Here is a 230,686-nt window from a genome sequence, read left to right as displayed (position 1 = left end):
GCGCTGCCATCGACCGGACGGCTTTGCACGCGTTCTTTCGCATACGCGACCGCCTGCTGATACGCGCGCTCGGCGATCGCGACGCCCTGCATGCCCACGGCAAAGCGCGCCGCGTTCATCATGATGAACATGTATTCGAGGCCGCGATTCTCCTCGCCGATCAGATAGCCAATCGCGCCGCCGTGATCGCCGTATTGCAGCACGGCCGTCGGGCTCGCCTTGATGCCGAGCTTGTGCTCGATCGAGACGCAATGCACGTCGTTGCGCGCGCCGAGCGAGCCGTCGTCGCCGACGAGGAATTTCGGCACGAGAAAGAGCGAAATGCCTTTCACGCCTTCGGGCGCGTCGGGCGTACGCGCGAGCACCAGATGCACGATGTTCTTCGCCATGTCGTGCTCGCCGTACGTGATGAAAATCTTCGTGCCGAAGATCTTGTAGCTGCCATCGCCCTGCGGCTCGGCGCGCGTGCGCACGAGCGCCAGATCGGAGCCTGCCTGCGGCTCGGTCAGGTTCATCGTGCCGGTCCATTCACCGCCGATGAACTTCGGCAGATAAAGCGCCTTCTGCTCGTCGCTGCCCGCGGTGAGCAGCGCTTCGATCGCGCCGTCGGTCAAGAGCGGACACAGCGCGAACGCGAGATTCGCCGAATTGAGCGCTTCGATGCACGGCGTCGCGACGAGCTTCGGCAAGCCCTGGCCGCCGAAATCCGCCGGATGCACGACGCCTTGCCAGCCGCCTTCCGAGAACTGGCGGAACGCGTCCTTGAAGCCGGGCGTCGTCGTCACTTCGCCGTTCGCCCAGGCGCTCGGATTGCGGTCGCCCGCCACGTTCAGCGGCCCGATGACTTCGCCGCAGAAACGCGCGGCTTCTTCGACGACGGCCTGCGCCGTATCGAAGCCCGCGTCCTCGTGACCGGGCAGCGCGGCGATGCGGTCGATGTCCGCGAGTTCCTTCATCACGAACAGCATGTCCTTGACTGGGGCTTGATAAGTCATTTGTCTGTCTCCTCCATCAAAATATTGGCGCAAAAAAAGGGCGCAACGTGCGTCGCGCCCTTTTTTTATTTATTGGCGAATGTCCGAACTACACGGCGCGGTCTAGCCGAGTTCTTTCACCAGGTCGGGCACGAGCGCGAACAGATCGCCGACGAGGCCGTAATCGGCCACGCTGAAAATCGGTGCTTCCGGGTCTTTGTTGATCGCGACGATGACCTTGCTGTCTTTCATGCCGGCCAAGTGTTGAATCGCGCCCGAGATGCCGACTGCCACGTACAGTTGCGGCGCGACGATCTTGCCCGTTTGACCGACCTGGAAGTCGTTCGGCACATAGCCCGCATCGACCGCCGCGCGCGATGCGCCCAGCGCCGCGCCGAGTTTGTCGGCGAGCGGCTCAAGCGTCTTCGTGTAGTTCTCGCCGCTGCCCAGACCGCGACCGCCCGACACGATGATGTGCGCGCTCGTCAGTTCCGGACGATCGAGCTTCGTCACTTCGCGGCTCACGAACTGCGAGATGCCGGCATCCGCGGCGGCTTCGATCTTTTCGACCGTTGCGCTGCCGCCTTCCGCCGCGACCGGATCGAAGCCCGTCGCACGCACAGTGATGACCTTAATCGGATCGATCGATTGCACGATTGCGATCGCGTTGCCCGCGTAGATCGGGCGCTCGAAGGTATCGGGGCTATCGACGGCGGTGATGTCGCTGATTTGCGCGACATCCAGATGCGCGGCGATGCGCGGCGCAATGTTCTTACCGTACGCCGTCGCCGGAGCCAGAATGTGCGAATAATTCTTCGCGATGTTCAGCACCGTGCCTTCGACGTTTTCGGCGAGGCCATCGGCGAGTTGGGGCGCATCGGCGAGCAGCACTTTTGCCACGCCCGCGATTTTCGCCGCTGCGTCCGCCGCGCCTTGCGCGTTCGAGCCCGCAACCAGCACATGAATATCGCCACCGATCTTCGCGGCAGCCGCAACCGTGTTCAGCGTCGCTGCCTTGATCGACGCGCTATCGTGTTCCGCAATTACCAGAATCGTCATTTTTCGCGTCTCCTTTACAGCACCTTGGCTTCGGTCTTGAGCTTCTCGACCAGCGTCTTCACGTCCGGCACCATGATGCCGGCGCTGCGCTTGGGCGGCTCCGTGACTTTCAGCGTCTTCAGGCGCGGCGCGACATCGACGCCCAGATCAGCAGGCTTCACCGTCGTCAACGGCTTCTTCTTGGCCTTCATGATGTTCGGCAGCGTCACATAACGCGGCTCGTTCAGGCGCAGGTCCGTCGTCACGACTGCGGGAAGCTTCAGCGACAGCGTTTCCGCGCCACCATCGACTTCACGCGACACCGTGGCTTTGCCATCGGCGATTACGACTTTCGATGCGAACGTCGCCTGCGGCAGACCCGCCAGCGCGGCCAGCATCTGACCGGTCTGATTCGAATCGTCATCGATCGCCTGCTTGCCGAGAATCACGAGTTCGGGCTTTTCCTGATCGACCAGCGCCTTCAGGATTTTCGCGACCGCCAGCGGCTGCAATTCATCCGCGGATTCGACGAGAATCGCGCGGTCCGCGCCGATGGCCAGCGCCGTGCGCAAGGTCTCCTGACACTGCGTCACGCCGCACGACACGGCGATCACTTCCGTAGCAACACCCGCCTCCCTCAGACGCACCGCCTCTTCCACGGCGATCTCGTCGAACGGGTTCATCGACATCTTCACGTTGGCGATATCGACGCCCGTGTTATCCGACTTCACCCGGACCTTCACGTTGTAGTCGACCACGCGCTTGACTGGCACCAGAATTTTCATGCACACGCTCCAAAGTTACGATTACGTCAACCCAGCGTCATTATACGAGTGACGCGTCGGCTCGCCCCTCCACAAGCGGGTGGGTCGGGTCGTCGTGCAATAGGAATGCGGTTATTTTATCGAACGATCGTTCTATTTATATCCACGAAAACCCGAATCCGCCGCCAGAAAACGTTTACCAGGCTGTGATCACCGCCCCCGCGTACTTGCCTTCGACGAACTGCTTCACTTCCGGCGAGTGATACGCCGCGATCAGCTTGCCGACCCACGGCTTGTCCTTGTCGGCCGCGCGAATCGCGATGATGTTCACGTACGGGCCGCGCGGATCTTCGATGGCGATGGCATCGGACTTCGGCTTCAGGCCCGCTTCCATCGCGAAGTTGGTGTTGATGGCGGCGGCATCGACGTCGTCGAGCGAGCGCGGAATCTGCGCCGCGTCGAGTTCGACGATCTTCAGCTTCTTCGGGTTCTCGACGATGTCGATCGGCGTCGCTTTCAGGCCCGCGTCCGCGCGCAGCTTGATGAGACCTTGCTTTTGCAGCAGCAGCAGCGCGCGCCCGCCGTTGGTCGGATCGTTCGGCACCGCGATGCGCGCGCCGTTGGGCAGCGCCGAAAGCGACTTCAGCTTCTTCGAATAGATGCCCATCGGGAACGTCACAGTATCGGCAACGCGAATCAGCTTGTAGCCGCGATCCTTCACCTGCGCGTCGAGATACGGCAAATGCTGATAGCTGTTCGCATCGAGATCGCCGGCGGCGAGCGCGGCATTCGGCTGCACGTAATCCGAAAACTCGACGACCGTGATCTTCAGGCCGTTCTTCGCAGCGACCTGCTTCACCACGTCCATGATCTGCGCGTGCGGTCCGCCCGTCACGCCCAACTTGATGGCGTCCTCGGCGTGAGCGACGTTGAACAGCGAAGCGCTCAGCAGCGCGGCGGCGAACTTCAGAATGAATCGACGTTGCATGGTGTGGTCTCTTATGGATGACTTATTTATGGCTAAGGCGGCGCACGAGCCAGTCGCCGAACGACTGCACGAGTTGCACGAAAACGATGAGGATCACGACGACCGTGATCATCACTTCAGGCAGAAAGCGCTGATACCCGTAACGGATGCCGAGATCGCCGAGCCCGCCGCCACCGATCGCGCCCGCCATCGCCGAGTAGCCGACGAGCGACACGAAGGTGATCGTCAATCCCGCAACGACGCCCGGCAGCGATTCCGGCAACAGCACTTTGAACACGATTTGCGATGTCGTCGCGCCCATCGCCTGCGCGGCTTCGATGAGTCCGCGATCGACTTCGCGCAACGCCGTCTCGACGAGACGCGCGATGAACGGCGCGGCGGCGATCGTCAGCGGCACCACGGCCGCCGCCGTCCCGATCGACGAGCCGACGACGAGCCGCGTGAACGGAATCACCGCGACGAGCAGGATGATGAACGGCGTCGAGCGCACCGCATTCACGACGCCGCCGAGCGTGCGATTCACCGGAAGGTTGTGCAGCACGCCGTCGCGATCGGTGAGATACAGCAAGACGCCCAGCGGCAAACCGATCGCCGCGCCGACGAGTCCCGAGATGCCGACCATGATCAGCGTTTCCCAGAACGACTGGACGAACATGTCGAACATTTCACTCAACATGGGACAACTCCTCCACCACCACGCCTTGCGTGCGCAAATATTCGATCGCCTCGGCGATCTTCACCGGTTGCCCGCCCGCGAGCACCGCGAGCGAGCCGAACGCCTGCCCCTGAATCTCGTCGATCTGGCCGTGCAGGATGTTGAAATCGAGCTCGTAGCGGCGGATCGTCTCGGAGAGAATCGGCTGATCGACGCCCGAGCCCGTGAACGCGAGCCGCAGCAGATGGCCGCTGCCGGTCTTCAGCCGCTCGATCACGCGCGCCTTCAGTGCGGGCGGCAACTCGTGCGCGATGACATCGCCGATCAGCGCGCGCGTGACTTCGTGATGCGGCTGCATGAAGACATCGACGACCTTGCCTTCCTCGACCACGCGCCCCGCATCGAGCACCGCCACGCGGTCGCACACCTGCTTGATGACTTCCATCTGGTGCGTGATGAGCACGATCGTCAAGCCCAGCTCGCGATTGATCTTGCGCAGCAGGTCGAGAATCGCGCGCGTGGTTTCGGGGTCGAGCGCGGACGTGGCTTCGTCGGAGAGCAGCACCTTCGGATTGCTCGCGAGCGCCCGCGCAATGCCCACGCGCTGCTTCTGCCCGCCGCTGATCTGCGCGGGATACTTGTCCTTGTGCGTCGTGAGGCCGACGAGTTCGAGCAGCGGCAGCACCGCGGCTTCGATCTCCGCGCGCTTCTTGCCCACGAGTTCGAGCGGCAGCGCGACGTTGTCGAACACCGTGCGCGAGCTCAGCAGATTGAAGTGCTGAAAGATCATGCCGATGTCGCGGCGTGCGGCGCGCAGATCGTCGCTGGAAAGCGTCATGAGATCGCGCCCGTCGACGATCACGTTGCCTTCGCTCGGCCGCGTCAACAGATTGATGGTGCGCACCAGCGTGCTCTTGCCCGCGCCGCTGCGTCCGATGATGCCGAACACTTCGCCGGCGGGGATCGTCAGGCTGACGTTGTGCAGCGCTTCGACCCAGCCCCGGGGGCCGGCGAAGCGCTGCGAGAGATTGCGTATTTCGATCATGAAAATGCAAACGGCGGAAGGCTCGCCGGGTCGAAGCACCCGCGCAGCCGGCCGCCGCTCATCGTAGTTGGTTGTAGCTGTTGTACCGTCGCCCGCGATTTTACAGGACGCGTTACATTCTGTTTAATAATGAATTCGGATCGGCTAATAACGTGGAGATATTTACCGGCTCATGTCACATACTACTTATTCGACAAGCGCCGTCACGACGCGGCAGGGTGTCGAGCTGTTCCTGCATCGCTGGCAGAGCGCGCCGGACGTCGAAACGAAGGCGCGGATTGCGCTCGTTCACGGTCTCGGCGAGCACGCGGGCCGCTACGATGCGCTCGCCACTGCGCTGAACGCGGCGGGCATCGAACTGATCGCGATCGACCTGCGCGGGCACGGGAAGTCGTCGGGCGATCGCGCGTGGGTGCGCGTCTTCACCGACTATTTGCGCGATGCCGACGTGCTGCTGGAAGCCTGCGCCGCGACATCGCCCGCCGGCACGCCGCTCTTTCTGATGGGCCACAGCATGGGCGGCACGATCGCGGCGCTTTACGTTGCCGAACGCGCGCCCGACACCAAGCTGACCGGACTGATTCTTTCGAGCCCCGCGCTGAAGATCGGCGCGGACACGCCGCGCTGGAAGGCGAAGCTGAGCCGCATCGTGGGCACGGTCGCACCGCGCGTGGCCGCATTCCGCGTCGATCCGTCGCTGCTCTCGCGCGCGCCGGGCGTCGTTGTTGCGTACCAGCGCGATCCGCTCGTGCATCACGGCGCCGTTCCCGCGCGCACGGCCGCGCAGATTCTCGCCGGCATGGAGCGCGTGGCGGCCAGACGCGGCGCGATCGCGTTGCCGCTCTACGTCTTTCATGGCTCGAACGATGCGATCTGCGATCCCGCCGGCAGCCGCGAATTCGAAGCGCACACGGGCTCGACCGACAGCACGCTCGCCATCTACGAAGGCAGCGCCCACGAAACGCTCAACGATCTCGACCGCGACCGCGTGATTCGCGAGCTGATCGACTGGACGCTCGTGCGCGCCGATCACGCGCGCACGCATGCGCGCGGCTAGCGCGTCTGAATAGCGCGTTGGGCTAGATTTCCGCGAGCACCCGCAGATGCGCAACCACGCTGCGCCCGAGCGCCGACAAGTTGTAGCCGCCCTCCAGACAACTCACGATGCGCCCCTGCGCGTGACGTTTCGCGACCGCGCGAATCTGCTCGGTGATCCACGCGTAATCGTCCTCGACGAGACCCATGTTGGCCATGTCGTCTTCGCGATGCGCATCGAAGCCGGCTGACACGAAGATCATCTGCGGCTTGAATTCGTCGAGCCGCGGCAGCCACATCATGTCGACCACCTCGCGTACCTGCATGCCCTTCGTGCGCGCGGGCAGCGGCACGTTGACCATGTTCGGAGCGTGATTCTCGGCGCCGGAAAATGGATAGAACGGATGCTGGAAGAAGCTGCACATCAGCACGCGCGAGTCGCCGCTGAAGGCCGCTTCGGTACCGTTGCCGTGATGCACGTCGAAATCGACGATCGCGACGCGCTCCAGGCCGTGCACTTCGAGCGCATGGCGCGCCGCGATCGCGACGTTGTTGAAGAGGCAAAAGCCCATCGCGCGCGCGGGTTCCGCGTGATGGCCGGGCGGGCGCACGCTGCAAAACGCGTTGTCGTAACGCCCTTCCATGACCGCGTCGGTGGCCGCGATCGCCGCGCCCGCCGCGCGCAATGCGGCTCGGTAGGACTCGGGACACATCGACGTGTCCGGATCGAGCTCGCTGCGGCCCTGCTCGGGCGAGCGGCTCTTGATGTAATCGATGTGCGCCTGCGTGTGCACGCGCGCGAGTTCGGTTTCCTCGGCGAGCGGCGCTTCCTCGCGCTCGATGAGCGAATCGATGCGGCTCGCGATGAGCTGATCTTCGATCGCCTGCAAACGCGCCGGGCATTCGGGATGCCACTGGCCGTTGTCGTGCTGCAGGCAGTCGGGGTGGGAGTAAAAGCCGGTGGCCATGATGTCTCGCAATGCCGCTTTCGTCGGCTCTCGTCTTGTGTTTTTTCGTCAGACGCGACCGCGTGTCGCGCATTTGACGTTAAGTTACCACACCGTTCGATACGGCCGCGCCCGCCCGGCCGCACGGGCGGTACGGGCGCGAAGCGTCGGTTATACTGCCCCGACGCCTTGCCGGCCGAGCGTTTGCGCGCGGCATGTTGCAGGCTGTTGCGTTCCGTTGAGAATCGTTGCAGATCGATTCGATTTCACAGGCGTTTCGGCCGCTCGCGAATCCGGCATCGCCCCAACCGTCCCCAACCACGCACACTATGACTTTCCAGTTTGCTCCGTTCGACTTCACGGCCTCCTTCAAGCCGGTAAAGCGCGCGCTCTTCGTTTCCCTCCTCTGCGCGCTCGGCGTTCTCTCCAGCAACAGTGCCTTTGCGCAGTCGCAGCAGCCGCAGACCGCGACGCCGCAAGGGCAGATGTTCGAAGAAGAAATTGTGCCGCAGCGCTACGCGAACAATCCGAATGTCGAGGCGTTCATCAACGACATGGTCGCGCGCTATGACTTCGACTCGGCCGCGCTCCATAACCTGTTCGCGCACGTGAGCTATTCGGCGACGGCGGCGAAGCTGGTTCTACCCTCGCCGACGCCGCAGACGAAGAACTGGCGCGCGTATCAGTCGCGCTTCATCGAGCCGGTGCGCATCAACGCGGGCGTGAAGTTCTGGCGCGCGAATCAGGCCACGTTGCAGCGCGCGGCCGAGCAATTCGGGGTGCCGCCGGAAATCATCGTCGGCATCATCGGCGTGGAGACGATCTACGGGAAGTACATGGGCAACTTCCGTGCGCTCGATGCGCTCACCACGCTCACCTTCGATTATCCGAATACGCCGAACCGCGCCGAGCGCATGGCGACATTCCGCAAGAATCTCGAAGATCTGCTCGTGTGGACGCGCGATTCGCAGATCGATCCCTCCACCGTGCTCGGTTCGTACACCGGCGCGATCGGCATTCCGCAGTTTCTGCCGAGCAGCATCGTGCAATATGCGGTCGATTTTGACGGCAACAGCCGCATCGATCTGCGCACGAGTCAGGCGGATGCCATCGGCAGCGTCGCGAATTATCTGAAGCAGAACGGCTGGGCGCCGGGCCGTCCGGTCGTGTGGCGTATCGCGGGCGACGAAGGCAGTCAGGGCATCGCGCAGGCCGCCGCGGATGGATCGCCGGAGCCGAAATGGTCGCTCGCGCAACTGACCAAGGCGGGCATGCTGCTCAACGAGCCGGGCCTGAATATCGCAGCCGAAGCGCCGACGCCGCTCACCGTCGTCGATTTGCCGACGCCCGGCCGCGCGACCGAATATACGCTCGGGCTCAAGAACTTCTACGTGCTCACGCGCTATAACCGCAGCTTCTTCTATGCGCTCGCGGTGTATCAGCTTGGCGAGGCGGTCAAGGCGCGCATGATGGCGGGCGACGGCTCGCAGTGATATCGCCCCCGCGCTCCATGTGAAAAAACCCCGGCACGCCGGGGTTTTTTTGTCGCTCCGACGCCGCCTTACGCGGGAAACACGCCCGTCGACAGATACCGGTCGCCCCGGTCGCAGACCACGAACACGATCGTCGCGTTCTCGACCTGACGCGCGATACGCAGCGCGACTTCGCATGCGCCGCCCGACGAAATGCCGGCGAAAATGCCTTCGACCGATGCGAGCCGCCGGGCCATCGCTTCCGATGCGGCCTGACTCACGTTCTCGACGCGATCCACGCGGCTGCGGTCGAAAATCTTCGGCAGATACGCCTCCGGCCACTTGCGGATGCCCGGAATGCGCGAACCTTCTTCGGGCTGCGCACCGATGATCTCGATCTTCTGGTTCACCTCTTTCAGATATTTCGACACACCCATGATCGTGCCGGTCGTGCCCATCGACGAGACGAAGTGCGTGATGCGGCCCTCGGTCTGCTTCCACAATTCCGGGCCGGTGCTTTCGTAATGCGCGAGCGGATTGTCGGGATTCGCGAACTGGTCGAGGATGATGCCGCGGCCATCGCGCTGCATCTGATCGGCGAGATCGCGCGCGTATTCCATGCCGCCCGTCACCGGCGTGAGCACGATTTCCGCGCCGTACGCGGCCATGCTCTGACGGCGCTCGATCGAAAGATCCTCAGGCATCAGCAGCACCATCTTGTAGCCGCGCATCGCGGCGGCCATGGCGAGCGCAATGCCCGTGTTGCCGCTCGTCGCTTCGATCAGCGTATCGCCCGGCTTGATGCGTCCGCGCTCTTCAGCTTTCCTGATCATCGACAAAGCCGGGCGGTCCTTCACCGAGCCCGCCGGGTTGTTGCCCTCGAGCTTGCCCAGCACGACGTTGTTGCGGCTGCGGATTTCATCGTCCACGACGCGGACGAGTTGCACGAGCGGCGTGTTGCCGATCGTGTCTTCGATAGTCATGTAAGCCATATGCGGAGCGGATTCGTGTCCCACGGAAAAACCGGCTGCGGTGGGATTTTGATATAGGGGATACGTCGATTGTAGCCCAGCGGTTCTCCCGATGCCGGCGCACCCCTGTTGCGCGGATGGATTGCCGAATCGAACTGTAAGCAAGCTCGTGGCGCACAAGCGCAAAAAGCCCCGCGACGAGGCGGATCGCGGGGGCAGCCCAAACCATCCGAAGGCTGAAGGAGATCGATGACGCGCCGCATTCGGGCGCGCCGTCATGCTGTCCTTATTTTTTCACGACGACCGGTTTGGCCGATGCCGACGCCGAAACCGGCGTTGCGACAGCGGAGTTCGCCGTACCAGGCGGTGCCGCATTGCCCGGCGCGATCGCCGCGGTCTTCGACGCCGAGCCGATGGTCAGCCCTTCCGCTTCGAGACGCTGGACGGTTTTGCCGCCCATGCCCTTCACGCGCGTGCCGAGATCGCTGGCGTCCTTGAACGGGCCATGCGCCTGACGCTCGTCGAGAATGGCTTTCGCCTTCGCCGGGCCGATGCCCTTGATGCCGCGCAGTGCGTCGGAATTGGCGGTATTGACATCGACGGCCGCGAACGCGCTACCGATGGAAAAGAGGAGCGCGAATGCGGCGATCGACGAAAGAACTTGCTTGAACATGACTGAGTCTCCGTAAGGAACCGGCCGGCGGGAGTGCCGACCGCAAGACCCAGTGTAGAGAGGCTCGAAGCGCGTTTATAGCTGGCCGAATAGCCAACGCACGTAGCGATCGACGCCTTCCTGAACCGTCAGGAACGGAGCGTCATAGCCCGCCGCACGCAGGCGCGACGGGTCTGCCTGCGTGAAGCATTGATACTTGCCGCGCAGTGCGTCGGGGAACGGAATGTACTCGATGAGCCCGCGCTGCACCAGCTCCGCGAGCGATAGCGATGCTTCGCCATCAAGTGCCCGCAGCGAGTTCACGACCGTCGATGCGATATCGTTGAACGGCTGCGCGCGTCCCGTGCCGAGATTGAAAATGCCCGACTTCTCCGGATGATCGAAGAAGAACAGGTTCACCTTCACGACGTCTTCCACGGAAATGAAGTCGCGCGTCTGCTCGCCCGCCGCATAGCCGTTGTATTCGCCGAAGAGCTTGACCTTGCCTTCCGAGCGAAACTGATTGAAGTTGTGGAACGCGACCGACGCCATACGCCCCTTGTGCGTCTCGCGCGGGCCGTACACGTTGAAATAGCGAAAGCCAACGATCTGGCTCTGCGCCTTCGGCAGCGTTTGCCGCACGATCTGATCGAAGAGAAACTTCGAATAGCCGTAGACGTTGAGCGGCTTTTCGACTTCGCGCTCCTCGACGAAACGGCTCGATCCGCCGTAAGTCGCCGCCGATGACGCATACAGGAACTGCGCGCCCTGCGCGAGGCACGCGTCCATCACGTCGCGGCTGTAGCGGAAGTTGTTGTCCATCATGTAGCGGCCGTCGGTTTCCATCGTGTCCGAACAGGCGCCTTCATGAAACACCGCGCGCACGCGGCCGAAATCGCCACGCTGGAAACGCGCGACGAACTCGGTCTTGTCGAGATAGTCGTCGATCTCGCAATCCACGAGATTCTTGAACTTGTCGGCTTTGGTCAGGTTGTCCACCGCGATCACGCGATGTTCACCGCGCTCGTTGAGCGCCTTGACGATATTGCTGCCGATGAACCCGGCCGCACCGGTAACGATGATGGTCATGGTGAATTCAGGCGAAGAGTTCGTTGTAGTCGACGGTGGCCGTGCCGAGCTTGCCGACCACGATGCCCGCGGCGCGGTTGGCATAGACGATCGAGTCGACGAGCGGCACGCCCGCGCCCAGCATGGTCGCGACCGTCGCGATGACGGTGTCGCCGGCGCCCGACACATCATACACTTCGCGTGCTTCGGCCGACGTGTGCAGCACCTGGTTCTCGGTGAAGAGCGTCATGCCCTCTTCCGAGCGCGTCAGCAGGAGCGCGGAGAGATCGAGTTCGGTGCGCAGCCTGCTCACGCGCTCGTGCAGGTCTTCCTCCGACTTCCATTGTCCGATCACTTCGCGCAGTTCGGCGCGATTCGGCGTGATGAGCGTCGCCCCGCGATAACGGTCCCAGTCGTCGCCCTTCGGATCGACGAGCACCGGCTTTCCGGCGCGCTTCGCATCGGCGATCATCTGCGTGACGTGCGTCAGGCCGCCCTTCGCGTAGTCGGACATGAGGATCACGTCGTGCTGCGGCAGGATTTCCGCGAAACGCGCGAGGCACGCGCGCAGCACTTCGTGATTCGGCGTGTTCTCGAAATCGACACGCAGCAATTGCTGCTGCCGCGACAGCACGCGCAGCTTGATAGTCGTGAGCAGTTCGGGATCGCGTTCGAGATGCGCCGCGACTTTGCTCTCGCCGAGCAGCTCGACCACGCGCTCGCCCGGCTCGTCGTGACCGACCACGCATAGAAGTCCCGCCTGCGCGCCGAGCGCCGCCGCGTTGCGCGCAACGTTCGCGGCCCCGCCCAGCCGATCTTCCTTCTTCTGCACGTGCACCACCGGCACGGGCGCTTCCGGCGAGATACGGTTCACGTCGCCGAACCAGTAGCGGTCGAGCATCACGTCGCCGACCACGAGCACGCGCGCCGCCGCAATGCGCGCGCGCGGCACGACCGGCATATCGGTCTTAGTTGTTACTTCCGTTGCGGTCGAGTTCGACATGGGGACGTCCTATTGCGTAATAGTCGATGCCCATTTCGGCCATCGATTCCGGTTCGTACAGATTGCGGCCATCGAAGACCACCGGCGTCTTCAGCGCGCTCTTCAAGTACCCGAAATCCGGGCTCTTGAACTCCTTCCATTCGGTCACGATGATGAGCGCATCCGCGCCCCGCAGCGCTTCGTGCTGCGTGCCGACCAGATGCAGGCGCTTCATGTCCTCGGGCCGCTCCGCCAGATCGAGCGCCAGCACGCGTTCGGCTTCCTGCATCGCGACCGGATCGTACCCGCGCACGGTGGCGCCGCGCGCAAGCAGCGCCTCGATGATGCGCCGGCTCGATGCCTCGCGCATGTCGTCGGTGTTGGGCTTGAACGCGAGCCCCCACACGGCGAAGGTGCGCCCGCGCAGGTCTTCGCCCATGCGCTTCACGATCTTGTTGACGAGCACGTCCTTCTGATCGCGATTCACCGCTTCGACCGCTTCGAGCACGCGCAGCGTGTGACCGTTTTCGCGGGCAGTCTGCGCGAGCGCCTGCACGTCCTTCGGGAAGCACGAACCGCCGTAGCCGCAGCCCGCATAGAGGAAGTGATAGCCGATGCGCGGGTCCGAGCCGATCCCGCGACGCACCGATTCGATATCCGCGCCGACCGTATCGGCCAGATTCGACAGATCGTTCATGAACGAGATGCGGGTGGCGAGCATCGCGTTGGCCGCGTATTTCGTGAACTCGGCGGACCGCACGTCCATGTACAGCGTGCGCTCGTGATTGCGGTTGAACGGCACGTAGAGGCGCTTCATCTTCTCGCGCGCGCGGTTGCCCGCGTGGTCGTCGTCGATGCCGATGACAATGCGGTCCGGGCGCATGAAGTCGTCCACCGCCGCGCCTTCCTTCAGGAACTCCGGGTTCGACACGACCGAGAAACCGTGCGACTCCGATCCGAGCCCGCGCGCCTTCAGTTCTTCCTCGACGACGTTTTTCACCTGCTGCGCCGTGCCGACCGGCACCGTCGACTTATCGACGATCACCTTGAAGCCGTTCGAATACTTGCCGATGTTGCGCGCCGCCGCGAGCACGTATTGCAGGTCGGCGGACCCGTCTTCGTCGGGCGGCGTGCCCACCGCAATGAATTGAATGTCGCCGTGCTCGACGCTCGCCTTGACGTCGGTCGAGAACTGGATGCGGCCCGCCGCGCGCGTGCGCCTCAGCATTTCCTGAAGGCCCGGCTCGTGGATCGGCACGCCGCCATTGTTGAGAATTTCGATCTTGCGCGGATCGACGTCCACGCAAAACACGTCATTGCCGATTTCGGCAAGGCACGCGCCGGTCACAAGACCGACGTAACCCGTGCCGACGATGGTTACTTTCATACGCTTTCCGGAGGTATTTGAAATGCCGGTGGCGGACGCGGCGCGCGCGCGCCGCCTGAACTCATGCTCGCCGCGTGCCGTTCAGGCCGAACTCGTGATCGGCTCGACGCGGCGCGGCGCGTACGTCTCCCAGCCGCTGCAGCCGGGACATTGCCAATAGAATAGTCGTGCACGGAATCCGCAGGTTTGACAGGTATAGCGCGGCAGATTCTTGGTGCGCTGTTTCACCAGATTGCGCATCAGTTCCAGCTCGCCCCGGCGCGGCTCCTCGGCCGTCGCTTCCTGGGCTTCGAGCAGGCGCGTCATGCCCGCGAGATTCGGCGCGCTCTGCATCTGCTGACGCGCGAGCGCGTGCGCCGCCTCCAGCCCGCGCAATTCCTGCACGTGCTTGTAGGCGACATCCAGCAGATCGTTGGACGGATAGCGGCTCGTGTAATCGGTCAGCAGCGCGACGCCCTCTTCCTTGCGTCCGAGCGCGGCGTACGCCTTCATCAGCTTTTCGGCCACGAGCGGCAAGTACGCTTCGTTCTGCTCCTCGACGCGCTTCCAGTTCGCAATCGCGGCTTCGACATTGCCCGCGGCCGCTTCGACGTCGCCCGCGAGAATCGTCGCGCGCACATTGTCCGGGTTCGACGCCAGCGCGAGCTTCAGTTCGGCGCGCGCGCCATCGGGATTCTTGCGCTGCAACGCTTCCTGCGCGAGTTCGCAGTGGAAATGCGCAATTTCCATGTGCAGCGACGGCGCACCCATCTTTTCGATCTGCTCGGCCGTCGTGATCGACTTGGGCCAATCCTTCTCGATTTCATAGATGGTCAAAAGCGCACGCTGCGCGCCGAGCGAATATTCGCCCGCGTCCAGCGACTTGAACGTTTCCTCCGCGCGATCGAGCAAGCCCGCCTTGAGGAAGTCTTGTCCGAGTTCATACAGCGCGTGGTCGCGCTCGGCGACCGGCAAATCGGCGCGGCTCAGCAAATTTTGATGCACGCGGATGGCGCGATCGGTCTCGCCGCGACGGCGGAACAGGTTGCCGAGCGCGAAGTGCAGTTCGATGGTCTCGGGATCGAGCTTGGCGACCTCGATGAACGCATCGATCGCCTTGTCGTGTTGCTCGTTGAGCAGAAAATTGAGGCCGCGAAAGTACGAGCGCGGCAGGTTCGCATTCTCGGACAGCAGCGTTTTCAGGTCATAGCGGGACGTCATCCACCCCAGCGCGAACGCGACGGGAATGACGAGCAGCCACCAGAAGTCTAGATCCATGCGATTAGTCGTTGATTGTTGGGTGTCCGCTCTGACGCCGCGTCAGATGAGCGGCGGCATCGGCGGCTCTTCTTTCACGACCGGCGTTTCGCGCGCAACGCGCAGCTCGCGCTTCAGACGGCCGTTTTCCATGCGCAGGCGCAGCTTCGCGGGCAGGCCGGACACGAGACCCGCCAGCAATCCCACGACGAAAAACGCAAGACCGATCAGGATCAGCGGCGCGGTCCAGGCATAGCCTGCGAGGAAGTTCAGTGTCGCGGTCTGGGTGTTGGCGAGCGCCAGCACCAGGAGCAGCACGAAAACCAGAACGCGGATCAGCCAGACGAGAAATTTCATGTACGGTCTCGCAAGAGCGGTTGCACCAGAGGCAAAGCCATTCCAGCCGGCCTGCGCGGTCGAACACCCAGGTCAAAGTGACCGGTATTGTAATTGATGCTCATGGGCGCAGACACCCGCCTGCTCCCCGCAGCGTTTTTTAGCAAGTCGCGCACCCGTGCCCGCCCGCGCGATGCGCATAAAAAAAGCACCCCGAGGGGTGCTTTCCTGGTCGATTGCCTCGTGGCCGGACGCCGCGAACCGAAACATCTTTTCGGTAGCGATGCGCCGATCAGAGATCGTCCGCATCGTCGTCATTCGAAGCTTTGAGCGGCTCGCCCGCGCGGCCGTCGACGCGTTCGCGCAATTCCTTGCCCGGCTTGAAGTGCGGCACGAATTTCTCCGGCACCAGCACTTTCTCGCCCGACTTGGGATTACGTCCGACGCGCGACGGACGACGGTTGAGCCCAAAGCTGCCGAAGCCGCGAATCTCGATACGATGACCGTTGGCCAGGGCCTCCGACATCGCATCGAGCATCGTCTTCACCGCGAAATCCGCATCCTTGAGGACAAGTTGCGGAAATCGCGACGCCAACTGGGCGACCAATTCACTTTTGGTCATTCTGCAGCAGTGCCGTTAAAGGCTTAGCTGTTCTGGCCGTCGAGCTTGGCCTTGAGCAGCGCGCCGAGGTTGGTCGTGCCCGTCGCGGCGGCGTTCGAGTCGCCCTGCAGGCTGCGCATGGCTTCCTGCTGTTCGGCCGAATCCTTCGCCTTGATCGACAGGTTGATGCCACGCGACTTGCGATCGATGTTGATGATCATCGCGTTGACCTTGTCGCCTTCCTTCAGCACATTGCGCGCATCTTCCACGCGGTCTTGCGCGATTTCCGAAGCACGCAGGTAACCTTCGACGTCCGCGTTCAGCGCGACGACGGCACCCTTCGGGTCCACCGACTTCACGACGCCGTCGACGATAGCGCCCTTGTCGTTGATCGCGACGAAGTTGTTGAACGGATCGCCTTCGAGCTGCTTGATGCCGAGCGAAATGCGTTCCTTCTCGACGTCGATACCCAGAACCACGGCTTCGACTTCGTCGCCCTTCTTGTACTTGCGGACGGCTTCTTCGCCGGTTTCCGACCACGACAGGTCCGACAGGTGAACCAGACCGTCGATGCCGCCAGGCAGACCGATGAACACGCCGAAGTCGGTGATCGACTTGATGCCGCCGCTGATCTTGTCGCCCTTCTTGAAGTTGCGGCTGAAGTCATCCCACGGATTCGGCTTGCACTGCTTCATGCCGAGGGAGATACGGCGGCGGTCTTCGTCGATTTCGAGAACCATGACTTCGACTTCGTCACCGAGCTGAACAACCTTCGACGGCGCAACGTTCTTGTTGGTCCAGTCCATTTCCGACACGTGGACGAGGCCTTCGATGCCCGATTCCACTTCGACGAATGCGCCGTAGTCGGTGATGTTCGTGACCTTGCCGAACAGGCGCGTGCCCGACGGGTAACGGCGCGAGATGCCTTCCCACGGATCGTCGCCCAGTTGCTTGATGCCGAGCGAAACGCGGTTCTTCTCTTGGTCGAACTTGAGGATCTTGGCGGTGACTTCCTGGCCGACCGACAGCACTTCCGACGGGTGACGCACGCGACGCCATGCGATATCGGTGATGTGCAGCAGGCCGTCGATACCGCCGAGGTCCACGAACGCGCCGTAGTCGGTGATGTTCTTGACCACGCCTTCGACGATCGCGCCTTCCTTCAGCGTCTCGAGCAGCTTCGCGCGCTCTTCGCCCTGCGTCGCTTCGATCACGGCGCGGCGCGACAGCACCACGTTGTTACGCTTGCGGTCGAGCTTGATTACGCGGAATTCGAGCGTCTTGCCTTCGTACGGCGTCGTGTCCTTGACCGGACGCGTGTCGACGAGCGAACCCGGCAGGAACGCGCGGATGCCGTTGACCATCACGGTCATGCCGCCCTTGACCTTGCCGGTGATCGTGCCGGTCACGAGTTCGTTGTTGTCCAGCGCCTTTTCCAGCGACAGCCACGAAGCGAGGCGCTTCGCCTTGTCGCGCGACAGGATGGTGTCGCCATAGCCGTTTTCCAGCGCGTCGATCGCGACGGAAACGAAGTCGCCCGCCTGCACTTCCACTTCACCCGCGTCGTTCAGGAATTCTTCGAGCGGAATATAGGCTTCGGACTTGAGACCAGCGTTGACGACCACGAAGTTGTGGTCGACACGCACGACTTCGGCGGAGATCACTTCGCCGGCGCGCATGTCCTGCTTGGTCAGCGACTCTTCGAACAGAGCCGCAAAGGATTCGGTATTCGGGGTGGAGGTTTGCAGGTCGGACATAAAAATCGATATTTGCACGGCCTTTGCGCGGTGGTCTCGGTATTGAGGCCGGTGAGGCGCAACGCCATACGGGGTTAAGAGGTTTAACACACGCCCTGCCTCCCGGCAGAGCACCTTACTTCACTACGCACACTCGCTACACGCGAACTTCGCTGTACCAGCCGATGATCTGTTCGACCGCTTGATCGATCGACAAACCGGAGGTGTCCAGCGTCTTCGCGTCTGCCGCGGGCTTGAGGGGCGCGGCGCTCCGGTTCATGTCCCGGTCGTCGCGCGCACGCAAATCTCGCAGCAAGTCATCTATATTAGCAGAAAAACCTTTTTGCATCAATTGCTTATACCGTCTGGCGGCGCGCGCCTCGACGCTCGCGGTCAGAAAGACCTTCAGCGTGGCGTCGGGGAAGATGACAGTGCCCATGTCGCGGCCGTCGGCGACGAGGCCGGGGCGCTTGCGAAAGGCCCGCTGGCGCGCGACGAGCGCCTGACGCACTGCCGGATGCACGGCGATCGCGGAGGCGCGGTTGCCCACCTGTTCCTGGCGGATTTCACCGGAAACATCGACGCCGTCGAGCTGCGCGCATCCTTCGCGGAAGGTGATATGGAGCGCCTCGATGAGTTTTGCAAGGCCGGCCGCGTCGTCGTTCGCCACGTCGTAGCGGATGCTGGCCAGCGCCGCGAGCCGGTAGAGCGCGCCGCTGTCGAGCAGATGGAAGCCGAGCGACGCCGCGACGATCGCGGCGACAGTGCCCTTGCCCGACGCCGTCGGCCCGTCGATGGTGATCACTGAAGTGGGGTCGAATGGACGGGTCGGTTTCATTGAGTCCGGGCGTTCTGGCCCGTTATTACGGTTGTTGAAGTCGATGGCATCGCGTTTCACGTCAGGCCTTAACGAGCGTGGCAAAGCGCTCGAAGTAGTCCGGAAACGTCTTGTTCACGCACTTCGGATCGTTGATGCGCACCGGCACTTGCCCGAGGCTCACGAGCGAAAAGCACATCGCCATGCGGTGATCGTCGTAGGTGTCGATGGCGGCGTTCGGCGTGAGCTGCGCCGGCGGCGTGACGACGAGATAGTCGGCGCCCTCTTCGACCGTCGCGCCGACCTTGCGCAGTTCGGTCGCCATCGCGGCGATGCGGTCTGTTTCCTTCACGCGCCAGCTCGCGATGTTACGGAGCGTGGTCGTGCCGCTGGCAAAGAGCGCGGCGACGGCGATTGTCATCGCGGCATCGGGAATCAGGTTGAAATCCATGTCGATGGGCGCGAGCTTGCCGTCGTCGGACTCCACGCCGCGCACTTCGATCCAGTCCTCGCCCATCATCACGTTCGCGCCCATGCGATTGAGCGCGTCGGCGAAACCAACGTCGCCCTGGATGCTCGCGCGCCCGACGCCCTCCACGCGCACCGGCCCGTGGCCGATCGCGCCCGCCGCGAGAAAGTACGACGCCGACGAGGCATCGCCTTCCACCATGATCGCGCCCGGCGACGTGTAGCTCGCGCCCGCCGCGACCGTGAAGCGCGCCCAGCCGTCGCGCTCGACCTTCACGCCGAAGCGCTCCATCAAACGGATCGTAATGTCGATGTACGGCTTCGAGATCAGCTCGCCCTCGACCTCGACCGTGACCGGAGCGGTGCGGCCTTCGATCACCGGCAGGCTCATCAGAAGCGCGGTGAGAAACTGGCTCGACACGTCGCCGCGCACGCGAATGGGCTTGTCGATGGCGATCTTCGCCGGATGAATCCTGAGCGGCGGATAGCCGTCGTTCAGTTCGTAATCGATGCTCGCGCCGATCTGCCGCAATCCGTCGACGAGATCGCCGATCGGCCGCTCGTGCATGCGCGGCACGCCGTGCACGCGATATTCGCCGCCGTTCACCGCGAGCGCCGCCGTCAGCGGACGTACAGCCGTGCCTGCGTTGCCGAGAAACAGCTCCGCCGATTTCGACGGAAACGCGCCGCCCGTGCCGCCAACGATCACGCGTTCGCCGTCTTCACGCACCTCGACGCCGAGATTCCCGAGCGCCGCGAGCATCACGCGGGTGTCGTCGGAATCGAGCAGATTGGTGATTGACGTTTCGCCCTTAGATAAAGCCGCGAGCAGCAGCACGCGGTTCGAGATGCTCTTCGAGCCGGGCAAGCGCACCGTACCGGACGCGCGGGAAAAAGCTCCGAGGTCGAGATGTTCCATAGTGTTCTTTCCTTATTTCGCGGCGACGTCGCCGGAGGGCTTGATGCCCCCGCGTTCCTGCCATTCCTTGCGCGCGACGCGCGAGCGCGCGAACGCGGCTTCGAGCGCTGCGCCATCCGATGCTTCGATCGCCGCGCGAAAGCGCGCGAGCACAGCGGTGTAATCGTCGAGTTCGGCGAGCAGCGCGGCGCGGTTCGCGAGACAGATATCGCGCCACATTTCCGGGCTCGACGCCGCGATGCGCGTGAAATCGCGAAACCCGCCCGCGGCGAATGAAAACTTCAACTCGGCATCGGGCGTGTCGAGAATCTGGTCGACGAGCGCGAACGACAGCACATGCGGCAAATGACTGACCGACGCGAACACGCGATCGTGCTGCGCCTCGCTCATCTGACGCACGCAGGCGCCCGTTGCACGCCACATCGAGGCGATACGCTCCACGTCGTCTGCCGGGTTTTCGGGCAGCGGACACAGCACCACATTGCGATCGACGTAAAGCTCCGGCAGCGCCGCATCGACGCCGCTCGACTCGCGCCCGGCGATCGGATGGCCCGGCACGAACTGCGCGACGCGCGCACCGAGCGCGCGCCGCGCCGCCGCGACGACGTCGCTCTTCGTGCTGCCGGCGTCGGTGACGATCGTGCGCGCATCGAGAAAAGGCGCGATGCGCGCGAGCAGCGGCTCGGTCTGCGCGACCGGCGCGGCAAGCAGCACCACGTCCGCGCCCGCGAGCGCGCCGGCGAGCGCGGTGTCGTCGCCGAGCGCGGCGGCTTCGTCGATCACGCCGAGTTCGATGGCGCGCGCAACCGACGCCGCCGAGCGTCCGACGCCGACGACGCGGCCGCCAAGCCCCGCGCGCTCACGCAGCGCCCGCGCGAGCGACCCGCCGATCAGGCCGACGCCGAAGATAACCAGTTTGTTGAAAGAGAACATCGATGCGGCCTGAAGCTGAAAACGAAACGGCCGCTCAACGCGCCCGCGGATACGAACCGAGAATCTTCAGGAACGCGGCCTTGCGCCCGAGTTCTTCGAGAGCGGCGGCAACCGAGGAATCGTCGCGATGCCCTTCGATGTCGATATAAAAGTAGTACTCCCACGCGCCCGAGCGCGCCGGGCGCGATTCGAAGCGCGTCATCGAGACGCCGTGCTTCGCGAGCGGCTCCAGCAGCTTGAACACCGCGCCTGCTTCGTTCGTCACCGACACGATGAGCGAAGTCTGGTCGTGGCCGCTCGAATCGGTCGGCTGCTTGCCGACGATCACGAAGCGCGTGCGATTGTGCGGATCGTCCTGAATCTGCGAAAACACGATGCCGAGGCCGTAGTGCGTCGCGGCGCGATCGCCCGCGATGGCCGCGACGGTCGGATCGTTCACCGCCATGCGCGCCGCTTCGGCATTGCTCGACACGGCCTGGCGCTCCAGATGCGGCGCGTTCGCCGTCAGCCAGCGCTGACACTGCGCAAGCGCCTGCGGATGCGCGCACACGCGCTTGACGCCATCGAGCGCGCCGGACGCGGTCAGCAGATTGTGATGGATGGGCAATGCGAGCTCGCCGCCGATCAGAAGCGACGTCTGCAGCAGCAGATCGAGCGTGCGCGACACCGCCCCTTCCGCCGAATTCTCGACCGGCACGACACCGTACTGCGCCGCGCCCGCTTCGACCGAACGGAACACTTCGTCGATGGACGGACACGGCAGCCCTTCGATCGAATGTCCGAAGTATTCGAACATCGCCTGCTCGCTGTACGTGCCGACCGGCCCGAGGAAGGCCGCCCGAATGGTCTGTTCGAGCGCGCGGCTCGCGGCCATGATCTCTCGCCAGATCGACGCGATGTGTTCGTCGGCGAGCGGTCCTTCGCTCATCTCCTGCAGTCGCGCGATGACCTGCATCTCGCGCTCGGGACGAAACACCGGCGCGTTGAAATGCTTCTTCACCTCGCCGACTTCGAGCGCGACGGAAGCACGCTGATTCAGCAGCGCGATGAGTTGCGCGTCGAGCACATCGATGCGCTCGCGCAGCGGTTTGAGTCTTGAATTGAGATCGTCGTCCATGCGGTTGAGCTTATGCGGTTGAGAGAGCAACGGCGCTTAGGCAGCCGAACGCTCGAATTCCTTCATGTATTCGACGAGAGCTTTGACCCCCTCGACCGGCACCGCGTTGTAGATCGATGCCCGCATGCCGCCGACGGACTTGTGGCCCTTCAGTTGCAACAGCCCGCGCGCCTTCGCGCCGGCCAGGAAATCCAGATTGCGCGATTCGTCGGCCAGGAAGAACGGCACGTTCATGCGCGAACGGTTTGCGCGCTCGACCTTGTTGACGTAGAAATCGCTGGAATCGATGGTGTCGTACAACAGCTTCGCCTTCTCGACGTTGCGCGCCTCGATCGCTTCCAGGCCGCCCTGCTGCTTCAGCCACTTGAAGACGAGCCCGGCGATGTAGATCGCGTAGGTGGGCGGCGTGTTGTACATCGAGTTGTTCTCGGCGACGATCTTCCATTCGAACGCCGACGGACAAATGGGCAGCGCGCGGTCGAGCAGATCTTCGCGTACGATCACCACGGTCACGCCCGCCATGCCGATGTTCTTCTGCGCGCCGCCGAAGAGTACGCCGTATTTGGCGATGTCCATGGGGCGCGAAAGGATGTGCGACGAGGCGTCCGCGACGAGCGGGATGTCGCCGAGATCGGGAATCTCGAAGGCTTCGACGCCATCGATGGTTTCGTTCGAGCACAGATGCACATACGCCGGATCGTCCGACAGTTGCCATTCGTCGAAGCCCGGCACGCGCGTGAAACCTGCTTCGGTCTTGCCGTTCGCCGCAAGATGCGGCGTGCCGTATTTCTGCGCTTCCTTGAACGATTTCGTCGACCACGAACCGGTCACGACGAAATCGGCGGTTTGCTTCCTGCCGAGCAGGTTCATCGGCACGATTGCGTTTTCGCCGATGCCGCCGCCCTGCAAAAACAGAATGCGATGCGACGCGGGCACGTTCAGCAGCTCGCGCAGATCGGTCAGCGCCGCCTCGTGAATCGACATGAATTCCGCGCCGCGGTGGCTCATTTCCATCACGCTCATGCCGCTGCCTTGCCAGTCGAGCATTTCCTCGGCAGCCTGCTTGAGGACTGCTTCTGGCATGGCGGCGGGGCCGGCGGAGAAATTGAACACGCGCATCTGGAGATCCCGGAATTCCGATTTGGCAGGCGCGCAACGAACGGCGAATGGAAAATCACCGCGTTTTCACGCCCGAAAAAGAAATGGCTGCTTGCGCTCGCGCGCAAACAGCCATTATCGCACTGTCCTGAAAACCCGCCAATGCACGGGGCGGCGAGCCCCGTCAGCGCATGTCCGTCAGGACGGTCAGGACGATAGCGCCGTGCTTACTTGCCCGGCTTGACGCTCGCCACTTCCTGATCGGCTTGCGTGCGCGTCGCCTTGATGGCTTGCGGCATGTACTTCTGCATCAGACCGTTCACGACGTCGCGGCCTACCTGGTCCTGAACCTGGATGAACTTGCGGCCGGTCGGGCTCTTGTAGAAGTTGGTCAGATCCTTGATCTCGTCGGTCGAGTAGTACTTCGCGTATGCGTCGTACTGAGCCTGCATCGCGTCCTTGCGGAATGCGTCGGTCGCGAAAACCTGGCCAGCGGAATCGACCAGCTTCGGCACTGCGTTCTTCTGCAGCGCCGGAACAGCGGCCTGCTTCTGCTTGTCGTTCAGCGTCTTGTTCTCGGACAGCGCGTCCGAAAGGATCGCCGGCACGAGTTGCTTCGACTGCATCTGCGCGCTGTTACCGATCGCACCGACCAGCTTCTGCGCGTCGATTGCGTCGAGCAGATCCTTGATCGCGGCTTGCTTGGCCGGATCAACCGGTGCTGCTGCGGCCGCCGGCGCGGCCGACTGTGCAGGCGCCTGGTTCTGAAGCGACTGAGCCATCGCGAAAGTCGGCACGAAAGCGGCCAGCAACATCCACTGCTTGAAACGTCCTTGCATTATTACTCCCTGTAAAAAATATCCAGTTCGGCACTGGCGACGAGCTTTGCGTGTCCGTCCGGTGCAGACCTCGTCTGCTGCGAAGTGCGAACGTCAACTACGGGCTCAGGTCGCGCAGCTTAACCAATTCAGGTTTTCAAAAGCGATAACGAGCGTCCCGTGTCACAAAAAATATCAGGCGCTTTCTCCGCCTTCACCATTCTCCGTGCCACCGTTCTTGCCCGCAGTATCGTCCGGACCGGCGTCGCCTTCGAGCTCGGCCTCGGCTTCCGCCTCGGCGATATGCTGCAGTCCCGACAACTTCGTTCCCTCGTCAAGGCTGATGAGTGTAACACCTTGAGTTGCACGGCCCATCTCACGGATTTCCGAAACCCGCGTGCGAATGAGCACGCCCGAGGTCGTGATCAGCATGATTTCGCTTTCCGGCTCGACGAGCGTCGCCGCGACCACGCGGCCGTTGCGCTCTGAAGTCTGGATCGCGATCATGCCCTTCGTGCCGCGGCCGTGACGCGTGTACTCGTTGATCGGCGTGCGCTTGCCATAGCCGTTCTCGGTGGCCGTGAGCACCGACTGGTTCTCGCCGCCCGCGACCAGCATCGCGATGACCTGCTGTCCGTCTTCGAGCTGCATGCCGCGCACGCCGCGCGCCTCGCGGCCCATCGCGCGCACGTCGTTCTCGTCGAAGCGCACGGCCTTGCCCGCGTCGGAGAACAGCATGACGTCGTGCTCGCCGTCCGTGATGGCTGCGCCGATCAGGTAATCGCCCTCGTCCAGACCGACCGCGATGATGCCCTTCTTCATCGGACGGCTGAAGGCTTCGAGCGGCGTCTTCTTGACCGTGCCGAGCGCGGTCGTCATGAACACGTACTTGTCCGCCGAGAATTCCTTGATCGGCAGCACGACGTTGATCTTCTCGCCATCCTGCAGCGGGAACATGTTGACGATGGGGCGGCCGCGCGAATTGCGCGAGCCCTGCGGCACTTCGTAGACCTTGATCCAGTACACGCGGCCACGGTTCGAGAAGCACAGCATGTGATCGTGCGTGTTCGCGATGAAGAGCGTGTCGATCCAGTCATCTTCCTTCATCTGCGTCGCCTGCTTGCCGCGACCGCCGCGTTTTTGCGCGCGGTATTCGGAGAGCGGTTGCGACTTCACGTAGCCGGAGTGCGACATGGTCACGACCATATCCGTCGGCGTGATCAGGTCTTCGGTGTTGAGCTCCGTCGCGTTCATCTCGATGCGCGAGCGGCGGTCGTCGCCGAACTCGGCGCGAATCTGGCCGAGTTCCTCGACGATCATCTGGCGGATACGCTCCGGCCGAGCGAGGATGTCGAGCAGGTCGGCGATCTGCGCCATCACGTCGCGATACTCGCTGACGATCTTGTCCTGTTCGAGCCCAGTCAGGCGTTGCAGGCGCATCTGCAGGATTTCCTGCGCCTGGACGTCCGACAATTTATACAGGCCGTCCGCCTGGAGACCGTACGCCGGATTCAACCCTTCCGGACGATACGCCAGGCGCCCGCCCGAAGCCTCGGTCTCGGCGCGCGTCAGCATTTCGCGCACGAGCGACGAATCCCACGGCTTCGCCATCAACTCCTGCTTGGCGATGGGCGGCGTCGGCGCGGCCTTGATGATCGCGATGAAATCGTCGATGTTCGCGAGCGCGACGGCGAGACCTTCGAGCACGTGCCCGCGATCGCGCGCCTTGCGCAGTTCGTACACCGTGCGCCGCGTCAGCACTTCCCGTCGATGCGACAGGAAGCACTCGATCATTTCCTTCAGGTTCAGCAGCTTGGGCTGGCCGTCGACGAGCGCGACCATGTTCATGCCGAACGTGTCCTGAAGCTGCGTCTGCTTGTACAGGTTGTTCAGAATGACTTCCGGCACTTCGCCGCGCTTCAGCTCGATCACGACGCGCATGCCCGACTTGTCGGATTCGTCGCGGATATCGGAAATGCCTTCCAGCTTCTTCTCGTTGACGAGTTCGGCGATGCGCTCGAGCAGCGTGCGCTTGTTCACCTGATAAGGAATCTCGTCGACGATGATCGCCATGCGCTGGCCGCGGTCGATCTCCTCGAAGTGCGTGGCCGCGCGCATCACGACGCGCCCGCGCCCCGTGCGATAGCCGTCGCGCACGCCCGCGACGCCGTAGATGATGCCCGCCGTCGGGAAATCCGGCGCCGGCACGATCTCGATCAGTTCGTCGACGGTCGCTTCGGGCGTGTTCAGCAGATGCAGACAGGCGTCGACGATCTCGCGCAGGTTGTGCGGCGGAATGTTGGTCGCCATGCCGACCGCGATGCCGGCCGAGCCATTGATCAGCAGATTCGGAATGCGCGCCGGGAGAACGAGCGGCTCGCTTTCGCTGCCGTCGTAGTTCGGACCGAAGTCGACGGTTTCCTTGTCGATGTCGGCCAGCAGTTCGTGACCAATCTTCGCCATGCGAATTTCGGTGTAGCGCATGGCCGCGGCGTTGTCGCCGTCGACCGAACCGAAGTTGCCCTGGCCGTCCACGAGCATGTAGCGCAGCGAGAACGGCTGCGCCATGCGAACGATCGTCTCGTAGACGGACGCGTCGCCGTGAGGATGGTACTTACCGATGACGTCGCCGACGATACGCGCCGATTTCTTGTACGGGCGGTTCCAGTCGTTGTTCAGCTCGTGCATCGAGTAGAGCGCCCGGCGATGCACCGGCTTCAGGCCATCGCGGACATCGGGAAGCGCGCGCCCGACGATCACGCTCATCGCGTAATCGAGATACGAGCGGCGCATTTCCTCCTCGAGGGAGATAGGCAGAGTCTCTTTGGCGAATTGATCCATTATCCGTGTCTTGAACTTGCAGCGGCGACACGGCAACACGCGCAGCGATTCGGCGGGATTCGCCCGCCAGCCGCGCGACATGCGCCGGCCTGGCGCGTAGCCGCCGTACGCTGCGCGCTGCATGTGCAGCGCATGCCTTTTTCATGTGCTGCGAACGCAACACATCAAGAGATTCTACCATGTGCGACATTCCCGCCCGGCACACACTGTATACATACAGTGCATGACGACGAAGCCGCCGATAAAGCTTCGCCGACCCGGAATGCGCATGCGAACTTCGCAATGCGCAACGCTGTACCAATTATTTACAAAAACCGGGGAACGCATTCCGTCAATTCGTCATCTCGCCGGGCTATCATGCCGCCTCGCCGTTTTGCCAGACGCGAAGAGTACCCGCGATAAAAACACGCAGGAAATCGCTCTCGGGCACGCAATGTGCGCACGTTTCGCGCCTTCTTTGCGCCCGGACTTTCTCCTGTCCCCTTCTTGTTGCGCATGCACCACATAAGGTTGCGGGCGTACAGCGTGCGGGGATATTTTTATCGTTGCAAGGGAACGATATGGCAAAATGCCAACGCACAAAGTTAGACACTGCTCGAAGTCTATACAGCGCGTTTTGTTCCGCGGGAATGTTATACTCCGAGCAATGTATGACTTGTCTTCGTCTACAGGCTCGCAGTAAACCTGCGGTAATCTCAATTTCGAGAGGAGAAATATGAATAAACTTTCAAAGCTCGCGTTCATTGCAGCTACCGCAGTTATGGCTGCATCGGCCTCGGCACAGTCGGTGCCGGCCTCGCGACAAGCCGTGAATGACAACTGGGTGAACGGTACGGGCGAGTACGTGTGGATGAACGGCACGAACGAACTGTGCTGGCGCGACGCGTTCTGGACGCCGGCTACGGCAAACGCAAAGTGCGATGGCGCGCTGGTCGCGCAAGCACCGACGCCGCCGGCACCGGTCGCTCCGCCGCCGCCGGTCATCTCGAGCCAGAAGGTCACGTATCAAGCTGACGCTCTGTTCGACTTCGACAAGGCAGTCCTGAAGCCGGCTGGTAAGGAAAAGCTTGACGATCTCGCATCGAAGATCGGCGCGCTGAACCTCGAAGTCGTGGTTGCAACGGGTTACACGGACCGCATCGGTTCGGACGCGTACAACAACCGTCTGTCGCTGCGCCGTGCGCAAGCTGTGAAGGCTTACCTGGTCAGCAAGGGCATCGAAGCCAACCGTATCTACACGGAAGGCAAGGGCAAGCGCGACCCGGTCACGGGCGGCAAGTGCACGCAGAAGAACCGCAAGCAACTCATCGCCTGCCTCGCGCCGGATCGTCGCGTGGAAGTCGAAGTTGTCGGCACGACGCGTCAGCCGCAGCAGTAATCGCGAGTTGGATTGCCGCAGATCAAACCCCCGCCTCGGCGGGGGTTTTTTTATGCCCGAAGCGCTTCCGATATCCGATTGACGGACCACGCTTCAGGCGGCCTCGACCCATTCCAGTTTTTGCCCGCCCTTGGCGGCGCCTATATACTCGGTCCTAATCGATTCACGACTCAAACAAGGCACACTTCCGAACATGACCAATGTCGATCCCCACGAACTGCAGAAATTCAGCGAGCTCGCGCATCGCTGGTGGGACCCGAACGCCGAGTTCAAGCCGCTGCACGAGCTGAACCCCGTGCGGCTCGACTGGATCGATGCCCATGCGCATTTGAGTGCCAAACGCGTGCTCGACATCGGCTGCGGCGGCGGCATTCTTTCCGAGTCGATGGCGACGCGCGGCGCGGACGTGAAAGGCATCGACCTGTCGTCGAGTGCCCTCGGCGTCGCGGATCTGCATAGCCTCGAGAGCGGCGTCGACGTCGCCTACGAGGAAATTTCCGCCGAAGCGCTCGCCGCGCGCGAGCCCGGCTCGTACGACGTCGTGACGTGCATGGAAATGCTCGAGCACGTGCCGAACCCGGCGGGAACGGTCGCCGCCTGCGCCGCGCTCGTGAAACCGGGCGGCTGGGTGTTTTTCTCCACGCTGAACCGCAACGCCAAGGCCTACCTGTTCGCGGTCATCGGCGCGGAATACATCGCGCGCATGCTGCCGCGCGGCACGCACGATTACGCGCGCTTCATCAAGCCGTCGGAACTGGCGACGTTCGCGCGCATGGCGTCGCTCTCGCCCGTCGATATCAAGGGCATCACTTATCGGCCGATTTCCAAGCACTTCGGCCTGTCGAACGACACGAGCATCAATTACATGATGGCTTGCCGCCGCGAAGCCTGACGCCATGATCAACGAAGACCCCTTGTCCACGGGCACCCTCGACACCAAGCCCCTTCCCGAAGAAACGACGCCTCTGCCGCAGCGCGTGGCCGAGCGCGACGGCATCGGGCTGTGTCAGGCGGTGCTGTTCGATCTGGACGGCACGATCGCCGATACCGCGCCCGACCTCGTCGCCGCGGTGAACAAGATGCGGCATGATCGCGGCCTGGAAATGCGTCCGCTCGAGATGCTGCGGCCGCATGCGTCGGCAGGCGCGCGCGGACTGCTGGGCGGCGCTTTCGAGATCGGTCCGGAGCATCACGACTTCGCGTCGATGCGCGACGAATTCCTCGCCAATTACGAAGCCGATCTGTGCATCGAGACGACGCTCTTTCCGGGCATCGCCGAGATACTCGATCAGCTCGATGCACGGGGCGTGCGCTGGGGCATTGTGACGAACAAGGTCACGCGTCTCGCCGCCCCGCTCGTCGGCCTGCTCGGTCTCGATACACGCGCGGGCTGTCTCGTCTGCGGCGACACCACGCCGCATTCGAAGCCGCATCCGGCGCCGCTCCTGCATGCGGCGGAATTGCTGGATGTCGCACCGGAGCGCATCGTCTATGTCGGCGACGATCTGCGCGACGTGCAGGCCGGCTTTGCGGCGGGCATGATCACCGTGGCCGCCGCCTACGGCTATTGCGGCGACGACATTCCGCCGCGCCGCTGGCACGCCAATCACGTGGTCGATTCGACCGAAGAGCTGCAGCATCTGCTGCGCGACATCGCCTGAACCGGGAGGCGCAAGCGGCGCCTTGAAAAGCGCGCCATTCGCCTCATCTGGATTTTCGTGGGATAATTTCAGTTCCGTTTCGGGGGCGACCTGGTTTCGACAGGGGTTGTGAAGCGGTCAGGGCATACCGAGGACCCGTCACCTCGTTAATCAATGGGAAAAACGTAACTGCAAACGACGATACGTTCGCACTGGCAGCCTAAGGGCTAGCCGTCCTCTCACTAATTCGCTGACGGGTTAGGGTAGCAATACCACGAGAGGTCATATACGTCAGATAAGCCTTTGCGGTGTCACGACGCCGAGGTCGAAAATTTAGTGAATCGCCGTAACGCAGCGTGTTCGTCCGCGTCGTTGCGGTTAAATCAAAAGACAGAACTAAGTATGTAGAACTGGTCGTAGAGCGCTTCTGGACGCGGGTTCGATTCCCGCCGCCTCCACCAAAACACCCCCAAGGAACCCGCGATTGCGCAAGCATCGCGGGTTTTTTCTTGGCGAACGCGCCAGGCAAAAAAAAGCTCCGCACGAGGCGGGGCAAACATCCTAGAGAGACGTAGCGAGGACAGAGACAACCTCCACTACACGTCTGAGAATAGGTGGAGCAAGTCATCGTTCCTATCAGACCGGTCCCAATACCACTGCCTTATGTCAATAATCAACCGCCATTCATATTGTGGCGGCAACGATCCGTTTGGAACGCCCGACTAAGAAAGCTCCGATTTTTTCGAGCAACCCGAGGGTCTAATCTGACATCGCGCTTTGAATCGATGCCAACTGGCCGCGAATTGAGGCGCCATTCCAAGTACTTTGACCTCGCTTCACGCGAGGTCTTTTTTTGCCGCTTCGAACGTATCAGTTCGAGCCGTCTTTCGGACACTTCAGATTGCAGCCGTCCGGATCGCCGGCGTCGCCTCGGCGACGCATCGCCGACTTGCCGTTCTGAAATTTTTCCGACGGCGCGGACGCGGCGAACTGCATCTGCGGATGTTCGTTGAGTCGAAACTGATCCTGCAGAATCCCGCCCGGCATGCCCGGAGAATTCTGGGCAAAAGCGACAGGAACCAGATACATCGCACCGGCGATGAGCGCGGCGGAAGAACAAGCGAGCAACGGAAGTTTCATGACGGTATATCGCGCGTAGAGCGGAGAAAGTCGACAGCAAACCGTTAGGTTATCCCAAAATGCCGCCGACGGCAGTCTTATGCCCTCCCCGCCGTCTTACCGCGCGTTTCACCCCCGCAATCCTTCGTCGATATCGACCAGCGAGCCGCAACTCGCCGGATCGTAGCCCTCCAGATGGGCGACGCTGTCGGTAAATCCCGCGCTGCGAAGAATACGCAGCACCGACGCAAGCCGTGCCTCGTCGAGCCGCGCGCGCTCGCAGGCGAAAAAATAGTCCTCGTCGATGATCGGAATGAAGTCGAGCGCGAAATGCTGCGCGGCCGGCTGCACGCCGAAACCGAGATCCGCCATGCCGCTCGCGACGAACGCGGCGATCGCCGAATGCGTGAGTTCGGTGGTCGCATAGCCGTTGATCTGGTCCGGGTCCACGCCCACGCGCCGCAGAGACAGATCGAGCAGCATGCGCGTACCCGAGCCCGGCTGCCGGTTGACGAAGCGCACGTCGCTGCGCGCGAGATCGCGCAAACCGGAGATGTGCTTCGGATTGCCCTTCGGCAAAAAGAGGCCCTGGGTGCGGCGCGTGAGGCGGATCAGCTGATGCTTGTTGCGGTCCAGAAACGGCCGGTAGATATCCGCGCAGGTCGAGCGAAATTCACCGATCGGCAGATGAAAACCCGCCAGTTCGCACTCGCCGCGCGCGAGTGCGCTGACCGCTTCGGCACTCTCGCGGTACTTGATGTCGACGGGCACGCGCTGATCGCCGAGCGCGCGCACGAGCGTCGCGACCGCATAACCGTGCGACGCGTGAATCCGCACCTGCGAAATCCCGCCCGAAAGACGACGGTTCAACTCGATGGCGACGTCGTTCGCGACCGCCTGCAGCGGTGCTTCGAGCCGGTCGCCGCAGACGCGTTGCGCGCGCAGCACCGACTCACCCAGCTCGGACAACACCGAGCCGCGCCCGCGCGATTTGGTGATGAGCGCACCGCCCAGACGCACTTCGATTTCGCGCAACAAACCCCACGCGTGCCGATAGGACAAACCCTTAGCGCTCGCGGCATTCGCGATGCTGCCCGTCTGCGCGACGAGCTGCAAAAGCGGCACAACCGCGCTGAGACTGGTTTCCCGGCCATCGGCGTCGCGCAGAACCAGCTCGGCCCGGCATTCGACGTCTACCATATGAACTCCCCCTTCCTATTGCCAAGATATATCACGACGCCTATTGTTCTTTTACAGGCTCGGCACCCGTAATTATATCGACTCAAATATGTACCGCCAAAACATATGCCGAGTGTTGGAGGAGCCCCATGACACATTCGCAGCTTTCCGCCGCTGCATCCGTTGAACTCGTGCGTCGCCACGCAGTACAGGGCGCGACGTTGATGTCCATTCTTCACGCCATCCAGGACGAAACCGGCTATGTGCCGGCCGAAGTCGTCGCGCCGCTCGCGCAGACGCTTTCGCTGTCGCGCGCCGAGGTGCATGGCGTGATCACGTACTACCATCACTTTCGCAGCGCGCCACCCGCGCGCGTGACCGTGCAGCTTTGCCGCGCGGAAGCGTGCCGCAGCATGGGCACGGAAGCGCTGAAGGATCATATCGAAGGGCACACGGGCTGCCGCTTCGACAATGGCCATGCGGAAGACACGGAGCTCGAATCGGTGTATTGCCTCGGCCAGTGCGCCCTATCGCCGTCGATGATGATCAACGGTGAACTTCACGCGCGTGTGACGCCGGCGAAGTTCGATCGGCTCTTTGCCGCCGCGCAAACGAAAGTCGCGGAGGTGACGGCATGACGCGCATTTACGTTCCCATCGATTCCGCGGCGCTCGCGCTCGGCGCCAACGCCGTGGCCGAAGCCGTCGCGAGCGAGGCGCAAAAGCGCGGCCTCGACGTGCAGATCGTGCGCAACGGCTCGCGCGGTCTCTTCTATCTCGAACCGCTCGTCGAAGTCGAGACGCCCGGCGGACGCGTCGGCTATTCGAACGTCGAAGCGGAAGACGTCGCCGCATTGTTCGACGCCGGTTTCCACGAAGGCAAGCCGCACGACAAGAACGTCGGCGTGGTCGACGAGATTCCGTATCTCAAGAATCAGCAGCGCCTGACGTTCTCGCGCATCGGTATCACGGACCCGCTTTCCATCGACGATTACACCGCGCTCGGTGGCCTGCAAGGCCTGCGCAACGTGCTGGAGATGAACGGCGACGCGGTCTGCGAAGCGCTGCTCGATTCCGGCCTGCGCGGCCGCGGCGGCGCGGCGTTCCCCGCGGGCATCAAGTGGAAGACGGTGCGCGCGGCGCTCGCGGACCAGAAGTACATCGTCTGCAACGCCGACGAAGGCGACTCCGGCACGTTCTCCGACCGCCTCGTGATGGAAAGCGATCCGTACATGCTGATCGAAGGCATGATCATCGCCGGCGTGGCGACGGGCGCGACCAAAGGCTACATCTACGTGCGCAGCGAGTATCCGCATTCGATCGACACGTTGAATCGCGCGATCGACAAGGCGCGCGACGCGGGCTGGCTGGGCGCGAGCGTGCTCGGCACTTCGCATGCGTTCGATCTCTATGTCGCCAAGGGCGCGGGCTCATATGTGTGCGGCGAGGAAACGGCGCTGCTCGAATCGCTCGAAGGCAAGCGCGGCATCGTGCGCGCAAAGCCGCCGGTGCCGGCGCTCGTCGGTCTGTATGGCAAACCCACGGTCATCAATAACGTCATCACACTCGCGACGGTGCCGGTGATCTTCGCGAAGGGCGCCGCGTTCTATCGCGACTACGGCATGGGCCGTTCGCGAGGCACGCTGCCCTTCCAGATCGCGGGGAACGTGAAGCAAGGCGGGCTCGTCGAGCTGGCGTTCGGCGTGACGCTGCGCGAACTGATCTACACCTATGGCGACGGCACCGCGAGCGGACGTCCGGCGCGCGCGGTGCAGGTGGGCGGCCCGCTCGGGACGTATCTGCCGGAAAGCCAGTGGGACATTCCGCTCGACTACGAGGAATACGCGAAGGTCGGCGCGGTGGTCGGCCACGGCGGTCTCGTGATTCACGACGACACCTCGAATCTCGCCGAACTCGCGCAGTACGCAATGCACTTCTGCGCGATCGAATCGTGCGGCAAGTGCACGCCGTGCCGTATCGGCTCGACGCGCGGCGAGGAAGTCATCGCGAAGATTCGCGAGGGCGATACCTCGGTGAAGCAGATCACGCTGCTGCGCGAGCTGTGCGACACGATGATCGCGGGCTCGCTGTGCGCGATGGGCGGCATGACGCCGTTCCCGGTCGTCTCAGCGCTCGATCACTTCCCGGAAGACTTCGGTTTGCCCCGCACGCCGGCGCAAAAAGCCGCCTAAGAGAATAGAAGGAGACGAAAAATGTCCAACACCATCAACGGCTGCGGCTCCGGCAACTGCGCGTGCAAGAGCGCGGCATCCGTGCAGCGCCGCGATCCGTTCGACGACACCGACTACGGCACGCCGCTGCGCCACGCCGATATCGACGTGACGCTCGAGATCGACGGCGAAAGCGTGACCGTGCCCGCGGGCACGTCGGTGATGCGCGCCGCGATCGAAGCCGGCGTCAACGTGCCGAAGCTCTGCGCCACCGATTCGCTGGAACCGTGGGGCTCGTGCCGCCTGTGCCTCGTCGAGATCGAAGGCAAGCGCGGCTATCCGGCTTCGTGCACGACGCCCGTCGAAGCGGGCATGAAAGTGCGCACGCAAAGCGACAAGCTGCAGTCATTGCGCAAGAACGTGATGGAGCTCTACATCTCCGATCACCCGCTCGACTGCCTCACCTGCCCCGCCAACGGCGACTGCGAACTGCAGGATATGGCGGGCGTCGTCGGCTTGCGCGAGGTGCGTTACGGCTATGAAGGCGAGAACCATCTGAAGGACAAGAAGGACGAATCGAATCCGTACTTCACGTACGATCCGTCCAAGTGCATCGTCTGCAACCGCTGCGTGCGCGCGTGCGAAGAGACGCAAGGCACGTTCGCGCTGACCATCGCCGGACGCGGTTTCGAATCGCGCGTGGCGGCGAGCGAGAACGTGCCGTTCATGGAGTCGGAATGCGTGTCGTGCGGCGCGTGCGTCGCCGCGTGCCCGACCGCGACGCTGCAGGAAAAGACCGTCATCATGCTCGGCCAGGCGGAACATTCGGCCGTGACGACCTGCGCCTATTGCGGCGTCGGCTGCTCGCTCAAGGCCGAGATGAAGGGCAACACCGTCGTGCGCATGACGCCGAACAAGAACGGCCAGGCGAACGAAGGCCACGCGTGCGTGAAGGGCCGCTTCGCATGGGGTTACGCGACGCACAAGGACCGCATCAAGAAGCCGATGATCCGCGCGAAGATCACCGACCCGTGGCGCGAAGTGTCGTGGGACGAAGCGATCAATTACGCGGCAAGCGAATTCCGCCGCATTCAGGATAAATACGGCCGCGATTCGATCGGCGGCATCACGTCGTCGCGCTGCACGAACGAAGAAACGTATCTCGTGCAGAAGCTCGTGCGCGCCGCGTTCGGCAACAACAACGTCGATACCTGCGCGCGCGTGTGCCACTCGCCGACGGGTTACGGCCTCAAGACGACGCTCGGCGAATCCGCCGGCACGCAGACCTTCGCATCGGTCGAGCAGTCGGATGTCATCATCGTGATCGGCGCGAATCCGACCGACGGCCATCCGGTCTTCGGCTCGCGTCTGAAGCGCCGCGTGCGTGAAGGCGCGAAGCTCATCGTGATCGATCCGCGCCGCATCGATATCGTCGATACGCCGCACGTGAAGGCGCAATATCACCTGCCGTTGCGCCCCGGCACGAACGTCGCGATGCTCAATTCGCTCGCGCACGTGATCGTCACGGAAGGCTTGCTGAAGGAAGACTTCATCGCGGAACGCTGCGAGACGCGCGCCTTCGGTCAATGGCGCGAGTTCGTCGCACGCGAAGAGAATTCGCCCGAAGCGATGGAAGCGACCACCGGCGTGCCCGCGCAGGCGGTCCGCGAGGCCGCGCGCGTCTACGCGACGGGCGGCAACGGCGCGATCTACTACGGCCTCGGCGTCACGGAACACGCGCAAGGCTCGACGGCCGTCATCGGCATTGCGAACCTGGCGATGGCCACCGGCAACGTCGGCCGCGAAGGCGTCGGCGTGAATCCGCTGCGCGGCCAGAACAACGTGCAGGGCTCGTGCGACATGGGCTCGTTCCCGCACGAACTGCCGGGCTATCGCCATATCAGCGATGCCGCCACGCGCTCGCTCTTCGAAGAAGCGTGGGACGTGAAGCTCCAGCCGGAACCAGGCCTGCGCATTCCGAACATGTTCGACGCCGCGCTGCACGGCAGCTTCATGGGCCTCTACTGCCAGGGCGAGGACATCGTTCAGTCGGACCCGAACACGCAGCATGTCGGCGCGGCGCTCGCGGCGATGGAGTGCATCGTCGTGCAGGACATTTTCCTCAATGAAACGGCGAAGTACGCGCACGTGCTGCTGCCGGGCTCGACCTTCCTCGAGAAGGATGGCACCTTCACCAACGCCGAGCGCCGTATTTCGCGCGTGCGCAAGGTGATGCCGCCGCTCGCGGGCTTTTCCGACTGGGAAGTGACGATTAAGCTCGCGCGTGCGCTCGGCTACGAGATGAATTACGCGAATCCGTCGGAAATCATGGACGAAATTGCGCGTCTCACGCCGACGTTCCACGGCGTCTCCTACGATCGCATCGACGAACTCGGCAGCATTCAGTGGCCGTGCAACGAGAAAGCGCCGGACGGCACGCCGACGATGCACATCGACGAATTCGTGCGCGGCAAGGGACGCTTCGTCATCACGAAGTTCGTCGCGACGCCGGAGAAGGTCACGCGCAAGTACCCGCTCCTGCTCACGACCGGTCGCATCCTGTCGCAGTACAACGTGGGCGCGCAGACGCGCCGCACCGAGAACTCGCAGTGGCACGACGAAGACCGGCTGGAGATTCATCCGGTGGACGCGGAAGATCGCGGCATCAAGATGAACGACTGGGTCGGCATCGAATCGCGCGCGGGACAAACCGTGTTGCGGGCGAAGATTTCGGAGCGCATGCAGCCGGGCGTCGTCTACACGACCTTCCACTTCCCGGAATCGGGCGCGAACGTCATCACGACGGATTCGTCGGACTGGGCGACCAACTGTCCGGAGTACAAGGTGACGGCGGTTCAGGTGATGCCGGTCGAACAGCCGTCGCAATGGCAGCAGGACTACTCGCGCTTCAATTCGCAGCAGCTCGAACTGCTCAATCTCGCCACGACTTCTTCGGGAAAATAACTCATGGATGTCGATAACCTGATCGAGATGGCGAACCGGATCGGCGAATTCTTCGATTCGATGCCGGACCGCGCCGAAGCCGTCGATAGCGTCGCGGATCATATCCGCCGCTTCTGGGAGCCGCGCATGCGGCTCGCGATTCTCGCCGCGCTCGACAATCCGGAAGCCAGCGCGTCGATGGAGCCGATCGTGCGCGAGGCGCTGAACCTGCACAAGGCGGATCTTCAGCCGAAGACGGCGCACGCCTGAAGTCGTTCATCGCATCGCCTTGAACCGAAGCCCCGCACCGCGGGGCTTTTTTCAATCTTCACGATATTCGCGTTCGACGTGCCGCTCCGTGCTCGTTTCCTGCGCGCCGAACCACGTTTCGCAGTGACGCAGGAGCGCATGCACGTCCGACGGCGCACGCCCGCGCGCCGCGATATAGCCATCGGGACGCACGAGATAGAACGCGGGGCGCGTGCGGCCGTAGTTGTCGGTGAGCGAATTCGCGCCCTCGCCGCGCGTATCGGTGATGCGCCACACGCGCACGGCGTTCGGCATGATCGCATCGAGGGAAGCCGCGAGCCCGTCGAGATTCGGCTCGCGGATCGCGTGCGCGACGGTGATGGTCGCGGGCGCGAGCGCGATATCGTCTTCGCCCGACGGGTTCTCGAGCAGAAAGAGCGAGAAGCAGCCGGGATCGTGCAGATCGAAGAGACAGCCGACGCCGGGCAGACGGCCGAGCGGCCCGTCGATGACATGCACGCGCGCATCGGGCGCGCGCTCGCCGGCGCGCGGGCCGCCGTCGAGTAGGCGCTCCAGCGTAAGCGGGCTCTTGCGATAGTTGATCGACAGTTCGCTCACCGTGCGCCGCATCGCGTCGCGCAGCGGGCCGATCGCCGCCAGCGCGGGCATCACGTGCTCGCGCATCAGCTTCATCGGGCCGTGCTCGGCGGCGGCCATCTGCGTGAGCATGCTGGATTGCCTGAGCACGTCGCGCTCGATCGGATGCCGCTCCGCATGGTACGTATCGAGCAGCCGCTCGGGCGCGCTGCCCGCGAGCATGCGCGCAATCTTCCAGCCTAGATTGAACGCTTCCTGAATGCCGGTGTTCATGCCCTGCGCGCCGGCGGGACTGTGCACATGCGCCGCATCGCCGGCGAGAAACACGCGCTCGATGCGCAACCTGTCGACCATGCGGCTGTTGAGATGAAAGTACGACGACCACGTCATGTTCGACAACGCCATCTTGTGATGCACGCGCCGCGAAACGAGCTCGCGGCATTCGTCGAGCGTCGGGCAACTCTTGGCATCGCTCGCATTGACTGCGCTCGCGACCGGCGCGGGGAGATCCGCGATCAGGCGCGCGCGGTCGCCGCCCATCGGAAACAGCGCGGTCAGGCCTTCGCCCGAGGCGAAGATGTGGAATTCGTCGTCGGGCCAGTCGGTGTCGACGTCGAGATCGGCGAGCAGAAAGGTCTGCTCGAAGGTCTTGCCGTCGAAGCCGATGCCGAGCCGATGCCGCACGAAGCTATGCGCGCCGTCCGCCGCGATCAGATACGACGGCCGCAATAGTTCGTCGCGTCCGCTCGGATGGCGCAGCGTCGCCTGCAAACCCGCCGAGCCTTGCGAGAGATCGACCAGCTCGACACCGCGCTCCACGTCCACGCGATAGCCCGCGAGATGCGCCGTGAGCAGGCGTTCGGTCTGCGATTGTTCGAGAAAGAGCAAATACGGATAGCGTGTTTGCAGCGGATCGAAGTCGAGGCGCGCGAGACGCTGCCCGTTCGAATAGAGATTCGCGACGCGCGCGCGATGTCCGAGTTCGAGAAACGGCTTGACCACGCGATGCTGCTCGAAGAGTTCGAGCGTGCGCGCCTGAATGCCGATTGCGCGCGAATGCGGCGACGGCTCGCGCGCACGGTCAATGAGCCTGACCGGAATGTGCGCGCGCGCCAGGCTCATCGCGGCGGCGAGGCCCGTCGGACCGGCGCCTGCGATCAGAACGGGCGCGACGTCCAGCTTGTCGTTCGGATTCAGCTTTGGCGCGAACATGCGGTCGTTCCTCCCTGAAGCGTCACGCCGCTAGTGTACGCCCGCGAATCGTCCCCTCAGTGATGTGTTCATCGTCGCGATGCGTGCCTTCGCCGCAACGGGTCGAACGCGCTTTTCGGAGGACCGGCCGCGCCGGTATGGGAAAATGCGGGGTTTGCTTTTCCGGGCCAGAAGTTTTTCCGTCATGGACACCGTATTCGCCCGCGGTTTCGCGGCCCATCGCGACGGCCGCCTGACCGACGCGGAGCGCGACTATCAGGCCGCGCTCGCCGCCGAACCTCTTCACGTCGATGCACTGCACTACCTCGGCGTGCTGCGCCACCAACAGGGCCAGCACGCCGAGGCGGCTGAGCTCGTGCGCCGCGCCGTCGATCTGCGTCCGACCGATGCCGGCCTGCAACTGAACCTCGGCAACGCGCTGAAGGCGCTCGGCCGCCTCGACGACGCAATCGAGCGCTTTCGCAACGCGCTGACGCTCGCGCCGGGCTTTCCGCTCGCGCAGTACAACCTGGGCAACGCATACACGGCGGCGGGCCGTCACGAAGACGCCGCCGACGCGTTCGAGAAGGCGCTGCGCCTGCAGCCCAACGATCCGGCCGCGTGGAACAATTTCGGCAATGCGCTCTCCGCGCTGCGCCGTTTCAAGGATGCCGCGGGCGCTTTCAGGCGCACGCTCGCGCTGCGCCCGGGCCATGCCGGCGCGCACAACAACCTCGGCATGGCGCTCAATGCGCTCGGCGACACCCTCGGCGCGATCGCACATTTTCGCGCGGCGCTCGACGTCGAACCGAACTACGCCGCCGCGCATTTCAATCTCGGCAATCTCCTCGACGCAAACGGCCACCCCGACAACGCGCTGCCCGTATTGCGTCAGGCCGTGGGGCTGCAGCCGCATTTCGCGCCGGGGCATTTCGGGCTCGGGCACGCGCTCGCCAAGCTCGGCCGTCATGACGAAGCCGTGCCGCACTTCGAGCGCGCGGTGGGGCTCGATCCGAAATACGGCGTCGCGTGGCTCTGTCTGGGCAATACGCATCTCGCGCTCGGCGGACATCGCGCGGCGCTGCGCGCGTTCGATCAGGCCTTGCGCATCGATCCCGAGATGCCTGCCGCGCACCTGAACCGCGCCCTCGCCTTGCTGACCGTCGGCGACTATGCGCGCGGGCTTCCCGCCTACGAATGGCGTCTGCAAACGCCGGGCAGCGAACCCGCGCCGCGCCTGCCGCGCTGGAACGGCGAACCGATGCCGGGCCGCACCCTGCTCGTGCGCGCGGAACAGGGTTTCGGCGATACGCTGCAATTCGCGCGCTTCGTGCCCTTCGCGGCGAAGCGAGTGGGCAAGCTGATTCTGGAAGTGCAGCCCGCGCTGGTGCCGCTGCTCGCGCCCGCCGCGCACGCCGCGCGGGTCGAACTGAAGAGCAAGTCGGAAGGCGTCCCGACGCCCGCGGACGCCTTTTGCCCGCTGCTCAGCCTGCCGCTCGCGCTCGGCATGACGTCGCCCGAGGCGATTCCGGCGCGCACGCCCTATCTCGTCGTGCCCGCCGAGCATCGGCGCAAATGGCGCGGCTCGATCGGCGGCCAGGCGCGGCGCAAGATCGGCATCACGTGGTCGGGGCGCATGCAGCCGGGTGAGACGCGCTCGGTGCCGATCACCGAACTGGGGCCGCTCTTCGCGCTCGAAGGCATCGACTGGGTGGCGCTTCAGCCGTTCGTCACCGACCGCGAGCGCGACGTGCTGCGCGCGTATCCGAACGCGAAGTCAATTCATCTGATCGACGGACGCCTGCAGAATTTCGCGGACACGGGCGCGATCGTCGACCGTCTCGACGCGGTGGTGTCCGTCGATACGTCCGTCGCGCATCTCGCGGGCGCGCTCGGCAAACCGGTCTGGGTCATGCTGCCCTTCGCCGCCGACTGGCGCTGGGGCGCCGATTCGAGCGAAACCGTCTGGTATCCCGGCGCGCGGCTCGTGCGTCAGCGCGCGCCGGGCCAGTGGCGCGAAGTCATCGAAGAAACGGCGGCGATGCTGGTTTCGCTTCCAGCGTAGACACGCGAGGCGCGTCAGGCCGCCTTGTACTGATTGCGCGCCTCGGGCGAGCGATACAGGACGAGCGTCGCGATCAGGCCGCAGATCGCCGCCAGCCCCATCCACAGGCCGGGTGCCGCCTTGTTTCCAGTCGAGTGGATCAGATACGTCGAGATCGCGGGCGTGAAGCCGCCGATCGTCGTCGCCAGACTGTAGGCCATCGAGAAACCGGTGGTGCGCACGTCGGCCGGCATGACTTCGGTGAGCGCAACCACCATCGCGCCGTTATAGCTGCCGTACAGGAACGAGAGCCACAGCTCGCACATCAGCAGGCGCACGAACGACGGGTCCGCGACGAGCCACTGCACCGCCGGATACGACGTCAGAATGGTGAGGATCGTGAACACGAGCAGCACCGGGCGACGCCCGACGCGATCGGACACCGCGCCCATCAGCGGCAGCCAGACCAGATTCGAGAGGCCGACGCAGACCGTGACCACCAGCGCGTCGATGGACGAGAGCTTCAGCACTTCCTTGCCGAACGTCGGCGTGTACGCGGTGATCATGTAGAACGACACGGTCGTCATGATGACCATGCCCATGCCCGCGATCACGATGCCCCAGTTCTGCGCAATCGAGCGCGCGATTTCGCCCATGCCCGGCCGATGCTTCTTCGCGAGGAACTCGTCCGTCTCACGCAGCGACCGGCGGATGATGAAGAGGAACGGCACGATCAGACAGCCGATGAGAAACGGCACGCGCCAGCCCCAGGCGGTCATCTGCTCCGGCGGCAGCAGACGGTTCATGACGACGCCGATGAGCGCCGCGAACACCACCGCGACTTGCTGGCTGCCGGACTGCCAGGAACAATAAAAGCCCTTGTTGCCCTTGGTCGCGATCTCGGACAGATACACCGAGACGCCGCCCAGTTCGACGCCCGCCGAAAAGCCTTGCAAAAGACGCCCGCCCAGCACGATGACCGGGGCGAGTGCGCCGATCGTCGCGTAACCCGGCACGAGGGCGACGCACGCGGTGCCGACCGCCATCAGCGCGAGCGTGAGGATGAGGCCCTTGCGCCGCCCGTGATGGTCGATATACGCGCCGAGGACGATCGCGCCGACCGGCCGCATCAGGAAGCCCGCGCCGAACACGGACAGCGCGAGCATCAGCGAGGCGAACTCGTTGCCGCTCGGGAAATAGGTCTTGGCGATCGCCGAAGCGTAGTAGCCGTAGACCATGAAGTCGTACATTTCAAGAAAGTTTCCGCTGACGACGCGAAAGACGGTCTTGAATTTGGATTCGTTGGCGGGTGCCGCGTGGGTCGTGGACATGACTTTCCCGATATCGGAGCGCTCATTGCAATGCCTTTGATTTTAGCGCTTCCCGACTGACGGCTGCACCGAACTTCGCCTAATTTCGCTCAATTCAGATTAAAATGCACTTACATATGTCTAACTCCAAGCTAACGGACGCCTCTGCGGTGAAAGGAAAAGTATCGCTACGCGTGGCGGGCCTTGATGACACGGCGCTCGTCGCGTCGATGCACGCGCGAAGCTGGGCGTCCGCCTATCGCGGCATCCTGCCGGACACCTATCTCGACGCATTGCCGACCGAGCGCGCCGCCTATTGGGACGCGCGCATGAAGGACATCGTCGACGGCGCGGCAAGCGTGCTGATCGCCGAGCATGGGGGCGAGCCGGTCGGGTTCGTATGTCTGGTCGAGCCGGACGAGACGGGGAGCGTGCTCGTCGACAATCTGCATGCGCTGCCGGGACATCGCGGTCTCGGCACCGGCACCGCGATGCTCGACGAAGCCGCGCGCTGGGCCCGCTCGCGCGGCGCGCGGCGACTGCATCTTTCCGTGCTGGAGCAGAACGCGGCGGCCATCGGGTTCTACGAATCGCGCGGCTGGACATTCGCTGCCCGCGAAACGGACCATATGGCGGGTATCGATCTGTTTTCGTTGCTCTACGTTTTCCCACTTGAGTAATCGAAAGAAAGCAGAGTTTGTCAATACTCGTTCCTGTTAAAAATCAATAATAAGAATTGTCTTGTCGCCGGACTCGTTAGCGTTTCGTATGATCGCAGGTCGCAATTTCGGCGATCTCGCGCCGACCCGGTGCCGTCTGCTGCTCCACGGAGGTCCGGGCGCGCTGTCTCATTGTCCGGGCCCGGACGCATGCATGTGGAACCCTCATGACCGAAGACTTGATCGTAGTGGAAGGCTATTTGCGTCTGCCGACGCAACGCGCGCTGACAGACCCGTGCTTGAACTACGGTAGCGAGTGGTCGTCCGCAGCCACACGCCCTGTTCAGTCCCGGTCCGAAGTTCCGCTCTTCGCCGCACGCTTCGAGACTGCCTACGTCGCCGCCCTGAGCCTGTCCGACACGACCTCGCCCTACCGCGCGACGAGCCTCTGGGGTGTCTACGCGAAGGAGTACGTTCCCCGCGCGATGCTGCATTTGATGCAAGGCGAGCAAACTCCGAACGCCGCCGCCATCGATCACGTCGAACCCGTTGGACCTGTTGAGCCTGTTGAACCCGTCCATCTGAATGTCGTCGCGCCGGCGGCGCAAGTCGCGGCCAAGCGCTACTTCAGCAAGCCCGTCATGGCGCTCACCGCCGTGGCGTGCGCGGCGCTCATCACGTGGCTGCTCTTCGAATACAAGCCCGGCGCATCGGACAATTCATCGGCTGCCACGACGGCGGAAGTCGGCACGCAAAGCCTTCAGGCCGATGCAAACGCGCAACCGGATCTCCCCGCTTCGGAGCCTGCGGTGATCGCGGCTGTCGAGCCGGCTCCTGTGAAGACGACTCAAACGGCGACGACGCCCTCGGTTGCGATTGCTATCGCGAGTGCGCCTGCTGTTGTGAAGGCCGGCGTCGTCGCGAGCGCGCCCGCCGTTGCGAAGGCCAATGCCATCCCGAGCACGAACGCCGTTGCAAAGGCCGATGCCATCCCGAGCACGAACGCCGTTGCAAAGGCCGATGCCATCCCGAGCGCACCCGTTGTTGCAAAGACCGGCACCATCGCCAGCACGCGCGCCGCTGCAAAACCCCGCACCATCGCAAGCACGACCACCAGCGCGACAACGAAGCACAAGACATCCGCCGCGCATCTCGTCGCCGAAACGACCGCCCGCAAGCACACCCGCCACGTCAGAACCGTGTCGGCGCCGCACTCGCAGCGGGCCATCGCCCTCCGTGCGCCCGCAGCCGAGAAGCGCATCGCGAGCCATGCACCCGCGGCACCTATGCGCACGCTATCGGCCAATCACGGCCCCCACGCATCACAGGCTTCCGATCCGATGAGCCCCGAAGCGCTCTACGCAATGCTCCAGCATTCGCCGACACTCGATAGCAATTCAGGCAGCCCATCCAGCCACGGCGGCGCGCAAGGTCAGAACGCACGCTGAACGACGAACCGCCCGATCAACCCATTCCGGCCAAGATGCCAACATGACGCCCCTCCGCTCCATCCGTTACGCGACGCTCACGCTCGCCTTGTCCCTCTTCGGCATCCTCGCGCCGTTCTCGAGCGCGTTCGCCGCTCCCGCGAAGGCGCAAGCCGATGCGCAGACGCAGGCGGCCGCCGAAGACCTGTCCGATCTGAACGCCGATTCGAACGCGCCGCGCGTCGAAGGCAACATCGCCGAATTGCAGAATCTCGTGCAGGCCGGCAGCCTCACGGAATTGCGCGCGACGCGCAACGGCAGCTACGGCGCGAAGCTCTTCTTCCTCGCGCAGGACATGCTTTACTACGTCGCGCTTTCGCAGGATGCGCGCTGGTGGCGCGTCGTGAAGACACAGGACGCGGCGCGCGCCGAATCGATCTACGCGCAGTTCTCGCGCAAGAGCTACGAACTGGCCTATGGCGAAATCCGCCGCATGCAGTTGCAGGCGCAAAAGGAACTGCTCGATCGCGTGATCGCGAAATCGGCGGATCGCGCAAACCGTCTTTCCACCGATCTCGCGCTTGCACAGCAGCAGGATTCGCAGGTCACGCAGCGTCAGCAGCAACTGCAAGCCGAGTCGCAAGCCCTGCAGACGGACAAGCTCGAAGCGGAACGCAAGCTGCGCGCGCTGCAATTGCAGGTCGAACAGCTTCAGCGGCAGTCGGAAGCCGGACTCGCGCCCGTCAGCATCGCGCCATTGCGTTGATACAGGCCGCACGCGCCTGAAGCATCCCGAAGCAAGAAGGCCCGCTCGAATCGAGCGGGCCTTCTCGTTTTTGCGACCTGCCGCAGCGCGCTTTCGATCAGAAGCGCGTCTCGCGCGCGACGCGCAGGAACGTATCGAGCAGCGGCGTGCAGTCGAGCAACTCGGCCCCGCCCGCGCGATGAAACTCCGGGTGCCACTGCACGCCGACGACGAACGGCGACTTGCGATACCGCACCGCCTCGATGATCCCGTCCGACGCCGACACGGCCTCGATGTTCAGATCGCGGCCGAGCGTCTTCACCGCCTGATGGTGAATCGAATTGACGATCGCCTCGCGCTGGTGCGGGAACATGTTGACGAGCGTGGAACCCTCGGGGAACCGGATCGAATGCCGATGCTGGTCGTAATGCTCGTTGACGTGAATGCCGGCCGTGGGCACATCGGTGGCGATGTCGCCGTAGAGCGTGCCGCCAAACGCGACGTTGATCAGCTGACAACCCCGGCACACGCCGAGCACCGGCTTGCCCGATTCGACGAACTCGTGCAGCAGTTCGAGCTCGTACATATCGCGCACGCGGTCGCCCGGCCATTCCGGCCGCGTCGTGCGCTCCTCGTAAGACTGCGGAGAAACGTCCGCGCCGCCTTGCAGCAGGAGGCCGTCGAGATGCTTCGCGTAGTCGCGCAGGCGAATATTGCTCGGATGCAGCATCCCCTGCTGGCCGACGGTCGGAATCATGAAGACGAGCACGTCGCGCGACATGACCCAGTGCGCGATCGATTCCTCCAGATATTGCAGCGTCTTGCCGCGCAGACCCTTCGCGCCCGGCTCCGGGTGAAAGATGCGCGCCGACACGCCGATGCGCAGCGTGCGCTGCGTAATGCGCTGCCCCGCGCGGTCGAAGATCTGACGCGCACGCGCCGCGACGATGCGGCCGAACACCGACCACGCCGAATCCGACTGCTTGAGATAGGCGGGCGGCGCGGGCGCGGCGGCCTGTTCGGGCGACGGCAAGGGTGGCGGATTGAGCGTGCCGAAGTCCGGCGCCTCGCTGATGCTGGGCGGCATGCCGACAGCGGGCGACGGCGCGGCGCGGCCTGTCGGCGAATCGGACGAGGCGGATTGCGCGTTGGCTGTGCTTGCGGCCTCCGCTTCGGTCGCAGCTTCCAGATTCTCCGCGAGGCTCGCCCTGGGACTCGATGCCCGCTGCCTCTCGCGCACCGAGGCTTCCTGCGCGGCAGTCGCGCTCGCCGCCGATGCCCGCGCTTCACGGGCCGCCTGCTGTGCCGCGTCGCGCCGGACCTGCGATTCGTCGACCGCCTCGACATTCGACGCGCTCGAAGGCGCGTCAGTCGATGCCCGTTCGGTCGCGCTGGCCTGCGGCCCTGGCGCCGAAGCCGCCGCGGCCGCTTCGGGCGGCGCCGTCGGATTCGCGCCGCGCGCTGCGTGCTGGGCGTTTTGTGCGGATGTCGCGTCTTGCGAATGACCCGCGGCTGAGGAATCGGCGCCGCTTCGGCGCGCGTCGGTGCTGCTTGCGTCGTTGGACGTTTTGTTATCGCTCATTCCGGATTCAGGCGCTCGCGCGCCGTAAGGAGAATGCACACGCCCCAATTATCCGCCTCTCGTCAGGACGGGGCAAACCAGCACACATTTGCTCACATTATCGCGAGATCGGGCGCCGCGCCGCTGTCAGGGCTATCCCGCGATGCGGGATCAATGGTCGCGCGGCTCCTCGAACGTCTCTCGCAGCGCGATCTGCATCGTCGCGTGGATTTTCACGCACCAGCGCCACAGCACCGTCAGCAAGAGCGCCACGCACACCAGCACGCCGACCATCAGGCCGAACGGCGGCAGGATGCCGCCCGACAAGGCGGCCACGAGCAGAAAGACGCCGAACATCGCGACGATCGGAATCAGTCCGGAAATCGCCGAACGGATCGCGCGCGTGAAGCGCCCCGCCTTCGCGGGCTGCACGCTCACTTCGGCGAGCAGCAGCGCGAGCGATTCGAGCTTGCGATACACCGCGACCAGAAACGGCAACGCGACGAGGAGCGCCGCGCTCCACAGCACGACGCGCTGCGCGTTGTCGGTGTCGAGCCAGCGCGCGAGATAGCCCGACGCGAACGGCGCCGCGTAAGACGCGCCTAGGAAAATCGCCGCGACGAGCGCGAGATTCACCGCGATCTGGAGCACGATGCGCCGGGTCATCGAAAAGAGCGTCGGTCCGCCGGACGCGGGCGTGAGGCTCGCGAGCCACTGCGAATAAAGACCGAAGGTGTGCGCGAGCGGCGCAGGCATCGCGCGCGCGAGGCGCACCGTGGCGGGGTCGGCGGCGCGGATCAGATACGGCGTGAGCAGCGTCGTCAGCGCGGATACGGCGACCGCGATCGGGTAGAGAAAGGGGCTCGTCACTTTCAGCGACAACCCGAGCGAGGCGATGATGAACGAGAACTCACCGATCTGCGAGACGCTCATGCCGACGCGCATCGCGGTGCGCCCGTCCTTGCCCGCGAGGAAGGTGCCGAGCCCGCACGACACGATCTTGCCCGCCACGACCGCGATGGTGATGACGGCGATCGGCCACGCGTAATCGACAAGCACCGTGGGATTGAGCAGCAGGCCGATGGTGACGAAGAAGATCGCCGAAAACATGTCGCGCACCGGCGCGATCAGATGCTCGATGCGCGCGAGATGCTTCGACTCCGCCATGATCGCGCCGATCAGGAACGCGCCGAGCGCGATCGAGTAATCGAGCTTCACGACTAGCAGGCAGAAGCCGAAGCAGAAGCCGAGCACGGTCACGAGCAGCATCTCGTCGCTTTTCGCCTTCGCCACGTAATTGAGCGCGCGCGGCACCGTGAGAATGCCGACGACCAGCGACACCGTCATGAAGAGCAGCAGCTTGCCGAGCGTGACCACCGCGACGCCCGCGCTCACCGACCCTGTCTGCGCGATGCCGGACAGCAGCACGAGCATGGCGATGGCGAGAATGTCCTCCACGATCAGAATCCCGAACACGATCTGCGCGAAGTGCTCGCCTTTCATGCCGAGCTCGGAGAGTGCCTTCACGATGATCGTCGTCGACGAGATCGCGAGCATCGCGCCGAGAAAAAGCGAGTCCATCACGGTCCAGTCGAACCAGCGGCCGATCTCGTAGCCGATCCAGATCATCAGCACGATTTCCGACAGCGCCGCGACGAACGCCGTCGCGCCGACCCGGAACAGCTTGCGCAGGCTGAATTCGAGCCCGAGCGAAAACATCAGGAACACGACGCCGAGCTCACCGAGCGTCTGAATGGTCACTTCGTCGTGGATGAGATTGAACGGCGGCGTGTACGGCCCGATGATCACGCCCGCGGCGATATAGCCGAGAACGACCGGCTGCCGCAGACGGTGAAACAGCACCGTCACAACGCCCGCGATGGCCATGATCACCGCAAGATCCTGAATGAAGCCGATCGCGTGATGCATCAAACGATTCCTTACAATGATCTAACTGGAATTCGATGTTACCGCACGACGGTGAAATGCTGCGCTCAGGCCGGCGTCACGTCGAAAAAAAAAGGCGCGCATCGCGCCGGTGCACGCGGATGCGAGAGAAAGAAAGGCCCGCGCGAACGGCGGGCCCGAAAGCAAAAACGCGAAGAACGCGGGCGCTCAGACCGCCGCTTCGTTTTCCTCGCCGGTGCGGATGCGGATCACGCGTTCGACGTCGGCCACGAAAATCTTGCCGTCGCCGATCTTGCCGGTGCGCGCCGCGCCGATGATCGCGTCGATGACCTGATCGGTTTGATCGTTCGCGACAACAACCTCGATCTTCACCTTCGGCAGAAAGTCGACCACGTACTCTGCACCACGATAGAGCTCGGTATGCCCTTTCTGGCGTCCGAAGCCCTTCACTTCCGTGACCGTCAGCCCGGTCAGACCGACTTCGGCCAGCGCTTCGCGGACTTCGTCGAGCTTGAACGGTTTGATGATGGCGGTGATGCGTTTCATGGCGTGCCTCGCTTCGAGTTGAATGGATGTCCCGGATGGACGGATTCGGAGAGATGCTTTCGATTCTAGTCGCGTTTCATCGCGCCAGTGGTTCGGCGAGCGGTTCATCGAAGCGCGAAGTGATCGGATAACGCCAGTCGCGGCCGAACGCGCGATGCGTGACGCGAATGCCGATCGGCGCCTGCCGCCGCTTGTATTCGTTGATCTTGATGAGGCGCGTGACGCGCTTCACATCGTCGGCGCTGTAACCCGCCGCGACGATTTCATCGAGCGGACGGTCTTCCTCCATGTACATGCGCATGATCGCGTCGAGGACTTCGTAGGGCGGCAGGCTGTCCTGATCGGTCTGGTTCTCGCGCAGCTCGGCGGAAGGCGCGCGCGTGAGGATGCGCTCGGGAATCACATCGCGCTGTCCGTACGCATCGGTCGCGTTGCGATAGTGGCAGACCTTGTAGACGAGCGTCTTCGCAATGTCCTTGATGACCGCGAAACCGCCCGCCATGTCGCCGTACAGCGTGCAATAGCCGACGGCCATCTCGCTCTTGTTGCCCGTCGTGAGCACGATCGAGCCGAACTTGTTCGACAGCGCCATGAGCAGCGTGCCCCGAATGCGTGCCTGAATGTTCTCTTCGGTCGCATCTTCCGCGCGGCCCGCGAACTCTTCGGCGAGCGCGCCGCGGAACGCCTCGAACATCGGCGCGATCGCGATCTCGTCGTACTTCACGCCGACGCGTTGCGCCATGTCGCGCGCGTCGGTGGTGGAGATGTCGGCGGTGTAGCGCGAGGGCATCATCACCGCGCGCACGCGATCCGGGCCGAGCGCATCGCACGCGACCGCGAGCACGAGCGCCGAATCCACGCCGCCCGACAAGCCGATGATCGCGCCCGGAAAGCCGTTCTTGCCGATGTAATCGCGCACGCCGACGACGAGCGCCTTGTACACCTGCGCTTCGAGCGGCAAGTCCGGCGCGCGCTCGCCGCGCACCGGCACGGCGCCGTCGAAATCGACGAAGCCGACCGTTTCATCGAACTGGGCCAGCTTCGTGACGAGCGCGCCGTGCGCATCGAGCACGAAGGAGCCGCCGTCGAAGATCAGTTCGTCCTGCGCGCCCGCGAGATTCACGTAGACCATGGGTATGCCGGTCTCGCGGATACGCGCGCGCAGAATGTCGAAGCGCACCGACTCCTTGTTGACGTGGAACGGCGAGCCGTTCGGAATCAGCAGCACTTGCGCCCCCGCCGCCTTCGCGAGTTGCGCCGCCGAGGCGTGCCACGCATCCTCGCAGATCACGACGCCATAGCGCACGCCGTCGAGCTCGAACACGAACGGACGCGGATCGGTGGCGAAGTAGCGCTTCTCGTCGAAGACTTCGGTGTTGGGCAGATCCTGCTTCAGATAGGTGCCGACGATCGCACCGTCAGCGATCAGCGAAGCCGCGTTGTACGTATCGCGCGGCGGCACGCCACGCGCGATCGGCGTATCCGGATCGACGCCTTCTTCGTGCACGCGATGCGGATGACCGACGAGCACGTGCAGGCCATCGAACGCCTTCAACTGCGCCGCGAGATCGTCGAGCGCGGCCGCGCTCGCACGATAAAACGCCGGACGCAGCAGCAGATCTTCCGGCGGATAACCCGACAGCGCCAGTTCCGGCGCGATCATGAGCCGTGCGCCGTTTTCGTGCGCGACGCGCGCGGCATCGACGAGCCGCGCGACGTTGCCGGCGAAATCGCCGACGGTGACATTGATCTGGGCGAGTGCGATGCGGGTTTTCATGTCGATGCAATATTGAGGGTGCGATGACGGCGGGATTATCGCATCACGCCTTCTTCCTGAACGGCGTATGCGCTTCCAGTTCGCCGATGTGCTGATCCATCGCTTCGGTTTCGGCATCGAGAAACTCGCCGATCGCGTGCGCGAAACGCTGGTCCGCGATCCAGTGCGCGGACCATGTCGGCGTCGGCAGAAGACCGCGCGACATCTTGTGCACGCCCTGTGCGCCGCCTTCGAAACGCGCAAGCCCGTGCTCGATGCAATACGCGATGCCCTGCATGTAGCACGTCTCGAAGTGCAGCCCCGAGACGAACTCGCGCGTGCCCCAGTAGCGGCCGTACATGGTGTCGCCGCCGATCATGTTGAGCGCGCACGCGAGGCGCTCGCCGTCCGCTTCGGCGATCACGAGCAGGATGCTGTCGGGCGCATCGGCGTGAATCCGCCCGAAGAACTCGCGCGTGAGATACGGCGCGTTCCAGTGTTCGCGATACGTGTTCTCGTAGCAGTCGTAGAAGAAGTCGAGCGCGCGACCGTCGATCTGCGCGCCGCGCAGCCAGGTGTACGTGACGCCCGCGTCCGCCACGCGCCGCCGGTCCTGCTTCACCTTCTTGCGCTTGTCGTGGCTCATCGTCGCGAGGAAGGCGTCGAAGCTCGCGAAGCCGTCGCCGGGCAAATTCTCCCAGTGGAACTGCACGCCTTCGCGCAACATGTAGCCCGCGTCCGTCAGCGCCTCGATGTCCTGCGCATGCGCAAACAGCACGTGCAGCGACGACAGTTCGAGCCTGCGCGTCAGCTCGATTGCACCACGCGCGAGCAGTACGCGATCCTCGTGGTGCGCGGCGATGAGGCGCGGCCCCGTCACGGGCGAGAACGGCACCGCCGAAAGCGCCTTCGGGTAATAGCGCAGGCCGTGGCGCTCGAAGGCATCGGCCCATGCGTGATCGAACACGTACTCGCCGCGCGAATGCGATTTCAGATAGAGCGGCATCGCCCCGGCGAATTCGCCGCCGCGTCTGAGCATCAGATGATGCGCGCGCCAGCCGGTGCGCTTCACCGCGCAGCCCGACTCCTGCAACGCCGAGAGGAACGCGTGACGCACGAACGGGTTGTCGCCCGCGAGCCGGTTCCAGTCGGCGGCGGGGATGTCGGTGAGCGCATCGACCACATGAATTTCGATCTCGCGATTCAACAGGCTACCTCGCTAAATATCGATGGACGCATTCAAGAAGCGCGCCCGAAAGCGGCTATTTTCGCGCAACTCGCCCGCGCACGCCGATGCCCCGCCGCGGTGCTTTCAGCGATAATGCGCGGCACATCATCGACACACGCTCATGGCCTGGTTCCTCTATCTGATCGAATGCGCCGACGGCAGCCTCTACACGGGCATCGCGACCGACGTCGAAGCGCGCTTCAGCGCGCATGCGAGCGGCAAGGGCGCGCGCTATACGCGTGCGAGGAAGCCGTTGCGCGTGCTGGCGTCGTTCGAACTGGCGGGGAAATCGGAGGCGTTGCGGGCGGAATATCGCGTCAAGCGCTTGTCGCCGATGCAAAAGCGCGCGTTGATCGCGGGGGAAAGAACGCTGGAATCGGTGTTGCCCAGGAGCGAGGCAAGCGAGGAAGAATAAAAAACGCCGCCGCGTTTCAGTCAACGCGGCGGCGTTCCATCGAAAACTCAATCGAAAAACGCGCTTACTTCTTGTAGTTCGCAACGCCTTCCGAAATTTCCTTGTGCGCGGCATCGATGCCCGCCCAGCCTTCCACCTTCACCCACTTGCCCTTTTCGAGCGCCTTGTAGTTCTCGAAGAAATGCTTGATCTGGTCCTTCAGGAACTCCGGCACGTCGTCGATCGACTTGAGGTTCGCCGTCATCGGGCAGACCTTGTCGTGCGCCACGGCGACGAGCTTCGCGTCCACGCCCGATTCGTCCGTCATTTGCAGCATGCCGAGCGCACGCGCGCGCACGACCGAGCCCGCCAGCAGCGGATACGGCGTGATGACAAGCACATCGACCGGGTCGCCGTCGCCCGAGAGCGTCTGCGGAATGAAGCCGTAGTTGGCCGGATAGCGCATGCCGGTGCCGATGAAGCGGTCGACGATGAGCAGGCCCATGTCCTTGTCGGCTTCGTATTTGACCGGATCGCTCTGCGCGGGAATTTCGATGATGACGTTGAAATCCTGCGGGAGATCCTTGCCGGGAGGTACGTTATTGAAGCTCATGAGCACTCTCTGGAGAAGTTGAGAAGGAAGAGGGAATCGCACGGACGGACGGTCTGCGAGACGCCGCCGCTTTTGCGTGATCACGTCATTATAGCCAATCGGGCCTCGCGCCTTTGCGCGCAAGGCGCACGCCCGATTATGGCGCGATAATCGGAAGACCAGACCGAATTCCGGGAGACATGCATGGAAGACGCAAAGCATTTCATCGGCAACCGCTGGGTCGCGGCGTCGGGCGGCGAGACGATTCCAGTGGTCGACCCGTCGGACGGGCAGATTTTCGCGCAGATCGCGCGCGGCACGACGGGCGACATCGACCGCGCGGTGGCCGCCGCGCGCGCCGCCTTCGACGGCCCGTGGGGCGCGACGAGCGCAGCCGAGCGCGGACGCATCCTCGCGCGCCTGTCGATGCTGATCGCCGCGTGTCACGAGGAGATCGCGCAGGTCGAGGCGCGCGACACCGGCAAGCCGCTCAAGCAGGCGCGCGCCGACGCGACCGGCATCGCGCGCTATTTCGAGTTCTACGCGGGCGCCGCCGACAAGCTGCACGGCGAAACCCTGCCCTACCAGTCCGGCTACACCGTGCTGACGATCCGCGAGGCGCATGGCGTGACCGGCCACATCGTGCCGTGGAACGATCCGCTGCAGATTTTCGGGCGCAGCGTCGGCGCGGCGCTCGCGACCGGCAACGCGTGCGTGGTCAAGCCGGCCGAGGACGCGTGCCTCTCGCTGTTGCGTATCGCGGAGCTGGCGGCGGAGGCCGGCTTGCCCGACGGCGCGCTCAATGTCGTCACCGGCTACGGGCACGAAGCGGGCGCGGCGCTCGCGCGGCATCCGGGCATCGATCACATCTCGTTTACGGGTTCGCCCGCGACGGGCGCGGCCGTCACCAAAATGGCCGCCGACAACCACGTGCCCGTCACGCTGGAACTGGGCGGCAAGTCGCCGCAAATCGTATTCGCCGATGCCGATTTCGACGCCGCGTTGCCCGTGCTCGTCGCCGCGATCGTGCAGAACGCGGGTCAGACGTGCTCGGCGGGCAGCCGCGTGCTGATCGAGCGCGCCGCGTACGAGCCCTTGTTGGAACGTCTCTCGCACGCTTTCGCCGCGTTGAAGGTCGGCCCGAGCAAGCTCGATCTCGATTGCGGCCCGCTCATCAGCGCGAAGCAGCAGCAGCGCGTGTGGGACTTCCTCTCCGATGCGCAGCACGACGGCATTCCGATGGCGGCGCACGGCGAAGTCGTCGGCGATGCGCCGGAAGCCGGTTTCTATCAGGCGCCGACGCTCCTGCGCGATGTCCCGCCGGCGCACCGGCTCGCGCGCGAGGAAGTCTTCGGCCCGGTGCTCGCCGCGATGCCGTTCGACGACGAAGCCGAGGCGCTGAAGCTCGCCAACGGCACCGACTACGGGCTGGTCGCGGGCATCTGGACGCGCGACGGCGCGCGCCAGATGCGCCTTGCGCGCCGCGTGCGCTCGGGTCAGGTGTTCATCAACAACTATGGCGCGGGCGGCGGCATCGAATTGCCGTTCGGCGGCGTGAAGCATTCGGGACACGGGCGCGAGAAAGGCTTCGAGGCGCTGTACGGCTTCACGACGCTCAAGACCATCGCGATCAAGCACGGATAAAGGAGACGTCATGCGACTGCAAGGGAAGACCGTAATCGTCACGGGCGGCGGCTCGGGTTTCGGCGAAGGCATCGCGAAGACGTTCGCGCGCGAGGGCGCGAATGTCGTCGTCAACGATCTGAACGGGCCGGCCGCCGAGCGCGTGGCGAGCGAGATCGCGCTGGCGTCGTCGCCGGAAGTGAAGCATGGACGCGCGATCGCCGTGGCGGGCGACGTGACGAAGCGCGAGGACTGGCAAACGCTCTTCGATGCGGCCATTCAGGACTTCGGCAGCGTGCAGGCCGTGGTCAACAACGCGGGCACCACGCATCGCAACAAGCCCGTGCTCGATGTGACCGAGGCCGAATTCGACCGCGTCTATGCGGTGAACGTGAAGAGCATCTACTGGAGCGTCGAGCAGTTCGTGCCGTATTTTCGGGAGCGCGGCGGCGGCGCGTTCATCAACATCGCATCGACGGCGGGCGTGCGGCCGCGCCCGGGCCTCGTCTGGTACAACGGCAGCAAGGCGGCGGTGATCGTCGCGAGCAAGGCGCTTGCGGTCGAACTGGGCCCGGACCGCATCCGCGTGAACTGCATCAATCCGGTGATGGGCGAAACCGCCCTGCTCTCCGAATTCATGGGCATGGACGACACGCCGGAAAACCGCCGCAAGTTTCTCGCGACGATCCCGCTCGGCCGCTTCTCGACGCCGCAGGATGTCGCAAACGCCGCGCTCTATCTCGCCTCCGACGATGCCGAATTCATCACCGGCGTCGCGCTCGAAGTGGATGGCGGACGCTGCGTCTGAGCCTCGGGCGCACGCCGCGCGACGAGTGCGGCGTGCGCTTAAACATCGGTGCTTTCCCTAGCGAAAACAAGCGTTTGGCGCTGTGGCCAAAGGGCTAGAATCCTTACGCGTCCGTAATCGTGAGCGGGCCCATCCGCTCGGCTTCGTGCGTTAAAACTAGAGGAGACAAGCAACATGGCCAGCACCGCCAACCCGGCGCCACGCCCCGCCGCAGGCGCCAATCCCGCTTTCGAAGAAGCCACTTACCGCAAGGTCGTCTGGCGGCTCGCGCCGCTTCTGCTCATCTGCTACATCGTCGCGTATCTGGATCGCGTGAACGTCGGCTTCGCCAAGTTGCAGATGGCCGCCGACCTTCAACTGTCCGACGCCGTGTACGGCTTCGGCGCGGGCATCTTCTTCTTCGGCTATTTCATCTTCGAGATTCCGAGCAACATCATCCTGCATCGCGTCGGCGCGCGGGTGTGGATCGCGCGGATCATGATCACGTGGGGCATCATTTCCGCGCTGACCATGTTCATCACGACGCCGACCATGTTCTACGTGATGCGCTTTCTGCTCGGCGCGGCGGAAGCGGGTTTCTTCCCCGGCATCATTCTTTATCTGACGTACTGGTTTCCGGCGCGCCGGCGCGCGCGCATCACGACGCTCTTCATGACCGCGATTGCGCTCTCGGGTTTGATCGGCGGGCCGATCAGCGGCTGGATCATGGATGCGTTCCACATGAAGAACGGCTGGCACGGCTGGCAATGGCTGCTGCTGCTCGAAGGCATTCCGTCGGTGATCGTGGGTCTCGTCGTGCTGATCAAGCTCGATGACCGCATCGCGAAGGCGAAGTGGCTGACCGCGGAAGAGCGCGATCTGCTGGAGCGCAATATCGCGGCGGATAACGTCGAGAAGGAAGATCATTCGATCGGACAGATCCTGTCGAGCCCGAAGGTCTGGCTGATGAGCCTGATCTACTTCTCGTTCGTGATGGGTCTGTACGGCGTGAGCTTCTGGCTGCCGACCATCATCAAGTCGATGGGCGTATCCAATGCGCTGCACGTCGGGCTGCTGTCCGCGATTCCTTATGGCGCGGCGGTGATCGGCATGCTGTACGCGGCGCGCAGTGCGGATCGCAGCGGCGAGCGGCGCTGGCATATTGCGATTCCTGCCTTGCTCGGCGCGGTGGGTCTGGTGTTGTCGGTGATCTGGTCGTCGAACACGACGCTTGCGATGGTCGGGCTCACGCTTGCCACGATGGGTATTCTCACGACGCTGCCCTTGTTCTGGAGCTTGCCGACGGCGTTTCTGGCGGGCACGGGCGCGGCTGCCGGGATTGCGATGATCAACTCGCTGGGGAATCTGGCGGGGTTTCTTAGCCCTTATCTCGTGGGGTGGTTGAGGCAGGCGACTGCTTCCACCTCTAGTGGGATGTATATGCTTGCCGGTTTTCTTGTGCTTGGGGCGGTGTTGGTGTTGAGCGTGCCGGCGCGGATGGTTAATCGTTGAGGGGTTTTTTTGTTGTTGGGGTGGTGCGCTTGGGCTTGGCGTGGATTGCCTGAATTCATGTCGGTCTATTAGCACTGCCCCTCCCCGGGGCGGGGGTAACTTTCTTTGCTGCTGCAAAGAAAGTCACCAAAGAAAGCAGCTTTGTCACCGCCCGCGGTCACACGCAGTTTGGCCACTCTTCTCCCCCAAGGCGGCACTCGCCTAAGTGTCGCCCTCATAAGCCCAATCGGGCTTGGATCGCACACGATCCGTCACATCGCACCACACAACAAACCGGTACAGCCATTTCAAGCTCCGGCCCGCTTCGCGGCCGATGGGTTAATCGGCTTTGCGTGCGCGCTCGTCTTCCGTTGGTTTCCCTCGCATACCCAGCGGCAGCGCGCAGCGCTGTGCCGAAGCTATCTCGTGCTGAACCAGCGCGCTCAAAGTTATGGTTTGTCGGACCGTGCGCGATCCAAGCCCGATTGGGTTTATGAGGGCACTCTTTAGGCGAGGGCCATTCCCCGAGGAGAAAAATGGCCAAACTGCGTGTGACCGCGGGCCTGAAAAGCTGCTTTCTTTGGTGACTTTCTTTGCAGCAGCAAAGAAAGTTACCCCCGCCCCGGGGAGGGGCAGCGCCAATAGACCGACACGAAATCAGGCAATCCACGAAAAAAACCCCGCGCGAGCAAAAAGCAAACCCGCACCGCAACGATGCACACCACCTCCGCCATGCACCAAAACCCCACCACAATCCAAAGCCACCAAACCATCAAAACCGCCCCAAACCCGCACAACTAGTGCATTCCACAACAATTGGCATACCCCTTGCAGAACGAACCGAGCAATCGTAAGGCTCAAACAAACCACACCGGCAAGGGGAACACAGAAATGAAACGACGCAGTCTGCTGAAGTTCGGCTCCATGTCGGGCGCGCTCGCCCTCGCGGGTCAGCTTCCGATCTCCAAAGCCCACGCCGCCGACAGCGGCCCTATCAAGGTCGGCATCCTGCATTCGCTCTCGGGCACGATGGCAATCTCCGAGACGTCGCTGAAAGACACGGCGCTCATGACCATCGCCGATATCAACAAGAACGGCGGCGTGATGGGCCGCAAGATCGAACCCGTGGTCGTCGATCCGGCTTCCAACTGGCCGCTCTTCGCCGAGAAAGCGCGCCAGCTTCTCACGCAGGACAAGTGCGCGGTGGTCTTCGGCTGCTGGACGTCGGTGTCGCGCAAGTCGGTGCTGCCGGTGTTCGAAGAACTCAACGGCCTGCTCTTCTATCCCGTGCAATACGAAGGGGAAGAGATGTCGCGCAACGTGTTCTATACGGGCGCGGCGCCGAATCAGCAGGCTATCCCCGCGGTCGAATATCTGATGGGCGCCGAAGGCGGCAGCGCCAAGCGCTTCTTCCTGCTCGGCACCGACTACGTGTACCCGCGCACGACCAACAAGATCCTGCGCGCCTTCCTCCACTCCAAAGGCGTCAAGGATGCGGACATTCAAGAGGTCTACACACCGTTCGGACACAGCGACTATCAGACCATCGTCGCGAACATCAAGACCTTTGCCCAGGGGGGAAAGACGACCGTCATCTCTACGATCAACGGCGATTCGAACGTACCGTTCTACAAGGAACTCGGCAACCAGGGTCTGAAAGCGACCGACGTGCCCGTCGTCGCGTTCTCGGTCGGCGAGGAAGAACTGCGCGGCATCGATACGAAACCGCTCGTCGGGCATCTCGCCGCATGGAACTACTTCATGTCGGTGAAGAACGCGAACAACACGAAGTTCGAGAAGGAATTCTTCGCGTACGCCAAGGCGCAGAACCTCCCCGGCGGCGACAAGCGCGTCACCAACGATCCGATGGAAGCGACCTTCGTCGGCATCCACATGTGGAAGCAGGCCGTCGAAAAGGCAAAGAGCGCCGATGTCGACAAGGTGCGCGCCGCGATGATCGGCCAGACCTTCGCCGCGCCCTCGGGCTTCACACTGACGATGGACGGAAACCATCATCTGCACAAGCCGGTGATGATCGGCGAAATTCGCGGCGACGGCCAGTTCAATGTCGTGTGGAAGACCAAGACCGCAGTCCGCGCACAGCCGTGGAGTCCGTATATCGCGGGCAATCAGGGCAAGCCGGATATCGTCAGCTCGATTCCCGCGTTCCTGCGCCGTCAACGCGTGCGCGTGGCGTGATGCATTGATGCCATGAAGTCATGGCCGCGCGCCGATCGATGACGCGCGGCCCTTCGAGTCATACAACAAAAGCCATCATGACCGGTTCCTTCGTGCGCGTTCTGCTCGCGCTATGCATCGCGTTGACGTCGCTTGCGGCGCATGCGCTCACCGCCGACGATCTCGCCCCGCTCGCCGGCGACGATTTCGAAGCGAAGTCCGCCGCCATCGACAAGCTCATCGCCAACGCCGATGCGCCTTCGCTCGCCGTGCTGAACGCCTTGTCCGACGGCTCGCTCGTCGCGACCGACGCGGGCCGCGTCGCGATTCAAACCGATGACGGCAACAAGGACCCCGTGACGGGCCAAGCCGTCGACGCGCCGGATGCGCAGCAGATCACGCTCTCGAATACCCTGCGCGCGAAAGTGGCGGGCGCGCTGTCGGGGCTGCAGCTCGCATCGACCGATATCGCCAGGCGCCGCGAAGCAATCGCGGCGTTATTGAAGAGCCCGGACCCGTCGATGAAGCCGATGATCGATCGCGCCCGCGCCATCGAACGCGATCCCGATCTGAAGAAGCGCCTCGACACGCTCTGGGCGATGACCGCGCTGCACGATCCCGACGTGAACAAGCGCCTCGAAGCCGCGCAACTCGTCGCCGCGCGGCACGATCTCGACATGTACGAACTGCTGCGCCCGATCGTCGCGAAGAACACCGACGGCGCGTTCAACGAGCCGGATGCGCGCGTGCGCGGCGCGGCGCAGGACGGCCTGTACGCGCTCGATTCGATTCAGCGCCGCAGCGAGATCTTCGGCACGATCTTCGCGGGCTTGTCGCTCGGCAGCGTGCTGCTGCTCGCCGCGCTCGGGCTTGCGATCACGTATGGGCTGATCGGCGTCATCAACATGGCGCACGGCGAGTTTCTGATGATCGGCGCCTATGCGACGTATGTCGTGCAAAACCTCGTGCAGCATTACGCGCCCGCCGCGTTCGACTGGTATCCGCTGTTCGCGGTGCCCGCGTCGTTCATCGCGGCGGCGCTCGTCGGCATCGTACTGGAGCGGCTCGTGCTGAAGCATCTCTATGGACGTCCGCTCGAAACGCTGCTCACGACCTTCGGCATCAGCCTGATCCTCATTCAGGCGACGCGCACGCTCTTCGGCGCGCAGAACGTGCAGGTGACGAATCCATCATGGATGAGCGGCGGCGTCGCGGTGATGCAGAACCTCATCCTGCCGTACAACCGGCTGACGATCCTCGCGTTCTCGCTCGTCGTCGTGCTGATCGCGTGGGCCGTGCTCACGAAAACGCGCCTCGGTCTCTTCGTGCGCGCGGTGACGCAAAACCGCAGGATGGCCGCGTGCGTCGGCGTGAAGACGGCGCGCGTCGATTCGTATGCGTTCGCGTTCGGCGCGGGCATCGCGGGGCTCGGCGGTTGCGCGCTTTCGCAGATCGGCAATGTCGGTCCGGATCTCGGGCAGAGCTACATCATCGATTCGTTCATGGCGGTCGTGCTGGGCGGCGTCGGCCAGCTCGCGGGCACGGTGATCGGCGGCTTCGGGCTCGGGCTCGTCAGCAAGACGGTCGAGCCGTTCTGGGGCGCGGTGCTCGCGAAGATCGCGGTGCTCGTGCTGATCGTGCTGTTCATCCAGAAGCGTCCGCAGGGCATGTTCGCCCTGAAGGGCCGAAGCGCCGAGGCCTGAGTCATGACCGCATCGACCAATCTTTCCGCGAACCTCGACGTCACGCCGCAAGCCGATGCCAGCGCCGCGCGCGCCGGCTTTGCGCTCGGGCTTGCGCCGCGCGCCGCGTTGCTGCCGCGTAACGGCTGGATCGCGTTGCTCGCGCTCGTCATCGCGATGGGCATTTGCGTGCCGGTCTCCGCGCTCGCGTTGCCGGAGACGAGCACGTTCCATCTGTCCGCGTACGCGATGACGCTCACCGCCAAGCTCATGTGCTACGCGATCGGCGCCCTCGCGCTCGATCTCGTGTGGGGCTACTGCGGCATTCTGAGCCTTGGCCATGCGCTCTTCTTCGCGCTCGGCGGCTATGCGATGGGCATGTACCTGATGCGCTCGATCGGCCGGGAAGGCGTGTACAAGAGCGATCTGCCCGACTTCATGGTGTTTCTCGACTGGCATGCGCTGCCGTGGTACTGGGAAGGCACGGAACATCTCTGGTATGCGTTGCTGCTCGTCGTGCTCGTGCCCGGCGTGCTCGCGTGGGTCTTCGGCTTCTTCACGTTCCGCTCGCGCGTGAAGGGCGTGTATCTGTCGATCATCACGCAGGCGATGACCTTCGCCGCGATGCTCCTGTTCTATCGCAACGAAACGGGTTTCGGCGGCAACAACGGCTTCACGGACTTCAAGCGCATCGCCGGGTTTCCGATCACGCATGCGGGCACGCGCACCGCCCTCTTCCTCATTACGTTCGCGGTGCTGGTGCTCGCGTTTCTCGCGGCGCGCTGGATCGTCACGTCGAAGCTCGGGCGCGTCGTCACCGGCGTGCGCGACGGCGAAGCGCGTCTCATGTTTCTCGGCTACAGCCCGCTTGCGTACAAGCTCTTTATCTGGACGGTGTCGGCGGTGTTGTGCGGCATTGCCGGTGCGTTGTACGTGCCGCAGGTCGGCATCATCAATCCGAGCGAGATGTCGCCTGCTAACTCGATCGAAATGGCGATATGGGTCGCTGTCGGCGGACGCGGCACGTTGATCGGGCCGATCGTGGGCGCGTTCGCGGTGAACGGCGCGAAGAGCTTTTTCACGGCATATTTCGCTGAATACTGGCTGTTCTTCCTCGGCCTCATCTTCACGCTCGTGCCTTTGCTTTTACCGAACGGCATCATGGGACTGATCGATCTCGCGCGCCGCAGGAAGACTCACGGAGACGCAGCGCAATGACTGCACACAACGCATTGATCGTGGACTTGCCGCCGCTTCCGGCCTTCGACGAGCGTGTCAATGTGAGCGGCGTCGCGGGCATGGGCCATGTGCTCGCGCCCGGCGAGATCGATGTATCGCACGGCGCGATTCTCTATCTCGAGGATGTCACCGTGAGCTTCGATGGCTTTCGCGCGTTGAACAAGCTCACGCTGTCCATCGACGTGGGCGAACTGCGCTGCGTGATCGGCCCGAACGGCGCGGGCAAGACCACGATGATGGACGTCATCACGGGCAAGACGCGGCCTGATGCGGGCCGTGTGTTTCTCGGGCAGACGTTGGATCTCACGCGCATGTCGGAGCCGGTGATTGCGCGCACGGGCATCGGCCGCAAGTTTCAGAAGCCTACCGTGTTCGAGAATCATCCCGTGTGGGAGAACCTCGAACTGGCGATGAAGACCGACAAGCGCTGGTTCGCTTCGCTGCGTGCGAGGCTGGATGCGCAGGCGCAGGCGCGCATCGAAGAAACGCTGGAGTTGATTCGCCTGCAGCATCAGGCGACGCGGCTTGCTGGCGAGTTGTCGCATGGACAGAAGCAGCGGCTTGAAATCGGCATGTTGCTGATGCAGCAGCCTGCGTTGCTTTTGCTCGATGAGCCGGCCGCCGGGATGACGGATCATGAAACGATGGAGCTTGCGGAGTTGCTGAACAAGCTGCGCGGGTCGTGTTCGATGATGGTTGTCGAGCATGATATGGAGTTTGTTGCTGCGCTTGCTGGTGTTTCCGGGAAGGTTACTGTTATGGCGGAGGGGCGGGTGCTTGCTGAAGGCTCGTTGGATGAGGTCAAGCGGGATGATGCGGTCATCGAGTCTTATTTGGGGCGGTGAGGGTTTTTCGTGGATTGCCTGATTTCTTGTCGGTTTATTAGCACTGCCCCTCCCCGGGGCGGGGGTAACTTTCTTTGCTGCTGCAAAGAAAGTCACCAAAGAAAGCAGCTTCTCACCGCCCGCGGTCACACGCAGTTTGGCCACTCTTCTCCTCGGGGAACGGCCCTCGCCTAAAAAGTGCCCCCAAAGAAACAACCGGGCTTGGATCGCGCACGGTCTGACAAGCTAGTACGTAAAAGGCACTGGTTCAGCACGAAATAGCTTCGGCACAGCGCTGCGCGCTGCCGTTGGGTATGCCGGGGAAACCCACGCAGACCCGATTAACCCGTCGGCCGCGGAGCGGGCCGGAACTTGAAATGGCTGTACCTGTTTGTTGTGTGGTGCGACGTGGCGGACCGTGCGCGATCCAAGCCCGATTGGGCCTGTGAGGGCACTCTTTAGGCGAGGGCCGTTCCCGGAGGAGAAAAATGGCCAACGTGCGTGTGACCGCGGGCGGTGACAAAGCTGCTTTCTTTGGTGACTTTCTTTGCAGCAGCAAAGAAAGTTACCCCCGCCCCGGGGAGGGGCAGTGCCAATAGACCGACACGAATTCAGGCAATCCACAAAAGCCCAAAGCAAGCACGAGCAAAAACCCAAATGCTAGAGATACAAAACCTGAACCAATACTACGGCGGCAGCCACATCCTCCGCGATGTCCAACTGACCATCCCCGAGGGAAAGCTAACCGTCCTCCTGGGCCGCAACGGCGTAGGCAAAACCACGCTCCTGCGCTGCCTGATGGGCGTAGTGCCGACCAAAACCGGCACCATCACCTGGCGAGAAAAAACGATCTCGACACTGCCCACGCATGCGCGCGTCGCAAGCGGCCTCGCCTACGTCCCACAAGGCCGCGACATCTTTCCCCGCCTCACGGTCGAAGAGAACCTGCTAGTCGGCGCAGCCAGCCGAACCGCACCGAAAAAAATCCCCGACCACATCTACGCGCTCTTCCCCGTACTGAAAGACATGAAGCACCGCCGCGGCGGCGACCTCTCCGGCGGTCAGCAGCAACAACTGGCCATCGGCCGCGCGCTGATGAGCCAGCCCCGCTTGCTGATCCTCGACGAACCCACCGAAGGCATCCAGCCGTCCATCATCCGCGATATCGGCCGCACATTGAGGCAACTCGTCGACGACATGGGCATGACCGTGCTGCTCGTCGAGCAGTATTACGACTTCGCACGCGAACTCGCCGACCGCTATTGGGTCATGAGCCGCGGGGAGATCGTCGCGGGCGGCGCGGGTTCGGAGATGGACGCGCACGGCGTGCGGGAGCTGATCGCCGTATGATGACGGCTTGTCATAGATCGCGGCCCATTCATGCATCGTGAATCGCACACGGCGCTCGCCGATACCAACATCTGGCGCGGCTCGCTCGAACTCGGCTACGCGCGCCAGCATGGCCGCACGGTTTGCGTGCATCGCAAACACGAAGGGCCGCTGCGGCTGCAACGGCCGCTCTATCCGGAAGGCGATATCTGTCACTCGGTGATCGTGCATCCGCCAGGCGGCGTCGCGGGCGGAGACCGGCTAGCCATCGACGTTCGCCTGCAGGAACACACGCACGCCGTCATTACCACGCCGGGCGCGACCAAGTGGTACAAGGCCAACGGCCGGCTCGCGACGCAACGTATCGATATCGCGCTCGCGGCGCATGCGAAGCTCGACTGGCTTCCGCAGAACAACATCGTGTTCGAAGGATCGAACATCGAGCTGGATCTCGATCTCACGCTCGATGAAAACGCGAGCGCCATCGGCTGGGATGCGATGCTGCTCGGCCGCGCCGCCGCCGGTGAACAGTGGACGCAAGGACAGATCAGGGCGCGCTCGCGTATCGCGCATCGCGATGGCCGCACGCTCTGGTTCGAACGCACGCTGCTCGATGCGAACGATCCGCTGCGCGATGGCGCGCAAGGACTAGCTGGCTTTCCCGCTTACGGCACGCTCTGGGCAATCGCCCCCGCTTGCGACGACGCCCTCGCCGAAACCCTCACGGCCCGGCTGCCGTTCGACGACACCCTGCGCGCGGCGGCATCGTGCATTGCGCCGGGCGTGCTCATCGTGCGTGCGATCAGCCGTTCGATGGAACCGCTGCAACGCGCGCTCACCGAGTGCTGGACGCATCTGAGGCCCATCGCGCATCAAGTCGATGCGAAGCCGCTGCGCCTCTGGACCACCTGAAAACGCACCGTTCTGGCGCACGATTGCGCGCCATCGCGGTGCATCCATGCGCGAAACGACTGTGAATACAGCGATGGCACGACTCTCGCTAAGAAGCAGCGGACGATCAAAACAACGAACTCATGAAACTCACGCCTCGCGAAAAGGACAAGCTGCTGATCTTCACCGCAGCCTTGCTCGCCGAACGCCGCCGTGCGCGCGGCCTCAAGCTCAATCATCCGGAAGCGGTCGCGTTCATCTCCGCGGCATTGATGGAAGCCGCGCGCGACGGCAGGACCGTCGCCGAAGTCATGCACTACGGCACGACGCTCCTGACCCGCGACGACGTCATGGAAGGCGTGCCGGAAATGATCCCCGACATCCAGATCGAAGCGACCTTCCCCGATGGCACGAAGCTCGTCACGGTTCATCATCCGATCCCCTGAAAACATGATTCCCGGCGAATATTTCATCGATGACGGCGAGCACGAGCTCAACGCGGGTCGCGAAACCGTGACGGTCGTCGTCGCGAATCATGGCGACCGGCCCGTGCAGGTCGGCTCCCATTACCACTTCTACGAAGTCAACGCGGCGCTGAAGTTCGAGCGCGAGAAGGCGCGCGGTTTCCGGCTGAACATCGCGGCGGGCACCGCCGTGCGCTTCGAGCCGGGACAGGAACGCACGGTCGAGCTCGTCGCGCTCGCGGGCGATCGTCATGTGTACGGCTTCAACGCGCTCGTCATGGGCCCGCTTTAATTCGGAATCCAAAGGACTACTATGACGCTACGCATCGGCCGCCGCGCTTATGCGGAAATGTTCGGCCCGACCACCGGCGACCGCGTGCGCCTCGCCGACACCGATCTCATCGTCGAAGTCGAGCGCGACTTCACGACCTACGGCGAAGAAGTGAAGTTCGGCGGTGGCAAAGTGATCCGCGACGGCATGGGCCAGTCGCAACGCGCCGCCGCCGATGTCGTGGATACCGTCGTCACGAATGCGTTGATCCTCGACCACTGGGGCATCGTGAAGGCCGATATCGGCATCAAGGGCGGACGCATCTTCGCGATCGGCAAGGCCGGCAATCCGGACATTCAGCCGAACGTGAACATCGCCATTGGCGCGGCGACGGAAGTGATCGCGGGCGAAGGCATGATCGTCACGGCGGGCGGCGTCGATACGCATATCCACTTCATCAGCCCGCAGCAGATCGATGAAGCGCTCGCGAGCGGCATCACGACGATGCTCGGCGGCGGCACCGGGCCTGCCACCGGCACCAACGCGACGACCTGCACGCCGGGTCCGTGGCACATGGAGCGCATGCTGCAAGCCGCCGACGGCTGGCCGATGAATCTCGGCTTTCTCGGCAAGGGCAACGCGAGCTTGCCCGCGCCTTTGATCGAACAGGTGAAAGCCGGCGCGATCGGTCTGAAGCTGCACGAAGACTGGGGCACGACGCCCGCGGCCATCGACAATTGCCTCTCTGTCGCCGACGACACCGACACGCAGGTCGCCATCCACACCGACACGCTCAACGAAGCGGGCTTCGTGGAAACGACCATCGCCGCGTTCAAGGGCCGCACGATCCACACGTATCACACGGAAGGCGCGGGCGGCGGGCACGCGCCGGACATCATCAAGGTCGCGGGCGAATCGAACGTGCTGCCCTCGTCCACCAATCCGACGCGTCCGTACACCGTCAACACGCTCGACGAGCATCTCGACATGCTGATGGTGTGTCATCACCTCGATCCGTCGATTGCGGAAGACATCGCGTTCGCGGAATCGCGCATTCGTCGCGAGACGATCGCCGCCGAAGACATCCTTCACGATCTCGGCGCGTTGTCGATGCTGTCGTCCGATTCGCAGGCCATGGGCCGCGTCGGCGAAGTCATCATTCGCACCTGGCAGACGGCGCACAAGATGAAGGCGCAGCGCGGCGCATTGCCCGAAGACAGCGCGCGCAACGATAACTTTCGCGCGAAGCGTTATGTCGCGAAGTACACGATCAATCCGGCGATCACGCATGGCATCGCGCATGAAGTCGGGTCCATCGAAGCGGGCAAATGGGCCGATCTCGTGTTCTGGGAACCGGCGTTCTTCGGCGTGAAGCCGTCGCTCATTCTGAAAGGCGGCATGATCGCGCTCGCGCAGATGGGCGACCCGAACGCTTCGATTCCGACGCCGCAGCCCGTTCATTACCGCGAGATGTTCGCCACGCGCGGCGGCGCGCTCGGCAAGACCTCGCTCACGTTCGTCTCGCAACTGTCGATGGAAGCGCGCATCGCGGATTGCTATGGGTTACAGAAGCAGATCGTCGCGGTGAAGAACTGCCGAAATGTGACGAAAGCCGACATGATTCACAATGCATGGCAGCCGTCCATCAGCGTCGATCCGCAGACCTATCAGGTGATCGCCGATGGGCAATTGCTCACCTGCGAACCCGCCACCGTTCTGCCGATGGCGCAGCGCTATTTTCTGTTCTGACCATTCATGCGTACCATCGACAAACGTCTGACCGCGAAGCTCGCGCCCGTGCTCGTCAAGCGCGCGCCCACGCTGACTCTTCCCTTCGATGCGCGCTGCAAGAGCCGCCTCGCCGCCACGCTCGACAGCGGCGAGGACGTCGCGCTCGTGATGCCGCGCGGCACCGTGCTCGCCGACGGCGACATGCTCGTCGCGGATGACGGCGGCTTCGTGCGCGTGGTCGCGGCGGCGCAAGACGTGCTCGTCGTGCGCGCGCCGAGCGTTCGCCTGCTCACGCGCGCTGCGTATCATCTCGGCAACCGGCATACGCCTGTCGAAGTCGGCGCGGACTATCTGAAGCTCGAAGCCGATGCCGTGCTCGAAGACATGCTCAAGCGTCTGGGCGTGCTGGTCGCGCATGAATCGCAGCCGTTCCAGCCGGAAACCGGCGCGTATGGCGGCGGCCACAAGCACGGCCACGACGAAACCTTCAGCGAAGACTATGCGCTCGCGCAGAAGGTCTTCGACGAGCATCACGGGCACGATCATTCGCACGATCACGACCACGATCACGATCACTCGTCGTGCGGCCACGATCATCATCACCACGGCCATGCGCATCGCTGAGCTTACGGCGCTACTGCATCTCGCGTCGCCGGCGCTGCCGATCGGCGCGTTCAGCTATTCGCAGGGACTCGAAGCGGCGATCGAGCACGGCCTGATTCACGACGGCGACAGCGCGCGCGACTGGATTGAAAGCGGTTTGACGAATGTATTGGCGCGCGGCGAGTTGCCTTTTCTCGCGCATCAGATCGAGCGCTGGCGTCTGCACGACGACGACGCGCTGCTTCAGGCCAACGACGAATACATCGCGAGCCGCGAATCGGCGGAACTCAGACGCGAAACCGAGCAGATGGGCTGGTCGCTCGCGCAGCTTTGCGCATCGCTCGAATGGGGCGATACGGCCCGCCGCGCGACGCTCGCCGCGCTCAGGCCGATCGCGCAGCCGACCGCCTTCGCGTTCGCCGCGTATGCGCACGATGCGGCGCCCGACGCGGCGCTCGCCGCCTACGCGTTCAGCTGGGTCGAGAATCAGGCCGCCGCCGCGCTCAAGGCCGTGCCGCTCGGGCAACTCGCGGCGCAGCGCATCATCGTCGCGTTGCGCGGACCGATCGATGCCGCCGTGCGCCGCGCGCTCGATACCTCGCCCGATGCAATCAACACCTTCGCGCCGCAGCTCGGCATTTTGTCGGCGCGGCATGAATCGCAATATTCACGACTCTTTCGCTCCTGACCCGCACGATGAATGCTCCCGCCTATTCCGCCGCCGCCCGCCGAACCAAGAAGCTGCCGCCCTTGCGTGTCGGCGTCGGCGGGCCGGTCGGTTCCGGCAAGACCACGCTGCTCGAAATGCTCTGCAAGGCGATGCGCGAGCGCTACGATCTCGTCGCCATCACCAACGATATCTACACCAAGGAAGATCAGCGTCTTCTCACCATCGCGGGCGCGTTGCCTGCCGAGCGCATCATGGGCGTCGAGACGGGCGGCTGTCCGCATACGGCCATTCGCGAGGATGCATCGATCAATCTCGAGGCCGTCGATCGCATGGTGTCGAAGTTTCCTGACGCGGATATCGTGTTCATCGAATCCGGCGGCGATAACCTCGCGGCCACGTTCAGTCCCGAACTGTCGGATCTGACGATCTACGTGATCGATGTCGCGGGCGGCGAGAAGATTCCGCGCAAGGGCGGACCGGGCATCACGAAGTCGGACCTGCTCGTCATCAACAAGACGGATCTCGCGCCGCACGTGGGCGCGAATCTCGACATCATGGCGAGCGATGCGAAGAAGATGCGCGGCGAGCGGCCGTTCGTGATGTGCAATCTGAAAGCGCTCGACGGCCTCGACGAAGTCATCGGCTTCATCGAGAAGAAAGGGCTGCTGCTCGCCTGAGCCGCAAAAGCCGCTACGCGAGCGCGATCGAGTTCGATATCGAGACCGCGTTCTCGCCCATCTGCACGAAGTCGCGCTTCATCTCGACGTGCCATTGCAGGAAGTTGCGGCTGTTCGACATGCCGGGCAGCATCCAGTCGTGCAGTTCGATCACGACGACGGGAAACTTGTTCAGCACGTCGCAATGGCGCGAGAACAGGTCCGACTCCGCGCCTTCGATATCGATCTTCAGGATGAACGGCGTCACGCCGGACGGAATCACGTCTTCGAGCGTGAGCGCGTCGACCGCATAGCCTTTGTCGACCGGCTGCTCAGCGGTCCGGAAGGCCCACTCGCCCCCGCCCGGATCGTTGAGATACAGCGTGCCGCGCTTCGCCGCGATCGCCGCATTCAGCGGCTCGATCAACGGGAACGGCGCTGCGTTGCGCTTGAGCAGCGCGAAATTCGATAAATCCGGCTCGATCGCGACGATCTTCGCCTTCGGATACGTCAGCGCATGCCACACGGCGGCCGCGCCGATATTCGCGCCGGCATCGACGATCAGCGGCGTTTCGCACGCCTCGTAGAACGCCATGATCTCCTTCGCGCGAACCAGCCGGTCCGTCGCGTATTCACGCATGAAGAAGATTTGCCGGCAGACTTCGCGATCCGCCTGACACGGCCGGTACTCGAAGCGCCGGTTGCCGGGGAGGACCAGCCCGTGCGCGCCGTAGCGGACGGTGCCCCAGGCATCGGTGGGTCCGCTGGATGGCCGCAGCAGGCGCAAGAGGCCGGGCGGCATGACGTCTTTGACGAGGGACTTGATCAGATCTTGCATGCGAGTCCTCAATGTGAATTGGAAGCACGTTCGCAGGCATCCGGCCACTTGCTGCCTCGCATGGTGCCCGCTAGGGGCGGCCGGGTCGGGGAATCAGTATCCCTCTTACATGAGAAGCGTTCAACCCTCGTTACGGTTCGTCATATGGGGTGGCATCGCCAGTTTTTGTCAGATGATAGGCGGGAAGTTTTGACCGACGCGCGTTGGCAAGACGCCTACTTCCCGACGTCGCTTTCCTTTTCGAGCAGCGCGCCGAGCACGCTCACCGTCCGTTCCGTCGCGCCGCGATGACGCGCCGCGAACGCCGAGGCCGCCGCGCTCATCGCGAGGCGTCTGGCTTTGTCGTTGAAGATTTCACGCAGCCCGCGCGCGAGATCCTGCGGGTCCTGCACGCGCAGCGCCGCGCCAGCCGCGATGGCGTCGTTGGTCGCCTGCGTGAAGTTGAAGGTGTGCGGCCCGATCAGCACCGGCACGCCCGCCGCGCACGCCTCGATCAGATTCTGGCCGCCGAGCGGCAACAGACTTCCGCCAATGAACGCCAGATCCGCCGCCGCGTAGTACGCGCCGAGTTCGCCCATGGAATCGCCGAGCAGCACCTGCACGCTCGCCGGCAACGGCTCGGGCATGTCCGCGCCCGAACCGGCCGCGACGGGCTTCGGCGCCCACACCGAGCGGCGCGCGCTCGTGAGCCCGAGGCTCGAGATCAGCGCGGAGACTTCGTCGAAACGCTGCGGATGGCGCGGCACCAGGATCAGCAGCGCGTCGGGCACGTTGAGCGCCGCGAACGCGCGCAGCACCAGCGTCTCCTCGCCTTCGCGCGTGCTGGCCGCCACCCACACGGGCCGCTCGCCGATGGCCGCGCGCCACGCCTGACCGCGCGCGACGAGTTCGGGCGGCGCGGTCATGTCGAACTTCAGATTGCCGAGCACCGCGACATTGCGCGCACCGAGCGCGGTCAGCCGCTCGGCGTCGGACGGCGTCTGCGCAAGCACGCGCGAAAAACCGCCGAACACTTCGCGCACCGCGCGCCCGAACTTCGCCGCGCGCCGGTACGAGCGTTCCGACATGCGCGCGTTCGTCAGCACGAGCGGCACGTCGGCGCGCTTGCATTCGTCGATGAGCGTCGGCCAGACCTCGGTTTCCATCACGATGCCGAGCGACGGACGCCACGCGCGCAGAAAACGCCGCACGAGCACGGGCAGATCGTACGGAAGATAGCTGCGCAGCACGCGATCGCCGAATAGCTCGATGCCGGTCGCGCGGCCGCTCGGTGTCATGTGCGTGAGCAGGATGCGCGCTTCGGGATGCGCTTTCGACAGCGCTTCGATCAGCGGCTGCGCGGCGCGCGTCTCGCCGACCGACACCGCATGCACCCAGATGAGCGGCGCGAGATCGTCGGCACGGCGCTTTGCAACGTGTCCGAAGCGCTCGCCGATATGCTCGCGGTAGCCGCGCTCCTTGCGCGAACGGATCAGCAGCCGCAGCACCGCGAGCGGCGCGACGATCCACCAGAGCGCCCGGTAGACGAGCCTCAGCACCGCGGCCGAAGCGCTCGGGGAAGCCGCGCCGCTCAAACGAGCGCCCTGCCCTTCAGGCGCTCGAGAATGCCGAGCGGCGCGCACTCGGGACGCGCCATCGCCTTGACGGGCAGGAAGAACGTCTGCTCCATCATGAACTGGCCGGACATCACCGCGTGCGATGCGTGATCGGAGAAGCAGACCCACACCGAGCCGGGCGGGAACGGCATGGTTTCCTGCGGCGAGGTCTTCTGATAGTCGAGATCGGCCTTCATCGCGTCATGCAGATGCAGCATCAGATGGTCGTACTCCGAGCGCTTCGACTTCGTGATGTGCAGCAGATTCATGAGCCACGCCGAACCGGGCGCCTGCGCCTTGATGGCGGGCAGAAAGCGCCTGGCCATGTCTTCGAACGGTTCGCCCACGCGCCACACGCGCGGCGCGCCCTTTGGATTGATGTTCGTGAACACGCGCAGGATGCGCTCGCCGTAGTTCGGGCGCGACGGGAAGGCATCGACGTGCAGGCGGCTGTCGTCCTTGCGCCAGGACGTCTCGCGCGTTTCGACCCGATGCAGCCGCAAGCTCGTGGGCGCGACGCGCAGCTTGCCGTCGTATTCGGGAAAGAGGCCGTCGACGAGCCAGCGCGCATGATCCTGATAGCGCTTGATGAGCGAGCGCACCGCCGACTGCATCACGCTGTCGCCGAGCACGCCGGCGAGCGCGCCGCCGTTGGGCGCGAGGCTGATGTTCTTGCGCTTCGGGTCCGCGATCGCCGGATCGAGCAGCGCGAGTTCGCCGCCATCGATCGGAAAACGCAGATTGGGAAAATACAGCACCTTGCCGTTTTCGACGCCGGCCAGCAACGCCTCGCGCGGCACGGACAGGTTTTTGCCTTGCCAGTCGCCCGATGCGACTTCGATGATTTGAGATTCCGTCATATGTCTACGACCTTGAGTTACCGCGCACGGCGCGCGCCGGGCACGCTATCACGCACGCGCTACAGCAGGCCGAAGCCAGCGAGCGTGCTCTTGACTTCAGACAACGTCGGATGGCGGCTGGCGTCGCCCAGATTGACGACTTGCGGCGACCAGTACCCGCCGGTGCGCCATGCGGTCGAGAAATTGTACAACTCGACGGTCGGGCGCTTCAGCGCCGCGGCGATGTGCACGAGGCCCGTATCGACGCCGACGGTCGCCGCCGCACCGTCGATCAGACCGACGACCGCGGGCAGCGAGAGCTTCGGCGGCACGATCGCGGCCGCGCCGAATTCCTTCGCGAGTTTCTCGCTCGTCGCGCGTTCGGCTTCGCTGCCCCACGGCAGCACGATCGACGCGCCGCGCGTGACGAGCGCCTGCCCGAGCTCGATCCACGCGGCTTCGGGCCATTGCTTGTCCGCGCGCGAAGTGGCGTGCACGAAAACGACGTACGGCACCGGCAGATTCAGCCCGAGCGCGGAGACGGCGAGCGTCGCGCGGCGCGTGTCGAGACCGAAGTCGATGTCGTCGGTCATCTGCGGCGCGGGCAGCCCGAGCGCGGCGGCGACGAGCTGCCGCGTGCGCTCGACGACGTGCGTGCGCGGCGCGATCGGCACACGCCGGTCGTAAAAGAAACGCACCGGCCATTCGTAGCCCGCGCCGTCCGTGCGGTTGCCGAGGCCGACGAGCGGCCCGCGCGCCCAGCTTGCGACCCACGCGGTCTTGATGAGCCCCTGGCAGTCGATCACGAGATCGTATTTCTCGGCGGCCAGCTCGCGCTTGAACTTGCCGATCTCGCGCCAGTTCGCGGGCGATGCGAACCCCTTGCGCCAGCGCCTCAGCGAAAACGGGATCGCGCGACGCACGCCGTGAACCAGCTCGACGAGGCTTGCGAAACCTTCTTCGACGAGCCAGTCGATTTGCACATCCGGATAGCGGCGGCGGATATCGGCGATGGCGGGCATGTTATGGACGACGTCGCCAAGCGACGACACGCGGACGATCAGGATCTTTTGCACGCTGGAATGGAAAGGCGCGGGAGGCACGCGGCGGTGTGAGCGGGAAAACGGGGATTTTAGCGCGGCGCGTGCAACAAAAAAGCAAAAAGCGGCACGGTCATCGACCGCGCCGCTTTCACATCTTCAACCGAAAGCGCTCAGAACGGCAGTTTCGCGTCCGGCTTCTCCGCCAGAATCACCCGGCGGAAATCCTCCTGAATGCGCTTCAGCGCCGCGTCGCTGTCCGCTTCGAAGCGCATCACGACGACCGGCGTCGTGTTCGACGAACGCGCGAGCCCGAAGCCATCCGGATACTCCACGCGCAAACCGTCGATGGTCAGCACGTCGTCCGCGCCGGTGAACTTCGCGTTCTGTTGCAGCTTCGAGATCAGCGCGAAGTTCTCGCCTTCTTCGAGCTTCAACTGCAATTCAGGCGTGGACAGCGAATTCGGCAGATCGTTGAGCAGCTTGCTCGGGTCCGCCACGCGCGAGAGGATTTCGAGCATGCGCGCGCCGGTGTAGAGACCGTCGTCGAAACCGTACCAGCGGTCCTTGAAGAACACGTGGCCGCTCATTTCGCCCGCGAGCGGCGCGCCGGTTTCGCGCAGCTTCGCCTTCACGAGCGAGTGGCCCGTCTTCCACATCAGCGGCTCGCCGCCCTGCTCGCGCACCCACTTCGCCAGATTGCGCGTGCACTTCACGTCATAAATGATCTGGCCGCCCTTGTTGCGCGACAGCACTTCCTGCGCGAACAGCATCAACTGACGATCCGGATAGATGACCTCGCCGTCCTTCGTGACCACGCCCAGACGATCGCCGTCGCCATCGAACGCGAAGCCGATTTCGGCGTCGGTTTCCTTCAGCGCGCGGATCACGTCCTGCAGGTTTTCGGGATGCGCCGGGTCCGGGTGATGATTCGGGAAATTGCCGTCGATCTCCGTGAACAGTTCGACGATCTCACAGCCGAGCGCCTTGAACAGCTTCGGCGCGAGTCCGCCCGCGACGCCGTTGCCCGTATCGACGACGATCTTCATCGCGCGCACTGGCTTCACGTCCGACACGATGCGGTCGAGATACATCTGCGACACGTCGAACTCGGTATAGCTGCCCTCGCCCTGCGTGAGATCGTTATCGACGATGCGCTTGTACAAGCCCTGAATCTGCTCGCCGTAGATCGCGGCGCCGCGCAGCACCATCTTGAAACCGTTGTAGTCGGGCGGATTGTGGCTGCCCGTCACGACGATGCACGAATCCACGCGCCGCTCGCCCGACGGCAAGGGCAGCGGCACGCTCGCCGCGAAGTAGCCGACGGGCGTCGGCACCATGCCGACATCGACGACATCGACGCCCGCCGAGCGCAAGCCGTCCGCGAGCGCGCCGACGAGTTCGGGGCCGGACAGACGGCCGTCGCGCGCGACCACGACCGAATCGCCGCCTTGGCTTCTGATTTCGCTGCCGAACGCCTGGCCGATGCTTTTCGCGACGTCGCGATCGACCGTCTTGCCGACGATGCCGCGAATGTCGTAGGCCTTGAAGATGGATTGGCTGATTTGGCTCATGAGATGGCTACCTCTTCTGTATTAATTTGATGTTTTCCGGCGATGCAGCCATGAGGGCATGCAGGTCGTGACTGTTGGCGCGCCGATGCGGCTACGGGCAAAGCGCGCGAACGGCTGCCAGATGACATGTCGGACGTATCGAATTTTGCCTATGCGTGTGTCAAAGCAATACGAAAGAAACAATTCGAAGCAAATGGAGGCGCGGCCGCAGCGGCGGGCGGGCATCGGTTCGCACTTATAATCGCTGTCTTTCGGCGCTTTCGCGGTCGCGCGCGCCGGGCTCGAAACCCGGTTCAAGCCTGCGCGTTCATTCTAATCCAATGCTCAAACGCTCTTTCGCCTCGATGCCTTCGAATGAGGCGCGTCCGCGCGCAAACACACAAAACTTCACCGATGATCAGGCTCGGCTAGCACGCGCCGTGCCCGGCCGCACACAGGCATGCGCCGCATGAAGGTGCTGACGCGCTCCGGCAATCCGGACGTCGCCCGCGCGCTCGCCAATATCGTGTGGCTCGGGCTGGAGCGGCTCACGCAGATCGCGGTTGCGATCGCCATTTCCGGGTTGCTCGCGCGTTATCTCGGCCCCGATACCTTCGGCAAGTGGCAATACGCGAACACACTGCTGCTCGTGATCGCGCCGATCACCTGGGTGTGCGGCGCGGAGATTCTCGTGCCGACGATCGTCAACCGCGCGGGCGCCGAAACCGGCGCGGTGCTCGGCAGCGCGTTCGTATTGCGCATGGGCGTCTCCGTCGTTGCGCTCGCGCTGACGTGGCTCTGGATCGCGGCCGGCGGCACCGATCCGATGGTCGGCCTGATGCTCGCGGGCCTCGCCGTCACGATGCTCTTTCGCGAGCCGTTCATCGGCGTGGTCAATTCGTGGCTGCAAAGTCTCACGTACAGCAAGCCGCAGCTCATCGCGAGCATGGCGGCCGCCATCGTCAAGGCGGCGCTCGTGTTCGCGCTCGTGCGTCTCGCGGCCGCGCCGCAACGCTTCGGCTGGCTCTGGGCGCTCGAAGCGGCGGCGATCGGCGGCGCGCTCGTCGTCTATTACATGCGGCGGCATGGCGGCAAGCTCGGCTGGCGTTTCGATCGCGCGCTTTTCAGGCATTTCGCGAGCGCGGGCACCGTGTTCTGGCTCGGACTCATCTGCATGTATCTGTTCCTGAAGCTCGACCGGCTGATGCTCGCGCATCGCGTGTCGTTCGCGGAGCTCGGGCTGTATTCCGCCGCGCAGCAGTTGAATGAAAACTGGATCGCGCTCGCGCTGATGCTCTCGCAGACCATCGCGCCCGCGTTCGTCTATCGCGTGGAGGACACCGCGCGGCTCAGGCGCAATCTCGTGCGCCTTTTCGCGATGACCGCCGCGCTGATGATCGCGGGCGCGGCCGTTCTCGATGCGCTCGCGGGCTTCATCATCGCGCGCGTGTTCGGCCCGAACTACGCGGGCGCGGCGGATATCTTCCGCTGGGCCGTCTGGCTTTCCGTGCCGGCGGGCATCGAGGCGATCGGCAATCTCGTCGTGCTGAAATATCAGGCGAAATACGTGCTGCTCGCGAAATGGCTGTTCGCGCTCGCGGTGGCCTTCGTCGTGAACTGGTTCGCGATTGCGCGCATCGAAGGCTACGGCGCGCTGATCGGGCTCGCGGCAGGTTATGTCGCGGCGGCGTCGGTGAACTTTTACTACATTCGTTTCCGGCTGCGCGCATGAACGCTCTCTCCGACGTCGCCGTTCTGATTCCCGCCTTCAACGGCCAGGCCGATGTCGAGCGCACGCTCGCGTCGTTCAGCGAGGCATCGACAATCCGCGTGCTGATCGTCGATGACGGCAGCACGCCGCCGATCGCCGCGCCCGCTATCGACGGCATGGACATCGAGATTCTGCGGATGCCTGCGAACGGCGGCATCGAGCGCGCGCTCGAAGCGGGCATGAGCGCGCTGGCCGCGCGCGGCCTGCGCTACGCGGCGCGCATCGACGCGGGCGACCTCGCGACGCCCGGCCGGCTCGACAAGCAGCGCACCTATCTGGAAGCGCATCCGCGCGTGGCGGTGCTGGGCATGTGGACGCACGTCGTATCGACCGAAGGCGCGCCGCTTTTCGACCTCACGCCGCCCACCAAACCCGCCGCGATCCGCCGCGCGATGCTCGCGCGCTCGTGCTTCGCGCATCCGTCGCTCATGCTGCGTGTCGATGCCGTGATCGAAGCGGGCAACTATCGCGCGCATTATCGCGCCGCCGAGGATCTCGATCTCGTGTTGCGCCTGATGCAGCGTCACGACGGCGCGAATCTGCCCGAGTTCGGCCTTTTCTACGAGCTGAACGAAAGCGGCATCAGCGCGACGAAGCGGCGCGCGCAGGTGATGTCGACGCTGCGCCTGCAATTGCGTTACCTGCGCGTGACGAATCCGCTCGACTGGGCGGGCGTCGCGAAAAGCGTCGCGCACCTGCTGCTGCCGTATCGCGCGTTGCGTGGCCTGAAGGCGCGGCTGCTCAAGCCCGCATCGCCGGCATGACGATACTTTTCCGTTTAGCCTCTCGCGAGATCGCGCGCGGGCGAACCCTGATTTCCGGATGACGAAAGAACAATCGAGTCTTCGCATCGCCCTCGTCTGCAACACGGCGTGGGCGATCTACACTTACCGGCGCGGCGTGCTGCGCATGCTGACCGCGCGCGGCGCGCAGGTGACCATCATCGCGCCGCGCGACCGCACGTTCGAGCCGCTTACCGAAATGGGCTGCCGCTGCGTCGAGTTGCCGGTGGCCTCGAAGGGCACGGACCCGCGCCAGGATCTGAAAACGCTCGTCGCGCTCTATCGCGAATACCGCGCGACGCGCCCGCATATCGTGTTTCACTACACGATCAAGCCGAACATCTACGGCTCGCTTGCCGCGATGCTCGCGCGCGTGCCGTCGATCGCGGTGACGACCGGCCTCGGCTATGTCTTCATCCAGAAGAGCCGCACGGCGCAGGTCGCGAAACTGCTGTACCGTTTTGCGTTCCGCTTTCCGCGCGAAGTGTGGTTTCTCAACAAGGACGATCATCACGCGTTCAAGCATGAGAACCTGCTCGCGCATCCGGATCGCGCGCGGCGTCTGCATGGCGAAGGCGTCGATCTCGACGAGTTCGCGCGCGTGGCGCTGCCCGCGCGCGAGGATTTCGTGTTCATCCTGATCGGGCGTCTTCTGTGGGACAAGGGCGTGGCGGAATATGTCGAAGCCGCGCGCCGTATCCGCGCGAAATTTCCGCACGCGCGTTTTCAGTTGCTCGGGCCGGTCGGCGTCGATAATCCAAGCGCGATCAGCCGCACGGACGTGCAGAAGTGGGAAGCCGAGAATATCGTCGAATATCTTGGCGAAGCAAACGACGTGCGTCCGCTCGTCGCCGCGGCGGATTGCGTCGTGCTGCCTTCGTATCGCGAAGGCGTGCCGCGCACGCTGATGGAAGCCTCGGCGATGGGCCGCCCGATCGTCGCCACCGACGTGCCCGGCTGCCGCGAAGTCGTCGAGCATGGCGTGAATGGCCTGCTATGCGAGGTGAAAAGCGCCGACAGCCTGGCGGAGGCTCTCGAACGCATGCTGACGCTGCCCGCCGCCGAACGCGAAGCAATGGCCGAGCGCGGCCGCGAAAAGGTCGCGCGCGAATTCGACGAAAAAAATGTCGTCGAACGCTACAAGGGCACAATACATGCCATCACCGGCATATCACTCTGATCTCAGCAATCTGGAGAACACATGATGAATGGCAACCAGTCGATGAAAGGCACGATTCTCGTCACGGGCGGGGCGGGCTTCATCGGATCGCATACATGCGTCGAACTGCTCGATGCGGGCTACGAGGTCGTCGTCGTCGACAATCTCGTCAACAGCCGCGCGGAATCGGTCAGGCGCGTCGAGCGCATCACGGGCAAGCGCGTCGCGATGTACGAGGCCGACGCCCGCGACGAAGCCGCGCTCAACCGCATCTTCGACGCGCACGCGATCACCGGCGCGATTCACTTCGCCGCGCTCAAAGCCGTGGGCGAATCGGTCGCGAAGCCGATCGACTACTACAGCAACAACATCGGCAGCCTGCTCGCCGTGCTCAAGGTCATGAAAGAGCGCAATGTGCGTAACTTCGTGTTCAGTTCGTCCGCGACCGTGTACGGCGTGCCGCAGAGCGTGCCGATCGACGAATCGTTCCCGCTCTCCGCGACCAACCCGTACGGACAGAGCAAGCTGATCGCCGAGCAGATCCTGCGCGATCTCGAAGTCTCCGATCCGTCATGGCGCATCGCGACGCTGCGTTATTTCAATCCCGTCGGCGCGCATGAAAGCGGCCTGATCGGCGAAGATCCTGCGGGCATTCCGAACAACCTGATGCCGTATGTCGCGCAGGTGGCCGTCGGCAAGCTGGAACGCCTGCGCGTGTTCGGCAGCGATTACGAAACGCACGACGGCACCGGCGTGCGGGATTACATTCACGTCGTGGATCTGGCGCGCGGGCATATCGCCGCCATCGATGCGCTGAAGTCGCTCGATCGCAGTTTCGTCGTGAATCTGGGCACGGGGCAAGGCTATAGCGTGCTGGATGTCGTGAAGGCGTTCGAGGGCGCATCGGGCAAGCGCGTGCCGTACGAGCTCGTGCCGCGCCGCCCGGGCGATGTGGCCGCCTGCTACGCCGACCCGGCCGCCGCCGCAGAACTCATCGGCTGGCGCGCGGAGCACGGCATCGAACGCATGTGCGCGGATCACTGGCGCTGGCAGTCGCAGAATCCGCAAGGCTTCGCGTAAAGGCATCACGGCGCCGCGGTTCGATGCGGCGCCGCTTTCTTCCATCGGTTCAATTTCATGCTTAGTTTCGCGCTTGCTTTTCTGGTCTCGCTCTTCGTGACCTTGTTGATCGTGCGCTTCGCACACCTGCAGGAAGGCGTGCTCGGCGACACCGATCTCGCCGGCGTGCAGAAGTTTCACGCGCGCCCGGTGCCGCGCATCGGCGGCGTGGGCATCATTTGCGGACTGACCGCATCGGCCGTGCAGTTGCGATGGGGCTATCCGTCCGTGTCGGGTGGCATTCTCGGCATCGTGGCGTGCGGCTTGCCGGCGTTTCTCTCAGGGCTCGTCGAAGATCTGACCAAGCGCGTCTCGCCGCTCGCGCGCCTCGTTTGCACGATGGCGGCCGCGGGCCTCGCCTATGCATTCCTGAACATCGCGGTCACGCGCATCAGCGTGCCGCCGCTCGATTTCCTGCTGTCCTACGCGGTCGTTTCGTGCGCGGTGACGGTGCTTGCCGTCGCGGCGCTCGCGAACGCGGTCAATATCATCGACGGCTTCAACGGCCTCGCGTCGATGGTCACGTTCATGATGTTCGCCTCGCTCGCCTACGTGGCGTTCCAGGTTCACGATCCGGTCGTGCTGTCCGGCTCGCTCATCATGATGGGCGCGGTCATGGGCTTCTTCATCTGGAACTTCCCCGCCGGGCTGATCTTTCTCGGCGATGGCGGCGCGTACTTCGCCGGCTTCATGCTGGCCGAACTCGCGATCATGCTCGTGATGCGCAACCGCGACGTGTCCGCGTGGTATCCGGTGCTGCTCTTCATGTATCCGATCTTCGAGACGTGCTTTTCGATCTATCGGAAGAAGTTTATTCGCGGCATCTCGCCGGGCATTCCGGACGGCGTGCATCTGCATATGCTCGTCTACAAGCGGCTGATGCGCTGGGCCGTGGGCGCGAAGAACGCGCACGAACTCACGCGGCGAAATTCGCTCACGTCGCCGTATCTCTGGCTGCTGTGTCTCATCGCGGTGATTCCCGCGACGTTGTTCTGGCGGCACACGCTGCATCTGTTCTGCTTCGTCGTGGTGTTCGCGGCGACGTATGTTTGGCTCTACATGAGCATCGTGCGCTTCAAGTCGCCGCGCTGGCTGGTGTTTCGCCGGCCGCATACGGTGAAGAAGTGATGGAGGCGCCGCCTTTTTCGGGCGGCGTTTTTTCTTGTGCGCTGCTTACTTCAAATGCTTCCTGAAAAACTCCGCAGTGCGCCCGTTAGCAAGCTGCGCGGCCGCCGCATCGTAATGCACACCCTGATTGCGCGCGAACGCGTGATGGCAACCGGGATACGTGAACGCCTCGACATTCGCGTGTCCCTGCACCGCGGCGAGCACGCGGTTGCGCGCCTCCTCGTTGATGAACTCGTCCGCTTCCGCGAGATGCAGCATGAGCGGCACACGGATCTTCGGCAACTCGCCCAGGTATTGGTCGGTGCCGCCGCCGTAGTAGGAAACCGATGCATCGACATCGGTGCGCGCGGCGGTCAGAAACGACAGCAAGCCGCCAAGGCAAAAGCCGACGGACCCGATCTTTCCCTGCACCTGCGATAGCCCGCGCGCAAAGCCGATCGTCGCCGCGATGTCCTCGACGCCCGTGTTCATGTCGAACCCGTTGTAGTACTTCATCGCCTGCTGCCACTCGGCTTCGGTCTTGTCGGTCAGGACGACGTTCGGCTCCTGACGCCAGAAGAGATCGGGGCACAGCGCGACATAGCCCTGGCGCGCATACTCCTCGCAGGTTTCGCGCATGTCGGCATTGATGCCGAAGATTTCCTGAAGCACGACCACGGCGGGCGCGGGCGTTTGCGCGGGATAGGCGACGTACGCATCGAAATTGCCGTCGGGCGTGGAGATGCTGAGCATGTCGGACATGAAAGTCTCCTTGTGGCGGGGGCCGGCGCATCGTGCGCCGGCGCTTTTTCATGCACCCTGCTTCACGACTCGATGAACGCCAGCAAATCCGCATTCACCTTGTCCGCCTCCACGGTGCACATCCCGTGCGCGCCGCCCGGATACACCTTCAACGTCGCATTCTTCACGATCTTCACCGCCTTCTGCGCCGCCGCGCCGATCGGCACGATCTGGTCGTCGTCGCCATGCAGGAAGAGCGTCGGCACATCGAATTTCTCAAGATCGGCCGTGTAGTCCACTTCCGAAAACTGCTTGATGCACTCGTATTGTCCCTTCATGCCGCCGCGCATGCCCTGCAGCCAGAACAGGTCGATCACGCCTTGCGAAATCTTCGCGCCGTCGCGGTTGTAGCCGTAGAACGGCATCGTCAGATCCTTGTAGAACTGCGAGCGGTCGGCGGCGACGCCCTTCCTGATGCCGTCGAACACGTCGATTTGCAGGCCTTCCGGATTCGCCTCGGTCTTCAGCATGAGCGGCGGCACCGCGCCGATCAGCACCGCCTTCGCGACGCGCTTCGTCCCATGCCGCCCGATGTAATGCGCCACTTCGCCGCCGCCCGTCGAATGGCCGACGAGCGTCGCGCCCGTCACGTCGAGCGTGTCGAGCAGCGCGGCGAGATCGTCGGCGTAGGTGTCCATCTCGTTGCCTTCCGACGGCTGATCCGAGCGGCCATGCCCGCGCCGGTCGTGCGCGATCACGCGATAGCCCTTGCCCAAAAGAAACAGCATTTGCGCGTCCCACGCATCGGCGTCGAGCGGCCAGCCGTGCGAGAACACCACCGGCTTGCCGCTGCCCCAGTCCTTGTAATAGATCGAGGTGCCGTCCTTCGTCTTGATCGTGCTCATCGTGAGAATTCCTGGCTATTTCAACAGTTGGGAGATGCGCCCTGTCCGGCGATCGCGCTCGAACGAGCGTGCGCCGGATGGGCAGCCGAAGTGTGAAACGCTTGTGTGAAACGTTCGTGTGACAGCGCGACGCGCACGCGTGGTCCGCGCATCGCGCAGCGGGAACCTATTGGTAAATACGCGAAAAATGGAACGCGCGCCAGCATTGATTCGCCGGACGGCAGGCAAAGCAGGTGTCGGCACGCCGTGCGGCATGCCCGTTTATTCGTCCTGGCGATGATCGCGAGTCCCCGGATGAATCGATTCGAATCGATCGATCGGGTCCCGGCATGCGTGACGCGCCGAACGAGCCCATGCCGTTCCCTTCTGCGAGGGACGCTCGTTGACGTGTGGCGCGCGCGGCTGCCGCCGCGCATCCTCGTGGGCTCGCCGTCCCGCCATCGCGGGGCGCCTCGTATCGGCGCGCGCACGCACATCGCACCTATCGGTTGGTCTGTCGCCGGACGATGCCACATCCGGCCATTCATCTTCTGTCGGCCCATGCGAGGCGATCCGCCAGAATCACGCCCTTTACGGACAGCGCGGCACGCGCGCGTCGCCCGCCGCACACGGAAATCGCCGCGCCTTCGCGCAGCGTTATTTGGCGCACACGTGCGCGACGAAACCCGCTGATATATTCGACCCACAAATAAAAGGGGTGCCCGAGGACGTCATGCGCAACAAGTTCGCCGTCGTCTGGATCTGGCTTTTTCTGCTTCCGCTCGCCTTCGACATCAAAGGCGTGGCAAGCGTCGACAGGGCCATTCCGATTCTGCTCACCGTGACGTCGATGGGCGCGGCCTGCGCCGTCCTGCTGATTGCGCCACGCTTCGCGCGCCGCTCGCGCCTGCGCACGGTCGTCACGTCGCTGCTGCTGATCACGCTCGCCGGCAGCGCCGCCACGCACGCGCTGCAAGGCAACGACGCGGGCAACTACGCGCGCGTCATCCTGCCATTCCTCCTGATGCTGCTCGGCTACTTCGTCGGCTGCCGTCCGTGGGATCTGCAACGTCTCGGGCAGATCGAGCGGGCGATGGCCGGCGCGATGGTCGCATCGCTCGTCGTGAGCGTCGGCTTTGGGGTTAGCGTGGGCGCGGGCGACGGCCTCGTCCCCATCACGTTCCTCTGCCTCCAGGCGCTACTGCTGCACGAGCTCGTGTTTGCGAAGCGCATGGCCAAGTTCAACGTGGCGCTGTTTCTCGCGACCATCGTGATCGAGTTGCTGTTCGTCACGCGCAGTCTGCTCGTCGGCACCTTGCTGCTCTTCGTCTATGCGACGTGGCTCGCCGCGCCGTCGCTCCGGCATTTCTTCGGCGCGACCCTGCGCGCGATCGCGATCGTGACGCTGCTCGGCGCGATGGCGGCCGCGTCGGCGTCGTTTTTCCCGACGGTTGCCGGGCATTGGTTGCCGGACGTCTCGCTGGTCCGTGACGACGCCGCGCTCGCGCGTCTCGCCGAAATGAGGGAACAGGTCGAACAGACGACATCGTCGGCGCTATCGACGATGGTCGGCATGGGCTACGGCCACGATTACGGCTCTCTCGGCGGAGCGATCAGAAACTGGACCGCCGGCCACGACTTCTGGGTTTATCAGTTCTTCGCGGGCGGGCTGCTGTTCGGGCTCGCGTTGCCGGTCGCCGTGCTGTGGGCGCTGTGGCGCGGCTCGATGGCGTATCGCGCGTGGCGGCTTCGCGCGCCCGATGCGCGCCATCTGCCCGAACTGGGGCGTGCGCTGCTGATGCTCGCGGCGCTGCCCGCGACGTCGCTCGGCGGCAATCCACTCGGCAACGGTTTTGCGGCGGCCGTGTTCGGTGTCGCGCTGGGCGTGAGTGTGGCGTCGTACGGGCGCATCGCGTACGCAATGCAGACGCGCGCAGCGGTCGAATCGGGCAAAGAGCCGCCGCGCGGCTATCCGTACTATGGCGTGCCGCCCGAGGAAACGCTGCCGGAGTTACTGCCCGCAGCCAGCGCGCTAGGGCAAGGCGGTCAGGAGCCGCCGGAATCCAGCTCGCTCACGCCTTACGCCTGATTCACTGCGCGGGCAAATGCGTCCGCAGATATTGCGCGAACCCGTTCTGCACGGAGATGATTTTGGTGGCGCAGTCGTCGAAGTCGGACCCGCGCGCGCGTTCGTCTTCGAACATGCCCTTGCATTGTGCGAAGAGCGAGATCGTCGCGCCGTTGCCGTTAGGGATGCGCGTCGCGGAAAACACCGGCTTGCCGGTGCCCGAAGGCACGTCGGTTTCGATCGCGGCGTCGTCGGCACGGGTCAGGCGTTCTTTCGAATTCTGCTCGACGTACGTCTTCGTGAGCTTCCACGCCGCATCGCACTGCGCGGCGTCGCGGCACGCGACGGTCGCATTGCGCTGTGCCGTGTCGAGCGACTGCTGCGAAAGCAGGAACGTGCGTTCCTTCTGCTGCTCCTTCTCGACGGACGAGCAGGCCGTAAGGACGATCGAAGCGACTGCGAGAGCGATGAGCTTTTTCACGGGCGTAAAGCGAAAGATCAGGTCGGACGGCGATTATAACGACGCCCGCCCGCACCGCGCGGGAAGCGTCCGCGCCAACGTGCCGTCGTCCGCGGCTTTCCACTATCGGAGGTGTCCATGAAACATGCGCTATGCAAGGCGCTTTTGCCGCTCGCGCTGGTCGCATCGGCGGCTGCGCACGCGAGCGATCTGGCCGACGCGGCGTCCGCCGAACTGGCTTTGTCCGGCAGCGGATCGAGCGGGCGGCTGCTCGCCCAGGAAAACGGTTACGCGGGAAATCCCGCAGGCAGCGCGCGGCTTCGTCCAAGCGCACGCACGGCCGACAGCCGTTCGATGACGACGCCCAAGAGCGCCGCCGCGATCCTCTATCCGCCGCCGCCGGGCTTCAAGACACCCAAGACGAACCCGGCCCGCGCGCGCGACATCTACAAGTCGCCGTATTGAACCCTTCGAATGCTTTTAACGCTTTAAAAGAAAACGCCGGCATCGCAATGCCGGCGCGCGGGGGGAAGTGCGGCGACTACTCCGCGATGCTTTCGTAGCTGTAGTAGCCCGCGTACGTGCTGCCGTTCAATACCTTCGATTGCGGCACATCGGTGAGCAGCACGCCCTTCATGTGCACGCCGCCGTTGTGCAGGCGCTTCATCGTCTCGCCGATCTCCTGCACCTGATTCTTGCCGTGCCGCACGACGAGCAGGCTCGTTCCCGCGTGCTTGCCGATCACGGTCGCGTCGGTGACGGCGAGAACCGGCGGCGTATCGATGACCACGAGATCGTAATGCCGCTTGAGCTCGGCGAGCACTTCGCCGAATCGATCGCTCGCGAGCAGCTCCGAAGGATGCGACGGCAGCGAGCCCTTGGTGATGAGATCGACGCCCGGCAGCACGTCGTGAAGAATCGTGCTCATCACGTCGGCGCCCATCAGCACGTCGGAAAGACCGGGCGAATGGCGCACACCGAAATGCGAGTGAATGTCGCCGCGGCGCATGTCGCCGTCGATCAGCAACACGCGCTTTCTCGTCGAGGCGACGAGCGTCGCGAGATTCGCCGACAGAAACGACTTGCCCGCTTCCGGGCGAGATCCCGTCAGCATCACGACGTTGTTGCGCGCGTCCGTGAGCTGCAGTTGCAGCGACGTGCGCAGGCTGCGAATGCCTTCGACCGCCGCATCCTCCGGCGCCTGCGCGGCGAGCACGTGCAGGCCTTCGCGGCGCATGCCCACCTGTCGTTGCAGGCGAAGCTGCTGGGTGCTGCGCGGCACGATCGCGAAGACGCGCGTGCCCAGTTGCCGCTCGATATCTTCCGGACGCTCGACGCCGCCATACAGCGCCTTGCGGATAAACGCGACGATGATGCCGATCACGAGCCCGATGCCCGCCGCAATCAGGATCACGAGCATGCGCTTCGGGCGCACGGGATCGTCGGGCACTTGCGCGAAATCGACGACGCGCACGTTGCTGCCCTGCCCGGCCTTCGCGATGCGCAACTGCTGCACGCTGGCGAGCAGGTTCGTGTACAGCTCCGTGTTGACGCGCACGTCGCGCATGTAGCGCAGCGCGGTCTGCTCGGTATCGGGCAGCGTCGAGACGTTCTTGCCGAGGCGCGTTTGCGCGTTGGTGAGCGCGGCGATCTGCGCATCGAGCGCCTGCACCGACGGATGATTCGCCGTGAAGCGCAGCGAGAGTTCGGCGCGCTGCTGTTGCAGGTCCGCGAGCTTCGTCTTGTTATCGACGATCTGCTGCAGCAACAGACGGCTTTCCTCGTTGAGATCGACGCTGCCCTGCTTGTTGCGGAATGTGTTGTAGCGCTGCTCGGCTTCGTCGAGCTGCTTCTTGGCGAGCGGCAATTGCTGGTCCAGGAACGACAGCGTGTGCTCCGCATCCGACGAGCGTTTCTCCGCGTCCTGCTGCACATAGCGGTGCGCAATGTTATTGACAATTTCCGTGATTTGTTTCGGATTGCTACCTTCCAGCGATACGCCGATGATCCCGGACTGCAATGCGGCCTCCGCAACGGTCAGGCGCTTCTGCAGACGATCGGTCGTCGTGACCGTCGAGAAACGTTGCAGTTCGAACTGCACGCCGGACTTGCCGTCGAGCTTGTCGACCCTGAGCGTGACCGGGCCTTGCGGCGTCATGCCGGAGGCTTCCTTGCCGACGTGTCCCGTGAGCACCGCGAGACCGTCCGGATCGTTGAGCGCGTAGGTGCCGTTCTGGCCCGCGACGAGCGTGAATTTTTTGTCGTAGAGCGCTTTCGGCGTGTCGAAGAGCGGCACGTCGATCTCCTCGCCACCCCACGCGAAACGCGACAGATAGCCCTGCGGCACCGGCTTGCCGAGCATCGAGAACGCTGTGCCGATCGCGCCGCCCAGAACGGGCATCGAACGCGGCGCGGCGCTCACGTCGAGATGAAACCGTCGCACGGCGTCCTCGATCACGAGACGCGAGCGCAACAGCTCGATCTGCGCGGCGGTGACGGACTTGGCTTCCGAAGTCTGCGGGATGGCCTGCTGCCCCGCGCTGGCAGGGACGTTCGCGGTGTTCTTGTCGCTCTCGTCCACCTGGATCACCGCGTCCGCCTTGTAGGTCGGCGTCGCGAGGAAGGCGTACGCGGTCCCGATCGCGGTCACGGCGAGCATGACGACGGTCACGAGCTTCCAGTTGCGCATGACCGCCGCCAGATAGTCGGACAGCCGCAACTCGTCGCCCGTCGATACGTCCACGTACCGTGAATCGAAGTTTGTCGCCATGATCTCGCTCGCTTGCTGTTTTCTTGTAAGTCGAACAATGATTCCCGGCGCGCCCCCGTGCGCGCCGGTCAGACGCTTGCTATTACTTCGTCAGCACGGCGGCCGTCAGACCCGCGTTGATCGCCGGCAGCAACAGGTTCAGGACGCGCGAGAAGCGCACCAGCCCGTTGTTGTCCACGTAGACGACGTCCTTCGGCTGCAGCTCGAAACCGTTCGCGAGCAGCATCGACACCGGCGAACGCGCGTCGAGGTGATACACCTCCGGCTGGTCCGTCTGGCCGTTGCGGATCACGTACACCTGCTTCGGATCGGACGTCTCGGCGTTGAAGCTGCCGCCTTGCGAGATCGCATCCGAGAGCGTCATCTTGCCGTTGCGCATCGGGATCACGGTGGCGGGACGCGTCACTTCGCCCATCACGTAGACGCCGTTTTCGTCGCGCGAATCGACCCGCAGCGCATCGCCCGGCTTGAGCATGATGTCCGACGGACTCTTGCCCTTCGAGGTCATGCCGGCCATGTTGATGTGATACGTGACGCCGTCGCGGATGAGCGTGACGCGGCTCTGGTCCGCCGTCGGCGCGAAGCCGCCCGCGCGGCCCACGGCTTCGGTCAGCGTCATCGGAATGTCGTTGATCTGCTGCGCGCCCGGCGTGCGCACGTCGCCGTCGATATACACCTGCGACGCACGGAACGATGCGACGCGCACCGTCACCTGCGGCTTCACGAACACTTTCGACAGCTCCGAATAGAGCTCGCGCTGCACCTGCGTCTCGGTCTTGCCGACGACATGCAGCGGCTTGTTCACGTACGGGAACTGGATGTTGCCGTCCGCATCGACGACGAAGCCGGGCGCGGCGTCCGACGTGCGCGCCTGAGCCAGCGGCTGGCCGAGCGCCGCGACGAGTTCGGGGTGATCCCACACCGTGATCTGCAGCACGTCGCCGATGCCGAGCTTGTACGGCGCCGGCTTGCCGTAGAGCGACGCGTTCGGATCGTTGGTGGCCGTGGCCTGCGTGGTGCGCATCTTCTTGATGAGCGTGAGATCGATCGGCGTGATCGGAATGTTCACGGTCGATGCCGGGTCGCCCTGGTCGTTCGACGTCTCGACGAGTTGCGGCGGCTGTTCGAAATGCATGCCCGGCGCGAGCCCGCAGCCCGTCATGACGACACAGATGGAAGCTGCCGCGGCCAGGCTCGTGAGGCGGAAGATACGCGACACGTTGGTGTTGGCGGCCAGTGAGGTGGTGCCCGGTTGTTGTTGGTTGTGCATGATGGTCGTCCCCTGCATCAGTAAGCGTTGGTGTGGCGTAGTCCCTTGAAGATCGTTGCGGCGATGATTCTCATATCGAGTCCGAACGACCAGTTACCCAAATAGTACAAATCGTGAGCGACGCGTCCTTCCATCTTTTCGATCCGATCCGTTTCCCCACGAAAACCGTTGACCTGGGCCCAGCCGGTGATGCCTGGCTTGATCCGGTAACGGTGGATGTACCCCGATACGACCTTCTGATACAGGTCGTCATGTTCGAGCGCGTGTGGACGCGGGCCCACGACCGACATGTCGCCTAGCAGAACGTTGAAGAACTGCGGCAGCTCATCGAGGCTGGTGCGGCGCAGGAACGCTCCGACACGGGTCACGCGCGGATCGTTGCGCGTGGCCTGCTGGAGCACTCCGGCCCGTTCCGTGTGCATGCGCATCGAACGGAACTTGTAGATGGTGAAGACGCGGCCGTCCGCGCCCTTGCGGCGTTGCTTGAAGAACACCGGCCCGCGCGAGGTCAGCTTGATGGCGAGCGCGATGCAGATCAGCAATGGCGAAACGGCGATGATCGCGCCGAGCGCGAAGGCCCGGTCGAAGAGTTCCTTCTGCAACTGCGCGGACGCCGACAGCGGCGACGCGACGAGATCGATCGCGGGCTGGCCGAGCAGATCCGTCACGCCGCTTTCGAACAGCGCGAGGCTGCGCACGTCGGGAATGAAGCGCACGTTGACGAGATCGTCGCGGAATTCGTTCACGAAGCGCAGGATCGTGCGCTCCTCGGAAAGCGGCAGCGCGAGCCACACTTCGTTCACGTTCTGCGAGCGCACGAAGCTGATGAACGCGTCGTAGTTGTCGTAGACCGGCACGCGCGCGGTGAGACGCCCCTTGCCGGGCACCGCGTTGAACGCCGCGCTCATGCGAAAGCCCGTGTCCTGCGAGCGTTCGATCTTGCGCACGATCGAATCGCAATGCCTGCCGCCGCCGACGATCGCGACCTGCTGCAGGTTCATGCCGGCGTTGCGCATATGCGCGAGGATCGCGTGCGTGATGAGGCGGCCGGCGATCATGAGGCCGCCCGACATCGCGGTCCAGTACGCGAACCAGAGGCGCGACACGTAGTCGAGCCGGTGCAGCGAGAACATCAGCGCAAGCGCGCAACCCTGCACGACGAGCCAGCCGAGCGAGACCTGGCAGGCAAGCTGGAGCTTGCTGCGGCCGCGCCACGACTGATAGACGCCGAAGCCAGGAAAGAGCGCGAGCGAGAACGCCGCCGCGAACGCGACGAACGCCACCGAATAGGTGTGAGCCTCGATGTACTCGAACCTGATTTGCGACGCTACCGCCGCGCCGCCGACGATCATCAAGACGTCGAACAGGCGCGCGAGCAACCCTTGTAAATCGCGCATGTCATCTCCCCGAAACGCAATCAGCCCCTTACTGCTCCGCTTTGTCTCCTCCGTCGCCCGTGCCCGTCTTTTTCGAATGAAAGCCGTTGCAACGCCCGCTGCTACACGCTGGATCAACTCCGGCCGTAGGTATCGTCGAAGCGCACGATGTCGTCTTCGCCGAGATAACTGCCGGATTGCACTTCGATGATCTCGAGCGGCACCTTGCCCGGGTTCTCCAGGCGATGCCGCACGCCGAGCGGAATGAACGTCGATTCGTTCTCGCTCAGAAGAAACTGCTCTTCGCCGCGCGTGACGAGCGCCGTGCCGCACACGACGACCCAGTGCTCCGCGCGATGGTGATGCATCTGCAGCGACAGCTTCGAGCCCGGCGACACCACGATGCGCTTCACCTGAAAGCGCTCGCCGTGCTCGATCGAATCGTAGAAACCCCACGGACGGCGCACCTTGCGATGCGTGTCCGCTTCCGGCGCATGCTGCTCGCGGATGCGCGCAACCAGGCCCTTGATGTCCTGCACGCGCGAGCGGTCCGCGACCAGCACGGCGTCGTCCGTCTCGACGACGATCACGTTGGTCGTGCCCACGCACGCGACGAGCCGCCCGCCTTCCGAACGCGCATAGCTCGACGTCGCGCCTTCGAACACCACGCGCCCGCTCGCGACGTTGCCTGATTCGTCCTTGTCCATCGCGTCCCACACGGCGTCCCACGAGCCGAGATCCGACCAGCCCGCGACGAGCGGCACGACCACGCCGTCGCACGGCTTGCTCGGCGTGCCGATGTGTTCCATCACCGCGTAGTCGATCGAATCGGACGGCGCGCGGCCGAATTGCGCGGCCTGCGGACGGAAGAACTTGCCGTCGTGCTCGCCGTCTTTCGCGGCGGCCGAACATGCGGCATGCATGTCGGCGTTGAGCTTTTCGAGCGCCGCGAGCCACACGCTCGCGCGCACGATGAAAATGCCGCTGTTCCACCAGTACGTGCCCGCCGCGACGTATTGCGCCGCAAGTTCGGCCGCCGGTTTTTCCACAAAACGATCGATGCGATGCGCGCCGTCTTCCAGCGCATCGCCCAGGCGGATGTAGCCGAAGCCCGTATCGGGGCGCGTCGGCGGAATGCCGAGCGTCGCGATCATGCCGCGCTCCGCATGCACCGCCGCGATCGCGATCGCGCGATGCAGCGCCGGAATATCGGCGATGGAATGATCGGCGGGCATCGCCACCATGATCGCGTCTTCGCCGCCCTTGATCGCTTCGAGCGCCGCAAGCGTGAGCGCGGGCGCGGTGTCGCGGCGCGCGGGCTCCACGATGATGCGCGCATCCACGCCGCTTTCACGCGTCTGCTCTTCGGTGGTGAAGCGATGCTCCTCGCCGCACACGATGATCGGCTCGCCGTCCACCGCGAAATCGCCCGAAAAGCCCTTCAGGCGCGAAACCGTGGCCTGAAGCAACGAGTCACGCCCGACGACGCCGATCAATTGCTTCGGGAACTGTTCACGCGACATCGGCCACAGGCGCGTGCCCGAGCCGCCGGCGAGGATGACGGGAACGAGGCGTCGGCAAGGTCCGGCCGCCCTGGCCGGACCCGCCTCCACACCTGCTGCTCCTTGCGCCACCCCACCTTCCGTGCGTGCTTCATTCGTCATAGAGGACTCCTGCCTGCGTATTCAGCGAACGGCAATGCCGCCCGAGAATGATTCAGTGCCGGACCGATCGGGTCCGGCCAAATGTCCGACGCTTTACGCCATAGTTGGCGCTTGCGCGGCCCGCATCACACTTTGCGCGGGCTCAGCCATTCGCCTCGCGCCTGCTCTGCGTCCGGTATTCCGTCGGCGAGATCAGAAGGCGCTTGCGAAAAATCTTGGCGAGCCTGTCGCCGTTGCCCATGCCGCTTCTGCGCGCGATCTTGTCGACCGGCAGTTCCGAATCCGTCAGAAGCGCACAGGTCACGGCAAGCCGCGCCTGCAACAAATAATCGGATGGCGTGATTCCCATCTCGATCTTGAAGCGGCGCAAAAAGTTGCGCTCGCTCATTGCGGCCACCTGCGCCGCATCGACGACCGAAATCGGCCGTTCGCAGTTGTCCTGCAGCCAGCGCGCCGCCGCGCGGATCTTGTCGCCCGCGGACGCCGCGCCGCTGTCGCCGAGAATCGACACGAGCTTCGCGGCGGAACCTGGCATCAGGCGCTCGGCGACGCTGCGCGACACGTCGATGCCCAGATCGCGCTTCACGATGAGCAGCGCGCCCTTCATCGATTCATAGCGGTCGCCCGCATCGCCCTGCTGCTCCTCGCGCACGAGGTGAATCATTGCGTTGCCGTAGCGCTGCGCGTCCTGCGCGTGGCCGATGCCCGCGGCATCGAGCACCTTGCGCCCTTCGGAGATCGCACGCACGACCGTGGTCTTCGACTGCACGCGGCGCAGCCATTCGACGATGCGATCGTCCTTGGCTGCGTCGTCCGCGCCGCGGCCGCCCGCGACGAAGAGCGCGTCGAAGCCGCCGTAGTGACGCGCATCGAGGCCGTCCGTCCACACACGCACCGACGAGGAGCACGCAACATTGCCGCCCTCGACGGACAGAAACCGCACGTCGTACATACACTCCGCCCGAGCCTTCGCCGACGACAACTCGTTCGCCATATGGAAGACCTCCGCGACGATTCCCGCGCCGAGCAGGGAAAAGCCGTCGAAGAGCAAGATCGCGATGTTGCGCACCTCGGTCTGCGAGGCTCGCGTCGCGGCGGGCGTCCAGCCCACAGCGGCGGGTTCTACATTGGCGTAGGGCATGGTCATCCTCTGCTGCTTGTTTCCTGGAAGGCGCGGAAAGCGTTGCTCGGCCATTGCGGCGCATCAATGGACTATCCCGAACTTCGCCGGGTTGCCGTGACCGATTGGAACGAAGTGTTGGCGGAATCGATCCGCTGGCTTGAATAATAAGCAGACAATCTTTTTTGCGCTCTATGTTTTCGCTCTTAAACCACAATTTCTGTTCCGCTGTGAGGGTGAGCGCACATTTGGATAAGCATCGCGCAATTCGGTTCACTCCATTTTTCAGTGGATGAAAAACAAATGCGGTTTTGTCATACAAACTTCCGCGCCCCGTGCTAGCGGATTTTGCTTCGAAAGCCGCCGAATCGGCCAAACACACCGCCGCAGAGCCCCGATCCACGGCCCTCGGCGGTTTCCGGCGCTTAATCCTCGTTTGTCTGACAAAGCGAATTGATACATTTATGAAACATGCGCCGCGCCTGAATCGATCGTTCGGACCGGATGAATCGGCAAATTTTGGCGGCGTCGTTACATTTTAAAACCTTATGTAATCATCCCCGCAGACGCCGATGTAAAACCGGAATTAGATTGCCCGTTAATTAATCCGGATTTTCCGATTAATCCGCGCAGCCCGAGAAGATTAACTCGGATTATCTCGCGCGGGTTTTATTCAACGGCATAATGCGGTCGTTTCATATGATGTTCCATGCTGCGCTGCGGCATCGGTGCGTCGGCGCGGAAGCCGCATGTACGCGGGACTCGGGCGACCTTCACCGCGAAGTTCGTTCGGGCGTTTTGCGGCGGCGCACGCGTTGCCAATTCCGGCACGAACGAATGCGCATTTCGCATTCTTCGGTGGAATATGGTTTTTAGCGGCGACGAGAAATTGCTTCCATTGCCTGGGGGTTGTGCGCAATGTCGGCCGTTCACAAATCGGTCAGCTTTACCGCCTTTGCAACACGGTGAGCGGTACAACGGGACGCAGCGCGCGATGTTTCAATCGTGAGAAGCATGCCGGGGCGTGCGGGTGCGCACGGTCGGTCGGGCGGCGGCGCAGGCATCATCGTGTGCGCTTGGCGCGCAGGCGGACCGATGAGGCGGGCCGAAACCAGACACGGAGAGACGATGCTCAGCCAGGCCGATTTTCTGACAGTGGTGCGGCTCACGCCGCTCGTGGCGATCGACCTGATCGTCACCGACGGCAACCGGCGCATTCTGCTGGGCCATCGGCGCAACCGGCCGGCGCAGGGCACGTGGTTCGTGCCGGGCGGGCGCATCAAGAAGAACGAGACGCTCGATGTCGCGTTCAAGCGCATCGTCAGCGACGAGCTCGGCGTGGCGAGCGCGGCGCGTTCGGCATCGCGCTTTTTCGGCGTCTACGAACATCACTACGACGACAACTTCGCGGGCGCGGACGGCATCGGCACGCATTACATCGTGCTCGCCTACGCGATGACGCTCTCCGGCACCGTGCCGATCGGCCGCTTCGATCAGCACAGCGGCTATCTCTGGCTGCCGCCCGACGAACTGCTCGCGCGCGGCGACGTCCACGAGAACACCAAGGCCTACTTCCGCTGACCGGACCAAAGACAAACGGCGCGCATCGCTGCGCGCCGCCCGCCCTTCCGCCAAGAAACCCGCTCACCCGATCCCGGAAGAATCCCCCGTTTTCATCGGATGACATCAATGATGTGAGCGTATCCCGCGAGTATCGAGATCATCTGCCAACAGTTCGTCAATTTCGGACTCGGCGCTCGGCGACTGTTGGCCGCCGCGTATAGTGCGCCCATGTAACTCACTTTCCCGCTACTTGCGTTCCTTCATGGATGGGACCGGAACGAGCGCCGCACGCGGGCTCCCGGTCCGCACAGGGGAGAAGTCGATGGTGTACGCCAATGGTACGGGCAGGCTCCAGGTCGTGCGGGCAGCCGCCGACCCGCCGCCCGCCGAGATGGCCAGCGCGGCGAAGCGGATCGGCATTCTGATCTTCGAGGACTTTTCGCTCGTCGAGGTCAGTTCCATCTCCGAGGTCTTCTCGCTCGCGAATCAGGTTCGCCTGCCCGCGGAGGCCGGGCAGCCCGCTCATGCGCCCAACTATTCGCTGATGTTTCTGTCGAGCGAGGGCGGCAGCGTCGCGAGCAGTTGCTCGATGCGCATCTGGACCGAAAGCCTCGAAACGCGCTGGATGAACGAGTGCGACGCGCTCTTCATCGCGGGCGGCGCGGGCGCGCGGCAGGCACGGCACGACGCGGCGTTGAAGAAGCGCCTCGGCCGCGTCGCGCCGAAAATTCCGTTCATCAAGGCAATCGGCGAAGGCGCGCTGATGCTCGCCGCGGCGAATCTGAGCGTGCAGAACCGCTCGCTCGATTTCATCGGCGACGCCGACGATCGCGCGCCCTCGCCTGCGCTGATGTCCACGTTGTCGAACCCGCTTTTCATCGCCGAGCAGACGCTCACGCTCGACGACCCGAAAGGGCCGATCGCGGCGGCGCTGTCGATCGTCAAGCGCGATCATGGCGCGGCGGTCGCGCGCGAAGTGTCGGAGCGCTCGATTCCCGGCGCGTGGCAAAAGCTCGCCACCGTGCTCGACGATACCGAAGGCGGCGGCGTGCGCCAGAAGATCGAAGCCGCCGCGCGCTGGATTCGCGAGAACTACGTGCGGCCGATCTCGATCACCGATGCCGCACGCGTCGCCGCGATGAGCGAGCGCAATTTCCTGCGCCGCTTCAAGGCGCAGATCGGGCTCACGCCATCGGAATATTTACTTCGCGCGCGGCTCGATGCGAGCTGCATGCTGCTCGCCGCGACCGACTTGCCCGTCGACAAGATCGCGCGGCGCTGCGGCGCCGGCAGCGGCGACGGCCTCGCGAAAATCTTCCGCAAGCGGCTTTCCATTTCTCCGACCGAATACCGGATGGCAGGCCGCCGGAAACAGGGCGACACTTCTTAAGCGGGTTCGCGGCCGATGACGCTCGCGCCCGCGAGACCTTCAAAAATTCGCATGGAATCAAAGGTACTCTGGACGCTTTCGAATCTCGGCGACGCGGCGCTTTTGCTGCCGCTCGCGCTCGTCTGCGCGCTCTGGCTGCGCTCGGTCGATACGCGCCTCGCGCTGCGCTGGGCGCTCCTGCTCGCGGCCGGCATGGGGCTCGTGGGTCTCTCGAAGATTCTCTACGCCGGCTGCGGGCTCGAATTCTCCGCCATCGACATGCGCATGATCAGCGGGCATACGATGCTCGCCGCGTCCATCTACACGGTCGCGGGCGGCCTGCTCTTCGGCGCGCTGGGCGGCGGCTGGTATCGCCTCGGCGCGGCGGGCGGACTCGCGCTCGCGGCGGCCATCGGGGCGAGCCGCATCATGCAGGACGCGCACACGCCCGCCGAAGTCGTCGCGGGATGGATGCTCGGCGCGGCCATCGCGGCGATGTTCCTCGCGCGCGTCTTCGACCGTCCGCGCAAGATGCCGAGCGCGCTCGTCGCGGGTCTCGGGTTTCTCGCCGTCTCATCGATCGCCTACGGCCATCACGCGCCGTTTCAGCGGATGATCGAACACTACTCGTGGTGGTTCTGCCAGGGCATCGGGCTCTGAAACGGCCGTTGTGCGGGGATTGGGCGCGAGCCGGCTGATCGCTTGTATCATCGTCGGCTAAAAACAATCTTTGTTTCCGGACCCCGAGCATGGATCGCTTCCTTGCAATGAAAGTGTTTGCGCGCGTCGTCGAGGCGGGCAGTTTTTCCAAAGCCGCCGACGCCCTGCGCCTGCCGCCCGCGAGCGTCTCGCGCACGCTCCAGGCGCTGGAGGCGCATCTCGGCGCGCGCCTCATCAACCGCACGACGCGCAGCATCAGCATTACCGAAGACGGCGAAGCGTATTACGACCGCTGCGTGCGCGTGCTCGGCGAAGTGGACGACATGGAGGCGTCGCTGTCGCACTCGAAGCTGAGTCCGAAGGGCAACGTGAAAGTCAGCCTGCCGCAGGTGATGGCGAAAAACACCATCATTCCCGCGCTGCCGGAGTTCTTCGCGGCGTATCCGGATATCGGCGTCGAGTTGCTGCTGACCGACCGGCAAGTGGATCTCGTCGAGGAAGCCGTCGATTGCGTCGTGCGCGTGGGCGCGGTCGGCGACGTCGGGCTGGTCGCGAAACGCATCGGCGCGTACACGCAGATCACCTGCGCGGCGCCGAAGTACATCGAGACGCATGGCGAGCCGGTATCGCTCGACGATCTCGATCATCATCTCGCCGTCGGCTACGTGCTGAACAACTCGGGGCGCGTGCGCAACTGGGAATTCGTCGCCGATGGCGAAACGCGCACCATCGCGATGAAGCACAAGATCGCCGTGAACGACGGCGATTCGTATATCGCGGCGGGCGTGTCGGGGCTGGGGCTGATCCAGAGTTCGAGCTATACGCTCGATCCGCTCATCAAGAGCGGCGCGCTCACGGAAGTGCTCAGGGAATATCCGTCGCATCCGCGCGTGGTGTCGGTGCTGTATGCGGCCAACCGGCATCAGCCGCGCCGCGTGCGCGTGTTCATCGACTGGGTCGCGGAGCTGTACAGCCGGTTGCCTGTGTTTCAGGTCAGGCCGAACTGAACATCGCGCGCAAAAGGCATCGCGCGCCAGTCGTAATCGCGATAGGCGCGTTCCAGCGCGTCGAGATCCGCCGGCCGCGCGCTGGCGTGCATGCCTTGCAGATGCGGCACATCCATTTCCACCGCGACGCAGTTCGCGTAGTCGCGGGCGCGCATCGATGCGGCAATCGTCGAGAAAAAGGCGGTTGTCGGCACGTCGAAGCCCGCCGCGACGTGCAGCGCCGCCGTGTCCGCCGTCACGACATAGCGCGCGTGCCTGATCCACGCGAGGAAGTCGTCGGTATTGGCGCAAAGCGGGGCGATGTCGCGATAACGCGGATGATCGACCGCGCCGAAACCCGCCACCGGCAGACCGGTTTCATCCGCGAGCCGCGCGACGATGCGCGCACGCGCCGACGCGGGAATGCTGCGCACCGGCGTGCTCGCGTCGGGACAGAAAAGCGCGCAGGGTTCGCTGGAAATCGATGGCAGCGGCACATCGGCGAGCCAGCGGTTGCGCTTGTCTTCGGCGGCGATGCTGCCGGGCGCGACGCCCATCGCCCAAAGGAAGAAATCGATCATCGGCATGGAGGCGAAGCGCGGCCAGAACAGTTGATTGCCGATATCGATGCGCAGTTCATCGGCCGGAAGACTGGCTAGCGGCACGGGCAGATCGACGAGATCGCACAGACCGCGCGCGAGCTCGTAGAGCCGCTGCACGTAACGCGGCGCGCGCGCCGGACGATACACCGTGAAGGCGAGATGCGGATGCCGCCGCCGGATCGCCGCGAGCGCCGACAGCCCGATGATCGAATCGCCAAGCGTGACGCCGAACGCATTGACGAGATGAACGCGGCTCGCGTGCGCGTAGTCCGCTTCGAACGGTTCGATGCCCATGTTGCGGATACCTTCGGGCAACGCCGAGAAGCCCGATGCATCGGCATGCGAAACTTCGAGATCGTACGGCGCCACGATTTCCCCGCTCGACGACAGCAGCGAACCCGCGTGGGTCAGCGCATGAACTTCGTCGAGCGTCGCCATGCGTGACCCCTTTCGCGTCAGCCCGCCGCGCCGTGCTGGCGCGCCGTCTGCGCGGCTTGCGCGCTCGCCACGCTCTGCAGCACGGGCAATGCCGCCGTCTGATACTCCGGCACCCAGCGGCGCAGGTCGCGGCGCACTTCGTCGTCCGACAACACGCGATGCTGCATGAGCCACGGCAGCAGTTCGTCGATGAAATGATCCGGCACGCCGCGCGCCTGCGCGATGCGCAGCTTCGGATGCGGCGTGCGCGTGGTGGTTTCGTCGTCCGCCAGCAGTTCTTCGTACAGCTTTTCGCCCGGCCGCAAACCGGTGAATACGATGCGAATCTGCTCTTCCGAGAAGCCGTAGAGACGGATCAGGTCGCGCGCGAGATCGACGATCTTCACGGGCTGACCCATGTCGAGAATGAAGATTTCGCCGCCGCGCCCCATGCTCGACGCCTGCAGCACCAGTTGCGCGGCCTCGGGAATCGTCATGAAAAAGCGTGTGATTTCCGGATGCGTGACCGTCACCGGCCCGCCCTTCGCGATCTGCTGCTGGAACTTCGGAATCACGCTGCCCGCGCTGCCGAGCACGTTGCCAAAGCGCACGGTTTCGAACTGCGTGCGCGGCGCGGACTGTTGCAGCGCCTGACAAGCCATCTCGGCGAGACGCTTGGAGGCGCCCATCACGTTGGTCGGGTTGACGGCCTTGTCGGTGGAGATCAGCACGAAATGGCGCACGTCGTGGCGGATCGCCGCGCGCGCGACGCGCAGCGTGCCGAGCACGTTGTTGCGCACCGCCTGCCACGCGTTCTGCTCTTCCATCAGCGGCACGTGCTTGTAGGCCGCCGCATGGAAAACGATGTGCGGCGTGAAGCGCGCCATGGTCTGATCGAGCAGCAGCGAATCCTTGGCATCGCCGACGACCGGGATCACCGAGCACTCCGGAAACTTCTCGTGCAGCTCTTCGATGAGCCGGTACATCGCGTATTCGGAGAGATCGTAGGCGATTAGTTGCGCCGGCGAGAAGCGCAGAATCTGGCGGCAGAGTTCCGAGCCGATCGAGCCGCCGCCGCCCGTCACCATCACCACGCGCCCGTGCAGCAGTTGCTCGACGTGCGGCATGTCGATCTTCACCGGCTCGCGGCCGAGCAAATCTTCGAGATCGATCTGGCGCACGCGCGACAGAAAGTTCGTGCCTTCGGTGAGCGGCGAGAGCGCGGGCAGCACCATCACCTTGACGCCGGCGCGCACGCACAGCGTGGCCACGCGCCGCTGCTCGGCCACCGAGGCCGACGGAATCGCGATGATCACGTAATCCGTCTTCAGTTGCTCGGCAAAGCGCGGCAAATCGCCGAACGAGCCGAGTACCTTGTGCCCGAGCACTTCGCGGCCCTGCTTCGCGGGATCGTCGTCGAGCAGGCCGACGAGACGCCATTCGCTCGAACGCGCCAGCTCGCGCGCGAGCATCGCGCCCGCCGTGCCCGCGCCGAGCACGATCACGGGCTTGCCCTGGCCGACGAGCCCGCCGTACAGATAGAACTCCTTGCCCGCCCGATAAAGCGCGCGCGCGCCGCCCATCGCGAGGAACAGCAAAAGCGGCGAGACGATCAGCACCGAGCGCGGGATGATCGGCATGGGCTGCGACATCACCGCGCCCACCATGACCACGAGCGCGCCCACCACGATGGACTTGGAGATGCGCATCAGGTCCGGCAGGCTCGCGAACACCCACATGCCGCGATAAAGGCCGAAGACGCGGAACACGATGCCGTAGACCGGCAGCACCCAGAAGAGCGCCATGAGCGCGCCGTGGCGGAAATCCTGCGGCACGGCCCCGTTGAAGCGGATCACATAGGCGGCGAGCCATGACCCGGCGACCGCCACCAGATCGAAGAAGAATGCCCCCGCCGACAGCCACGATGCTTTTATTCGATTCATCAGCTTGGACCCTCAAGATTGTCCGGAATGGCGCGTCTCATGACGCCGCCAACGCGAGTCGACCCACGCGCCCGCTGCCACAACCACGACTGCCCAGCTCGCCACTGCCGCCCACTGCCCCGCGAAGGGAAACCACAGTGCCCAGTTTGCCAGCACGATGCCTGCCAGCATGAGCAGATACCACGTGAGCGCGGTGCGCGCATGCCCCATTCCGAGGCGCACCATGCGCTGATAGTAATGCTCCCGGTGCGCTTGCCAAAATTTTTCGCCGCGCGCGAGACGCCGCAGCAACGTCACCGACGCATCCGCGATGAACGGCGAGAACACCAGCGCCGGGAACCAGACCGGCCACGCGCCCCGCTGCCAGCCCCAATAGCCGAACGCGCCGGCGAGAAAGCCGAGCGGGATCGAACCGGCGTCGCCGAGGAAAATGCGCGCCGGATGGAAGTTGAGCGTCAGAAACCCGAGCGCCGCGCCCGCGACGGCCGTGCTCGCAAGACCGAGACCGGCATCCGGCGCGGGTCCGGCCAGCGCCGCGAGCGCGTAGCCGCCGAAGCCGAAGAGCGCCATGCCGCCGGCGAGCCCGTCCGAGCCGTCCATGAAGTTGTAGAGATTGACGAGCCACAGCATCAGGAAGCCGACGAGCGCGAGCGCCCACCACGGCACGTTTGCCGGATGCGCAGCGATCACGAGCACGACCGCGACGATATGCGCCGCGAAGCGCACGCGCGCGGGCAAGCCGCGCCGGTCGTCGATCTGCGAGACCGCGGCGAGGAAGACGGCGCATGCGGCGACGAGCCACATCGACGGCGCGGCGACGATGAGCGCGATGACCGCGACCGGCACCACGCCCCAGCCGCCGACGCGCGGCGTCGGACGTTCGTGCAGCGAGCGCTCGTTGGGGATGTCCGTGGCGAGGCGCCACGCGAGGCCGGTGCGGATGAGCGTCTGAAGAATCAGCGCGCACGCGGCGAACGCCAATACCGCAACCGCCGACGCGGCCAGCAGCGGCGAAGCTTCAAAATACGAAAGCAGCATGCAGTGTTATCGAGTTGTCGAAACGAGGCCCTGTTCGTTCTGGCTACTCGTTTTCCGAAGAGAGCCAAAGGATACGCGAACGTTTGTCGAGTTTTGCTTTAACTGTCTGACGAACAAAGAAATTCACGTTGACGCGTATTTTAGCTTTCATGGCTTACGGTTACGAAACCACGCGGCCGTCGCGGCGAGTCCTTCGTCGAGCGATTGCGGCGCCTGCCAGCCGAGCGTCTCGCGGATGCGGTGCGAATCGACGCGCAAACTACCCGTCAGACGATCGATCTGCGCCGTTTTGCCCGCGACGCGCGCGAGGCCGCGCAATACGCTCGCCGGCACCGGCACGAGGCGCGCCGGCTTGCCGAGATGCTCGCCGAGCTTGCGCGCAAGCTCCGCCACGCTCGGATCGTAGCCGTCGGTCACATGGAACACGCGGCCCGCGGCGGCTGGATTGAGCGCGCATTCGATGGTCGCGCTCGCGAGATTGTCGACGGACACGAGACTGCGCCGCGCGTCGATCGCGCCGAGCGGCAGCGGCATGCCGCGCGCGATCGCGTTCATCATCGCGAGGAAATTGGCGCGCACGCCCGGGCCGTACACGAGCGGCGGCCTCACGATGGCGATTTCCAGCCCCGTACGGCTGCCGAATTCGAGCAGTTTCACCTCGGCTTCGGCCTTCGAGACGCCGTAGGCATCCGGCGGATCGCGCGCGTCGTCTTCGGTGAAGGGACGGCCCGGATCGCGCTCGCCGAGCACCTTGATGCTGCTCATCAGAACGAAGCGCGTGACGCCGGCGCGGCGGGCGGCGTCGGCGGCGGCGAGCGTGCCATCGACGTTGATCGTCCGATACGCTTGCAGTAGCGCCTGCGATGCCGAGGTCTTCTGCGCGGCGGCGTCGCCCATCATGTGGACACGCGCGGCCAGGTGGATGACCGCGCCGCAGCCTTCGAACGCGTCCGGCGTGAGCGCGCCGAGATCGCCGATGCGGCGTGCGTCGACGCCGGACTCGCACTGCGCGCCGCCCCGCACGAGGCCCGTCGCCGCGATGCCGCGCCCGAGCAACGCACGGCTCACCGCCCGGCCAACGAAACCGTTCGCGCCGGTGATGGCGATGCGCCCGCTGGCTTCGCTCATAGCCACTTCCAGCCGAAGCGGTTGAAAAAGCGGCACGCCGAGGTCACGAAGAGCTTGATGTGCGTCGAGCCTTTTTTCGACGCGCCGCCGCCGTGATGCAGGATGCGCACCGACGGCACATACGCGATGCGCGCCACGCGGCGTGTGCGCAGGCTCAGGTCGTAGTCCTCGAAATAGAGGAAATAGCGCGGATCGAAGCCGCCGAGCGACTTCAGCACGTCGGTGCGAAAGAGCATGAAGCAGCCGCTCACGATCGGCGGATCCCACACGACATTCGTCTCGCCGATCACATCGCGCATCTCGTAGCGCGCGAGCCGGCGCGCGAACGGCCTGCGAAGCGCAGACGGCAGAAAACCGCGCACGAAGAGATCGAGGACGGCGGGATAACGGCGGCAGAGGAACTGCTGACGGCCGTCGTCGCCGCCGATCCACGGCGCGAGCAGGCCCGTTTCCGGCGAATCGCGCAGAAAGGCGAGCGCGCGGCGCAGGCCGTCGGCATTGAGTTCGACGTCCGGATTCAGGATCAGATGAAAGCGGCTTTGCGCGCGCTCGATCGCGAGATTGTGGCCGCGCCCGTAGCCCACATTGCCGTGCCCTTTGAGCACGACGGTGTCGAATTCGGCGTCGGACGGGGTCGGCAGGTCGGCCAGTTCGCCCGCATTGCCGTTGTCGATCAGATACAGGCACGGGCGCCCCGCGACGTCGTGCAACTGCGCGAGCGCGGCTTCGAGCGTCTCGACGGTACGCGCGAGCAGCGCGGCGTCGGGCCGGTAGACCACGATCGATATGCTAAGAGCGATGATGGAATCGTTGGAATCGGACGGATTTTCCGATTGGCTTTGCGGATCAGTCGCGTTCATCGGACAGAAAGGGCGTCCGCGCCACGAAAGGAAAACGGACCGCATCGACGAGTGAGAAACGTCGAGATTGTCCCCAATGTCGCAGTTTTCGGCAACCGCAGGGCGCGCGTCATGTTTCCGTCAACCGATGCGCAATATTACCGTGCGAAATTCTGCCGGAATGTGGATTTTTCTGCCGCGTTCGAATCGACCGTATCTTCGATCGCGTGTTCGCCATCGACGAGCATGTCAATTTCTCGGCGCGTCGCAAGCTCGACCGGCTCGTGGCCGCGTACGGCGAAAAAGGCTTCGACTACGTCGGCAACTCGCACGACGACATCGCCGTCTGGACCGCCGCCGATCGCGCCTACGTGGTCAACCCCCATGCGGGCGTCATGCGCGCGGCGAAAAAGCACGACAACATCGAACTGGTCTTCAAGAATCGCCAGCCGACTTACCGCGTTTGGGCGAAGTCGCTGCGCCTGCATCAGTGGCTGAAGAGTGCCAATTATCGCGTTCAAAAACGTTATGTGCTCCACACATTACCTAAAGCGACAAGACACGAGCGCCGAAATATTGTGACTCAGTCGTGCCGAAGATGCGTTTGGAGCCTCCCCCGCGGATTGTCGCGGTGCTGCCGACCCCATCATCATATACACCGTGGCCCAGATGGCACAATGATGCGTCCTTTCGGACTTGCAGCGAATAAATCTATTTTTCTTTTCGCTTATGAAGTTCGCGCCGCCGGCGCCAGTGCCGAACAGCACTGATCGGAAGAAGCGCTCGGGACTGTAGGCGCGTGTTGTGACGTCGCGTGCTCGTGCCTTAGTGACGGTGGCAATTCCGGCAATAAGTGCGAAGACGGAAACTCGTATGTATCCGAACTGCGAAGTTGACCCATTGTCTAGACTTCCCGGCATCGTTGCATCCGAACGCTTTAGCCTGAAATTCTCGAAACACGAATGATTCACGCGACTAAGATTGCGCGCTCATATTAGAATGCTTGAAACATCGCAAACCAATTTTCTTCTCCTACAACGACACTTGATTCCGATGTGAGAAGCCATGGCAGCGCACTATCCACACACGTGCACTTCTGGCTCATCTTAAGTCGAGACATCTGGCTTATCCCAAGCTCTACAGCCACGCACTGCATTGTTTGACACACCTTCTGTTTAGCGTCGCTCCCTCTAATATCGCTCCAGGCTTACCGCATGTCGACTTTACAACTTAATAAATATCCGAATTCGAGGTGAGCTCGCGGCACCGCGATCGAATACGTCTGGTACATCGGTGCAGGCCGATACGGGAAAATCGTCGTTGAGTGGATATGCAACTATTCACGTCTAACGCCAGAGCATAACTTGGAGCCACATCGAAACAGCACCTAACGATTGAGCCGTCGGAAGATGCGATTCATTTTATCGAAGACCAGGGAAAATTGAGTGTTGCCAGACAGCCGGCTCACTTGCGTTGCAAACACTCTTCGATACAACGAAGGATTGAGAACGTCTCCGAGCGGTCACACTACCCGATCTTCATGCCAAATTTTCTATCTCCGGCGACCGCTCATCGAATCAATGCACTCGACGGCGCCCGTGCAGTCCCATGCGGACTGCCCGTTCAATTCTGCGTATCCTTTCAGCGTAGAATTAACTTTGGTGCAATGAAATAACGCTCTGGCACGTTCATCCCCTATTGGTTCCGCGGCGCCGAAATGATGCAGCGTCGGAAGGCAGACGCCAGCGGCGACTCCAGTCACTAGTGCAGTCTTGATAGTATGGCAATTCGCACGCTGTTTCTTCCGTCCCAACGCAAGGCGCTGTCTGATTGGTCCCATATGTGGCAGAACGTATTAGACGCGCGCGATTCAATATCTATATCGCAACGGCGCATCGTCCGCACACCGAAATGGCCAATTCGTCCGCCAAGACGCATCCCGGCCGGCTCTCCCAATCGGCATGTTGGCTAGATCTTGGATTAGGCCACGCGCTTGCTCGGACAGCGCTGGTCGTCGCTCGCGAGGCCGACCAAATGATGGGCATAAACTGAAGCTGCTCTCCTTCGCGCCTTCGAACAAATCAGCATCTCATTGGCACTTTAAATCGGCAAGCGCCCAGCGTTGGCCATTCACGAATCAATTTCGCTTTGTGCCGGTTCTCCGCTTCTCCGCCCCTTCTGACAACCGTGACCAACGACTTACCCGCTCTGGAAACTGCAAAAGCCTGTCCGACGCTCACAGTCTTATCAATAAAATTTTGAAAGGTGGCTTTAGCTCCGTGGATGTTGAATGTGCGCATTCAATTCTGACCGACCTCAGTCCAGTTGATTTAGAATAACCGCAACACTGCATAATTAAAGATCAAACTCGAAACGAGTGACGTTCTTCTCGATCGCAATGCTAGCGTACGCGCGACAATCAATTCGGGAGCTAGCCGCATTCAATTTTGCGCCGCGGTTATTATCGCCGTTGCCGTTCTGAAAATATGCTGCGAAGCCTAGACAAGCACTCGCGCATCTGTACCGGCAATGTGGTCCGCGCCGAGAAAACTAGCGTGGTTCCGAGCAAGAGCCGTCCTGCCAGGTATGGCCTAGGGCCGACCGTCGCCCCGACGTCGTTGGATTCCCTTCGGGAACAACCTAGCGACACCGGCTTAGACCAAAAAAAGGCGAGCGATCGCATACGGGCTGTTTGATTCTCGCTGTGGGCGCAATCACCTCATCGGACTCCCGAGGCGATTCCAATAGCGCAACCGGACCGTGCCTCATGTCGCGGTTTGCGATCTCAAACCGCTTTGAGGATTGTGCGTTGCTTTGGACAAACCAGGCCAGGCTCTTGAACGCTTGACAACGGACCAACGACGGGTGCGAGTAGAACCGGCGAGGTCACCGGAGTTAATGACTCGACACGATTGACTTTCGACGACCACCTTTCGCTTTTAACGTCCTACTCCGGGCGCAAGCGAACATTGGACAATCTCGTTGAGTCAGCAACGAGAGACGAAACTCAAAAGCTACCCCTTTTTCGAAAGCTTTCGCTCGCTCGCATGCATATATACCCCGTTATAGTGCACCTGACCGTCGGCTCTGGACTGCCTATGAAGAGTCGGCTCGACGGCATGAAACCAAATTGCACAGAAGCCCCTGCATCGCAAATGATCACCGATGAACTGTCAAAGACTCGAAATCACAAGAGTAGTAACTGCTCCTGCCTCGTGACCACAGGCGCTATCCCCTTTCTTGGAGTGCGACTTCAGCCTTCAGCGTCATGAACCGCAGATCAATCCCACGGCAATTCCCTGCTTCTCAACTCGAGCGTTTTCTTCGCTGCGGCGGGCAAGGCAACTTTGATGCAAAAGAAGAAACTCAACGATGAAATGACCACATGACGACTTCATTGCAAATAAAGATAACCATCAACGAGTTTGTCACGCCAGACTTGTTCCGCGCCGTGTCTGCCGTTCCGAATCCAAGGCAACGAGCGTCATTACTTAAGCGCCTCGCCCAGGACGCGCTGCGCAATAGCGTTCCAACCAGCCATCCAGCGCCCGCTGCGACGTCCGTTACGGCAGGCACCAGTGTAATGCCGCAGGCCATTCGATCAGGAACTGAGCCAAGTTCTTCTTCCATTAAGCCCGGGTGCCTCTTCTCCGAGACAGGCGTTTTGGACGAAGACCGGAGGCAGTTCGGATGCACATCCGACGTTTCGTCGGCTGCGGGCGCCCCACAAACGCTGCAGCCCATCGAAGGAACCCGACACAATCTCGTGACGGCCCCCCCTCACAGCGTGAAACCGACGCGTCTTTCGCATCAATCGCCCCTGAGTGCGAGGCGAGCGCGACGAATTCGACAAAAGGACCAACGATGCCTGCGCAACCTGTCGAATTCGATGAGACGCCCTATGCGGACACTATTACCCGATCGAGCCGCGGGCGTGGGCTTTTAACGCGCGCGTTGGTAACGGCGGCGCTTGCTATGGAGAGAAGCGGATACCGGCTCCGTCGCACCATCATCGGCCGGGAAAGAGCAGCGAAGAAGATAATCGGTAAGTGATGGAGCAGCCTTGCACCCCCGCTGCTCTCTGCGTGGGACCGATCCCGCTCCTGCTTGATTCCGTTCTTCTGCTTAAGGACGAGTTGGGGTAGAGACCATGCTTCCCGTCACTCACAGATCGGATACGAGCGCTTGATACCCTTGTCCCCTTTTATCGAGTCTTCAAAACGCCTGCCACACGTGCCAATGCGTTGGCTCTGACACTCACGACGGTCACTTCTCTTTAGCGCGCGGTGTAGGCGCAAGGCTGCAGTCCGCGTCATCTGTCGCCGCGCTTGGAAGCGAGCCGCGCCACGTGTCATATGGGTCCAGGTAAGCGGGATTTCTGGCGACTTGCAGGCGCCTTCAGGCTCCTCGGCGTCTCCGCTTCGCAGGAAGCAAAATCACGGGAGGCTGCCCCTTGACTCGGTTCGCAGGCACGTATGAAGCGTCGCTACAGCAAGCGATTGCATAGACAGCTTTGGCCCTTTGCCCTTACCGACCGAGATTCGCCATCGCTGATGACACCGATCAGGTCGACAAGGCGCTTACACTTTGGCGACGCAGCGCGCTGTTACGCCTTTGCTGTTCGTCCACATATCTTCGCAATCTGGGAGTTTGCATACAACCAGATTGACATGCGACGCTCAAAGATCTTCCGAAACGCCGTGTCGCCGCTCCGATGCAGACGAGTATGAGTAGGCCCTGTGGCGTGTCGCCAATGTCCGAACACCAACACCTTGTCGCCTTCGTCAAGCGTTCGTAGCCATTCGGGTCGGCTCGTCCACACCTCAACTTGGGTTAGTTCCCCCACGTTCGTACCACGGACGCAAGGCGTGGCTGCGGGACGCTTGAGCTTTAGAACATACAACGACCGGTCCTTGCGTGAGATGGTCTGGATCGCCAACACATGGCCCACGAGAGCAACAGGAAAGGAGACCGATGTTTGACCCGTCCAGCGATAGGCTGCAAGGAAACGCTCCTCCTCATAGTAGAAGTCGTTCCAACACACGGACGCCCCATTGAAAACCAACTTAAGGCGATCCCTCAATTCGTTGTCATCTCCACATAGCGCGCGAAGTGAAATAACTCTCTTCGCAGTGTTAAGGTATGCAGATAGAAAACTTCGTGGATCATGTGAGAAAAGCGGGCCGGTTTGATGCGTTGCACCGATTGCTTGCCGGAGTGACGCGTGCGCCCGGGGAGCGGTCAAATCGCGCACATCATTGAACGCGAGGAGACGGAAGCAATAGCGTTCTTGTTCTAGCGCGTGCAAGAGACCGAGCGACCGACGTGCAATCACTTCAACCTTATCGCAGACGTCGAAGACGCACGTTTTCTCGTGTGTGCATTTCGGAAGCAGACGGAAGTATCCTTTCACCCAGTGAACCTTACCTCTGTTTTCGCGCGCATGTGGCGGCACGTAGGAAACGGGAGCGCCGCAACGCTTACATTTCAACGCCTTCGTTTCAGCGAGAGAGGCGATTTCGTCCGCGACGATTTCTCGCCCCTCCATCGTTACTGCGGATCCCTTCTTTACGACCATAATTTTTCTCCTACGCGCTGCGGCGGCGGCGCCGTTTTCGATGAGTGGTTATTTGATGTTTTTTTCCGACCGTTCATTGGCAATGCAAATTAAATAACCGTCTATTCGACTACGAGACGCGGGCTAGACACTGGTGTTTGCAGTGACAGCGCGAACGGTTACAGTCGTGTAGGCTGCGACTTGCGCTGAAATGTGCAAGATGAGATCCGCTCTTTTGTTCCCTAGCGAATGTGATTGGCAGGGCGATTGGGGCTAGCCGCGCCGTACGGCGCGGCTAGCCTTCAACGAAAAATTGCAGGCGCGCTGACAGCACGCCTGGTGATCAATGGGCCTAGCGCGATGCTCCGCGAACCCAACGAGCGCAATGACGAACTACAAGGCTAGCGACCCGGCGTATGAACGTCCGAAAAGCAAATGTGCCCGACCACAAATAGCGTCAGCGATGTGAAGCAAAGCAAAGCCGTTTCAATGATTACTCGCAAGTCCCAGGTCTTCGTCGCGTAGACCAAATAGCCTGCACCGATCAGCGCCCAGGCGCTCAGCAAATGGGCGAACCGTCCATTAAGCCGGCGCTGAGACTCAGTCGGCGCTTCAAAGAGTCGCAGTCTGGACAACCACCGCTCGCCAAGGCTAAATTTCGCGCCTAAAACATATTCACCGTCCTGTTTGCGTTCAACTCGATAGGTGACTCCGTCTACCTTGACCCTCATACTGTTCTGTCGCTCCGACTTCTCTAGGATGCCGAGCAACGCACTCAGACGCGGCGAGAGCGTGAGACGGGATGACGTCTGCACCACGACATGATCGGTCAGATCCAAACCGCCTGCATAACGGACTTCCAGTACAGCGACTTTCATAAAACCTCCTTAGGTGGAAAGGTGCATGCCTTCGGCGGTATGCCAAAAGCGGACTACAACGGTTAAAAAAACGAAGGCGCCGGTATGCGCGCCGCTATCAGCTAATCCCATCGCCCCTTAAGCTCAGACACGACGGAAATAAAGTAGAGGTGCAGCGGCGTGCGAGTCGTCGCTGTAGATAAATGTCCGGTCTGACTGATCGGCATCAGGAAAGCGACCGACAATGGTGGCAACACGTCGGACGCGCTCGCGAGGGCAAGCGTGTCTTTAGTTCCGCCGGGATCGAGAGATGAAGATCTGGTGACGGACGAGCAGAAGCCGCTCGCCTGATATGTCGATGCGTTAAAACGCGGTGGGTGAATTCAATATAGACCGACAGCCATTCTCAGTGAGGCTAAAAGCTTCGCAAAAAACGGCGTCTTTCCGGTTTTGCTCGCACCCGCGCCGGCCTCTATCCGGAACGGGGATATGACCCGCCCTTGTGGCGGCGGGTTGCCCGAGCTGGAACGACGCTGCGCTCCCCTACCATTAGCCTCGTTTCGCTATATCGCTTTCGCTGTATTTCGTTCCGATTCTTCGTCGCGTCACCGTCTTTTTCTCAAACGATGGGTCAGCACCGCCCGAGGATCGATAGCGCGGCTGACCTCGCCGGAATGACCGCATGTCCGATCTATATGGGTGTCAAGTCGCGCTGCGTCCAGATAACGCGCATGTGTTGCGCGGAAATTGATCAATCTTGTGCGCAAAAAGTAATGTAGATCGGACAACGCTAGAACGCCGTCGGGTGCCGTGGGATGAAGGCGACAGTCCGCCTCCGCGAATATGGCGATGCTCTCGACCGGACAATCGTGCTGAGAGAGCACTGACCGTAGATGGCGCACCGCCGGCTTTGCGCGCCGTAGAGGCGACGTGTTCACCGTGACGCCGCCCAAATCATCAATCACGAGCAGTTCATCTTCGTTGGTCCCGGGCCTGACCTCGCCCCTCCAATCGTAGTAGTTGACGACAAAAACGCCGAAAGACGTAACAGCAAGACATTGGACCAATGTGGTCGCGTTTGCGGTACCCGGCGCATGTTCGAGGGTTAGCTCTTCGCGAAAGCGCACTTGGCTCTCACATACGCGGTCGAATATGGGCGCGATTCGGCGGCGCAACCGGCGACAGACGCGCCGACGGCGTATGCGAAAGAACGAATCGGGCTCTTGCCGATGAGTGAGGTCATCGGCGCCGCTTCGCATTCGATCGTTCAACGAATGGGATGCGGATTCTCGATTCTGAACTGGATCTCTCATTTCGTTTCTCGCTGTTGGTTTATTGCGGTCATCAATCAGTCTTGGCAGAGCGCTGCAGGTTGATGGACGACGCTTTGCTAACAGATCCTCGTTCGGTGTCGCCCCCACCGAGCAAAGAACATTGAGCGATAGGCATCGTGACGTCGAAGATTGCTTGCGATCCTGGTTATCGAGCCAGAGGTCGCGCGCAACCGATAGTGGCGCGTGAGTCCCATTGCTTCGTGATAATTTCGGTTTTGCGCGTTTCAATCAGTGAACGTTCACGCACATTCCCGGCGACATGATGCTTCCGCATTCAGAAGGTTTCGAAGGGCGCATAGACGCCTCATCTGTGCGGGGACAAGGCAGATTTCTTTCTCTAAACGCTCGAGCCGCCTAAGCCAGTAGGACCGATCAAGGTAAAGCGGCAGAGGCTGTGCATTCGCGCTTAGGATGTGGCGTATGACGCTTTCGAGATGCGTCAATTCGGCGTCCGCGCACCGTGAGGGCCGCTTCAGGTCGGACGCTCCGGACCCTGCGATGGGTTGCCGCCTTATCGCACGCATGATTTGGCTCCGCGAGCGCGAGTGCGTTGCGCGCGCATCGGGTCACGCGTGCGTGCTCGGGACCACATAAGGCGCGAGATACGCTGCTTAGGAACGACGCTTTGCGCTCGTTGTGCGGGTAACGCATGACATAGACGCTTCTTTGTTGGCATAGCGGTGGAGAACTGGTTTGACAAAACCAGCATGCCTGCGACGAATAGAAGTCAAGGCGCGGCCTCCATAACGTTCCGCATGCGCTTCGCATAACTAATTGTTTTGACCGAAACGAGCGGATGAATGCAATGCTCGCATGCTATTGGGGTCTTGTTTTCCGGTTCAGAGTACCCGTGGCTCGACGGTAGGCTTGTAGTCTCCAGCCGATGTCGAACAGCGCGTCTCAGGCGCATGGTACCGGAATGGCGCAATCAGCCACTCCCCTATCACCAATTCCGCTGCGTGGGCCCACGCAGCGGAAGAGAATAAGCCCTCATTTCCGTGTCCGCGCGACGTCCTCGCTGACGGCACATCGGTAAAGTGACATTCCGCCTTTCAGGCGTCCTCGCACGTCAAGATTTTTGTGAGTAAACGCGCGACCATAGAGAGGACGAAACTGCGCCGATGCGCCTGCACCAATGCGTTAATGCTGGCGGCGAACAGCGAGTCATGAGCGATGGGTTGCCGATCGCTGAGCAATGATTGGCGCGACGCTGGGGGCCATCGGCGTTGCGACGCTCGGCTGACATCCAAGATTGACGGTTGTCGATCGAACCATTTCCCGCGAGACGACTTGCGGCGACATCATCTGCGGCAACGCTATCCGGATAGCGGCACTTTCGAGAAATGACGCACAGAAGCTTGGCGCTGATTGGCCCAACGCTAAGGCACATTGTCGCTGCGGCGCTCGGCACATCCAAGATTGACGGTTGTTGATCCAAGCATGCGAGACCCGTCGTCCAGCCCATCGTTAAATGTGATCTTCAGGAGGGACGGGGCGCAAATGTGCTGGGCACGCGGGCGAGCAGGGCTTTATTGAAGATGCCACCGAATTCGCGCATAAACTCAACAAGTTCGGCATTAGTAATCCGCTTTTTCAGAACTTTGCTGATCGACTTCTCGATCTCAGCACGGTACTTCCAGAGAAGCTCCGAATCTTTACATTCGATCACCAGCCGATTTCGGCCTCTTCCTTTCCTAATGCGTACACGAGTGAAAGCCGACGGCCGGATATTTTCCGCGTTGAGCTCAGAGAGAATGTTCGCTGCCGTCCGGCCGCTCGCGTCGAACATTGACTCCACGCGACGTGCCCGTACAAGCATCTCATCGAGCCCCAGTTCGTCCTTGAGCGTGAGAAGTCGTTTCCCAACCGCGAACGTTAGGTCCTTCTCATAGAACAGATGACGAACTGCGTCGGGAAGCTCCCGAATCGAAACGGCAACGCTAACGTTCCGTCGTGATACGCCGAGCGCCTTCGCACAGGCACTGAAACTTGCCCACTCTCCATTCGTCACCCCGAGGTGATAGCGGTCGGAGATGTTTTTAGGCAGATCGAGCACGCGGGCCACGATCTTTACGGGGTCTTGCCCCGACCAGCGCAGCATTTTCTTGGAATTCAGTGCTTGGCCTTTAACAATCTTCAATACTGTTTTATTCGAATGCTTTGCATTGGTCGCCCCGCTCTGCCGGATACGGGCGAGCACCGTTTTGATCCCATCATGAATGATTGTATGGCGAATGACTCGAACGGTGTGACTGCTGATTCCAATGCGGTCATCAAATAGGTCGAGCACCTCATTGGGCAACTCTTGAAGCTGCAATGCCAACGACAAATCTCCCTGGCTCACGCGCAACGTGCTCAACGCGCCGAGTTGCGTATTCCACTTCCCTTCGTTGAGTCCTTCTTGAAAATTCTGCGCAAGCCGTAAGCAACTGCGACGGCTTATCAAGCGATAAGGTCTTTTTGATGTTTTCATCTGGTCTCCTTTGTTCAGCGTCTGGATGATCGCATACTTGCTGCTAAACTGAGAGAGTTGTGAAGATGACGCCACAAACTTTTTTTAATCTGAGCGAAAGCCGTATAAAAAACACCCTCTTTTAACTTTTTTCTTTTCAAAATATTTACTAAGATCATCGAACAAGTGAGTCGAGTGCATCGCAGTAAGATGATGGAAGCGGCGACGGATACCGCGTCCGCTACCAGACGCTGCGAAATTCGAGAGCAGCTTGTGCGTCAATGAAAGTTGCCGTAGAATCCGACATTGATCCAGGCACTGCGACTTCGACGACTGGACTTTCAAACGCAGGTCAGCAATTCGCTGCTTTCGCTGACAAAACCCCTCCGCTGTTTTCGCTGTAACCCCCTTCTCGATTTCACCGTTAGTCAGCCCGGCAGAAGTTCGTCCGGATAGCATTGCTTTTTTCAGTGATGACGCGCAGCTAACCCGTTGATTTTCATGTGAAATCTGCGAAATATTGCGAAATCGTCTGCGTGTAGCCAATGGCTCATTTTTCGCTTACGCCAAGTCTTTCAAACGCAAGTCAGCAGTTTGCTGCTTTCGCTGCCAAAACCCCGCCGCTGTCTTCGCTGTAACCCCCTTCTCGATTTCACCGTTAGTCAGCCCGGCAGAAGTTCGTCCGGAGAGCATTGCTTTCTTCAGTGATGACACGCGGCTAACGCGTTGATTTTCATGTGAAAAAATAGAAATATTGCGAAATCGACTGCGTGTAGCCAACGGCTCGTTTTCCGCTTACGCCAAGTCTTTCAAACGCAAGTCAGCAGTTTGCTGCTTTCGCTGCCAAAACCCCTCCGCTGTTTTCGCTGTAACCCCCTTCTCGATTTCACCGTTAGTCAGTCCGGCAGAAGTTCGTCCGGAGAGCATTGCTTTTTTCTCTGGCGACACGGATCTAACCCACTGATTCTCATGTGAAAACTGCGAAATATTGCGAAATCGACTTCGTGCAGCCAACGGCTCGTTTTTCGCTTACGCCGAGTAGTCGGCGCAAGCGTCGGAACGAAGGCGATGAAAAAATGCGCGTCTGTGCCAACGTGCCAGAGCGACGCTCGCCCTATTTATCAGGACCGGTGCGCGTCACGCTCGGCTTGTTCGACGGCGTGATCCCAACTCTGGCATCCTTTCCGTAGACGTGCATTGATCTCGTTGACGTCAAAGAAGGACCAGTTGACGGCACTGTAGCGATCGTAACTTTGCCGCAAGAACTGACTCAGTTCGTGCAGTTTGAAGATCGCGGTGGGAACCCCAAGTTCGATTGCGCAAGCCTCATGCGTGGCGATGGCGATCGCCTGCACTGGGCATTGCAAATCCGACAGAAGGGCGGAAAGAAAGTGAACGGCGGGTGCCGTACGCCAAAGAGGACATGGAAAGGTATGTGCTGCGCCCGACTCGCTCAGGACGATCATTTCGTTGGCCTTCTGCGAAGAGGAAATGATGCCAACGACAGGGACGTGCGTGATTACAAAGACGCCGAAGCGAGTGACGGCTACACAGTCCACGTCGACGCCCTGCCCCGAAAATCCTTTGCTCGTGAGCACGAGCATGTCTTCATGGAGAGCGTAACGGTTGACCAGCAACGGGGCCAGAATGGCTCGCAACTTCCGCGAAAACTCGGCGTAATCACGCCGGCGCTTCTTGAGCGCCGGCTCCTTCTCATAATCTTTGGGATAACCGAGGTAAGCTTGGGTCGGAAAGAACGGGGTGGTCTGCTCTTTAGCGCGTGCGGGAGTTTGTTTTGCCATCGATTGAAGCTCCGTTGTATCTGGCGAATCGTTCAGCCAGCTCTTGTCGTTGGGGTGCAACAAGAACAATCGTAGAGTCGATTGCGAGCATCGAGAGCATGGAATGACGCCGAATTCGATAGCTCTTTCGCCGCAGCCAGCGAATGCTGCCGCGCGCGGCGCTCGATGAGCGCAAGCCGCTGCCCCAAAATTCTTAATGTGCTAATGCGGCCGGCGTCGTTTGGCGCGACCGCTTCGATATTGCTAGCGAATCCGACTAGCCATGCGCCAACGGCGTCAATGTGCAGCACGCGCGTGTCGAAAGCAGATTCGATCGAACTTGCGCATGGCATTGTGATGCTGACTCTGGTTCCCTCGAGCGGCTGCTTATAACTGCGGTGCCGCGCGAGGAGAACGCATCCTGTACCGGCGGGCAGATCGGCACGGACAACCATGTCGGCAGATCGCCCATTTGAAGCGCTGCCGTCGGATGGCTTTAACCGCTCGAGGAGAAGCTACAGGTTGGAAAGCGATGCGTTTTCGTATCTCTTTTCGCCGATCCACAAATATCATGATAATTCCTAGCGAGCGGCGGTGAACCGACGCACTCAATCATGTCTCTGAAAAGTGCACACGCTGTCTTAACGGCAAACGGCGTACAACGCACTTTCAAGAGCGAAGCTCGAGCCGCGGTCCGCCGCCTCGGCTCAGGAACCGAGGGACTAGAAAGATGATTCAAGTTAGACGCGAGGGCCATGTGTTTGACGCTCAGTACGAGGTACCAGCTCAGCGAGGAAGCAAGTTGCAGCACATGGGGTGGAGGTTGTCCCGATAGCAACCAGGCCGTGCAGCGTCCCTTAGCGAAAGGGTTATGAAAGACGCATGAGGAAAAGCTAGCAGAAAAACGCCGTCATTCTGCGATATGAGCGCTATCCGGATAGCGTTGGTCGCCGAGATGAGCAGGCCGAGGGTGTCCACGATTAGCAAGCTCAACATCGAAAACCGTTGTGTCCATCCGGTAGATAGACGTCAAGGCGACGCGCGAGGCGCAGCATGGAGTCGCTGCTGTTCAGCCACATGCAATATTCGTTGTTCGGTGTAGCCGATCGCGACAAGCGATCTCCGCGCGACGGGTCTCCCATGTGAGAGCGAGCGCGACAATACTGCAGACAGGCTGGAACGAAACCAACAAGGAAACGGCACCGTCATTCGGTTACGGGATCGTTCTGCGCGCTGTGCTGACTCACGCAGCGCACAGCAGATCCAGAGAAAGAAGTGTGCCTTGGCGGGCTTTGGGAGAGCGGTGCAGTCCATCGTGACCGCTTGGACTTCTGCGGACCGAATGAGCGTCTCGCCCGCGTGAGCGCTCGCATGAGGAAGGGATCGCCTACCGACGATGACCGTGCATACGGCCGGGCGCCGACCAATCTCGGTCGACGCCCTTCCCCGTAATCATGCGGCCGAGATCATTGTCGCTAGATTCATGTTAGCTCGACCGATCGTCAAGCAGCGACAACTGCCCAGGCACCGGATTATCACAGGACCCGTTAGCAGGCTCCGTAGACGGGTCGTCATGAAACGCTCGGATTGGTCGCGGATTCACGGCCGCGGGATCCCCCGGTGAAGCGACTCGCAAAGGTCCGCACTTGGCAAGGATGCGGTAAAGGGCTTGCCTCGATATCTTTAGGTTCTTCGCCGCTTCTGATTTGACGCCGTTTGCGGCAGCGAGGGCGGCGATCACCTGTTCGGGCGTGATCACGGGTCGCGATAGGCGCTCGGCCGTGGCGAACGTCGAGATATACGCCGTCGCCTTCCCTGCAAGACTATGCCCTGCGGCTTCGACTAGCTGTTGCATGGCCTTTTGATGAAGTTCCGGGTCGGGCCGGTAGTCAGCCTTCTTGATGGGCGCCGGTACGCCGGTGATTTGCTCGTACATCCTTTGAAGGTACGCGTGGCGCAGGCCATGCACCGTTACGCCCAATCCGGCGCGGCTGACCCCCTCCTTTTGCAGAACATGGTAGAAATGGCGATACCATTTCTTAAGCGACCAAGGCTCGGGAATCATCGACCCGGTGCGTGGGTTGGCGAGCCTCGCTGCACGGATAAGCACCTCGTACTGCCATTCGGCATCGATGGGCACAAGTCGGGGCCTGCCGCCCTTGGTGCCGTCAATTACATGGAGGTGGCCTGAAACGCGCAGACACTGCAGAGGACGCAGGAGCATGCTTTCCTGCGCGCGCAGCCCAAAGGTCGCCTGCAATTCGACCTGGATTGCAACCCAGCGGTCGCGTTCGCAAAGCCGCGAGATCACGTCGTTGACGTCGACGTTGGCCGCTTCCCACGATTTATCTTCCTGAGCCACATAGTAGCGACGATATCCGTCGGGCCGCTTGATGTAGTCATCGACGGTTCCCACGAGTTGATGCTTTTTCATCCACGCTGCAAGCGTGCGCCAGTAGGTGAGCTTGTTCTCGACCGTCCCCGGCGCTTGTTCCTTGTCGGTGACCCAGAGTTTAACCAGATAGGCGATGTGTTTTTCCGAGAGGTTCCACGGCGATTGGAGCGCGAAGCCGCCCTTTCTGAGTTCGCGAAAGCCGGCAATGAGATGGCGCACGCGGTAAGTCTGTGTCTTGATTGAGATCGCGTTGGAGGTCACGCGGGTCTTGCTATGGGCTTTCGATAGGTGGTGTTGAAATAGTTCGGTGAGTTCTTTCGTGAGCCGCTGTGGCAGCCCGGCGTTGTCCAACAGCGTCGAGAAGTTGAGTTGGATTTTCACGGCTGTGATCTGAAAGGCGACGTTCTCACCTATCAAAAGAACGTCCCGGGGTGGTTGGAATACTGCACGCTTTGCTTTCCGGGATCTTAGAGATCAGATTTTCGATTCACCCGGCGCAGGGAAGCACTGCGGCCCGATGATCCCGCTACGGACGAATCCGCAGCACGGCTACTTGACCGCAGGCACAAGCCCGTCGAGCCAAGCAATTCTTGTTGCGCATTTTGTTTTCGGCTGCGCGGGCCGACAGAAAGAGATGAAGAAATCCGCACCGAGGGTGCAAGTGATTTCCCGTCTCAAGAGCTTGTTCATCACGGTCGCCTCGAATTGGGACCGCGTGAATCAGGCTTGGCTAATTGCCGGAGACGAAAGGAAAGTTGACGTTCGCACTGTCCGTGCGAGGTTGTTCTCAGTCGATGAGGTTCTGCGTTTTGCTGGAAAGGCTAGCGTTCATGCGGTTCTGGTTGAACTCAGTTTCCGACATGACACGGCCAGCTCAATGGGCAGCGTCGCTGCCTTTCAGTGAGATTGCGCTCATCGAGCGCGAGGCTTGATGCAAATGGAGTGCGCTGCACTCGGGTCGATGCGTCGTTGACGCGATAGGTGATTAGGATATTAGGCCCTTCGGAGCGCGAGGTTTGACGGAAAGCTCGCGATTTCAATGCGCCTTTCGCCATTCTGCCTTTCAATGCCCATACACCGCGGCTCAGTGGCGCAATACGAGTCGAAATGTTGGGCTCTTCATCTTAACGATCGGCGCTCTCATGCTCACCGTGCTCAACGAGTGGGTCGAATTGCGCCGATGCCGATTTGTGCGTTTCTAGCGGTGCTCAAGGCTTGCGGGGAAATTCCTGTCAACGCCGGCTAACACCTAACCGGGCAGATGGCCTTGACGATCCTGCTTGCGTTAGTCGAAGCGACTAGACGTACTGCACCGGGGCAGACTCGTACTGCCGCACGATGTCATCGTGCGTAAGCAGCACGATTCCTTCCGAAATCGCCTGAGCGATCAGCATCCGATCAAACGGATCTCTGTGAATCGGCGGAAGCTGCAGTATCTCGAGGGCGTGATGAGCCTCGATCGAGAGCTCGTTATATCCGGCGTCAAGAAGATTCGTTCGAAAAACGCGGGCGTCAAGTTGGAAATCGGGACGTCGGAGCGAGCTCTTGATGACGATCTCCCAGAGACTCTGAACACTGAAATAAAGCGTGTTGTTCGGATCTTCGATCAAACTGCGCGCTTGCTCACACAGCGCCGGATCATCGCTCGCCGCCCAGATGAGCAGCCGCGTATCGAGAAGAAGCTTCACTTCGACTTGCCCTCGAACATATCAGCAATCGCGTCCGCACCCATCGTATCGAAGTCAGCAGGCACCTTCAGCTGTCCCTTCATGAATCCAATACGTCTGCGCGGCTTCTCCGCTTCTGTGTCTATCCTAACAACCTTGACCAACGGCTTGCCCGCTTTCGCGATAACGAACGGCTGTCCGCCATTCACCGTCTCATCGATGAGCTTTGAGAGGTTAGTTTTCGCTTCGTGCATGTTGAACGTGCGCATTCTCATCTCCATGAACTTAGTTTTATGGACTTAGTTTATAACGTAATTCAAGAAATTGCATATTTCGAGTCAACCGTGCCCAAGTAGAATTTTGCAAAAAATTAGGGCACGGTTTGTGCTCCAGCCTCACCGATAGTAAAGTAGCGCCCGCATAACGCGTAAATGCATGCCGTTTGCACATTTTTCGAGGTGAATGACGCCTCACTCATAAAGTTGATTCTTTGGCCGATTGAATGCGCAGCAGACCCATCGTCGTCGACCTCGACGGCACCCTCATCCGTTCAGACGTACTGGTTGAAAGCGGGTTTGCGTTCCTGAGAGCATTCCCGCTTCGATTCTACTCACCGCTCCTGTGGCTCGCGCGCGGGGGCAAGGCTACGCTGAAGACGCGCCTTGCGGAGCACGCGAATATCGATGTCAGCGTTCTTCCTTACGACACCGAACTCATCGCATGGCTGAGCGAGGCGCGCGAATCGGGACGCTCACTCGTGCTTGCCACTGCGAGTCACGAACGCTTCGCCAAGGGCATCGCCGATCACCTAGGGATCTTCGACAACGTTTTCGCGACCAACGAGACGATCAATCTTTCGGCCGAAAAGAAACGCGACGCCCTGGTCGCCGAATACGGCGAAAAGGGCTTCGACTATGTCGGCAACTCCCATGACGACGTTCCAGTCTGGCAGGCCGCAGATCGCGCGTACGTGGTCAATCCGCTCCCCGGCGTGGCGCGCGCGGCGCACGGCAACGGGAATGTGGAGCGCGTGTTCGAGAGCCGCCCGTCGACGTTCAGAGTGTGGGCGAAGTCGCTGCGGCTGCACCAGTGGCTCAAGAATTTGCTGATCTTCCTGCCGCTGCTCGCCGGACATTTCGCGGACGACTCGCATCGCGTGCTCGCCGCGATCATCGCTTTTATTACTTTCGGTATGTGTGCGTCGAGCGTCTATCTGCTCAACGACCTGCTCGATCTCGAGGACGATCGCCATCATCCGGTGAAGCGCAAGCGTCCGCTCGCCGCGGGCGCGATGCCGTTGCTCGTCGGCCTCACCTTATTTCCCGTGCTGCTTGTCGCGGCGTTCGGGATCGCATTCGCGTTCCTGCCCTGGCGCTTCGGCGCCGTGCTCGGGGGTTACTATGTGCTCACGCTTGCCTATTCCACGGTGCTCAAGCGCCGCGTGATGGTCGACGTGGTCGTGCTCGCTGGGCTGTACACCGTGCGCATCGTCGCGGGCACCGCGGCGATTGGCGCGCACCTGACGTTCTGGCTGCTCGCGTTCTCGATGTTCATCTTTCTCAGCCTGGCCCTCGTCAAGCGCTACGCCGAGCTTCATTCGATGAAAGAGCGCGGGCTCGTGAAGACGCGCGGGCGAGGCTACGTCGCGAGCGATCTGTCGCTGATCTCGTCGCTCGGCACATCGTCTGGCTATCTCGCCGTGCTGGTGCTGGCGCTGTACATCCAGGACCGCGGCACGACGGCGCTCTATCGCCATCCGCAGATCATCTGGCTCGCATGCCCGCTGCTGCTTTACTGGATCAGCCGCACCTGGATCATCGCGCATCGTGGCGGCATGGACGACGATCCCATCGTTTTCGCCGCGCGCGACCGGACGAGCTTGTGCGTCGTCGCGTTGTGCGCGCTCGTTTTCTGGCTGGCGATCTGAACGATGACGGAGCTTCTGTCCTGGGGACGCTATCCCAAAGCGCCGCAGCAGCCGCATGCAGTCGCTTGGCGCGACATGACCGCACGCGTTTGGCGCGAGGCGGCGGCGCACGGCAGCACGCTTGCATTCGGCAACGGCCGCAGCTACGGCGATAGTTGCCTGGCGGCATCGGGACATGTAGTTCACATGCTCGCGCTCGACCGAATCATGAGCGCGGACTGGAAGACAGGCGTGTTTCGCGCGGAACCCGGCATCACCCTGGAGCAAATTCTCACCGCGGCGGTCCCGCGCGGCTGGATGCTGCCCGTCACGCCGGGCACCAAATACGCGACGCTCGCCGGAGCAGTCGCCAACGACGTTCATGGCAAGAATCATCACGTCCGTGGAACGTTCGGCCGGCATGTTCGCGCCTTCGGCCTTCTGCGCAGTGACGGCACTGAAATGCAGTGCTCGCCTTCGTTCAACGAGAGTCTTTTTTCCGCTACGATCGGCGGTCTGGGCCTGACGGGGCTCATTACCTGGGTCGAGATCCAGCTGATGCCGGTTTTCACCAGCCAGATCGACGTGACGAGCATCCGGTTCGCCAATCTCGACGAGTTCTTCGTCCTATCGGAGGACCTCGATGCCCGGCACGAATATAGCGTCGCCTGGGTGGACTGCCTGAGCCGGGGCGCGGCGCTCGGCCGCGGCATCTTCATGGTGGGCGACCACGCAACGCATGGGCCGCTCGCCATCGACGACCGCAAGAAGCGCACGATGCCTGTCACGCCACCCGTCTCGCCGATAAACGGCTTGACACTGCGTGCCTTCAACGAACTGTATTACCGCCGCCAGCGCGGCGCGCGCGTGGAGTCGCGCGTTGGCTACGATGCTTATTTTTATCCGCTCGACAGCCTGCTCCACTGGAACCGGATGTACGGACGCGCGGGGTTCCAGCAGTATCAGTGCGTGGTCCCGACTGCGAACGCGCGTGAAGCCACGCGTGAGATTCTCGAGACCATCTCGGCGAGCGGCACGGGCTCGTTCCTGGCCGTGCTGAAACGCTGCGGCGATGTCGCATCGCCCGGCCTGTTGTCGTTCCCCTTGCCCGGCGCGTCGCTCGCGCTCGACTTTCCGCAAAGGGATGCGCGTAACGACAGGCTCTTTGCAACGCTCGACGCGATCGTGCGCGAAGCCGGCGGACGCCTCTATCCGGCCAAGGACGCGCATATGTCGGGCGCCGATTTTCGAACGGCCTATCCGCAATGGGAATTGCTGGAGGCCCAGCGCGACCCGGCCATGCTGTCGCGCTTCTGGGAAAGAGTAGTCAAGACATGAAAAACATCGTTATCGTTGGCGCGACTTCCGCGATCGCCATTGCCTGTGCGCGCGTCTGGGCTGCGAAGGGCGCGCGTTTCGTTCTCGTCGCGCGCAATGGCGAGCGGCTCGCGCAGGTATCCGCCGATCTCACCGCGCGCGGCGCGCAGTTGGCGGCCTGCCATCAGTTGGATATCGACGACCTGGACGCGCACGCGGCCATGCTGGAACGCGCCGTTGCGGAACTCCGCTCGATCGATGTCGTGCTGGTCGCGCCCGGCACGCTGCCGGACCAGTCGGCGTGCGAAGCGGATCCGTCCGTCGCGGTCCGGGAATTCAACACGAACGCCACGTCGCTGATCGCGCTTCTGACGCCGCTCGCCAATGTACTGGAGGGCCAGCGGCATGGCGCGCTCGCCGTGATCTCGTCGGTGGCGGGCGATCGCGGACGGCCATCGAACTATCTCTACGGCAGCGCGAAGGCGGCGCTCTCGGCATTTCTCGAGGGCCTGAGGGCGCGCCTGTTTAAGAAAGGCGTGCACGTGCTGACGATCAAGCCGGGTTTCGTCGCCACGCCGATGACGGCGGGCCTGCCGCTGCCCGGCCCGCTCGTGGCCACGCCCGACAAGGTCGCGGGCGATATCGTGCGCGGCATCGAAAGGAAGAAGAACGTGCTTTATACGCCGTGGTTCTGGTGGGGCATCATGGCGATCATCCGCAACGTGCCGCAGTTTCTGTTCAAGCGGGCGTCTTTGTGAGCGGTGCAGCACGAGCGCAAACGCTGCGGCACGTCGGGAACTGGACCCTCTTTGCGCTTGGCGCGGCCACGTTTCTCATGACCGTGTACGGCGTCGTGCGGCATTTCTCGCCGGTGCCGCTCGCCGATCAGTGGGACGGCAACGTCGCATTCTTCATGCGGGCGGCGCAGAACCCGCTCGCTGCATTTTTCGAGCAGCACAACGAGCACCGGCTCGTTTTTCCGCGCATCTTCTTTTATCTGGACTTGCGCTATCTCGGCGGCCGCAACTTCCTGCTCATCGCCGCCAATCTCGCATTGGGCGGATGCATCGGTCTGCTCCTGTTCCGCATCGCGCGCCATCACGCGCGCTTTCCCGGCGTCCGGTCGCTCGGATTGGCGGGCGTGTGCCTGATCGTCGCGTTCTCGTGGATGCAGGGCGGCAACTTCTTCTGGGGTTTTCAGCTTCAGTGGTTCGCGGTGTATCTATTCGCGCTCTGCGCGTTCCATTGCATGGACCGCTGCGCGGAATTCGTGGCGACGCGCGAAGCGGGCCGCGCCAACGCATGGCTGGCGCTTGCGCTCGGTTCAGCGGTGCTGTCGGCGTGCTCGATGTCGAGCGGCGTGCTCGTGTTCCCCGTGCTGTTCGCCCTCGCGCTTTACCGGCGCATCGGGACGGGGCGCGTCGTCGTGACGGCGGCGGTATCCGCGGCGACGCTGTTTGCCTACTTTGCTAACTGGCACGCGCCCGCCAGCAGCGGCGGTTCGCCGCTCGCCGCGCTGCGCGAGCATCCGGTGCAGGTTCTGCGCTATTTCATTCTTTATTTGGGATCGCCTGCCGGGCAGACCGCGCTCGGCTCCAAAGGCGCTGACGTCGCGGGTCTCATCGTCCTCGTGACGCTTCTAGCTCACTGCGCTCGTCTTCTCTTCGCGCGTGGTGCGAACGTTCCGAAGGCGACGTCGCTTCTCGCGATGTCGCTGTTCGTCGCCAGCAATGGCTTCGCGACCGCCTGCGGCCGGCTTAGCTTCGGGCTCGAATCGGCGCTCGCAGGCCGCTACACCACGGCCTCTCTCACGTGCTGGCTCGCGCTCGGCTTATTCACGTTCCTCAACGCTTCGAATCGCTCGGGCAAACGGCTCACGCTCGTCGTTGCGATGGCCGGCGTCGTGCTCGTCGCGTCGTTCGAGCGGCTCGCGCTGCGCTACGACGCGAAATCGATCTACGCGCTCGACGTCGCCGGTCTGGCGCTCAGGGCGCACGTGTACGATCCGGACTTTCTGCTCGGCGCCTATCCCGTGCCGTCCGCACTGGAGGCCATCGCGAAGCAAGCCGAGCCTCGCGGTCTCGCGATCTTCGCAAAGGATCAGACGGACTACTATGTTGCGCCCGCGCGTATCGCGGCGGGCACGGCCTGCGAAGGCAAGATCGAATCGATTCACGCCACGGGCACGCCCGGCATGCTCGTCGCGAAAGGATGGATCTTCGACCCGCATGCCGGTGCGGTGCCGCGCACCATCGTCGCGACGGACGCGGACGGCAACGTGCTCGGCACGGGCATCGCGGGCGGGAAGCGCCACGACATCGAGCGCGTCGCCGGCCGGGACGCGCTCTATTCGCAGTGGACGGCATTCCTGGAAGCAGGCGACGCGCAACGCGTGCGCATCAGCGGGCGCTTGCGGGACGGCACGTTCTGCTCGCTGCCCGAAGCAGCCACGACGAGGCTCGCGCCCTGACAAGCGCGGCGCAGATCGCCTACCGAGCGGCCGCCCGTTCGGGCCGCCTGCCGCCACGCGGTAAAATGCCGCGTGTTTTACCGAGTTTTACCTTTCGAGCTAACGCATGAAGCAAATCCGAATCCTTCTTCCCGGCGGCGCAGGCCTGGTCGGCCAGAACCTCGTCGCACGCCTCAAGGCTCAGGGGTACGACAATCTCGTCGTGCTCGACAAGTTTCGCGAGAACCTCGATATTCTCCGTCAGACCCACCCGGACGTGACGGCCGTCTATGCGGACCTCGCGGAACCGGGCGGCTGGGAGCACTACTTCGAAGGTGCGGACGTCGTCGTCATGTTGCAGGCGCAGATCGGCGCGCCGACCATCGAACCGTTCATTCGTAACAACATCGTGTCGACACGGAACGTGCTCGCCGCGATCGAGCAATACAACGTGCCCTATACGGTGCACATCAGCTCGTCGGTGGTGAATTCGGTGGCGAAGGATTTTTATACCGACACCAAGCGGGAGCAGGAAGAAATCGTGCTGGCTTCGGGCATCGAGTGCGTGGTGCTGCGCCCGACGCTCATGTTCGGCTGGTTCGACCGCAAGCATCTCGGCTGGCTCTCGCGCTTCATGCAGAAGGTGCCGGTGTTTCCCATTCCCGGAAGCGGCAAGTACATGCGCCAGCCGCTGTACGTCGGCGACTTCTGCAACGTGATCATCAGTTGCATCAACTCGCGCATCAAGGGTTCGGCCTACAACATCTCGGGGCTTGAACGTGTCGATTACATCGACATCATTCGCCAGATCAAGCGGGCCACGCGCGCGAAATGCGCGATCGTGAACATTCCTTATGGGTTGTTCGCCGTCCTGCTGAAGATCTACGCCGTCTTCGATAAAAATCCGCCTTTCACGGCCGATCAGCTGAAAGCGCTCACCGCGGGCGATGAATTCGAAATCATCGACTGGCCGGGCATTTTCCAGATTCGACAGACATCTTTCGCCAACGCGATGGACGAGACGTTCAACGATCCCGTCTACAGCCACATCGCACTCAAATTCTAGTTTCGCGACACATGAACGACGAGCGAATTGCAGTCCTGGGCGCGGGGCCGATGGGCCTCGCCGCCGCGTACCAACTCGTGAAAGACGGGCGCAAGCCGATCGTCTTCGAAGCGGACGACCGCGTCGGCGGCATGGCCGCGTGCTTCGACTTCGGCGGTTTGTCCATCGAGCGCTACTACCACTTCCACGCCATCTCGGATCACGCCTTTCTGAAGGTGCTCGACGAGCTCGGGCTGGCGGACAAGATGCAGTGGCGCGAAACCAAAATGGGCTACTTCTATCAGAATCGCGTGCAGCCCTGGGGCAATCCCATGGCCCTTCTGAAGTTCAAGGGGCTGAGCTTCGCCGCGAAATTCCGCTACGGCCTGCATGCGTTTCTTTCGACCAAGCGCAACGACTGGAAGCCGCTGGACCATGTAGAAGCAACCGGCTGGATTCGCCGCTGGATCGGCGAGGAAGCATGGGAAGTGCTCTGGCGGCGCCTGTTCGACTACAAGTTTTACGACCACGCGTACAACCTGTCGGCCGCGTGGATCTGGAGCCGCATTCGCCGGATCGGGCGCTCGCGCTACAACCTCTTTCACGAGAAGCTCGGATATCTCGACGGCGGTTCCGAAACCTTGCTTAACGGCATGCGGCGTTATATCGAGGAAAACGGCGGGGAGTTCCGGCTGGGCACGCGCGTGCAGAAGGTCGTCATGGAGAACGGCGCGGTCAAGGGCATTCAGGCCAATGACACGTTGCATCCGTTCGACAAGGTGATCAGCACCATTCCTCTGCCCTACGTGCCATCGGTCATGCCCGACCTGCCGCCGAAGATTCTCGACGCCTTCAAGAGCGTCAAGAACATCGCGGTGGTCTGCATCATCGCCAAGCTGAAGAAGCCCGTCACGGAGAATTTCTGGCTCAACACCAACGATCCGGAGATGGACATTCCGGGAATCGTCGAGTACACGAATCTGCGCCCGCTGGATCAGCACATCGTCTATGTGCCGTACTATCTTCCGGGCGAGCACCCGAAGTATCAGCAGCCCGATGCGGTGTTCATCGACACCGTGAAGCGCTATCTCATGAAAATCAATCCGGCACTCACGCAAGCTGATTTCATCGACGTTCGGGCGAGCCGCTACCGCTATGCGCAGCCCATTTGCGAACCGGGTTATCTCGATCGCCTGCCGCCGATTCAACTCCCGGTGAAAGGCTTGCTGGTCGCGGATACGTCGTATTACTACCCGGAGGATCGCGGTATCTCCGAAAGTATCGATCTCGCGCGCAAGATGGCGAAGATGATATGACGCGCATTCATTCGATCACCAAGAACACCTTCGTCTCGCGCGAATTTCTCGTCTTCCTGCTGACGGGCGGCTTTGCCGCGGCGGTCAACTGGGGAAGCCGGATCGTCTATAACCTGTGGATGCCCTATTCGCCCGCGATCGTCGTCGCGTATATCACGGGCATGATCACGGCATTCGTGCTTGCCAAGCTCTTCGTGTTCAAGAGCAGCAAGCAGTCGACAGGACGCTCCGTGTTTTTCTTCACCCTCGTGAATCTCGTCGCGGTGCTGCAGACATGGGCGGTCAGCGTGGGCCTCGCGTACTATCTGTTCCCGCGCATCGGCATGAACTGGCACGATCGGGATATCGCGCATCTGGTCGGTGTGGCGGTGCCCGTGTTCACCAGCTACCTCGGGCATAAGCGCTGGAGCTTCAAGGGCTGAGCGTAGCGGGCGCGGCGTGTCCGCCTGAACATCGCGTCGCGCGGGTTGGCGCGGCATGCGTTCTCAGGCGGCGCCGCGCTTCTTCATTTCAAACGGCAGTACCCGCCCTCGCGCGTCTTCGCGAACACCGAAATGTTCGGCGTCGTTCGATAGAACGCCACCCAGCCCACGCGCGTCTCTCGCTTGCCGAGCGCCGCCGCCGCGTCGGCGCGCGCTTTGCCGACGACGCCGTTGCCGATCGTATTCCCATCCCCATCCGTCACGACGACGGTCTTCGGCGCCGAATCGTGCGACCGGTCGAAGACCCAGCCTTCCGCGCGGGACATGCCTTGCGTCTCGGTGGGCGCGGTGCCGTCGATATAGCCTTCGCAACGTTCGTCGGTGAGAATCCGCGCGGGAGGATGGTCGTAGCCCGGCGCCTCCGGCGCGAGAATGCTGAGCTTTTGCGCCCTGGCGGCTTCGATGATCGTCTTCAGATAGTCGTCGTGATCCCACAGAACGCCCAGATACGCGTGATCGTAGACGCCCTCGCGGATCGCCTGCCCGGCGACGAGACGCTCGAACATCACGTCGCGATCCGGCGAAAGCGCCTTGCGCTGCGACACGCCCACCGCGACGAGCGCGACGAGCGCGCACACGCCGACGACGCGCCGCCACGGCCGCTGTTGAACGTTCAAGAAGCCGAAGAGAAGCAGTGCCATCCACGCGAGCAGAGCGTTGGTCGCGTAGCGCGGTTGATAGACGTTGCCCAGACCGAGCACCAGCCGCCCGACGCCGGTCGCGAATGCTGTCAGACACAAGAAGATCGCGAAAGCGAGCAATGCAGGCGCTTTCGTTTGCCGGGACCGGAGCGCCGTCCATGTGCCCCAAGCGGCTCCGACCAGGACCACGGCGCCGGCAAAGGTTGCGAGCGGCGAGCTTCGAAACGCGAAGAACATGGGCGAGCCGAGATATCGCACGCCATAGCGAATCAGGTCGCCGATCTGATGCTGGATGACGTAGGCAAGCGTGCCGTGCGGGATCGATCCCGTTGCACCCTGTGAGCGCCAGAAATTGGCAGCCGCCACGATCAGGAACGTGACCACCAGCGTGACCAGCATGCGAAGCGGAAAGCGCCAGTACAGCACGAGAAGGATCGAGAGAGGCCACGCGAGCGTGCCGTTGGCCATCGAAAACGATGCTGCGATGTTGCACAACAGCGCAACGACGAACAGGCGGACGCCATGCCCTCGCGCCGCGCTCACGGAGATCGAATGGAACGCGAGCAGCGCAAACAGGTTCACCGCGAACCATTGATTCTGGAAGCCCCACGTGAAGTTGTCGCTCTGCATCCACGAAAAGCAGAATGCCATCACGAAGCCGGCAACAGCCAGTCTGCACGTGCGCGAGAACGACGATCCGAGTTGCACGCTTCGATACGATGCAAAGGCGAGCGCCGCGCACACCGCGACGTTTCCAGCCAGCGAAAGCACGTTGACGCCGCCGAACCAGCGCATGTCGGGCCAGAAGATGAGTCGCGAGAACAACAGGCGATGCTCGTTATGCAGACTCCAGAACGAAGGCCACCAGTGCTGCTCCGCCTGCATGTACCAGTTCACCGTTCCGAACCATTGGTCCCACCACGGGACGGGCGAATAGTTCAGGACGACGCCCGTGACCGAGGTTGCCGCAACAGCCAGCCCAAAGAGAAACAGAAGGCAGGCTCCGGTCCGAAATCTGGGTAAGCGAGCCTTCTTCGAAGGCGTTTGGATGAGAGTATCTGCGCCCAACTACGTGTTCCCGTTGGCAAGTGAAAAGAAAGAGTGAGATCGTGCGCGGCTGAAAACGCGGTGCGGCGCGCCGCCGTTTCGAGCACGGAGTCTATCATTTGTGACGCAATGTCTTGCCGGCCTGTCCAATGGCCGAAAACCATGCCGTGTCAGGCTGGATTTTTCCTGTACCATCTTCAGCGAACTGTAAGTTTCGGAGCAGTCGTGCTGACGCTCGATGCCCTCCGCGAAACAACCTGGTAGTTGGTTGCACTCTGACGTCTCAATGCTTATCGACAGGAGAAGCGCATGGACCGTCCGGCAATCTTCGAGAAGTTGAATGCAATCGCGGAGCGAAAGGGAGACATATTCGCGGCACTGCGCGAGTTGCCGCTGGACGTGGTGGCCGACGCGCTGCTCGAGATCCCGAGCCAGTATGCCGCGGCCCGCGCAGCGCTTCCGACGATGGCCGCGGACAGTGTTCAGGACGCCTGGACGGGCAATCACGGACACACGCTGCTGTTTCAGAGCGCGGCGTTCGCGCGCGCCGTGGAGTCGGGATTTTTCAGACACACGGGCCGGCTGCTCGACGGCGCGACGGTGCTGGATTACGGATGCGGCTGGGGCCGCCTGCTTCGTCTCATGTACAAGTTCACCGAGCCGGCCCGCTTGTACGGCTGCGATCCGTGGAGTGCGTCGATCGATCTTTGCAAGGAGTACAAGGTCGCCGCCAATCTGGCCGTTTGCGACTACGTTCCCGATGAAGTGCCCTTTCCGGATGTCCGGTTCGACCTCATCTATGCGTTCAGCGTGTTCACGCATCTGTCCGAGAAAACCGCGATCTCGGTGCTGCGCGCGCTTCGCAAGAGCCTCGCGCCTGACGGACTGCTCGCCGTGACGATCCGCCCCGACAGCTACTGGTACGTTCACAACACGGGAAGCGCGAAAGCCGACACGGACCTGATGCGCCGGCTGCATCGCGAGAACAAGTACGCGTTCACGCCTCACCATGTCCAGCAGGGCGTCGGCGCAGTCGATGCCGACGGACTCAATACTTATGGCGATGCCTCATTCTCGTTCGACTATCTGCGCACCCACTGGCCGGACTGGGAATTCGTCGGCTACGACGTGTGTTTGCTCGACCCCTATCAGACCATCATATTTCTGAAGCCGCGCGAGCCGCGTGCCGCTTTGCAGCGAAGCGAATGAAACCGCGCGCTGTCCGGCGGTGCCCGGCCAGCGCGCGGCGGCGAACTCAACCGCGCCGCGCCCAGGCGTATTCCGCGTAGTCGCCGACATCCTGCATCGTGGACCCCTGCTCCATCACGAGATTGGTGTCGACGACGCACATTCCCGCGTTCGCGACGGAGAGCGGCAATGCGCGCTCGACCGCATGGGCGAGCGTGCCATCGAGTTGCCCCGCTTCGGCTTCGAAGTCATCGCGGGAAAGCGGCAGATCCAGCAATGGCTTCAGCGCGGCGACCTTGGCCCAGAACATCGTGCCGGCGGCGAACTCGTACTGCATCGACTCGGCGTCGAAGCCGAGCTGGCGGCCCAGGCGGCCTACGTTCGCCGCGTTGGAGCCCCAGTAGTATCCCGACGACACCATGTGTCCCGTAGGCCCGATCAATCCGAGGGTCTGGCGGTCTTCGAACGCGTACAGGATGCTGTCGATCACCTCGGGCGAGCCGAGCAATTTGTCGTAGAGATCGCGGCGCCAGACGTCGCCATCGACGCGATGCTTCGACTTCTTCGAATGAATCTTGCAAAGATAGCGCCGGCCATCCGACACGACTTCCCGGAACAAGGTCATGAAGGGCAGGATGTCGCGTCCGCGATTCTCGAGCCGACGCACGACGGCGTGGCCGAAATCCCGTTTGATCTGGGCTTCCAGGTCCGCTGGCGCGCTTTGCGCTATCGACACGTACACGCCCGATTCGGGCGGCAGGTTGCGCAGATAGCCCGCAATCTCAGGCCAGAGATCCGGATAGTGCAAATGCACGATCGCGGCCACGTCCTTGCCGTCGGCCTTCCATGTCTTGGGCTTCGGCGGCCCGAACGCTTCCAGCGTGCGGCGCATCGCCTCGAGATGTGCGTAGCCCAGATAGAGGTCCGGCAACAGATGCGAGCCCGACTCCCAGCCGTTCCACGAATTGAGGAACACGAACCGATTATCGAGCGGCAAGCGCGCTGACGCATCGACGCAAAGATTCCAGAGCCAGCCGGCGAAAAGGCGTGGACTGAAATTCGCGAACACCTCCGCCTCGCGACCGCCGTATCCGGTGGTATCCCAGTTCGGGAACGCGCTTCGATAAACCGTCCGCGCGGCCTTGGGCGATTCGACGCTCGCGGCTGCCGCGGCGGCATAGTCGAACACCGCGCCAGTGAAGTCCGGCGCGAGCACGACGCTCGCCTGTGCCGGCGTCTGCGCCGCGCTGTCGGCGGGCGCATATTCAAGCACTGCGTCGAAATAGTCGGCGTCGCGAGCGCAGATGAGCGGCGCGCCGACGAGATGCACATTCGCGACGCCCGCATCGACGAGCGCCGACCGCAGCGCCGCCACCGATTCACGCGATGCCGCCGCGTTGTGTTCGGCGAGGATCACGAGCATCGGCTTGCCATTCACGCGCAGCCAGCGAGGATCGCGCATGGCCTGCGCCAGGCCCGGCGCGAGGCTCGCCGCGCGCGCAGCGGACAGTCTGCCCTGCAGCGCAGTTCCTTCCTCCGCCGGAGCCGAGGCCGACGCGTTTCGCAAGGCGGTGCGCGTCGTCAGACACGCCGCGAAATGCATGTCGATATCGGGCGCGCCCAGGATCGTGCGCAATCCCGCCGGCAGTTCGCTGCCGACGTCCATCAACTGATGAAAACAGAAAGCATGAATGCCGTACTGACGCGCGAGCGCGGCCTCTCGCGCCATCGATTCCGCCGTGGGCGCATCGACGTCGAAAGGCTTCTCCGGAAGATGCGGCTGATAGTGGCCGACGAATCGCGGCGCCTGATGCACGACGCGACTCCAGCCGTCCACCGCAACGAAACCCGGGCCCGTGCCCGGCTCCGGCGCTGGCATATAAAACGCGATGGCCTTGACGAGCGTCTTCGCGGGACGTGACACGGCAATCGCCGATGCGTACTCGGGATGCAGCTTCACCAGCGGCGCGCGATAGCTGGTGTGCAAAAGCCGGCGCAGGTCGCCCGGCATCCGGTTCAGGATCTCGAGCCGCTCATCCGCCCCGGAGACCAGCGCCGAGAAGCTTGCAGCAACTTGCGCGTCCACGGTCGAACGAAGATAGCCCGAGAACATCGAGCGAACGAGCATGCCGCCCGCGTGACGGATGGTCGTTTTCCAGCCGTTGGCGCGCGCATAGGAAACAACGATGCGCATCACACCGCGCACGCCGCCGCGCGGCCCGAGAAAACGCATCGACTTGGTATAGAGAGACTTCATATGCTGACTCAGAACCCGGCCTGTCCCGTAATGCGATTGAGCGCCCGGCGTGTGGCGTCCAGGTAGGCGTGTCCGTATTTCATGTCCGGTTCGAGGTGATTGCCCTCACCCCATTCGTTCCATGCGTTGATGAATACGATCCGTTCGTCGCCGTGGGCGAACGTATCGGTGAATTGCAGCGCCTGGCTCAGCCACGCTTCGTACTCGTCCGGCGAGGCATTCACGAAAATGTGCGAGTTATGCTGCTTGCGCGCCGTGTTGTCCCACGACGGCATCACGCCACGGAACATCGGATACGGCGGCAGGGCTTTCATCAGCGTCTGCTGCGCCGTCAGCGGGTAATCGTAGACCACGCCCTTGAACGCCGGATCGAGGCCCTGCACCGGCTGCGGCGACGGGACACCGCAGCCATGCGGCGGGAACTCGACGGCGGCGTCGAAATCGAAGTCCGACGGCTTCTCGTTGCGCGCCCAACTGTCGAAGGACTGCACATACGCCAGATACAGTTCGCCGAGTCCCGCCTCGCGGGCGATGTCGCGCCAGATCTGCGCCGTGCGTTTCGGATTCGGCAGCAGCGACATGCGATAAACCATGATCAGCGGACGCCCGTTGATGCGGATATAGCGTCGATCCTTGAGCGTCGGCAGCAACGAACGAATGAAGGCAGCGTCGTCTTCGTCCGAGTGTTTCTGCGCCATCAGCACGGCGGACTCGAGACCATCCCAGCGACGCGTCCAGTTCTCGTTGGCCCAGCAGATACAGAACGGGAAGTCCGGCTCGCCCAGCGCGAGAACGTCGTTGAGCGGACGTTCGAGCAGACGGTGGCCGCCGAACCAGTAGTGGTAGTAGCAGAACCCGTGGATGCCGGCCGCGCGCGCGAGGTCGGCCTGCTGCTGACGCACTTCGGGCAGGCGCAGATCGTAATAGCCGAGATCGGCCGGACGATGCGGCTGATAATGACCGGCGAAGTTCGGATGCGCCTTCGCCACGTTGGTCCATTCCGTGAAGCCTTTGCCCCACCATTCGTCGTTTTCCGGAATGGGATGGTATTGCGGCAACAGGAAAGCGATGAGGCGAATATCCGTGAGATCCGCGAGACGGTCGCCCCAACGCGAGACGAACGTACTGCGCGAGCTCTCTGCAATCTCGCTGTCGCGAACCTGGCCCGTGCCGGCTTCCGAGGCGTCCGGCGCGTAGGCGACGAGAGAGCCGGGTTCATACACGACGCGCTTGTTCTGCGCGCCCGCGCGCATGAAGTAGTCGTACAGATCGAGCCCGTCGAGTTCCGCCTTGGTGTCGATGCCCGCGGCGTCGATGAATGCGGCGCGCCGCAGCAGCACAATGGTGCCGGACACGGCCACCACGTCGCGCGCAACGTCGTAAGACGGATTGTTCGATTCCTGCATGAAACCGACGTGGCGCACTTCCCCGTTCGTGCCGATCAGAACGCCGGCTTCGCTGAGACGTCCGTCCGGCAGCGCGACCTTGCCGCCGACCGCGACGATGGATGCGTCCGACTCGATTCGCGTGACGAGAGCGTCGAGCCACTGCCCGAACACCTGCACGTCGCTGCGCAGCACCAGCACGAGCGCGCCGCGCGCGGACGCGACCGCTTCGTTCAGTTGAACCGAGGTGTCGTCACGCGAAGCCATATGCAGGCGCATGCCCGACGACTCCGGCAGCAACGCGGCAAGCTCCGCCTGGGCAGGACCGGCCAGCACTTCCACGTTGAAACGCGTCAACTGCTGCCGCTTTCTGATCGAGGTCAGGCACGCGACCACCTGAGGGCAGTTCCCGACCGCCTTGACGAGCACCGTCACCTGCGGATCGGCATGCACGTCGAAGCGCAAGGTTTCGCATGCGTGCGCGAGCCCCTCCGGATCAATCCTGACGAACGGATAGTCGACCGGCTCCGGCGCCTGCTGCGGCACGACCGGCGCCCCGGCGCTCGCGGCATCGGCAAGCAGCGGCTGCCCCTGCACGTGACGCCGCACGCGCGACTTGACGCCGTCGAGACCTTCCGTCTTCAGAATACGCAGGCCATAGCGCACAAGCGCGGGATAACCGCCGCTCGACGCCGCCAGATTGTCCACACGCCGGAATGCCGCCGGGGTCGCCACGGCCTTACCGCGCGAGAGCGCGGCGCGCGGATCGCGCACGGCCAGAAGCAGCCCGCGCAAGGGCCGCGTCATTTTCCAGGAACGCGAGCCCGTCACCAGACGGTAGCGCGCGCTCAACTCTTCGAATCCCTGCGTGGTGGCGGCGAGCGTATTTTTGAGCGTGCTCACTTCGCGTTCGAGCGCGACCGCATTGTTTTCCGCCGCGGCCAGTTCCGCCTGTGTCTCCCTCAGCACGCGTTCCCGATGCTCCTGCGAAGTCCGCCCGGCTTCCCACGTGCCGCGATTCTCGTCGAGTGCGCGCGTTGCGCTGGCGAGCTGCTGCTCCGTTTCCTGACGCTGCTCGTGCGCTTCCCGCAGGTCAACCTCGCGTTGCTGCAGCAGCACGCGTACCGTGTTGAGTTCGTCGTTCACGCTCAGGAGCCGGCCTCCGGCGTCGACCACCTGCGCCCGGGCCTGAGTTTGCTCCAGCTCGCCGCTGAAAATCGCATGTTGCCACTGTTCGATCGTCACGCGAGCGCCGACGCCCGTCGCGAACGACTGGAACATCGATTCGAATTCGAGGTAGCGGTCGAAGTCGTGCACCGATGCGAGCAGCCCCGCATGCGCGAACACCTGCTCGAAAAACACTTTCTGGTTCAGCCAGCGCGGGTCCGCGGGCGTCGCCCAGCGCGTCACCATGTGGCCCATGCCGGCCAGCGCGCGGAATGCCAGGAAACCGAGTTCGATATCGCCCTCGAACGACCATTCCTGATCGATGATGCTGAAACCGCCGCCCGTTTTCCTGATGATGTTGTAGGGCACGATATCGAGCATCGACCCTGGCAGGGACGTTGACAAGGCACGGTTCTGCACGCCGAAACCGCGCTTGGCCGCCGCTTCGATAACCACGTCGACGAACTCGCGCAGACACGCGCCGACCTGTTCCACGTTCCAGCCCGGCGTCGCGACGATGCGCAGGAACTGCGCCTCGAAACTCTCGCCCTCTTCGAGCCATTCATCGGCGAACGAGAATTTGAACATCGAGCCGCGTTCTGGCGCGAGCGACGGCTCCAGCAGCCGGCGCTTCACCGCTACCCGGCCGTCCGCGCTACGCTCGAAAACAGTCGACTTGCGAAACGGACGGCGGCGCCCCGTGCTGAAGTGAAAGGCAAGCGTGGCCTGATCGAGCAGCGGCGTCGGGCCGTCGACCGTGGCGAGAAACAGAAAAGAGTTGCTGAGATCGTCCAGAAGATCGTTCTTGCCGATGACGCCCCAGGCCCGCTCGATCGAGAAATTCGGAATAACGTGGAGCTGATGATCTCGCTTGACGGACTGCACGGCCAGAATCCACGGCCGAAAGGCGTTTGTCTCATCGAGCCCGCCCGGCAGGACGACCGAAGAAGGCAGCTTGTAATCCGGAAACGGCAGCGCAAGATCGACCGTATTGAAACCCGCAGCGCGGATACGCTTCGACAGTTCATGGCGGCCGAACGTGACAACGCTGTCGTCCGTGTAGAGATCCTGAATGCCGAACATCGGCTTGCCGAGATGGTCTTCGGGCATCCCGGCCAGATACTTGAGCCCCAGTTGATTCTCGATGGCGATTACCAGCGTGCCACCGGGCTTGAGGAAGGAGCGGGCGCGCTCGAGCATGGCCTGAACGGGGTCCGCGCCCTGCCCGTATTTGCGCGCGTATTCGAGCACGCCGATCAGCGTGACGACATCGAATTTTCCGTCGATCTGCAGATCGTCGAAGGTGTCGCAGACGACCGTGGCGTTATCGAGATCGCGCACGCGCGATGCGGCAATGCGCGCGCGCCGTGCGCTGCCTTCGAGCGCCACCACTTCTGCGCCTTCTTCGGCCAGAAAGCGCGTGATCGCGCCGCAACCCGCGCCGATTTCGAGAACGCGCCCGCGCAGCTTGCCGCTGAACGGCCTGAGAAGGTTGGCGCGCTCGTGCGACAGGTGATAACGCGATGGCCAGTCCGTGCAATGCCGGAGCAGTTCCTCGGACATCACTGACAAGTCGCTCGCGCCAGCTATCAAGCCGGCCACACGCTCTTCGGCTTCATCTCCGTCGCTATAGGCGAATGTCTCGTCGGTCGCGCGCGACCAGACGCGCGTATCCGGGTTGAAGCGATAACCAAAAGTGTTGAGATCGTAGTTTGTCATTGAATTTTGTCCAGCCGCATTTCCAGATTCATGTTCGCCAGACCGAAGTACGTCGGGTCCGGACTGACAACGAGATGAATCGCATCGTAGCGGCGATCATGCGGAACGATCTCGCCGGCTTCGCGCGTCGCGATGCCGAGCGACACGAAGAAATCACCCGCGCCGAGATTGCAACGGAAACGCATGGTGGCGAGCGCCTGGTCCCCCGGTTCGCCGACGCTGCGGGCGTCGTCGAGATTCAACAATTCGGAATTGCTTCCGAACAGGGTCACGCCTTCCTTGGTCTTGATCGTGACGCCGAGTATCGGGCGGATCAGACGCTTCTTGAACGTAACCGCGACGGTCAGCGTGACGAGCGCGCCCGGTTCGATCGAGTTCGGATACTCGACGTCATCGCTGACGATCCGGAAGTCGCTGATGCTCGCGGAGCCGTCGCCCCAGCGATATTCGTACTGGTTGTAACCGGGCCGGGTGACGAAGCGGTCGTTGACGAAATCGAGTTCGTGCGCCACGTGCGCCACGCTTTCGTCGGACATCTCGTCTGGCGCAACGTCGGCTTCCGGCGCTTTACCGGCCGCTTCGACCTGCTGCGGCGCGCTTGCTTCCACCGGCTTGCGGCCGAAGAGAAGATCGAGATACCGGTTGACGACATCGCGGGGATTGCCGGCCATCAGCATCTGGCCGCCATCCAGCAAGAGCGCGTGCGAGCAATGCGTGACGATCTGCTCGCTGCTGTGCGACACGAGCAGGATGCTGGTGCCGTTGTTCTTCAACTGCTTGAGGCGGTCGAAGCATTTCGCCTGAAAGCGCGCATCGCCCACGGCGAGCGCCTCGTCAACGATGAGAATTTCCGGGTCGGTCTGCGCCTGCACCGCGAACGCGAGCCGCACCATCATGCCGCTGGAGTACGTCTTGACCGGCTGATCGACGAACTGACCGATGTCGGCGAATTCGACGATGCTGTCGAAACGTTCCTCGATCTCCGCCTGCGACAGCCCGAGCAACGCGCCATTGAGGAACACGTTTTCACGCCCCGTGAATTCGGGGTTGAAGCCGGAGCCCAGTTCGAGCAACGCCGCGATGCGGCCGTTCGCCTGCACGGAACCCGTGCTCGGCGTCAGCGTTCCCGCGATCATCTGCAGCAGCGTCGATTTTCCCGATCCGTTGCGACCGACGATGCCGATCGTCTCTCCGCGCGGCACGTCGAAGCTGACATCGCGCAACGCCCAGAATTGACGATACAACTGGCGGCGGCGGCGATACAACATCTGCAGCAACCGGTCACGCGGTCGTTCATAGATGTTGTAGCACTTGCCGAGATCTCGGATTTCAATAGCGGAATCGTTCATGCGGTTTGTATGAAAGCCGTTACAAGACGTCGGCAAAGCCGGGACGCGTCCGCTCGAACCACCAGAGTCCTGCCCATGCAAAAAAGTATCCGCACAATAGATAGATGGCGAGGCCCGCCCAGTCCGGGGCATTTCCCCAGATCAGCACATTGCGCATCTGCTCGATGATGAACGTCAACGGATTGAGATAAATGATCGGCCGGAACGCTTCAGGCACCGAGGCAATCGGATAGAAAACGGGCGACAGGAACATCAGGAGCGACGTGAAAATGCCGACGACCTGCCCAATGTCGCGCAGGAAAACGCCGAGCGACATCATGAACCACGTGACGCCAGCAATCGCGAAGATGTACGGAATCAAAATGAGCGGAGCGAGCAGCGCGGTCGCCGGAATATGCTGCTGCCACGCGAGGATCGCACCGACGAGAATGATCGATGCGATGAACAGATGAAAGAGCGCGGTTCCGATGGTGATCCACGTCAACGCTTCCAGCGGAAATACCACGCGCTTGACGAAGTTCGAGTTCGAAACGACCAGTCCGGGCGAGCGCGTCAGGCACTCCGCCAGCAGTCCGTGCGTCAGCATGCCGACGAACATGACCACGGCAAACTCGAAATGATCGGTCGAGGTCGGACGCCAGCGCGACTTGAACACGACACCGAAGACGAACGTATATACGCTCAGAAGGAGCAGCGGATTGACGAACGACCAGAAAACGCCGAGAAACGAACCTTTGTAGCGGCCGGCAACTTCGCGTTTCACAAACTGCAGAATCAGGCCGCGTTCCGTCACCAGTGAATGAATCACGGACAAGGGACTGGCGGGATTGATGCGACGCATACGTCCTCTAAGTTGAAAGACTGACGGTTCGGGAGATGCCTGCGAATCACACGGACAGTGCGTCGCGTATCGCCTGAACCATCGAGACTCGCCAATCGGGACGGTGCAACCTGAATCGTGCATCGAACGCCGCGCCGTCAAGACTCGAATTGGCCGGCCGCTTCGCCGGCACCGGATAGGCGTCGGCCGGAATCGCCTCGATACTCGTCGTCTTGATCGTGCCTTCGCTGGTGAGATTGCGCGCCGTCTCGATGATCGACGATGCGAACTCGTGCCAACTGGTTCTGCCGGATGCCGTCAAATTGTAGAGACCGCTCGCGAACGCGCCTTGCGCCCGTTCGCGCATCGCCCCGGCGACGACATGCGCCGTGAGGTCGGCGATCAGGCGTGCCGATGTCGGCGCACCGAACTGATCGGCGACCACTCGCAGCGCTTCGCGCTCCTGGGCAAGCCGCAGCATCGTCAACATGAAGTTCTTGCCGCGCGCGCCGTACACCCAGGTCGTGCGGAAGCACAGATAGTCGCCGCCTTCCGCTGCCAGGGCCTCTTCACCCAGCAGCTTGCTGCGGCCATAGGCATTCAGCGGGCAAGTGGGCGCCGACTCGACATACGGAAGCTCGCTCGTGCCGTCGAACACGTAGTCGGTGGAGTAATGGATCAGCAGGGCATTCGCATTGCGCGCCCAGCGGGCCAGCGCCGAGACCGCTTCGCCATTGATCACATTGGCGAGCGCCTCTTCCTGCTCCGCGCGATCGACTGCGGTGTAAGCCGCGGCATTGACGATGACATCGGGCCGGATTTCATCGAGCGCGGCCTGCAGCGTGTGCGGCTGCGAGAGATCGAGCCGGGCGCGATCGCACGCGATGACCTCGCCGAGCACCGACGCGCTGCGCGCAACTTCCCAGCCGACCTGCCCGTTTGCGCCCGTGACCAGAATCCTCATGCAAACACCTCGGCTTCAACCAACCGCTTGCCCGCCGCATCCTTCGCCGCGAGCAGCGGCTCGAAGTCGATCGGCCATTCGATGCCGATCTCCGGGTCGTTCCACACGATGCTGCGCTCATGCGCCTGGAACCAGTAATCCGTCGTCTTGTAGAGAAACTGCGCCGACTCCGACAGCACGACGAAGCCGTGCGCGAAACCCGGCGGCACCCACAACTGCCGGTGATTCTCCTCCGACAGGTTCACGCCGACCCACTTGCCGAAGTTCGGCGAACTCTTGCGGACATCGACCGCGACATCGAACACTTCGCCTTCCACGACGCGCACGAGCTTGCCCTGCGCATGCTGAATCTGATAATGCAGTCCGCGCAGCACGCCCTTTGCCGAGCGCGAATGATTGTCCTGCACAAACTCGACACCGCTCTCGACGTGCTCTGCGAATTCACGCGCGTTGAAGCTCTCGTAAAAGAAGCCACGCGCATCGCCGAACACTTTCGGCTCGATGATCTTGACTTCGGGCAGCGCCGTTGCCGTTACCTGGATGGCCATGCGACTTGATCCTTGGGAAGATTGAGCAAATATTGACCGTAGGCGTTCTTCGAAAGCGGCTTCGCGAGCGCGAGCAGTTGCTCCTCGCCGATCCAGCGCTTCCGGTACGCGATTTCCTCGGGACACGCCACCACGAGACCCTGGCGCTTCTGCAACGTCGCGATGAAGGTGGCCGCTTCGATCAGCGACTCGTGCGTGCCCGTGTCGAGCCACGCGTAACCACGCCCCATGATCTCGACGTCGAGCTTCTTCTGTTCGAGATAGCGCGAATTGACGTCCGTGATCTCAAGCTCGCCGCGCGGGGAAGGCTTGATGTCCGCGGCGATGTCGCACACCTGGTTGTCGTAGAAATAAAGACCCGTGACCGCATAGTTCGAACGCGGCTTCGCGGGCTTTTCCTCGATCGACAGCGCGCGGAACTGCTGGTCGAATTCGACCACGCCGTAGCGCTCGGGATCGTGCACGTGATAGGCGAAAACCGTCGCGCCGTCGGTGCGCGTGTCCGCGCTCTCGAGTTGCTTGGCAAGGTCGTGCCCGTAGAAAATGTTGTCGCCGAGAATCAGTGCCGACGGTTCATTGCCGACGAACTCGCGCCCGATGATGAACGCCTGCGCGAGCCCGTCCGGCGACGGCTGCACCGCGTACTGAATATTCATGCCCCACTGGCTGCCGTCGCCGAGCATCGACTCGAAACGCGGTGTGTCCTGCGGCGTCGAGATGACGAGCACGTCGCGAATGCCCGCGATCATCAGCGTGGACAGCGGGTAGTAGATCATCGGCTTGTCATAGACAGGCAGCAACTGTTTCGACACCGCATGGGTGATCGGATAAAGCCGCGTGCCGGACCCGCCGGCGAGGATGATGCCTTTGCGCGCCATGTTCAACTCCTCACGCACGCTGCGCGTAGTTCGTCTCGACCCACTTCCGGTATTCGCCGGAAGCCACCTCGTCAGCCCACGCCTGATTGTCCAGATACCACTGAACCGTCTTCGCGAGACCGGTTTCGAAGGTTTCCGCCGGCTTCCAGCCGAGCTCGCGCTCCAGCTTGCCCGCGTCGATCGCATAGCGGCGGTCGTGGCCGGGGCGATCCTTCACGTAGGTGATCTGATCGCGATAGGAACCGCTCGACTTCGGCTTAGCCTTATCGAGCAGGTCGCACAGCGTATGCACGACTTCGAGGTTCTTCTTCTCGTTCCAGCCGCCGACGTTATACGTCTCGCCCAGCGCGCCGCGCGCGAGCACTTCGCGGATCGCGGAGCAGTGGTCGCCCACGTACAGCCAGTCGCGCACGTTCTGGCCATCGCCGTAAACCGGCAAGGGCTTGCCCGCGAGCGCGTTCGCGATCATCAGCGGAATCAGCTTCTCGGGGAACTGGTACGGACCGTAATTGTTCGAACAATTGGTCGTGAGGACCGGCAGGCCGTACGTATGGTGATACGCGCGCACCAGATGATCCGAGCCCGCCTTCGTGGCCGAATACGGGCTGTTGGGCGCATAGGGCGTGGTTTCCGAGAACTGCGGATCGGTGGCGGACAGCGAGCCGAACACTTCGTCCGTCGAGACGTGCAGGAAGCGGAACGCCTGCTTCTCGTCTTCGGGCAGCTTGCACCAGTACATGCGCGTAGCTTCGAGTAGCGTGAACGTGCCGACGACGTTGGTCTGCACGAAATCTGCCGGGCCGTGGATCGAACGATCGACATGGCTCTCGGCTGCGAAATGCAGGATCGCACGCGGCTTGTGCTTGGCCAGCAGCGCATCGATCGCAGCGCGGTCGCAGATGTCCGCGCGCGCGAACACGTGACGGTCGTCGTCCTTGAGCGACTTGAGCGTTCCCAAATTGCCCGCGTACGTCAGCTTGTCGACGTTGAGAACGGGTTCATCCGAAGCGTTGAGCCAATCCAGAACAAAATTGGCGCCGATAAAACCGGCGCCGCCCGTCACGAGAATCATAAAAGCCCTCTTTGCTGACTTCAGCCAGCTTGTAAGCCCGAACGCACGTTCGAGTATAGAAAAACTTGCCTGCCTGGCGCTGTTTTGTGAAAGGTCGGAATGTATGACCGATCCGAACCTGTTTCTCGTCGCCTTTTGGTCAACCGCTAATTATAAGGCCATGCCATGCAAAAACTACACGACTAACAACTTGATACAGCTAGCTATTTATGGTTGCACGAGGCTGCAAAAAGTGTCATCGCACGCCGCCTTCCCATTATTTTGTCTGACCGCAGATATTCATCGCGTGTTTCATAATGCGCGGATATCGCGCACTTGAGCCGGTTCGCGCTCCTTGAAAACCCGTAATCCCTGATGACCGACGCCCTCACCTCCAGTCTCGACCTCTCCACCGCCCCGCTCGTCTTCGGCGATCTTCAGGGCTGCTGCGACCCTTTCGAGCGTCTCCTGAAAAAAGCCGCGCCGGATCCGACAACGCCGCTCTGGTTCGCAGGCGATCTGATCAATCGCGGGCCGAAGTCGCTGCAAACCCTGCGCGAAGTGATCGCGCTCGGCTCGCGCGCCACCGTCGTGCTCGGCAATCACGATCTGAATCTGCTTTCAGTCGCGGCGGGTCTGCGCAAGCCGAAAAAAGGCGACACGCTCGATGACATTCTCGACGCGCCCGACGCCGCCGATCTCATCGAATGGGTTCGGCACAAGCCGGTCGCGCATTTCGAGAACGGCATTCTGATGGTTCACGCGGGCGTGGTGCCGCAATGGGACGCGACGATGACGATGGAACTCGCGAACGAGCTGGAGAAGGCGTTGCGCGCGCCGAACTGGAAAGAGACGCTCGCGTCGCTGTACGGCAACGAGCCGCATCGATGGGAGAATACACTGACCGGCATCGATCGCCTGCGCGTGATCTACAACGCGCTCACGCGCATTCGCTTCTGCACGCGTGAAGGTGCGATGGAATTCGCCAACAACGGCGGCCCCGACGCCGCGCCGCCCGGCTATATGCCGTGGTTCGACGTGCCGGAGCGCCGCACGCGCGATGTGACGATCGTGTTCGGCCATTGGGCCGCGCTCGGCCTGATGATTCGCGACAACGTGCTGTGTCTCGACTCGGGCTGCGTGTGGGGGAACAAGCTATCGGCGGTGCGCATGACCGCCGATCCCGCGCAACGCGTGCTCACGCAGGTGAGCTGCTCGATGAAGAAGTGAGCGGCGCCTCGGCCGTGGTTTCGACGACAGCGGGCGCGCCGCGCATGCGCTGCAACGCCCCGTCCACCGCCGCCTGCGCCTCGCTCGCGAGCAGCCGACGGTCCGCGCCCGGCGCGAGCGGATCGCATACGTACAGATGCGCGGTGAGCGGCGTGGCGCGCAGGAGCGCGCTGAGCGAATCGTTGAGCGTCATGTCGCCGATATACGCGGGCGCGGTCGACTGCCTGCCCTGCGCATCCTCGTACATCAGGCAAATGGGCTGCACCGGGCACGAAGCGGACACCGCCGCCTGAAACATGTTCGCGTGAAACGGCAGCAGCGACCGGCCATCGGTGGTCGTGCCTTCGGGGAACACGCACATCAGTTCACCGGCGTCGAGGCGCGCCGCGAGTTCGTGCATGATGCGCTTCGCATCGCTGCGCTTTTCGCGCTGCACGAACACCGTATCCAGTTGATGCGCGAGCCAGCCGACGACCGGCCACTTGCGAATCTCCGCCTTCGACACGAACGGCGTCGGACGCCATGCGTTGATGACGTAAATATCGATCCACGAAATGTGATTGCCGACGACGAGCGCGCCCGCATCGAGCCGCGCTTCGTCGTTATGGACGACGAGCTTCATACCCGCAAGGCGCAGCATCTCGATCGACCACGCGCGGTTCAGCCGCATGCGCTCCGCCGCCGACGCGCGCGGAAACCGCGTCGCGACGAGCCACATGCCGCGCAGCAAATGGACGAGCAGCCGCAGCTTGCGCCAGGCGAGCCACATGATCAGCGGCTCTCGTAAGCGACGTGTCCGCCGACGATCGTCGCCCGCACGCGCGCCGGCAACTCGTAGCCGAGGAACGGCGTATTGCGGCTCTGGCTCTTGAGCTTCTGCGGATCGACGCGCCAGTCGCTCGCGGCATCGAACACGCAGAGATCGGCGAGCGCGCCCGTCGCGATGCGGCCCGCGGGCAGCTTGAGCACGTCGGCGGGCGCGGACGTGATGCGCGCCAGCGCGTTCACGAGCGGCACGTTCGCTTCACGCGCCCACTTCACCGTCAGCGAAAGCAGCAGTTCGAGGCCGGTTGCGCCCGGCGTCGCTTCGGCGAAGGGCAGGAGCTTTTCGTCGTCGTCGAGCGGCGTGTGATCGGAGCAGATCGCGTCGATGGTGCCATCGGCGAGACCGGCGCGGATCGCGTCGCGGTCGCGTTGCTGACGCAGCGGCGGATCGAGACGGAATTGCGCATCGAAGTATCCGATGTCGATGTCCGTCAGATGCACATGGTTGACGGTCACGTCGCAGGTCACGGCAAGCCCTTCGGCCTTCGCCGTGCGCACGAGCTCGACGCCCGCCGCCGACGACAGATGCGACAGATGCACGCGCGCGCCCGTCACGCGCATCAGTTCGAAGATGGTATGCAGCGCGATGGTTTCCGCCGCGACCGGCACGCCCGACAGTCCGAGCCGCGACGCCACCGCGCCGCTCGCCGCCACGCCGCCCTTCGACATGTACGCGTCCTGCGGGCGCAGCCACACGGCGTAACCGTAGGTCGTCGCGTATTGCAGCGCGCGCTGCAACGTGCGCGTATCGACGATCGGGTTATCGGCCTGCGAGAAGCCCACGCAGCCCGCTTCGGTCAGCTCGACCATCTCGGTGATGGCCTCGCCTTTGAGGCCCATCGTGAGCGCGCCCAGCGGATACACATGCGCCAGATGCAGCTTCTGCGCGCGGAACTTGAGCATTTCGACGAGACCGGGCTCGTCGAGCGTCGGATCGGTGTCGGGCGGGCACACGAGACTCGTCACGCCGCCGGCCATCGCCGCAGCCATTTCGGATTCGAGCGTCGCCTTGTGCTCGAAACCCGGCTCGCGCAGCCGCGCCGACAGATCGACGAAACCCGGCGCGATATGCAGCCCGCTCGCGTCGATCACCTTGGCCGCGTGGAAATCCGCCGGCGCCTCGCCGATCCCGACGATACGTCCCGCTGCGATGAACACGTCCTTGCGTGCTTCGGTGCCCGCGGCCGGATCGATGAGCGTGCCGTTTTGAATTTGAATCTTCATGTTTAGTCGCTATTCCCAGCCACGATGCCCATCACCGCCATGCGCACGGCGATGCCGAAAGTCACCTGATTCAAAATGACCGACTGCGGGCCGTCGGCCACTTGCGAGTCGATTTCGACGCCGCGGTTCATCGGTCCGGGGTGCATCACGATGGCGTCGGGCGCGGCGAGCGCGAGGCGCTCGGGCGTGAGTCCCCAGCTCTTGAAATACTCCTGCGCGGACGGCAGCAGCGCGCCGCTCATGCGCTCGTTCTGCAGGCGCAGCATGATGATCACGTCGACGCCCTTCAGGCCCTCATCGAGGTTGTGATAGACGTGCACGCCCATCTGATCGAGATTGCCCGGCAAGAGCGTGCGCGGACCGATCGCGCGCACTTCGGGCACGCCGAGCGTGGTGAGCGCGTGAATGTCCGAGCGCGCCACCCGCGAATGCAGAATGTCGCCGACGATCGCCACGCGCAACTTCGTGAAGTCGCGCTTGTAATGGCGGATCGTGTACATGTCGAGGAGGCCCTGCGTCGGATGCGCATGACGGCCATCGCCCGCGTTGATCACGTGCACGTGCGGCGCGCAGTGCTCGGCGATCAGATACGGCGCGCCGCTCGACGCGTGACGCACGACGAACATGTCGGCGTGCATCGCGGAGAGATTGTTGATCGTGTCGAGCAGCGATTCGCCCTTGCTCGTCGAGGACGCGTTGATGTTCAGGTTCAGCACGTCCGCCGAGAGGCGCTTCGCCGCGATCTCGAACGTGGTGCGCGTGCGCGTCGAGTTCTCGAAGAAAAGGTTGAACACCGACTTGCCGCGCAAAAGCGGCACCTTTTTCACTTCTCGGTCGGTGACGCTCACGAACTGCTCGGCGGTGTCGAGAATGTGCGTGACGATCGAGCGCGGCAATCCTTCGATGGTGAGCAGATGCTTCAGCTCGCCGTTCTTCGTGAGCTGCGGATTGCCTTTGAGAAAGCCGTACCGGAACTTGTCAGAGGCAGGCGCGCCCGATTCGGCTGCGCCCTGAATAGCAGTGTTCATGATGATCCCGGTGTTTCTGGAAACGCGAAGCGCGCGTCAGTTTGCGCGCGGCTCGGTCGTGAAAGTGAACGTGTTGTCGTCGCGGCGCGCGAGCACGAGATTCGCGCTCGCCGGCACATCGACCGTGCCGCCGGTGAAGCACGCGCAGATCGGCATTTCGCGCCCGCCGCGATCGGCGAGCACCGCGAGATCGATCGACGCCGGACGGCCATAGTCGTACAGCTCGTTGATCGCCGCGCGCACGGTGCGGCCCGTGGACAGCACGTCGTCGATCAGGACGATGCGCCGGCCGTTCACATCGAAAGGCAGGTCGGTCGGGCGCGCCTGGCTGTGCAAGCCTTTTTTCGCGTAGTCGTCGCGATGCAGCGCGACGTTCACCACGCCGAAGCTCGGCGCGTTCAGGTCTTTCGCGAGCCGCTCGGCAAGCCACACGCCGCCGCTATAGATGCCCGCGAGCACGGGGCCATCCGGCGCGGCAAGCGATTGACCGAACGCGGCGCGAATCTGGTCGACGAGCGCGCGGTAGAGCGCCTCGGCGTCAATGGAACTCATGATCGTCGGCAAGTCCGTCGAGATATTGTTGAAGGATGACGCGGGCGGCCTCGGCATCGATCTCGTCGAAGCGGCCGCGCGCGTTGGCGCGCACGCCGCGCTCGCGCAGATCGGCCTTGGCATCGACGGACGAATAGCGCTCGTCCACCCATTGCACCGGCACGTTGAAACGGCCGTTCACCTGATTGCCGAAGCGCTTGGCGAGCGCGCTCATTTCGTGCGGCGTGCCATCGGGATGCATGGGCATGCCAACCACCACAGCGTCGGGCTTCCATTCGTCGAGCAGCTTGCCCACTTCGACGAAGCGATGTTCGCGGTTGAGATTGTGCAACGTGACGAGCGCACGTGCGTTTTTCGTGAGCGTGTTGCCGACGGCGACACCGATGCGTTTCTCGCCGTAATCGAATGCCAGCAGCGTGGCTTCCCGGCTCATGCGTGCCCTGCTTCGCCGGACAACATCGAGCGCGACACGCCGAGCAGCGAGAGCGCGGCTTCGAGACGGTCTTCGGCGGGCACATCGAAAATGATGCGCGGATCGGCTTCCACGGTGAGCCAGCCGTTCTTCGAGATTTCCTCTTCGAGCTGGCCCGCGCCCCAGCCGGCGTGGCCGAGCGTGAGCAGGAAGCGCTCGGGGCCCTTGCCGCTCGCGACCGCTTCGAGCACGTCCTTCGACGTGGTCATGGCGAGGCCGCCGGGCACGCTCATCGACGAGCTATACGGTTCGCCCTCGCCCGCTTCGTGCAGCACGAAGCCGCGCTCGGTCTGCACGGGGCCGCCGAAATACACGGGCAAATGAACGAGCGGCTCGATCTCGAGCTTCAGATCGATGCGGTTGAAAAGCGACTGGAGATCGATGTCGGTCGGCCTGTTGATGACGAGGCCGAGCGCGCCTTTCTCGGTGTGATCGCAAAGATAGACCACCGTTCCCGAAAACGTCGGATCGACCATGGAAGGCATGGCGATCAGGAACTGATTCGTCAAATTGATGCGATCGGAAGTCTTGGACATAATTCAGAATTTTAACAAAGGCGCTACGAGATGGCGGACTTCGATGTGGGTCTGGTCTGGTTTCGGCGGGATCTGCGCGCAGCAGACAATGCTGCACTCTATCATGCGCTTACACGGTGCCGCCGCGTGCTGTGCGCCTTCGTTTTCGATCGCGAGATTCTCGCGCCGCTCGACAAAAACGATCGCCGCGTGCCGTTCATTCATGCGAGCGCCGTCGAGCTGGACCGCACGCTGCGCGAGGCGGGCGGCGGGCTGATCGCACTGCATGGGCATCCGCTTCACGACATTCCTGCGCTTGCGCGCGACTGCGGCGTGAACGCCGTTTTCGCCAACCGCGATTACGAGCCGGCCGCCAAGGCACGCGACGAAGCGGTCGGGCAAAAGCTCGCGAGCCAAGACATCGCGTTCTTCACCTTCAAGGATCAGGCCGTCTTCGATCACGACGATGTGATGACACGCGCCGGCAAGCCGTACACCGTCTTCACGCCGTACAAGCGCAAATGGCTCCAGACGCTCACGCCGGACGCGCTCACGCCGTATGCGTCGGAAGATCGTCTGAACGCGCTGGCGAGGCCGCCCGCGACCGCAAGGCATGCGATTCCGTCGCTGGCCGCGCTTGGCTTTTCGGACGCCCACGCGCCCGCCTTCCCCGCCGGCACGAGCGGCGCATTCGAACTCTTCGACGACTTCCGCGAACGCATGTCCGACTACGGCCGCACGCGCGACTTTCCCGCGCAGAAAGGCCCGAGCTATCTGGGCGTGCACCTGCGGCATGGCACGGTGTCGATCCGCGCGCTCGCCCGCAGCGCGCACGATGCGCAACGCCACGGCGACAAGGGCGCCGAAACGTGGCTGGGCGAGCTGATCTGGCGGGAGTTCTATTTCTCCGTGCTGCATCATTTTACGCACGTCGGCCTGCCCGGCGATCATCGCGCGTTCCGGCCGGAATACGATCGCATCGGCTGGGAGACCGGCGACGCCGCCGATGCGAACTTCGCGGCGTGGTGCGCCGGACAGACCGGTTATCCGATCGTCGATGCGGCGATGCGGCAAATCAATGCGTCAGGCTATATGCACAATCGCCTGCGCATGGTCGTCGCGAGTTTTCTGACGAAGGATCTCGGCATCGACTGGCGGCGCGGCGAAGCGTATTTCGAAGCGCTGCTGAACGACTTCGAGCTTTCGAACAACAACGGCGGCTGGCAATGGGCCGCATCGAGCGGTTGCGACGCGCAACCGTACTTCCGCATTTTCAATCCGGTCACGCAGTCGAAGAAGTTCGACGCCGCGGGCAAGTTCATCCGCCATTACGTGCCGGAGATCGCCGGTTTGTCGGATCGCGACATCCACGCGCCGTGGCTCGCAAAACCCGACGCGCTCAAAGCCGCGAAGATCGCGCTCGGCGCGGATTATCCGCAGCCGCTCGTCGATCACGGCGCAGCAAGAAACCGCACGCTCGCACGCTACGACGTCGTGCGCGGGCCGGGCGCGAGACAAACCGCACCCGACGAACGGGATGATGATTAACGCGTGATGGGCGCAGGCCGCTCGATCATCGACGTCAGCGCGACGATCGATCCGCGGCCTTCGGACGGCGCGATGCCCGCGGCGGCCTGATGCAGCATCGAGCGCAACATTTGCGCGGCGCGTTCGGGCACGGTGGCGTCGAGGCCGCGCGTTGCGCCTTCGGCGCCATCGGCGTGCGTTTCGCCATGATGCGCGACGCGCCGCCACGCGAGGCCGAGCGTGTCCGCGAGGAGCGCAACGTGCCCAAGCCCGAGCGCGCAGGCCGCCGCGCCCAGCCGGTGCGAAGCGTCCGCCGCGGAAAGCGCCGCCGCTTCGTCCACCGTGCCGGTTTCGCTCGCCTGCGTGCCGCGCTCGACAAGCGCGTCGATCGAGGTTTCCGCGCTCTGCAGGAAGTCCTCGTAGGCGGCGGCGTTGACGCGCAGCACGCCGAGATCGCGCGTCGGGGCGTCGCGCGAGGCTTCCTCGCTCGCCCGCGCCGCGCCCTCTTCCCAGGCCGCTTCCGATGCCTGCGTCGCCGCCACGTGCCACGCCACCGTCAGACCGTAGTCGCGCAGCACGTCGACGTGTTCGGCGTCTTCGGGCGCCGCGCCGTACAGCGCGAAATCGCGCCACAGGAGCGCGAGCGTCGCGCGCACGAGCGAGCGCGGCGCGTACGAGAGCGCGTGCGCCTGATCGGCCAGCACGAGGTTGAAGCGCGCGTACAGGCGCTTTGCATCGGCAATATGGTCGAGTTCCGCTCCGTTGCGCTCGGCGCGCTCGCGCAGCGCCCGCACCGTGGAAGACGCGAGCCGCCAGAAATCGTAGGGGTCGGAGCCTCGCAGTTCGTCGAGACAGGCGTCGAGGCGCGCAAAAGAGTCCGCGGAGGCTTCGGCCGGTCCGCGCAGCAGCTTGAGCAGCGTCTCCTCGTAATGCGCCCGCACGTGCGCGAGCCGCGCCGGCGCGAAGCCGCGCAACGTCGCCGGGGCAATCGCACGGCCGGCGAGCGCGAGATCGTCGTACGAAACCGGGGCGACGCGCGTGTGCGCCGCGAGCAGCGCATGCAGCCCGCGATAGTGTTCGAAAAGCGCCGTCGAACAGGCCAACTCGCGCAGATTGTGGCGCTCGACCGCCGCGCGGAACACCGCGAGCGCCTCGGCAATGCGCGCGCGGCTTCCCTCCGATTCCTCGCCGAGCGGCGCGACGAGCGCGAGCGCCTCGGCGAAACGCTGCGCGGGCAGCCAGCCCGCCGAATGCAACGCGGCGATGGCGCGTTTCAGCGCGGCGCCGGTTTCGCCCTGACGCTGGAACGCATGCAGCGCGTCGGTGAGCGCCATTTCGGCAAGTCGCACCGATCCGCCGCGCGGATTGGGCAGGGCTTCGAATGCAACGGGCAGATCGGGACGAGAAGTCATAACAAGCGCTCACAAGCCGGTTCACCGGCGCGGCGGTGGATCGCCGTCGCGCGCGGTTTGGATTGCACGATCGATAAACGGCGACGTGCGGCGAGCGATCCGCGCGCCGCTCACCGCGCCTGCTTCAAGCGTATGCGCTAACGAACCGGTGCGGGAATCGAATGCGCTCCGCCGACGCTTTCGCGCCCTCTTTCGCCGCAACGAACTCGCGTTACGCTGCAAAACCAGAAAACCGCGCGAGCCGCACGCGCCTCGCGCCGCCGCAGCGGAACGCGGCCCGCAAAAAACGCGCGCCGCATGACGCGAGTCATGCGGCGCGGCAGAACGACAAGATCAGATCTGAACCATCTCGAAATCTTCCTTGCGGGCTCCGCATTCGGGACAGGTCCAGTTGATCGGAACGTCCTCCCAGCGCGTGCCCGGCGCGATGCCCTCTTCGGGCAATCCCGCCTCCTCGTCGTAGATCCAGCCGCAGATCAGGCACATCCAGCTTCTGTATTCCATACTTATGCCGCGTCGATTGGTCGGTTGAAATTAGGACATGATGGTACCGTGTTGCCGTGTCGATGCCTAGCAAGCTGCCCGCCCGCAATCGCGCGCGGCGTGACATCGGTCGAAACGGCCGTCATGCGGGTTGCCGTGCCAAGGCTAGCGCGCCGGAAAAAAGTGCGCAAAGAAAACAGCCGGGCGGCATTAGGACGCATAATCAGACATGACCGGGCGGGCATCCGCTCACGCGCTTAGGGCGCGGACGGGTCCGCTTTACGCCGATCGTCCAATCAAGCATCCAATACCATAATGTCCGCTTTTGCCATGACCGGCGATTCCCCACCGATCGTACTCACCTTCGGCCTCTCGGACCCCACGGGCGGCTCGGGCCTGCAAGCCGACCTGCTGACGCTCGCCAGCATGGGCTGCCACGGCGCGACCGTGCTCACCGGCTACGCGGTGCGCGACTCCGCGACCTGCGACGAAGTGACGGGCCTCGACCCGGATGCCGTCGCGACCCAGGCGCGCATGTTGCTAGAGGACATGCCGATCGCCGCCTTCAAGATCGGCGCGGCGACGCGCGCGGAACTCGTGTCCGCCATCGCCGAAGTCGTTTCCGACTACGACGACGTGCCGCTGATCCTCGCGCCGGATTTCACGCTCGACGACGAACACGTTCTGTCCGCCGACGAGCTGCGCGAATCGCTCGCCGATCTGCTCGTGCCGCAAACCACCATGCTGATTGCCGATCACGCCACGCTACTGCAACTCGCGCAGCCGGACAGCGACGCCGAATCGCCCACGCTGGATTCCGCGATTTCGCACATCCTCGCGCAGGGCTGCGAGTACGTGCTCGCGATGGAAACCGGCACGCACCGGCACGTCAACACGCTCTACAGCGAGGAGGGCCAGGTGCGGCAGGACACGTGGGAGCGCAGCGTGCAACGCATCATGGGCCTGACCGATACGCTCGGCTCGGCGGTCGCCGCGCTGCTCGCCAACGGCCAGGAGCCGGCCGAGGCCGCGCGCGAGGCGCAGGAATACGTCTTCCAGGCCGCACGCGCCGCGTTCCGCCCCGGCATGGGCGCGTATCTGCCGGACCGCTTCTTCTGGGCGCGTTCGAACGACGCGGATGAAGACAGCGACGCGTCCTCGCTGCCCGACGATCCGCCCGGACTGCCCGGAGAAGCGCGCCACTGATTTCGCGTCAAAGATTTCCGCGTCGACGAATTCAATAAGGGAGGCCACGCGAGCGCATGCCATATCGACTGCCCCATCTGCACAAGCCCGGCCCGCAAGGCGCGATCCGCATTGGCTGCGCGGGCTGGGGCCTGTCGAGCGCCGTCTCGGCCAGTTTTCCGCACGAAGGCACGCATCTCGAACGCTACTCGCACGTGCTCACGTGCGTCGAGATCAACACCAGCTTCTACAAGCCGCATCGCGAACAGACCTACGCGCACTGGGCGGAGAGCGTGCCCGATTCGTTCCGCTTTTCCGTCAAGCTGCCGAAGGCGATCACGCACGATGCGCGGCTCGCGAACTCCGAAGCCTTGCTCGACGAATTTCTTCACGCGGCCGGGCAACTCGGCGACAAGCTCGGCTGCTGGCTCGTGCAACTGCCGCCGAGCCTGCCCTTCGATCATGAAATCGCCGAGACATTTTTCAAGGCGCTGCGCGAGCGCACGAAGCTGCCGGTGGCGTGCGAGGCGCGCGAACAAAGCTGGTTCACCACGCATGCGGCGGCGCTGCTGAAGGCGCATCACATCGCCTACGTGGACGCCGACCCGATTCCCGACGATTGCGAGATCAAGCATCGCGCGGACACCTCGCTCGTGTACGTTCGGCTGCACGGCTCGCCCGAGCTCTACAAGTCTTCCTACAACTACACCTACCTCGACGATCTCGCCCACACGCTGCACGCGCGCGCGAAGAAGACGGCCGAGGTCTGGTGCGTCTTCGACAACACGGCGGAAGGCAACGCGCAGCCCAATGCGCTGCATCTGATGGAGCGCTTGCGGATTCACCACAAGGTCTGACTCTCTGGAGGATTGCCCGATGCGAAAACCGGCAGAACGTCTTGCACGCCTGATCGGAGCCACGCTGCTCGCCTCACTGCTTGGTTTCAGCGCGCCGGGTCAGGCGCAGAACGCCACACCCGCGGGCGACGGCACCTTCCTGCTGACGATCTTCCTCAAGCACGACGAATCGAAGACGCTGCCGCAGATCAATCAGCAATTGAAGGAACAGGGCTACTTCAAGACGTTCCCGCCGCCGGGCATCGAAGTGGTGTCGTGGTACGTGATGATGGGCATCGGCCAAGTCGTGACGCTGCGCGTGCCCGCAGACCGCCTGCGCGAAGTGAACCGGGCGATCGAAACGACCGCCTGGGGTGGCTATCGCACGGAGTTTTATCCGACGTACGACTACAAGGCCGCGGCGCAGAAGTTGCGCGATGAGATGAACAAATGAACTAGGCGAAAAGAACTAGGCGAAAAAAAACCCGCATCGCTGCGGGTTTTCTTTTGGCATGACGCGAGCCTCTTTCGAGACCCGCGCCGATGTAATCGGCTTTCGCCTGCTTACATGTCCATGCCCATGCCGCCCATGCCGCCGGGCATGCCGCCAGGCATCGGAGCATCTTCCTTCGGCAGTTCGGCAACGGCTGCGTCGGTCGTCAGCAGCAGGCCTGCCACCGATGCCGCGTTTTGCAGCGCGGTGCGCGTGACCTTCGTCGGGTCGACGACGCCGGCTTCAACCAGGTCGCCGTACTCGCCGGTCGCCGCGTTGTAGCCGTAGTTGCCCGAACCCTGAGCAACCGCCGCCACGACCACCGATGCTTCTTCGCCGCCGTTTGTGACGATCTGACGCAGCGGCTCTTCCATTGCGCGCAGCACGATCTTGATGCCAGCGTCCTGGTCCGCATTCGCGCCCTTCACGCCTTCGATCGCCTTGCGAGCGCGGATCAGCGCAACGCCGCCGCCAGCCACGATGCCTTCTTCCACCGCTGCGCGCGTTGCGTGCAGTGCGTCTTCGACACGTGCCTTCTTTTCCTTCATTTCGACTTCGGTCGCAGCGCCGACCTTGATCACCGCAACGCCGCCGGCCAGCTTGGCCACGCGTTCTTGCAGCTTTTCACGGTCGTAATCCGACGTTGCTTCTTCGATCTGCGTGCGCACTTGCTTCACGCGCGCTTCGATGTTCACGGCTTCGCCAGCGCCGTCGATGATCGTCGTGTTTTCCTTGCCCACTTCGATGCGCTTCGCCTGGCCCAGTTCAGCCAGCGTTGCCTTCTCGAGCGTGAGGCCGGTTTCTTCCGCAACCACTTGACCGCCGGTCAGGATCGCGATGTCTTCCAGCATGGCCTTGCGACGGTCGCCGAAGCCCGGAGCCTTAACAGCAACGGTCTTCAGGATGCCGCGGATGTTGTTGACGACCAGCGTCGCCAGCGCTTCGCCTTCGACGTCTTCAGCGATGATCAGCAGCGGACGGCCAGCCTTTGCAACTTGTTCCAGCACCGGCAGCAGATCGCGGATGTTCGAAACCTTCTTGTCGTGCAGCAGCACGAACGGGTTTTCGAGGACGGCGACTTGCTTGTCCGGGTTGTTGATGAAGTACGGCGACAGGTAGCCGCGGTCGAACTGCATGCCTTCCACAACGTCGAGTTCGTCTTGCAGCGACTTGCCGTCTTCGACGGTGATGACGCCTTCCTTGCCGACCTTGTCCATCGCTTCAGCGATGCGATCGCCGATCGACGTGTCGCTGTTCGCCGAGATCGCGCCGACTTGTGCGATTTCCTTGTTGGTCGTGCAGGGCTTGCTGATCTTGCGCAGTTCTTCGATTGCGGCTGCAACAGCCTTGTCGATGCCGCGCTTCAGGTCCATCGGGTTCATGCCCGATGCGACGTACTTCATGCCTTCGCGGACGATCGATTGCGCGAGCACGGTAGCGGTCGTGGTGCCGTCACCTGCGTTGTCGCTGGTCTTGGAAGCGACTTCCTTGACCATCTGCGCGCCCATGTTCTGGAGCTTGTCCTTCAGTTCGATTTCCTTCGCGACCGAAACACCGTCCTTCGTGACCGTCGGGCCGCCGAAAGAGCGCTCGAGCACGACGTTGCGGCCCTTCGGACCCAGCGTGACCTTGACCGCGTTGGCCAGGATGTTCACGCCTTCGACCATCTTGGCGCGTGCGGAATCGCCAAAAGTGACTTCTTTAGCTGCCATATCCAAACTCCTTGAGTCTATTCAGTGTGCAGGCTTCGCTGCGGCGCTTGAGAAAGCGAGATCGCGCGAAGCCGAACGTGCAGGAAGGATGCTTACTTGACCAGAACGGCCATGATGTCTTCTTCGCGCATGACGAGCAGTTCCTGCCCGTCGACCTTGACGGTCTGGCCGGCGTACTTGCCGAACAGCACGCGGTCGCCGACCTTCACGTCGAGCGCGATTTGCGCGCCCTTGTCATCGCGCTTGCCCGGGCCGATGGCCAGGACTTCGCCTTGATCCGGCTTCTCAGCCGCAGCTTCCGGAATCACGATGCCCGATGCGGTCTTGGTTTCCTGGTCCAGACGCTTGACGATAACGCGATCGTGCAAAGGACGAAGGTTCATACACACTCCTCTCTTGATTGAGACTGAAAACGCGGGAAAACCCGTCCTAGGAGAACATTCTCTTCGGACGGCAATCTTGTTAGCACTCTCGTGCAGTGAGTGCCAATTATATGGACCGAGTTTGACAATTTCAAGGAGGGGAGCGAGCGGGGAATCCCGTAGGACAAGGCATCGCGCGCATCGACTTCAATATAAACAATGAAGACCGAGCACCCGATAGACGCGATTAATGCTGATTCGCGAAGGCTGATTTGTTCAGATCAGGGTTTTTACCTAGGACGCTGCGGCTTAGACTGCTTCTCAACGACGAAGCAGTGGAGAGACACCTCACCACCCGCAACGTTCCCTAAATCAGCATTCGGAGGTCATCATGTTCAAGTCACTCGTTCCCGCCCTCGCCATCGCTGCCGTGCTCGCCGTGCCCAGTTTCGCCCAGGCGCGCGAAGACGGTCCCGTCACCCGCGCGCAAGTGCGCGCCGAGCTGGTCCAGCTCGAACGCGCCGGCTATAACCCGACCGGCGACCAGACCAATTACCCCGCCGACATCCAGGCCGCCGAGGCGCGCGTCAATGCGCAGCAAGGCGTCGCTGCATCGTCGTTTGGCGGTGCGGAAGAAGACGCGTCGGCGTCGGGGCATGCGAGCCGTCTGAGCTTTATCGATCGCATCGTGCGTCCGTCGGCGGCGAACCCGGTCGACTTCAGCCGTCCGTAATCCATACGATCGCACTCGAAGCGATGAATCGACGAAGTTAGCGCCTTCCATCACGCTGTAAGCGATAGATTCGACGATGTTTTTAGACTGTGCTTTTTCATCGGCCAGTCCGGCGGGTCTACAATTTGTGTCCGTCGTTGACACAAATTCTGGACCCGCCGCCTCTCATGCCCATGCCGTCCCCGCGTCTCGCCCTCGCCTCTCTCGGACTCGTCGCTCTCGCCGCGTGCGGAGGCCGCGGCGCGGTCACGCCGAGCTATCAGCAGGAACTGTTCACCACGGGCGCGAGCCCGTTCGCGCACAACTTCGACGCCACCGTCAACGAAACCTGCGAGGCCGCGCGCCGCGCACTGCTCTCGCAAGGCTTTCTCACGACGATGGGCCAGCCCGACAGCGTCGACGCCACCAAGAATTTCCAGCCGAACGCCGATACGCACGTCGCCGTCTCGTTCCACGTCGTGTGCACGCCGGGCGAGAACGCGACGAACCAGAGCATCGCCTACGTGAACGCCGTGCAGGACGGCTACGCGCTCAAGAAGAGCGATACCTCGGCGAGCGTCGGCCTCTCGGTGCTCGGTTCGCTTTCGCTGCCGATCCGTTCGAACAGCGATGCGATGGTCAAGATTTCGAGCGAGACCGTGCCCGCGGGCAAGTTCTACGACCGCTTCTTCAACCTGATGAGCCATTACCTCAATACGGTGCCGCGCAGCTCGCCCATCGCGTCCGATGAGGTGAAGAGCAAGCCGCTCGCGCCCTCGCTCATCGTCAGTTCGCCCGAACTCACGCCGACGCCGATCGTCGTGCAGACGCCCGAAGCCGCGACGGCCATCCAGGCATCGGATGCCGCGGCCGAAACGAAGCGCCAGGCGCAAGCGGCCGCATCGGAGGCAGTGGCCGCATCGGCGCCGAACGCGGCGTCCGCACCGGCGCATTGAGCGCCGGTCCGGGACGCCGCGTTCAATTCGGCACGTTCACCGTTCCGCCGCCCACCGTGATCGCGTTCGCGCCCGGATCGCTCGCGATCGGCGGCAGGTTCGACGCCGTGAGCGCGGGCGCCGAGCCGGGCGTGCCGCCACGCGCCACTGCGCGCACTACTTGCGAGGGCGGCAACGCGGCATTGTTCTTCAGGTGATTCCACATCAGGTTGAGCGCCTGAATATCGTAGTAATGCACCGGAATGAAGCGCGTGTCGAAGCCCGCCACGGACAGGAAGGCGTCGAAATGCTGGCCGTTCGCGATCTCGTAGAGCGAAAGCTGGCTCTTGTTGCCCTCCGCCACGCGATTCGCGCCGAGGTACGGGCGCGACGCATGATTGATCGGCACGAGCGCGTCCGCGCGGCCCTGCACGATGATCGCGGGCTTGCCGCGCAGGTTCGCATTCACGCGGATGGCGTTCACGCTGTCGACCATCGTCGCATTGCCGTTCGCCCATAGGCCGCGCAGACACGCCGCGCCGAGATAGCTGGCATCGGGCGTGGCAAAGCGATGATCCGCCGCGCCCGCCGTGCCGGCGTTGTAGACGAGGTTGATGCCGTTCGTCGGCGGAATGCCGTTACCGTTGCCGAAGATCGTCGGCATCGGCGAGACGACTGGCGCCACGCCCGCCGCACCCGTGACCGCGTTGGTCGTGCCGAAGCTGAAGTTGCACAGGTTGTCGAGCACGCTCGCCTTCATGTACGCATCGACGTAAGTGACGGCCACGGCCGGCACCGCCTGCGAGTCCCACATCGGCGCCTGGAGCGCATCCGAATCGGTCTGATAACCCGCCTGATGAAGCTGGTTCAGCGCGTCGGTGGCCTGCGCGACCGTGTTGCCGCCCGAGACGAGCCCGTTCGCGGCGAGCGTCGCGCAGCGCGCCGTGCGGATCGCGTTGGTCGTCGCGACCGGAAGCGTCGTCAGATACGGCGCGCCGGCCGCGGCGGGCGCGAGCGCCGCGCATGGTTGCAGCAGATTGGCGAGCGTCGTGTAGTCCGCGAGCGGCCTCCCGAACGAGCCGACCGGCACGCCGCCCTGCCGCACCGAAACCTGCGGCGGCAGATTCAGATTGATCTGCGGCTCGCCGACGACGACCGCCGTGATCCAGCCGTCGGTGTCCTGCTCCGCGGCCGCCAGCGCCGCGCCGCCGCCGTTGCTCACCGACGACGCGATCGTCGTGATGTCGCCCTTGTTGTAGCGCACCTGATGCGTCGAGCCGCTCACCGGCCCGAACATGTCGTTGAGCGCCCAGTACGCGAACTGAATCGCCTGCAAGGTGTTCTTGCCCCAGCTCGCTTCGGGATTCTGTTGCGAATGCGCGTGCTTGTACGCGTAGCGGTTCGGGAAAGCCGAATTGAACGACGAAAGCGACGACGCGCTCACGTTCGCCTTGAAGATGGCCTTGGTCCCGGCGAGCGTGGTGCTGGCGAGCGTGCCGTCGATCATCGTGACGAGGCTGGTCGCGAGCTCGTGCGCGCCATTGCCGCCGCCCTTGTCGTTGTAGGCGACCGCGCAGCCGCGCTTGAGCCCCCACTCGCCCGCCGCGGAGATCGCGCCGTAGACGCCGCGCGATCCCGACGACGTCGCCGTGACGATGCAAGGCTGATCCGGATTGAAGCTCGCCGGAATCTGCACGAGCAGGCTGACGTTCTGCGTGCCGCTGCCGTCGTCCGCGTAGGCGATGTATTCCTTGCCCGCGATCTTGCCCTCGCCGAGCGTGTCGTTGCCGTTCAGATCGACGTTCGGCCCCCAGAAGCGGCCATAGCCGCCATTCGCCGACATGTCGACGAGCGCGCGATAGTTCGAGTAGATGGCGAGCCGCCGCAGTTCGGCCGCCGTGGGCGCCGCGTTGTTCGCTATCCCCGGCGCGGTCGTCGAAGCCAGGCCCGTCTTGCCGAGACCGGCCGTCAGCAGATCGTCGGAGACGCCGTCGTAAGTCTGTGTGTTCACCGAGCCCGCGACGAAATTCGGCAACGTGTTGGTCGGCGTGCCGCCGCCGTTGTTGTCATCGCTGCCGCCGTGGCAGGCGGCGAGCGCTAACGCGGCGAGCATCGCGAACGCGCTGATCGACGCCGGGCGCGGCACAGTCTGCAACCTCTGGAAACGCGCGCATCTTTTCATTGTCTGCCTCCGCCTTTCGTTCCGTTCGAGTGGTGCAACCTCATGGGTGCAACGAGCCTGCGAGCATGCGGCCGTCGTTAAAAGTATCGCGTCTAATGAATGACGAGTCGCTGCTGAGTTTCCCTGTCCGTCGCGCGCCGCCTTGAGCGCGCGCCACGCTGCAAACGACAACGGGCTCCGGCGGGAATGCCGGAGCCCGTTCCTGGACCCGCGAGAGAAGCGGAGAAAGCGGCATCACGCGATGCCACCCGCCGCCTGCGACCCGGTTATTGCCCGCCGCCTTGCACGCCGAGCGTGATCTTGTTGGACACGGACTTCACGCCCGCCACGCCCTTCGCGATTTCTTCCGCCTGGGCGATCTGGCCGCCTTCCGGCACCGTGCCGGTCAGCGTGATCGCGCCGCTGCGCGCACGCACGTACACCTTCGACACGTCGAAGCCCTGCGCCTTCGACAGCGCGCGGCGCACCGCGTAGCCGAGCTTGCGGTCTTCCTTCTTGACCGTCGATTTCTGGGCCTTGGTCGCCGCCGCCGACTCGGTGCTCGTGGCCGCCGCGTCGCTCGACTGGGCATAGGCGCTCGAAGCCACCGCCACGCACACCACCACGCCCAGCGCCTTCAACAGATCGACTGCTTTCATGATTTCTCCTTTTGTTTCGCTTGTTGACTTCGCACAGATGCAACTCCGCTCGTTTTGCACTTCCAATCCGGGCCGCATTCCCAGCGGCAGGGCTTACGACTGGGTGACTCACCGGGGCCGCGCGCGCCCGTTGCCCGAAGGCGCACGGGCATAGCGGCGGCAAGCCGGCGAATGCGGCTCACGGTGCTGCGAGAGAATGGCGAAACGAAACAAACTGCGGCCGTTTGGTCGGGCGGCAAAACCCGTCGGCTCGAATATGTCCTGCCGCATGGCGCATGCTTGGCGCGCCCTTCGCCGGTTCGCGGCGGGAAGCTCGCATGCCCACATAGCGGGCTGCGGCGCGAGAAAGGCCATGTCGTGCGGCGGCGAACGTCAATTTAGCCCAGCGCGGCCATTAGCGCAAAGCATTTAGCGACGCGGCCCTCCGCGCAGCCGCGCCCGCGCAACAGCGCCCGCCGGCCCGGCGCGGGGCTACACACGTCTGTCACACTCGGCGGCGCGCGCGGCGGCATCGCCGGGCCGGTTTCCGCGGACGGGGACGCATCGCGATCAGGTAAGCTCGTGGGCACAAAGTTTCGCGATCACCGAGAAGATGACCCACCCTTCAGCACACGATCCGGACGACGATCCGGACGTCCAATCGAGACGCAGGCCGCAACCGAAGATCGTCGCGCGCTTCGTCGCGATCTCCTGGCGCGATCTGGCGCTCACCTTCGGCCCGATCCTGCTCGTCTGCGCCGCCGCGCTCTGGCTCGCCGTGCGGCTGATCCAGCCCGCGCCGCCGAGCACGCTGACCATCGCGGCCGGGCCGAAAGGCAGCTCGTTCTGGAACAGCGCGCAGAAATACAAGGCGATCCTCGCGCGCAACCGCGTCACGCTCGACGTGCTGGAAACGCAAGGCTCGCTCGACAACCTGACGCGCCTCGACGACCCGAAATCGAACGTCGATGTCGGATTCGTGCAGGGCGGCCTTACCAAGCCCGGCACGACCAACGATCAGCACGGCAATCTGGAATCGCTCGGCAGCGTGTCCTACGTGCCGCTCGCGGTGTTCTACCGAGGCTCGGCGGTCGTCAGCCGCCTGTCGGAACTGAAGGGCAAGCGGCTTGCGATCGGCGCGGAAGGCAGCGGGACGCGCGTTCTGGCGCTCACGCTTCTGAAGGCGAACGGCATCGAGCCGGGCGGCGATACCGAGCTGCTGCCGCTCGCGGGTGACGAAGCCGCGAAAGCGCTGGAAGCCGGCCAGGTCGACGCCGTCTTCCTGACAGGCGACTCCGCCCAGCCGCCGACGATGGCCAAACTTCTGCGCACGACGGGCATCCGCTTCATGGATTTCTCTCAGGCCGATGCCTACGCGCGCCGCTTTCCGTATCTCACCGAAATCGAGCTGCCGATGGGCGCGTTCGATTTCGCCCGCAATCTGCCGCCGCGCCCGGTCCACATGATCGCGCCGACCGCCGAGCTGGTCGCGCGCGACAGCCTGCATCCGGCGCTCTCCGACCTGCTGATTGAAGCCGCGCGCGAAGTGCACGGCCGCGCCAATCTGTTGCAGCGCGCGAACGAGTTTCCCGCGCCGCTCGTGCACGAATTCCGCATCAGCGACGACGCCGAGCGCTATTACAAATCGGGCAAGAGTTTCATCTACCGCACGCTGCCGTTCTGGGTGGCGAGTCTCGCGGATCGCGTGCTCGTCGTGCTGGTGCCGCTGATCGTGGTGCTGATTCCGGGCTTGCGGCTCGTGCCGGGGCTGTACCGGTGGCGCGTGAAATCGCGCATTTACCGGTGGTATGGCGCGCTCATTGCGATCGAGCGGGAAGCGATCAGCGGCCCGGACACCGCGCAGCGCGACGCCCTGCTCGACCGTATCGACGCGATCGAAACGGCCGTGAATCGCATGAAGATGCCGCTCGCGTTCGCGGATCAGTTTTATGTGTTGCGCGAGCACATCGGCTTCGTGCGCACGCGTCTTGCACACGCACCGGCGTCACAAGGCGCAGAAGACGCCGGGACGCGCGCGCGCAACGTGGCGCAAACGGACGCACCCGCTGTCGTTTCGCGGGCAGACACGGAACAAGGCAGCACGTAATATCTAAAGGAGCACACGGAAGAAGAGATGCGATGCCCGCGCGCGCCGCATCCGGCATGCAGGACACGACCGGAAAACGAACAATAGTTGAGGCTTCAGCCGCCGCCCGCGCCTGAAAGCCACGGAAACTCAGGGAGAAGTGACATGAGTGCCCCGCATTCGATCAGTGGTGGTCAGCCGTACTTTTTCTTCGACTTCATTTCGCCGTTTTCGTACTTGCTGCTGGAGCAGCACGAGAAATGGCCGGACATGCCATTTGAACTCGTGCCCGTCCAGTTGATGAAGCTGCTCGACCGATGGGGCCAGCCGCACGCCGCGACCATTCCGTCCAAGCGCGTCTTCACCTACCGGCACGCGCTCTTTCGCGCGGAGCAACTGGGCATTCCCTTCAGGATGCCGCCGGCGCATCCGTTCGATCCGAGCAAGGCGCTGCGGCTCGCCGTGCTGGCGGACGGCGAAATCGCCCGCGTGCGCGAGATCTTCCGCTACATCTGGCGCGAAGGGCGCGACCCGGCGACGCCCGAAGGTTTTCGCACACTATGCCAGCACGTCGGCATGCCGGAAGCGGAAACGCGCATCGAGGACGAGGACGTCAAGGCGAAGCTGCGCGCCAATAACGACCGCGCCGTGGCGATGGGCGTGTTCGGCGTGCCGACTTTCCTCGTCAACGATCAGATTTTCTGGGGCGAGGACACGCTGCCGATGGTGCTCTACGTCGCGCGCTCGCCGAACTGGCTGGAGGGCGCGGAAGTGAAGCGCATCAGCGCGCTGCCGACCGCGCCGCGCGACGCCGATTTCGCCTGACTGCCGCGGTCGAGGGCGGCGCGCCTATGCCGTGCATAGCGCGCTCGCTATGGCGTCAAAAAAAGATAAGCGTTTAACTTCGGGTGAGGGGTCGCGAGTTCGCGCCCGCGCATCCTGATCAACCGCTTCGCAGGCCATGAACGACCCCGCCGACTCACTCGACATCTGGCTGATCCGCGTCTTGCGCACGCTTTTGCTGGAGCGCAGCGTGACGCAGACCGCGCAGCGTCTGAACCAGACACAGCCGGCGATCAGCACGGCGTTGCGCCGCTTGCGCGAGATCCTGAACGATCCGATTCTCGTGCGCGGCAAGCAGGGCATGGTGCCGACCGAGTACGGCGAATCGCTGCTCGCGCCCGCGCAGCGCGCCTTGCGAGAGGTCGAATTCGTCGCGACGCCGCATGGCGATTTCGATCCGGCCAGCTCGCGCCGCACGTTCCGCGTCGCCGCGCCCGATTACCTCAACGATTTCTTCATGCCGACGCTCGTCGCCGCCTTTCGCGACGCCGCGCCGCACGCGCGTCTCGAGATCGAGTCGCTCAATCCGATGCGCGATCACGAGCGCATGCTCGACGAAGGTGAAATCGACCTGATGGTCGCCAACTGGACGAAGCCCGAGCCGCGTTTTGCGCGCGAAGATTTGTTCACCGATGTTTTCGTCTGCCTGATGCGCGCGAATCATCCGCTCGCACGCGAGCCGCTGACGGCCGAACGCTACGCGCTCGCCGCGCATCTCGCGCCGACGCCGTACAGCGGCGGCAGGCGTCATCCGATCGATATCGGGCTTGCGCGCGCGGGCATCGAGCGGCGCATCGTGACGACGATTCCGTACTTCGGCCTCGTGCCGCAAGTGCTGCTGCAGTCCGATCTCATCTTCACCGCGCCGCGCCGCTTCGCCCAGCACTACGCGGCGCTGCTGCCGCTCGCGGTGCTCGACTCGCCGGTGCCATTTCCGCGCATCAAGTGCTATCAATTGACGTTGCCGCAGCCGGATCAGCCGACCGACGTGGCCTGGCTGCGCACGCTGATGTCGAGCGTGTCGGATACGCTCACGCGCAAGAAGACCGTGGCCGCCCCTTCCGGCGATATCGCGACGGAACTGGGCGAAGTCGCCAAGTAGCGCGTGCACGCGGCGCAGGGGCGGGACTTTCGGTACTATCCGGAACGACCTCCTCGGCTGCCCGCTCCCATGGACGCTCTCGACAAACTGATCCAGCTTGCGAACCTTTCCGGTGCGCTCGATTTGCGCTGCCTGCTGAGCGGCCCGCTCGAACTGGATCACGCGCCCGCGCCTGCCGGCGAAGCGGTGTACCACGTCGTGCTGGATGGCGAATGCACGGTGTTGCGCCGTGGGCAGACGCCGCTCGAACTGAAGGCCGGCGATATCTTCTTCCTGCCGCGCGGCGATGCGCACGTGCTGAGCATCCGGGCGTGCGCATCCGGCCCGGCCGCAGGCGCGATGCAGGCGCGCGATAACGGCGCGGTCACGGTGCGAAGCAATTGCGGCGAAGTCGCGCCGGGCGTCGATCTGTTGTGCGGGCGCTTTCTCTACGCGCCGCGCGCGCTCTTGATCGACGTGTTGCCGGACGTCGTGTACGTGTCGTTCTCGAATGCCTCCGCGCCGTATCTCGCGCCGCTCGTGCAGACAATGCGCCGCGAGGCGGAGGATTCGCAGTTGGGCGCGCCGTCGATCGTGACGGCCTTGTCCACCGCGCTCTTCACGATGGTGCTACGCGCGTGGCTCGCCGGCCAGCCGTCGCTTGCGGGCGTGCTCGGTTTGCTGGCGAACCGGCGGCTCGGCGCATCGATCATCGCGATGCTGGAGCGGCCCGCCGAGCCGTGGACCCTCGAAATGCTGGCGAAAGAAGCGGCGATGTCGCGCGCCACGTTCATGCGCGCGTTCTCCGCGCATTCGGACAGCTCGCCGCTCGCGTTGCTGAGCCACGTGCGCATGCAGCTCGCGAGCACGATGCTCACGCACACGAAGAAAAGCATCGCCGATGTCGCGGCGGAAGTCGGGTATCAGTCCGAGGCGGCGTTCAGCAAGCGGTTCAAGGAACTGTATGGCATCGCGCCGGGGAAGTTCCGGACGGAGAACGGCTTGATGTGAAGCTCGACGTGTCGCGCGCTTACAGGGCGTTCTCCTTCGCCCACGCAGCGAGCGGCGTGCGCTCGATCGGCGTGTCGGGCGGCGAGAAGCTGCGCGTGACGGTCTTGCCCGTCGCTTCATTGACGGTTGCGCGGTACATCACGCTGCCCTCTCCCGTCGATGCGCTGATCGCAAAGGCGGCGAGATCGCTGCTGCACGCGTGCTGCTTGCAGCCCGACGCGAAGTAAAAGCCGTCCTTCAGCTGAACGCCCGCGATATCCGACGCCCCGAACCGCTCGACGATCCGCTTCCACTCATTGGGACGAAGCTCGTTGAACGCCTTGCGGAACCGCTGGTCGCCGACGACTTCCGAGGGCAGCTTGCCGACCATCCACTTGACGTCCTGCACGGTCGTCGGCGCGGCCCTGCCAGCCGGCGCATAAAGAACCGATGCCGCCGCGCTCAGCAGGATCGCGGTCGAAACGATTGCGCTGACGCGCTTGCCAAATCCAGTACTCACTGCTCACCCCATCGTGTTCTCGATTGCGCCGGACGCATCCACGGGAGATCGCCCGGCCCAACGATGATAGGGTTCGCATCCACGGCCCGCGGCCGCTGTGACCAAATTTGGCGAAGCGGAGCGTGCGACCGTGCGAGCGTGCTCAACGCACGGCGGAAAGCGCGCGCAAACGCTGCCCCGACGGCACGCCCAGCCGGGCCGCCATCTCTCTCACGCGCAGCAACTGCGCCGCGACCGCCAGTGCGATCGATCCCGGCGCTTTATCGACGATGCCTTCGACGCCGATCGGACACGTGATCTCCGGCAAACGGTCGGCGGCCACGCCCCGCTCCATCAGCCGCCGCTCGAACTTCACGCGCTTGGTCGCGGAGCCGATCAGCCCGAAGTACGCGAAATCGTCACGCCGCATGATGCGTTGCGTCAGCGAGAAATCGAGCGAATGATCGTGCGTCATCACGATGAAATACGCGCCGGCGGGCGCTTCGTCGACGATCGCATCGGGCAGATCGGTGGCTTCGATCTGCACGTTCGCCGGGACTTCATCGGGGAAGAGTTCGTCACGCGCATCGACCCACTGCACGACGCACGGCAGCGTGCCCAGCACCTTGACGAGCGCATGGCCGACATGGCCCGCGCCGAACAGGACGACGTGCATCATGACCGTGCGCTCCGCACCGCGTTCACGGCCCTCAGGATTTCCTCCGCGGTGGCGGGCGCGTTCAGCGGCGGGTTGATCTTGTGATCGCCGACCGCGGAAACCGCGTCGCGGATCGCGAAGAACACCGAGAACGGCAACAGGAGCGGCGGCTCGCCGACCGCCTTCGAGCGATGGATGCTGTCCTCCACGTTGCGATTCTTGAAGAGATTTACGCGGAAATCGGCGGGCATGTCGTTGGTCGTCGGAATCTTGTAGGTGGACGGCGCATGCGTCATCAGCTTGCCCTTCTCGTTCCACCACAGTTCTTCGGTCGTGAGCCAGCCCATGCCCTGCACGAACGCGCCTTCGACCTGGCCTTTGTCGAGCGCCGGGTTCAGCGATGCGCCCACGTCGTGCAGTGCGTCCGCGCGCAGCACGCGCATTTCGCCGGTGAGCGTGTCGATGACGACTTCGGACACCGCCGCGCCGTACGAGTAGTAGTAGAACGGGCGGCCCTGCATCGTCGCCTGGTCCCAGTAGAGCTTGGGCGTCGCGTAGAAACCGTCGGACCACAACTGCACGCGCGCGAGATACGCCTTCTGCACCACTTCGCCGAACGGAATCGCATCGCCACCCACGATCACGTGATCGTTCGCGAAACGCACCTCGGACGCCGCGACCGTGCCGCCGCCGAACTTCTCCGCCGCGAACTTCGCGAGGCGTTCGCGCAACTGGCGCGCGGCGTCCTGCGCGGCCTTGCCGTTCAGATCCGTGCCGGTCGAGGCCGCCGTCGCGGATGTGTTCGCGACCTTGCTGGTATCGGTCGCCGTGACGCGCACGCGTTCGAACTTCACGCCGAGCTCGTGCGCGACGACCTGCGCGACCTTCGTGTTCAGGCCCTGGCCCATTTCGGTGCCGCCGTGGTTCACGAGCATCGACCCGTCGGTATAGATGTGAACCAGCGCGCCCGCCTGATTGAAGTGCGTGACGTTGAACGCGATGCCGAACTTCACCGGCGTCAGCGCGAGCCCTTTCTTCAGGATCTCGTTGTTCGCGTTGAATTCGTCGATGGCGGCGCGGCGGCGGCGATAGTCGCTCGTCGTTTCGAGCTCGCCGAGCAACGCGTGCAGCACGTTGTCTTCGACCGTCTGACCATACGGCGTCTGGTTGTTCTCGCCCTTGCCGTAGAGATTCGCGAAGCGCACGTCGAGGGAGTCGCGGCCGACCGAACGCGCGACGTTATCCATGATGTATTCGATCGCGAACGCGCCCTGCGGCCCGCCGAAGCCGCGAAACGCGGTGTTCGACTGCGTGTTGGTCTTGCCGCAATAGCCTTCGATCTTCACGTCCGAAAGCCAGTACGCGTTGTCGAAGTGGCAGACGGCGCGCGTCATCACCGGGCCCGACAAATCGGCAGAAAAGCCGCAGCGCGATGTCATGTCCACCGCCACGCCATCGATCCTGCCGTCGTCGTCGTAGCCGACTTCGAAGTCGTACACGAAGTCGTGGCGCTTGCCGGTGATCATCATGTCGTCGTCGCGGTCCGGACGCAGCTTCACGGGGCACAAGAGCTTCCACGCGGCGAGCGATGCGCAACACGCGAAAATGCCCGATTGCGATTCCTTGCCGCCGAAGCCGCCGCCCATGCGCCGGCATTCGACGAGCACGTTATGCGAATGCACGTTGAGCACGTGCGCGACGAGATGCTGCATCTCAGTCGGGTGCTGCGTCGAGCAGTAGACGTGCATGCCGTCGTCGTCCTTCGGCACGGCGTAGGCGATCTGGCCTTCGAGATAGAACTGCTCCTGACCGCCGAGCTTCATCGCGCCGCGTTCGTGATGCGCGGCCTTCGCCATGCGGCCTTGTGCATCGCCGCGCGAGAGCTTCAGCGGATTGAGCACATACGATTCGGCTTTGCGCGCGTCTTCCGGTGTGAGGATCGGCACGAGGTCTTCGAATTCGATGGTCGCGCGGCGTGCGGCGAGCCGCGCCGTATCGTGCGAGGTCGCGACGACGATGAACATCGGCTGGCCGATGTACTGCACGATGCCCTGAGCCAGCACCGGATCGTCGTGGATGATCGGGCCGCAATCGTTCACGCCGGGAATGTCGTCGGCGGTGAAGACGGCGACCACGCCCGGCGTCGCGCGCACGGCGTCGAAGTTCATCGACAGAATCTTCGCGTGCGCTTTCGGGCTCGTGCCGAGCGCGGCGTGCAGCGTGCCCGCGACGAGCGGAATGTCATCGGTATAGCTGGCGCGTCCGCTCACGTGCAGATGCGCCGATTCGTGCGGACGCGAGACATGCACCTGCTTGAAATCGTCGATGTCGTTCGCGAGCGTCTGGGCTTCGGCGAGAAAGGCTTCTGCTTGCTGATTCATGTTCGTATCCTCTTCTTACTTCGCTTCGACCAGTTCGATTGCACGCACATCGAGTTGCGACTTCGAAAGCGGATTCTGCGAACGCGTTTCCAGCCAGAAGCGATACAGCAGGCTTTTCGCGGTGTCGAGCCGGTAGTCGCTGCTCGCGCGCATGTCGGTGAGCGGCTGATAGTCCTGGCTCAACGCGAGCATCGCGGCTTGCGCGGTGGCTTCGTGCCAGTGCGCGTCGGTCAATACGGCTTCCGCATGCGCCGCGCGCTTCGGCGTCGCGGCCATGCCGCCGTAGCAAAGACGCGGCTCGCGGATCGTGTCGCCCTCCGCGATGTACGCGAACGCGGCGTACACGGCGGAAATGTCGGAGTCGAAGCGCTTGCTCAGCTTGTACGCGCGGAACTGGAGCTTCGCGCGTTTGCCGGTGCGTGTCGGCACTTTCAGCATCGCGACGAACTCGTTCTCCGTCATGTCCTTCTTCTGGTACGCGATGTACAAGTCTTCGAGCGGCATCTCGCGCGTGCCGTTCACGCTTTGCAACACCACACGCGCATTCAGCGCGATGAGACCAGGCATCGAATCGCCGATCGGCGAGCCGTTCGCGACGTTGCCGCCGAGCGTGCCCGCATTGCGAATCGGCAGCGACGCGAAGCGCAGACGCGTTTCTTCGAGCTCCGGATACGTCTTCACGAGCTCGGCATACGCGCGCTCGAGCGTCACGCCCGCGCCGATCTCGATCCAGTCGTCCGTCGTCGCGACATGCCTAAGCGCCTCGATTTGCCCGACATAGGCGATGTCGCCGAGATCGCGCAACTGCTTCGTCACCCATAAGCCGATGTCCGTGCTGCCCGCGAGAATGCGCACGTTCGGATTCTTGTCTTTCAGCGCGGCGAGCGCTTCGACCGTGCGCGGCGCGTCGAACTGCCGGCCGGCGTGCTCGTAGTGGAACGTATCGTCGCGCTGCAGGTTGTCGAGCGTGCGGGCGAGCGCCGGCACGTTGACGGGCGCGAGCGGCGCGTGATCGAACATCTGCTCGGCGGCGTCGATGATCGGCCGATAACCCGTGCAGCGGCACAGATTGCCCGTCAGCGCGTCGCTGATTTCCTGGCGCGAGGGCTTGGTCTTTGCGCAGGCGTGTTCGCAGCCGGTCGTCGCATGGCCGTGCTTTTCGTAGAGCGCGAACATCGACATGGCGAAACCGGGCGTGCAGAACCCGCACTGCGAACCGTGGCAATCGACGAGCGCCTGCTGCACCGGATGCAGCGTCCCGTCCGGCTGGCGCAGGTCTTCGACCGTGAAGAGCGCGCGGCCGTCGAGCGTCGGCAGGAATTGCACGCACGCGTTGACGGCCTTGAACGCGACGCCGCCCTGCCCGTCCGGCTCGCCGACGACGACCGTGCACGCGCCGCAGTCGCCTTCGGCGCAGCCTTCCTTGGTGCCGGTGCAGCGCGCGTCCTCGCGCAGATATTGCAGCACGGTGCGTGTCGTCGATGCGCCGCTCACTTCCTGGATCGCGTTGCGGTGATAGAAGCGGATCGGCTGATTGGTCGACTCGATGATCGGCTCGCTCATGGGATGTCTCGGGGCTGTTCGATGCTTTTTTGCTGGTTGCGCGGGATACGCAGCCGGTGGCATTCGCGACTATTCGGAAATGTTCCTGTCGCTTCGATGGTTCGAAAGCTATCACCACCAAAATCCACATCCCATAGGCGGCATTGCATGAACGACATATTCTTCGTCCGATATGTGCGCCGGGCCTTACTGGGCAAGGCTTCCCGCGATGTACTCCGGCCGTCCGGACCGGCAATTTGTCCCACCTGGTTACAAAACGGGCGCGGCGTTGCGTCGCAACATATGTGACAATCATGCCTTCGCGCCGAATTCAACCCCGCAATTTCCCTATGTCCACCGAGTCTCGCACCCAGACGCAGAGCGACTTCGCCGTCACGCTGCGCATTCTGCCCGTCGTCCTGTACACATTCCTCTGTTACCTGACGATCGGCATTCCGCTGGCGGTGCTGCCGGGTTTCGTGCACACGGACCTGGGCTACGGCTCGGTGATGGCGGGCGCGGCGATCAGCGTCCAGTACTTCGCGACCCTCATGTCGCGGCCGCTCGCCGGCCGCACCGCCGACACGCTCGGCCCCAAGAAGACCGTGCTGTACGGTCTCGCGGCGTGCGCGGCGAGCGGCGTGCTCTTGCTCGCTTCGGCGCTCGCCGCGCAATGGCATGCGGTGAGTCTCGCGCTGCTGGTGATCGCGCGGCTCGTGCTCGGTTTCGGCGAGAGCTGGGTCGGCACGGGATCGATTACGTGGGGCATCGGGCGCGTCGGCGTCACGAACAATGCGAAGGTGATTTCGTGGAACGGCATCGCAACCTACGGCGCGCTTGCCATCGGCGCGCCGCTCGGTGTCGCGATCGATCATGCGCTCGGTTTCGCATCGCTCGGGCTGATCGTAATTGCGCTCGGCGGTTTCGGTTACTGGCTTGCGACGCGCATGGCGAGCGTGCCTGTCGTTCATGGCGAGCGGATGTCGTATCGCAGCGTGTTCTTCCGCGTGCTGCCGCATGGTTTGGGGCTCGCGCTCGGGTCGGCGGGTTTCGGCTCGATCGCGACGTTCATCACGCTGTACTACGCGGCGCATAACTGGCCGAATGCGGCTTTGTCGCTGACGGTGTTCGGCACGATGTTCATCGGCGCGCGGTTGTTGTTCGCGAACACGATCAAGGCGTATGGCGGTTTTCGCGTGGCGATCGTGTCGTTTGCGTTCGAATGCGCGGGTTTGTTGATGCTGTGGCTTGCCGCGGAGCCGACTTTTGCGCTCGCGGGCGCGGCGTTGACCGGGTTTGGGTTTGCGCTCGTGTTTCCGGCGCTTGGCGTGGAAGCGGTCGGGCTCGTGCCGCCCGCCAGCCGTGGGGCGGCTTTGTCGGCTTATTCGGTGTTTCTGGATCTGTCGCTCGGGCTGACCGGGCCGCTCGCCGGGTATGTTGCCGGTGAGTTGGGGTATGGGTCGGTGTTTTTGTTCGCCGCGCTGGCGGCGGCTGCGGCGGTGGGGTTGTCGGTTGCGCTTTATATGCGCGCGGGGCGTGGGGTGGGTGGGGCTGCTACGGCTTGATTTTTTGTCTGTTGCCGGATCCCGGTTTCGTGTTGGTTTATTAGCACTGCCCCTCCCCGGGGCGGGGGTAACTTTCTTTGCTGCTGCAAAGAAAGTCACCAAAGAAAGCAGCTTTGTCACCGCCCGCGGTCACACGCAGTTTGACCATGCTTGCCAGCCCACGGCGGCACTCGCCTATAGAGTGCCCTCGCAGGACCAATCGGGCTTGGATCGCGCACGGTCCGTCACATCGCAGCACTTAACGAACCGGTACAGCCACATCAAGCTCCAGCCCGCTTCGCGGCCGACGGGAAGAGCGGGTTCGCGTGCGCCTTCGTGTTCCCTTGGCTTCCCTCGCATACCCCACGGCAGCGCGTAGCGCTGTGCCGAAGCTATTATGTGCTGAACCAGTGTCCTCTGCGTACTAGCTCGTCAGACCGTGCGCGATCCAAGCCCGATTGGGCCTACGAGGGCACTCTATAGGCGAGTGCCGCCGTGGGCTGGCAAGCATGGCCAAACTGCGTGTGACCGCGGGCTTGAACGAGCTGCTTTCTTTGCCTACTTTCTTTGCAGCAGCAAAGAAAGTAGGTGCCGCCCCGCACAGGGGCAGCGCTGATAGACCGACGCGAAACCGGGATCCAACGCAAGCGCCAATCCAGGCAGCGCGAAAAAACAAAACGCCACCCGCCAAAACGAACCTCCCCGCATGTCTTAAAATCCCCGCTTGGCCCACCAGCGTCCGCTTTATGAACCCGACCTCGGAAGACCGCTGGCGCGACTTGCGCCCGGACCCGGACAGCGACACACCGCTCTATCTTCAACTCGCCCGCAAGCTCGCCACCGCGATCCACGACAATCGCTGGAACGCCGGGGAAGCGCTGCCGTCGGAGCGCGTGCTGTCGGAAGCGCTCGGCGTGTCGCGGATCACGTCGAGAAAGGCCATCGCGCTGCTCGTCGAGCAAGGGCTGATTCGCCGCGAGCAAGGCGCGGGCAGCTTCATCACGCCGCGCTACGAAGATCCGCTGTCGCGCCTGTCGAGCTTCTCCGAAATGCTCAGGCGACGCGGCTTCAAGCCCAGTTCGAAGTGGCTCTCGCGCACCATCGAGCCCGCCAATCGCGATGAAGTCATCCAGCTCGGCCTCTCGCCCGCCGCCACCGTCACGCGACTCAAACGCCTGCGCCTCGCCGACGACATCGTCATGGCCGTCGAAAACTCGACCTTTCCGGCCTCGTGCATCCCCGATCCGCAAGCCATCGGCGATTCGCTGTACAGCTATCTCGAGGGGCGCGGGCTTTCCATCGTGCGCGCGCTCCAGCATTTCCGCGCGGTGAACGCCAGTCCGGAGATCGCCGGGCAAATGGGCATCGCGCCGCACGACGCGCTCTTGCTTATCACGCGCGTGGGCTACACGGCGGATCAGCGCGCGATCGAACTCACCGACACCTACTGCCGCAACGACTACTACGACTTCGTCGCCGAACTACGCAAATAAGCGCCCACATGACCGAAACGACCGCCGCCGCACCGTCCGATCGCGCATTGAGCATCATGCTGTGGCTCGTCGCCACGGGCTTCTTCATGCAGACGCTCGACTCGACGATCGTCAACACCGCGCTCCCCGCCATGGCCCGCAGCCTGGGCGTCGCGCCGCTGCGCATGCAGGGCGTCGTGATCGCCTACTCGCTCACGATGGCCATGATGATTCCCGTCTCCGGCTGGCTCGCCGACAAGCTCGGCACGCGGCGCGTGTTCTTCAGCGCGATTCTGGTGTTCACGATCGGCTCGCTGTTGTGCGCGAACGCGCAGTCGCTGACGGCGCTTGTCGCGTATCGCGTCGTGCAGGGCGTAGGCGGCGCGATGCTGCTGCCGGTCGGACGCCTCGCCGTGCTGCGCGTGTTTCCGGCGGAGCGCTATCTTTCGGCGTTGGCGTTCGTCGCGATTCCGGGGCTGATCGGTCCGCTCATCGGTCCGACGCTGGGCGGCTGGCTCGTGCAGATCGCATCGTGGCATTGGATCTTTCTCATCAACGTGCCGGTGGGCGTAATCGGCTGCATCGCGACGAATCTGTACATGCCCGACAGCCGCAACCCGGCGACCGCGCGCTTCGATCTCGCGGGCTATCTGCTGCTCGCCGTCGGCATGGTCGCGTTGACGATTTCGCTCGACGGCCTCGCCGATCTCGGCCTCGCGCACGCGATCGTCATCGTGTTGCTCGTGCTGTCGTTCGGCTGCTTCGTCGCGTACGGCCTGCACGCGACGCGCGCCGCCCAGCCGATCTTCTCGCTCGATCTCTTCAAGATCCACACGTTCAGTGTCGGACTGCTCGGCAATCTGTTCGCGCGCATCGGCAGCGGCGCGATGCCCTATCTCATTCCGCTGCTGCTGCAAGTGAGCCTCGGCTACACGGCGTTTCAGGCCGGCATGATGATGCTGCCCGTCGCGGCCGCGGGCATGGCGTCCAAGCGGCTCGTCACGCGGCTGATCGAAAAGCATGGTTATCGGCGCGTGCTGGTGGTGAACACCGTGCTCGTCGGACTGATGATGGCGAGTTTCTCGCTCGCGAGCGCGCATCAACCGTTGTGGCTGAGGCTCGTGCAACTGGCGATCTTCGGCGCCGTCAATTCGATGCAGTTCACCGCGATGAACACGCTCACGCTGAAGGATCTCGGCACCGGCGGCGCGAGCAGCGGCAACAGCCTGTTCTCGCTCGTGCAGATGCTGTCGATGAGTCTCGGCGTGACCGTCGCCGGCGCGATTCTCTCGACCTTCACCGGGCTCCTGCCGCACGTGACGCCGCAGAACTCGCTGCCCGCGTTTCACGCGACGTTCCTGTGCGTCGGCGTCATCACGGCGGCGACGGCGTGGATCTTCGGCCAGCTCGCCCCGGAAGTGCGTGCGGCGCACCGAAAGCCCGATCCGTCGGAAGCGAACTGAAGCTCGCGCGAGTGACGGCGCACCGCGCCGGTGCCTGCCCGCACGCTTGCGCGGCGTGCGTTCCCAAGCCTGCGGCACGACGCGTTCAATCCGCACACGAATAGGCGCGCCGGATGCGCGGAAACCCCGCGCGCGCCGCTTGAATATTGAATTTGCACGCTTTTTGCTCTGACGCTCGGGTGCCGATCCGGTAAACTATCTCGATAAAGTCACTCGCTCCAAGCATCGACACCATGAGCATGGTTGATCTCGACCCGCCCCGCTTTCAGCCGCCCCGCCCCATCGCCGGCGACGATGGCTCGCGTCGCACCGTGCTGTACGGCGAGTACACGGTTTTCAGCGTGTTCCAGCCGGTTTTCTCGGTGTCGCATCGCCGCGCGATCGGCTATCACGCGTCGTTGCGCGCCCGCGACGACACGCATCGCCACGTTCCGTCGCACGAAGTGTTCACGCAGGCCGCGCGGCGCGGCGATCTGCTCGAACTCGGTCGGCTCGCTGAATCGCTGCATCTTGGCAACTTCAATGCGTTCGACAGTCACGACGAATGGCTCTTCCTGAGCCTGCACCCCGCCGCGCTGATGGACACGAGCTACGGCGATGCGCTGCTCGCGTCGCTGAAGGATATCGGTCTTCCGCCGCAGCGCGTCGTGCTCGAAGTGCCCGAGCAGGCCGGCGGCGAGACGACGCGCTTTGCCGCGATCGTCGATTCGCTGCGCAAGTCGGGCTTTCTGATCGCGCTGGACGGCTTCGGCGTGAAGCATTCGAATATCGATCGCGTGTGGCATCTGCGGCCCGATATCGTGACGCTCGACCGTTGCATCCTGCAGCAGGCGACGGAGCATTCGCATATTGAACGCGTGCTGCCGCGTCTCGTGTCGCTGCTGCATGAATCGGGGCAACTCGTTCTGATGGGGGGCCTCGCGACCGAGCGCGACGCGCTGATCGCGCTCGAATGCAACGTCGATTTCGTGCAGGGCGCGTATTTCGCGCAGCCGAGCGTGGAGGCGGTGCACAGCGAAGTCGCGACCGGCGTGATGGACGCGCTGTCGGCGGCGTCGCGCGAACGCGTCGCGGCGCGCGAGCGGGCGCAAGGCGCGCGGCTGGAGCCGTACGTGAGCGGTCTCGAGCGCGCGGCGGTCAAGCTGATGGAAGGCGAAACGCTCGTCGCCGCGACGAGCGAACTGCTGCAACTCGCCGAAACCGCGCGCTGCTTTCTGCTCGATCAGTCCGGGCGGCAGATCGGCGACAATGTCGTGCCGGTGGTGCGCACCTCGCAACGGGCCAAGCGCTTCAGTCCGCTATTGCATTCGGAAGGCGCAAGCTGGGAACGCCGACCGTATTTCATCGAGGCGTTGCGCGCGCCGGGCCGCGTGCATCTGACGGCGCCGTATCTCTCGATCAACGAGGCACACCTATGCGTGACGGCGTCGATCGCCGCGCAAACGCCGTATGGCCTGCAAGTGCTGTGCGTCGACATCAACTGGGAAGCGGCGAAGCGCCGATAAGTCTTACGAACCCTGGTTGGAATCCGGCCGCAACAGATCGAACCCCGCGAGCGCGATAACGCCGGACAGCGCGATGAGCGCGGCGGAATGGCGGCCGAAAAAGAGCAATGCCGCGGCTGACCAGGCCGTGAGGCAGAGAAAGGCGAAGCGCTTCATGATGGACCTTCCGATGCTGAGCCTTGCGGCAAGGGGGTATTTTAGGCTCGTGGCTTGAATGGCGCAGCGGCGGGCGTGCTGTTGGAATGTCTGAATCTTCTGCGGAAACGCTGGCTTGCGTTGACCGTCGATATCAGCTTTCCTATAATTTCGACGTCGACGCGCCGGTTTCGCGTCGATAAAAACCTACGTACAAGCGGGTGAGGAAAACGTAGCGCCGCCCGGTCAACGGGTCCCACCTGGAGTGGGAGTTTCACCGAAAGGTGGATAGAGAATCCCGCCTACAACGGCTGCCCTTCGGCAGCCGTTGGTCTTTCTAAGTTACGGACGAATCTTCCGCCCCTCCATCGCCGCGCGCAGATTGGTTTTTAGCTTCACTTTCTTCGCGGTCAGTTGGCGCTTCGATAACCCTCGGTCGAGCATGTAAGCAGACTGCACGCGAAGCGTGAGTCGATCCCGTCGTAGCCTGTCTTTCAATACCTCGAAAAAGACGGCGTAGTCTGGTAGAGCTCATGGCACAAGACACGCTGCTCTCGCCCGTCATCATATATTTCATTTACCGGAATCTGAATACGAGCCCGAGCGTCCCTTGTAAAGCTATGCGTGAAGCAGTGACAAGAGAACAAGACGACGACGGTAATCAGCAAGTCCGGATCGAGTTCGCATTGGAACGCGAAAGAATCGAGATGGCTCAGATCCCATACTTCATTCCTAAACAATAGTTGTCCGAACGATTCGATCGGTTCGACAACAATCTCGGCAAAAGCGATTTCCTGGGTCGACATCGAGCATTGGATTCGTGAAACCGCTCACATTCTATCGACGCAACCCCGCTTCACACACGCGACTTTCTCCAAGCCTCTCCAAGAAAAAAGCCGCATCGGCCAAGGCCGATGCGGCTTTCGCTACTTCACACGAAGGTCGTCAAAACCCTCGCATCGAGCGCTATTACGCGCCGAAATTCTTCGCGGCGAAGTCCCAGTTGGCGATGTTCCAGTAAGCCTCGATGAACTTCGGACGCGCATTGCGATAGTCGATGTAATACGCATGCTCCCACACGTCGATGGTCAACAGGGCCTTCGCGTCGGTGGTGAGCGGCGTTGCGGCATTGCTCGTCGACACGATATCCACCGTGCCGTCGGTCTTCTTCACGAGCCACGTCCAGCCCGAACCGAACGTGCCGGTCGCGACCTTCGCGAACTCTTCCTTGAACTTGTCGAAGGAGCCGTACTTGGCGTTGATGGCGTCAGCCAGCGCGCCGGTCGGTGCACCGCCGCCCTTCGGCGACAGGCTGTTCCAGAAGAACGTGTGGTTCCAGACCTGCGCGGAGTTGTTGAACACGCCGCCCGAGGACTTCTTCACGATCTCTTCGAGAGACAGGTTCTCGAATTCGGTGCCCGGGATCAGCTTGTTGAGGTTGGTCACATAGGTCTGGTGATGCTTGCCATAGTGATACTCGAGCGTTTCTTCCGACATGTGCGGAGCGAGCGCGTTCTTGTCGAACGGCAGCGGCGGGAGCGTATGTTCCATGATGCGAGCTTCCTTTCTATGTGGTTTGTGGGGGACGGTGAGGAATGATGCAGTGGAGCATGGATTGTAGGCGAGTTGGGATAACCCGGCAAACCGTGTGCCCTTTATGAGGAAGAACGCTTTCTATTCGCTTTGGGCGGCGTAAAAAGTGCTCCCGCGCGCAACTTCGCACGCGTCAAATGTACGCTGCATCGAACGCTCAGAATTCGTCTGACAGGCGCGGCTGCACGTCGGCGAGCAGCACGTCGGCCGATCCTTCCGCAAGGTGGACGGTCAGCGGCCGCTTCGGCTTGAGCGCCGCCGGCGCACGCAATGCGCGGCCCGTCTGCGCGTCGATCAGGGCCGCATAACCGCGTTCGAGCGTGCGCTGCGGGCTCAGCACCTGCAAGCGCGCCGCCAGTTCCGAAACGCACGCCTTCTCGCGTTCCGCACGACGCTCGTGCGCGCTTCCGATGCGCTGGGCAAGCCGCAACAGGTGCTCGCGCTCCGCCGCGACGTCCGGGCGCCTGCGCTGCCAGCGGAACTGCACCAGCGCGAAGCGCGCGCGCGCATCGCGCACTGGCCGCGCACCCGCCGCGACCAGACGGCCCGCCAGTTGACGCAGATGCGTCCGCTGCCGCGCAAGCCGCTCGGCGGGGCTTACAAGCCTGCGCGCGAGCCAGTCGAGCTGCTGGGCGCGACGCTCCATCATCCGGCCGAAACCGCGCGCGAGCGTCGCATGACGATGATCCAGCTCGCGCAGCAGCAGCACGCGCTGCGGGCTCACGAGTTCGGCGGCGGCGGTCGGCGTCGGCGCGCGCACGTCGGCGGCGAAATCGGCAATCGTGAAATCCGTCTCGTGTCCGACGCCGCTCACGACCGGCAGTCCGCTCGCCGCGATGGCCCGCGCGAGCACTTCCTCGTTGAACGCCCACAAGTCTTCGATGGAGCCGCCGCCCCGGCACACGATGAGCACGTCGAGCGCATCGACCTCGCGGCGCGCGTTCGCCGCTTCGACCATCGCCGCGAGCTTCTCGCCGACGCCCGCGCCCTGCACCGGCGCCGGATACACGACGACGGGCACGTGCGGCGCGCGGCGCGCGAGCGTCGTGAGCACATCGCGCAGCGCCGCCGCCTGCAACGACGTCACGATGCCGATGCCGCGCGGATGCGCCGGCAACGCGCGCTTGCGCTCGGGCGCGAACAGCCCTTCGCTCTCGAGTTGCGCCTTCAGGCGCAGGAACGCTTCAAAGAGCCTGCCCTGCCCCGTGCGGCGCACCGCTTCCACGTTCAGCTGCAACTCGCCGCGCGGCTCGTACATCGTGACGAGCGCGCGCACCTCGATCTTGTCGCCTTCGCGCGGCATGAATTCCGCATACTGTGCGCGGCCGCGGAACATCACGCAGCGCATCTGCGCGCCCGCATCCTTGATCGAAAAGTACCAGTGGCCGCTCGCCGCCCGCGTGAAATTCGACACCTCGCCCGACACCCAGACGAGCGGAAACGAGCGTTCGAGCATCGAGCTGATCGCCCGATTGAGCGCGGAAACGGGGATCACGGCATCGCCGTTTTGGGATGGCAGAGAGTCGGGAGTCATGGCGGGAACGGAAAAAACCTGGCGCTGCGGCCGCCTGTCCGATGGACAAACGCCGCTCGACGCGGTACGCAAGTGTAGCAAGTGTCCACACAGAAAGACTTACCGCCGCATGCGCAGTAGCGTCGCGGGAGGCCCGAGACTCCGTTCCAACTCATTGATTTTTAATAACGAAATATCCTTTAACAGTGTAAGCCCCGGAGCAACTCTTTCCTGACGGGACTACGCCGCCCCGCGACCGCGAGTTCTTCACAGAGTTATCCACAGGCGTTCACAGGCGTTCGAATCGCGCCGTCCGCGTTCGCCGCACGCGCCGCCGACTGGCGCACACGGCGCTCGCGCGCTAGAGTGCCGGGTTCGAGCAGCGGCCCGCGCATTCCGTCAGCCGCGTATCGCCGCGAATCCGTTCAACGCCAACCGACATCACGAGGAGCTGCCGTTGCACGTCACGCCACGTCCGACTTCCTTCCCGACAGCGTCCCGCGCAAGGGCGATCCATGTCTGATCTCAAGTCGCCGATCGAGAATTTCCTCGCCCGCGAATGGCGCAAGCGCGGCCCGGTCGCGTGGGCGCTGACGCCGTTCGCCTGCATTTTCGGCGCCGTCGCCGCGACGCGCCGCGCCTTCTTCGACCTCGGCTGGATCAAGCGCGTCGATGTCGGCGTGCCGGTGGTCGTCGTGGGCAACGTGACCGTCGGCGGGACCGGCAAGACGCCGACTGTCATCGCGCTCGTCGAAGCGCTGCGCGCCGCCGGGTTCCAGCCGGGCGTCGTCTCGCGCGGCTACGGCGCGAAGGTCGCGAAGCCGACGAGCGTCACGCCGACGAGCAGCGCCGCGCAGGTCGGCGACGAGCCCCTTTTGATCGCGCGCCGCACGCACGCGCCGGTGTTCGTCTGCCCGGATCGCGTCGCCGCGGCAAAGGCGTTGCGCGAGGCGCATCCAAATGTCGATGTCCTCGTCTCCGACGACGGCCTGCAGCACTATCGCCTCGCGCGCGCGTTCGAGCTCGTCGTGTTCGACGATCGCCTCGGCGGCAACGGCTTTCTGCTGCCCGCGGGTCCGCTGCGCGAGCCGATGTCGCGCCGCCGCGACGCCACGCTCGTCAACAGTCCGTACGAGCGCACGCTGCCGCCGTGGCCAAACACCTTCGCGCTCGAACTCGAAACCGGCGACGCGTGGCTGCTCGACGACCCTTCGGCGCGCCGCCCGCTTGGCGAATTTGCGGGCGAGAAAGTGGTCGCCGCGGCGGGCATCGGCTCGCCGGAGCGTTTCTTCGCGACGCTGCGCGCGGCGGGCATCGCGCCCGCGACCCGCGCGTTCCCCGATCACTATGCGTATCGCGAGAATCCGTTCGCCGGCGTCGAAGCCGATGCGATCCTGATCACCGAAAAGGATGCAGTAAAATTGGGTGCCTGGCGCGACGCACGCATCTGGGTCGTTCCGGTGCAAGCCGTGCTGCGGCCGCGCCTCATCGCTCTTGTTGTGGAGAAACTCCGTGGACGCACGTCTGCTTGAAATCCTCGTTTGCCCGATCTGCAAAGGCCCGCTTACTTACGATCGCGCGGCGCAGGAACTCGTCTGCAGCGCCGACAAACTGGCTTATCCGATTCGCGACGGCATCCCCGTGATGCTCGTCGACGAAGCGCGCCAGACCGTCGAAGGCACGCCCGTCGAGCCGCTCAAACCAGCCGGCGACGCCTGAGCCGTAGACACGCCATGTCCGTTCCGTTCATCGCGGTCATTCCCGCGCGCCTCGCTTCCACGCGCTTGCCGAACAAGCCGCTCGCCGATATCGGCGGCAAGCCGATGGTCGTGCGCGTCGCCGAGCGCGCGCGTGAATCCGGCGCATCGCACGTGCTGGTTGCGACCGACTCCGACCGCGTGGTCGAGGCCGCACGCGATCACGGCATCGAAGTGATGCTGACGCGCTCCGATCATCCCACCGGCACGGACCGCCTCGCCGAAGTCGCAACGCGCCTCAACTGGGACGACGACGCCATCGTCGTCAACGTGCAGGGCGACGAGCCGCTCATCGATCCGCAACTGGTGCGCGACGTCGCGTCGCACCTCGCGGCGCATCGCGAATGCGCGATCGCCACGGCCGCGCATCCGATCCACGATCCGGCGGACGTGTTCAACCCGAACGTCGTGAAGGTCGTGCTCGATGCAAAGAGCGTCGCGCTCTACTTTTCGCGCGCGCCGATTCCCTGGACGCGCGATCTCTGGCAGCCGCACTGGCCGGACGTCGCGGCACTCGGGCAACTGCCCGTGGTGCCGGAAAACGTCTTGCGGCATATCGGCCTCTACGCGTATCGCGCGAAGTTCCTGCGCGGCTTCCCGAATCTCGCGCAAGCGCCTATCGAGGCCGCCGAAGCGCTGGAGCAACTGCGCGCGCTGTGGCACGGCGAGCGCATCGCGGTGCGCGTGACGCAGGATGCGCCGCCACCGGGCGTCGATACGCCCGCCGATCTCGCGCGCGTCCAGGCGCTCTTCCCTCAAGCCGACTGAAAGCCGCGGCACAACCCGTGTAAACCCCGCCAGACGCCCCATTCGACGGGGATTCCGGCGGTTTCTATGCGCGTTATTACGGTCGCGATCGTAAAGAGCCGTGGCATAATCAAGCGATTGCGCGAGCCTTCCGGTCAGCGCCACGCTCAACGTTGCGCCGCTGTCCGCAGGTGCCCGCCGTCTCCTTTCGGCTGCGCGCCCAGTCGTCGACGCCGCACGAGCCTGGCTTACCGGATGTCAAATCAGCCTCGCGGCTTGAAGCGGTTTATAGACGATTCGGAGAGATCACCATGCGTTTGATCCTGTTGGGCGCACCCGGTGCGGGCAAGGGCACCCAGGCAAACTTCATCAAGGAGAAATTCGGCATTCCGCAGATTTCGACCGGCGACATGCTGCGCGCGGCCGTCAAGGCAGGCTCGCCGCTCGGCGTCGAGGCGAAGCGCTACATGGACGCGGGCGAGCTCGTGCCGGATTCGCTCATCATCAATCTCGTGAAGGAACGCCTGCTTCTCGACGATTGCAAGAACGGCTATCTCTTCGACGGCTTTCCGCGCACGCTGCCGCAAGCCGAGGCGATGAAAGACGCGGGCGTCGCGATCGACTACGTGCTCGAAATCGACGTGCCTTTCGACGAAATCATCACGCGCATGAGCGGGCGTCGCGTGCATGCGGCTTCGGGCCGCACGTACCACGTCAAGTTCAATCCGCCGAAAGTCGAGATGACCGACGACGCCACCGGCGAGCCGCTGATCCAGCGCGACGACGACAAGGAAGAGACGGTGAAGAAGCGTCTCGACGTGTATGTCGCGCAGACCAAGCCGCTGATTGCCTACTACAACGACTGGGCGCAGAACGGCGCATCGAACGGTCTCAAGGCGCCGGAGTATCGCAAGATCTCGGGTCTCGGCACCGTCGATGAAATCCGCGCGCGCGTGTTCGACGCGCTGAAGTAAAGCTGCTCGCGTTCGTTCGCGTTCGATGAAAACCCGCTCTTCGTGAGCGGGTTTTTTTGTGCCCATGCATCCGTGTAAGCGCGCATGATCGTCGTGCGATTTTGCAGCAGGCGGCTTCGCTACAATCGACGCGTTTCCCACAAGGACGACTATCGGCGCGAGCGGCGCTCATCCCTGCCCTCGCGCGCGAATCACATCAAGGAGAAGAAACATGGAGATGCAGGACAACGTCTTTCTGATCACCGGCGGCGCATCCGGTCTGGGCGCGGCGACGGCGCGGCTCGTCGCGGCGAACGGCGGCAAGGTCGTGCTCGCCGACATGAACGACGCAGCGGGCGAAGCGCTCGCACAGGAACTGTCGGGCGCGTTCGTCAAATGCGACGTCAGCCAGGAAAGCGACGGCCAGCGCGCCATCGACGCCGCGCTGAAGCTCGGCACGCTGCGCGGCCTCGTGAACTGCGCAGGCATCGCGCCGGCGGCGAAGACGGTCGGGCGCGACGGTCCGCACGCGCTCGATCTCTTCTCGAAAGTGATCGCCGTGAATCTCATCGGCACGTTCAACATGATCCGGCTCGCGGCGAACGCGATGTCGAAGAACGAGGCGAACGATGCGGGCGAGCGCGGCGTGATCGTGAACACGGCGTCGGTCGCCGCCTACGACGGCCAGATGGGACAGGCAGCTTATGCGGCGTCGAAGAGCGGCGTCGCGGGCATGACGCTGCCGATTGCGCGCGATCTGAGCAAGAGCGGCATCCGCGTGATGACCATCGCTCCGGGCCTCTTCGAAACGCCGATGCTGCTCGGCATGCCCAAAGAGGTACAGGACGCGCTCGGCGCGATGGTGCCGTTCCCGCCGCGTCTGGGCAAGCCCGACGAATATGCGATGCTCGTGAAGCAGATCTTCGACAACCCGATGCTCAACGGCGAAGTGATCCGCCTCGACGGCGCGATCCGCATGCAGCCGAAGTGAGTGCGCGCGGCGGCGTTCAGTCGCCGTGCTGCGTACGCTGCCGCAACTCGTGCAGTTCGGTTTCGACGACCGTCGCGTCTTCGGCGTCGGGCCGAATCTCGATGTAGCGCTGCAAATCCTCCAGCGCCGGGCGCAAGTAATCGAGCCGCGCATACGCGAAGCCGCGATCGCGCACTTCCTCGATGCTGTGCGGCAACGCGATCACGAGCCGCTGCTGAACCGCGAGCAGGCGCTGCCAGCGTTCCGTCTGCAAGTAGATGCCCTTCAGGTTGCGCAGCATGCGCGCGATGATTTCGCGGCGCGTCGCGGGCTGCAGCAACACGCGCAGCGCACTGCCGATCGATTCGCCCGCGCGCTGCACATACGGCTCCAGCATTTCGACCATCTGCGCTTCGGAAAGCGTCTGACCGGTCGTGGGATCGAGCATCAGATCCTGCCCGGGCGTCGCGACGCGCAGCAGGAAATGCCCCGGAAACGACACGCCGCGCGCCGGCACGCCGAGCTGCTCGGCCATTTCCAGATAGACCACGGCAAGCGATATCGGAATGCCGCGACGGCGCCGCAGCACCACATTCAGATGGCTGTTGTCGGGATCGTAGTAATCGTTGAGATTGCTGGAGAAACCCAGTTCGCGGAAGAAGTAACGATTGAGCGCATCGACTTTCTGCTTCACGTCCGCGTCGTCGGGCATGCGGCGGCGCGCACGCACCACGAGCTCGTCGATCTCGGCGAGCACCGTCTGCATGTCGAGGTCGGGATACGCGTCCTGTGCGAGCGACAAGGCCGCTTCCGTGAGCGGAAGCGTGTCGTCGTCCGCCATCAGCGAAGAGAAGTAGTCGAGGATACGCGTCGTCGTCATCAAAGCGTGCGTCTCTTGAAATAGGCGTACTTGAAGCCCATTGCGGACAGAATACCGAAATATAGCGCGGCAAACACGACAAGACTCGCCCCGAGCAGCGCGATGCGCATGAACGGCGTCGCGCGCATGCCGATCCAGTCGAAGTTGATCGCCACCCAATGCATCGTGCCCGCAAGAATCAGGCACGCGCCGACGAGTTGCGCGAAAAAGCGCAGCCAGCCCGGCGACGGGCGATAGATTTTGCGACGGCGCAGGCCCAGGAACAACAGACCGGCATTGGCGAGCGCGCCGAGGCCGATGGAAAGCGTCAGGCCCGCGTGAGAAAAGATCGGCACGAAGACGTAGTTGCTCACCTGCGTCATCACGAGGACGAAGACGGCGATCTTCACCGGCGTCTTGATGTCCTGCTTCGCATAGAACCCGGGCGCGAGAATCTTGATGAGGATGAGGCCGATCAGCCCGATGCCATAGGCGGACAGCGCGCGGCCGACCATCACGACGGAATGGTTGTCGAACTTGCCGTAGTGAAAAAGCGTGGCGGTGAGCGGCTCGGCGAAGAAGAACAGCGCGATCGCGCTCGGCGCGGCCAGCAGGAAGGTGATGCGCAGGCCCCAGTCCAGCAGCGCGGAATATTCGACGTTGTCGGCATCGACGTGCGCCTTCGAGAGGCTCGGCAGGAGAATCGTGCCGAGCGCGGCGCCTAAGAGCGCGGTGGGGAACTCCATCAGCCGGTCGGCATAGTTGATCCACGACACCGCGCCCGCCCCGATATTCGACGCGATATTCGTGTTGATGATGAGGCTCAGTTGCCCGACCGACACCGCGAAAGTCGCGGGCACCATTTTCAGCAGCACGCGCTTCACGCCCGGATGCGCGAGCGCGCGCGGAAAGCTCAGGCCGATGCGCGGCACCATGTCGATCTTCTTCAGCCCCGGAATCTGCACGAGCAACTGCAGGATGCCGCCCACGATCACCGCGTAGGCGAGCGCGTACACCGGCATCTTCAGATGAGGCGCCACGAACACCGCCGCGAAGATGAACGACACGTTGAGCAGCACCGGCGCGAACGCGGGCAGCGAGAACTGCTTGTAGGTGTTGAGCACGCCGGACGCGAGCGTCGTCATCGAGATGAAGATGATGTACGGGAACATGATGCGCGTCATGTCGACCGCGAGCGCGTAAGCGGTGCCTTCGTGTTCGAGGCCCGACGCGACCGCGAACACGACCCAGGCCGCGCCCGCCATGCCGACGATCGACAGCGCAATGAGGGCCCACGTCAGCACGGTCGACATGGCGTCGACGAGCGCCTTGGTCGGATCGTGGCCCTTGCTATTCTTGAACTCGGCGAGGATCGGCACGAACGCCTGCGCGAACGCGCCTTCCGCGGACAGCCGCCGCAGCAGGTTCGGAATGCGGAACGCGACATAAAACGCGTCGGTATAGAGACTGGCGCCGAAAGCTCGGGCGATCAGCGTTTCGCGGATCAGGCCGGTCACGCGCGACAGCAGCGTGAAGCCGCTGACCGTCAGGAGGGCTCGGAATAGATTCATGGGGCGCTTATTATACGGAACGCCCGCGACGCGCCCACCAGACTAGACTTATTGCTGGCGGCCAACAGCGCACGATTGACCGATCGCAACAATGCGGCGCCGCCCGGGACGCTCCCACGCCGCGCTTGTCACGTCTCATATTCCCTTGCTATAATCGCGGGTTTCGAAGCTCCGCTTTGCGTGGCCTCTCGTCTTTTCCGGCCCTGGCCGGCGGTGTTTTAAGGTTCTCGGGCAATCGTTCCCGGGATTTCAGATCGAAGGCAGCACGCTCGAACAGCCCGTCTCTCAGGCTCTTCAAGGCCCTCGCCGGCCGCGCGCTCCGCCAAGGTAACAGCAGAAACAGCTGAAACAGGAAAAAGGAAACCGTCATGGCAAATTCCGCACAAGCTCGCAAGCGCGCCCGTCAGGCCGCCAAAGCCAACTCGCACAACTCGGCGCTGCGCTCGAAGTTCCGCACGGCCATCAAGGCAGTTCGCAAGGCTATCGAAGCCGGCGATCAGGCCAAGGCCGCCGAAGTGTTCCAGTCGTCGGTCAAGACGATGGACATCATCGCGGACAAGAAGATCGTCCACAAGAACAAGGCCGCTCGTCACAAGAGCCGCCTGGCTGCAGCCATCAAGGGCCTGCAAGCCCCCGCTGCCCAGTAATTCCGGCTCGCTTCCGGCGCGCGCCTCGGTCTTCGGGCCGGCGTTCGCCGAAGCAGCTTCCTGTTTCCGCTGCGCAGTAACGAAAAAGCCCGCTTCGGCGGGCTTTTTTGCGTCTGCGCTTGTCTGCGCTTCAGGTGTTCTGCTGCGTCTGCGTGCCGTGGTGCGGGGGCAGCTCGCACGCCTCGGTCACGACGAGATCGTTGTCCTTCGCGAAGTTGAGCACGAAGTCGAAGGCCATCGGCTCGATGTCGCGCAGGCGTGAATCGACGATCACGACCTTGATGTCGCCGATCATCGTCGGGCGAACGTAGATGGAATATTGCAGGCGCGCGTTCGGACCTTTAGCTTTGGGCCCGAAGCCGGACATCACGCCCGCGAGACGCTCGGACCAGTCGCTCGGCCGAAACTTCCTCCCGCTCTTGGTGATGCCTTGTATGAAGTATTCGGTAGGGGATGATTCAGCCATGTAGCAATACCTTTTGACGGCCGGTGGCGCGCACCGGAACGCACATGCCTGACGCGGGAAACCAAAAGAGCCGGCGCGGCGATGGCGCCCGGCGGTCCGCGCGAGCCGGTTCTGTGAGAACCGTACGCGCCCGCGACAGGAATGGCGGACTCGACAGCACTGGGCAAACCACCGCGGAATCGGAAACGCACACCGTCACGCCGACCGGATTCTTGCGAATCCTTCGCCGCTGATGCGCGTGAAACGGTGCTGAGTGTTGCAGAACTGTTGAAACGAGCGAGCGTAATTATACAGCAGCGGCCTCTATTCCGCAGCGCACACAGACATCGCCCTGACGCGAGACACGCCGCGAAGGCGGCGGCGGCCCGCTCCATCAGCCTCGTCAAACATCACAAAATCCTTTATGCTCAAAAGTGATACCCACTCCCGACGGCGGCGCCGTCCGGCCCGCGCAGATGAGCGAAGCGGCCGGTTCGAAGCCGCCGCTTGCGTTTCATGACCGCCAAGAAAATTCGCCACTATCTTCAGTTCAAGGATTTTTCGCTCGACGACTACGAGTATGTGCTCGAACGCGCGCGCATCCTGAAGCGCAAGTTCAAGAACTACGAAACGTATCATCCGCTGCACGACCGCACGCTCGCGATGATCTTCGAGAAGAGCTCGACGCGCACGCGTCTCTCGTTCGAGGCGGGCATCTTCCAGCTCGGCGGCCACGCGGTGTTCATGAACACGCGCGACACGCAGCTCGGCCGCGGCGAGCCGATCGAGGATTCGGCGCAGGTCATTTCGCGCATGGTCGACATCATCATGATCCGCACGTTCGGTCAGGACATCATCCGGCGCTTTGCGGAAAGCTCGCGCGTGCCGGTCATCAACGGGCTGACCAACGAGTATCACCCGTGTCAGGTGCTGGCCGATATCTTCACGTTCTACGAGCATCGCGGGCCGATTCACGGCAAGACGGTCGCATGGGTCGGCGACGCGAACAACATGCTTTATACGTGGATCGAGGCCGCGCAGATTCTCGGGTTCAAGCTGCGCCTCTCCACGCCGCTGGGATACAAACTCGATCCCGCGCTGGTCTCCGAGGACAGCAAGCCGTTCTTCGAGGAATTCGACGATCCGAACGACGCCTGCGCCGGCGCGGATCTCGTCACCACGGACGTCTGGACCAGCATGGGCTATGAGGCCGAGAACGAAGCGCGCATGAAGGCGTTCGCCGATTATTGCGTCGACGCCGAGATGATGGCGCGCGCCAACGCGGACGCACTCTTCATGCACTGCCTGCCCGCGCACCGCGGCGAGGAAGTGAGCGCGGATGTCATCGACGGTCCGCAGAGCGTCGTCTGGGACGAGGCGGAGAACCGCCTGCACGTGCAGAAGGCGCTGATGGAATATCTCCTGCTCGGCAAGCTGAATCACTAAGCCGGCGCACCGGATATGGCCGCGCATCCCAAATTTACGGAAGCGCGGCTTTTTAATGTCAAAATAGTGTTTTTTCCGCGCACTTCATGCCCGTCGCGCGCGGCGGACGCGAAGCGGCGCACAACCGCCGCACCGGCTTTTCCGCACACGAGTTCACCATGAGCGATATCAAGAAAGTCGTGCTCGCCTATTCGGGCGGTCTCGACACCTCCGTCATCCTGAAATGGTTGCAGGACAACTACGACGCCGAAGTCGTCACCTTCACGGCCGATATCGGCCAGGGCGAGGAACTGGAGCCTGCACGCAAGAAGGCGATCCAGCTCGGCATCAAGCCTGAAAACATCTTCATCGACGATCTGCGCGAAGAATTCGTCCGCGATTTCGTGTTCCCGATGTTCCGCGCGAACACCATCTACGAAGGCGAGTATCTGCTCGGCACTTCGATCGCGCGTCCGCTGATCGCCAAGCGCCAGATCGAGATCGCGCGCGCGACCGGCGCGCAGGCCGTGTCGCACGGCGCGACCGGCAAGGGCAACGATCAGGTGCGCTTCGAGCTCGGCTACTACGCGCTGGAGCCGGGCATCAAGGTGATCGCGCCGTGGCGTGAATGGGACCTGCTCTCGCGCGAAAAGCTGCTCGCGTATGCGGAGAAGGCCGGCATTCCGATCGAAATGAAGCACAAGCAAGGCGGCGCGCCCTATTCCATGGACGCGAACCTGCTGCATATCTCGTTCGAAGGCCGCCATCTGGAAGACCCGAAGGCCGAGGCCGAAGCCGACATGTGGCGCTGGACGGTGTCGCCGGAAGAGGCGCCGGATCAGCCGGAATATCTGGACATCGAATACGAGCACGGCGACCCGGTCGCGCTGAACGGCAAGCGCCTGTCGCCGGCCGACATGCTCACCGAGTTGAACCGCCTCGGCGGCAAGCACGGCATCGGCCGTCTGGATCTGGTCGAAAACCGTTACGTCGGCATGAAGTCGCGCGGCTGCTATGAAACGCCGGGCGGCACGATCATGCTGAAGGCGCACCGCGGCATCGAGTCGATCACGCTCGACCGCGAAGTGGCACACCTGAAGGACGATCTGATGGCGCGCTACGCATCGCTGATCTACAACGGCTACTGGTGGAGCCCGGAGCGCCGCGCGATTCAGGTGCTGATCGATCACACGCAGGAAAAGGTCAACGGCTGGGTGCGCGTAAAGCTCTACAAGGGCAGCGTGTCGGTCGTCGCGCGCGATTCGAAGGAAACGCTCTTCGACAAGACCATCGCAACCTTCGACGATGACGGCGGCGCCTACAACCAGGCCGACGCCGGCGGCTTCATCAAGTTGAACGCGCTGCGCATGCGGATTGCCGAGAATGCGCGCCGTCAGCGCGGGGACTGATTCCTTCCCGCATGACGCTTGACGAAAAAACCCGCCGCGGCGGGTTTTTTCTTTAGACGCGAACCGGCTCCATCTCCAGTTCCACATCGAAACGCGCGAGCACGTCGCGCTGGATGGCTTCGGCCAGTTCGAGGACTTGCGCGCCCGTCGCGCCGCCGCGATTCACGAGCACGAGCGCCTGCCGGTCGTGCACCGCCGCGCCGCCGATGCCGCGCCCTTTCCAGCCGCATTGATCGATCAGCCAGCCCGCCGCGAGCTTCGTCTGCCCGTCCGCCTGCGCGTACGAGACGACGCCCGGCTCGCGCGCCTTGAGCGCTGCGAAGGCCTGCGCGCTCACGACCGGATTCTTGAAGAAACTGCCCGCGTTGCCGAGCACGGTCCAGTCGGGCAGCTTGGCGCGCCGCACCGCGACGACCGCGTCGAAAATGGCTTGCGCGTCGCGTGTCGAAGCGCCTTCGAGCGCGCGCGCGACATCGGCGTAATCGGCGCGCGGCGTCCACGCTTTCGGCAAGCGGAACACCACCGAAGTGATCATGAAGCGCCCGCGCCCTGCCCGCTTGAAGAAGCTGTCGCGATAACCGAACGCGCATGCGGCGCGATCGAAGTCCACGCGTTCGCCCGTCGCAAGCTCGACGGCGCTCAGGCGCTCGAAGCACTCGCCCATTTCGAGCCCGTAAGCGCCGATGTTCTGAATGGGCGCCGCGCCGACCGTGCCGGGAATCAGCGCCAGGTTTTCGAGGCCCGGCATGCCCTGTGCGAGCGTCCAGGCGACGAAGGCGTGCCAGTTTTCGCCCGCGCCGGCTTCGATGAGCCACGCGTCGGCGTCTTCGGCGATCACGCGCTTGCCCGCGATGCCGACGATCAGTGCGACGCCGTCGAAATCGCGCGTCAGCACGACATTGCTGCCGCCGCCCAGCACGAGTTGCGGCATGCCGGCGATACGTTCATCGCGTGCGAGCGCGACGGCCGCATCGACGGAATCGATACGCATGGCGTGACGCGCGCGCACGTCGAAGCCGAACGTGTTGTGCGGGAGAAGCGGGAAATCGGTGAGAAGCTGAAGCGACATGAAGGAAGCGCGTCGGTAGAATGACGTCAGGTTCGTGATTATAGCGATTGCGCGAGACGCGCCCTTTCAGCGCGCTCGCCTCAATGAAGGAGAAACGGCAATGCCATCGTTTGACGTCGTCAGCGAAGCAAACATGATCGAAGTGAAGAACGCCATCGAGCAATCGAACAAGGAAATCTCGACGCGCTTCGACTTCAAGGGTTCGGACTCACGCGTCGAGCAGAAGGAGCGCGAACTCACGCTCTACGCCGACGACGATTTCAAGCTCGGTCAGGTGAAAGACGTCCTGCTGAACAAACTCGCCAAGCGCAGCGTCGACGTGCGTTTTCTCGACTACGGCAAGCAGGAGAAGATCGGCGGCGACAAGCTCAAGCAGGTTGTCACGGTCAAGAAAGGCGTGTCGGGCGATCTGGCGAAGAAGATCGTCAAGATCGTGAAGGACAGCAAGATCAAGGTGCAGGCGAGCATTCAGGGCGACGCGGTGCGCGTGCAAGGCACGAAGCGCGACGATCTGCAAAGCGCCATCGCGCTCCTGAAGAAGGAAGTCACGGATACGCCGCTCGACTTCAACAACTTCCGCGACTGAGCCTTTCCGCTTCGAAAGAGCCGTTCCGACCCGCGTCGGAACGGCTCTTTTTTATTCGACCGCCTTTTTCTTCTCGCCGATGCGGCTTTCCTTGCCCGCGAGCAGCTTCGAGATGTTCGCCCGATGCCGCCAGATGAGCAGCGCGCTCATGGCCAGCACGGCGAGCGAGACGCGGCTCGGCCCGAAGAGGAAGACCTGAAAGAACGGTGCGAACACGGCCGCGACGAGCGCCGCCAGCGACGAATAGCGGAAAAAGAACGCGATGATGAGCCAGGTGAGCAGCGTCGCGACCCCGAGCACCGGATGAATCGCGAGCAGCACGCCCGCCGCCGTCGCGACGCCCTTGCCGCCCTGGAACTTGAAAAACACGGGGTACAGATGCCCGAGGAACACGGCAATGGCCGCGAGCGCCGTCGCCGTATTGATGCCCGCGGCGTCCAGCCCGAAGTTCGCGCCGAAATGCGCGACGATCCACACGGGCAACCAGCCTTTGAATGCATCGCCGATGAGCGTGAGAATCGCGGCCTTCTTGTTGCCGGTGCGCAGCACGTTGGTCGCGCCGGGGTTGCCCGAGCCGTACGAGCGGGGATCGGCGAGGCCCATCGCATGACTCACGACGACGGCGAATGAAATCGAGCCGATCAGATAGGACGCGACGGCGACGATCAGAAAAATCATGGTGTCTGTAGGTTGTGGCGAGAGCGGAAGGCATTCTAATCGACGCTCGCGCACTGCACGGGCGTAGCACCGAGCAGTTCGGTGAGCACGGATGGCTTCAGGCTGACGAGATACCCGCGCCGCCCGCCGTTCAGATAGATCACATCGAGATCGAGAATGCTCGATTCGACGTACACGGGCATGGCCTTCTTCGTGCCGAACGGCGACGTTCCGCCGACAAGAAAGCCCGAGTGCCGGTTCGCGACTTCCGGCTTGCAGGGCTCGATGCGCTTTGCGCCCGTCTGCCGCGCGAGATTCTTGGTGGACACGGTGCGATCGCCATGCATCAGCACGATGAGCGGCTTCGCGTGCTCGTCTTCCATCACCAGCGTCTTGACAACACGATGCTCTTCCACGCCGAGTTGCCGCGCGGATTCCTCCGTGCCGCCATGCTCGACATATTCGTAAGGATGTTCGCCGAATGCGACCTTGTGACGGCGCAGGAACTGCGTCGCGGGCGTTTCGGACACGTGTTTGCTTTTCGACATGGACGCATTGTAGCGGCGCGTTCCCCGGCTCACCATCGGCCATTCGGCCGAGTGGGCGAACGCGCGCCGATGTGGCACGATCGTTCGCGTAAGAAAGCTATCCGCGCGGATGATGCTCGCGATGCAGCTTGTGCAGGCGCTCGCGCGCCACGTGGGTATAGATCTGCGTCGTCGAGATGTCGGAGTGGCCGAGCAGCAATTGCACGACGCGCAGGTCCGCGCCGTGATTGAGCAGATGCGTGGCGAACGCGTGACGCAGCGTGTGCGGCGACAGCGGCGCATGCACGCCGCCGTTAAACGCGTGGCGCTTGATGATGTTCCAGAACTGCTGGCGCGTCATGCCTTCGCCGCGCGAAGTGACGAAGAGCGCATCGGCGGCGCGCGCGCCGAGCAGCGCCGGACGCGATTCGCGCAAATAGCGGTCGAGCCAGTCGTGCGCCGTCTCGCCGAACGGAATCAGGCGCTCTTTCGAGCCCTTGCCCATCACACGGACGACGCCTTCGTTGAGGCCGAGCTCGACTGTCTTCAGCGTGACGAGCTCGGTCACGCGCAGGCCGCTCGCGTACATCAGTTCGAGCATCGTGCGGTCGCGCAGTCCGAGCGGCGTGTCGATGTCCGGCGCGCCGAGCAGCGCTTCCACTTGCGCTTCGTTGAGCGTCGAGGGAAAGCGCGGCGCCTGCTTGGCGGAACGCAGCTTGAGCGTCGGGTCGGTGGCGACGCGATGCTCGCGTAACCCCCACGCGTAATAGCGGCGAAAAACGGACAGCCGCCGGTTCGCGGAGGTCGCCTTGTCGCCGCTTCGCAACGCCGCGTACGCCGTCAGATCGACTTCCGTCGCTGTGTCGAGCGATGCGCCGCGCGTCTTGCCGAGCCATTCCGCGAAGAGCTTCAGGTCGCGCCGGTACGCTTCGAGCGAGTTCTTGGCGAGCCCGTGTTCGAGCCAGAGCGCGTCGCAAAACTGATCGATCGCGTCATGGCTCGCGGCGAATGCCGGCGTTTGGTTGTCTTCGGTCGTTGCGCTCGTCATGCGATCGATACACCTTCATGCGCCAGCAGCCAGCGCTTCACGTTGCGATAAAACCCTTCGCCGGGATGATGCGCGAAACCGCCGATGCCGCCCGACGCGACTACCCGGTGGCACGGTATCACGATCGGCAGCGGATTGGACCCGCATGCCTGCCCGACCGCGCGCGGCACGCTGCCGATTTCGCGCGCGAGCTGGCCGTAGGTCCACACCTGCCCCGCCTCGATGCCGGCGATACCGCGCCATACGCGCTGCTGAAACGCGGTGCCGCGGATCGCGATCGGCAGGTCGAAACGCATCGACGGCGCAGCGAAATAGGCGCGGATCTGCGCGACGGCTTCGAACGCGAGCGGCTTGCGCGGCGCAATGCTCTCGATATCGCCCGGAAGATAGACGATCTCGCGCACCGAAACGTCGTCGGCGCGAATGCCGACTTTGCCGAAGGGCGCATCGATGACGGCATCGAACGGATTCATCACTGGCTCCCTTGCGCAAGCGCCCAATGCACATGCTCGCGCACCAGCGCGGACGGATCGTCCGCGCGGGCTTCCAATGCGTCGGTGATCGCCCTGCGTTCGTCCGCATCGAGCGATGTGGCGCGCAACGCATTGCCCATCGCCACCGCAATATTGCGCAGCCAGCGCTCGTGCCCGATGCGCCGGATCGCGCTGCCCTGCATGCGCGTGTCGAAGTCGGCGGCGCTCCATGCGGAGAGCTCGACGAGCGTCGCGCGATCGAGCCCGTGCCGCACGTCGAAATCCGCGACGGGCGCGGCCTGCGCGAATTTGTTCCACGGACAGATGAGCTGGCAGTCGTCGCAGCCGTACACACGATTGCCGATCAGCGGCCGCATCGCTTCGGGGATGCTGCCGTGCAGTTCGATCGTCAGATACGAGATGCAGCGCCGCGCATCGACACGATACGGCCCGACGATCGCGCCCGTCGGGCACGCGCCGATGCAGCGCGCGCACTGACCGCAATGCGCGCCGTCTTGCTCGGGATGCGGATCGGCGGGCAGCGGCACATCGACGTAAATCTCGCCCAGGAAGAAGAGCGAACCGGCGTCGCGATCGAGCAGCAGCGTGTGCTTGCCGCGCCAGCCGTTGCCCGCCTTCTGTGCGAGCGCGACTTCCAGCACCGGCGCGGAATCGGTGAATGCACGATGCCCGAACGGTCCGATCTCGCGCTCGATGCGCTCGGCCAGTTGCTGCAGACGATTGCGCATGACCTTGTGATAATCGCGGCCGCGCGCGTAGATCGAGACCACCGCATTTGATGGCTTCGACAAGCGCGTCCATTCGATCGCGCGCCAGTCGTTCTTCTGACCATCGGCTGTCGCGACACTTTCATCGCCTGTTTTCGCGAGCGTTTCGGCAGGCAGATAGGCCATGCGCGCGGTGATGACGCGTCGCGTTCCGGCCACAAGCTCGGCCGGTCTTGCGCGTTTCATCCCATGTTTGGCCATATAATCCATTTCGCCGTGATAGCCTGCTTCGAGCCAGCTAGCGAGGCCCTCCTCGGCATCCGACAGGTCGATATCGCTGATGCCGACCGCACCGAATCCCAACTCGCGCCCCCACTCCTTGATGCGTTGCGCGAGCGCCGCCAGCGCGTGTTCATCGAGATCGAATACGCGAGGCTCTGAGGCGGACTCAGCGGCGGCGTCGCTGGACGCGGTCGTGACTTCAACGGAATGTTCCGGCAATCGGTTCATCACGACATTTTACGAGCAATGCCCGAAAGCCCTTCACGAACGACGCAAGACTTATCCGCCGCGCTGCTCGAACGACGCTTCGAACTGCGCGACGAAGCCGCGACGCTCGCTTTCGGCGAACGCTTTGCGCGCGCCATCGACGCCACGCGCAAGCACAGTTCGACTGCTTCATCTGAACGTTTTCATGGCTTGCAAGTCCAGTTGATCGGGGACCTGGGCGCGGGCAAGACCACGCTCGTGCGCGCCACGCTGCGCGCGCTCGGTCATGCCGGCCGCGTGAAAAGCCCCACTTACACGCTCGTCGAGCCGTATTCGCTCGTCATCGAAAGCGGTCCGCTCGACGTTTATCACTTCGATCTCTATCGCTTCGCCGATCCGGCCGAATGGGCCGATGCCGGCTTCCGCGAATATTTCGATGCGGGCGCGCTGTGCCTCGTCGAGTGGCCGCAGCAGGCGGGCGGGCTGCTCGGCGTGCCGGACCTCGTATTTGCGCTGTCTCTACCAGACGAAGGAATGTCGAACGAAGAAGGCCGCGTGCTGATTGCGCGGGCGTTTAGCGAAACAGGAAAGTCATGTCTCGAAAGATGTTGATCAAGCCGTTTGCGTCGATCGAAGCCGCTGCCCTTGCGCCGCATAGCTGGCGCCGCCGCCAGGTGTTGCGCGCGGGCGCTTCGACGCTCGTGCTTGCGCTCGCCGGACCGAAGCTCGCGCATGCGAGCAGCGTGCTCGGCGTGCGCGTGTGGCCCGCGCGCGATTACACGCGCGTGACGATCGAATCGGATCAGCCGCTGCAGAACGCCAACCAGTTGTTGCAGGGACCGGACCGGCTCGTCGTCGATCTTTCCGGCATCGATCTCGATCAGGCGCTGCGCGACCTCGTCTCGAAGATCGCGCCGAACGATCCGCAAATTCAATCGGTGCGCATCGGGCAGTATCAGCCGCATGTCGTGCGCATGGTGTTCGACCTGAAAGGCTCGGTGAAGCCGCAGGTGTTCACCCTGGGGCCGATCGGCAGCTACAAGTACCGGCTCGTGTTCGACCTGTATCCGGCCGTCGCGCCCGATCCGCTCATGGACCTGCTCGCGCAGACCGAGCGCAAGCAGGAAGCGCTCGACCGCGCGAACCCCAATCCGGCGGTGCCGCCGCCCGCCACGCTCTCCGGGCCGGCGACGGCGCAAAAGCCCGGCACGCCCGATTCCACCGACGAGTTTTTCCAGAAGTACGCGCAAGGCGATGCGCCTGCCGAGACCGCGCCGAAGCCCGCGTTGAAACCGCAGCGCGCGCCGACGCCGCCGCCCGTCATCGCCAGGAAGGACGACGACGACCAGTACACCTTCTCCGCGCCGAAGCAGGCCGGCACGACGCGCCTCCTGACGGTCGCGATCGATCCGGGACACGGCGGCGAAGATCCCGGCGCGATCGGCGGCCAGGGCACCTACGAGAAGCACATCGCGCTCGACATCGCGAAGAAACTGCGCGCGAAGATCGACGCCCAGCCGAACATGCGCGCGATGATGACCCGCGACGCCGACTTCTTCGTGCCGCTCAACGTGCGCGTGCAGAAGGCGCAGCGCGTGTCGGCGGACCTGTTCGTGTCGATTCACGCGGATGCCTTCACGTCGCCCGATGCGCGCGGCTCGTCCGTGTTCGCGCTGTCGGAACATGGCGCGTCGAGCGCGGCGGCACGCTGGATGGCGGCCAAGGAGAATGCGTCGGATCAGGTCGGCGGCATCAACGTGAAGTCGCAGGATGCGAGCGTGAACCGCGCGCTCTTCGATATGTCCACGACCGCGCAGATCCGCGATTCGATGCGCTACGGCAGCTTCGTGCTGAACGAGATCGGCGGCATCAACAAGCTGCACAAGGGCTCGGTCGAACAGGCGGGCTTTGCCGTGCTGAAGGCGCCGGACATTCCCTCGATCCTCGTGGAAACCGCGTTCATCAGCAACCCGGACGAGGAAGCCCGCCTGAACGACGACGCCTATCGCGACAAGATGGCCAACGCGATCATGAAGGGCATCAAGCGCTACTTCGCGGCGAACCCGCCGCTCGCGAAGAGCCGCATGACGTAAGACTCGGGAACGGCGCGCTCAGCGCGTCGCCGGCAGGATGCGCTGCACGAGGCGCGCGCCGAAGACGTTCACCACGAGTCCCGCCATCACGAGCGCCGCGCCCGCCACCTGCGCGGCGCTCAAGGCCTCGCCGAGAAACACCGCCGCCGAGGCGAGCCCGATCACCGGGACGAGCAGCGAAAACGGCGCGACGCTGCCCGCCGGATAGCGCGCGAGCAGCTTTCCCCACAAGCTATAGCCGACGATCGTCGCGACGAACGCGAGATAGAGAATCGCCAGCACCGACACGAGCGGAATGTGCGCGAGACTCGCTTCGATGCGCGCCGGACCTTCGAAAATGAGCGAGAGCGCGAGAAACGGCAGCGGCGGAATGAGGCTGCCCCACACGACGAGCGAAAGCAGATCGACCTTGCCCATGCGCTTGGTCACGACATTGCCGAGCGCCCACATCGACGCCGCCGCGAGCGTGAAGAGAAAGCCGGTGACGGTCATCGCCTGCCCGCCGCGCATGCCGATGAGCGCGAGCCCCGCCGCCGCGATCAAAAGCCCGGCCACGTTCACCGCGCGGATGCGCTCGCCGAGGAACATTGCCGCGAACACGAGCGTGAAGAACGCCTGCGCTTGCAGCACGAGCGATGCGAGCCCCGCCGGCATGCCCACGTACATGCCGTAAAACAGCAGCGCGAACTGGCCGAGGGAAATGGTGAGGCTGTAGGCGAACAGCCAGCGTAGCGGAATCTGCGGGCGCTTGACGAAGAACACCGGCACGGCGGCGAGCGCGAAGCGCAATGCGCCGAGCAGCATCGGCGGCACGCCGTGCAGGCCCAGCTTGATGACGACGAAATTCACGCCCCACGCCAGAATGACCACGCTTGCGATCAGCAAATCCTTTGGCGACATCGCCCTTCCCCTCGTTTCATGCACGTCGTTGACGAGTCGGAAAGTGTAACGGAGGGCGGCGCGGCAGGCTTGTCGAATGCTGAACTTCCGCGCGCGAACGCAAAAAGGCGCTCACGCCGCTCGAACGGCGTGAGCGCCTCCCCATGCGAAAGCCGTGCTTACTTGCTCTGCCCGCCTTCCCCCGCCGCGTTGTTGCCCGTGCTCGCATCGGGCGTCTTCTTGCCCGCGGACGGATGCGCGCTGTGCTTGCGCGGCTTCTTGTGCTTGGTCGTGGCCGAGCCGGACATGTCGCCCTGCGTCGTGGCGGAGGTGTCGCCGCCCGCCGACGAATTGCCCGACGAGGTCTGCGCGAACGCGCCCGTCGCTGCGGTGGCGGTGAAAAGGCCCGCGGTAATGGCGATCAACAGCTTGTTCTTGCTCATGTCTTCAATCTCCCATCAGGGTTGCAAAGGTTGCGCGGCGCTGCACGCATGCCGAAAAGCGCGGCGACGTAAAAAACGAAGGCCTCGGTGACGGGTCTGCGCCGCGCGGCATCGGCCGGTAGAATCGACGGAATCCCGCGCGCCATTCCGGCGCCCGATCTTTCCTTCGGAACCCGCCATGCCCTCGACGATCCGCGCACTGCTCAAGCCTCACCAACACGACGTCGGCGGCCTCATGGTGCGGCGGGTGTTGCCCGCACTCGCGGCGCGCACCGTCGGACCCTTCATCTTTTTCGACCACATCGGTCCCGCAACGCTCGTGCCCGGCAAAGGACTCGACGTGCGTCCGCATCCGCATATCGGGCTCGCGACCGTCACCTATCTGTTCGACGGCGCGATCATGCATCGCGACAGCGTCGGCTCGGTGCAGAAGATCGTGCCCGGCGACGTCAACTGGATGACTGCGGGCCGCGGCATCGTCCATTCGGAACGCACGCCCGACGAGGAGCGCGCATCCGGCCAGAGCATGCACGGCATTCAGACGTGGGTCGCCATGCCGGCCGCAAGCGAGGATATCGAGCCGGCGTTCGAGCATCACGCCGCGGCCGCCTTGCCGCAGATCGAGCGCGACGGCGTGACGCTGCGCGTGATCGCGGGCACGGCGTTCGGCGCGAAAGCCCCCACGCGCACCTTCTCGCCGACGCTCTACGTCGCCGCGCAGTTCACGGCCGGCAGCGCGATCTCGCTCGATAGCGAGCACGAGGAACGCGGCGTCTATCTCGTGAGCGGCGATCTCTCCATCGACGGCGAGCCGCTGCCCGAACAGCAGATGGCGGTACTCGCGCCGGGCGGGCACGCGAAGCTGCACAGCGCGGGCGGCGCGGTCGCGATGCTGCTCGGCGGCGCGCCGCTCGACGGGCCGCGCTTCATCGAATGGAATTTCGTGTCGAGTTCGCGCGAGAAGATCGACGCCGCGAAGCTCGCCTGGAGCGAACAGCGCATGGGCCACGTGCCCGGCGAAACCGAGTTCATCCCGCTGCCGCCGCAGCGCCGAGAGAATCGCGCGCCCGACGCGTAAGATGCGCGCCCGCGCTTGAGACTTACACGGATCGTCCCTATGTCAATGGGATAGACCGCAAGGATTAGGAGAAAACGCATGGATACGACCCTCGCCACCTTCGAGAACGACGTCATCAACGCGTCGATGCTCGCGCCCGTTCTGGTCGATTTCTGGGCGCCCTGGTGCGGCCCCTGCAAGACGCTCGGTCCGATGCTGGAACGGCTCGAAGCCGAAGCCGCGGGCGCATGGAAGCTCGTGAAGGTGAACGTCGATGAAAACCAGGAGCTCGCCGCGCATTTCCAGGTGCGCAGCATTCCGCATGTGGTCGCGTTCGCGGATGGCAGGCCGGTCGATCAGTTCATCGGCGTGCTGCCCGAAGGCCAGTTGCGCGAGTTTCTCGACCGGCTCGTGCCCGCTGGCGCCGACGTCGAGCGCCGCACCGCGCAGACCGCGTGGGCGGCGGGCGACCGCAAGAAGGCCATCGACACGATCAAGGCCGCGCTCGCGCTCGATCCCGGCTGGGACGATGCGCGTCTGGACCTGATCGAATGGCTGATCGCGGAGCGGCGCATCGACGAAGCGAAGGAAGAGGACAAGCTGCTCTCGCCGAAGACGACGCAGGGCATCGACGCGCGCTACAACGCGCTGAAAACCGAGCTCGACGCCGCCGATGCCGCAGCCGACCTGCCGCCCGCCGACGCGCTGATCGACGCCGTCAATGCGAATCCGGACGATCTGGATGCGCGCTTCGCGCTCGCCAACCGCCTGATCGCGGGACGCGATTACGACGGCGCGCTGGAGCATCTGCTTGCCATCGTCGTGCGCGACCGCGCCTTCATGGACGACGTGGGCCGCAAGACGATGCTTTCCGTGTTCGACCTTGCCGCGAATCAGCCGGATCTCGTTTCGAAGTGGCGGCGCAGGCTGAGCGCGGCGATGAACTAATTCCGCTTTGCCTTTCAAATCAAAACGGCCAGCTTTCGAAAGCTGGCCGTTTTGCTTTCAGGCGGCGCGTTTCGCCAGTTCGCGCAGCACATGCGCGGCGGCCGCGAAACCGAAGCTCGCCGTCACGCACACGCTCGACCCGAACCCCGCGCAATTGAGCCCGACCGGCCCGGTATGGCCCGCGCCCGTTTCGAGATGTTCCGCGCCCTCGCTGATATCGCACGCGGCCGCTTCGGGATAGATCAGCGGTTCGTCCGAATACACGGCGCTCACCTTGAAGCGCGCCTTCGGTCCGCGCGGAAAGCCGTGCAGCTTGCGCAACTGGCCGCGCACTTTCGACAACAGCGGGTCCTGGATCGTAAACGCCAGATCGTCGATGCGAATGCGCGTCGGGTCCAGTTGACCGCCCGCGCCGCCCACCGTGATGAGCGCCTGCTTGCGCGCCACGCACCACGCGATCAGCGCGGTCTTGGTGCGCACGCTGTCGATCGCATCGATCACGTAATCGAAGCCGCCGCCGAGCGTCGCGTCGAAGTTGCCGGGCTCGACGAAGTCTTCGATCTGCCGCACTTCGCAGGCCGGATCGATCAGCCGGATGCGCTCGGCCATCGCGGTGACTTTCGCTTTGCCGTAGTTGCCGTCGAGCGCGTGAATCTGCCGGTTGGTGTTGCTCTCCGCGACATTGTCGAGGTCGATCAGCGTCAGCTTGCCGATGGCGCTGCGCGCGAGCGCTTCGGCGACCCACGAGCCCACGCCGCCAATACCGATCACCGCGACATGCGCCCTCTCGAACGCGGCGAGCGCGGGCGCGCCATACAGACGCGCAATGCCGCCGAAGCGGCGCTCCCGATCGGCGGCGTCTTCGGCGGAAAGCGGTAGAGCGGTTTCGGATGAGGCGTTCATGTCGGGCGAGCGAAAAAACCGGTGCGTTGAAAGCAAACTAAAAGCCAGAAAAAGGCGACGTCCGTTGTGCGGCGTCAATCAAGGCTTACAGGCGGCTGTCGGGCGTGGAAACTTACGTGCCCGATCATGCAAAATTCGAACGAATTGCGTATTCTGCCTTATCGAAACCATGAACGTGATAGCCGCGAACGTCGCGCTCGCCGGCGCTTCGCGTTCAGGGTAATCAGGGCAAGATCGTTTCTCCTTGGCTATACTGACGCGACTGTAGCGCTTGCATAAAAATGACGACTCTCGCAGATCTTCGTAAGAACTATTCGCGCGGCGCGCTCGATGCCGCCGATGTCAATCCGGACCCGGTGCAGCAGTTTCATACCTGGTTCGCGCAGGCGCTCGATGCGAAGCTGCCCGAACCGAATGCCATGACGCTCGCGACCGTCGACGCGCAAGGGCGTCCGTCCGCGCGCATCGTGCTTATCAAGGGCGTCGACGAGCGCGGATTCGTTTTCTTCACCAATTACGAAAGCCGCAAGGGCCGCGAACTGGCCGCCAATTCCGCCGCGAGCCTGCTGTTTCACTGGATCGAACTCGAACGCCAGGTGCGTATCGAGGGCCGCGTCGAAAAGACCAGCGACGAGGAAAGCGACGCGTATTACGCCTCGCGCCCGCTCGGTTCGCGTATCGGCGCTTGGGCGTCGGATCAGAGCCAGCCGCTCGACAGCCGCGAGACCCTGGAGGCGCGCGAGCGCGAGATGATCGCCAAGTATGGCGACGCGCCGCCGCGCCCGCCGCACTGGGGCGGTTATCGCGTCGTACCGGAGACCATCGAGTTCTGGCAGGGCCGCCCGTCGCGACTGCACGACCGGATCGTCTATACGCGTGACGGCGCGGGCGCTCCGTGGCAAATCATAAGACTTGCGCCGTAACCTGAAGCGAGCGCGAGCACTGCAGTAACCGAGATCGCAACGGCAACGAACATGAAGGCGCGAGTCTTCCCTTGATTTTCTTTAGCGCGGAGAAACAAGCATGTTCTGGGAGAAGAAGCTGACGCAGTGGGTGCAGGAAGTGCGAGACCGGGCCGACCTGCCCGCGCGGCTCGTGCTGTGGGATGGCCAGCAGCACGATTTCGGCCAGTTCGCCGCGCCTCAGGTGACGCTGCACGTGAAGAGCGCGACCGCGCTGCCCTATCTGCTCGAACCGAGCCTCGACAATCTCGGCGAAGCGTACGTGAAGGGCAAGATCGATATCGAGGGCAAGCTCTCCGACATCATCAACATCAGCTATGGGCTCGCGAAAAGTACGGTGACGAGCGCAAGCAAGCTCGCCCGCGTGCGGCGTTACTTCAATCACTCGAAGTCGTCGGACAAGAAAGCCATTCAGTACCACTACGATGTGTCGAACGAGTTCTACAAGCTCTGGCTCGACAAGAACATGGTGTACTCCTGCGCGTATTTCGAGAACGGCGACGAAGACATCGACACCGCGCAGCTCAAGAAGATCGACCACATCCTCACGAAGATCCAGGTGCAGCCGGGGCAGCGTCTCCTCGATATCGGCTGCGGCTGGGGCGCGCTCGTCATCCGCGCGGCGCAGAAGTTCGGCGCGCATTGCGTGGGCGTCACGCTCTCCGAAAACCAGTTCAAGCTCGCGACCGAGCGCGTGAAAGCGGCCGGCCTCGAAGACAGGATCGAGATCCGGCTGCAGGACTATCGCGACATTCCGGGGCAGTTCGACCGCATCACGAGCGTCGGCATGTTCGAGCATGTCGGGCGCAAGAATCTGCCGGATTACTTCGCGAAGATCCGCGATCTGCTCGTCGATGACGGCATCGCGATGAATCACGGCATCACGTCTTCCGATGCCGACAGCGGCGAAACCTCGCTCGGCGGCGGCGAGTTCATCGACAAATACGTGTTCCCCGATGGCGAGCTGCCGCACATCGGCCTCGCGCTCGAAAGCATGCAGCGCGGCGGGCTGGAGGCGGTCGACGTCGAAAGCCTGCGGCGGCACTACGCGCATACACTCAATGTCTGGGCCGAGCGGTTCGAAGCGCACGCGGACGAAGCGAGGAAGCTCGTCGACGATGAGCATTTCCGCATCTGGCGCGTGTATCTGGCGGGCTGCGCGTACGCGTTCGAAAACGACGACGTGTCGATCTATCAGGTGGTCTGCCGCAAGGCGGGACGGAGCGCCACGACGCTGCCGTGGTCGCGGCGGTATATCTACGAGAAGGCGCTCTGATTCTTCCGTCCATGCAGCCCGAGCCGGCCGAACAGAGCGATCTGTTCGGCGCGCCGGCGCCGTCCGAGGCTGCGAAGCCGATCCCGTCCGCCAAGCCGCCCAAGCCGCGCGGCGTCCTTCCCGCGTCTTTGCAGCCCGAACTCGAAACGCTCGCGAAACGCCTGCCCGCCACGATCCATCTCGGCACATCGACATGGTCGTTTCCCGGCTGGCGCGGCATCGTCTACGGCGACGAGTATTCGAACGCGAAGCTCTCGCGCGATGGTCTCACCGCGTACGGCGCGCATCCGCTGCTCAAGGGCGTGTCGATCGACCGCTCGTTCTACGCGCCGCTCTCGCTCGCGCAATACGCGCGTTATGCGTCTCAGGTGCCCGAGCATTTCCGCTTCATCGTGAAAGCGCCGGCTTCCGTCACCGATGCCTTCGTGCGCGGCGAGCGCGGCACGCCGGACGCGGAAAACCCCGCGTTTCTGAACGCGCAGATCGCCATCGACGAGTTCGTGACGCCGTGTGTCGCCGGCCTCGGCGCGAAAGCGGGCGCGCTCGTGTTCCAGTTCTCGCCGCTGCCCGACGCGATGATCGTCGATCCGGCGCGCTTCATCGACCGGCTGTCGGCGTTCCTCAACGCGCTGCCGCCGCTCGAAGGCGAGACCTGCTACGCCGTCGAGATTCGCGACGCGGTGATGCTCACGCCGCGCTTTATCCGCGCATTGCGCGAGGCGAACGTGCGTTACTGCATCGGCGTTCACGCGCGCATGCCGGACGTGCGCCGTCAGGCGAAGGCGCTGGCGCTGCTCGATGAAGAAAAGTTGGGCCCGCTCATCGTGCGCTGGAGTCTGCACGGCGGCTTTCGCTATGAACAGGCGAAGGCGAAGTACGAGCCGTTCGACAAGCTCGTCGATGAAGACATCGACACCCGCGAGGCGCTCGCCGAACTGGCCGCGCGCTACGCGATCGCGGGCCAGCCGGTCGTGATCGCGGCGAACAACAAGGCGGAAGGCTCCGCGCCGCTCACATGCTTCGAACTCGCGCGCGGCATCGCGGAACATTGCGAGCGCGCGCGAGCGGTTTAGACACGTATCACGCCTTCAGCCGATGCGCGAACTTCTTGCGGAACTTCGCGACCTTCGGCCCGACGACCGCCGCGCAATAACCCTGATTCGGATGCTGCGCGAAGTAGTTCTGGTGATACGCCTCGGCGGGATAATAGTCGTCGTCGAGCGGCACGACTTGCGTCACGATCTTGCCGCCGTAGATGTCCTCGCGCTGCAATTCGTCGATCACTTCGAGCGCCGTCTGGCGCTGCTCGTCCGAATGCGTGAACACGGCCGAGCGATACTGCGTGCCGACATCGTTGCCTTGCCGGTTGAGTTGCGTCGGATCGTGCGTCGCGAAGAAGATTTCGAGCACTTCGCGATAGCTGATGACGGACGGATCGAACACCACTTTCACCACTTCGGCGTGACCGGTGTCGCCGTTGCACACCTGCTCGTAGGACGGATTCACCACCTTGCCGCCCGCATAGCCCGATTCGACCGACTCCACGCCCTGCACCGCCAGAAACACGGCTTCGGTGCACCAGAAACATCCGCCGCCGAGCGTTGCGGTTTCACTCTTCCCTTGGGTCATGCGCCAACTCCTCATCAAGTGCTTGCGGACACGCCGCGGATCATGCATATGGATGCGCGCATCGATTTCTTCAACTTCCGCGGCGCGAACGCGATGAATCCGAGCTTACTGGGTTTGGCCCACTCGCGCCGAAGCCCTCTCGATTGCTGGCAAATGGCGGCTACCGGCAGCCGATTCCGATAGAATCGAAACAAATCTCCCGCTTTTACATGACTTCTGAAAAGGTCCTTCCGACTGTAGCGCGACGCGCGGCCGGCTCGGTAGCACACTCTGCCCAATGACACGCGCCAAAACCCCGAACTTCGATCCCACCGCGTTTCGCGCCGCGCTCGGCCAGTTTGCGACCGGCGTCACGGTGATCACGACGCGCACCGATTCCGGGCAGCTCATCGGCATCACCGCGAGTTCGTTTAACTCCGTGTCGCTGAATCCGCCGCTCGTGCTGTGGAGTCTCGCGACGAAATCGGCGTCGATGCCGGTTTTTCGCGCGAACAGTCATTACGTGGTGAACGTGCTGGCGTCGTCGCAACTGGATTTGTGCAAGCGTTTCGCGACCGTCAAGGGCGACCGCTTCGCGGGCGTCTCGCACGCGGCGGGCGACACCGGCATGCCCGTGCTGGACGGCGCGCTCGCGTGGTTCGAATGCCACAACCGCAGCCGCTACGACGAAGGCGACCACGTGATCTTCGTCGGCGAAGTGGAACGCTGCGGCGTGCGCGAAGACGCGAGCGACGTCGCGCCGCTCGTCTTCCAGGCGGGCGCGTTTCACACGCTCGGACCGCTCGACTAATTCACACCGAGTGACCGCGTCCCGGCTGCTCGATCAGCGCGACGGGCACGCCGGCATCGTCTTTCATCGTCTGGAGCACGATGTTCGAGCGGATGTCGATCACGCCAGGCGCCTTGTACAGCTTCGAGAGAATGAAATCCGAATAGTGCTTGAGGTTGTGCGCGAGCACTCGCAGCACGTAATGCGTGTCGCCCGTGACGACGAACGCGCCGACGACTTCCGGCCATTCGCGCACGGCGGCGGCGAACTTCTCGTGCCAGTTTTCCTGGTCATTGCGCATCGAAACGTGGACGAACGCCTCCAGTTCGATGCCGAGCCGCTCGCGGTCGAGGCACGCGCGATAGCTCGCGATCACCCCTTCCTCTTCGAGCAACCTCATCCGGCGCAAGCACGCCGAGGGCGAAAGCGAGATGCGCTCCGCCAGGTCCAGGTTACTGATCCGTCCATCTTCCTGCAGTACCGCCAGAATTCGGCAATCTGTTGCATCGAGCGTGAAGCCGGTCATTTTTGAGTCCCCTAGCCCGTTTCATCGAATTATGTTCTAAGCGCGACAGTTTTGGGTGGTTATTTCGCAAGCACTTTTCGAGATGACACGACTATGATTTGACGCATCTCCACGCTTTCTGCTAGGGCGCGTCATGACGCTTCTGGACATTTCCCCATCGATCGATACCGCGACACCCGTCTGGCCTGGCGACACGACGGTCGGCATCGAGCGCGTGTGGCGCATGGAGGCGGGTTCGCCCGTCAACGTCGCGCGGCTCACGCTCTCGCCGCATACCGGCGCCCACGCCGACGCGCCGCTGCACTACGACGAGCACGGCGCGCCGATCGGCGAAGTCGCGCTCGAAACGTACATCGGCGCGTGCCGGGTCGTGCATTGCATCGGGGCGTCGCCGCTCGTGACGCCTGCGCACATCGCCGCGCAACTGGCCGGCATTCCGGCGCGCATCCTGCTGCGCACTTACACGAACGCACCGCTCGACGCTTGGGACAGCGCTTTCACCGCGGTCGCGCCCGAAACCATCGACTTGCTGGCGGAAAAAGGCGTGAAGCTCATCGGCATCGATACGCCGTCGCTCGATCCGCAAGACTCGAAGACGATGGATGCGCACAAGCGCATCCGCGCGCACGGCATGGCGATTCTCGAAGGCCTCGTGCTCGATGCCGTCGCGCCCGGCGATTACGAACTGATCGCGCTGCCGCTCAAATTCTCGACGCTCGATGCAAGCCCGGTTCGCGCCGTCCTGCGTCCGCTTTCCTGATGATCTCCAACTATATGGACTTTTCGATGAAACATCGTGACGAAGCCGCGGCACTCGACCGCGACGATGCGCTTTTCGCGCTGCGCGACCAGTTCGCGCTCGCCGATGGCGTGATTTATCTCGACGGCAATTCGCTCGGCGTGCCGCCCAAGGCCGCCGCCGCACGCGCCGCCGACGTCATCCGCTCCGAATGGGGCGAAGGCCTGATCCGCAGCTGGAACACGGCCGGCTGGTTTGCGCTGCCGAAACGCCTCGGCAACAAGCTTGGCTCGCTGATCGGCGCGGGTGAGGACGAAGTCGTCGTCACCGACACGATTTCCGCGAATCTCTTCAAGATTCTGTCGGCGGCGCTGAAGCTCGCTAACGAGCGCGATCCGAAGCGGCGCGTGATCGTTTCCGAACGTTCGAACTTTCCGACCGATCTGTACATCGCGCAGGGTTTGATCGAGCAACTGGATCGCGGCTATGAGCTGCGTCTGGTCGACGATCCGTCCGAATTGCAGACCGCCATCGACGAAAACACCGCGATCGCGATGATCACGCACGTCAACTATCGCACCGGCTATATGCACGACATGGCCGCGCTCACGCAGACGATTCATCGCGCGGGCGCGCTCGCCGTCTGGGATCTCGCGCATTCGGCGGGCGCGGTGCCGGTCGATCTGAACGGCGTCGGCGCGGATTACGCGGTCGGCTGCACGTACAAGTATCTGAACGGCGGTCCGGGCTCGCCCGCGTTCGTCTGGGTGCCGAAACGTCATCAGAACGTGTTCTCGCAGCCGCTTTCCGGCTGGTGGGGGCACAAGAAACCGTTCGAGATGAATCCGGTGTATCGGCCGGACGACGGCATCGGACGCTTTCTCTGCGGCACGCAGCCGATCGTGTCGATGTCGCTCGTCGAATGCGGTCTCGATGTGTTCCTGCAAACCGACATGCAGGCGCTCAGAAAGAAGTCGCTCGCGCTGGGCGATCTGTTCATCAGGCTGGTCGAGGAACGCTGCGGCGAATTTCCGCTGTCGCTCGCGACGCCGCGCGAGCACGGGCAACGCGGCTCGCAGGTCAGCTTCGAGCATCCGCACGGTTATGAAGTGATGCAGGCGCTGATCGCCCGCGGCGTGATCGGCGATTATCGCGAACCGCGCATCCTGCGCTTCGGCTTCACGCCGCTCTATACGCGTTTCGTCGATGTGTGGGACGCCGTCGAAACCCTGCGCGACGTGCTCGCGACCGAAAGCTGGCGCGCGCCCGAATTCGCCGAGCGCGCCTCGGTGACCTGAAAGGAATGTCGACCATGAGCAATACGCAAGGCTGCCCTTTCGGCCACGGCACGCAAAACGCGACGCAAGAAAAGGACTGGCACGGCGCCAAGCTCGATTTCTCCGATTCGATGAGCTATGGCGATTATCTCGGTCTCGATGCGATTCTGAACGCGCAGCATCCGCTTTCGCCGGATCACAACGAGATGCTCTTCATCGTGCAGCATCAGACGAGCGAACTGTGGATGAAGCTCGCGCTCTACGAACTGCGCGCGGCACTCGCGGCGGTGCATCGCGATGAATTACCGCCCGCGTTCAAGATGCTCGCGCGCGTGTCGCGCATCTTCGAACAACTCGTGCAGGCGTGGAACGTCCTCGCGACGATGACACCCTCCGAATACACCGCGATGCGGCCGTATCTCGGGCAATCGTCGGGGTTTCAGTCGCATCAGTACCGGCAGATCGAATTCATGCTCGGCAACAAGAACGAGCAGATGCTCAAGCCGCATGCGCATCGGCCGGAGGTTCTCGCGCAAGTGACCGAGACACTCGCCGCGCCCTCTTTCTACGATGAAGTGATTCGCCTGCTCGCGCGGCGTGGTTTCGACATCGATCCGGCGCGCCTGAACCGCGACTGGACGCAGCCGACGACGCACGATCCTTCCGTCGAAGCGGCGTGGCTCGCGGTGTATCGCAATCCGTCGCAACACTGGGATCTGTACGAGATGGCCGAAGAGCTCGTCGATCTGGAAGACGCGTTTCGTCAATGGCGCTTCCGGCATGTGACGACGGTGGAGCGCATCATCGGCTTCAAGGGCGGCACGGGTGGCACGGCGGGCGCGTCGTATCTGCGCAAGATGCTCGATGTCGTGCTGTTTCCGGAGCTCTGGCACGTCCGGACCGTGCTCTGACGGTTCAGGCGAGACGCGCGGCCAGCGCCTTCAGCTTCGGTCCGATGGTTTCGCGGAAAAACGCCTCGCCCATCGACGACGCCGGCCCGCTGCTCGACAGCACGAGCCAGCGTCCGTTGCGCAGGTCGCGAAACGGCGCGGCGATCGCGTTCACGTCGTCGTGCCAGTCGCGAAACGAGTAGCAGCAACCGTCTCTTTCGAAGTCTTCGATCGCGCGGCGGGCGGCTTCCACCTGCGCCGCGCCTTCGGTTTTGCCGAGTTCGTCGAAGAGCGCCTCGCGCGCCGCCGGGTCCTGCACGGCGAGATAGGCGCGGCCCATCGAGCTCGTGAGCATCGACAGGCGCGAGCCGGGCGCAAGGCCAAGCGTCAGCGCCGTCTCGCTGCGGATGGTTTCGAGATAGATCATGTCGAGTCCGTCGCGGCAGCCGAGCGACACGGCCGCGCCGATCTCGCGCGCAAGCGAGCGCATGTGCGGACGCGCGAGCTCCAGCGTGTCCGCGCCCGCCAGCAGCGTGAAGCCGAGCGACAGCACGCCGGTGTCGAGCGCGTACTTGCCCGCCGGCTCGTCGAAGCGCAGATAGCCGAGCGTGGTCAGCGTGTAGGCGAGACGATTGACGGTTGCCTTGGCGAGGCCCGTGCGCTCGACGAAATCGCGATTGCCGAGCAGCGTCTCGCCCGGACGGAACGCGCGCAGCAAATCGAGCCCGCGCGCGAGCGCGACGACGAACTTGCGCTCGTCGATATCCTCCGACATCACATGGCGCGCGGAATTTCGATTGGAATCTGTCGACATCGAATGATAAACTCGGATTTGATTTGCAAAACATTGTTTCGCTTAGCGGAACTCATGTCAAGCGCCCACGGCACGCGGCGCTTCACGGAAATCAGGAGATAGCACATGGCCGACGCCGCCCGATTCAACTGGGAAGATCCTCTTTTGCTGGATCAGCAACTCACGGAAGACGAACGCATGGTGCGCGACGCCGCGCATGCTTACGCGCAGGACAAGCTGCAGCCGCGCGTGATGCAGGCGTTTCGCGAGGAAAAGACCGATCCGGCGATCTTCCGCGAGATGGGCGAACTAGGCCTGCTCGGTCCCACGATTCCCGAGCAATACGGCGGTCCGGGCCTGAACTACGTGTGCTATGGGCTGATCGCGCGCGAGGTCGAGCGCGTGGACTCTGGCTATCGATCGATGATGTCGGTGCAGTCGTCGCTGGTAATGGTGCCGATCAACACGTTCGGCAGCGCCGCGCAAAAGGAGAAGTACCTGCCGAAGCTTGCGCGCGGCGAGTGGATCGGCTGCTTCGGCCTGACCGAGCCGAACGCCGGCTCCGATCCGGCCGGCATGACGACCCGCGCGAAGAAAGTGCAGAACGGCTTTTCGCTGTCCGGCACGAAGATGTGGATTTCGAACTCGCCGATCGCGGACGTGTTCGTCGTCTGGGCGAAGCTGGAAGAAGACGGTAAGGACGAGATTCGCGGCTTCATCCTCGAAAAAGGCTGGAAGGGACTTTCCGCGCCCGCGATTCACGGCAAGGTCGGCTTGCGCGCGTCGATCACCGGCGAAATCGTCATGGACGAGGTGTTCGTGCCCGAAGAGAACATCCTTCCCGACGTGCGCGGCCTCAAAGGTCCGTTCACCTGCCTCAACTCGGCGCGCTACGGCATTTCGTGGGGCGCGCTCGGCGCCGCCGAAGCGTGCTGGCATACGGCGCGGCAATACACGCTGGATCGCAAGCAATTCGGCCGGCCGCTCGCCGCCAATCAGTTGATCCAGAAAAAGCTCGCCGACATGCAAACGGAAATCACGCTCGGTCTGCAAGGCGTGCTGCGGCTCGGCCGCATGAAGGACGAAGGCACCGCGGCCGTCGAGATCACGTCGATCATGAAGCGCAATTCGTGCGGCAAGGCGCTCGATATCGCCCGGCTCGCGCGCGACATGCTCGGCGGCAACGGCATCTCCGACGAATTCGGCGTCGCGCGCCATCTGGTGAATCTCGAAGTCGTGAATACGTACGAAGGCACGCACGATATTCACGCGCTGATTCTCGGCCGCGCGCAAACGGGCATTCAGGCGTTTTTCTAAACAGGCTCCATTCAAACGAAAGGGCCGGCACGGTGTGCCGGCCCTTTGTCTTTGTAACTTTCGATACGGGTCTGAAACTTTTACGGGTCAGATCGCATCAATCCGATACGATGTCGACGTATTGACGAGGCATCGCGCACTCGCGTGAGACGTACGAGACTGGAACGGAATCTGCGTCACATCGCGCTGCATGACCTAAGCTTCCTCGTCAGCGATCCCATCTTTGGTTACGATTCACGTAGCCTTACCGATTGGAGCCTTTAATGTCAGAAATCAATAAGGAGCGATTCATGTCGGATATCAAAACCGTTCTCGCTGACGCCGAAGACCTTCTGAAGCAAGCGGCCACCGCCACGGGCGAACGCGCTTCCGAATTGCGCGAATCGGCGCTCACGCGTCTGAAGCAGGCGAAGGAAAAGGCAGCGGACGCGCAGGTCGTCGTGATCGAGCGCGGCAAGAAAGCGGCTCGCGCCACCGACGACTATGTGCACGAGCATCCGTGGGCGTCCATCGGCATCGCGGCGGGGATCGGCATGGTCATCGGCCTGTTGATCAACCGCAAGTAATCGTCCGCCTCTCAATCGATGGCCCGCAGATTGCTAAGCTGAATGCTGTCGCGGTCCCCGTTGGACTGAACCGCGAGCGCCTGGCCCGGGCGCGCGGCTCGACACTCGCACCGGCCGGCTGCCTCGCGCGCCGACCGGAATCATAAAAAGCGTCACCAACGCGCCCTCGCATTCAAGCCATGACGACAGAACGGCCATTGCAGCAATCGTCTCCCGGACCGTTGCGACGAATTCTGAGCTCCGCCTTCGCCATCTTCGAGACGCGCCTTGAACTCATCGGCATCGAGCTTCAGGAGGAGAAAGAGCGGCTCATCGGCGTGCTCTTCCTCGGGCTCGCCGCCATGATGCTCGCGATGATGGCGCTCATCTCGCTCACCGTACTCATCGCGATTTTCTTCTGGGACACGTATCGCTGGCAGGCGCTCGGCGGCATCACGCTGCTCTATGCGCTGATCGCCATCGGCTGCGGACTGCGCGCGCGCAGCAACCTGCGCGACGCGCCGAACATGTTCGACGAGACGCTCGAAGAATTCCGCAAAGACCGCGATACCTTCCGTTAATCTCCGCGCGCACCCAGCCATGAGCCAACACGACGATACTTTCAGAACGCCCAGGCGCGACAAGACGCAGAGGCTTCGCACGCCGCACATGCGCGCGCTGCGCAAGGAACTGCTGATCGCGCGTGCGGATGTCGAGCGCATGGAACTGCGCCAGGCGACTTACGATCTGCGCGCGTCCGTCACGCATTTCAGTTTTCTGCGCTTTCTCATGCCGGGCGGCGGATCGCGCCGCTGGGGCAAGCGCCGCGCTTCGCCGGGCGGCATCGGCGGCATATTCGGCTCGCTGCTCGGTTCCGGAAACATCGGCCTGCTGCTCAAGCAATATCCGATCATCGGCTCGGTCGCCTCGCTCGTGCTCACCAAGCCGGTGCGAACGAAGCTGCTGCGCAGCGCGAAGCCGGTGCTCAAGTGGGGCGGTCTCGCGCTCGCCGGATGGGAAGGCTGGCGCATCTATCAGCAAATGAAGTCGGCCGCGCCCGAAACCTCCAACGACGCCGTCGATCCGACGGTGTTCTGACGCGGGCCCTCAACCCTTCCCCGCCCAGCAGGCCGCCGCGTGCACCGTATCGAGCGGCGTGGCGGAGCCTGCGGGATGATTCCAGCGCAGACCGGTCGCGTCGATGACGAACGCGCCGCACGCGTCGTCTCCCATCGCGCCGGGTGTGACGGGCGTCGCGGCGATCGAATATCCGCCGTTCGTCGGCGATTCCGGCAGCATTACGACGCGATACACTGCCGCGCCATTCGCAGGCGCCTGATCCAGACCGGCGCCCAACGTGACGCCCTCCGCGCTTTCCGACGTTTGAGCGAGGCGCGCCGTTTCGACGAACTGAACCGCGCGCATCAGCGCAGACGCCGCATCGAGCCGATGCGCCTTCGCGACGTGCGTCCGATACGTCGGCACGGCGAATGTCGCGATGATCGCCGCGACGCCGAGCGCGATCATCAATTCCAGCAGGCTGAAGGCGCGTTCCTTGTTCCGCTCGTTCATGCCGATTCCTCAAAATGGTTTGGCGACGACGCGCCGCCAGTGTTGCGTGACGATCCCGTCGCTCACGTCGATGCGAAGCTGGAGCCACGCTTCGGTATCCGCCGACGCGCCGAAGCCTCGCGCGGTGACGAGATACGATGCCCCCGCCCACGCTTCGATCAGGCATTGCGGCGGACGACGCGCATAAGGCCACGCGGCGAATGGCGCGATCGCCGAAGCGGACGATCCTTCGAACGATGTCTTCATGCGCCAGCGCGACGGCTCGTCGTTTGCCGATTGCGTGGCCGCCGGCAACGCGAGCGAGAGCATCCGGGCACAGCGGATAAGCGCGCTGTCCGCCGCATGGAACGCCTGCACGCGTTCGCGCGCGGCGACGGTCGCGCGCGCCGCCACGAGCGATGTCTGCAGCCATGCGCTCGCGGTGATCAGCATCGTCGCGGCGAGAATCAGCACGATCGGCAACGTGACGCCGCGGGAATGGGAACGCCGCTTCATTGCGCGCCTCCGGACACCGCCGCCGGTGCATTGCGTATCGCGACGCGCCGCCAGAAAGTCTGTCGGGCGCGGCCATCGTCGGCATACGCGGGCGCGCCGGTGCAATCGATGTACGTCGCTCTTCGCTTCGCCTGCTGCGCGAAGCCGCGCACGAGCACGCAAATGTCGGTGGCGTATGCATCGCGCCAACGATCGCGTGCGACCGCCGAAGCGTCCAGCGCCGACGCCGAACCCGTCAGCCAGACCATCAACCGAATACGTTCGATGCCTTCGACCACCGGTTGCGCCTGTTTCCCGCCGCCTTCGCAATAGAGCTCCGGCTCGCCGGTCGATGTGCTGGCCTTCGCATAGAAGCGATTCGTGACGATCGGATCGGATACCGCCTGGCCGATGCAATCCGTCGGCACGCTTGCGCTCGACGGCCACGTGGACACGGCGTCGGCGGTATATCGCAGTTGCACGCCGTCGGACCGGCTGCTGAGCAACTCGCACGTCGCGGCCGCTTCCGTACCGACCACCCGGCCTTGCGCGCAGCCGAAGATCGGAGCTTCGACGCTCGCCGTCCTGTCGTGGCCGGACGCGTAACCCGCCATCTGGATCTGCTGGCCGAGCATGTCGAGCGCGATCGAACCGGCGTCGTGGATGCGCGCGGCATCGGCGGCACGTTCGAACGCCGCGCGTTGCGCGCGATAGAGCGAGAGCGACGCAGTCACGATCAACAGGCCGAGCGCGAGCGCGATCGTCATTTCCAGCAGCGTGTGACCGCGCGATGAGAAGAGCCGTGAAGTCATCGTGCAAACGCCACCGCAATGCATGAAGTGAGCGGCTTCGATTGCGGCTCGGGGCACGCATCGGACCGGTCTTCCGCGCGCCAGCTCAAGATCGCGACGTGAATGCCATCGCTGCGATCGGCTATCGAGACGTCACCCGCCGGAAGCATCGACGCCGCCCGCGCCTGCAATTGCGACACCAGCGCCGCGCGTTCTCGCAGCAAGGCCGCCCGTTCGCCGCGGGCGAGCGCCCCTTGCAAGCCGACGACGCCGAGCGCGGTAATGGCCGTGAGCGATAGCGCGATCATCACTTCGATCAGCGAATCGCCGCGTTGCGCGTACCCGCCAGTCCGCTTCATGTCGACGCTCCGCACGCGCCCTGCGACATGCGCGCCCGCCCGCCTGCCGCGAGCCGGACGCAGCGGCGCGACGCCGGATTCGCGGCGGCATCGGCGCTGCGCGGCGCGAAATCGAAACTGCGGAATCCGCCGATCACCTGCCCGGACGGCGGCGTGAACGAAAGCTCTGTCGATGTTCCCGCGATGGAGACCGACGTCATCGACGGCTGCATGCGCAGGAGCGTCGAAACGCCATCGCGATCGACGAACATGGCCCAACCGCACGCGCACCCCGCCGCACGGCTTCGGCGCGGCCGAGCGAAAGCGTGGAGAACAGCGCGCGAGCGCGCGCATCGACCTGATCGCGGGTCTGCCACACGAAAAACGATGGTGCGGCGAACGTCGCGAGTATCGCCATGACGGCGAGCACCACGCAGAGTTCGACGAGCGTGAAACCCTGATTTGAAACGCGGATCATCTGCATGCCTTATCGATCGAGTCGAGACGAAAAACTCAATCTAGCGCGAAGTCATGCGCGCCGCCATTAGCCGAACGGACGAGTGTTCAGCGCGCCTGCGGCCCGGCACACTGCGCGAGCGAACGGATGGTTTCAGCCAGGGAGGGAAACGATGCGAAAAGAATCAGCGCTTGCGCGAACTCGATTTCTTCGGCGCGGCACGCCGGAATTCATCGATCACGTCTTCGAATTCGGAAACGTCTTCGAAGCGCTTGTAGACGGATGCGAAACGCACGTAGGCGATGGTGTCGAGCTGCCGCAACTCGTTCATCACGAGTTCGCCGAGGCGTTCGCTCTGCACTTCGCGCTCGCCGCTGCCGAGCAACTGATACTCGATGCGGGACGCGGCGGCGTCGATGGCGTCGGCGGCGACCGGCCGCTTTCTCAGCGCGAGCTTCATGCTCGCGACGATCTTGCGGCGGTCGAATTCGGTGCGGCTGCCATCCTTCTTGACGACGCTCGGCAGCGCCAGTTCGACGCGTTCATAGGTGGTGAAACGCTTGTCGCACGCGGGACAGCGCCGCCGCCGCCGAATGGCCGCGCCATCCTCCGACACGCGAGAATCCACGACCTGGGTATCTTCGTGTCGGCAGAATGGGCAGCGCATCGGCGTTCGGCTCGCGAATTAACGATAGACCGGGAAGCGCTTGGTCAGATCGGCCACTTGCGCGCGCACGCGTTCGAGGTTCGCCTGGTCTTCGGGATTGTCGAGCACGTCCGCGATCAGATTGCCGACGATCTCCGCTTCCTTCGTGCCGAAGCCGCGCGTGGTCATCGCGGGCGAGCCGAGACGCACGCCGCTCGTGACGAAGGGCTTTTCCGGATCATTCGGAATCGCGTTCTTGTTCACGGTGATGTGCGCGGCGCCGAGCGCGGCTTCCGCAGCCTTGCCGGTGATCTTCTTCGCGCGCAGGTCGACGAGCATCACATGGCTTTCCGTGCGGCCCGACACAATGCGCAAGCCGCGCTTCACCAGCGTTTCGGCGAGCACGCGCGCGTTGTCGATCACGCCCTGCTGATACGTCTTGAACTCGGGCGACAGCGCTTCCTTGAACGCGACGGCCTTCGCGGCGATCACGTGCATGAGCGGGCCGCCCTGAATGCCGGGGAAGATGGCCGAGTTGATCTGCTTCTCGAACTCCGCTTTCATCAGGATGACGCCGCCGCGCGGACCGCGCAGGCTCTTGTGCGTCGTCGTGGTGACGAAATCGGCGTGCGGAACCGGGTTCGGATAGACGCCCGCCGCGATCAGGCCGGCATAGTGCGCCATGTCCACCATGAAATACGCGCCGACGCTTTTCGCGATCTTCGACAGACGCTCGAAGTCGATCTTCAGCGCAAACGCCGACGCGCCCGCGACGATCAGCTTCGGCTTGTGTTCCTTGGCGAGCGCTTCGGTCTTGTCGTAGTCGATGTCTTCGGCGTCGTTCAGGCCGTAGCTCACGACGTTGAACCACTTGCCCGACATATTCACCGGCGAGCCGTGCGTCAGGTGGCCGCCTTCGGCGAGGCTCATGCCCATGATCGTGTCGCCCGGCTTGAGCACGGCGAAGAACACGCCCTGGTTGGCCTGCGAGCCGGAGTTCGGCTGGACGTTCGCGGCTTCGGCGCCGAAAAGCTGCTTCACGCGGTCGATGGCGAGCTGCTCGACCACGTCCACGTACTCGCAACCGCCGTAATAGCGCTTGCCGGGATAGCCTTCGGCGTACTTGTTCGTGAGTTGGGAACCTTGCGCCGCCATCACGGCCGGCGAGGTGTAGTTTTCCGACGCGATCAGCTCGATGTGATCTTCCTGGCGGCGGTTTTCCTGCTCGATCGCCTTGAGCAATTCGGGATCGACATTGGCGAGGGTGCTTTCGGCTCTGTCAAACATACGTTTTCCGTGAGATCAAAACAGGTTGACCGGATCGCGCGTGCGCCGCGTTCGAAGCAGACGCAAAAAACGCTGGAAACCGAAGGAGTCCAGGCGCGACGGATGAAGGATGAATCCGGTTTCGCAGAACGGACAGCCACCGGCAACGCAGCAACGGCGTGCGGATCTCAGCTGCCCAGGCGAACGGCAAAACGACGCTCCGCGCTTCCTGGTGGGTCGCTCCACCTTGAATCCGAAGATTCTATCGCCAGTCACGCGGGGTTTGAGCGTTGTAGTTTAATGGGCTGCCATGCTTTAGGCAACCGGCTTTCCGGGCCGCGCGCAGCCGCTGCGCGCACGCTCGAAGCACGATCGTTCGCTCCCGCGATTGCTTGCCGCGCCGCATCAATGGAAGTACCCTTTGCGCCGTTGCCGGACGCGCGCCTGTGCGCGTTTCGGCCTTGCCCATCGCATCTCATTCGGAGTCCGCTCATGATCGTTTTCGTCACCGGCGCGTCTGCCGGATTCGGCGCCGCCATCGCCCGCACCTTCGTGAAAGGCGGGCATCGCGTGATCGCGGCCGCGCGCCGCAAGGAGCGCCTCGTCGCGCTGTCGAACGAACTCGGCGACGCGCTTCTGCCCGTCGAACTCGACGTGCGCGACGAGAATGCCGTCAAAAACGCAATCGCCTCGCTGCCCGCCGCGTTCGCGCAAATCGATGTGCTCGTGAACAACGCGGGCCTCGCGCTCGGCCTCGAACCCGCCCAGCGCGCGAACCTGAAAGACTGGAAAGACATGATCGACACCAACTGCGCGGGCCTCGTGACCGTCACGCATGCGGTCCTGCCAGGCATGGTCGAGCGCAATCGCGGGCATGTGTTCAACCTCGGCTCGGTAGCGGGCACGTATCCGTACGCCGGCGGCAACGTGTACGGCGCGACCAAGGCATTCGTGCGGCAGTTCAGCCTGAACCTTCGCGCGGACGTCGCCGGCACGGCGCTGCGCGTGACCGACATCGAGCCGGGCCTCGTGGGCGGCACCGAGTTCTCCAACGTACGCTTCAAGGGCGACGACGCGAAAGCCGGGACCGTCTACGAGAACGTGCAGGCGCTCACGCCCGACGACATCGCCGACGCGATCTACTGGATCGCCACGCGCCCGGCCCACGTGAACATCAACGCGATCGAGATGATGCCGGTCGCGCAGACGTTCGCACCGTTGCAAATTCACCGCGGATGATTTCGCAATCTGCCTAAGGATTTGGCAGTGGTGCTGCCGGTTCCGGTAAAATGCCGCCGATGAATATTTGTCAAAATGCGAGCAGGAACGCGCTTGTGCGGTTCCGCGCGAGCGGAGCGGCACAAAGGTGAGTGATCCGTTGATTTTCGAGTGGCCGATTCGGGTGTACTACGAGGACACCGACGCCGGCGGCATCGTCTTCTACGCGAACTACCTGAAGTTCTTCGAGCGGGCGCGCACCGAATGGCTGCGCGCGTGCGGCATCGACCAGCAGCGTCTCGCGGATGCGAACGGCATCGTGTTCGTCGTGCGGCGCACGTCGGTCGACTACACTTCGCCGGCGCGTCTGGATGACGTCATTCGTGTCGCGAGCCGTATCGAGCGGCTGGGGCGCGCATCGGTGGATTTTCATCAGGAAGCGTGGCGCGACGGCGTGCTGCTCGCGAGCGGCGACATTCGCGTCGCCTCCGTGGATCGCGCGTCGATGCGCCCGGCCCCCATTCCCGACGCGGTGCTCGACGGACTGAAACGCGGCCCGCATGCCGCGCTCGCCACGGCGTCGAGCGGCGCAAACCAGGACCGGACCTGACCGATGAACGCATCGCATCCCGAAACGAACACGCGTCGGGAACAGAGGAAGCATTAACGAGCATGAGCCGGTCATGGCGCGGCTTTCGTTTATTTCACAGCCGTTTCACGAAAGCCTGTCTCTTTGGCCGGACGCCCCTTTCGGGACGTAACAGCGGACCTTTATGAACAATACACAAGACCTGTCGATCGTTTCTCTCGTCGTTCACGCGAGCTTGCTCGCACAGGCGGTGATGGCGCTGCTGCTGCTGCTGTCGCTCCTGTCCTGGACCGTCATCTTCCGCAAGTGGTTCGCGATTCGTCGCGCGCGCGCGCAAACCGAGCGTTTCGAGCGCGATTTCTGGTCGGGCGGCGATTTGCAGGCGCTTTACCAGAGCGCGGCGAACAATCGCCACACCATCGGCGCGCTGGAGCGTATCTTCGAATCCGGCATGCGCGAATTTCTGAAAGGCAAGGAGCGCCGCATCACCGATCCGGGCGCGATCCTCGACGGCTCCCGCCGTGCGATGCGCGCCGCGTTCCAGCGCGAGATGGACGTGCTCGAAGCGAACCTCGCGTTCCTCGCGTCGGTCGGCTCGGTGAGTCCGTATATCGGTCTTTTCGGTACGGTGTGGGGCATCATGAATTCGTTCCGCGGCCTGGCAAACGTGCAACAGGCGACGCTCGCGAACGTGGCGCCGGGCATTGCAGAAGCGCTCGTCGCGACCGCCATTGGCCTGTTCGCCGCGATTCCGGCCGTGGTCGCCTATAACCGTTACGCGCACGACATCGATCGCCTGGCGATCCGCTTCGAGACCTTCATCGAAGAGTTCTTGAACATCCTGCAGCGTCAGGCGCATTAAGAAGGAGTTCGCGATGGCAGGCCCCACTCGTTCCAGCATGCGCGGCAGCTCGCGCCGCGCGATGTCCGATATCAACGTCGTGCCGTACATCGACGTGATGCTCGTGCTGCTCGTCATCTTCATGGTGACGGCGCCGCTCGTTTCGCCGTCCATCATCAATCTGCCGACCGTCGGCAATGCGCAGCCGCAGGAGCAGCAGCCGCCGCTCGTCATCAACATCAAGGCGGACGGCAGCATGAACGTCCGCTACAAGGAAGAAGGCGGCTCGACGCAAGAGCAGAAAATGACGATGAACGACCTGAACAGCTTCGTGCTCAATCGTCAGGAGTCGCACCCCGATCAGCCCGTCGTGATCGCGGCGGACAAGACCGTGAAGTACGAAGTCGTGATGAACGTGATGTCCGATATGAAGGCGCGCGGCGTCAAGCGCGTCGGCTTGCTCGTCAAATCGCAATGACCCTTTTGCACCGGCAGACACGCGCTTCGTCCGCGCGACCGATCCGCCCGCCGCGCGAGCGCGGCACGGGCCGTGCGTTCGCGCTCGCGGCGTTGATGCACCTGCTGCTCGGCTGGTTTCTGTATCACGGCATCAACTGGCAGAACAACACGCCGGCGGGATCGGAAGCGGAAATCTGGACCGAGATTCCCGACACGCCCGCGCCGACGCCCCGCCCCGCCCCACCGCCGCCCGCGCCGGTGAAAGTGCAGCCCGCGCCGCCGCCCGCGAAGGACGAGGATGCGGACATCGCCTTGCAGGAGAAAAAGCGCAAGCAGCAGGAAGCCGCCGCGCGGGAAGCGCAGCTGGCCGAGCAACGCCGTCAGCAGGAAGAGGCGAAGCAGGAAGCGGAAGCCAAGCGTCAGCAGCAACTCGCCGCGCAAGCCGCGCAACAGAAGGCCATGCAGGACAAGCAGAAGCAGATCGAGCAGCAGCGTCAGGCCGACCTGCAGAAGCAGCAGCAACAGAAGGCGCAGCAGGACAAGCAGCGCCAGCAACAGCAAGCCGAAGCGCAGAAGCAGGAGCAGCTCAAGGAACAAAAGGAGCATCAGGAAGCCAAGGCGAAGGCCGACGCGCAAGCCAAGGCCAAGGCTGAATCCGACGCCAAGGCAAAGGCCGCGGCGCAGGCGAAAGCCAAGGCCGATGCCGAAGCGAAGGCGAAGCTCGACGCCGAGCGCAAGTCTCGCCTCGCGCAATTGCAAGGGCAATTGGGCGGCGGCTCGGCCGGCAGCGGCGAAGGGCTCGCGAAGAGCGGCACCGGCAAGGGCGCGGGCGGCAATGCGACCTCGCCGGGCTACGCCGAGAAGGTGCAGCGCCGCGTGCGGCCGAACATCGTGTGGGCGGGAGAAACCGCCGGGCTCGAGACCGTGGTGTCGGTCCGCTGCTCGTCGTCCGGCACGCTGCTTTCGGCCACGATCACCCGTTCGAGCGGCAACGAGCAGTGGGATCAGGCCGCGTTGCGCGCGGTGCAGCGCTCCGATCCGATGCCCGTCGACATCGACGGCAAGGCGCCGGATCGTTTCACGATCACGCTGCGTCCGGCCGGAGGCTGACCCGCACCGAGCGAGCCGCTTCAGGCGGGAACGATTTGTGCGAGCGCGGGTCTGTTCTGCAGCCCGCGGACACTTGAAACGCTTTTATCTGGAACCTATACAGCATGAGTTTGATGACGAAGCTTGGCCTCAAAACGCTGGTCGCGTCCTGCCTGATCGCAGCCGGCACTGCCGCACACGCCCAGTTGAACGTGCTCGTGACCGGCGTCGGTTCGACCCAGTTTCCGATCGCGACGGCCAATTTCGCCAACGAAGCGAATTCGCCGCAGCAGGTCAGCGCGATCATTCGCCAGGATCTGCAGCGGAGCGGCAAGTTCACGAACATCGACGCGGGCGGCACGCCCGTTTCGGAATCCGATACCGTCGATCTCGGCGCCTGGAAGGCGAAAGGCGCGGATGCATTCGTGTCGGGCAGCGTGAACAAGCTGCCGAACGGCCAATACGAAGTGCGCTTCCGTCTGTACGACACGGTCAAGCAGCAGAACCTCGGCGGCCTGTCGCTCGTGTCCGCCGAAAGCGGCCTGCGCATGAGCGCGCACAAGATCGCCGACTACATCTATGCGAAGCTGCTCGGCGGCCGCGGCGTGTTCGCGACGCGTCTGTCCTATGTCATCCAGACGGGCGGACGTTACCAGTTGCAGATTTCCGATTCGGACGGCCAGGACGCGAAGATCGCCCTGTCCAGCCCCGAGCCGATCATCTCCCCGGCGTGGTCGCCGGACGGCACGAAGGTCGCCTACGTCTCGTTCGAGAAGAAGAAGCCGGTTGTCTACATCCACGATCTGCCCACGGGCCGTCGCGTGGTCGTGTCGAACCAGAAGGGCAACAACAGCGCGCCGGCGTGGTCGCCTGACGGCCGCAAGCTCGCGGTCGCGCTCTCGCGCACCGGCAACACGCAGATTTTCGAAGTCAACGCGGACGGCTCGGGCCTGCGCCGTCTCACACAAGGCAGTTCCATCGATACCGAGCCGGCCTACTCGCCCGATGGCAGCTCCATCTACTTCACGAGCGATCGCGGCGGCCAACCGCAGATCTACAAGATGCCGGCGGCGGGGGAAAGCGCCGGCACGGCCCAGCGGGTCACGTTTGCGGGGAGCTACAACACGAGCCCGCGCGTGAGTCCGGACGGCAAGCAACTCGCGTACATTTCGCGCACTGGCGGCGGCTTCAAGCTGTATCTGCAGGACCTTTCGTCCGGCACGGCGACGGGGCTGACCGACACGACGCATGACGAATCGCCGAGTTTCGCGGCGAATGGTCAGTACATCCTCTACGCCACCCAAGTGAACGGACGTGGCGTGTTGGCAGCCGTTTCGACCGACGGTCGCACGCGGCAAGTCTTGTCAGTTCAGGGCGGTGCGGTGCGCGAGCCGTCCTGGGGTCCGTTCATGCAATAAGTCCAGCAATAACGTTTCAAATACAACGTTCAGCTACAACACAAGGAGAGGTACCATGATGTCGAAACTTCGTATCGGCCTGGCAGTTGCGATGGTCGGCGCATTGGCGGCTTGTCACTCGGGCGTGAAGCTCGACGAAGGTCAGAACAAGGGTGCGGTCGGCACGCAGCCGAACCCGACGGATGTGAAGCAGGTCAACATCGACCCGCTGAACGATCCGAACAGCCCGCTCGCCAAGCGCAGCATCTATTTCGACTTCGACAGCTATGCCGTGAAGGACGACTATCAGCCGCTGCTGCAACAACACTCGTCGTACCTGAAGAGCCATCCGGAGCGTCACGTCCTGATCCAGGGCAACACCGACGAGCGCGGCACGAGCGAATACAATCTGGCGCTCGGTCAGAAGCGTGCGGAAGCTGTGCGTCGCGCGATGTCGCTGATGGGCGTTGCGGATTCGCAGATGGAAGCGGTGAGCCTCGGCAAGGAAAAGCCGATGGCGACGGGTCACGACGAATCGTCGTGGGCGCAGAACCGCCGTGCCGACCTCGTCTATCAACAGTAACGTAACCAGATACGGGTGAGTCGCCCTATGTTGTATCGCTTTCCCTTGCTGCGCTTGGCCGCAGCCGCGTGTGTAGCCGGTTCGACGATGCTGAGCGCGCCCGCGCACGCCGGCGTCTTCGACGACAACGAAGCGCGTAAAGCCGTGCTCGACCTGCGCACGAAGACTGATAGCCTGACCAATCAGTTGCAGGCTGCGCAGCGCACGATCCTCGATCAATCGAACCGTATCGACCAGCTCAACCAGCAGGTCGCCACGGTTCGCGGCCAGAACGAGGATCTGGCCAATCAGGTCGCAACGCTGCAGAAGCAGCAAAAGGACTATTACGCCGATCTCGACACGCGCTTGAAGAAGTTCGAGCCGCAGCAAGAGACCGTCGACGGCGTGACTGGTTCGGTGCAGCCCGGCGAGACGGAAGCGTTCAACGCAGCGTCGACTCAGTTCCGTAACGGCGACTACAAGAACGCCGCGGCGTCGTTCAAGACGTTCGTGGCGAAGTATCCGCAGAGCCCGTATCAGCCGACGGCGCGTTACTGGCTCGGCAATGCGCTCTACGCGCAGCGCGACTACAAGGGATCGACGGCGATCTGGCAAGACCTGGTGAAGATGTATCCGACGCATCCGAGGGCGCCCGAGGCGCTCCTTGCGATCGCGAACAACCAGATCGAGCAAGGTCAGAAGGCAGCGGCGAAGCAGACGCTGCAGCAGATCATCTCGCAGTACGCGGGTACGGAAGTCGCGCAGACCGCGCAGAGCAAGATGGCGCAGGTGAAGTAGGCGAAGCTTTGCCTCGCGCTTGATGTGGTTGTTTAGTCGAGGGTATTGACATGAAACAACTACGCGGAATATAATTTTGCCTCTTTCGGGTCGTTAGCTCAGCTGGTAGAGCAGCGGACTTTTAATCCGTTGGTCACAGGTTCGAATCCCGTACGGCCTACCAAAGAATCAAGCAGATAGCCCAGTCCTTGTGACTGGGCTTTTTGTTTTGGCTAATCGGATCGGCCGCGGATCAATCATGCGGCGCGTTTCAGTTGCGTCGAGACTCGCCAGCGCGCGAGTTGCAATCACCCTCTCCTCTTCGAACTGCTAAGCGCGCGAAGAGACTACGTCGTCCACAAGCGCGTAGCAACAGCCTGTTATGCTTACTTCGGTGTGCTCGAAGAGCCGGGCCACGTATCCGACGTGCATGAGATGCGCGACAGCGCAACCCGTGAGAATATCCTTGGCCAGTCTTAAAGGCTCTTTCCGCCGTTTGCCTGAACAATGACAAATAAACTGCCGACGTTAGCAGGCTACATGACGATCGGAGCCGTTCTCATATGGCTTCTGGCTGCAAACCTTCTCAAACGCGACGTCGGGCAGGAGCGCAAAGCGCCCGTCCCATTGCCGTTGATTGTCTTTTCGATAGAGGCGTTGGTATTCCTGTCGTTCGCGAAGCCGCGGCTGGGAGTGGGCTCGATTGGCGTCGTGCTGCTGTCCGCCGTTGCATGTTACGCGAGCGCGGGCCAGTCCCGATGGAAGAGCGATTGGCCAGTCCTCGCGTCGCTCGTCGTTACGCTGCTCTTCGCGACTACCCTGGCGTGGTGGCGACGAACAGGCCCGGAACTGGACGCGAGTTATGGGGCATTCATCGCCCTGCATGTCTTGTTGGCGATCTCGTTCTGGATTCTGGCGAGAGCGCCCGAAGAAGGACGCCGCAGCGACCGCATCGAACCTCTGGCCGTTATCGTTTTCATCGGCTTTGGCGCATTCGTCGTCTTCTCTACCGGTCTTTACGATAACCCGTGGATGTACGGACTGGCCTGGCACCACTGGGGCGCATATGTCGGTCCCGCGCAGCTCGTTAGCGCGGGGGCAAGGATTCTTCACGACATCCCTGCTCAATACGGTTTCGGTCCGACGATGCTGCTCGCTCTTTCCTGCAAGGAAGATTGCTGGCTCGCGATGTATTGGTGGGTCGCAGTATTGAGCCTGACTTACGGTGCGCTCATTTTGTGGACTGCGCGGAAAGCCAGCGCCGGGCAGCAGGCACCGCTTCAGATCGTCCTGATCGCCTTCGCGGTTTTCGCGACGGTGTATCGTAAGCGGTCAGTGAAGCACGTCCTGCCCGCCAACTTGACCTATCGATTTTTTTCTAAAAGGACCTTGCCCAGTCTCCAAGGAAGTAGAGCTTCGTAATCCTCTGCGGTCTTCGCGAGCGGCAGAGCCTTGAACAGGTCGACAAGATACGCGTAGATATCGATGCGATTCGCGACGCAGGTCTGGACGAGTGAATACAGGTTTGCCGAGGCCTTTGCACCTCCTACGGTGTCCGAAAAAAGCCATGCCTTTCTCCCCAGGACAAACGGGCGGATCATGTTCTCACATAAATTATTGTCAACGGGCCATGCCGGATTCTCGACGTAACGGATCAGCTTGGGCCACTGTCCCGCCGTGTAGTTCAAGGCCTTGCCCAGCAGCCCTGTGGGCGCGGTTGTTTCCAGGTACTCATCGAGCAGGGTCCTGATCTTCGTGAGCACCGCACGGCTATAGCGGCGGCGCAGGCGCGCTCGCCAGTGCGGTTTCTTGTTGGCATGCGATTCGGCCGCATAGAGCTTGCCGATCAGGTAGATAAACTGGGTGGACGGCTGATGGCGGCCACGGGCATCTTTGGGCAATGCCGCCTCGGCTTCCACAAAATACCTCCTGCAGTGCGCCCAGCAACCAAGATGCACGAGTGCATTAGCCTTCGCGATCGTGTCATACGGTTTGTACCCGTCGGTCATCAGCACGGCGCCATGGCGCATGCCGGCCCACACGTCCGCACCAAGCTGTTGGGAGCGCCCCGGCGCATAGGTAAACAGGCGCACGGGTGGACCACTGCCGTTCATCTGGACCCAGACGTAACTCTTTGTCTGCGGTGCGCGCCCTGGCTCCTTGAGAACCTGCACGGTGGTTTCGTCGCCGAACCCGATCTCGCTGTCGAGCATCACATCACGCATCAGGTTGATGACGGGCTGTACCGAATGTCCCAGGCGCACTACGCTTGCAGCCAGCGTGTTTCGCGAGATGTCGCCGCCAAAGCGGCGCAGCAGCGCAGCGATCCGGTACAGCGGCAGGCCGTCGATATACTTCGAGACGACGAACCACGCCAGCGCCGCTTCGGTGAACAGGCCCCTGGGGATGATGCGTGCTCGCGCCGGCGTCACCTTCATGCCCTGGTCGCACTGCTGGCATGCGTACTTCACGCGCTCGTGACGGATCACCTGAACCTGCTGCGGGATGATGTCCAGCTGTTCGCTGACCTCGACGCCGATCTCCACGAGCACACTGCCGTCGTTCTGGCACACCCGTTCTTCTTCAGTGAGCTCGTAACGGATCACCTTGCGTGGCAATGCCGGGTCCAGCGGCTTGCGCCCGGGCTTGCCGCGCTTGTGGCCTGCCACCGACGTACTGTCTGTGTCGTCTTCCTGGGCGGGTAACGTGGCGGTCGTCGGAGCCAGCGCTTCCGCTTCATTGAGGAACAGGTCCCGCTGGGCCTCGCTGCGTGCTTCGCTCTTCGCCCCGAACAGCCGTCGCTCGAATGCCTTCAGCTGTTCCTTGAGCAAATCACGCTCGACCTTCGTGACCCGCAGTTCGCCACGCAGCGCGTCGCGCTCGGCGAGCATCGCATCGCGTTCGGCGATGAGGGCAGCGAGTTCTGCGGCGGTGATCAAAATGCGGTTCAT

At 63.4% G+C, this 230,686-nt stretch carries 204 protein-coding genes, 1 tRNA gene, 1 other RNA gene, 2 pseudogenes and 1 riboswitch (1 of these 209 cut by a window edge); of the genes and pseudogenes, 100 read left to right on the top strand and 108 right to left on the bottom strand.

Annotation, left to right across the window (positions count from 1 at the left end):
- The 6 genes from LY284_RS01045 to LY284_RS01020 all read right to left on the bottom strand — a co-directional run.
- Positions 1-995: the 5' portion of an acyl-CoA dehydrogenase gene (locus tag LY284_RS01045; RefSeq protein ID WP_014192022.1), read on the bottom strand. It extends 796 nt beyond the left edge of the window; the window shows 995 of its 1,791 coding nt (coding positions 1-995); its start codon is at positions 993-995; its stop codon lies off the left edge, out of view.
- A gap of 102 nt (positions 996-1,097) precedes the next feature.
- Positions 1,098-2,033, bottom strand: a complete 936-nt coding sequence (locus LY284_RS01040) for an electron transfer flavoprotein subunit alpha/FixB family protein (RefSeq protein WP_014192023.1) — start codon at positions 2,031-2,033, stop codon at positions 1,098-1,100.
- Positions 2,034-2,047: 14 nt separating this feature from the next.
- On the bottom strand, positions 2,048-2,797 hold the full coding sequence (locus tag LY284_RS01035; protein ID WP_014192024.1) for an electron transfer flavoprotein subunit beta/FixA family protein: 750 nt from the start codon (positions 2,795-2,797) through the stop codon (positions 2,048-2,050).
- 175 nt (positions 2,798-2,972) lie between these two features.
- Positions 2,973-3,764, bottom strand: a complete 792-nt coding sequence (locus LY284_RS01030; protein ID WP_014192025.1) for a MetQ/NlpA family ABC transporter substrate-binding protein — start codon at positions 3,762-3,764, stop codon at positions 2,973-2,975.
- A 22-nt stretch (positions 3,765-3,786) separates the two neighbouring features.
- Complete coding sequence (locus LY284_RS01025; RefSeq protein ID WP_014192026.1) at positions 3,787-4,440, bottom strand: methionine ABC transporter permease; 654 nt, start codon at positions 4,438-4,440, stop codon at positions 3,787-3,789.
- Entirely contained in the window at positions 4,430-5,464 is a 1,035-nt protein-coding gene (locus LY284_RS01020) for a methionine ABC transporter ATP-binding protein (RefSeq protein ID WP_014192027.1), read from the bottom strand. The genes LY284_RS01025 and LY284_RS01020 overlap by 11 nt, the downstream gene beginning before the upstream one ends.
- A gap of 172 nt (positions 5,465-5,636) precedes the next feature.
- Between LY284_RS01020 and LY284_RS01015 the strand changes: the two genes are divergently transcribed.
- Complete coding sequence (locus LY284_RS01015) at positions 5,637-6,521, top strand: alpha/beta hydrolase (protein WP_014192028.1); 885 nt, start codon at positions 5,637-5,639, stop codon at positions 6,519-6,521.
- Positions 6,522-6,543: 22 nt separating this feature from the next.
- Here the strand turns inward: LY284_RS01015 and LY284_RS01010 are convergent, their stop codons facing one another.
- Positions 6,544-7,467 (bottom strand): histone deacetylase family protein, encoded by a 924-nt coding sequence (locus LY284_RS01010; protein WP_053568605.1) that lies wholly within the window; start codon positions 7,465-7,467, stop codon positions 6,544-6,546.
- 308 nt (positions 7,468-7,775) lie between these two features.
- On the opposite strand from LY284_RS01010, the gene mltB reads away from it, so the two are divergent.
- A complete protein-coding gene (gene mltB / locus LY284_RS01005) occupies positions 7,776-8,939 on the top strand; it encodes a lytic murein transglycosylase B (protein WP_041730565.1) in 1,164 nt (387 codons plus the stop codon).
- A 68-nt stretch (positions 8,940-9,007) separates the two neighbouring features.
- Here the strand turns inward: mltB and cysM are convergent, their stop codons facing one another.
- The 16 genes from cysM to gyrA all read right to left on the bottom strand — a co-directional run bounded on the left by cysM (position 9,008) and on the right by gyrA (position 26,898).
- Positions 9,008-9,910, bottom strand: coding sequence for a cysteine synthase CysM (gene cysM, locus LY284_RS01000; protein ID WP_014192031.1), 903 nt, complete (start codon positions 9,908-9,910; stop codon positions 9,008-9,010).
- Positions 9,911-10,175: 265 nt separating this feature from the next.
- Positions 10,176-10,562 (bottom strand): helix-hairpin-helix domain-containing protein, encoded by a 387-nt coding sequence (locus LY284_RS00995; protein ID WP_014192032.1) that lies wholly within the window; start codon positions 10,560-10,562, stop codon positions 10,176-10,178.
- A gap of 75 nt (positions 10,563-10,637) precedes the next feature.
- Positions 10,638-11,630 (bottom strand): ADP-glyceromanno-heptose 6-epimerase, encoded by a 993-nt coding sequence (gene rfaD, locus LY284_RS00990; protein ID WP_014192033.1) that lies wholly within the window; start codon positions 11,628-11,630, stop codon positions 10,638-10,640.
- Between the two features lie 7 nt (positions 11,631-11,637).
- The gene (gene rfaE1 / locus LY284_RS00985) at positions 11,638-12,612 is read right to left on the bottom strand and encodes a D-glycero-beta-D-manno-heptose-7-phosphate kinase (RefSeq protein WP_014192034.1); all 975 of its coding nucleotides are present in this window, start codon (positions 12,610-12,612) and stop codon (positions 11,638-11,640) included.
- Positions 12,578-13,978, bottom strand: a complete 1,401-nt coding sequence (locus tag LY284_RS00980; protein WP_053568617.1) for a UDP-glucose/GDP-mannose dehydrogenase family protein — start codon at positions 13,976-13,978, stop codon at positions 12,578-12,580. Before LY284_RS00980 ends, rfaE1 begins: the two co-directional genes overlap by 35 nt.
- A gap of 81 nt (positions 13,979-14,059) precedes the next feature.
- Positions 14,060-15,235: a lipopolysaccharide assembly protein LapB gene (gene lapB / locus LY284_RS00975; RefSeq protein WP_053568618.1), complete on the bottom strand. Its 1,176-nt coding sequence runs from the start codon at positions 15,233-15,235 to the stop codon at positions 14,060-14,062.
- 42 nt (positions 15,236-15,277) lie between these two features.
- Positions 15,278-15,571, bottom strand: coding sequence for a lipopolysaccharide assembly LapA domain-containing protein (locus LY284_RS00970; protein WP_014192037.1), 294 nt, complete (start codon positions 15,569-15,571; stop codon positions 15,278-15,280).
- A 271-nt stretch (positions 15,572-15,842) separates the two neighbouring features.
- Complete coding sequence (locus tag LY284_RS00965) at positions 15,843-16,172, bottom strand: integration host factor subunit beta (protein WP_008342376.1); 330 nt, start codon at positions 16,170-16,172, stop codon at positions 15,843-15,845.
- A 23-nt stretch (positions 16,173-16,195) separates the two neighbouring features.
- Positions 16,196-17,926: a 30S ribosomal protein S1 gene (gene rpsA / locus LY284_RS00960; protein ID WP_233384174.1), complete on the bottom strand. Its 1,731-nt coding sequence runs from the start codon at positions 17,924-17,926 to the stop codon at positions 16,196-16,198.
- 118 nt (positions 17,927-18,044) lie between these two features.
- A complete protein-coding gene (gene cmk, locus LY284_RS00955; RefSeq protein WP_233387121.1) occupies positions 18,045-18,725 on the bottom strand; it encodes a (d)CMP kinase in 681 nt (226 codons plus the stop codon).
- A gap of 61 nt (positions 18,726-18,786) precedes the next feature.
- Entirely contained in the window at positions 18,787-20,091 is a 1,305-nt protein-coding gene (gene aroA, locus LY284_RS00950) for a 3-phosphoshikimate 1-carboxyvinyltransferase (RefSeq protein ID WP_233384171.1), read from the bottom strand.
- Between the two features lie 12 nt (positions 20,092-20,103).
- Positions 20,104-21,024, bottom strand: coding sequence for a prephenate dehydrogenase/arogenate dehydrogenase family protein (locus LY284_RS00945; RefSeq protein WP_233384169.1), 921 nt, complete (start codon positions 21,022-21,024; stop codon positions 20,104-20,106).
- A gap of 34 nt (positions 21,025-21,058) precedes the next feature.
- Complete coding sequence (gene pheA, locus LY284_RS00940) at positions 21,059-22,141, bottom strand: prephenate dehydratase (RefSeq protein ID WP_014192042.1); 1,083 nt, start codon at positions 22,139-22,141, stop codon at positions 21,059-21,061.
- Positions 22,142-22,177: 36 nt separating this feature from the next.
- Entirely contained in the window at positions 22,178-23,260 is a 1,083-nt protein-coding gene (gene serC / locus LY284_RS00935; protein WP_014192043.1) for a 3-phosphoserine/phosphohydroxythreonine transaminase, read from the bottom strand.
- Positions 23,261-23,466: 206 nt separating this feature from the next.
- Positions 23,467-24,078, bottom strand: a complete 612-nt coding sequence (locus tag LY284_RS00930; protein WP_014192044.1) for a DUF2059 domain-containing protein — start codon at positions 24,076-24,078, stop codon at positions 23,467-23,469.
- Between the two features lie 174 nt (positions 24,079-24,252).
- Positions 24,253-26,898, bottom strand: a complete 2,646-nt coding sequence (gene gyrA / locus LY284_RS00925) for a DNA gyrase subunit A (protein ID WP_041730568.1) — start codon at positions 26,896-26,898, stop codon at positions 24,253-24,255.
- 715 nt (positions 26,899-27,613) lie between these two features.
- Here gyrA and ompA point away from each other — a divergent pair.
- The 4 genes from ompA to ssrA all read left to right on the top strand — a co-directional run bounded on the left by ompA (position 27,614) and on the right by ssrA (position 30,377).
- On the top strand, positions 27,614-28,276 hold the full coding sequence (gene ompA / locus LY284_RS00920) for an outer membrane protein OmpA (protein ID WP_014192046.1): 663 nt from the start codon (positions 27,614-27,616) through the stop codon (positions 28,274-28,276).
- A 193-nt stretch (positions 28,277-28,469) separates the two neighbouring features.
- Positions 28,470-29,168 (top strand): bifunctional 2-polyprenyl-6-hydroxyphenol methylase/3-demethylubiquinol 3-O-methyltransferase UbiG, encoded by a 699-nt coding sequence (gene ubiG / locus LY284_RS00915; RefSeq protein ID WP_014192047.1) that lies wholly within the window; start codon positions 28,470-28,472, stop codon positions 29,166-29,168.
- Between the two features lie 4 nt (positions 29,169-29,172).
- Positions 29,173-29,937: a phosphoglycolate phosphatase gene (gph, locus tag LY284_RS00910; RefSeq protein ID WP_045450909.1), complete on the top strand. Its 765-nt coding sequence runs from the start codon at positions 29,173-29,175 to the stop codon at positions 29,935-29,937.
- Between the two features lie 81 nt (positions 29,938-30,018).
- Positions 30,019-30,377, top strand: a transfer-messenger RNA (tmRNA) gene (gene ssrA, locus LY284_RS00905).
- Between the two features lie 409 nt (positions 30,378-30,786).
- Here the strand turns inward: ssrA and LY284_RS00900 are convergent.
- Complete coding sequence (locus tag LY284_RS00900; RefSeq protein WP_045450910.1) at positions 30,787-31,056, bottom strand: hypothetical protein; 270 nt, start codon at positions 31,054-31,056, stop codon at positions 30,787-30,789.
- A gap of 108 nt (positions 31,057-31,164) precedes the next feature.
- A complete protein-coding gene (locus LY284_RS00895) occupies positions 31,165-32,235 on the bottom strand; it encodes a substrate-binding domain-containing protein (protein ID WP_014192050.1) in 1,071 nt (356 codons plus the stop codon).
- A gap of 128 nt (positions 32,236-32,363) precedes the next feature.
- Between LY284_RS00895 and LY284_RS00890 the strand changes: the two genes are divergently transcribed.
- The 4 genes from LY284_RS00890 to LY284_RS00875 are packed head-to-tail and all read left to right on the top strand — an operon-like array spanning position 32,364 to position 37,597.
- Positions 32,364-32,852: an NAD(P)H-dependent oxidoreductase subunit E gene (locus LY284_RS00890; protein WP_014192051.1), complete on the top strand. Its 489-nt coding sequence runs from the start codon at positions 32,364-32,366 to the stop codon at positions 32,850-32,852.
- Entirely contained in the window at positions 32,849-34,405 is a 1,557-nt protein-coding gene (locus LY284_RS00885; RefSeq protein ID WP_053568623.1) for an NADH-quinone oxidoreductase subunit NuoF, read from the top strand. Before LY284_RS00890 ends, LY284_RS00885 begins: the two co-directional genes overlap by 4 nt.
- A 21-nt stretch (positions 34,406-34,426) precedes the next feature.
- Positions 34,427-37,348, top strand: coding sequence for a formate dehydrogenase subunit alpha (gene fdhF, locus LY284_RS00880; protein ID WP_014192053.1), 2,922 nt, complete (start codon positions 34,427-34,429; stop codon positions 37,346-37,348).
- A gap of 3 nt (positions 37,349-37,351) precedes the next feature.
- On the top strand, positions 37,352-37,597 hold the full coding sequence (locus LY284_RS00875; protein WP_014192054.1) for a formate dehydrogenase subunit delta: 246 nt from the start codon (positions 37,352-37,354) through the stop codon (positions 37,595-37,597).
- Between the two features lie 51 nt (positions 37,598-37,648).
- Here LY284_RS00875 and LY284_RS00870 read toward each other — a convergent pair whose 3' ends face one another.
- Positions 37,649-39,385 (bottom strand): FAD-dependent monooxygenase, encoded by a 1,737-nt coding sequence (locus LY284_RS00870; protein ID WP_233384166.1) that lies wholly within the window; start codon positions 39,383-39,385, stop codon positions 37,649-37,651.
- Between the two features lie 184 nt (positions 39,386-39,569).
- On the opposite strand from LY284_RS00870, the gene LY284_RS00865 reads away from it, so the two are divergent.
- Positions 39,570-41,429, top strand: coding sequence for a tetratricopeptide repeat protein (locus LY284_RS00865; protein WP_041730571.1), 1,860 nt, complete (start codon positions 39,570-39,572; stop codon positions 41,427-41,429).
- A gap of 14 nt (positions 41,430-41,443) precedes the next feature.
- Here the strand turns inward: LY284_RS00865 and LY284_RS00860 are convergent, their stop codons facing one another.
- Positions 41,444-42,739 carry an MFS transporter gene (locus tag LY284_RS00860; protein WP_014192057.1) on the bottom strand — a complete coding sequence of 432 codons (1,296 nt, stop codon included), beginning with the start codon at positions 42,737-42,739 and terminating at the stop codon, positions 41,444-41,446.
- A gap of 149 nt (positions 42,740-42,888) precedes the next feature.
- Here LY284_RS00860 and LY284_RS00855 point away from each other — a divergent pair, with 149 nt between their 5' ends.
- From LY284_RS00855 to LY284_RS00845, 3 genes are all read left to right on the top strand, one after another.
- On the top strand, positions 42,889-43,398 hold the full coding sequence (locus LY284_RS00855) for a GNAT family N-acetyltransferase (RefSeq protein ID WP_014192058.1): 510 nt from the start codon (positions 42,889-42,891) through the stop codon (positions 43,396-43,398).
- Positions 43,399-43,604: 206 nt separating this feature from the next.
- Positions 43,605-44,825, top strand: a complete 1,221-nt coding sequence (locus LY284_RS00850) for a hypothetical protein (protein ID WP_045450915.1) — start codon at positions 43,605-43,607, stop codon at positions 44,823-44,825.
- Positions 44,826-44,868: 43 nt separating this feature from the next.
- Positions 44,869-45,570 (top strand): DUF2968 domain-containing protein, encoded by a 702-nt coding sequence (locus tag LY284_RS00845; RefSeq protein WP_233384163.1) that lies wholly within the window; start codon positions 44,869-44,871, stop codon positions 45,568-45,570.
- Between the two features lie 97 nt (positions 45,571-45,667).
- Here the strand turns inward: LY284_RS00845 and LY284_RS00840 are convergent, their stop codons facing one another.
- The 5 genes from LY284_RS00840 to LY284_RS00820 all read right to left on the bottom strand — a co-directional run bounded on the left by LY284_RS00840 (position 45,668) and on the right by LY284_RS00820 (position 52,527).
- The gene (locus LY284_RS00840) at positions 45,668-47,131 is read right to left on the bottom strand and encodes a gamma-glutamyl-gamma-aminobutyrate hydrolase family protein (RefSeq protein WP_014192061.1); all 1,464 of its coding nucleotides are present in this window, start codon (positions 47,129-47,131) and stop codon (positions 45,668-45,670) included.
- 150 nt (positions 47,132-47,281) lie between these two features.
- Positions 47,282-49,039, bottom strand: a complete 1,758-nt coding sequence (locus LY284_RS00835; protein WP_014192062.1) for a cation:proton antiporter — start codon at positions 49,037-49,039, stop codon at positions 47,282-47,284.
- Positions 49,040-49,225: 186 nt separating this feature from the next.
- Entirely contained in the window at positions 49,226-49,564 is a 339-nt protein-coding gene (glnK, locus tag LY284_RS00830; protein ID WP_008342452.1) for a P-II family nitrogen regulator, read from the bottom strand.
- 76 nt (positions 49,565-49,640) lie between these two features.
- A complete protein-coding gene (locus LY284_RS00825; protein WP_014192063.1) occupies positions 49,641-51,341 on the bottom strand; it encodes an NAD+ synthase in 1,701 nt (566 codons plus the stop codon).
- Between the two features lie 43 nt (positions 51,342-51,384).
- On the bottom strand, positions 51,385-52,527 hold the full coding sequence (locus tag LY284_RS00820) for a GNAT family N-acetyltransferase (protein ID WP_014192064.1): 1,143 nt from the start codon (positions 52,525-52,527) through the stop codon (positions 51,385-51,387).
- A 142-nt stretch (positions 52,528-52,669) separates the two neighbouring features.
- Between LY284_RS00820 and LY284_RS00815 the strand changes: the two genes are divergently transcribed.
- On the top strand, positions 52,670-52,963 hold the full coding sequence (locus LY284_RS00815) for a GIY-YIG nuclease family protein (protein WP_014192065.1): 294 nt from the start codon (positions 52,670-52,672) through the stop codon (positions 52,961-52,963).
- 64 nt (positions 52,964-53,027) lie between these two features.
- Here the strand turns inward: LY284_RS00815 and ppa are convergent, their stop codons facing one another.
- On the bottom strand, positions 53,028-53,555 hold the full coding sequence (ppa, locus tag LY284_RS00810; protein ID WP_014192066.1) for an inorganic diphosphatase: 528 nt from the start codon (positions 53,553-53,555) through the stop codon (positions 53,028-53,030).
- 183 nt (positions 53,556-53,738) lie between these two features.
- Here ppa and LY284_RS00805 point away from each other — a divergent pair, with 183 nt between their 5' ends.
- The 15 genes from LY284_RS00805 (at position 53,739) to ureG (ending at position 69,994) form a co-directional block, all read left to right on the top strand.
- On the top strand, positions 53,739-55,178 hold the full coding sequence (locus LY284_RS00805; protein WP_233384155.1) for an aldehyde dehydrogenase family protein: 1,440 nt from the start codon (positions 53,739-53,741) through the stop codon (positions 55,176-55,178).
- 10 nt (positions 55,179-55,188) lie between these two features.
- Complete coding sequence (locus LY284_RS00800) at positions 55,189-55,965, top strand: SDR family oxidoreductase (RefSeq protein ID WP_014192068.1); 777 nt, start codon at positions 55,189-55,191, stop codon at positions 55,963-55,965.
- A 174-nt stretch (positions 55,966-56,139) separates the two neighbouring features.
- The gene (locus LY284_RS00795) at positions 56,140-57,456 is read left to right on the top strand and encodes an MFS transporter (RefSeq protein WP_014192069.1); all 1,317 of its coding nucleotides are present in this window, start codon (positions 56,140-56,142) and stop codon (positions 57,454-57,456) included.
- An 870-nt stretch (positions 57,457-58,326) separates the two neighbouring features.
- A complete protein-coding gene (urtA, locus tag LY284_RS00790; protein WP_014192070.1) occupies positions 58,327-59,634 on the top strand; it encodes an urea ABC transporter substrate-binding protein in 1,308 nt (435 codons plus the stop codon).
- 77 nt (positions 59,635-59,711) lie between these two features.
- Positions 59,712-61,316 (top strand): urea ABC transporter permease subunit UrtB, encoded by a 1,605-nt coding sequence (urtB, locus tag LY284_RS00785; RefSeq protein WP_050878307.1) that lies wholly within the window; start codon positions 59,712-59,714, stop codon positions 61,314-61,316.
- Between the two features lie 3 nt (positions 61,317-61,319).
- Positions 61,320-62,513, top strand: a complete 1,194-nt coding sequence (gene urtC, locus LY284_RS00780; RefSeq protein WP_014192072.1) for an urea ABC transporter permease subunit UrtC — start codon at positions 61,320-61,322, stop codon at positions 62,511-62,513.
- Complete coding sequence (gene urtD / locus LY284_RS00775) at positions 62,510-63,379, top strand: urea ABC transporter ATP-binding protein UrtD (protein ID WP_014192073.1); 870 nt, start codon at positions 62,510-62,512, stop codon at positions 63,377-63,379. Before urtC ends, urtD begins: the two co-directional genes overlap by 4 nt.
- Before the next feature lie 636 nt (positions 63,380-64,015).
- The gene (gene urtE / locus LY284_RS00770; protein WP_014192074.1) at positions 64,016-64,708 is read left to right on the top strand and encodes an urea ABC transporter ATP-binding subunit UrtE; all 693 of its coding nucleotides are present in this window, start codon (positions 64,016-64,018) and stop codon (positions 64,706-64,708) included.
- 30 nt (positions 64,709-64,738) lie between these two features.
- Entirely contained in the window at positions 64,739-65,599 is an 861-nt protein-coding gene (locus tag LY284_RS00765) for an urease accessory protein UreD (RefSeq protein ID WP_041730573.1), read from the top strand.
- 122 nt (positions 65,600-65,721) lie between these two features.
- Entirely contained in the window at positions 65,722-66,024 is a 303-nt protein-coding gene (locus tag LY284_RS00760) for an urease subunit gamma (protein ID WP_014192076.1), read from the top strand.
- Positions 66,025-66,028: 4 nt separating this feature from the next.
- On the top strand, positions 66,029-66,334 hold the full coding sequence (locus LY284_RS00755) for an urease subunit beta (protein WP_014192077.1): 306 nt from the start codon (positions 66,029-66,031) through the stop codon (positions 66,332-66,334).
- A 21-nt stretch (positions 66,335-66,355) separates the two neighbouring features.
- Positions 66,356-68,062, top strand: coding sequence for an urease subunit alpha (gene ureC, locus LY284_RS00750; RefSeq protein WP_233384146.1), 1,707 nt, complete (start codon positions 66,356-66,358; stop codon positions 68,060-68,062).
- 6 nt (positions 68,063-68,068) lie between these two features.
- Entirely contained in the window at positions 68,069-68,668 is a 600-nt protein-coding gene (gene ureE / locus LY284_RS00745; RefSeq protein WP_077157418.1) for an urease accessory protein UreE, read from the top strand.
- Positions 68,655-69,335 carry an urease accessory protein UreF gene (locus LY284_RS00740; RefSeq protein ID WP_233384137.1) on the top strand — a complete coding sequence of 227 codons (681 nt, stop codon included), beginning with the start codon at positions 68,655-68,657 and terminating at the stop codon, positions 69,333-69,335. Before ureE ends, LY284_RS00740 begins: the two co-directional genes overlap by 14 nt.
- A gap of 8 nt (positions 69,336-69,343) precedes the next feature.
- Positions 69,344-69,994 (top strand): urease accessory protein UreG, encoded by a 651-nt coding sequence (ureG, locus tag LY284_RS00735; protein WP_014192081.1) that lies wholly within the window; start codon positions 69,344-69,346, stop codon positions 69,992-69,994.
- A gap of 13 nt (positions 69,995-70,007) precedes the next feature.
- Here ureG and LY284_RS00730 read toward each other — a convergent pair whose 3' ends face one another.
- From LY284_RS00730 to LY284_RS00710, 5 genes are all read right to left on the bottom strand, one after another.
- Positions 70,008-70,811: an FkbM family methyltransferase gene (locus LY284_RS00730; RefSeq protein ID WP_045450925.1), complete on the bottom strand. Its 804-nt coding sequence runs from the start codon at positions 70,809-70,811 to the stop codon at positions 70,008-70,010.
- 215 nt (positions 70,812-71,026) lie between these two features.
- Positions 71,027-72,349 carry a lipid IV(A) 3-deoxy-D-manno-octulosonic acid transferase gene (gene waaA / locus LY284_RS00725; RefSeq protein ID WP_045452136.1) on the bottom strand — a complete coding sequence of 441 codons (1,323 nt, stop codon included), beginning with the start codon at positions 72,347-72,349 and terminating at the stop codon, positions 71,027-71,029.
- A 32-nt stretch (positions 72,350-72,381) separates the two neighbouring features.
- Positions 72,382-73,266 (bottom strand): Kdo hydroxylase family protein, encoded by an 885-nt coding sequence (locus LY284_RS00720; protein WP_014192084.1) that lies wholly within the window; start codon positions 73,264-73,266, stop codon positions 72,382-72,384.
- Between the two features lie 59 nt (positions 73,267-73,325).
- On the bottom strand, positions 73,326-74,321 hold the full coding sequence (gene waaC / locus LY284_RS00715) for a lipopolysaccharide heptosyltransferase I (protein ID WP_014192085.1): 996 nt from the start codon (positions 74,319-74,321) through the stop codon (positions 73,326-73,328).
- 137 nt (positions 74,322-74,458) lie between these two features.
- Positions 74,459-75,859 (bottom strand): phosphomannomutase/phosphoglucomutase, encoded by a 1,401-nt coding sequence (locus LY284_RS00710; RefSeq protein ID WP_233384135.1) that lies wholly within the window; start codon positions 75,857-75,859, stop codon positions 74,459-74,461.
- A gap of 448 nt (positions 75,860-76,307) precedes the next feature.
- Between LY284_RS00710 and LY284_RS00705 the strand changes: the two genes are divergently transcribed.
- The 5 genes from LY284_RS00705 to LY284_RS00685 are packed head-to-tail and all read left to right on the top strand — an operon-like array spanning position 76,308 to position 81,797.
- Complete coding sequence (locus tag LY284_RS00705) at positions 76,308-77,570, top strand: oligosaccharide flippase family protein (protein ID WP_045452139.1); 1,263 nt, start codon at positions 76,308-76,310, stop codon at positions 77,568-77,570.
- Positions 77,567-78,373, top strand: coding sequence for a glycosyltransferase (locus LY284_RS00700; protein WP_233384133.1), 807 nt, complete (start codon positions 77,567-77,569; stop codon positions 78,371-78,373). The genes LY284_RS00705 and LY284_RS00700 overlap by 4 nt, the downstream gene beginning before the upstream one ends.
- Before the next feature lie 58 nt (positions 78,374-78,431).
- On the top strand, positions 78,432-79,571 hold the full coding sequence (locus tag LY284_RS00695; protein ID WP_233384131.1) for a glycosyltransferase family 4 protein: 1,140 nt from the start codon (positions 78,432-78,434) through the stop codon (positions 79,569-79,571).
- Between the two features lie 24 nt (positions 79,572-79,595).
- Positions 79,596-80,630 (top strand): UDP-glucose 4-epimerase GalE, encoded by a 1,035-nt coding sequence (gene galE / locus LY284_RS00690; protein WP_014192090.1) that lies wholly within the window; start codon positions 79,596-79,598, stop codon positions 80,628-80,630.
- 57 nt (positions 80,631-80,687) lie between these two features.
- A complete protein-coding gene (locus LY284_RS00685) occupies positions 80,688-81,797 on the top strand; it encodes a glycosyltransferase (protein WP_014192091.1) in 1,110 nt (369 codons plus the stop codon).
- 45 nt (positions 81,798-81,842) lie between these two features.
- On the opposite strand, the gene LY284_RS00680 is transcribed toward LY284_RS00685, so the two are convergent.
- Positions 81,843-82,538, bottom strand: coding sequence for a dienelactone hydrolase family protein (locus LY284_RS00680; RefSeq protein ID WP_045452142.1), 696 nt, complete (start codon positions 82,536-82,538; stop codon positions 81,843-81,845).
- 62 nt (positions 82,539-82,600) lie between these two features.
- A complete protein-coding gene (locus LY284_RS00675; RefSeq protein ID WP_233384121.1) occupies positions 82,601-83,422 on the bottom strand; it encodes an alpha/beta fold hydrolase in 822 nt (273 codons plus the stop codon).
- Between the two features lie 712 nt (positions 83,423-84,134).
- Here LY284_RS00675 and LY284_RS00670 point away from each other — a divergent pair.
- On the top strand, positions 84,135-85,490 hold the full coding sequence (locus LY284_RS00670) for a hypothetical protein (RefSeq protein ID WP_014192094.1): 1,356 nt from the start codon (positions 84,135-84,137) through the stop codon (positions 85,488-85,490).
- A 1-nt stretch (position 85,491) separates the two neighbouring features.
- Here the strand turns inward: LY284_RS00670 and LY284_RS00665 are convergent, their stop codons facing one another.
- Positions 85,492-85,950: a hypothetical protein gene (locus LY284_RS00665; protein WP_014192095.1), complete on the bottom strand. Its 459-nt coding sequence runs from the start codon at positions 85,948-85,950 to the stop codon at positions 85,492-85,494.
- Between the two features lie 117 nt (positions 85,951-86,067).
- On the opposite strand from LY284_RS00665, the gene LY284_RS00660 reads away from it, so the two are divergent.
- The gene (locus LY284_RS00660; protein ID WP_014192096.1) at positions 86,068-86,394 is read left to right on the top strand and encodes a hypothetical protein; all 327 of its coding nucleotides are present in this window, start codon (positions 86,068-86,070) and stop codon (positions 86,392-86,394) included.
- Between the two features lie 76 nt (positions 86,395-86,470).
- Here LY284_RS00660 and LY284_RS00655 read toward each other — a convergent pair whose 3' ends face one another.
- From LY284_RS00655 to LY284_RS00635, 5 genes are all read right to left on the bottom strand, one after another.
- On the bottom strand, positions 86,471-88,699 hold the full coding sequence (locus LY284_RS00655; RefSeq protein WP_014192097.1) for a polysaccharide biosynthesis tyrosine autokinase: 2,229 nt from the start codon (positions 88,697-88,699) through the stop codon (positions 86,471-86,473).
- 82 nt (positions 88,700-88,781) lie between these two features.
- A complete protein-coding gene (locus LY284_RS00650; protein WP_374730271.1) occupies positions 88,782-89,969 on the bottom strand; it encodes a polysaccharide biosynthesis/export family protein in 1,188 nt (395 codons plus the stop codon).
- Between the two features lie 17 nt (positions 89,970-89,986).
- Positions 89,987-91,366 (bottom strand): undecaprenyl-phosphate glucose phosphotransferase, encoded by a 1,380-nt coding sequence (locus LY284_RS00645; RefSeq protein WP_014192099.1) that lies wholly within the window; start codon positions 91,364-91,366, stop codon positions 89,987-89,989.
- Between the two features lie 113 nt (positions 91,367-91,479).
- Positions 91,480-93,009: a mannose-1-phosphate guanylyltransferase/mannose-6-phosphate isomerase gene (locus LY284_RS00640; RefSeq protein WP_014192100.1), complete on the bottom strand. Its 1,530-nt coding sequence runs from the start codon at positions 93,007-93,009 to the stop codon at positions 91,480-91,482.
- 142 nt (positions 93,010-93,151) lie between these two features.
- Entirely contained in the window at positions 93,152-94,150 is a 999-nt protein-coding gene (locus LY284_RS00635) for a GlxA family transcriptional regulator (RefSeq protein WP_014192101.1), read from the bottom strand.
- Positions 94,151-95,257: 1,107 nt separating this feature from the next.
- Between LY284_RS00635 and LY284_RS00630 the strand changes: the two genes are divergently transcribed.
- From LY284_RS00630 to LY284_RS00615, 4 genes are all read left to right on the top strand, one after another.
- Complete coding sequence (locus LY284_RS00630; RefSeq protein WP_014192102.1) at positions 95,258-95,710, top strand: GDP-mannose mannosyl hydrolase; 453 nt, start codon at positions 95,258-95,260, stop codon at positions 95,708-95,710.
- A gap of 304 nt (positions 95,711-96,014) precedes the next feature.
- Complete coding sequence (locus tag LY284_RS00625) at positions 96,015-97,082, top strand: GlxA family transcriptional regulator (protein ID WP_041731143.1); 1,068 nt, start codon at positions 96,015-96,017, stop codon at positions 97,080-97,082.
- Between the two features lie 51 nt (positions 97,083-97,133).
- Positions 97,134-97,721, top strand: coding sequence for a phosphatase PAP2 family protein (locus tag LY284_RS00620; protein WP_014192104.1), 588 nt, complete (start codon positions 97,134-97,136; stop codon positions 97,719-97,721).
- 89 nt (positions 97,722-97,810) lie between these two features.
- Positions 97,811-98,728, top strand: coding sequence for a LysR family transcriptional regulator (locus tag LY284_RS00615; RefSeq protein WP_014192105.1), 918 nt, complete (start codon positions 97,811-97,813; stop codon positions 98,726-98,728).
- On the opposite strand, the gene LY284_RS00610 is transcribed toward LY284_RS00615, so the two are convergent.
- The 5 genes from LY284_RS00610 to LY284_RS00590 form a co-directional block, all read right to left on the bottom strand.
- Complete coding sequence (locus LY284_RS00610) at positions 98,710-99,747, bottom strand: glycosyltransferase family 9 protein (RefSeq protein ID WP_014192106.1); 1,038 nt, start codon at positions 99,745-99,747, stop codon at positions 98,710-98,712. The two genes, LY284_RS00615 and LY284_RS00610, sit on opposite strands and share 19 nt — an antisense overlap.
- A gap of 17 nt (positions 99,748-99,764) precedes the next feature.
- Positions 99,765-101,669, bottom strand: coding sequence for a nucleoside-diphosphate sugar epimerase/dehydratase (locus tag LY284_RS00605; RefSeq protein ID WP_014192107.1), 1,905 nt, complete (start codon positions 101,667-101,669; stop codon positions 99,765-99,767).
- Positions 101,670-101,681: 12 nt separating this feature from the next.
- Positions 101,682-102,707: a glycosyltransferase family 4 protein gene (locus tag LY284_RS00600; protein WP_045450935.1), complete on the bottom strand. Its 1,026-nt coding sequence runs from the start codon at positions 102,705-102,707 to the stop codon at positions 101,682-101,684.
- Between the two features lie 147 nt (positions 102,708-102,854).
- On the bottom strand, positions 102,855-103,835 hold the full coding sequence (locus LY284_RS00595; protein ID WP_014192109.1) for an NAD-dependent epimerase/dehydratase family protein: 981 nt from the start codon (positions 103,833-103,835) through the stop codon (positions 102,855-102,857).
- Positions 103,832-104,695, bottom strand: a complete 864-nt coding sequence (locus tag LY284_RS00590) for a glycosyltransferase family 2 protein (RefSeq protein WP_014192110.1) — start codon at positions 104,693-104,695, stop codon at positions 103,832-103,834. The genes LY284_RS00595 and LY284_RS00590 overlap by 4 nt, the downstream gene beginning before the upstream one ends.
- 194 nt (positions 104,696-104,889) lie before the next feature.
- Between LY284_RS00590 and LY284_RS00585 the strand changes: the two are divergent.
- Positions 104,890-105,177: pseudogene (locus LY284_RS00585) on the top strand (hypothetical protein); the annotation flags it as partial.
- Positions 105,178-110,632: 5,455 nt separating this feature from the next.
- On the opposite strand, the gene LY284_RS00580 reads toward LY284_RS00585, so the two are convergent.
- The 4 genes from LY284_RS00580 to LY284_RS00565 form a co-directional block, all read right to left on the bottom strand.
- On the bottom strand, positions 110,633-111,109 hold the full coding sequence (locus LY284_RS00580) for a hypothetical protein (RefSeq protein WP_233384113.1): 477 nt from the start codon (positions 111,107-111,109) through the stop codon (positions 110,633-110,635).
- 2,793 nt (positions 111,110-113,902) lie between these two features.
- The gene (locus LY284_RS00575; RefSeq protein WP_233384104.1) at positions 113,903-114,895 is read right to left on the bottom strand and encodes a hypothetical protein; all 993 of its coding nucleotides are present in this window, start codon (positions 114,893-114,895) and stop codon (positions 113,903-113,905) included.
- A gap of 1,100 nt (positions 114,896-115,995) precedes the next feature.
- Positions 115,996-116,676 (bottom strand): hypothetical protein, encoded by a 681-nt coding sequence (locus LY284_RS00570; protein ID WP_233384102.1) that lies wholly within the window; start codon positions 116,674-116,676, stop codon positions 115,996-115,998.
- A 1,465-nt stretch (positions 116,677-118,141) separates the two neighbouring features.
- Entirely contained in the window at positions 118,142-119,431 is a 1,290-nt protein-coding gene (locus tag LY284_RS00565; RefSeq protein ID WP_233384100.1) for an integrase domain-containing protein, read from the bottom strand.
- 172 nt (positions 119,432-119,603) lie between these two features.
- Here LY284_RS00565 and LY284_RS00560 point away from each other — a divergent pair, with 172 nt between their 5' ends.
- A complete protein-coding gene (locus LY284_RS00560) occupies positions 119,604-119,954 on the top strand; it encodes a hypothetical protein (RefSeq protein WP_233384091.1) in 351 nt (116 codons plus the stop codon).
- 394 nt (positions 119,955-120,348) lie between these two features.
- On the opposite strand, the gene LY284_RS00555 is transcribed toward LY284_RS00560, so the two are convergent.
- Together LY284_RS00555 and LY284_RS00550 are read right to left on the bottom strand one after the other, a co-directional pair.
- Entirely contained in the window at positions 120,349-120,738 is a 390-nt protein-coding gene (locus LY284_RS00555; RefSeq protein WP_233384089.1) for a type II toxin-antitoxin system VapC family toxin, read from the bottom strand.
- On the bottom strand, positions 120,735-120,986 hold the full coding sequence (locus LY284_RS00550) for a type II toxin-antitoxin system Phd/YefM family antitoxin (RefSeq protein ID WP_233384086.1): 252 nt from the start codon (positions 120,984-120,986) through the stop codon (positions 120,735-120,737). The genes LY284_RS00555 and LY284_RS00550 overlap by 4 nt, the downstream gene beginning before the upstream one ends.
- 233 nt (positions 120,987-121,219) lie before the next feature.
- Here LY284_RS00550 and LY284_RS00545 point away from each other — a divergent pair, with 233 nt between their 5' ends.
- From LY284_RS00545 to LY284_RS00515, 7 genes are all read left to right on the top strand, one after another.
- Positions 121,220-122,644, top strand: coding sequence for a UbiA family prenyltransferase (locus tag LY284_RS00545; RefSeq protein ID WP_233384084.1), 1,425 nt, complete (start codon positions 121,220-121,222; stop codon positions 122,642-122,644).
- A gap of 3 nt (positions 122,645-122,647) precedes the next feature.
- The gene (locus tag LY284_RS00540) at positions 122,648-123,961 is read left to right on the top strand and encodes an FAD-binding oxidoreductase (RefSeq protein WP_233384081.1); all 1,314 of its coding nucleotides are present in this window, start codon (positions 122,648-122,650) and stop codon (positions 123,959-123,961) included.
- Positions 123,958-124,698 carry an SDR family oxidoreductase gene (locus LY284_RS00535; RefSeq protein WP_233384078.1) on the top strand — a complete coding sequence of 247 codons (741 nt, stop codon included), beginning with the start codon at positions 123,958-123,960 and terminating at the stop codon, positions 124,696-124,698. The genes LY284_RS00540 and LY284_RS00535 overlap by 4 nt, the downstream gene beginning before the upstream one ends.
- The gene (locus tag LY284_RS00530) at positions 124,695-126,410 is read left to right on the top strand and encodes a hypothetical protein (protein WP_233384076.1); all 1,716 of its coding nucleotides are present in this window, start codon (positions 124,695-124,697) and stop codon (positions 126,408-126,410) included. Before LY284_RS00535 ends, LY284_RS00530 begins: the two co-directional genes overlap by 4 nt.
- 106 nt (positions 126,411-126,516) lie before the next feature.
- The gene (locus tag LY284_RS00525; protein ID WP_233384073.1) at positions 126,517-127,455 is read left to right on the top strand and encodes an NAD(P)-dependent oxidoreductase; all 939 of its coding nucleotides are present in this window, start codon (positions 126,517-126,519) and stop codon (positions 127,453-127,455) included.
- 11 nt (positions 127,456-127,466) lie between these two features.
- Positions 127,467-128,750: an NAD(P)/FAD-dependent oxidoreductase gene (locus LY284_RS00520; protein WP_233384071.1), complete on the top strand. Its 1,284-nt coding sequence runs from the start codon at positions 127,467-127,469 to the stop codon at positions 128,748-128,750.
- A complete protein-coding gene (locus LY284_RS00515; RefSeq protein ID WP_233384069.1) occupies positions 128,747-129,172 on the top strand; it encodes a GtrA family protein in 426 nt (141 codons plus the stop codon). Before LY284_RS00520 ends, LY284_RS00515 begins: the two co-directional genes overlap by 4 nt.
- 83 nt (positions 129,173-129,255) lie before the next feature.
- Here LY284_RS00515 and LY284_RS00510 read toward each other — a convergent pair whose 3' ends face one another.
- On the bottom strand, positions 129,256-130,770 hold the full coding sequence (locus tag LY284_RS00510) for a hypothetical protein (RefSeq protein ID WP_233384054.1): 1,515 nt from the start codon (positions 130,768-130,770) through the stop codon (positions 129,256-129,258).
- 459 nt (positions 130,771-131,229) lie between these two features.
- Between LY284_RS00510 and LY284_RS00505 the strand changes: the two genes are divergently transcribed.
- On the top strand, positions 131,230-132,129 hold the full coding sequence (locus LY284_RS00505) for a bifunctional 2-polyprenyl-6-hydroxyphenol methylase/3-demethylubiquinol 3-O-methyltransferase UbiG (protein WP_233384052.1): 900 nt from the start codon (positions 131,230-131,232) through the stop codon (positions 132,127-132,129).
- 46 nt (positions 132,130-132,175) lie between these two features.
- On the opposite strand, the gene LY284_RS00500 is transcribed toward LY284_RS00505, so the two are convergent.
- The 8 genes from LY284_RS00500 to rfbB are packed head-to-tail and all read right to left on the bottom strand — an operon-like array spanning position 132,176 to position 144,267.
- The gene (locus LY284_RS00500; RefSeq protein WP_233384045.1) at positions 132,176-134,365 is read right to left on the bottom strand and encodes a glycoside hydrolase family 99-like domain-containing protein; all 2,190 of its coding nucleotides are present in this window, start codon (positions 134,363-134,365) and stop codon (positions 132,176-132,178) included.
- Between the two features lie 8 nt (positions 134,366-134,373).
- The gene (locus tag LY284_RS00495; RefSeq protein WP_233384017.1) at positions 134,374-138,636 is read right to left on the bottom strand and encodes a glycoside hydrolase family 99-like domain-containing protein; all 4,263 of its coding nucleotides are present in this window, start codon (positions 138,634-138,636) and stop codon (positions 134,374-134,376) included.
- Positions 138,633-139,985, bottom strand: a complete 1,353-nt coding sequence (locus tag LY284_RS00490) for an ABC transporter ATP-binding protein (protein WP_233383999.1) — start codon at positions 139,983-139,985, stop codon at positions 138,633-138,635. The genes LY284_RS00495 and LY284_RS00490 overlap by 4 nt, the downstream gene beginning before the upstream one ends.
- A gap of 19 nt (positions 139,986-140,004) precedes the next feature.
- Positions 140,005-140,826 (bottom strand): ABC transporter permease, encoded by an 822-nt coding sequence (locus LY284_RS00485; protein ID WP_233383992.1) that lies wholly within the window; start codon positions 140,824-140,826, stop codon positions 140,005-140,007.
- A gap of 46 nt (positions 140,827-140,872) precedes the next feature.
- On the bottom strand, positions 140,873-141,769 hold the full coding sequence (gene rfbD / locus LY284_RS00480; protein WP_233383990.1) for a dTDP-4-dehydrorhamnose reductase: 897 nt from the start codon (positions 141,767-141,769) through the stop codon (positions 140,873-140,875).
- A complete protein-coding gene (rfbC, locus tag LY284_RS00475) occupies positions 141,766-142,317 on the bottom strand; it encodes a dTDP-4-dehydrorhamnose 3,5-epimerase (protein ID WP_233383982.1) in 552 nt (183 codons plus the stop codon). The genes rfbD and rfbC overlap by 4 nt, the downstream gene beginning before the upstream one ends.
- Entirely contained in the window at positions 142,302-143,195 is an 894-nt protein-coding gene (rfbA, locus tag LY284_RS00470; protein ID WP_233383979.1) for a glucose-1-phosphate thymidylyltransferase RfbA, read from the bottom strand. The genes rfbC and rfbA overlap by 16 nt, the downstream gene beginning before the upstream one ends.
- A gap of 10 nt (positions 143,196-143,205) precedes the next feature.
- Positions 143,206-144,267 (bottom strand): dTDP-glucose 4,6-dehydratase, encoded by a 1,062-nt coding sequence (gene rfbB, locus LY284_RS00465; RefSeq protein ID WP_233383977.1) that lies wholly within the window; start codon positions 144,265-144,267, stop codon positions 143,206-143,208.
- Positions 144,268-144,621: 354 nt separating this feature from the next.
- Between rfbB and LY284_RS00460 the strand changes: the two genes are divergently transcribed.
- A complete protein-coding gene (locus LY284_RS00460; protein ID WP_233383957.1) occupies positions 144,622-145,476 on the top strand; it encodes a symmetrical bis(5'-nucleosyl)-tetraphosphatase in 855 nt (284 codons plus the stop codon).
- On the opposite strand, the gene LY284_RS00455 is transcribed toward LY284_RS00460, so the two are convergent.
- Genes LY284_RS00455 through LY284_RS00430 form a run of 6 tightly spaced genes read right to left on the bottom strand, consistent with a single transcriptional unit; the run spans position 145,445 to position 150,113 of the window.
- Positions 145,445-146,245, bottom strand: a complete 801-nt coding sequence (locus tag LY284_RS00455; protein ID WP_053568678.1) for a 1-acyl-sn-glycerol-3-phosphate acyltransferase — start codon at positions 146,243-146,245, stop codon at positions 145,445-145,447. The genes LY284_RS00460 and LY284_RS00455 overlap by 32 nt on opposite strands.
- A gap of 2 nt (positions 146,246-146,247) precedes the next feature.
- Positions 146,248-147,525, bottom strand: coding sequence for a dihydroorotase (locus tag LY284_RS00450; RefSeq protein WP_233383955.1), 1,278 nt, complete (start codon positions 147,523-147,525; stop codon positions 146,248-146,250).
- Between the two features lie 2 nt (positions 147,526-147,527).
- Positions 147,528-148,553: an aspartate carbamoyltransferase catalytic subunit gene (locus LY284_RS00445; protein ID WP_014192143.1), complete on the bottom strand. Its 1,026-nt coding sequence runs from the start codon at positions 148,551-148,553 to the stop codon at positions 147,528-147,530.
- Between the two features lie 36 nt (positions 148,554-148,589).
- Positions 148,590-149,105 (bottom strand): bifunctional pyr operon transcriptional regulator/uracil phosphoribosyltransferase PyrR, encoded by a 516-nt coding sequence (pyrR, locus tag LY284_RS00440; protein ID WP_014192144.1) that lies wholly within the window; start codon positions 149,103-149,105, stop codon positions 148,590-148,592.
- Positions 149,092-149,538 carry a Holliday junction resolvase RuvX gene (ruvX, locus tag LY284_RS00435; RefSeq protein ID WP_053568682.1) on the bottom strand — a complete coding sequence of 149 codons (447 nt, stop codon included), beginning with the start codon at positions 149,536-149,538 and terminating at the stop codon, positions 149,092-149,094. Before ruvX ends, pyrR begins: the two co-directional genes overlap by 14 nt.
- Positions 149,535-150,113: a YqgE/AlgH family protein gene (locus LY284_RS00430; RefSeq protein WP_014192146.1), complete on the bottom strand. Its 579-nt coding sequence runs from the start codon at positions 150,111-150,113 to the stop codon at positions 149,535-149,537. Before LY284_RS00430 ends, ruvX begins: the two co-directional genes overlap by 4 nt.
- 30 nt (positions 150,114-150,143) lie before the next feature.
- Between LY284_RS00430 and LY284_RS00425 the strand changes: the two genes are divergently transcribed.
- The gene (locus LY284_RS00425) at positions 150,144-151,640 is read left to right on the top strand and encodes a deoxyribodipyrimidine photo-lyase (protein ID WP_233383946.1); all 1,497 of its coding nucleotides are present in this window, start codon (positions 150,144-150,146) and stop codon (positions 151,638-151,640) included.
- Here the strand turns inward: LY284_RS00425 and LY284_RS00420 are convergent.
- Positions 151,637-153,031, bottom strand: a complete 1,395-nt coding sequence (locus LY284_RS00420) for a hypothetical protein (RefSeq protein ID WP_233383939.1) — start codon at positions 153,029-153,031, stop codon at positions 151,637-151,639. The genes LY284_RS00425 and LY284_RS00420 overlap by 4 nt on opposite strands.
- A 333-nt stretch (positions 153,032-153,364) precedes the next feature.
- Positions 153,365-153,535, bottom strand: coding sequence for a rubredoxin (locus LY284_RS00415; protein ID WP_025527884.1), 171 nt, complete (start codon positions 153,533-153,535; stop codon positions 153,365-153,367).
- 309 nt (positions 153,536-153,844) lie between these two features.
- Here LY284_RS00415 and LY284_RS00410 point away from each other — a divergent pair, with 309 nt between their 5' ends.
- Genes LY284_RS00410 through LY284_RS00400 form a run of 3 tightly spaced genes read left to right on the top strand, consistent with a single transcriptional unit; the run spans position 153,845 to position 155,989 of the window.
- Positions 153,845-154,720 carry a hydroxymethylpyrimidine/phosphomethylpyrimidine kinase gene (locus tag LY284_RS00410; RefSeq protein WP_014192150.1) on the top strand — a complete coding sequence of 292 codons (876 nt, stop codon included), beginning with the start codon at positions 153,845-153,847 and terminating at the stop codon, positions 154,718-154,720.
- A 56-nt stretch (positions 154,721-154,776) separates the two neighbouring features.
- Positions 154,777-155,556: a DUF72 domain-containing protein gene (locus LY284_RS00405; RefSeq protein WP_053568685.1), complete on the top strand. Its 780-nt coding sequence runs from the start codon at positions 154,777-154,779 to the stop codon at positions 155,554-155,556.
- Between the two features lie 19 nt (positions 155,557-155,575).
- Positions 155,576-155,989 (top strand): hypothetical protein, encoded by a 414-nt coding sequence (locus LY284_RS00400; protein WP_014192152.1) that lies wholly within the window; start codon positions 155,576-155,578, stop codon positions 155,987-155,989.
- Between the two features lie 110 nt (positions 155,990-156,099).
- Here the strand turns inward: LY284_RS00400 and groL are convergent, their stop codons facing one another.
- A complete protein-coding gene (groL, locus tag LY284_RS00395; protein WP_014192153.1) occupies positions 156,100-157,740 on the bottom strand; it encodes a chaperonin GroEL in 1,641 nt (546 codons plus the stop codon).
- Positions 157,741-157,832: 92 nt separating this feature from the next.
- Positions 157,833-158,123, bottom strand: a complete 291-nt coding sequence (locus LY284_RS00390) for a co-chaperone GroES (protein WP_006999126.1) — start codon at positions 158,121-158,123, stop codon at positions 157,833-157,835.
- 370 nt (positions 158,124-158,493) lie between these two features.
- Here LY284_RS00390 and LY284_RS00385 point away from each other — a divergent pair, with 370 nt between their 5' ends.
- Positions 158,494-158,835, top strand: a complete 342-nt coding sequence (locus tag LY284_RS00385; protein ID WP_233383937.1) for a DUF4148 domain-containing protein — start codon at positions 158,494-158,496, stop codon at positions 158,833-158,835.
- Between the two features lie 167 nt (positions 158,836-159,002).
- Positions 159,003-159,770, top strand: coding sequence for a DUF2242 domain-containing protein (locus tag LY284_RS00380; protein WP_014192155.1), 768 nt, complete (start codon positions 159,003-159,005; stop codon positions 159,768-159,770).
- Between the two features lie 22 nt (positions 159,771-159,792).
- On the opposite strand, the gene LY284_RS00375 is transcribed toward LY284_RS00380, so the two are convergent.
- Both LY284_RS00375 and LY284_RS00370 read right to left on the bottom strand, forming a co-directional pair.
- Positions 159,793-161,862, bottom strand: a complete 2,070-nt coding sequence (locus LY284_RS00375) for a 3-hydroxybutyrate oligomer hydrolase family protein (protein WP_375294250.1) — start codon at positions 161,860-161,862, stop codon at positions 159,793-159,795.
- Between the two features lie 335 nt (positions 161,863-162,197).
- Positions 162,198-162,569, bottom strand: a complete 372-nt coding sequence (locus tag LY284_RS00370) for a BON domain-containing protein (RefSeq protein ID WP_041730599.1) — start codon at positions 162,567-162,569, stop codon at positions 162,198-162,200.
- Between the two features lie 592 nt (positions 162,570-163,161).
- Between LY284_RS00370 and LY284_RS00365 the strand changes: the two genes are divergently transcribed.
- From LY284_RS00365 to LY284_RS00350, 4 genes are all read left to right on the top strand, one after another.
- The gene (locus LY284_RS00365) at positions 163,162-164,655 is read left to right on the top strand and encodes a TAXI family TRAP transporter solute-binding subunit (protein WP_233383925.1); all 1,494 of its coding nucleotides are present in this window, start codon (positions 163,162-163,164) and stop codon (positions 164,653-164,655) included.
- A gap of 144 nt (positions 164,656-164,799) precedes the next feature.
- Entirely contained in the window at positions 164,800-165,459 is a 660-nt protein-coding gene (locus LY284_RS00360) for a 2-hydroxychromene-2-carboxylate isomerase (RefSeq protein ID WP_233383916.1), read from the top strand.
- 136 nt (positions 165,460-165,595) lie between these two features.
- Positions 165,596-166,579, top strand: coding sequence for a LysR family transcriptional regulator (locus LY284_RS00355; protein ID WP_233383914.1), 984 nt, complete (start codon positions 165,596-165,598; stop codon positions 166,577-166,579).
- Between the two features lie 69 nt (positions 166,580-166,648).
- The gene (locus LY284_RS00350; RefSeq protein ID WP_041730601.1) at positions 166,649-167,569 is read left to right on the top strand and encodes an AraC family transcriptional regulator; all 921 of its coding nucleotides are present in this window, start codon (positions 166,649-166,651) and stop codon (positions 167,567-167,569) included.
- A gap of 19 nt (positions 167,570-167,588) precedes the next feature.
- On the opposite strand, the gene LY284_RS00345 is transcribed toward LY284_RS00350, so the two are convergent.
- The 4 genes from LY284_RS00345 to xdhA form a co-directional block, all read right to left on the bottom strand.
- Positions 167,589-168,068 carry a hypothetical protein gene (locus LY284_RS00345; protein WP_233383891.1) on the bottom strand — a complete coding sequence of 160 codons (480 nt, stop codon included), beginning with the start codon at positions 168,066-168,068 and terminating at the stop codon, positions 167,589-167,591.
- Positions 168,069-168,210: 142 nt separating this feature from the next.
- Positions 168,211-168,726, bottom strand: coding sequence for a xanthine dehydrogenase accessory protein XdhC (gene xdhC / locus LY284_RS00340; RefSeq protein WP_233383889.1), 516 nt, complete (start codon positions 168,724-168,726; stop codon positions 168,211-168,213).
- Entirely contained in the window at positions 168,723-171,086 is a 2,364-nt protein-coding gene (xdhB, locus tag LY284_RS00335; RefSeq protein ID WP_233383881.1) for a xanthine dehydrogenase molybdopterin binding subunit, read from the bottom strand. Before xdhB ends, xdhC begins: the two co-directional genes overlap by 4 nt.
- A 15-nt stretch (positions 171,087-171,101) precedes the next feature.
- Positions 171,102-172,649 (bottom strand): xanthine dehydrogenase small subunit, encoded by a 1,548-nt coding sequence (xdhA, locus tag LY284_RS00330; RefSeq protein WP_233383872.1) that lies wholly within the window; start codon positions 172,647-172,649, stop codon positions 171,102-171,104.
- Between the two features lie 329 nt (positions 172,650-172,978).
- On the opposite strand from xdhA, the gene LY284_RS00325 reads away from it, so the two are divergent.
- From LY284_RS00325 to LY284_RS00310, 4 genes are all read left to right on the top strand, one after another.
- Complete coding sequence (locus tag LY284_RS00325) at positions 172,979-174,193, top strand: MFS transporter (RefSeq protein ID WP_233383870.1); 1,215 nt, start codon at positions 172,979-172,981, stop codon at positions 174,191-174,193.
- A 725-nt stretch (positions 174,194-174,918) separates the two neighbouring features.
- Positions 174,919-175,665 (top strand): GntR family transcriptional regulator, encoded by a 747-nt coding sequence (locus LY284_RS00320; RefSeq protein ID WP_014192168.1) that lies wholly within the window; start codon positions 174,919-174,921, stop codon positions 175,663-175,665.
- Between the two features lie 8 nt (positions 175,666-175,673).
- On the top strand, positions 175,674-177,107 hold the full coding sequence (gene mdtD, locus LY284_RS00315; protein ID WP_077157466.1) for a multidrug transporter subunit MdtD: 1,434 nt from the start codon (positions 175,674-175,676) through the stop codon (positions 177,105-177,107).
- A gap of 233 nt (positions 177,108-177,340) precedes the next feature.
- Positions 177,341-178,612 carry an EAL domain-containing protein gene (locus LY284_RS00310; RefSeq protein ID WP_014192170.1) on the top strand — a complete coding sequence of 424 codons (1,272 nt, stop codon included), beginning with the start codon at positions 177,341-177,343 and terminating at the stop codon, positions 178,610-178,612.
- A 3-nt stretch (positions 178,613-178,615) separates the two neighbouring features.
- On the opposite strand, the gene LY284_RS00305 is transcribed toward LY284_RS00310, so the two are convergent.
- The 3 genes from LY284_RS00305 to xseA all read right to left on the bottom strand — a co-directional run bounded on the left by LY284_RS00305 (position 178,616) and on the right by xseA (position 181,874).
- A complete protein-coding gene (locus tag LY284_RS00305) occupies positions 178,616-178,768 on the bottom strand; it encodes a hypothetical protein (protein ID WP_014192171.1) in 153 nt (50 codons plus the stop codon).
- A gap of 948 nt (positions 178,769-179,716) precedes the next feature.
- Positions 179,717-180,298, bottom strand: coding sequence for a superoxide dismutase [Fe] (sodB, locus tag LY284_RS00300; RefSeq protein WP_014192172.1), 582 nt, complete (start codon positions 180,296-180,298; stop codon positions 179,717-179,719).
- Positions 180,299-180,497: 199 nt separating this feature from the next.
- Positions 180,498-181,874, bottom strand: a complete 1,377-nt coding sequence (gene xseA, locus LY284_RS00295) for an exodeoxyribonuclease VII large subunit (protein ID WP_233383861.1) — start codon at positions 181,872-181,874, stop codon at positions 180,498-180,500.
- A gap of 494 nt (positions 181,875-182,368) precedes the next feature.
- Between xseA and lpxK the strand changes: the two genes are divergently transcribed.
- The 5 genes from lpxK to LY284_RS00270 all read left to right on the top strand — a co-directional run bounded on the left by lpxK (position 182,369) and on the right by LY284_RS00270 (position 186,301).
- Entirely contained in the window at positions 182,369-183,385 is a 1,017-nt protein-coding gene (gene lpxK / locus LY284_RS00290) for a tetraacyldisaccharide 4'-kinase (protein WP_233383859.1), read from the top strand.
- On the top strand, positions 183,366-183,572 hold the full coding sequence (locus LY284_RS00285) for a Trm112 family protein (RefSeq protein WP_014192175.1): 207 nt from the start codon (positions 183,366-183,368) through the stop codon (positions 183,570-183,572). The genes lpxK and LY284_RS00285 overlap by 20 nt, the downstream gene beginning before the upstream one ends.
- A gap of 14 nt (positions 183,573-183,586) precedes the next feature.
- Entirely contained in the window at positions 183,587-184,378 is a 792-nt protein-coding gene (gene kdsB, locus LY284_RS00280; protein ID WP_233383857.1) for a 3-deoxy-manno-octulosonate cytidylyltransferase, read from the top strand.
- Between the two features lie 290 nt (positions 184,379-184,668).
- The gene (gene adk, locus LY284_RS00275) at positions 184,669-185,331 is read left to right on the top strand and encodes an adenylate kinase (protein ID WP_014192177.1); all 663 of its coding nucleotides are present in this window, start codon (positions 184,669-184,671) and stop codon (positions 185,329-185,331) included.
- A gap of 211 nt (positions 185,332-185,542) precedes the next feature.
- Positions 185,543-186,301 carry a 3-hydroxyacyl-CoA dehydrogenase gene (locus tag LY284_RS00270; protein ID WP_077157471.1) on the top strand — a complete coding sequence of 253 codons (759 nt, stop codon included), beginning with the start codon at positions 185,543-185,545 and terminating at the stop codon, positions 186,299-186,301.
- Positions 186,302-186,317: 16 nt separating this feature from the next.
- Here the strand turns inward: LY284_RS00270 and LY284_RS00265 are convergent, their stop codons facing one another.
- Both LY284_RS00265 and murJ read right to left on the bottom strand, forming a co-directional pair.
- Positions 186,318-187,160 (bottom strand): SirB1 family protein, encoded by an 843-nt coding sequence (locus LY284_RS00265; protein WP_045450987.1) that lies wholly within the window; start codon positions 187,158-187,160, stop codon positions 186,318-186,320.
- On the bottom strand, positions 187,160-188,710 hold the full coding sequence (gene murJ / locus LY284_RS00260; protein ID WP_233383849.1) for a murein biosynthesis integral membrane protein MurJ: 1,551 nt from the start codon (positions 188,708-188,710) through the stop codon (positions 187,160-187,162). Before murJ ends, LY284_RS00265 begins: the two co-directional genes overlap by 1 nt.
- Positions 188,711-189,078: 368 nt before the next feature.
- Here murJ and rpsT point away from each other — a divergent pair, with 368 nt between their 5' ends.
- Positions 189,079-189,357 carry a 30S ribosomal protein S20 gene (gene rpsT / locus LY284_RS00255; protein ID WP_014192181.1) on the top strand — a complete coding sequence of 93 codons (279 nt, stop codon included), beginning with the start codon at positions 189,079-189,081 and terminating at the stop codon, positions 189,355-189,357.
- 130 nt (positions 189,358-189,487) lie between these two features.
- Here rpsT and LY284_RS00250 read toward each other — a convergent pair whose 3' ends face one another.
- Positions 189,488-189,823: a DUF3579 domain-containing protein gene (locus LY284_RS00250; RefSeq protein ID WP_014192185.1), complete on the bottom strand. Its 336-nt coding sequence runs from the start codon at positions 189,821-189,823 to the stop codon at positions 189,488-189,490.
- Positions 189,824-190,318: 495 nt separating this feature from the next.
- On the opposite strand from LY284_RS00250, the gene argF reads away from it, so the two are divergent.
- Both argF and LY284_RS00240 read left to right on the top strand, forming a co-directional pair.
- Positions 190,319-191,248 carry an ornithine carbamoyltransferase gene (argF, locus tag LY284_RS00245; RefSeq protein ID WP_045450990.1) on the top strand — a complete coding sequence of 310 codons (930 nt, stop codon included), beginning with the start codon at positions 190,319-190,321 and terminating at the stop codon, positions 191,246-191,248.
- Between the two features lie 158 nt (positions 191,249-191,406).
- Positions 191,407-192,636, top strand: coding sequence for an argininosuccinate synthase (locus LY284_RS00240; RefSeq protein ID WP_053568743.1), 1,230 nt, complete (start codon positions 191,407-191,409; stop codon positions 192,634-192,636).
- 52 nt (positions 192,637-192,688) lie between these two features.
- Here LY284_RS00240 and murB read toward each other — a convergent pair whose 3' ends face one another.
- Positions 192,689-193,705, bottom strand: a complete 1,017-nt coding sequence (murB, locus tag LY284_RS00235) for a UDP-N-acetylmuramate dehydrogenase (protein WP_233383841.1) — start codon at positions 193,703-193,705, stop codon at positions 192,689-192,691.
- A gap of 100 nt (positions 193,706-193,805) precedes the next feature.
- Between murB and LY284_RS00230 the strand changes: the two genes are divergently transcribed.
- A complete protein-coding gene (locus LY284_RS00230; protein ID WP_014192189.1) occupies positions 193,806-194,291 on the top strand; it encodes a YajQ family cyclic di-GMP-binding protein in 486 nt (161 codons plus the stop codon).
- Between the two features lie 51 nt (positions 194,292-194,342).
- Here the strand turns inward: LY284_RS00230 and plsY are convergent, their stop codons facing one another.
- The 5 genes from plsY to queG all read right to left on the bottom strand — a co-directional run bounded on the left by plsY (position 194,343) and on the right by queG (position 198,234).
- Entirely contained in the window at positions 194,343-194,969 is a 627-nt protein-coding gene (plsY, locus tag LY284_RS00225) for a glycerol-3-phosphate 1-O-acyltransferase PlsY (protein WP_014192190.1), read from the bottom strand.
- Positions 194,970-195,004: 35 nt separating this feature from the next.
- Complete coding sequence (gene ybaK / locus LY284_RS00220; RefSeq protein WP_045452173.1) at positions 195,005-195,496, bottom strand: Cys-tRNA(Pro) deacylase; 492 nt, start codon at positions 195,494-195,496, stop codon at positions 195,005-195,007.
- Between the two features lie 97 nt (positions 195,497-195,593).
- The gene (gene xerD, locus LY284_RS00215; RefSeq protein ID WP_045450993.1) at positions 195,594-196,523 is read right to left on the bottom strand and encodes a site-specific tyrosine recombinase XerD; all 930 of its coding nucleotides are present in this window, start codon (positions 196,521-196,523) and stop codon (positions 195,594-195,596) included.
- Positions 196,520-196,996, bottom strand: coding sequence for a methylated-DNA--[protein]-cysteine S-methyltransferase (locus tag LY284_RS00210; protein WP_233383839.1), 477 nt, complete (start codon positions 196,994-196,996; stop codon positions 196,520-196,522). The genes xerD and LY284_RS00210 overlap by 4 nt, the downstream gene beginning before the upstream one ends.
- Positions 196,996-198,234 carry a tRNA epoxyqueuosine(34) reductase QueG gene (queG, locus tag LY284_RS00205; protein ID WP_233383836.1) on the bottom strand — a complete coding sequence of 413 codons (1,239 nt, stop codon included), beginning with the start codon at positions 198,232-198,234 and terminating at the stop codon, positions 196,996-196,998. Before queG ends, LY284_RS00210 begins: the two co-directional genes overlap by 1 nt.
- 18 nt (positions 198,235-198,252) lie before the next feature.
- Between queG and tsaE the strand changes: the two genes are divergently transcribed.
- Positions 198,253-198,825, top strand: a complete 573-nt coding sequence (gene tsaE / locus LY284_RS00200) for a tRNA (adenosine(37)-N6)-threonylcarbamoyltransferase complex ATPase subunit type 1 TsaE (RefSeq protein WP_233383834.1) — start codon at positions 198,253-198,255, stop codon at positions 198,823-198,825.
- Positions 198,807-200,306: an N-acetylmuramoyl-L-alanine amidase gene (locus tag LY284_RS00195; RefSeq protein WP_045450996.1), complete on the top strand. Its 1,500-nt coding sequence runs from the start codon at positions 198,807-198,809 to the stop codon at positions 200,304-200,306. The genes tsaE and LY284_RS00195 overlap by 19 nt, the downstream gene beginning before the upstream one ends.
- 18 nt (positions 200,307-200,324) lie before the next feature.
- Here LY284_RS00195 and LY284_RS00190 read toward each other — a convergent pair whose 3' ends face one another.
- Both LY284_RS00190 and LY284_RS00185 read right to left on the bottom strand, forming a co-directional pair.
- Positions 200,325-201,206, bottom strand: coding sequence for an EamA family transporter (locus LY284_RS00190; RefSeq protein WP_045450997.1), 882 nt, complete (start codon positions 201,204-201,206; stop codon positions 200,325-200,327).
- A gap of 158 nt (positions 201,207-201,364) precedes the next feature.
- Positions 201,365-201,628 (bottom strand): hypothetical protein, encoded by a 264-nt coding sequence (locus LY284_RS00185; protein ID WP_045450998.1) that lies wholly within the window; start codon positions 201,626-201,628, stop codon positions 201,365-201,367.
- Between the two features lie 178 nt (positions 201,629-201,806).
- On the opposite strand from LY284_RS00185, the gene LY284_RS00180 reads away from it, so the two are divergent.
- Both LY284_RS00180 and trxA read left to right on the top strand, forming a co-directional pair.
- Complete coding sequence (locus LY284_RS00180) at positions 201,807-202,706, top strand: pirin family protein (RefSeq protein ID WP_045450999.1); 900 nt, start codon at positions 201,807-201,809, stop codon at positions 202,704-202,706.
- A 78-nt stretch (positions 202,707-202,784) separates the two neighbouring features.
- Positions 202,785-203,633, top strand: coding sequence for a thioredoxin (gene trxA / locus LY284_RS00175; protein WP_045451000.1), 849 nt, complete (start codon positions 202,785-202,787; stop codon positions 203,631-203,633).
- 57 nt (positions 203,634-203,690) lie between these two features.
- On the opposite strand, the gene LY284_RS00170 is transcribed toward trxA, so the two are convergent.
- Positions 203,691-204,536: a ThiF family adenylyltransferase gene (locus LY284_RS00170; protein ID WP_045451001.1), complete on the bottom strand. Its 846-nt coding sequence runs from the start codon at positions 204,534-204,536 to the stop codon at positions 203,691-203,693.
- A gap of 281 nt (positions 204,537-204,817) precedes the next feature.
- Here LY284_RS00170 and pdxH point away from each other — a divergent pair, with 281 nt between their 5' ends.
- The 3 genes from pdxH (at position 204,818) to LY284_RS00155 (ending at position 207,847) form a co-directional block, all read left to right on the top strand.
- Positions 204,818-205,459 carry a pyridoxamine 5'-phosphate oxidase gene (pdxH, locus tag LY284_RS00165; RefSeq protein ID WP_045451002.1) on the top strand — a complete coding sequence of 214 codons (642 nt, stop codon included), beginning with the start codon at positions 204,818-204,820 and terminating at the stop codon, positions 205,457-205,459.
- A gap of 100 nt (positions 205,460-205,559) precedes the next feature.
- A complete protein-coding gene (locus LY284_RS00160; protein WP_045451003.1) occupies positions 205,560-206,774 on the top strand; it encodes a cyclopropane-fatty-acyl-phospholipid synthase family protein in 1,215 nt (404 codons plus the stop codon).
- An 11-nt stretch (positions 206,775-206,785) separates the two neighbouring features.
- Positions 206,786-207,847 (top strand): DUF72 domain-containing protein, encoded by a 1,062-nt coding sequence (locus tag LY284_RS00155; RefSeq protein ID WP_233383817.1) that lies wholly within the window; start codon positions 206,786-206,788, stop codon positions 207,845-207,847.
- Positions 207,848-207,854: 7 nt separating this feature from the next.
- On the opposite strand, the gene msrA is transcribed toward LY284_RS00155, so the two are convergent.
- Positions 207,855-208,403 (bottom strand): peptide-methionine (S)-S-oxide reductase MsrA, encoded by a 549-nt coding sequence (gene msrA / locus LY284_RS00150; RefSeq protein ID WP_233383815.1) that lies wholly within the window; start codon positions 208,401-208,403, stop codon positions 207,855-207,857.
- Positions 208,404-208,680: 277 nt separating this feature from the next.
- Here msrA and LY284_RS00145 point away from each other — a divergent pair, with 277 nt between their 5' ends.
- Positions 208,681-209,193, top strand: coding sequence for a flavin reductase family protein (locus LY284_RS00145; RefSeq protein ID WP_045451004.1), 513 nt, complete (start codon positions 208,681-208,683; stop codon positions 209,191-209,193).
- Between the two features lies 1 nt (position 209,194).
- On the opposite strand, the gene LY284_RS00140 is transcribed toward LY284_RS00145, so the two are convergent.
- Positions 209,195-209,698 (bottom strand): Lrp/AsnC family transcriptional regulator, encoded by a 504-nt coding sequence (locus LY284_RS00140; RefSeq protein WP_233383813.1) that lies wholly within the window; start codon positions 209,696-209,698, stop codon positions 209,195-209,197.
- A 133-nt stretch (positions 209,699-209,831) separates the two neighbouring features.
- On the opposite strand from LY284_RS00140, the gene kynB reads away from it, so the two are divergent.
- From kynB to kynA, 3 genes are read left to right on the top strand one after another with little or no spacing between them, the layout of a single operon-like run.
- Positions 209,832-210,458: an arylformamidase gene (kynB, locus tag LY284_RS00135; RefSeq protein ID WP_233383811.1), complete on the top strand. Its 627-nt coding sequence runs from the start codon at positions 209,832-209,834 to the stop codon at positions 210,456-210,458.
- Positions 210,459-210,484: 26 nt separating this feature from the next.
- On the top strand, positions 210,485-211,735 hold the full coding sequence (gene kynU / locus LY284_RS00130; RefSeq protein ID WP_233383801.1) for a kynureninase: 1,251 nt from the start codon (positions 210,485-210,487) through the stop codon (positions 211,733-211,735).
- A gap of 14 nt (positions 211,736-211,749) precedes the next feature.
- A complete protein-coding gene (kynA, locus tag LY284_RS00125) occupies positions 211,750-212,625 on the top strand; it encodes a tryptophan 2,3-dioxygenase (protein ID WP_050878370.1) in 876 nt (291 codons plus the stop codon).
- A 4-nt stretch (positions 212,626-212,629) separates the two neighbouring features.
- Here kynA and LY284_RS00120 read toward each other — a convergent pair whose 3' ends face one another.
- The gene (locus LY284_RS00120) at positions 212,630-213,418 is read right to left on the bottom strand and encodes an IclR family transcriptional regulator (RefSeq protein ID WP_014192210.1); all 789 of its coding nucleotides are present in this window, start codon (positions 213,416-213,418) and stop codon (positions 212,630-212,632) included.
- Positions 213,419-213,523: 105 nt separating this feature from the next.
- Between LY284_RS00120 and LY284_RS00115 the strand changes: the two genes are divergently transcribed.
- From LY284_RS00115 to LY284_RS00100, 4 genes are all read left to right on the top strand, one after another.
- On the top strand, positions 213,524-214,714 hold the full coding sequence (locus LY284_RS00115; protein ID WP_014192211.1) for an acyl-CoA dehydrogenase: 1,191 nt from the start codon (positions 213,524-213,526) through the stop codon (positions 214,712-214,714).
- Positions 214,715-214,977: 263 nt separating this feature from the next.
- Positions 214,978-215,280: a YqjD family protein gene (locus tag LY284_RS00110; protein WP_014192212.1), complete on the top strand. Its 303-nt coding sequence runs from the start codon at positions 214,978-214,980 to the stop codon at positions 215,278-215,280.
- A gap of 179 nt (positions 215,281-215,459) precedes the next feature.
- The gene (locus LY284_RS00105; protein ID WP_014192213.1) at positions 215,460-215,840 is read left to right on the top strand and encodes a phage holin family protein; all 381 of its coding nucleotides are present in this window, start codon (positions 215,460-215,462) and stop codon (positions 215,838-215,840) included.
- Between the two features lie 19 nt (positions 215,841-215,859).
- Positions 215,860-216,357, top strand: coding sequence for a DUF3318 domain-containing protein (locus LY284_RS00100; RefSeq protein WP_014192214.1), 498 nt, complete (start codon positions 215,860-215,862; stop codon positions 216,355-216,357).
- A 9-nt stretch (positions 216,358-216,366) separates the two neighbouring features.
- On the opposite strand, the gene LY284_RS00095 is transcribed toward LY284_RS00100, so the two are convergent.
- The 7 genes and pseudogenes from LY284_RS00095 to glyA form a co-directional block, all read right to left on the bottom strand.
- Complete coding sequence (locus LY284_RS00095) at positions 216,367-216,831, bottom strand: type IV pilin protein (protein ID WP_233383793.1); 465 nt, start codon at positions 216,829-216,831, stop codon at positions 216,367-216,369.
- 9 nt (positions 216,832-216,840) lie between these two features.
- On the bottom strand, positions 216,841-217,326 hold the full coding sequence (locus tag LY284_RS00090; RefSeq protein ID WP_233383790.1) for a hypothetical protein: 486 nt from the start codon (positions 217,324-217,326) through the stop codon (positions 216,841-216,843).
- Positions 217,323-218,117: a PilW family protein gene (locus LY284_RS00085; protein ID WP_233383783.1), complete on the bottom strand. Its 795-nt coding sequence runs from the start codon at positions 218,115-218,117 to the stop codon at positions 217,323-217,325. Before LY284_RS00085 ends, LY284_RS00090 begins: the two co-directional genes overlap by 4 nt.
- Entirely contained in the window at positions 218,114-218,455 is a 342-nt protein-coding gene (locus tag LY284_RS00080; RefSeq protein WP_233383781.1) for a prepilin-type N-terminal cleavage/methylation domain-containing protein, read from the bottom strand. The genes LY284_RS00085 and LY284_RS00080 overlap by 4 nt, the downstream gene beginning before the upstream one ends.
- Positions 218,452-218,918 (bottom strand): annotated as a pseudogene (locus LY284_RS00075) (GspH/FimT family pseudopilin). Before LY284_RS00075 ends, LY284_RS00080 begins: the two are co-directional and overlap by 4 nt.
- Positions 218,919-219,075: 157 nt before the next feature.
- The gene (gene nrdR, locus LY284_RS00065) at positions 219,076-219,558 is read right to left on the bottom strand and encodes a transcriptional regulator NrdR (protein WP_014192220.1); all 483 of its coding nucleotides are present in this window, start codon (positions 219,556-219,558) and stop codon (positions 219,076-219,078) included.
- Between the two features lie 18 nt (positions 219,559-219,576).
- A complete protein-coding gene (glyA, locus tag LY284_RS00060) occupies positions 219,577-220,824 on the bottom strand; it encodes a serine hydroxymethyltransferase (RefSeq protein ID WP_233383765.1) in 1,248 nt (415 codons plus the stop codon).
- 166 nt (positions 220,825-220,990) lie between these two features.
- A riboswitch (ZMP/ZTP riboswitch) is annotated at positions 220,991-221,089 on the bottom strand.
- A 206-nt stretch (positions 221,090-221,295) separates the two neighbouring features.
- Between glyA and ydfG the strand changes: the two genes are divergently transcribed.
- The 10 genes from ydfG (at position 221,296) to LY284_RS00010 (ending at position 229,157) form a co-directional block, all read left to right on the top strand.
- Positions 221,296-222,042: a bifunctional NADP-dependent 3-hydroxy acid dehydrogenase/3-hydroxypropionate dehydrogenase YdfG gene (ydfG, locus tag LY284_RS00055; protein ID WP_014192222.1), complete on the top strand. Its 747-nt coding sequence runs from the start codon at positions 221,296-221,298 to the stop codon at positions 222,040-222,042.
- 127 nt (positions 222,043-222,169) lie between these two features.
- On the top strand, positions 222,170-222,631 hold the full coding sequence (gene ybgC, locus LY284_RS00050) for a tol-pal system-associated acyl-CoA thioesterase (RefSeq protein WP_014192223.1): 462 nt from the start codon (positions 222,170-222,172) through the stop codon (positions 222,629-222,631).
- 163 nt (positions 222,632-222,794) lie between these two features.
- The gene (gene tolQ, locus LY284_RS00045; RefSeq protein WP_014192224.1) at positions 222,795-223,472 is read left to right on the top strand and encodes a protein TolQ; all 678 of its coding nucleotides are present in this window, start codon (positions 222,795-222,797) and stop codon (positions 223,470-223,472) included.
- 13 nt (positions 223,473-223,485) lie between these two features.
- Positions 223,486-223,929 (top strand): protein TolR, encoded by a 444-nt coding sequence (gene tolR / locus LY284_RS00040; RefSeq protein WP_014192225.1) that lies wholly within the window; start codon positions 223,486-223,488, stop codon positions 223,927-223,929.
- Positions 223,926-225,020: a cell envelope integrity protein TolA gene (gene tolA / locus LY284_RS00035; protein WP_233383762.1), complete on the top strand. Its 1,095-nt coding sequence runs from the start codon at positions 223,926-223,928 to the stop codon at positions 225,018-225,020. The genes tolR and tolA overlap by 4 nt, the downstream gene beginning before the upstream one ends.
- Positions 225,021-225,124: 104 nt before the next feature.
- Positions 225,125-226,417 (top strand): Tol-Pal system beta propeller repeat protein TolB, encoded by a 1,293-nt coding sequence (tolB, locus tag LY284_RS00030; RefSeq protein WP_014192227.1) that lies wholly within the window; start codon positions 225,125-225,127, stop codon positions 226,415-226,417.
- 55 nt (positions 226,418-226,472) lie between these two features.
- A complete protein-coding gene (pal, locus tag LY284_RS00025) occupies positions 226,473-226,979 on the top strand; it encodes a peptidoglycan-associated lipoprotein Pal (protein WP_014192228.1) in 507 nt (168 codons plus the stop codon).
- Positions 226,980-227,006: 27 nt separating this feature from the next.
- Positions 227,007-227,756 carry a tol-pal system protein YbgF gene (gene ybgF / locus LY284_RS00020; protein WP_045451016.1) on the top strand — a complete coding sequence of 250 codons (750 nt, stop codon included), beginning with the start codon at positions 227,007-227,009 and terminating at the stop codon, positions 227,754-227,756.
- 87 nt (positions 227,757-227,843) lie between these two features.
- Positions 227,844-227,919: transfer RNA gene (locus tag LY284_RS00015), tRNA-Lys, on the top strand.
- A gap of 356 nt (positions 227,920-228,275) precedes the next feature.
- Positions 228,276-229,157: a hypothetical protein gene (locus LY284_RS00010; protein WP_233383749.1), complete on the top strand. Its 882-nt coding sequence runs from the start codon at positions 228,276-228,278 to the stop codon at positions 229,155-229,157.
- Here the strand turns inward: LY284_RS00010 and LY284_RS00005 are convergent.
- Positions 229,100-230,686 (bottom strand): IS66 family transposase, encoded by a 1,587-nt coding sequence (locus LY284_RS00005; RefSeq protein WP_060734303.1) that lies wholly within the window; start codon positions 230,684-230,686, stop codon positions 229,100-229,102. The two genes, LY284_RS00010 and LY284_RS00005, sit on opposite strands and share 58 nt — an antisense overlap.

This window comes from Caballeronia sp. PC1 (assembly GCF_021353155.1).
GTDB lineage: Bacteria > Pseudomonadota > Gammaproteobacteria > Burkholderiales > Burkholderiaceae > Caballeronia > Caballeronia cordobensis.
The sequence above is the reverse complement of the archived record's forward strand: the minus strand, read 5'-3'. Positions and strand labels throughout refer to the sequence as shown.

Coding starts and splice junctions, on each gene's coding strand:
- groL (WP_014192153.1), bottom strand. CDS start 157,740: ATGGCAGCTAAAGAAGTCACTTTTGGCGATTCCGCACGCGCCAAGATG.
- LY284_RS00230 (WP_014192189.1), top strand. CDS start 193,806: ATGCCATCGTTTGACGTCGTCAGCGAAGCAAACATGATCGAAGTGAAG.
- tolB (WP_014192227.1), top strand. CDS start 225,125: ATGAGTTTGATGACGAAGCTTGGCCTCAAAACGCTGGTCGCGTCCTGC.
- LY284_RS00375 (WP_375294250.1), bottom strand. CDS start 161,862: ATGCTCGCCGCGTTAGCGCTCGCCGCCTGCCACGGCGGCAGCGATGAC.
- pdxH (WP_045451002.1), top strand. CDS start 204,818: ATGACGACTCTCGCAGATCTTCGTAAGAACTATTCGCGCGGCGCGCTC.
- LY284_RS00890 (WP_014192051.1), top strand. CDS start 32,364: ATGACACATTCGCAGCTTTCCGCCGCTGCATCCGTTGAACTCGTGCGT.
- LY284_RS00115 (WP_014192211.1), top strand. CDS start 213,524: ATGGCCGACGCCGCCCGATTCAACTGGGAAGATCCTCTTTTGCTGGAT.
- tsaE (WP_233383834.1), top strand. CDS start 198,253: ATGCCCGAAAGCCCTTCACGAACGACGCAAGACTTATCCGCCGCGCTG.
- LY284_RS00305 (WP_014192171.1), bottom strand. CDS start 178,768: ATGAAGCGCTTCGCCTTTCTCTGCCTCACGGCCTGGTCAGCCGCGGCA.
- LY284_RS00425 (WP_233383946.1), top strand. CDS start 150,144: ATGGCGGACTTCGATGTGGGTCTGGTCTGGTTTCGGCGGGATCTGCGC.
- LY284_RS00825 (WP_014192063.1), bottom strand. CDS start 51,341: ATGAAAACCCGCATCGCACTCGCCCAGATCAATGTCACCGTCGGCGAT.
- LY284_RS00190 (WP_045450997.1), bottom strand. CDS start 201,206: ATGTCGCCAAAGGATTTGCTGATCGCAAGCGTGGTCATTCTGGCGTGG.
- LY284_RS00945 (WP_233384169.1), bottom strand. CDS start 21,024: ATGTTCTCTTTCAACAAACTGGTTATCTTCGGCGTCGGCCTGATCGGC.
- LY284_RS00420 (WP_233383939.1), bottom strand. CDS start 153,031: ATGACTTCTCGTCCCGATCTGCCCGTTGCATTCGAAGCCCTGCCCAAT.
- LY284_RS01040 (WP_014192023.1), bottom strand. CDS start 2,033: ATGACGATTCTGGTAATTGCGGAACACGATAGCGCGTCGATCAAGGCA.
- urtD (WP_014192073.1), top strand. CDS start 62,510: ATGACTGCACACAACGCATTGATCGTGGACTTGCCGCCGCTTCCGGCC.
- LY284_RS00875 (WP_014192054.1), top strand. CDS start 37,352: ATGGATGTCGATAACCTGATCGAGATGGCGAACCGGATCGGCGAATTC.
- LY284_RS00120 (WP_014192210.1), bottom strand. CDS start 213,418: ATGTCGACAGATTCCAATCGAAATTCCGCGCGCCATGTGATGTCGGAG.
- LY284_RS00835 (WP_014192062.1), bottom strand. CDS start 49,039: ATGCATCACGCGATCGGCTTCATTCAGGATCTTGCGGTGATCATGGCC.
- xerD (WP_045450993.1), bottom strand. CDS start 196,523: ATGACGAGCGCAACGACCGAAGACAACCAAACGCCGGCATTCGCCGCG.
- LY284_RS00815 (WP_014192065.1), top strand. CDS start 52,670: ATGGCCTGGTTCCTCTATCTGATCGAATGCGCCGACGGCAGCCTCTAC.
- LY284_RS00265 (WP_045450987.1), bottom strand. CDS start 187,160: ATGACGACGACGCGTATCCTCGACTACTTCTCTTCGCTGATGGCGGAC.
- urtB (WP_050878307.1), top strand. CDS start 59,712: ATGACCGGTTCCTTCGTGCGCGTTCTGCTCGCGCTATGCATCGCGTTG.
- LY284_RS00550 (WP_233384086.1), bottom strand. CDS start 120,986: ATGCGCACGTTCAACATGCACGAAGCGAAAACTAACCTCTCAAAGCTC.
- ureC (WP_233384146.1), top strand. CDS start 66,356: ATGACGCTACGCATCGGCCGCCGCGCTTATGCGGAAATGTTCGGCCCG.
- LY284_RS01025 (WP_014192026.1), bottom strand. CDS start 4,440: ATGTTGAGTGAAATGTTCGACATGTTCGTCCAGTCGTTCTGGGAAACG.
- LY284_RS00460 (WP_233383957.1), top strand. CDS start 144,622: ATGACCGACGCCCTCACCTCCAGTCTCGACCTCTCCACCGCCCCGCTC.
- LY284_RS00685 (WP_014192091.1), top strand. CDS start 80,688: ATGCTTAGTTTCGCGCTTGCTTTTCTGGTCTCGCTCTTCGTGACCTTG.
- kdsB (WP_233383857.1), top strand. CDS start 183,587: ATGTCCGTTCCGTTCATCGCGGTCATTCCCGCGCGCCTCGCTTCCACG.
- xseA (WP_233383861.1), bottom strand. CDS start 181,874: ATGACTCCCGACTCTCTGCCATCCCAAAACGGCGATGCCGTGATCCCC.
- LY284_RS00415 (WP_025527884.1), bottom strand. CDS start 153,535: ATGGAATACAGAAGCTGGATGTGCCTGATCTGCGGCTGGATCTACGAC.
- queG (WP_233383836.1), bottom strand. CDS start 198,234: ATGAACCGATTGCCGGAACATTCCGTTGAAGTCACGACCGCGTCCAGC.
- LY284_RS00105 (WP_014192213.1), top strand. CDS start 215,460: ATGACGACAGAACGGCCATTGCAGCAATCGTCTCCCGGACCGTTGCGA.
- tolA (WP_233383762.1), top strand. CDS start 223,926: ATGACCCTTTTGCACCGGCAGACACGCGCTTCGTCCGCGCGACCGATC.
- LY284_RS00005 (WP_060734303.1), bottom strand. CDS start 230,686: ATGAACCGCATTTTGATCACCGCCGCAGAACTCGCTGCCCTCATCGCC.
- LY284_RS00195 (WP_045450996.1), top strand. CDS start 198,807: ATGTCTCGAAAGATGTTGATCAAGCCGTTTGCGTCGATCGAAGCCGCT.
- LY284_RS01010 (WP_053568605.1), bottom strand. CDS start 7,467: ATGGCCACCGGCTTTTACTCCCACCCCGACTGCCTGCAGCACGACAAC.
- LY284_RS00675 (WP_233384121.1), bottom strand. CDS start 83,422: ATGAGCACGATCAAGACGAAGGACGGCACCTCGATCTATTACAAGGAC.
- LY284_RS00930 (WP_014192044.1), bottom strand. CDS start 24,078: ATGCAAGGACGTTTCAAGCAGTGGATGTTGCTGGCCGCTTTCGTGCCG.
- LY284_RS00445 (WP_014192143.1), bottom strand. CDS start 148,553: ATGAACACTGCTATTCAGGGCGCAGCCGAATCGGGCGCGCCTGCCTCT.
- LY284_RS00140 (WP_233383813.1), bottom strand. CDS start 209,698: ATGACCGGCTTCACGCTCGATGCAACAGATTGCCGAATTCTGGCGGTA.
- LY284_RS00085 (WP_233383783.1), bottom strand. CDS start 218,117: ATGACTTCACGGCTCTTCTCATCGCGCGGTCACACGCTGCTGGAAATG.
- glnK (WP_008342452.1), bottom strand. CDS start 49,564: ATGAAACGCATCACCGCCATCATCAAACCGTTCAAGCTCGACGAAGTC.
- tolR (WP_014192225.1), top strand. CDS start 223,486: ATGGCAGGCCCCACTCGTTCCAGCATGCGCGGCAGCTCGCGCCGCGCG.
- kynB (WP_233383811.1), top strand. CDS start 209,832: ATGACGCTTCTGGACATTTCCCCATCGATCGATACCGCGACACCCGTC.
- LY284_RS00660 (WP_014192096.1), top strand. CDS start 86,068: ATGAAACATGCGCTATGCAAGGCGCTTTTGCCGCTCGCGCTGGTCGCA.
- LY284_RS00740 (WP_233384137.1), top strand. CDS start 68,655: ATGCGCATCGCTGAGCTTACGGCGCTACTGCATCTCGCGTCGCCGGCG.
- plsY (WP_014192190.1), bottom strand. CDS start 194,969: ATGATTTTTCTGATCGTCGCCGTCGCGTCCTATCTGATCGGCTCGATT.
- LY284_RS00525 (WP_233384073.1), top strand. CDS start 126,517: ATGAAGCAAATCCGAATCCTTCTTCCCGGCGGCGCAGGCCTGGTCGGC.
- LY284_RS01030 (WP_014192025.1), bottom strand. CDS start 3,764: ATGCAACGTCGATTCATTCTGAAGTTCGCCGCCGCGCTGCTGAGCGCT.
- gyrA (WP_041730568.1), bottom strand. CDS start 26,898: ATGGATCAATTCGCCAAAGAGACTCTGCCTATCTCCCTCGAGGAGGAA.
- adk (WP_014192177.1), top strand. CDS start 184,669: ATGCGTTTGATCCTGTTGGGCGCACCCGGTGCGGGCAAGGGCACCCAG.
- lpxK (WP_233383859.1), top strand. CDS start 182,369: ATGTCTGATCTCAAGTCGCCGATCGAGAATTTCCTCGCCCGCGAATGG.
- rfbC (WP_233383982.1), bottom strand. CDS start 142,317: ATGGCCATCCAGGTAACGGCAACGGCGCTGCCCGAAGTCAAGATCATC.
- rpsT (WP_014192181.1), top strand. CDS start 189,079: ATGGCAAATTCCGCACAAGCTCGCAAGCGCGCCCGTCAGGCCGCCAAA.
- LY284_RS00720 (WP_014192084.1), bottom strand. CDS start 73,266: ATGACGGAATCTCAAATCATCGAAGTCGCATCGGGCGACTGGCAAGGC.
- lapB (WP_053568618.1), bottom strand. CDS start 15,235: ATGGATCTAGACTTCTGGTGGCTGCTCGTCATTCCCGTCGCGTTCGCG.
- LY284_RS00755 (WP_014192077.1), top strand. CDS start 66,029: ATGATTCCCGGCGAATATTTCATCGATGACGGCGAGCACGAGCTCAAC.
- ppa (WP_014192066.1), bottom strand. CDS start 53,555: ATGAGCTTCAATAACGTACCTCCCGGCAAGGATCTCCCGCAGGATTTC.
- LY284_RS00110 (WP_014192212.1), top strand. CDS start 214,978: ATGTCAGAAATCAATAAGGAGCGATTCATGTCGGATATCAAAACCGTT.
- LY284_RS00840 (WP_014192061.1), bottom strand. CDS start 47,131: ATGAGCGATAACAAAACGTCCAACGACGCAAGCAGCACCGACGCGCGC.
- pyrR (WP_014192144.1), bottom strand. CDS start 149,105: ATGAGTTCCATTGACGCCGAGGCGCTCTACCGCGCGCTCGTCGACCAG.
- LY284_RS00765 (WP_041730573.1), top strand. CDS start 64,739: ATGCATCGTGAATCGCACACGGCGCTCGCCGATACCAACATCTGGCGC.
- galE (WP_014192090.1), top strand. CDS start 79,596: ATGAATGGCAACCAGTCGATGAAAGGCACGATTCTCGTCACGGGCGGG.
- rfaD (WP_014192033.1), bottom strand. CDS start 11,630: ATGACCATCATCGTTACCGGTGCGGCCGGGTTCATCGGCAGCAATATC.
- murJ (WP_233383849.1), bottom strand. CDS start 188,710: ATGAATCTATTCCGAGCCCTCCTGACGGTCAGCGGCTTCACGCTGCTG.
- LY284_RS00515 (WP_233384069.1), top strand. CDS start 128,747: ATGACGCGCATTCATTCGATCACCAAGAACACCTTCGTCTCGCGCGAA.
- urtE (WP_014192074.1), top strand. CDS start 64,016: ATGCTAGAGATACAAAACCTGAACCAATACTACGGCGGCAGCCACATC.
- LY284_RS00845 (WP_233384163.1), top strand. CDS start 44,869: ATGACGCCCCTCCGCTCCATCCGTTACGCGACGCTCACGCTCGCCTTG.
- LY284_RS00615 (WP_014192105.1), top strand. CDS start 97,811: ATGGATCGCTTCCTTGCAATGAAAGTGTTTGCGCGCGTCGTCGAGGCG.
- aroA (WP_233384171.1), bottom strand. CDS start 20,091: ATGGAACATCTCGACCTCGGAGCTTTTTCCCGCGCGTCCGGTACGGTG.
- LY284_RS00650 (WP_374730271.1), bottom strand. CDS start 89,969: ATGCACAACCAACAACAACCGGGCACCACCTCACTGGCCGCCAACACC.
- LY284_RS00575 (WP_233384104.1), bottom strand. CDS start 114,895: ATGAAAACATCAAAAAGACCTTATCGCTTGATAAGCCGTCGCAGTTGC.
- LY284_RS00360 (WP_233383916.1), top strand. CDS start 164,800: ATGAGTGCCCCGCATTCGATCAGTGGTGGTCAGCCGTACTTTTTCTTC.
- msrA (WP_233383815.1), bottom strand. CDS start 208,403: ATGACCCAAGGGAAGAGTGAAACCGCAACGCTCGGCGGCGGATGTTTC.
- LY284_RS00805 (WP_233384155.1), top strand. CDS start 53,739: ATGGAAGACGCAAAGCATTTCATCGGCAACCGCTGGGTCGCGGCGTCG.
- xdhA (WP_233383872.1), bottom strand. CDS start 172,649: ATGAGCGAGCCGATCATCGAGTCGACCAATCAGCCGATCCGCTTCTAT.
- pheA (WP_014192042.1), bottom strand. CDS start 22,141: ATGGACGACGATCTCAATTCAAGACTCAAACCGCTGCGCGAGCGCATC.
- ureG (WP_014192081.1), top strand. CDS start 69,344: ATGAATGCTCCCGCCTATTCCGCCGCCGCCCGCCGAACCAAGAAGCTG.
- LY284_RS00095 (WP_233383793.1), bottom strand. CDS start 216,831: ATGAACGAGCGGAACAAGGAACGCGCCTTCAGCCTGCTGGAATTGATG.
- LY284_RS00325 (WP_233383870.1), top strand. CDS start 172,979: ATGTCCACCGAGTCTCGCACCCAGACGCAGAGCGACTTCGCCGTCACG.
- LY284_RS00640 (WP_014192100.1), bottom strand. CDS start 93,009: ATGACGAATGAAGCACGCACGGAAGGTGGGGTGGCGCAAGGAGCAGCA.
- LY284_RS00980 (WP_053568617.1), bottom strand. CDS start 13,978: ATGAAAGTAACCATCGTCGGCACGGGTTACGTCGGTCTTGTGACCGGC.
- LY284_RS00455 (WP_053568678.1), bottom strand. CDS start 146,245: ATGTGGCTCGCCTGGCGCAAGCTGCGGCTGCTCGTCCATTTGCTGCGC.
- LY284_RS00800 (WP_014192068.1), top strand. CDS start 55,189: ATGCGACTGCAAGGGAAGACCGTAATCGTCACGGGCGGCGGCTCGGGT.
- LY284_RS00370 (WP_041730599.1), bottom strand. CDS start 162,569: ATGAAAGCAGTCGATCTGTTGAAGGCGCTGGGCGTGGTGGTGTGCGTG.
- LY284_RS00485 (WP_233383992.1), bottom strand. CDS start 140,826: ATGCGTCGCATCAATCCCGCCAGTCCCTTGTCCGTGATTCATTCACTG.
- glyA (WP_233383765.1), bottom strand. CDS start 220,824: ATGTTTGACAGAGCCGAAAGCACCCTCGCCAATGTCGATCCCGAATTG.
- LY284_RS00320 (WP_014192168.1), top strand. CDS start 174,919: ATGAACCCGACCTCGGAAGACCGCTGGCGCGACTTGCGCCCGGACCCG.
- LY284_RS00710 (WP_233384135.1), bottom strand. CDS start 75,859: ATGAGCCAAATCAGCCAATCCATCTTCAAGGCCTACGACATTCGCGGC.
- xdhC (WP_233383889.1), bottom strand. CDS start 168,726: ATGATGCACGTCGTCCTGTTCGGCGCGGGCCATGTCGGCCATGCGCTC.
- LY284_RS00535 (WP_233384078.1), top strand. CDS start 123,958: ATGAAAAACATCGTTATCGTTGGCGCGACTTCCGCGATCGCCATTGCC.
- ompA (WP_014192046.1), top strand. CDS start 27,614: ATGAATAAACTTTCAAAGCTCGCGTTCATTGCAGCTACCGCAGTTATG.
- kynA (WP_050878370.1), top strand. CDS start 211,750: ATGAGCAATACGCAAGGCTGCCCTTTCGGCCACGGCACGCAAAACGCG.
- LY284_RS00705 (WP_045452139.1), top strand. CDS start 76,308: ATGAAGGTGCTGACGCGCTCCGGCAATCCGGACGTCGCCCGCGCGCTC.
- LY284_RS00010 (WP_233383749.1), top strand. CDS start 228,276: ATGACGATCGGAGCCGTTCTCATATGGCTTCTGGCTGCAAACCTTCTC.
- LY284_RS00520 (WP_233384071.1), top strand. CDS start 127,467: ATGAACGACGAGCGAATTGCAGTCCTGGGCGCGGGGCCGATGGGCCTC.
- xdhB (WP_233383881.1), bottom strand. CDS start 171,086: ATGAATCAGCAAGCAGAAGCCTTTCTCGCCGAAGCCCAGACGCTCGCG.
- LY284_RS00545 (WP_233384084.1), top strand. CDS start 121,220: ATGCGCAGCAGACCCATCGTCGTCGACCTCGACGGCACCCTCATCCGT.
- LY284_RS00625 (WP_041731143.1), top strand. CDS start 96,015: ATGGTGTACGCCAATGGTACGGGCAGGCTCCAGGTCGTGCGGGCAGCC.
- LY284_RS00490 (WP_233383999.1), bottom strand. CDS start 139,985: ATGAACGATTCCGCTATTGAAATCCGAGATCTCGGCAAGTGCTACAAC.
- ubiG (WP_014192047.1), top strand. CDS start 28,470: ATGACCAATGTCGATCCCCACGAACTGCAGAAATTCAGCGAGCTCGCG.
- LY284_RS00995 (WP_014192032.1), bottom strand. CDS start 10,562: ATGTTCAAGCAAGTTCTTTCGTCGATCGCCGCATTCGCGCTCCTCTTT.
- serC (WP_014192043.1), bottom strand. CDS start 23,260: ATGCGCGTGTTCAATTTCTCCGCCGGCCCCGCCGCCATGCCAGAAGCA.
- LY284_RS00180 (WP_045450999.1), top strand. CDS start 201,807: ATGCCCTCGACGATCCGCGCACTGCTCAAGCCTCACCAACACGACGTC.
- LY284_RS00410 (WP_014192150.1), top strand. CDS start 153,845: ATGACCGGCGATTCCCCACCGATCGTACTCACCTTCGGCCTCTCGGAC.
- LY284_RS00630 (WP_014192102.1), top strand. CDS start 95,258: ATGCTCAGCCAGGCCGATTTTCTGACAGTGGTGCGGCTCACGCCGCTC.
- LY284_RS00965 (WP_008342376.1), bottom strand. CDS start 16,172: ATGACCAAAAGTGAATTGGTCGCCCAGTTGGCGTCGCGATTTCCGCAA.
- LY284_RS00145 (WP_045451004.1), top strand. CDS start 208,681: ATGACACGCGCCAAAACCCCGAACTTCGATCCCACCGCGTTTCGCGCC.
- LY284_RS00695 (WP_233384131.1), top strand. CDS start 78,432: ATGACGAAAGAACAATCGAGTCTTCGCATCGCCCTCGTCTGCAACACG.
- LY284_RS00870 (WP_233384166.1), bottom strand. CDS start 39,385: ATGTTCGCGCCAAAGCTGAATCCGAACGACAAGCTGGACGTCGCGCCC.
- LY284_RS00390 (WP_006999126.1), bottom strand. CDS start 158,123: ATGAACCTTCGTCCTTTGCACGATCGCGTTATCGTCAAGCGTCTGGAC.
- LY284_RS01015 (WP_014192028.1), top strand. CDS start 5,637: ATGTCACATACTACTTATTCGACAAGCGCCGTCACGACGCGGCAGGGT.
- rfaE1 (WP_014192034.1), bottom strand. CDS start 12,612: ATGTCGAACTCGACCGCAACGGAAGTAACAACTAAGACCGATATGCCG.
- LY284_RS00645 (WP_014192099.1), bottom strand. CDS start 91,366: ATGCGCGATTTACAAGGGTTGCTCGCGCGCCTGTTCGACGTCTTGATG.
- rfbD (WP_233383990.1), bottom strand. CDS start 141,769: ATGAGGATTCTGGTCACGGGCGCAAACGGGCAGGTCGGCTGGGAAGTT.
- LY284_RS01035 (WP_014192024.1), bottom strand. CDS start 2,797: ATGAAAATTCTGGTGCCAGTCAAGCGCGTGGTCGACTACAACGTGAAG.
- trxA (WP_045451000.1), top strand. CDS start 202,785: ATGGATACGACCCTCGCCACCTTCGAGAACGACGTCATCAACGCGTCG.
- argF (WP_045450990.1), top strand. CDS start 190,319: ATGACCGCCAAGAAAATTCGCCACTATCTTCAGTTCAAGGATTTTTCG.
- ybaK (WP_045452173.1), bottom strand. CDS start 195,496: ATGTCGAAAAGCAAACACGTGTCCGAAACGCCCGCGACGCAGTTCCTG.
- LY284_RS00620 (WP_014192104.1), top strand. CDS start 97,134: ATGGAATCAAAGGTACTCTGGACGCTTTCGAATCTCGGCGACGCGGCG.
- sodB (WP_014192172.1), bottom strand. CDS start 180,298: ATGGAACATACGCTCCCGCCGCTGCCGTTCGACAAGAACGCGCTCGCT.
- LY284_RS00590 (WP_014192110.1), bottom strand. CDS start 104,695: ATGAACGCGACTGATCCGCAAAGCCAATCGGAAAATCCGTCCGATTCC.
- LY284_RS00495 (WP_233384017.1), bottom strand. CDS start 138,636: ATGACAAACTACGATCTCAACACTTTTGGTTATCGCTTCAACCCGGAT.
- LY284_RS00885 (WP_053568623.1), top strand. CDS start 32,849: ATGACGCGCATTTACGTTCCCATCGATTCCGCGGCGCTCGCGCTCGGC.
- LY284_RS00310 (WP_014192170.1), top strand. CDS start 177,341: ATGAGCATGGTTGATCTCGACCCGCCCCGCTTTCAGCCGCCCCGCCCC.
- LY284_RS00400 (WP_014192152.1), top strand. CDS start 155,576: ATGCGAAAACCGGCAGAACGTCTTGCACGCCTGATCGGAGCCACGCTG.
- LY284_RS00865 (WP_041730571.1), top strand. CDS start 39,570: ATGGACACCGTATTCGCCCGCGGTTTCGCGGCCCATCGCGACGGCCGC.
- LY284_RS00655 (WP_014192097.1), bottom strand. CDS start 88,699: ATGGCGACAAACTTCGATTCACGGTACGTGGACGTATCGACGGGCGAC.
- LY284_RS00270 (WP_077157471.1), top strand. CDS start 185,543: ATGGAGATGCAGGACAACGTCTTTCTGATCACCGGCGGCGCATCCGGT.
- ybgF (WP_045451016.1), top strand. CDS start 227,007: ATGTTGTATCGCTTTCCCTTGCTGCGCTTGGCCGCAGCCGCGTGTGTA.
- fdhF (WP_014192053.1), top strand. CDS start 34,427: ATGTCCAACACCATCAACGGCTGCGGCTCCGGCAACTGCGCGTGCAAG.
- LY284_RS00185 (WP_045450998.1), bottom strand. CDS start 201,628: ATGAGCAAGAACAAGCTGTTGATCGCCATTACCGCGGGCCTTTTCACC.
- LY284_RS00850 (WP_045450915.1), top strand. CDS start 43,605: ATGACCGAAGACTTGATCGTAGTGGAAGGCTATTTGCGTCTGCCGACG.
- LY284_RS00700 (WP_233384133.1), top strand. CDS start 77,567: ATGAACGCTCTCTCCGACGTCGCCGTTCTGATTCCCGCCTTCAACGGC.
- LY284_RS00100 (WP_014192214.1), top strand. CDS start 215,860: ATGAGCCAACACGACGATACTTTCAGAACGCCCAGGCGCGACAAGACG.
- LY284_RS00210 (WP_233383839.1), bottom strand. CDS start 196,996: ATGAATCCGTTCGATGCCGTCATCGATGCGCCCTTCGGCAAAGTCGGC.
- LY284_RS00430 (WP_014192146.1), bottom strand. CDS start 150,113: ATGTCCAAGACTTCCGATCGCATCAATTTGACGAATCAGTTCCTGATC.
- LY284_RS00795 (WP_014192069.1), top strand. CDS start 56,140: ATGGCCAGCACCGCCAACCCGGCGCCACGCCCCGCCGCAGGCGCCAAT.
- LY284_RS00860 (WP_014192057.1), bottom strand. CDS start 42,739: ATGTCCACGACCCACGCGGCACCCGCCAACGAATCCAAATTCAAGACC.
- urtC (WP_014192072.1), top strand. CDS start 61,320: ATGACCGCATCGACCAATCTTTCCGCGAACCTCGACGTCACGCCGCAA.
- LY284_RS00595 (WP_014192109.1), bottom strand. CDS start 103,835: ATGAGCGAAGCCAGCGGGCGCATCGCCATCACCGGCGCGAACGGTTTC.
- LY284_RS00250 (WP_014192185.1), bottom strand. CDS start 189,823: ATGGCTGAATCATCCCCTACCGAATACTTCATACAAGGCATCACCAAG.
- pal (WP_014192228.1), top strand. CDS start 226,473: ATGATGTCGAAACTTCGTATCGGCCTGGCAGTTGCGATGGTCGGCGCA.
- LY284_RS00365 (WP_233383925.1), top strand. CDS start 163,162: ATGACCCACCCTTCAGCACACGATCCGGACGACGATCCGGACGTCCAA.
- ureE (WP_077157418.1), top strand. CDS start 68,069: ATGCGTACCATCGACAAACGTCTGACCGCGAAGCTCGCGCCCGTGCTC.
- LY284_RS00760 (WP_014192076.1), top strand. CDS start 65,722: ATGAAACTCACGCCTCGCGAAAAGGACAAGCTGCTGATCTTCACCGCA.
- tolQ (WP_014192224.1), top strand. CDS start 222,795: ATGAACAATACACAAGACCTGTCGATCGTTTCTCTCGTCGTTCACGCG.
- rfbB (WP_233383977.1), bottom strand. CDS start 144,267: ATGATTCTCGTGACGGGCGGCGCCGGTTTTATCGGCGCCAATTTTGTT.
- LY284_RS00605 (WP_014192107.1), bottom strand. CDS start 101,669: ATGAATCGAATAAAAGCATCGTGGCTGTCGGCGGGGGCATTCTTCTTC.
- LY284_RS00540 (WP_233384081.1), top strand. CDS start 122,648: ATGACGGAGCTTCTGTCCTGGGGACGCTATCCCAAAGCGCCGCAGCAG.
- LY284_RS00500 (WP_233384045.1), bottom strand. CDS start 134,365: ATGAAGTCTCTCTATACCAAGTCGATGCGTTTTCTCGGGCCGCGCGGC.
- kynU (WP_233383801.1), top strand. CDS start 210,485: ATGAAACATCGTGACGAAGCCGCGGCACTCGACCGCGACGATGCGCTT.
- LY284_RS00970 (WP_014192037.1), bottom strand. CDS start 15,571: ATGAAATTTCTCGTCTGGCTGATCCGCGTTCTGGTTTTCGTGCTGCTC.
- LY284_RS00405 (WP_053568685.1), top strand. CDS start 154,777: ATGCCATATCGACTGCCCCATCTGCACAAGCCCGGCCCGCAAGGCGCG.
- LY284_RS00240 (WP_053568743.1), top strand. CDS start 191,407: ATGAGCGATATCAAGAAAGTCGTGCTCGCCTATTCGGGCGGTCTCGAC.
- LY284_RS00090 (WP_233383790.1), bottom strand. CDS start 217,326: ATGAAGCGGCGTTCCCATTCCCGCGGCGTCACGTTGCCGATCGTGCTG.
- LY284_RS00580 (WP_233384113.1), bottom strand. CDS start 111,109: ATGAAAGTCGCTGTACTGGAAGTCCGTTATGCAGGCGGTTTGGATCTG.
- LY284_RS00155 (WP_233383817.1), top strand. CDS start 206,786: ATGCAGCCCGAGCCGGCCGAACAGAGCGATCTGTTCGGCGCGCCGGCG.
- LY284_RS00450 (WP_233383955.1), bottom strand. CDS start 147,525: ATGAAGATTCAAATTCAAAACGGCACGCTCATCGATCCGGCCGCGGGC.
- LY284_RS00680 (WP_045452142.1), bottom strand. CDS start 82,538: ATGTCCGACATGCTCAGCATCTCCACGCCCGACGGCAATTTCGATGCG.
- LY284_RS00670 (WP_014192094.1), top strand. CDS start 84,135: ATGCGCAACAAGTTCGCCGTCGTCTGGATCTGGCTTTTTCTGCTTCCG.
- LY284_RS00350 (WP_041730601.1), top strand. CDS start 166,649: ATGGACGCTCTCGACAAACTGATCCAGCTTGCGAACCTTTCCGGTGCG.
- LY284_RS00385 (WP_233383937.1), top strand. CDS start 158,494: ATGTTCAAGTCACTCGTTCCCGCCCTCGCCATCGCTGCCGTGCTCGCC.
- LY284_RS00080 (WP_233383781.1), bottom strand. CDS start 218,455: ATGAAGCGGACTGGCGGGTACGCGCAACGCGGCGATTCGCTGATCGAA.
- LY284_RS00505 (WP_233384052.1), top strand. CDS start 131,230: ATGGACCGTCCGGCAATCTTCGAGAAGTTGAATGCAATCGCGGAGCGA.
- cmk (WP_233387121.1), bottom strand. CDS start 18,725: ATGAAACCGACCCGTCCATTCGACCCCACTTCAGTGATCACCATCGAC.
- rfbA (WP_233383979.1), bottom strand. CDS start 143,195: ATGGCGCGCAAAGGCATCATCCTCGCCGGCGGGTCCGGCACGCGGCTT.
- LY284_RS00570 (WP_233384102.1), bottom strand. CDS start 116,676: ATGGCAAAACAAACTCCCGCACGCGCTAAAGAGCAGACCACCCCGTTC.
- LY284_RS00900 (WP_045450910.1), bottom strand. CDS start 31,056: ATGAAACTTCCGTTGCTCGCTTGTTCTTCCGCCGCGCTCATCGCCGGT.
- LY284_RS00895 (WP_014192050.1), bottom strand. CDS start 32,235: ATGGTAGACGTCGAATGCCGGGCCGAGCTGGTTCTGCGCGACGCCGAT.
- LY284_RS00160 (WP_045451003.1), top strand. CDS start 205,560: ATGTTCTGGGAGAAGAAGCTGACGCAGTGGGTGCAGGAAGTGCGAGAC.
- LY284_RS00610 (WP_014192106.1), bottom strand. CDS start 99,747: ATGGCGACGCTCGACGAAGTTCATGCGCTGACCCACGCGGGTTCGCTG.
- LY284_RS01020 (WP_014192027.1), bottom strand. CDS start 5,464: ATGATCGAAATACGCAATCTCTCGCAGCGCTTCGCCGGCCCCCGGGGC.
- LY284_RS00730 (WP_045450925.1), bottom strand. CDS start 70,811: ATGCAAGATCTGATCAAGTCCCTCGTCAAAGACGTCATGCCGCCCGGC.
- mltB (WP_041730565.1), top strand. CDS start 7,776: ATGACTTTCCAGTTTGCTCCGTTCGACTTCACGGCCTCCTTCAAGCCG.
- ruvX (WP_053568682.1), bottom strand. CDS start 149,538: ATGAGCCGGGAAGCCACGCTGCTGGCATTCGATTACGGCGAGAAACGC.
- mdtD (WP_077157466.1), top strand. CDS start 175,674: ATGACCGAAACGACCGCCGCCGCACCGTCCGATCGCGCATTGAGCATC.
- urtA (WP_014192070.1), top strand. CDS start 58,327: ATGAAACGACGCAGTCTGCTGAAGTTCGGCTCCATGTCGGGCGCGCTC.
- gph (WP_045450909.1), top strand. CDS start 29,173: ATGATCAACGAAGACCCCTTGTCCACGGGCACCCTCGACACCAAGCCC.
- murB (WP_233383841.1), bottom strand. CDS start 193,705: ATGTCGCTTCAGCTTCTCACCGATTTCCCGCTTCTCCCGCACAACACG.
- LY284_RS00600 (WP_045450935.1), bottom strand. CDS start 102,707: ATGCTGCTTTCGTATTTTGAAGCTTCGCCGCTGCTGGCCGCGTCGGCG.
- LY284_RS00635 (WP_014192101.1), bottom strand. CDS start 94,150: ATGCCCTACGCCAATGTAGAACCCGCCGCTGTGGGCTGGACGCCCGCC.
- nrdR (WP_014192220.1), bottom strand. CDS start 219,558: ATGCGCTGCCCATTCTGCCGACACGAAGATACCCAGGTCGTGGATTCT.
- cysM (WP_014192031.1), bottom strand. CDS start 9,910: ATGGCTTACATGACTATCGAAGACACGATCGGCAACACGCCGCTCGTG.
- ydfG (WP_014192222.1), top strand. CDS start 221,296: ATGATCGTTTTCGTCACCGGCGCGTCTGCCGGATTCGGCGCCGCCATC.
- LY284_RS00380 (WP_014192155.1), top strand. CDS start 159,003: ATGCCCATGCCGTCCCCGCGTCTCGCCCTCGCCTCTCTCGGACTCGTC.
- LY284_RS00355 (WP_233383914.1), top strand. CDS start 165,596: ATGAACGACCCCGCCGACTCACTCGACATCTGGCTGATCCGCGTCTTG.
- LY284_RS00170 (WP_045451001.1), bottom strand. CDS start 204,536: ATGAACGCCTCATCCGAAACCGCTCTACCGCTTTCCGCCGAAGACGCC.